The organism is Prochlorococcus marinus str. MIT 0918 (assembly GCF_027359415.1).
Classification (GTDB): Bacteria; Cyanobacteriota; Cyanobacteriia; order PCC-6307; family Cyanobiaceae; genus Prochlorococcus_E; species Prochlorococcus_E marinus_C.
This window is the reverse complement of sequence record NZ_CP114780.1, coordinates 340,317-571,002: the sequence shown is the minus strand read 5'-3', so window position 1 is coordinate 571,002 and position 230,686 is coordinate 340,317. Positions and strand designations below refer to the sequence as shown.

The 230,686-nt window shown below is 32.3% G+C and carries 234 protein-coding genes, 3 tRNA genes and 1 pseudogene (2 of these 238 only partly in view); 130 read left to right on the top strand and 108 right to left on the bottom strand.

Features of this window, described 5'->3' with window-relative positions:
* The 8 genes from trpD to O5636_RS03005 form a co-directional block, all read left to right on the top strand.
* A protein-coding gene (trpD, locus tag O5636_RS03040; protein WP_269623151.1) for an anthranilate phosphoribosyltransferase crosses the window boundary here: on the top strand, positions 1-691 show its 3' portion. Its footprint begins 335 nt before the window's first position; the window shows 691 of its 1,026 coding nt (coding positions 336-1,026); its start codon lies off the left edge, out of view; its stop codon occupies positions 689-691.
* Between the two features lie 39 nt (positions 692-730).
* Positions 731-1,876 (top strand): glutamine-hydrolyzing carbamoyl-phosphate synthase small subunit, encoded by a 1,146-nt coding sequence (carA, locus tag O5636_RS03035; RefSeq protein WP_269623150.1) that lies wholly within the window; start codon positions 731-733, stop codon positions 1,874-1,876.
* A gap of 83 nt (positions 1,877-1,959) precedes the next feature.
* On the top strand, positions 1,960-2,307 hold the full coding sequence (locus tag O5636_RS03030; RefSeq protein WP_269623149.1) for an STAS domain-containing protein: 348 nt from the start codon (positions 1,960-1,962) through the stop codon (positions 2,305-2,307).
* The gene (locus O5636_RS03025; protein WP_269623148.1) at positions 2,304-2,720 is read left to right on the top strand and encodes a Mini-ribonuclease 3; all 417 of its coding nucleotides are present in this window, start codon (positions 2,304-2,306) and stop codon (positions 2,718-2,720) included. Before O5636_RS03030 ends, O5636_RS03025 begins: the two co-directional genes overlap by 4 nt.
* Positions 2,720-3,958, top strand: a complete 1,239-nt coding sequence (gene rlmB / locus O5636_RS03020) for a 23S rRNA (guanosine(2251)-2'-O)-methyltransferase RlmB (RefSeq protein WP_269623147.1) — start codon at positions 2,720-2,722, stop codon at positions 3,956-3,958. The genes O5636_RS03025 and rlmB overlap by 1 nt, the downstream gene beginning before the upstream one ends.
* A 152-nt stretch (positions 3,959-4,110) precedes the next feature.
* On the top strand, positions 4,111-4,341 hold the full coding sequence (locus O5636_RS03015) for a DUF1816 domain-containing protein (RefSeq protein WP_269623146.1): 231 nt from the start codon (positions 4,111-4,113) through the stop codon (positions 4,339-4,341).
* 60 nt (positions 4,342-4,401) lie between these two features.
* A complete protein-coding gene (gene gatA, locus O5636_RS03010; protein ID WP_269623145.1) occupies positions 4,402-5,865 on the top strand; it encodes an Asp-tRNA(Asn)/Glu-tRNA(Gln) amidotransferase subunit GatA in 1,464 nt (487 codons plus the stop codon).
* Between the two features lie 72 nt (positions 5,866-5,937).
* Complete coding sequence (locus O5636_RS03005; protein ID WP_269623144.1) at positions 5,938-9,453, top strand: DNA polymerase III subunit alpha; 3,516 nt, start codon at positions 5,938-5,940, stop codon at positions 9,451-9,453.
* Positions 9,454-9,459: 6 nt separating this feature from the next.
* On the opposite strand, the gene O5636_RS03000 is transcribed toward O5636_RS03005, so the two are convergent.
* The 5 genes from O5636_RS03000 to O5636_RS02980 all read right to left on the bottom strand — a co-directional run bounded on the left by O5636_RS03000 (position 9,460) and on the right by O5636_RS02980 (position 12,220).
* Positions 9,460-9,846 carry a PAM68 family protein gene (locus O5636_RS03000; protein WP_269623143.1) on the bottom strand — a complete coding sequence of 129 codons (387 nt, stop codon included), beginning with the start codon at positions 9,844-9,846 and terminating at the stop codon, positions 9,460-9,462.
* A gap of 36 nt (positions 9,847-9,882) precedes the next feature.
* Positions 9,883-10,152: a 30S ribosomal protein S15 gene (rpsO, locus tag O5636_RS02995; protein ID WP_269623142.1), complete on the bottom strand. Its 270-nt coding sequence runs from the start codon at positions 10,150-10,152 to the stop codon at positions 9,883-9,885.
* 66 nt (positions 10,153-10,218) lie between these two features.
* Positions 10,219-10,896: a Holliday junction branch migration protein RuvA gene (ruvA, locus tag O5636_RS02990; protein WP_269623141.1), complete on the bottom strand. Its 678-nt coding sequence runs from the start codon at positions 10,894-10,896 to the stop codon at positions 10,219-10,221.
* Between the two features lie 19 nt (positions 10,897-10,915).
* Positions 10,916-11,302 carry a cAMP phosphodiesterase gene (locus O5636_RS02985; RefSeq protein ID WP_269623140.1) on the bottom strand — a complete coding sequence of 129 codons (387 nt, stop codon included), beginning with the start codon at positions 11,300-11,302 and terminating at the stop codon, positions 10,916-10,918.
* A gap of 27 nt (positions 11,303-11,329) precedes the next feature.
* Positions 11,330-12,220: a DMT family transporter gene (locus O5636_RS02980; RefSeq protein ID WP_269623139.1), complete on the bottom strand. Its 891-nt coding sequence runs from the start codon at positions 12,218-12,220 to the stop codon at positions 11,330-11,332.
* 130 nt (positions 12,221-12,350) lie between these two features.
* Between O5636_RS02980 and dnaG the strand changes: the two genes are divergently transcribed.
* Positions 12,351-14,408, top strand: a complete 2,058-nt coding sequence (gene dnaG / locus O5636_RS02975) for a DNA primase (RefSeq protein WP_269623138.1) — start codon at positions 12,351-12,353, stop codon at positions 14,406-14,408.
* Positions 14,409-14,444: 36 nt separating this feature from the next.
* On the opposite strand, the gene O5636_RS02970 is transcribed toward dnaG, so the two are convergent.
* From O5636_RS02970 to O5636_RS02950, 5 genes are all read right to left on the bottom strand, one after another.
* Positions 14,445-14,906, bottom strand: a complete 462-nt coding sequence (locus O5636_RS02970; protein WP_269623137.1) for a serine hydroxymethyltransferase — start codon at positions 14,904-14,906, stop codon at positions 14,445-14,447.
* Positions 14,907-14,970: 64 nt separating this feature from the next.
* Positions 14,971-16,239, bottom strand: coding sequence for a Y-family DNA polymerase (locus O5636_RS02965; RefSeq protein WP_269623136.1), 1,269 nt, complete (start codon positions 16,237-16,239; stop codon positions 14,971-14,973).
* Between the two features lie 8 nt (positions 16,240-16,247).
* A complete protein-coding gene (locus O5636_RS02960) occupies positions 16,248-16,694 on the bottom strand; it encodes a LexA family protein (protein WP_269623135.1) in 447 nt (148 codons plus the stop codon).
* A gap of 72 nt (positions 16,695-16,766) precedes the next feature.
* Complete coding sequence (locus tag O5636_RS02955; protein ID WP_269623134.1) at positions 16,767-17,204, bottom strand: 23S rRNA (pseudouridine(1915)-N(3))-methyltransferase RlmH; 438 nt, start codon at positions 17,202-17,204, stop codon at positions 16,767-16,769.
* A 31-nt stretch (positions 17,205-17,235) separates the two neighbouring features.
* Positions 17,236-17,619 (bottom strand): hypothetical protein, encoded by a 384-nt coding sequence (locus O5636_RS02950; protein WP_269623133.1) that lies wholly within the window; start codon positions 17,617-17,619, stop codon positions 17,236-17,238.
* Between the two features lie 142 nt (positions 17,620-17,761).
* On the opposite strand from O5636_RS02950, the gene rsmA reads away from it, so the two are divergent.
* The 6 genes from rsmA to secF all read left to right on the top strand — a co-directional run bounded on the left by rsmA (position 17,762) and on the right by secF (position 23,560).
* On the top strand, positions 17,762-18,604 hold the full coding sequence (gene rsmA, locus O5636_RS02945) for a 16S rRNA (adenine(1518)-N(6)/adenine(1519)-N(6))-dimethyltransferase RsmA (protein WP_269623132.1): 843 nt from the start codon (positions 17,762-17,764) through the stop codon (positions 18,602-18,604).
* Positions 18,594-19,553, top strand: a complete 960-nt coding sequence (ispE, locus tag O5636_RS02940; protein WP_269623131.1) for a 4-(cytidine 5'-diphospho)-2-C-methyl-D-erythritol kinase — start codon at positions 18,594-18,596, stop codon at positions 19,551-19,553. Before rsmA ends, ispE begins: the two co-directional genes overlap by 11 nt.
* Complete coding sequence (locus O5636_RS02935) at positions 19,544-19,906, top strand: DUF3082 domain-containing protein (protein WP_269623130.1); 363 nt, start codon at positions 19,544-19,546, stop codon at positions 19,904-19,906. The genes ispE and O5636_RS02935 overlap by 10 nt, the downstream gene beginning before the upstream one ends.
* 207 nt (positions 19,907-20,113) lie before the next feature.
* Positions 20,114-21,097 (top strand): alpha-ketoacid dehydrogenase subunit beta, encoded by a 984-nt coding sequence (locus tag O5636_RS02930; protein ID WP_269623129.1) that lies wholly within the window; start codon positions 20,114-20,116, stop codon positions 21,095-21,097.
* Positions 21,098-21,100: 3 nt separating this feature from the next.
* Positions 21,101-22,585, top strand: coding sequence for a protein translocase subunit SecD (gene secD, locus O5636_RS02925; protein WP_269623128.1), 1,485 nt, complete (start codon positions 21,101-21,103; stop codon positions 22,583-22,585).
* Complete coding sequence (gene secF / locus O5636_RS02920; RefSeq protein WP_269623127.1) at positions 22,586-23,560, top strand: protein translocase subunit SecF; 975 nt, start codon at positions 22,586-22,588, stop codon at positions 23,558-23,560.
* Between the two features lie 246 nt (positions 23,561-23,806).
* Here the strand turns inward: secF and O5636_RS02915 are convergent, their stop codons facing one another.
* The 3 genes from O5636_RS02915 to mnmH all read right to left on the bottom strand — a co-directional run bounded on the left by O5636_RS02915 (position 23,807) and on the right by mnmH (position 26,345).
* The gene (locus O5636_RS02915) at positions 23,807-24,874 is read right to left on the bottom strand and encodes an AI-2E family transporter (protein WP_269623126.1); all 1,068 of its coding nucleotides are present in this window, start codon (positions 24,872-24,874) and stop codon (positions 23,807-23,809) included.
* A gap of 9 nt (positions 24,875-24,883) precedes the next feature.
* A complete protein-coding gene (gene psb28 / locus O5636_RS02910) occupies positions 24,884-25,237 on the bottom strand; it encodes a photosystem II reaction center protein Psb28 (RefSeq protein WP_269623125.1) in 354 nt (117 codons plus the stop codon).
* Between the two features lie 64 nt (positions 25,238-25,301).
* Positions 25,302-26,345, bottom strand: coding sequence for a tRNA 2-selenouridine(34) synthase MnmH (gene mnmH, locus O5636_RS02905; RefSeq protein ID WP_269623124.1), 1,044 nt, complete (start codon positions 26,343-26,345; stop codon positions 25,302-25,304).
* Between the two features lie 36 nt (positions 26,346-26,381).
* Here mnmH and O5636_RS02900 point away from each other — a divergent pair, with 36 nt between their 5' ends.
* Both O5636_RS02900 and O5636_RS02895 read left to right on the top strand, forming a co-directional pair.
* Entirely contained in the window at positions 26,382-27,107 is a 726-nt protein-coding gene (locus tag O5636_RS02900; protein ID WP_269623123.1) for a GUN4 domain-containing protein, read from the top strand.
* Positions 27,097-27,534, top strand: a complete 438-nt coding sequence (locus O5636_RS02895) for an ATP-binding protein (RefSeq protein ID WP_269623122.1) — start codon at positions 27,097-27,099, stop codon at positions 27,532-27,534. The genes O5636_RS02900 and O5636_RS02895 overlap by 11 nt, the downstream gene beginning before the upstream one ends.
* Here the strand turns inward: O5636_RS02895 and O5636_RS02890 are convergent.
* Both O5636_RS02890 and O5636_RS02885 read right to left on the bottom strand, forming a co-directional pair.
* Complete coding sequence (locus tag O5636_RS02890) at positions 27,506-27,760, bottom strand: DUF6439 family protein (RefSeq protein WP_269623121.1); 255 nt, start codon at positions 27,758-27,760, stop codon at positions 27,506-27,508. The two genes, O5636_RS02895 and O5636_RS02890, sit on opposite strands and share 29 nt — an antisense overlap.
* A gap of 4 nt (positions 27,761-27,764) precedes the next feature.
* On the bottom strand, positions 27,765-28,496 hold the full coding sequence (locus O5636_RS02885; protein WP_269623120.1) for a DUF1350 family protein: 732 nt from the start codon (positions 28,494-28,496) through the stop codon (positions 27,765-27,767).
* Between the two features lie 131 nt (positions 28,497-28,627).
* On the opposite strand from O5636_RS02885, the gene O5636_RS02880 reads away from it, so the two are divergent.
* From O5636_RS02880 to O5636_RS02845, 8 genes are all read left to right on the top strand, one after another.
* Positions 28,628-29,365, top strand: a complete 738-nt coding sequence (locus tag O5636_RS02880; RefSeq protein ID WP_269623119.1) for a 3'-5' exonuclease — start codon at positions 28,628-28,630, stop codon at positions 29,363-29,365.
* Between the two features lie 134 nt (positions 29,366-29,499).
* Entirely contained in the window at positions 29,500-29,736 is a 237-nt protein-coding gene (locus O5636_RS02875; RefSeq protein WP_269623118.1) for a hypothetical protein, read from the top strand.
* A 177-nt stretch (positions 29,737-29,913) separates the two neighbouring features.
* Entirely contained in the window at positions 29,914-31,179 is a 1,266-nt protein-coding gene (gene hisS / locus O5636_RS02870; RefSeq protein ID WP_269623117.1) for a histidine--tRNA ligase, read from the top strand.
* Positions 31,180-31,450: 271 nt separating this feature from the next.
* A complete protein-coding gene (locus O5636_RS02865; protein ID WP_269623116.1) occupies positions 31,451-31,801 on the top strand; it encodes a TIGR02450 family Trp-rich protein in 351 nt (116 codons plus the stop codon).
* 70 nt (positions 31,802-31,871) lie between these two features.
* Complete coding sequence (locus tag O5636_RS02860; protein ID WP_269623115.1) at positions 31,872-32,111, top strand: hypothetical protein; 240 nt, start codon at positions 31,872-31,874, stop codon at positions 32,109-32,111.
* Between the two features lie 646 nt (positions 32,112-32,757).
* Complete coding sequence (locus tag O5636_RS02855) at positions 32,758-33,813, top strand: chlorophyll a/b binding light-harvesting protein (RefSeq protein ID WP_269623114.1); 1,056 nt, start codon at positions 32,758-32,760, stop codon at positions 33,811-33,813.
* 156 nt (positions 33,814-33,969) lie between these two features.
* Positions 33,970-35,358 (top strand): sodium/glutamate symporter, encoded by a 1,389-nt coding sequence (locus tag O5636_RS02850; RefSeq protein WP_269623113.1) that lies wholly within the window; start codon positions 33,970-33,972, stop codon positions 35,356-35,358.
* A gap of 47 nt (positions 35,359-35,405) precedes the next feature.
* Positions 35,406-35,666, top strand: coding sequence for a hypothetical protein (locus O5636_RS02845; RefSeq protein WP_269623112.1), 261 nt, complete (start codon positions 35,406-35,408; stop codon positions 35,664-35,666).
* A 30-nt stretch (positions 35,667-35,696) separates the two neighbouring features.
* Here O5636_RS02845 and O5636_RS02840 read toward each other — a convergent pair whose 3' ends face one another.
* Positions 35,697-36,401, bottom strand: a complete 705-nt coding sequence (locus O5636_RS02840; RefSeq protein ID WP_269623111.1) for a glutathione S-transferase N-terminal domain-containing protein — start codon at positions 36,399-36,401, stop codon at positions 35,697-35,699.
* Positions 36,402-36,482: 81 nt separating this feature from the next.
* Here O5636_RS02840 and O5636_RS02835 point away from each other — a divergent pair, with 81 nt between their 5' ends.
* On the top strand, positions 36,483-37,025 hold the full coding sequence (locus O5636_RS02835; RefSeq protein ID WP_269623110.1) for a GIY-YIG nuclease family protein: 543 nt from the start codon (positions 36,483-36,485) through the stop codon (positions 37,023-37,025).
* Between the two features lie 100 nt (positions 37,026-37,125).
* On the top strand, positions 37,126-37,398 hold the full coding sequence (locus O5636_RS02830) for a hypothetical protein (protein WP_269623109.1): 273 nt from the start codon (positions 37,126-37,128) through the stop codon (positions 37,396-37,398).
* Between the two features lie 30 nt (positions 37,399-37,428).
* On the opposite strand, the gene O5636_RS02825 is transcribed toward O5636_RS02830, so the two are convergent.
* Complete coding sequence (locus O5636_RS02825) at positions 37,429-38,136, bottom strand: SDR family NAD(P)-dependent oxidoreductase (RefSeq protein ID WP_269623108.1); 708 nt, start codon at positions 38,134-38,136, stop codon at positions 37,429-37,431.
* A 2-nt stretch (positions 38,137-38,138) separates the two neighbouring features.
* The gene (crtL, locus tag O5636_RS02820; protein WP_269623107.1) at positions 38,139-39,422 is read right to left on the bottom strand and encodes a lycopene beta cyclase; all 1,284 of its coding nucleotides are present in this window, start codon (positions 39,420-39,422) and stop codon (positions 38,139-38,141) included.
* Between the two features lie 315 nt (positions 39,423-39,737).
* On the opposite strand from crtL, the gene O5636_RS02815 reads away from it, so the two are divergent.
* A complete protein-coding gene (locus tag O5636_RS02815) occupies positions 39,738-40,754 on the top strand; it encodes an SDR family NAD(P)-dependent oxidoreductase (protein WP_269623106.1) in 1,017 nt (338 codons plus the stop codon).
* A 3-nt stretch (positions 40,755-40,757) separates the two neighbouring features.
* Here the strand turns inward: O5636_RS02815 and O5636_RS02810 are convergent, their stop codons facing one another.
* Positions 40,758-41,783 carry a mechanosensitive ion channel family protein gene (locus O5636_RS02810; protein WP_269623508.1) on the bottom strand — a complete coding sequence of 342 codons (1,026 nt, stop codon included), beginning with the start codon at positions 41,781-41,783 and terminating at the stop codon, positions 40,758-40,760.
* 117 nt (positions 41,784-41,900) lie between these two features.
* Positions 41,901-42,509 (bottom strand): isochorismatase family protein, encoded by a 609-nt coding sequence (locus O5636_RS02805; protein WP_269623105.1) that lies wholly within the window; start codon positions 42,507-42,509, stop codon positions 41,901-41,903.
* Positions 42,510-42,643: 134 nt separating this feature from the next.
* On the opposite strand from O5636_RS02805, the gene O5636_RS02800 reads away from it, so the two are divergent.
* Positions 42,644-43,096: a Fur family transcriptional regulator gene (locus O5636_RS02800; protein WP_269623104.1), complete on the top strand. Its 453-nt coding sequence runs from the start codon at positions 42,644-42,646 to the stop codon at positions 43,094-43,096.
* Positions 43,097-43,115: 19 nt separating this feature from the next.
* Here the strand turns inward: O5636_RS02800 and arsS are convergent, their stop codons facing one another.
* Entirely contained in the window at positions 43,116-44,045 is a 930-nt protein-coding gene (arsS, locus tag O5636_RS02795; protein WP_269623103.1) for an arsenosugar biosynthesis radical SAM (seleno)protein ArsS, read from the bottom strand.
* Positions 44,046-44,111: 66 nt separating this feature from the next.
* Positions 44,112-45,329: a glucosylglycerol 3-phosphatase gene (gene stpA, locus O5636_RS02790; RefSeq protein WP_269623102.1), complete on the bottom strand. Its 1,218-nt coding sequence runs from the start codon at positions 45,327-45,329 to the stop codon at positions 44,112-44,114.
* A gap of 171 nt (positions 45,330-45,500) precedes the next feature.
* On the opposite strand from stpA, the gene O5636_RS02785 reads away from it, so the two are divergent.
* The 6 genes from O5636_RS02785 to O5636_RS02760 all read left to right on the top strand — a co-directional run bounded on the left by O5636_RS02785 (position 45,501) and on the right by O5636_RS02760 (position 51,851).
* The gene (locus O5636_RS02785) at positions 45,501-47,033 is read left to right on the top strand and encodes a hypothetical protein (RefSeq protein WP_269623101.1); all 1,533 of its coding nucleotides are present in this window, start codon (positions 45,501-45,503) and stop codon (positions 47,031-47,033) included.
* 17 nt (positions 47,034-47,050) lie between these two features.
* Complete coding sequence (locus O5636_RS02780; protein WP_269623100.1) at positions 47,051-48,187, top strand: phosphotransferase enzyme family protein; 1,137 nt, start codon at positions 47,051-47,053, stop codon at positions 48,185-48,187.
* A 98-nt stretch (positions 48,188-48,285) separates the two neighbouring features.
* Positions 48,286-48,990, top strand: a complete 705-nt coding sequence (locus O5636_RS02775; RefSeq protein ID WP_269623099.1) for a hypothetical protein — start codon at positions 48,286-48,288, stop codon at positions 48,988-48,990.
* A gap of 32 nt (positions 48,991-49,022) precedes the next feature.
* Complete coding sequence (locus tag O5636_RS02770; protein WP_269623098.1) at positions 49,023-50,351, top strand: O-acetylhomoserine aminocarboxypropyltransferase/cysteine synthase family protein; 1,329 nt, start codon at positions 49,023-49,025, stop codon at positions 50,349-50,351.
* Positions 50,352-50,366: 15 nt separating this feature from the next.
* Positions 50,367-51,260, top strand: coding sequence for a homoserine O-succinyltransferase (locus O5636_RS02765; protein WP_269623097.1), 894 nt, complete (start codon positions 50,367-50,369; stop codon positions 51,258-51,260).
* A 30-nt stretch (positions 51,261-51,290) separates the two neighbouring features.
* Positions 51,291-51,851 carry an alpha-ketoglutarate-dependent dioxygenase AlkB family protein gene (locus O5636_RS02760; protein WP_269623096.1) on the top strand — a complete coding sequence of 187 codons (561 nt, stop codon included), beginning with the start codon at positions 51,291-51,293 and terminating at the stop codon, positions 51,849-51,851.
* Positions 51,852-51,912: 61 nt separating this feature from the next.
* Here O5636_RS02760 and O5636_RS02755 read toward each other — a convergent pair whose 3' ends face one another.
* The 3 genes from O5636_RS02755 to O5636_RS02745 all read right to left on the bottom strand — a co-directional run bounded on the left by O5636_RS02755 (position 51,913) and on the right by O5636_RS02745 (position 55,202).
* A complete protein-coding gene (locus O5636_RS02755; RefSeq protein WP_269623095.1) occupies positions 51,913-52,170 on the bottom strand; it encodes a hypothetical protein in 258 nt (85 codons plus the stop codon).
* Positions 52,171-52,311: 141 nt separating this feature from the next.
* Entirely contained in the window at positions 52,312-53,889 is a 1,578-nt protein-coding gene (locus tag O5636_RS02750; protein WP_269623094.1) for a SulP family inorganic anion transporter, read from the bottom strand.
* Positions 53,890-53,918: 29 nt separating this feature from the next.
* On the bottom strand, positions 53,919-55,202 hold the full coding sequence (locus O5636_RS02745) for an FAD-binding protein (RefSeq protein ID WP_269623093.1): 1,284 nt from the start codon (positions 55,200-55,202) through the stop codon (positions 53,919-53,921).
* A gap of 90 nt (positions 55,203-55,292) precedes the next feature.
* Between O5636_RS02745 and O5636_RS02740 the strand changes: the two genes are divergently transcribed.
* Entirely contained in the window at positions 55,293-56,345 is a 1,053-nt protein-coding gene (locus tag O5636_RS02740) for a sirohydrochlorin chelatase (protein ID WP_269623092.1), read from the top strand.
* A gap of 382 nt (positions 56,346-56,727) precedes the next feature.
* Entirely contained in the window at positions 56,728-56,994 is a 267-nt protein-coding gene (locus tag O5636_RS02735) for a DUF2811 domain-containing protein (protein ID WP_269623091.1), read from the top strand.
* Here the strand turns inward: O5636_RS02735 and O5636_RS02730 are convergent.
* On the bottom strand, positions 56,981-58,615 hold the full coding sequence (locus O5636_RS02730) for a GMC oxidoreductase (RefSeq protein ID WP_269623507.1): 1,635 nt from the start codon (positions 58,613-58,615) through the stop codon (positions 56,981-56,983). The genes O5636_RS02735 and O5636_RS02730 overlap by 14 nt on opposite strands.
* 90 nt (positions 58,616-58,705) lie before the next feature.
* Entirely contained in the window at positions 58,706-58,966 is a 261-nt protein-coding gene (locus tag O5636_RS02725) for a hypothetical protein (RefSeq protein ID WP_269623090.1), read from the bottom strand.
* 218 nt (positions 58,967-59,184) lie between these two features.
* Between O5636_RS02725 and O5636_RS02720 the strand changes: the two genes are divergently transcribed.
* The gene (locus O5636_RS02720; protein ID WP_269623089.1) at positions 59,185-59,670 is read left to right on the top strand and encodes a pentapeptide repeat-containing protein; all 486 of its coding nucleotides are present in this window, start codon (positions 59,185-59,187) and stop codon (positions 59,668-59,670) included.
* Between the two features lie 23 nt (positions 59,671-59,693).
* On the opposite strand, the gene O5636_RS02715 is transcribed toward O5636_RS02720, so the two are convergent.
* The 4 genes from O5636_RS02715 to O5636_RS02700 form a co-directional block, all read right to left on the bottom strand.
* Entirely contained in the window at positions 59,694-60,074 is a 381-nt protein-coding gene (locus O5636_RS02715; RefSeq protein WP_269623088.1) for a hypothetical protein, read from the bottom strand.
* A gap of 5 nt (positions 60,075-60,079) precedes the next feature.
* Complete coding sequence (locus O5636_RS02710) at positions 60,080-60,586, bottom strand: VHS domain-containing protein (protein WP_269623087.1); 507 nt, start codon at positions 60,584-60,586, stop codon at positions 60,080-60,082.
* A 332-nt stretch (positions 60,587-60,918) separates the two neighbouring features.
* Positions 60,919-61,965, bottom strand: coding sequence for an EpsG family protein (locus tag O5636_RS02705; protein WP_269623086.1), 1,047 nt, complete (start codon positions 61,963-61,965; stop codon positions 60,919-60,921).
* Between the two features lies 1 nt (position 61,966).
* The gene (locus O5636_RS02700; protein WP_269623085.1) at positions 61,967-63,037 is read right to left on the bottom strand and encodes an acyltransferase family protein; all 1,071 of its coding nucleotides are present in this window, start codon (positions 63,035-63,037) and stop codon (positions 61,967-61,969) included.
* 279 nt (positions 63,038-63,316) lie between these two features.
* Here O5636_RS02700 and O5636_RS02695 point away from each other — a divergent pair, with 279 nt between their 5' ends.
* Positions 63,317-64,045, top strand: coding sequence for a YdcF family protein (locus tag O5636_RS02695; RefSeq protein WP_269623084.1), 729 nt, complete (start codon positions 63,317-63,319; stop codon positions 64,043-64,045).
* A 23-nt stretch (positions 64,046-64,068) separates the two neighbouring features.
* On the opposite strand, the gene O5636_RS02690 is transcribed toward O5636_RS02695, so the two are convergent.
* Together O5636_RS02690 and O5636_RS02685 are read right to left on the bottom strand one after the other, a co-directional pair.
* On the bottom strand, positions 64,069-64,662 hold the full coding sequence (locus O5636_RS02690) for a restriction endonuclease (protein ID WP_269623083.1): 594 nt from the start codon (positions 64,660-64,662) through the stop codon (positions 64,069-64,071).
* 264 nt (positions 64,663-64,926) lie between these two features.
* Entirely contained in the window at positions 64,927-65,859 is a 933-nt protein-coding gene (locus O5636_RS02685) for a UDP-glucuronic acid decarboxylase family protein (protein WP_269623082.1), read from the bottom strand.
* 186 nt (positions 65,860-66,045) lie between these two features.
* Here O5636_RS02685 and O5636_RS02680 point away from each other — a divergent pair, with 186 nt between their 5' ends.
* The 4 genes from O5636_RS02680 (at position 66,046) to O5636_RS02665 (ending at position 69,393) form a co-directional block, all read left to right on the top strand.
* Positions 66,046-66,639: a methyltransferase domain-containing protein gene (locus O5636_RS02680; protein WP_269623081.1), complete on the top strand. Its 594-nt coding sequence runs from the start codon at positions 66,046-66,048 to the stop codon at positions 66,637-66,639.
* Between the two features lie 169 nt (positions 66,640-66,808).
* Complete coding sequence (locus O5636_RS02675) at positions 66,809-67,495, top strand: glycosyltransferase family 2 protein (protein WP_269623080.1); 687 nt, start codon at positions 66,809-66,811, stop codon at positions 67,493-67,495.
* 45 nt (positions 67,496-67,540) lie between these two features.
* Positions 67,541-68,860: a hypothetical protein gene (locus tag O5636_RS02670; RefSeq protein ID WP_269623079.1), complete on the top strand. Its 1,320-nt coding sequence runs from the start codon at positions 67,541-67,543 to the stop codon at positions 68,858-68,860.
* Between the two features lie 164 nt (positions 68,861-69,024).
* Entirely contained in the window at positions 69,025-69,393 is a 369-nt protein-coding gene (locus O5636_RS02665) for a DUF7326 family protein (protein ID WP_269623078.1), read from the top strand.
* A gap of 258 nt (positions 69,394-69,651) precedes the next feature.
* Here the strand turns inward: O5636_RS02665 and O5636_RS02660 are convergent.
* Both O5636_RS02660 and O5636_RS02655 read right to left on the bottom strand, forming a co-directional pair.
* Positions 69,652-69,736, bottom strand: a tRNA-Ser gene (locus O5636_RS02660).
* A 381-nt stretch (positions 69,737-70,117) separates the two neighbouring features.
* A complete protein-coding gene (locus tag O5636_RS02655; protein WP_269623077.1) occupies positions 70,118-70,495 on the bottom strand; it encodes a LapA family protein in 378 nt (125 codons plus the stop codon).
* 219 nt (positions 70,496-70,714) lie between these two features.
* Between O5636_RS02655 and pstC the strand changes: the two genes are divergently transcribed.
* From pstC to O5636_RS02635, 4 genes are all read left to right on the top strand, one after another.
* A complete protein-coding gene (gene pstC / locus O5636_RS02650) occupies positions 70,715-71,665 on the top strand; it encodes a phosphate ABC transporter permease subunit PstC (protein ID WP_269623076.1) in 951 nt (316 codons plus the stop codon).
* A complete protein-coding gene (gene pstA, locus O5636_RS02645) occupies positions 71,665-72,558 on the top strand; it encodes a phosphate ABC transporter permease PstA (RefSeq protein WP_269623075.1) in 894 nt (297 codons plus the stop codon). Before pstC ends, pstA begins: the two co-directional genes overlap by 1 nt.
* A gap of 8 nt (positions 72,559-72,566) precedes the next feature.
* Positions 72,567-73,388 carry a phosphate ABC transporter ATP-binding protein PstB gene (gene pstB / locus O5636_RS02640; protein ID WP_269623074.1) on the top strand — a complete coding sequence of 274 codons (822 nt, stop codon included), beginning with the start codon at positions 72,567-72,569 and terminating at the stop codon, positions 73,386-73,388.
* A 328-nt stretch (positions 73,389-73,716) separates the two neighbouring features.
* Positions 73,717-73,911: a hypothetical protein gene (locus O5636_RS02635; RefSeq protein WP_269623073.1), complete on the top strand. Its 195-nt coding sequence runs from the start codon at positions 73,717-73,719 to the stop codon at positions 73,909-73,911.
* 72 nt (positions 73,912-73,983) lie between these two features.
* Here O5636_RS02635 and O5636_RS02630 read toward each other — a convergent pair whose 3' ends face one another.
* The gene (locus O5636_RS02630; protein WP_269623072.1) at positions 73,984-74,238 is read right to left on the bottom strand and encodes an RNA recognition motif-containing protein; all 255 of its coding nucleotides are present in this window, start codon (positions 74,236-74,238) and stop codon (positions 73,984-73,986) included.
* A gap of 208 nt (positions 74,239-74,446) precedes the next feature.
* Positions 74,447-76,783, bottom strand: coding sequence for a ribonucleoside-triphosphate reductase, adenosylcobalamin-dependent (gene nrdJ, locus O5636_RS02625; protein WP_269623071.1), 2,337 nt, complete (start codon positions 76,781-76,783; stop codon positions 74,447-74,449).
* Positions 76,784-76,895: 112 nt separating this feature from the next.
* Here nrdJ and O5636_RS02620 point away from each other — a divergent pair, with 112 nt between their 5' ends.
* Positions 76,896-77,591 (top strand): class I SAM-dependent methyltransferase, encoded by a 696-nt coding sequence (locus tag O5636_RS02620; RefSeq protein ID WP_269623070.1) that lies wholly within the window; start codon positions 76,896-76,898, stop codon positions 77,589-77,591.
* A 9-nt stretch (positions 77,592-77,600) separates the two neighbouring features.
* Here O5636_RS02620 and O5636_RS02615 read toward each other — a convergent pair whose 3' ends face one another.
* On the bottom strand, positions 77,601-78,875 hold the full coding sequence (locus O5636_RS02615; RefSeq protein ID WP_269623069.1) for a M16 family metallopeptidase: 1,275 nt from the start codon (positions 78,873-78,875) through the stop codon (positions 77,601-77,603).
* Positions 78,872-80,071, bottom strand: coding sequence for a M16 family metallopeptidase (locus O5636_RS02610; protein ID WP_269623068.1), 1,200 nt, complete (start codon positions 80,069-80,071; stop codon positions 78,872-78,874). The genes O5636_RS02615 and O5636_RS02610 overlap by 4 nt, the downstream gene beginning before the upstream one ends.
* Positions 80,072-80,209: 138 nt before the next feature.
* On the opposite strand from O5636_RS02610, the gene O5636_RS02605 reads away from it, so the two are divergent.
* From O5636_RS02605 to O5636_RS02555, 11 genes are all read left to right on the top strand, one after another.
* The gene (locus O5636_RS02605) at positions 80,210-80,932 is read left to right on the top strand and encodes a phycocyanobilin:ferredoxin oxidoreductase (protein ID WP_269623506.1); all 723 of its coding nucleotides are present in this window, start codon (positions 80,210-80,212) and stop codon (positions 80,930-80,932) included.
* Positions 80,929-81,819 carry an efflux RND transporter periplasmic adaptor subunit gene (locus O5636_RS02600; RefSeq protein WP_269623067.1) on the top strand — a complete coding sequence of 297 codons (891 nt, stop codon included), beginning with the start codon at positions 80,929-80,931 and terminating at the stop codon, positions 81,817-81,819. Before O5636_RS02605 ends, O5636_RS02600 begins: the two co-directional genes overlap by 4 nt.
* Complete coding sequence (devC, locus tag O5636_RS02595; protein WP_269623066.1) at positions 81,819-82,991, top strand: ABC transporter permease DevC; 1,173 nt, start codon at positions 81,819-81,821, stop codon at positions 82,989-82,991. Before O5636_RS02600 ends, devC begins: the two co-directional genes overlap by 1 nt.
* A gap of 12 nt (positions 82,992-83,003) precedes the next feature.
* Entirely contained in the window at positions 83,004-83,714 is a 711-nt protein-coding gene (locus O5636_RS02590; protein WP_269623065.1) for a DevA family ABC transporter ATP-binding protein, read from the top strand.
* Positions 83,715-83,743: 29 nt separating this feature from the next.
* Positions 83,744-83,893 carry a hypothetical protein gene (locus O5636_RS02585; protein WP_269623064.1) on the top strand — a complete coding sequence of 50 codons (150 nt, stop codon included), beginning with the start codon at positions 83,744-83,746 and terminating at the stop codon, positions 83,891-83,893.
* A 99-nt stretch (positions 83,894-83,992) separates the two neighbouring features.
* On the top strand, positions 83,993-84,925 hold the full coding sequence (locus O5636_RS02580; protein WP_269623063.1) for a glycosyltransferase family 2 protein: 933 nt from the start codon (positions 83,993-83,995) through the stop codon (positions 84,923-84,925).
* A gap of 137 nt (positions 84,926-85,062) precedes the next feature.
* Positions 85,063-85,779 (top strand): 30S ribosomal protein S2, encoded by a 717-nt coding sequence (gene rpsB / locus O5636_RS02575; protein ID WP_269623505.1) that lies wholly within the window; start codon positions 85,063-85,065, stop codon positions 85,777-85,779.
* Between the two features lie 85 nt (positions 85,780-85,864).
* The gene (tsf, locus tag O5636_RS02570; RefSeq protein ID WP_269623062.1) at positions 85,865-86,518 is read left to right on the top strand and encodes a translation elongation factor Ts; all 654 of its coding nucleotides are present in this window, start codon (positions 85,865-85,867) and stop codon (positions 86,516-86,518) included.
* Between the two features lie 4 nt (positions 86,519-86,522).
* Positions 86,523-87,803 (top strand): hypothetical protein, encoded by a 1,281-nt coding sequence (locus O5636_RS02565; RefSeq protein ID WP_269623061.1) that lies wholly within the window; start codon positions 86,523-86,525, stop codon positions 87,801-87,803.
* Positions 87,752-90,292 (top strand): ATP-dependent DNA helicase RecG, encoded by a 2,541-nt coding sequence (recG, locus tag O5636_RS02560; RefSeq protein WP_269623060.1) that lies wholly within the window; start codon positions 87,752-87,754, stop codon positions 90,290-90,292. Before O5636_RS02565 ends, recG begins: the two co-directional genes overlap by 52 nt.
* 109 nt (positions 90,293-90,401) lie before the next feature.
* The gene (locus O5636_RS02555) at positions 90,402-91,136 is read left to right on the top strand and encodes a M15 family metallopeptidase (RefSeq protein WP_269623059.1); all 735 of its coding nucleotides are present in this window, start codon (positions 90,402-90,404) and stop codon (positions 91,134-91,136) included.
* On the opposite strand, the gene O5636_RS02550 is transcribed toward O5636_RS02555, so the two are convergent.
* Complete coding sequence (locus O5636_RS02550) at positions 91,091-92,887, bottom strand: NADPH-dependent assimilatory sulfite reductase hemoprotein subunit (RefSeq protein WP_269623058.1); 1,797 nt, start codon at positions 92,885-92,887, stop codon at positions 91,091-91,093. The two genes, O5636_RS02555 and O5636_RS02550, sit on opposite strands and share 46 nt — an antisense overlap.
* A gap of 88 nt (positions 92,888-92,975) precedes the next feature.
* Here O5636_RS02550 and glyS point away from each other — a divergent pair, with 88 nt between their 5' ends.
* Positions 92,976-95,141, top strand: a complete 2,166-nt coding sequence (glyS, locus tag O5636_RS02545) for a glycine--tRNA ligase subunit beta (protein ID WP_269623057.1) — start codon at positions 92,976-92,978, stop codon at positions 95,139-95,141.
* A gap of 15 nt (positions 95,142-95,156) precedes the next feature.
* Here the strand turns inward: glyS and chlP are convergent, their stop codons facing one another.
* Positions 95,157-96,497 carry a geranylgeranyl reductase gene (chlP, locus tag O5636_RS02540; RefSeq protein WP_269623056.1) on the bottom strand — a complete coding sequence of 447 codons (1,341 nt, stop codon included), beginning with the start codon at positions 96,495-96,497 and terminating at the stop codon, positions 95,157-95,159.
* A gap of 111 nt (positions 96,498-96,608) precedes the next feature.
* On the opposite strand from chlP, the gene O5636_RS02535 reads away from it, so the two are divergent.
* The 6 genes from O5636_RS02535 to ccsB all read left to right on the top strand — a co-directional run bounded on the left by O5636_RS02535 (position 96,609) and on the right by ccsB (position 102,686).
* Positions 96,609-97,367, top strand: coding sequence for a M15 family metallopeptidase (locus O5636_RS02535; RefSeq protein ID WP_269623055.1), 759 nt, complete (start codon positions 96,609-96,611; stop codon positions 97,365-97,367).
* A gap of 89 nt (positions 97,368-97,456) precedes the next feature.
* Positions 97,457-99,259: a translational GTPase TypA gene (gene typA, locus O5636_RS02530; RefSeq protein ID WP_269623054.1), complete on the top strand. Its 1,803-nt coding sequence runs from the start codon at positions 97,457-97,459 to the stop codon at positions 99,257-99,259.
* Positions 99,260-99,640 (top strand): DUF309 domain-containing protein, encoded by a 381-nt coding sequence (locus O5636_RS02525; RefSeq protein ID WP_269623053.1) that lies wholly within the window; start codon positions 99,260-99,262, stop codon positions 99,638-99,640.
* Positions 99,641-99,796: 156 nt separating this feature from the next.
* Positions 99,797-100,525 (top strand): LPS export ABC transporter ATP-binding protein, encoded by a 729-nt coding sequence (gene lptB, locus O5636_RS02520; RefSeq protein ID WP_269623052.1) that lies wholly within the window; start codon positions 99,797-99,799, stop codon positions 100,523-100,525.
* 24 nt (positions 100,526-100,549) lie between these two features.
* A complete protein-coding gene (locus tag O5636_RS02515; RefSeq protein WP_269623051.1) occupies positions 100,550-101,725 on the top strand; it encodes an LptF/LptG family permease in 1,176 nt (391 codons plus the stop codon).
* A gap of 28 nt (positions 101,726-101,753) precedes the next feature.
* Entirely contained in the window at positions 101,754-102,686 is a 933-nt protein-coding gene (gene ccsB, locus O5636_RS02510; RefSeq protein WP_269623050.1) for a c-type cytochrome biogenesis protein CcsB, read from the top strand.
* A 15-nt stretch (positions 102,687-102,701) separates the two neighbouring features.
* On the opposite strand, the gene rpe is transcribed toward ccsB, so the two are convergent.
* On the bottom strand, positions 102,702-103,370 hold the full coding sequence (gene rpe, locus O5636_RS02505) for a ribulose-phosphate 3-epimerase (protein ID WP_269623049.1): 669 nt from the start codon (positions 103,368-103,370) through the stop codon (positions 102,702-102,704).
* 209 nt (positions 103,371-103,579) lie between these two features.
* Between rpe and glpX the strand changes: the two genes are divergently transcribed.
* The 7 genes from glpX to O5636_RS02470 all read left to right on the top strand — a co-directional run bounded on the left by glpX (position 103,580) and on the right by O5636_RS02470 (position 110,652).
* The gene (gene glpX / locus O5636_RS02500; protein ID WP_269623048.1) at positions 103,580-104,584 is read left to right on the top strand and encodes a class II fructose-bisphosphatase; all 1,005 of its coding nucleotides are present in this window, start codon (positions 103,580-103,582) and stop codon (positions 104,582-104,584) included.
* 34 nt (positions 104,585-104,618) lie between these two features.
* Positions 104,619-105,923 carry a glutamyl-tRNA reductase gene (locus tag O5636_RS02495; protein WP_269623047.1) on the top strand — a complete coding sequence of 435 codons (1,305 nt, stop codon included), beginning with the start codon at positions 104,619-104,621 and terminating at the stop codon, positions 105,921-105,923.
* 117 nt (positions 105,924-106,040) lie between these two features.
* On the top strand, positions 106,041-107,336 hold the full coding sequence (locus O5636_RS02490; RefSeq protein ID WP_269623046.1) for a glucose-1-phosphate adenylyltransferase: 1,296 nt from the start codon (positions 106,041-106,043) through the stop codon (positions 107,334-107,336).
* Positions 107,337-107,503: 167 nt separating this feature from the next.
* Positions 107,504-108,922, top strand: a complete 1,419-nt coding sequence (gene gndA / locus O5636_RS02485) for an NADP-dependent phosphogluconate dehydrogenase (RefSeq protein WP_269623045.1) — start codon at positions 107,504-107,506, stop codon at positions 108,920-108,922.
* A gap of 6 nt (positions 108,923-108,928) precedes the next feature.
* On the top strand, positions 108,929-109,642 hold the full coding sequence (gene pgl, locus O5636_RS02480) for a 6-phosphogluconolactonase (protein WP_269623044.1): 714 nt from the start codon (positions 108,929-108,931) through the stop codon (positions 109,640-109,642).
* Between the two features lie 67 nt (positions 109,643-109,709).
* On the top strand, positions 109,710-110,261 hold the full coding sequence (locus O5636_RS02475) for a CIA30 family protein (protein WP_269623043.1): 552 nt from the start codon (positions 109,710-109,712) through the stop codon (positions 110,259-110,261).
* A complete protein-coding gene (locus O5636_RS02470; protein ID WP_269623042.1) occupies positions 110,251-110,652 on the top strand; it encodes a hypothetical protein in 402 nt (133 codons plus the stop codon). The genes O5636_RS02475 and O5636_RS02470 overlap by 11 nt, the downstream gene beginning before the upstream one ends.
* A gap of 15 nt (positions 110,653-110,667) precedes the next feature.
* On the opposite strand, the gene ilvD is transcribed toward O5636_RS02470, so the two are convergent.
* From ilvD to O5636_RS02455, 3 genes are read right to left on the bottom strand one after another with little or no spacing between them, the layout of a single operon-like run.
* Positions 110,668-112,332: a dihydroxy-acid dehydratase gene (gene ilvD, locus O5636_RS02465; RefSeq protein WP_269623041.1), complete on the bottom strand. Its 1,665-nt coding sequence runs from the start codon at positions 112,330-112,332 to the stop codon at positions 110,668-110,670.
* Positions 112,333-112,377: 45 nt separating this feature from the next.
* A complete protein-coding gene (locus O5636_RS02460; protein ID WP_269623040.1) occupies positions 112,378-112,677 on the bottom strand; it encodes a hypothetical protein in 300 nt (99 codons plus the stop codon).
* A 26-nt stretch (positions 112,678-112,703) separates the two neighbouring features.
* Entirely contained in the window at positions 112,704-113,321 is a 618-nt protein-coding gene (locus tag O5636_RS02455) for a uracil phosphoribosyltransferase (protein ID WP_269623039.1), read from the bottom strand.
* A gap of 71 nt (positions 113,322-113,392) precedes the next feature.
* Between O5636_RS02455 and O5636_RS02450 the strand changes: the two genes are divergently transcribed.
* From O5636_RS02450 to purQ, 5 genes are all read left to right on the top strand, one after another.
* Positions 113,393-113,905, top strand: a complete 513-nt coding sequence (locus O5636_RS02450) for a pentapeptide repeat-containing protein (RefSeq protein ID WP_269623038.1) — start codon at positions 113,393-113,395, stop codon at positions 113,903-113,905.
* A gap of 18 nt (positions 113,906-113,923) precedes the next feature.
* The gene (locus O5636_RS02445; RefSeq protein WP_269623037.1) at positions 113,924-114,967 is read left to right on the top strand and encodes a GTP-binding protein; all 1,044 of its coding nucleotides are present in this window, start codon (positions 113,924-113,926) and stop codon (positions 114,965-114,967) included.
* A gap of 144 nt (positions 114,968-115,111) precedes the next feature.
* A complete protein-coding gene (locus O5636_RS02440) occupies positions 115,112-115,267 on the top strand; it encodes a hypothetical protein (protein ID WP_269623036.1) in 156 nt (51 codons plus the stop codon).
* Between the two features lie 87 nt (positions 115,268-115,354).
* Positions 115,355-115,642, top strand: a complete 288-nt coding sequence (purS, locus tag O5636_RS02435; RefSeq protein WP_269623035.1) for a phosphoribosylformylglycinamidine synthase subunit PurS — start codon at positions 115,355-115,357, stop codon at positions 115,640-115,642.
* Complete coding sequence (gene purQ / locus O5636_RS02430; protein WP_269623034.1) at positions 115,639-116,295, top strand: phosphoribosylformylglycinamidine synthase subunit PurQ; 657 nt, start codon at positions 115,639-115,641, stop codon at positions 116,293-116,295. The genes purS and purQ overlap by 4 nt, the downstream gene beginning before the upstream one ends.
* Positions 116,296-116,356: 61 nt before the next feature.
* On the opposite strand, the gene fba is transcribed toward purQ, so the two are convergent.
* The 17 genes from fba to hisA all read right to left on the bottom strand — a co-directional run bounded on the left by fba (position 116,357) and on the right by hisA (position 132,697).
* Positions 116,357-117,430 (bottom strand): class II fructose-bisphosphate aldolase, encoded by a 1,074-nt coding sequence (gene fba / locus O5636_RS02425; protein ID WP_269623033.1) that lies wholly within the window; start codon positions 117,428-117,430, stop codon positions 116,357-116,359.
* A gap of 150 nt (positions 117,431-117,580) precedes the next feature.
* Positions 117,581-118,648, bottom strand: coding sequence for a class I fructose-bisphosphate aldolase (locus O5636_RS02420; RefSeq protein ID WP_269623032.1), 1,068 nt, complete (start codon positions 118,646-118,648; stop codon positions 117,581-117,583).
* A gap of 124 nt (positions 118,649-118,772) precedes the next feature.
* Positions 118,773-119,900, bottom strand: coding sequence for a Gfo/Idh/MocA family protein (locus O5636_RS02415; protein WP_269623031.1), 1,128 nt, complete (start codon positions 119,898-119,900; stop codon positions 118,773-118,775).
* Positions 119,901-119,904: 4 nt separating this feature from the next.
* Positions 119,905-120,225, bottom strand: coding sequence for a hypothetical protein (locus O5636_RS02410; RefSeq protein WP_269623030.1), 321 nt, complete (start codon positions 120,223-120,225; stop codon positions 119,905-119,907).
* Between the two features lie 80 nt (positions 120,226-120,305).
* On the bottom strand, positions 120,306-121,175 hold the full coding sequence (accD, locus tag O5636_RS02405; protein ID WP_269623029.1) for an acetyl-CoA carboxylase, carboxyltransferase subunit beta: 870 nt from the start codon (positions 121,173-121,175) through the stop codon (positions 120,306-120,308).
* A 244-nt stretch (positions 121,176-121,419) separates the two neighbouring features.
* On the bottom strand, positions 121,420-122,316 hold the full coding sequence (locus O5636_RS02400) for a phosphoribulokinase (RefSeq protein WP_269623027.1): 897 nt from the start codon (positions 122,314-122,316) through the stop codon (positions 121,420-121,422).
* Between the two features lie 72 nt (positions 122,317-122,388).
* Entirely contained in the window at positions 122,389-123,477 is a 1,089-nt protein-coding gene (leuB, locus tag O5636_RS02395) for a 3-isopropylmalate dehydrogenase (RefSeq protein WP_269623026.1), read from the bottom strand.
* A gap of 30 nt (positions 123,478-123,507) precedes the next feature.
* Positions 123,508-124,545, bottom strand: a complete 1,038-nt coding sequence (gene lpxD / locus O5636_RS02390) for a UDP-3-O-(3-hydroxymyristoyl)glucosamine N-acyltransferase (protein ID WP_269623025.1) — start codon at positions 124,543-124,545, stop codon at positions 123,508-123,510.
* A 28-nt stretch (positions 124,546-124,573) separates the two neighbouring features.
* A complete protein-coding gene (gene proB / locus O5636_RS02385) occupies positions 124,574-125,668 on the bottom strand; it encodes a glutamate 5-kinase (RefSeq protein WP_269623024.1) in 1,095 nt (364 codons plus the stop codon).
* Positions 125,668-126,180, bottom strand: coding sequence for a YqeG family HAD IIIA-type phosphatase (locus tag O5636_RS02380; protein ID WP_269623023.1), 513 nt, complete (start codon positions 126,178-126,180; stop codon positions 125,668-125,670). The genes proB and O5636_RS02380 overlap by 1 nt, the downstream gene beginning before the upstream one ends.
* Positions 126,181-126,717, bottom strand: a complete 537-nt coding sequence (locus O5636_RS02375; RefSeq protein ID WP_269623022.1) for a DUF3727 domain-containing protein — start codon at positions 126,715-126,717, stop codon at positions 126,181-126,183.
* Positions 126,718-126,762: 45 nt separating this feature from the next.
* A complete protein-coding gene (gene ruvX / locus O5636_RS02370) occupies positions 126,763-127,212 on the bottom strand; it encodes a Holliday junction resolvase RuvX (RefSeq protein WP_269623021.1) in 450 nt (149 codons plus the stop codon).
* A 2-nt stretch (positions 127,213-127,214) separates the two neighbouring features.
* Positions 127,215-128,264, bottom strand: coding sequence for a hypothetical protein (locus tag O5636_RS02365; protein WP_269623020.1), 1,050 nt, complete (start codon positions 128,262-128,264; stop codon positions 127,215-127,217).
* A gap of 102 nt (positions 128,265-128,366) precedes the next feature.
* A complete protein-coding gene (locus O5636_RS02360) occupies positions 128,367-129,518 on the bottom strand; it encodes a F420-0:Gamma-glutamyl ligase (RefSeq protein WP_269623019.1) in 1,152 nt (383 codons plus the stop codon).
* Between the two features lie 79 nt (positions 129,519-129,597).
* The gene (locus O5636_RS02355; RefSeq protein ID WP_269623018.1) at positions 129,598-130,152 is read right to left on the bottom strand and encodes a thylakoid membrane photosystem I accumulation factor; all 555 of its coding nucleotides are present in this window, start codon (positions 130,150-130,152) and stop codon (positions 129,598-129,600) included.
* A gap of 61 nt (positions 130,153-130,213) precedes the next feature.
* Positions 130,214-131,821, bottom strand: coding sequence for a DUF3685 domain-containing protein (locus O5636_RS02350; RefSeq protein ID WP_269623017.1), 1,608 nt, complete (start codon positions 131,819-131,821; stop codon positions 130,214-130,216).
* A gap of 108 nt (positions 131,822-131,929) precedes the next feature.
* The gene (gene hisA, locus O5636_RS02345; RefSeq protein ID WP_269623504.1) at positions 131,930-132,697 is read right to left on the bottom strand and encodes a 1-(5-phosphoribosyl)-5-[(5-phosphoribosylamino)methylideneamino]imidazole-4-carboxamide isomerase; all 768 of its coding nucleotides are present in this window, start codon (positions 132,695-132,697) and stop codon (positions 131,930-131,932) included.
* Between the two features lie 97 nt (positions 132,698-132,794).
* On the opposite strand from hisA, the gene O5636_RS02340 reads away from it, so the two are divergent.
* Positions 132,795-133,706 (top strand): NAD-dependent epimerase/dehydratase family protein, encoded by a 912-nt coding sequence (locus O5636_RS02340; protein WP_269623016.1) that lies wholly within the window; start codon positions 132,795-132,797, stop codon positions 133,704-133,706.
* Here the strand turns inward: O5636_RS02340 and pgsA are convergent.
* Complete coding sequence (gene pgsA / locus O5636_RS02335) at positions 133,681-134,238, bottom strand: CDP-diacylglycerol--glycerol-3-phosphate 3-phosphatidyltransferase (protein WP_269623015.1); 558 nt, start codon at positions 134,236-134,238, stop codon at positions 133,681-133,683. The genes O5636_RS02340 and pgsA overlap by 26 nt on opposite strands.
* A 288-nt stretch (positions 134,239-134,526) precedes the next feature.
* Between pgsA and O5636_RS02330 the strand changes: the two genes are divergently transcribed.
* From O5636_RS02330 to O5636_RS02325, 3 genes are read left to right on the top strand one after another with little or no spacing between them, the layout of a single operon-like run.
* The gene (locus O5636_RS02330) at positions 134,527-135,129 is read left to right on the top strand and encodes a PCC domain-containing protein (protein WP_269623014.1); all 603 of its coding nucleotides are present in this window, start codon (positions 134,527-134,529) and stop codon (positions 135,127-135,129) included.
* A complete protein-coding gene (locus tag O5636_RS09710) occupies positions 135,129-135,353 on the top strand; it encodes a DUF6737 family protein (protein WP_332299712.1) in 225 nt (74 codons plus the stop codon). Before O5636_RS02330 ends, O5636_RS09710 begins: the two co-directional genes overlap by 1 nt.
* 4 nt (positions 135,354-135,357) lie before the next feature.
* On the top strand, positions 135,358-136,245 hold the full coding sequence (locus tag O5636_RS02325) for a GNAT family N-acetyltransferase (protein WP_269623013.1): 888 nt from the start codon (positions 135,358-135,360) through the stop codon (positions 136,243-136,245).
* A 17-nt stretch (positions 136,246-136,262) separates the two neighbouring features.
* Here the strand turns inward: O5636_RS02325 and O5636_RS02320 are convergent, their stop codons facing one another.
* From O5636_RS02320 to nth, 3 genes are all read right to left on the bottom strand, one after another.
* On the bottom strand, positions 136,263-136,448 hold the full coding sequence (locus O5636_RS02320; protein ID WP_269623012.1) for a hypothetical protein: 186 nt from the start codon (positions 136,446-136,448) through the stop codon (positions 136,263-136,265).
* A gap of 12 nt (positions 136,449-136,460) precedes the next feature.
* Entirely contained in the window at positions 136,461-137,135 is a 675-nt protein-coding gene (locus O5636_RS02315; protein WP_269623011.1) for an SDR family oxidoreductase, read from the bottom strand.
* 74 nt (positions 137,136-137,209) lie between these two features.
* The gene (gene nth / locus O5636_RS02310; RefSeq protein ID WP_269623010.1) at positions 137,210-137,860 is read right to left on the bottom strand and encodes an endonuclease III; all 651 of its coding nucleotides are present in this window, start codon (positions 137,858-137,860) and stop codon (positions 137,210-137,212) included.
* A 19-nt stretch (positions 137,861-137,879) separates the two neighbouring features.
* On the opposite strand from nth, the gene O5636_RS02305 reads away from it, so the two are divergent.
* Positions 137,880-138,941: an ABC transporter ATP-binding protein gene (locus tag O5636_RS02305; protein WP_269623009.1), complete on the top strand. Its 1,062-nt coding sequence runs from the start codon at positions 137,880-137,882 to the stop codon at positions 138,939-138,941.
* A gap of 282 nt (positions 138,942-139,223) precedes the next feature.
* Positions 139,224-139,769: a ferritin gene (locus O5636_RS02300; protein ID WP_269623008.1), complete on the top strand. Its 546-nt coding sequence runs from the start codon at positions 139,224-139,226 to the stop codon at positions 139,767-139,769.
* A 36-nt stretch (positions 139,770-139,805) separates the two neighbouring features.
* Here the strand turns inward: O5636_RS02300 and O5636_RS02295 are convergent, their stop codons facing one another.
* The 3 genes from O5636_RS02295 to O5636_RS02285 all read right to left on the bottom strand — a co-directional run bounded on the left by O5636_RS02295 (position 139,806) and on the right by O5636_RS02285 (position 141,994).
* Entirely contained in the window at positions 139,806-140,081 is a 276-nt protein-coding gene (locus O5636_RS02295) for a pilus assembly protein (protein WP_269623007.1), read from the bottom strand.
* Position 140,082: 1 nt separating this feature from the next.
* On the bottom strand, positions 140,083-140,676 hold the full coding sequence (locus O5636_RS02290; protein WP_269623006.1) for a Crp/Fnr family transcriptional regulator: 594 nt from the start codon (positions 140,674-140,676) through the stop codon (positions 140,083-140,085).
* 262 nt (positions 140,677-140,938) lie between these two features.
* A complete protein-coding gene (locus O5636_RS02285; protein WP_269623005.1) occupies positions 140,939-141,994 on the bottom strand; it encodes a chlorophyll a/b binding light-harvesting protein in 1,056 nt (351 codons plus the stop codon).
* Between the two features lie 224 nt (positions 141,995-142,218).
* Between O5636_RS02285 and O5636_RS02280 the strand changes: the two genes are divergently transcribed.
* Positions 142,219-142,944, top strand: a complete 726-nt coding sequence (locus O5636_RS02280; protein WP_269623004.1) for an AhpC/TSA family protein — start codon at positions 142,219-142,221, stop codon at positions 142,942-142,944.
* 216 nt (positions 142,945-143,160) lie between these two features.
* Here the strand turns inward: O5636_RS02280 and O5636_RS02275 are convergent, their stop codons facing one another.
* The 3 genes from O5636_RS02275 to O5636_RS02265 all read right to left on the bottom strand — a co-directional run bounded on the left by O5636_RS02275 (position 143,161) and on the right by O5636_RS02265 (position 145,765).
* On the bottom strand, positions 143,161-143,961 hold the full coding sequence (locus O5636_RS02275) for an ABC transporter ATP-binding protein (RefSeq protein WP_269623003.1): 801 nt from the start codon (positions 143,959-143,961) through the stop codon (positions 143,161-143,163).
* Positions 143,962-144,058: 97 nt separating this feature from the next.
* Entirely contained in the window at positions 144,059-145,393 is a 1,335-nt protein-coding gene (locus tag O5636_RS02270; protein WP_269623002.1) for a Rieske 2Fe-2S domain-containing protein, read from the bottom strand.
* Positions 145,394-145,585: 192 nt separating this feature from the next.
* Entirely contained in the window at positions 145,586-145,765 is a 180-nt protein-coding gene (locus tag O5636_RS02265; protein ID WP_269623001.1) for a hypothetical protein, read from the bottom strand.
* Positions 145,766-146,786: 1,021 nt separating this feature from the next.
* Between O5636_RS02265 and O5636_RS02260 the strand changes: the two genes are divergently transcribed.
* The 4 genes from O5636_RS02260 to O5636_RS02245 all read left to right on the top strand — a co-directional run bounded on the left by O5636_RS02260 (position 146,787) and on the right by O5636_RS02245 (position 151,092).
* Complete coding sequence (locus O5636_RS02260) at positions 146,787-147,848, top strand: chlorophyll a/b binding light-harvesting protein (protein ID WP_269623000.1); 1,062 nt, start codon at positions 146,787-146,789, stop codon at positions 147,846-147,848.
* A 258-nt stretch (positions 147,849-148,106) separates the two neighbouring features.
* Positions 148,107-148,883, top strand: coding sequence for a class I SAM-dependent methyltransferase (locus O5636_RS02255; protein ID WP_269622999.1), 777 nt, complete (start codon positions 148,107-148,109; stop codon positions 148,881-148,883).
* A gap of 62 nt (positions 148,884-148,945) precedes the next feature.
* Complete coding sequence (locus O5636_RS02250; RefSeq protein WP_269622998.1) at positions 148,946-150,172, top strand: hypothetical protein; 1,227 nt, start codon at positions 148,946-148,948, stop codon at positions 150,170-150,172.
* 95 nt (positions 150,173-150,267) lie between these two features.
* Positions 150,268-151,092 (top strand): hypothetical protein, encoded by an 825-nt coding sequence (locus tag O5636_RS02245; protein WP_269622997.1) that lies wholly within the window; start codon positions 150,268-150,270, stop codon positions 151,090-151,092.
* Between the two features lie 21 nt (positions 151,093-151,113).
* On the opposite strand, the gene O5636_RS02240 is transcribed toward O5636_RS02245, so the two are convergent.
* The 6 genes from O5636_RS02240 to O5636_RS02215 all read right to left on the bottom strand — a co-directional run bounded on the left by O5636_RS02240 (position 151,114) and on the right by O5636_RS02215 (position 154,926).
* The gene (locus O5636_RS02240; RefSeq protein ID WP_269622996.1) at positions 151,114-152,070 is read right to left on the bottom strand and encodes a methyltransferase domain-containing protein; all 957 of its coding nucleotides are present in this window, start codon (positions 152,068-152,070) and stop codon (positions 151,114-151,116) included.
* Positions 152,071-152,328: 258 nt separating this feature from the next.
* A tRNA-Met gene (locus O5636_RS02235) sits at positions 152,329-152,405 on the bottom strand.
* A 49-nt stretch (positions 152,406-152,454) separates the two neighbouring features.
* On the bottom strand, positions 152,455-153,411 hold the full coding sequence (locus O5636_RS02230) for an asparaginase (RefSeq protein ID WP_269622995.1): 957 nt from the start codon (positions 153,409-153,411) through the stop codon (positions 152,455-152,457).
* Positions 153,412-153,433: 22 nt separating this feature from the next.
* Positions 153,434-153,934, bottom strand: a complete 501-nt coding sequence (locus O5636_RS02225) for a CGLD27 family protein (protein ID WP_269622994.1) — start codon at positions 153,932-153,934, stop codon at positions 153,434-153,436.
* A gap of 10 nt (positions 153,935-153,944) precedes the next feature.
* A complete protein-coding gene (gene rsfS / locus O5636_RS02220) occupies positions 153,945-154,298 on the bottom strand; it encodes a ribosome silencing factor (protein WP_269622993.1) in 354 nt (117 codons plus the stop codon).
* Positions 154,291-154,926, bottom strand: coding sequence for a DUF3318 domain-containing protein (locus O5636_RS02215; protein ID WP_269622992.1), 636 nt, complete (start codon positions 154,924-154,926; stop codon positions 154,291-154,293). The genes rsfS and O5636_RS02215 overlap by 8 nt, the downstream gene beginning before the upstream one ends.
* Positions 154,927-155,047: 121 nt before the next feature.
* Between O5636_RS02215 and carB the strand changes: the two genes are divergently transcribed.
* Entirely contained in the window at positions 155,048-158,356 is a 3,309-nt protein-coding gene (carB, locus tag O5636_RS02210; RefSeq protein ID WP_269622991.1) for a carbamoyl-phosphate synthase large subunit, read from the top strand.
* Positions 158,357-158,382: 26 nt separating this feature from the next.
* On the opposite strand, the gene O5636_RS02205 is transcribed toward carB, so the two are convergent.
* Together O5636_RS02205 and O5636_RS02200 are read right to left on the bottom strand one after the other, a co-directional pair.
* Positions 158,383-158,616 (bottom strand): DUF6447 family protein, encoded by a 234-nt coding sequence (locus tag O5636_RS02205; protein ID WP_269622990.1) that lies wholly within the window; start codon positions 158,614-158,616, stop codon positions 158,383-158,385.
* A 63-nt stretch (positions 158,617-158,679) separates the two neighbouring features.
* Positions 158,680-160,428, bottom strand: coding sequence for an ABC transporter ATP-binding protein (locus O5636_RS02200; RefSeq protein WP_269622989.1), 1,749 nt, complete (start codon positions 160,426-160,428; stop codon positions 158,680-158,682).
* 20 nt (positions 160,429-160,448) lie between these two features.
* Here O5636_RS02200 and O5636_RS02195 point away from each other — a divergent pair, with 20 nt between their 5' ends.
* Genes O5636_RS02195 through folP form a run of 3 tightly spaced genes read left to right on the top strand, consistent with a single transcriptional unit; the run spans position 160,449 to position 162,241 of the window.
* On the top strand, positions 160,449-160,664 hold the full coding sequence (locus O5636_RS02195; RefSeq protein ID WP_269622988.1) for an RNA-binding S4 domain-containing protein: 216 nt from the start codon (positions 160,449-160,451) through the stop codon (positions 160,662-160,664).
* A gap of 16 nt (positions 160,665-160,680) precedes the next feature.
* Positions 160,681-161,415, top strand: a complete 735-nt coding sequence (gene tpiA / locus O5636_RS02190; RefSeq protein WP_269622987.1) for a triose-phosphate isomerase — start codon at positions 160,681-160,683, stop codon at positions 161,413-161,415.
* A complete protein-coding gene (gene folP / locus O5636_RS02185; RefSeq protein ID WP_269622986.1) occupies positions 161,405-162,241 on the top strand; it encodes a dihydropteroate synthase in 837 nt (278 codons plus the stop codon). Before tpiA ends, folP begins: the two co-directional genes overlap by 11 nt.
* 16 nt (positions 162,242-162,257) lie before the next feature.
* On the opposite strand, the gene O5636_RS02180 is transcribed toward folP, so the two are convergent.
* A complete protein-coding gene (locus tag O5636_RS02180; protein ID WP_269622985.1) occupies positions 162,258-166,262 on the bottom strand; it encodes a magnesium chelatase subunit H in 4,005 nt (1,334 codons plus the stop codon).
* Positions 166,263-166,393: 131 nt separating this feature from the next.
* Between O5636_RS02180 and dapB the strand changes: the two genes are divergently transcribed.
* The 9 genes from dapB to O5636_RS02135 all read left to right on the top strand — a co-directional run bounded on the left by dapB (position 166,394) and on the right by O5636_RS02135 (position 172,774).
* A complete protein-coding gene (gene dapB, locus O5636_RS02175; protein WP_269622984.1) occupies positions 166,394-167,245 on the top strand; it encodes a 4-hydroxy-tetrahydrodipicolinate reductase in 852 nt (283 codons plus the stop codon).
* Between the two features lie 18 nt (positions 167,246-167,263).
* Positions 167,264-167,926, top strand: a complete 663-nt coding sequence (locus O5636_RS02170) for a hypothetical protein (protein WP_269622983.1) — start codon at positions 167,264-167,266, stop codon at positions 167,924-167,926.
* Between the two features lie 36 nt (positions 167,927-167,962).
* The gene (locus O5636_RS02165) at positions 167,963-169,102 is read left to right on the top strand and encodes an FAD-dependent monooxygenase (protein ID WP_269622982.1); all 1,140 of its coding nucleotides are present in this window, start codon (positions 167,963-167,965) and stop codon (positions 169,100-169,102) included.
* A 16-nt stretch (positions 169,103-169,118) separates the two neighbouring features.
* Positions 169,119-169,331 carry a DUF2949 domain-containing protein gene (locus O5636_RS02160; RefSeq protein WP_269622981.1) on the top strand — a complete coding sequence of 71 codons (213 nt, stop codon included), beginning with the start codon at positions 169,119-169,121 and terminating at the stop codon, positions 169,329-169,331.
* A 202-nt stretch (positions 169,332-169,533) separates the two neighbouring features.
* Complete coding sequence (locus O5636_RS02155; protein WP_269622980.1) at positions 169,534-170,073, top strand: DUF3038 domain-containing protein; 540 nt, start codon at positions 169,534-169,536, stop codon at positions 170,071-170,073.
* A 6-nt stretch (positions 170,074-170,079) separates the two neighbouring features.
* Positions 170,080-170,679: a DUF4335 domain-containing protein gene (locus O5636_RS02150; RefSeq protein WP_269622979.1), complete on the top strand. Its 600-nt coding sequence runs from the start codon at positions 170,080-170,082 to the stop codon at positions 170,677-170,679.
* 87 nt (positions 170,680-170,766) lie between these two features.
* Positions 170,767-171,117: a hypothetical protein gene (locus tag O5636_RS02145; RefSeq protein WP_269622978.1), complete on the top strand. Its 351-nt coding sequence runs from the start codon at positions 170,767-170,769 to the stop codon at positions 171,115-171,117.
* A 523-nt stretch (positions 171,118-171,640) separates the two neighbouring features.
* Positions 171,641-171,955, top strand: a complete 315-nt coding sequence (locus tag O5636_RS02140) for a thioredoxin family protein (protein ID WP_269622977.1) — start codon at positions 171,641-171,643, stop codon at positions 171,953-171,955.
* Between the two features lie 660 nt (positions 171,956-172,615).
* On the top strand, positions 172,616-172,774 hold the full coding sequence (locus O5636_RS02135) for a hypothetical protein (protein WP_269622976.1): 159 nt from the start codon (positions 172,616-172,618) through the stop codon (positions 172,772-172,774).
* An 18-nt stretch (positions 172,775-172,792) separates the two neighbouring features.
* Here O5636_RS02135 and O5636_RS02130 read toward each other — a convergent pair whose 3' ends face one another.
* From O5636_RS02130 to O5636_RS02120, 3 genes are all read right to left on the bottom strand, one after another.
* Positions 172,793-173,164, bottom strand: a complete 372-nt coding sequence (locus tag O5636_RS02130; protein ID WP_269622975.1) for an alpha-2-macroglobulin — start codon at positions 173,162-173,164, stop codon at positions 172,793-172,795.
* A gap of 1 nt (position 173,165) precedes the next feature.
* Entirely contained in the window at positions 173,166-173,363 is a 198-nt protein-coding gene (locus O5636_RS02125; protein ID WP_269622974.1) for a hypothetical protein, read from the bottom strand.
* 318 nt (positions 173,364-173,681) lie between these two features.
* Positions 173,682-174,038: a hypothetical protein gene (locus O5636_RS02120; RefSeq protein WP_269622973.1), complete on the bottom strand. Its 357-nt coding sequence runs from the start codon at positions 174,036-174,038 to the stop codon at positions 173,682-173,684.
* A gap of 172 nt (positions 174,039-174,210) precedes the next feature.
* On the opposite strand from O5636_RS02120, the gene O5636_RS02115 reads away from it, so the two are divergent.
* Complete coding sequence (locus O5636_RS02115; RefSeq protein ID WP_269622972.1) at positions 174,211-174,480, top strand: hypothetical protein; 270 nt, start codon at positions 174,211-174,213, stop codon at positions 174,478-174,480.
* Positions 174,481-175,232: 752 nt separating this feature from the next.
* Positions 175,233-175,355: a hypothetical protein gene (locus O5636_RS02110; RefSeq protein ID WP_269622971.1), complete on the top strand. Its 123-nt coding sequence runs from the start codon at positions 175,233-175,235 to the stop codon at positions 175,353-175,355.
* On the opposite strand, the gene O5636_RS02105 is transcribed toward O5636_RS02110, so the two are convergent.
* Positions 175,348-175,623, bottom strand: a complete 276-nt coding sequence (locus O5636_RS02105; protein ID WP_269622970.1) for a DUF2103 domain-containing protein — start codon at positions 175,621-175,623, stop codon at positions 175,348-175,350. The two genes, O5636_RS02110 and O5636_RS02105, sit on opposite strands and share 8 nt — an antisense overlap.
* A 103-nt stretch (positions 175,624-175,726) precedes the next feature.
* Between O5636_RS02105 and petN the strand changes: the two genes are divergently transcribed.
* Entirely contained in the window at positions 175,727-175,828 is a 102-nt protein-coding gene (gene petN, locus O5636_RS02100) for a cytochrome b6-f complex subunit PetN (protein WP_072013319.1), read from the top strand.
* Between the two features lie 154 nt (positions 175,829-175,982).
* Here the strand turns inward: petN and psb29 are convergent, their stop codons facing one another.
* Positions 175,983-176,627: a photosystem II biogenesis protein Psp29 gene (gene psb29 / locus O5636_RS02095; protein WP_269622969.1), complete on the bottom strand. Its 645-nt coding sequence runs from the start codon at positions 176,625-176,627 to the stop codon at positions 175,983-175,985.
* A 79-nt stretch (positions 176,628-176,706) separates the two neighbouring features.
* On the opposite strand from psb29, the gene clpP reads away from it, so the two are divergent.
* Positions 176,707-177,297, top strand: coding sequence for an ATP-dependent Clp endopeptidase proteolytic subunit ClpP (clpP, locus tag O5636_RS02090; protein WP_269623503.1), 591 nt, complete (start codon positions 176,707-176,709; stop codon positions 177,295-177,297).
* 11 nt (positions 177,298-177,308) lie between these two features.
* On the opposite strand, the gene ftsH is transcribed toward clpP, so the two are convergent.
* The 3 genes and pseudogenes from ftsH to pyk all read right to left on the bottom strand — a co-directional run.
* Positions 177,309-179,222 carry an ATP-dependent zinc metalloprotease FtsH gene (ftsH, locus tag O5636_RS02085; RefSeq protein ID WP_269622968.1) on the bottom strand — a complete coding sequence of 638 codons (1,914 nt, stop codon included), beginning with the start codon at positions 179,220-179,222 and terminating at the stop codon, positions 177,309-177,311.
* A 106-nt stretch (positions 179,223-179,328) separates the two neighbouring features.
* The gene (locus O5636_RS02080) at positions 179,329-180,558 is read right to left on the bottom strand and encodes an ABC transporter permease (RefSeq protein ID WP_269622967.1); all 1,230 of its coding nucleotides are present in this window, start codon (positions 180,556-180,558) and stop codon (positions 179,329-179,331) included.
* A gap of 52 nt (positions 180,559-180,610) precedes the next feature.
* A pseudogene (gene pyk / locus O5636_RS02075) lies at positions 180,611-182,032 on the bottom strand (pyruvate kinase); the annotation flags it as partial.
* A 78-nt stretch (positions 182,033-182,110) separates the two neighbouring features.
* Between pyk and O5636_RS02070 the strand changes: the two are divergent.
* Positions 182,111-182,440, top strand: coding sequence for a nucleoside triphosphate pyrophosphohydrolase family protein (locus O5636_RS02070; RefSeq protein ID WP_269622966.1), 330 nt, complete (start codon positions 182,111-182,113; stop codon positions 182,438-182,440).
* Between the two features lie 19 nt (positions 182,441-182,459).
* Here the strand turns inward: O5636_RS02070 and O5636_RS02065 are convergent, their stop codons facing one another.
* From O5636_RS02065 to ilvA, 3 genes are all read right to left on the bottom strand, one after another.
* Positions 182,460-182,765: a YggT family protein gene (locus O5636_RS02065; RefSeq protein ID WP_269622965.1), complete on the bottom strand. Its 306-nt coding sequence runs from the start codon at positions 182,763-182,765 to the stop codon at positions 182,460-182,462.
* A gap of 26 nt (positions 182,766-182,791) precedes the next feature.
* The gene (scpB, locus tag O5636_RS02060) at positions 182,792-183,298 is read right to left on the bottom strand and encodes an SMC-Scp complex subunit ScpB (RefSeq protein WP_269623502.1); all 507 of its coding nucleotides are present in this window, start codon (positions 183,296-183,298) and stop codon (positions 182,792-182,794) included.
* 62 nt (positions 183,299-183,360) lie between these two features.
* Positions 183,361-184,905, bottom strand: coding sequence for a threonine ammonia-lyase, biosynthetic (ilvA, locus tag O5636_RS02055; RefSeq protein ID WP_269622964.1), 1,545 nt, complete (start codon positions 184,903-184,905; stop codon positions 183,361-183,363).
* Positions 184,906-185,022: 117 nt separating this feature from the next.
* Between ilvA and dxs the strand changes: the two genes are divergently transcribed.
* Entirely contained in the window at positions 185,023-186,954 is a 1,932-nt protein-coding gene (gene dxs, locus O5636_RS02050; protein WP_269623501.1) for a 1-deoxy-D-xylulose-5-phosphate synthase, read from the top strand.
* A 14-nt stretch (positions 186,955-186,968) separates the two neighbouring features.
* Entirely contained in the window at positions 186,969-188,168 is a 1,200-nt protein-coding gene (locus O5636_RS02045) for an NAD(P)/FAD-dependent oxidoreductase (protein ID WP_269622963.1), read from the top strand.
* Positions 188,169-188,211: 43 nt separating this feature from the next.
* Here the strand turns inward: O5636_RS02045 and psaK are convergent, their stop codons facing one another.
* The 8 genes from psaK to O5636_RS02005 form a co-directional block, all read right to left on the bottom strand.
* Complete coding sequence (psaK, locus tag O5636_RS02040; protein ID WP_269623500.1) at positions 188,212-188,472, bottom strand: photosystem I reaction center subunit PsaK; 261 nt, start codon at positions 188,470-188,472, stop codon at positions 188,212-188,214.
* Positions 188,473-188,548: 76 nt separating this feature from the next.
* Positions 188,549-188,863 carry a DUF3593 domain-containing protein gene (locus O5636_RS02035; RefSeq protein WP_269622962.1) on the bottom strand — a complete coding sequence of 105 codons (315 nt, stop codon included), beginning with the start codon at positions 188,861-188,863 and terminating at the stop codon, positions 188,549-188,551.
* Between the two features lie 5 nt (positions 188,864-188,868).
* Positions 188,869-189,171: a DUF2499 domain-containing protein gene (locus tag O5636_RS02030; RefSeq protein WP_269622961.1), complete on the bottom strand. Its 303-nt coding sequence runs from the start codon at positions 189,169-189,171 to the stop codon at positions 188,869-188,871.
* 98 nt (positions 189,172-189,269) lie between these two features.
* Positions 189,270-189,506 carry a 50S ribosomal protein L28 gene (gene rpmB, locus O5636_RS02025; protein WP_269622960.1) on the bottom strand — a complete coding sequence of 79 codons (237 nt, stop codon included), beginning with the start codon at positions 189,504-189,506 and terminating at the stop codon, positions 189,270-189,272.
* 50 nt (positions 189,507-189,556) lie between these two features.
* Positions 189,557-191,458, bottom strand: coding sequence for a molecular chaperone HtpG (gene htpG / locus O5636_RS02020; protein ID WP_269622959.1), 1,902 nt, complete (start codon positions 191,456-191,458; stop codon positions 189,557-189,559).
* An 80-nt stretch (positions 191,459-191,538) separates the two neighbouring features.
* A complete protein-coding gene (locus O5636_RS02015) occupies positions 191,539-191,760 on the bottom strand; it encodes an indolepyruvate ferredoxin oxidoreductase subunit alpha (RefSeq protein WP_269622958.1) in 222 nt (73 codons plus the stop codon).
* Between the two features lie 7 nt (positions 191,761-191,767).
* Entirely contained in the window at positions 191,768-192,946 is a 1,179-nt protein-coding gene (locus tag O5636_RS02010; protein WP_269622957.1) for an ATP phosphoribosyltransferase regulatory subunit, read from the bottom strand.
* Between the two features lie 42 nt (positions 192,947-192,988).
* On the bottom strand, positions 192,989-193,852 hold the full coding sequence (locus tag O5636_RS02005) for an inositol monophosphatase family protein (protein WP_269622956.1): 864 nt from the start codon (positions 193,850-193,852) through the stop codon (positions 192,989-192,991).
* A 90-nt stretch (positions 193,853-193,942) separates the two neighbouring features.
* On the opposite strand from O5636_RS02005, the gene O5636_RS02000 reads away from it, so the two are divergent.
* The 6 genes from O5636_RS02000 to O5636_RS01975 all read left to right on the top strand — a co-directional run bounded on the left by O5636_RS02000 (position 193,943) and on the right by O5636_RS01975 (position 199,241).
* Positions 193,943-194,029, top strand: a tRNA-Ser gene (locus tag O5636_RS02000).
* Between the two features lie 363 nt (positions 194,030-194,392).
* Positions 194,393-196,387: a molecular chaperone DnaK gene (gene dnaK, locus O5636_RS01995; RefSeq protein WP_269622955.1), complete on the top strand. Its 1,995-nt coding sequence runs from the start codon at positions 194,393-194,395 to the stop codon at positions 196,385-196,387.
* Positions 196,371-197,324: a DnaJ domain-containing protein gene (locus O5636_RS01990; protein WP_269622954.1), complete on the top strand. Its 954-nt coding sequence runs from the start codon at positions 196,371-196,373 to the stop codon at positions 197,322-197,324. The genes dnaK and O5636_RS01990 overlap by 17 nt, the downstream gene beginning before the upstream one ends.
* 29 nt (positions 197,325-197,353) lie before the next feature.
* Complete coding sequence (locus tag O5636_RS01985) at positions 197,354-197,755, top strand: DUF3110 domain-containing protein (RefSeq protein ID WP_269622953.1); 402 nt, start codon at positions 197,354-197,356, stop codon at positions 197,753-197,755.
* Positions 197,756-198,706, top strand: a complete 951-nt coding sequence (gene murQ / locus O5636_RS01980; RefSeq protein ID WP_269622952.1) for an N-acetylmuramic acid 6-phosphate etherase — start codon at positions 197,756-197,758, stop codon at positions 198,704-198,706. It abuts the gene before it with no gap.
* 97 nt (positions 198,707-198,803) lie between these two features.
* On the top strand, positions 198,804-199,241 hold the full coding sequence (locus tag O5636_RS01975; protein WP_269622951.1) for a peptidylprolyl isomerase: 438 nt from the start codon (positions 198,804-198,806) through the stop codon (positions 199,239-199,241).
* Between the two features lie 9 nt (positions 199,242-199,250).
* Here O5636_RS01975 and ribBA read toward each other — a convergent pair whose 3' ends face one another.
* The gene (gene ribBA / locus O5636_RS01970; protein ID WP_269622950.1) at positions 199,251-200,897 is read right to left on the bottom strand and encodes a bifunctional 3,4-dihydroxy-2-butanone-4-phosphate synthase/GTP cyclohydrolase II; all 1,647 of its coding nucleotides are present in this window, start codon (positions 200,895-200,897) and stop codon (positions 199,251-199,253) included.
* Positions 200,898-200,999: 102 nt separating this feature from the next.
* Between ribBA and argC the strand changes: the two genes are divergently transcribed.
* Positions 201,000-202,079 (top strand): N-acetyl-gamma-glutamyl-phosphate reductase, encoded by a 1,080-nt coding sequence (argC, locus tag O5636_RS01965; RefSeq protein ID WP_269622949.1) that lies wholly within the window; start codon positions 201,000-201,002, stop codon positions 202,077-202,079.
* On the opposite strand, the gene purN is transcribed toward argC, so the two are convergent.
* A complete protein-coding gene (gene purN, locus O5636_RS01960; RefSeq protein WP_269622948.1) occupies positions 202,076-202,723 on the bottom strand; it encodes a phosphoribosylglycinamide formyltransferase in 648 nt (215 codons plus the stop codon). The genes argC and purN overlap by 4 nt on opposite strands.
* Positions 202,724-202,875: 152 nt before the next feature.
* Between purN and O5636_RS01955 the strand changes: the two genes are divergently transcribed.
* Complete coding sequence (locus O5636_RS01955; protein ID WP_269622947.1) at positions 202,876-204,477, top strand: glucose-6-phosphate isomerase; 1,602 nt, start codon at positions 202,876-202,878, stop codon at positions 204,475-204,477.
* Here the strand turns inward: O5636_RS01955 and leuS are convergent.
* Complete coding sequence (gene leuS / locus O5636_RS01950; RefSeq protein WP_269623499.1) at positions 204,474-207,047, bottom strand: leucine--tRNA ligase; 2,574 nt, start codon at positions 207,045-207,047, stop codon at positions 204,474-204,476. The two genes, O5636_RS01955 and leuS, sit on opposite strands and share 4 nt — an antisense overlap.
* Positions 207,048-207,167: 120 nt before the next feature.
* On the opposite strand from leuS, the gene dapF reads away from it, so the two are divergent.
* From dapF to O5636_RS01930, 4 genes are read left to right on the top strand one after another with little or no spacing between them, the layout of a single operon-like run.
* Entirely contained in the window at positions 207,168-208,025 is an 858-nt protein-coding gene (gene dapF, locus O5636_RS01945) for a diaminopimelate epimerase (RefSeq protein ID WP_269622946.1), read from the top strand.
* 6 nt (positions 208,026-208,031) lie between these two features.
* Positions 208,032-209,228, top strand: a complete 1,197-nt coding sequence (locus tag O5636_RS01940; RefSeq protein WP_269622945.1) for a cysteine desulfurase family protein — start codon at positions 208,032-208,034, stop codon at positions 209,226-209,228.
* Complete coding sequence (locus O5636_RS01935; RefSeq protein WP_269622944.1) at positions 209,225-209,863, top strand: DUF1995 family protein; 639 nt, start codon at positions 209,225-209,227, stop codon at positions 209,861-209,863. Before O5636_RS01940 ends, O5636_RS01935 begins: the two co-directional genes overlap by 4 nt.
* Positions 209,864-209,882: 19 nt before the next feature.
* Positions 209,883-211,148 (top strand): D-alanyl-D-alanine carboxypeptidase, encoded by a 1,266-nt coding sequence (locus O5636_RS01930; RefSeq protein WP_269622943.1) that lies wholly within the window; start codon positions 209,883-209,885, stop codon positions 211,146-211,148.
* Positions 211,149-211,152: 4 nt separating this feature from the next.
* Here O5636_RS01930 and coaD read toward each other — a convergent pair whose 3' ends face one another.
* The gene (gene coaD / locus O5636_RS01925) at positions 211,153-211,635 is read right to left on the bottom strand and encodes a pantetheine-phosphate adenylyltransferase (protein ID WP_269622942.1); all 483 of its coding nucleotides are present in this window, start codon (positions 211,633-211,635) and stop codon (positions 211,153-211,155) included.
* 66 nt (positions 211,636-211,701) lie between these two features.
* On the opposite strand from coaD, the gene O5636_RS01920 reads away from it, so the two are divergent.
* The 4 genes from O5636_RS01920 (at position 211,702) to O5636_RS01905 (ending at position 215,455) form a co-directional block, all read left to right on the top strand.
* Entirely contained in the window at positions 211,702-212,184 is a 483-nt protein-coding gene (locus O5636_RS01920) for a flavin reductase family protein (RefSeq protein ID WP_269622941.1), read from the top strand.
* Between the two features lie 7 nt (positions 212,185-212,191).
* Positions 212,192-214,114 (top strand): excinuclease ABC subunit UvrC, encoded by a 1,923-nt coding sequence (gene uvrC, locus O5636_RS01915; protein WP_269622940.1) that lies wholly within the window; start codon positions 212,192-212,194, stop codon positions 214,112-214,114.
* 111 nt (positions 214,115-214,225) lie between these two features.
* Positions 214,226-214,792 (top strand): protoporphyrinogen oxidase HemJ, encoded by a 567-nt coding sequence (hemJ, locus tag O5636_RS01910; RefSeq protein WP_269622939.1) that lies wholly within the window; start codon positions 214,226-214,228, stop codon positions 214,790-214,792.
* A 6-nt stretch (positions 214,793-214,798) separates the two neighbouring features.
* Positions 214,799-215,455, top strand: a complete 657-nt coding sequence (locus tag O5636_RS01905; protein ID WP_269622938.1) for a PHP domain-containing protein — start codon at positions 214,799-214,801, stop codon at positions 215,453-215,455.
* Between the two features lie 17 nt (positions 215,456-215,472).
* On the opposite strand, the gene cobN is transcribed toward O5636_RS01905, so the two are convergent.
* Positions 215,473-219,213 carry a cobaltochelatase subunit CobN gene (gene cobN / locus O5636_RS01900; RefSeq protein WP_269622937.1) on the bottom strand — a complete coding sequence of 1,247 codons (3,741 nt, stop codon included), beginning with the start codon at positions 219,211-219,213 and terminating at the stop codon, positions 215,473-215,475.
* A gap of 75 nt (positions 219,214-219,288) precedes the next feature.
* Between cobN and O5636_RS01895 the strand changes: the two genes are divergently transcribed.
* On the top strand, positions 219,289-220,203 hold the full coding sequence (locus tag O5636_RS01895; protein WP_269622936.1) for a branched-chain amino acid transaminase: 915 nt from the start codon (positions 219,289-219,291) through the stop codon (positions 220,201-220,203).
* Entirely contained in the window at positions 220,203-223,769 is a 3,567-nt protein-coding gene (gene metH / locus O5636_RS01890) for a methionine synthase (RefSeq protein ID WP_269622935.1), read from the top strand. Before O5636_RS01895 ends, metH begins: the two co-directional genes overlap by 1 nt.
* A 15-nt stretch (positions 223,770-223,784) precedes the next feature.
* Here the strand turns inward: metH and O5636_RS01885 are convergent, their stop codons facing one another.
* The gene (locus O5636_RS01885; RefSeq protein WP_269622934.1) at positions 223,785-224,015 is read right to left on the bottom strand and encodes a hypothetical protein; all 231 of its coding nucleotides are present in this window, start codon (positions 224,013-224,015) and stop codon (positions 223,785-223,787) included.
* 527 nt (positions 224,016-224,542) lie between these two features.
* Between O5636_RS01885 and O5636_RS01880 the strand changes: the two genes are divergently transcribed.
* Entirely contained in the window at positions 224,543-225,376 is an 834-nt protein-coding gene (locus O5636_RS01880; protein WP_269622933.1) for an ATP adenylyltransferase, read from the top strand.
* Positions 225,377-225,392: 16 nt separating this feature from the next.
* On the opposite strand, the gene O5636_RS01875 is transcribed toward O5636_RS01880, so the two are convergent.
* Positions 225,393-225,581 carry a hypothetical protein gene (locus O5636_RS01875; protein ID WP_269622932.1) on the bottom strand — a complete coding sequence of 63 codons (189 nt, stop codon included), beginning with the start codon at positions 225,579-225,581 and terminating at the stop codon, positions 225,393-225,395.
* 198 nt (positions 225,582-225,779) lie between these two features.
* Here O5636_RS01875 and O5636_RS01870 point away from each other — a divergent pair, with 198 nt between their 5' ends.
* Together O5636_RS01870 and rlmD are read left to right on the top strand one after the other, a co-directional pair.
* Positions 225,780-226,805: a molecular chaperone DnaJ gene (locus tag O5636_RS01870; RefSeq protein WP_269622931.1), complete on the top strand. Its 1,026-nt coding sequence runs from the start codon at positions 225,780-225,782 to the stop codon at positions 226,803-226,805.
* Positions 226,806-227,480: 675 nt separating this feature from the next.
* The gene (rlmD, locus tag O5636_RS01865; RefSeq protein WP_269622930.1) at positions 227,481-228,860 is read left to right on the top strand and encodes a 23S rRNA (uracil(1939)-C(5))-methyltransferase RlmD; all 1,380 of its coding nucleotides are present in this window, start codon (positions 227,481-227,483) and stop codon (positions 228,858-228,860) included.
* Here the strand turns inward: rlmD and pheT are convergent.
* Positions 228,840-230,686, bottom strand: partial view of a phenylalanine--tRNA ligase subunit beta gene (gene pheT, locus O5636_RS01860; RefSeq protein WP_269622929.1) — the 3' portion only. Its footprint extends 625 nt past the window's final position; 1,847 of the gene's 2,472 nt are visible here — the last part of the coding sequence; the start codon falls outside the window, past its right edge — the gene reads right to left on this strand; it ends in the stop codon at positions 228,840-228,842. The genes rlmD and pheT overlap by 21 nt on opposite strands.

The following is a 230,686-nucleotide window of genomic DNA, read 5'->3' as shown; positions in this document are numbered from 1 at the left end:
TAAGCATGGAAACCGAAGTGCAAGTGGAAAGGTTGGTTCTGCAGATGTTCTTGAAGAACTTGGGATAAATTTAAATGCGCCTCTTGAATTAGTTGCTAATGCTATTGAAAAGACAAATATTACATTTTTATTTGCACCTGTTTGGCATTCTTCTTTAGTTAATTTGGCTCCATTAAGAAAAAGCCTAGGAATAAGAACTATTTTTAATCTGCTTGGACCGTTAGTAAATCCATTTCGTCCTAAAGCGCAAGTGTTAGGTGTCGCGAAACAAGAATTGCTAGACCCAATGGTAGTCGCAATGAAAAACCTTGGCCTAAAAAGAGCCGTAGTTGTTCATGGAGGAGGAGGTTTGGATGAAGCATCTCTCGAAGGCAGTAATGATTTTAGATTTCTTGAAAATGGCCATATAAATTCCAAAGTGATTAATATCAAAGAATTAGGGCTTAAACCTGTATCAAATGATGAGCTTAAAGGTGGCTCATTGATAACAAATAAAGAGATTCTTCAAACTGTTTTGCAAGGTGAAGGCACCCAAGCTCAAAAGGATGTAGTAGCCCTTAACACTTCTTTGGTTTTATGGGCTTCAGGAGTTGAGATTGATATAAGTAAGGGAGTGAAAATAGCTTTAGAATCTATGGAATCTGGTAGGCCTTGGGAAAAATTTAATGAGTTAAAAGGATTTTTAGAATAAATATTTTTAGAATGACAAGTTTTTTATTATTATTTTAATATGACTACTTTTGAGAAAGACGATGCAATTTTGCTTTTATCTGATGGCACTTTAATAAAAGGAAAGTCTTTTGGAAGTAAAGGTACTGTAATAGGTGAAATAGTATTTAATACTGGCATAACCGGATATCAAGAGGTTTTAACTGATCCAAGTTATTTTGGGCAATTAATAACATTTACATACCCTGAACTAGGTAATACTGGAGTGAATTCTGAAGATAATGAATCTGATTCCCCATATGCAAAAGGTGTTATCGTAAGAAACTTTGCTCGAACACCTAGTAATTGGCGTGCAAATATCACTTTTGAAAAATGGCTTAAAGAAGAGAATGTTGTTGGCATATATGGTGTTGACACAAGAGAACTTGTAAGGCATTTAAGAAGCTCTGGAACTATGAATGCTCTTATTTGCTCTGAATTGAAAGAAGTTTCTTTGTCTAGTTTGTTAGAAAGAATTCAAGCTGCTCCTATCATGAAGGGACTTAATTTAGCTGAAAAAGTTACTACGACAAAGTTTTACAAATGGGACACAACTGCTATTCCAGAATTTGATAAAAGATTGAAATTGGAACCACAAATTCCTTTTAAGGTTGTAGCTATTGATTTTGGGATTAAACGATCAATTTTGAACCGGCTTGTAGCACATGGCTGTGAAGTTGTTGTGCTGCCTTCGAATGCAGGCTATAAAGATGTATTGGATTTAGAACCAGAAGGAATCTTCTTTTCAAATGGACCTGGTGATCCAGCTGCTGTTAAGGAAGGAATTGATTTAGCTAAAAGATTAATTGAAGAAAGAGATTTACCTATGTTTGGCATATGTCTAGGCCATCAAATCTTAGGTTTGGCTCTAGGTGGTAAAACTTTTAAATTGACCTATGGACATAGAGGTTTAAATCATCCATGTGGCATAAGTGGCCGTGTTGAAATTACTAGCCAAAATCATGGCTTTGCTCTTGAAGCAGAATCATTAAATTCAAACAATGTAGATATTACTCATTTAAATCTTAATGATGGGACAGTAGCAGGCATAGCAATGTGTAACAGACCTGTTTTCGGGATTCAATATCACCCAGAAGCCAGTCCAGGGCCTCATGATGCAGATTATCATTTTGCACGTTTTGCTGAAGTAATGTCAGAACGACGTTGAATCGTGGTTGACTTGCTCATTGATAACTACACTTCTTTTGAGAAGCATTAGGGAGGATTGGTCCCATAAACGATTTACAACGATTGACCGTTTCTTTGCGGGGTGGGTCTGAGAAAAAGAAAGGCTGTTTGGTTTTTTATTTCACTGGACAGCTAGATGCTTATTCAGAGAAGCAATTTACAAATTTTGTTAATGAAAAGTTCACCGCAAATAAATTGCCCGTTGTCTTGGATTTAACAAAAATTGATTTTATAGATTCTTCTGGATTAGGAGTTATTGTTCATTTTGCTAAAACTTGTAAGAAGGCTAAGAAATCTCTTGGTGTTGTTGGTAATGCAAGAGTTGTTCAAACAATAAAACTTGTTCGTCTAGAAGATTATCTTCATTTGTCATCAGACTTAAGTAAGGCTCTTAGCCAAGTTGCGGCTTGACTAATTGGATTCGATCTTTACAACCATCAGGTTCTCCTGATGATCTAGGACCTATTCAATTAGCTTGGTTAGGAGATGCCGTTTGGGAGATGCATCAAAGACTTCGCCTATGTCAGAAACCAGCTAGAGCAAAAGATCTTCATGATTTAGTTGTGACTAAGGTTAAGGCGGAAGCACAAGCAGAAGCCCTTTCATCTTTAGAGATTCATTTAACTGAAATTGAAAGAAATTTTGTTAAACGAGGACGCAATCGAGTTTGTCGTGGCTCTCGTAAGATAAATATTGCTATTTATGGAAAGGCAACTGGATTCGAAACTCTAATCGGATGGTTGTTTTTAAAAAACCCAATTCGCCTTGCACAATTATTGGATCAATTAGATGCAATTCAATCTGATAAACCTTTATTAAAATAATGAGCTTTAAAGATCGCCGGGGCAGAAAAACATCTCGATCTTCTTCAATAGAAGGTAGGAAATATCGTGGCAACCCTTCTTCAATGAGTTGGCAAGAAACCAATAAAGATCAGTCACAAGGAAAAACTTATAGAAAAGCTTCAAGAGCTTTTAGCGAAAATTTTGTTGATAATGAAAATCAAAAAAGAGACTTAAGGAATAAGAAAAATAAATCAACTTCTAATCAGAGCTTCTCTAGTCCTACAAGAGAATGGGGCCGCGTACAATCAAAAAGAAATACAGACAGATTTTCTAATAATTCCGAAGAGGTAAAATATTTTGATAGACGAAGAAAACCTATTTTTCAAAAACACCAAAAAGAAGGATTTATCAATAAAAATCAAAATCATGAGCGAGAAGAAGAAAAGACTGTTTTTCACAATGAGTCAAATGATATTTTTTGGGGTAGGCATGTAATTCAGTCAATTCTTGAGTCTGGTAGGCCTATTCATAGAATTTGGTGTACTGGTGAGATTAGAAGCTCACCTCGTTTTTTTCAACTTTTAAAAGATGCCAAATCTTTAGGTGTTCTAGTTGAAGAAGTTTCTTGGGCAAGATTGGCTCATTTGACTAGTGGTGGTGTTCATCAAGGCATTGCTCTTCAAACAGCAGCATCTGAGACTTTTGACTTAAAGGCTTTGATAGAAGGGTGTAGTTCTTTAGACGAACCTCCTGTTTTGATAGCTCTTGATGGTCTTACGGATCCTCATAATTTAGGTGCAATAGTTAGATCTTCAGAAGCTTTAGGAGCTCATGGAATTATTCTTCCTCAAAGACGAAGTGCAGGATTGACAGGATCTGTAGCAAAAGTAGCTGCAGGTGCATTAGAACATTTACCGGTTGCAAGAGTAGTTAATTTGAATAGAGCTATTGAAGAATTGAAGAGAATTGGATATACAGCTATTGGTTTGGCAGGAGATGGTGATAAAACTGTTAATGAAATTTCGTTTGATGGCCCATTAGTTCTTGTAATAGGGTCTGAAGATAAAGGTCTTTCTCTTCTTACAAGAAAATATTGTGATGAACTTGTAAGAATTCCTTTAAGAGGGGTGACATCTAGTTTGAATGCTTCAGTAGCAACATCAGTATTTATGTATGAGATTGCTCGTCAAGGATGGATGAAAGACCTTTCAGGTCAGGCTCCATCTCCTAAGTTGCTAAGAGCAAAATTGACAACAAAACCTTTAAAAGACTATTAGAGGGTTGCTATGAACAACCTTAAATTATAAAGACAACGTTATATTTTAAAGTTGAAAAATGCTTGATTGATCATTTATATAAAAAAAAACTAAATTTATCATTAGATTTTTTATATCAAAGTAGTAACATAAGAAAAGATCTTTTATAAATTATGGGCCCAATTAGGGCATTTCGAAGCATAGGTAATAGTTTTGGTTTGGCCTGGTGGGCTCGAATCGAAACTAATAATCCTGCTACCACTTATTGGTTTGGACCTTTCTTAACCAAGAGAAGTCTAAAAGCCAAGATGAAATTATTTTTAAATGATTTGTCTGGCGAAGGAATAGGGTCTATCAATCACAGCTATGTTCGCTGTAGAAGAGTTGAACCTTTAACTTTTTGAATTTATCTTCTCTTTGTTTAGATAAGATAGTTTCATATATTAAGTATTTCGGATTAAATAATGACCATAGCTAAATGGCGAGAAAGATTGATCAAGGGAGAAGTGTCTTCTCTTGAACTTGTAGAGAAAAAAATTTCTAGAATAGAAAAACTCGACGGTACTATTCATTCTTTTTTGTATTTACACCATGAAAGAGCGCGGAAATTAGCTTCTCAAATAGATGAAGCTAGAGCTGCTGGTAAAGAGTTACCTCCTTTAGCAGGTATTCCTATAGCCATTAAAGATAATCTATGTACTAGAGGTATACCGACTACATGTTCAAGTCGAATATTAGAAGGATTTATACCACCATATGAATCTACAGCAACCGAAAGACTTTGGAAGTCAGGAGCAATATTAATAGGAAAAACAAATTTAGATGAGTTTGCGATGGGAAGTTCTACAGAGACCTCGACTTTTGGAGCAACTTTTAACCCTTGGGATACTACGAGAGTCCCAGGTGGGAGTTCAGGAGGCAGCGCCGCTGCTGTTGCATCGGGTTTGTGCGTAGCTTCTTTGGGATCTGATACTGGAGGCTCGATACGGCAGCCTGCTTCTTTTTGTGGTGTTGTAGGACTAAAGCCTACTTACGGTAGGGTTAGTAGATGGGGTTTGGTAGCATTTGCGAGTTCATTAGATCAGATCGGCCCTTTCGCTAATAATGTTGCAGACTCTGCAGAACTTTTACAGGTTATAGCAGGAAAAGATCCTAAAGATTCAACATGTTTAGATGTTCCAGTCCCTGACTTTACAGAGCATTTGTCTGCCTCTATATCAGGTTTTCGTGTTGGACTGATTAAAGAATGTTTTAACCAGAAAGGACTTGATTTAGAAGTGAAGGAATCGGTTTTAAAAGCTGCTGCTCACCTTGAATCTCTTGGAGCAGAGGTAATAGAGGTTTCATGTCCTCGTTTTATTGATGGAATAGCTACTTATTATGTAATTGCACCCTCAGAAGCCTCAGCAAATTTGGCTAGATACGATGGAGTGAAATATGGTTTTAGAGCGGACAATGAAGATTGTCTGTCTTCTATGACTTCTTTTAGTAGAGCTAAAGGTTTTGGCAGCGAGGTTCAAAGAAGAATTTTGATAGGCACTTATGCATTGTCTGCAGGGTATGTAGATGCTTATTACAAAAAAGCACAACAGGTGAGGACTTTAATAAGACGTGATTTTGATAATGCTTTTCAAAATGTTGATATTCTTTTAACCCCTACGGCTCCTACTACTGCTTTTGCTGCAGGGGCACATGAGAATGACCCTTTGTCAATGTATCTTTCAGATCTATTGACTATTCCAGCTAATTTAGCTGGGCTCCCAGCTATAAGTCTTCCTTGTGGGTTTGATAAAAAGGGATTGCCTATTGGTCTTCAACTAATATCAAATGTTCTTGAAGAACCCCGTTTATTGCAAGTAGCACATCAATATGAGCAAACTGCTCATGTAATGGGTTCTGCACCAGCCACAAATTTAATACCTTCTTAATATCTTGCACTATATGTAGCGTTATGTGTGAATAAAGAGGCTGTATATTTAGTGTCTTAGTAGAATAGAGTAATGGCATTTGTACCATTACATAATCACAGCGATTACAGCCTTTTAGATGGTGCTAGCCAGCTGCCATTGATGGTTTCACGAGCAAAAGAGCTTGGCTTCCCCGCCTTAGCTCTTACTGATCATGGCGTTATGTATGGGGCTATAGAGCTTTTGAAATTATGTAAGAAAGAAGGAATCAAGCCAATTATTGGGAATGAAATGTATGTGATTAATGGTTCAATATCCAACCCACATCAGAAAAAAGAAAAGCGGTATCATCTTGTAGTTCTTGCCAAAAATGCTGTTGGATATAGAAATTTAGTCAAATTAACAACAATTAGCCATCTTCAAGGAATGAGAGGGCGAGGGATTTTTGCGCGAGCATGTATAGATAAGGAATTGCTTATGAAATATAAAGAAGGTTTGATTATTTCTACAGCATGTCTTGGAGGTGAAATCCCTCAGGCTATTTTACGCGGACGTTTTGATGTGGCAAGAGAGGTTGCAAGTTGGTATAAACAAACTTTTGAGAATGATTTTTATCTTGAAATACAAGACCATGGAGCAATGGAAGATAGAATAGTTAATGTTGCGATGTCACAACTATCTAAAGAGTTAAATATAGAATTAATAGCAACAAATGATGCACATTATTTGAGCGAAAATGATGTAGAAGCACATGATGCATTGCTTTGCGTACTAACTGGTAAATTAATTTCAGATGAAAAGAGATTACGTTATACAGGAACAGAATATTTGAAGTCTGAAGCTGATATGAAGAAATTGTATCTTGATCATCTAGATGAAAAGATAGTTGCAAAAGCCGTAGCTAATACTAAGATTATAGCCGATAAAATTGAGGAGTATTCAATTCTTGGTGATTATAAAATGCCTACTTTCCCCATACCAGGTAGTAGAACTTCCATTGAATATTTGTCAGAAGTTGCTCAGCAGGGATTACTAGAAAGACTGAATTTAAAAAATATCGATTTAGTGGGAGAAGATTACACACAAAGATTATTCAATGAACTGAAAATTATCGAGCAAATGGGATTCCCTACATATTTTCTTGTTGTTTGGGATTATATAAGATTTGCTAGAGAACAATCTATACCTGTAGGACCAGGGAGAGGTTCGGCAGCAGGATCATTGGTGGCTTATTCACTAGCGATTACAAATATTGACCCTGTAAAGAATGGGCTTCTATTTGAGAGGTTTTTGAATCCCGAAAGGAAGTCTATGCCTGATATAGACACTGATTTTTGCATAGAAAGACGTAGTGAAGTAATTGACTACGTCACACAACGTTATGGAGAGGACAAAGTAGCTCAAATTATCACATTTAACAGAATGACTTCTAAGGCTGTTTTGAAGGATGTTGCAAGGGTTATGGATATTCCTTATGGAGAAGCAGATAGACTTGCTAAGTTGATACCTGTAGTTCGTGGAAAGCCTGCAAAGCTTTCTGCAATGATAAAAAAAGATTCACCAAATACTGAATTTAGAGATAAATATCAAAAAGACCCTTTAGTAAAAAAATGGGTTGATTTAGCTATGCGTATTGAAGGGACAAATAAGACTTTTGGAGTTCATGCTGCAGGAGTGGTTATAGCATCTGATCCATTAGATAATTTAGTACCACTTCAGAGGAATAATGATGGGCAAATAATTACACAATATTTTATGGAAGATATAGAATCTCTTGGACTTTTAAAAATGGACTTTCTTGGATTAAAGAATTTAACTATGCTAGATAGGACAGTAAGTCTTGTCGAAGAGTCTATAGGAGATGAAGTTAACCTAGATGAATTAGTTATGGAAGATAAAGAAACTTTTGACTTGTTATCAAGAGGAGATTTAGAAGGTATTTTTCAGCTTGAATCTAGTGGAATGCGTCAGATAGTTAGAGACTTAAAACCATCATCATTGGATGACATATCGTCAATTTTAGCTTTATATCGACCAGGTCCACTTGATGCAGGGCTTATACCTAAATTTATAAATCGTAAGCATGGTCGAGAATCAATTGATTTTCCACATCCGTCTTTAGCACCAATACTTGAAGAGACTTATGGGATCATGATTTACCAAGAGCAAATTATGAAAATAGCTCAAGATCTGGCTGGTTATTCCTTAGGACAGGCAGATCTGTTGAGACGAGCTATGGGAAAAAAGAAGGTTGCTGAAATGCAAAAACACCGAACTTTTTTCATTGAAGGAGCAAGTAAAAACGGAGTTGATTCTTCGATAGCTAATAATTTGTTTGACCAGATGGTTCTTTTTGCCGAGTATTGTTTTAATAAGAGTCATTCTACTGCTTATGGAGCAGTTACTTATCAAACTGCTTATTTAAAAGCGCATTATCCCGTTGCCTATATGGCGGCATTGTTGTCAGTTAATGCTGGCTCAAGCGATAAGGTCCAACGATATATCGCTAACTGTAATTCTATGGGGATAGAAGTTAAACCTCCAGATGTTAATTCATCTGGTATAGATTTTACTCCTAAAAACAATCACATCCTTTTTGGACTAACAGCTATAAGAAATCTTGGAGAGGGTGCTATTAGACAATTAATTAATTCAAGAGAAGATAAAGGTCCTTTTCTTTCTTTAGCAGATTTATGTGATCGAATACCTATTAATATTTTAAATAGGAGATCCCTCGAAGCATTAATTCACTGTGGAGCACTTGATTCATTTAATCAAGAATCAAATCGTGCACAGTTGATTAAAGATTTAGATTTAATTATTGATTGGGCCTCTTCCCGTGCTCGGGATCGTTTAAGCGGACAAGGTAATCTTTTTGATTTATCAATTGGCTCTTCGAATCAATCAGGTCAACCTGAGGCTGTTTGTCCCCCAAAAGGAGCTTTAGTTAGTGATTATTCTCCAACTGAAAAGCTAAGACTAGAGAAAGAATTACTTGGTTTTTATTTGTCTGATCATCCTCTTAAACAACTCTCTTCACCAGCCAAACTTATTGCTCCGATTGGTTTAATTGATTTGGATGAGCAAAAAGATAAATCAAAAGTAAGTGTAATTGTAATGATTACAGATATGCGAGTGGTTAATACTAGAAAAGGTGATCGAATGGCTATTTTACAGCTAGAAGATTTAACAGGTTCTTGTGAAGCTGTGGTTTTCCCAAAGAGTTATATGAGGCTCTCCGATCATTTGTTAACTGAAGCTCGATTACTTCTTTGGGGGGGAGTTGATAGAAGAGATGAAAAAGTTCAATTAATCGTTGATGACTGTCGTTCAATAGATGAAATGAGATTTGTATTAATAGATTTATTACCTGAGCAGGTTGGTAATATTGAATACCTACATCGTCTGAGAGAATGTATATATAAACATCGCCCTTCAAAGGATGAGCTTGGAGTTAAAGTTCCTGTTGTTGCTGTAATTAAAGATTATAAAAAGAACAAATATATTCGCTTAGGCCATCAGTTTTGTGTGAAAGACCCTAATGCTTTAATTGAGTCCTTGAATCAAATATCCTTTAATGCAACTTGTAGTAAAAGCTTGGTTAATTAAACTTTTCTATTCATTTGAAGGATTTACAGGTTTAAATGCACTACGCATCTTTTTAATATTTGGTCGAATATTTTCGAAACCTAATAAGCTCCCTGATGCTTCTTCCCAACTTGCGGAAAGAATTCCATAGCTTAATCCAAATAGACCTGTTAAAAAAAAGATTGCTGAGCTTGTTAGGGTTATTGATGGAGGAACATCTGTTATCCCTTTGATAATTAACCAATAACTTAATATAAATACCCCCATGCCTAAAAAAGTAGGTATACCTGTAGTAAAGGCTATTCTCCTTGCCATTCTGTTGGCGACTTCTTTAGGTATAGATGATTTGCGTACACGCTTAGGGGCAATATTGGATGAACTTACATTCTTTTTTTTAGTATATTTTTCTGTCATGTTGTTTTTATGAGGTTTTTTAATTTAGTCAGCCTATTAGCCTCGAAGACCAAGTTTGCTAACGAGAGCATTGTATCGATTTAAACTTTTGCTTTTTACATAACTAAGAAGTCTTTTCCTTTGGCCAATCATTTTTAGTAATCCTTGCCTAGAAGAAAAATCATGGAGATTGCTTTGAAGGTGTTTGCTGAGTTGAGTGATCCTTTCGCTTAACATTGCCACCTGTACCTCAGCAGAGCCTGTATCAGTCCCGTGAGTTTGGTGTTTGTTGATGATTTCTTGCTTTGCTTGAGTATTGAGCGCCATGTTTGTAAGGAGGATTTACTGTTGAAATGCTAAATAATTACCTAATCTAACTCCTTGACCACCTTTCTATCCAGTCTCTTTATTTATTAGAACAAGAGTTTCTTTGAGAAGGGTCTCGAAATCAAGGCTTTTTGGTTTAGTCACTTTTTTTTCTTTTCCTGATTTAGTGGATCTTAATTTAATCGATAATGATTTTAGTGCTGTTTCAATTTCCGAGTCTTTATAATCTATATTTAATAAAGCACTTTTTACTTCATCTATAATTTCACTATTTATATCCTCATCTAAACTAGAGCAACTTTTCTGTTGTAGATCAACTTCATCTTTTATAAATTCAGAGAGTTTATTGTTAAGTTCGATTATAAGTCTTTCTGCAGTGCGTTTGCCTACTCCTGGAGATTTTGTAAGGTGAGCACTGTCTTTTTGTACAATTGCTAAGACTAATTTTTTGGCATGGTTGGCTTCAAGAAGTGCTATTGCAAGTTGAGTTCCTACTCCACTTACACTTATTAATTTCCTAAAAACATCCCTATCAGCTCTGTCAATAAATCCAATTAGAGTTGACCCATCTTCACGTTGTACATGATGAATCCATAGAGTCAATATATTTGAACCATTAAGTAATTTAAGATTTCTACTTAAAAGTTGAATTTCATAACCAATACCGGAACAATTAAGTATTACTCCTACCCGAGCTCCATGCCTCCAGTGCTCAATTGTTTCTCCCTTTAGCCAGCTAATCATAAGCGGTTTTTATATCAAATTAACCTCCATCAATCGAACATCCAATCATTGCACCTGCTGCTCCTCCTGCTGGGACGGCCCACCATCTGTCTTTACCTCGTGTGCCAGACATAGTTAGCCCTGCTCCGAGCAATCCTCCTATCAGTGAGCCTTCTTTACAGTCATTATTGTCAACATCTTGAGGTATCGCACCTTTGTAGTTTGCTGATGAACCTTTGCATGGTACTTCTACTGTCTCATTCCAACTTTTTACATAGCCAGGAGATTTTTCTGTTCCAGGAAAATATTGCTCTCTATATTCATTCCTTGTACATGTTCTAGACCTAGAGAATCCTGCTTGAGATTCATTTGCAAGTGCAGTTGAGCAGAAACTTAGAGAACAAGCTAGTGCCAGTAAAAATTTCATAGCGTCGATTACCTTTGTTTTATCTTATTAGAAATTTGGTAAATCGCTTAAAGATATTAATGTTGCCAAGAGAATACATGCAGCTCCTATAACTAAATAAAGTGTTACAGGCTCTGAGAAAAATATGGTACCCCAGAGTGAGGCGAAAAAAACTTGAGAATAATTTATCGACCCTGCATGTCCAGCAGGCAAGAGAGAAAGACCTTGTGTAATCAATAATTGCCCCAGCTGAGTAAAAACACCTATTCCTAAAATCCATATCCATTCATCCCCTTGTGGAATAACTCCTTGCTGAAATAAGAATGGCAAAGTTACTGGGATTGAAATTAATGGAAAATAAAAAACAATTACTAAAGGATGCTCGGATTTTGATAACTTACGCACTGTTACATATGCAAGCGCAGTAAGGAATGCGCCACCTAAAGCAATACCTATTGGCAAGAAGGTAAGATTCTGGGATGAAGGACTTGTCCAAAGTGGGTGAACTACAACTTGTATACCTATCCAACCAAGAATTATCGCAAATATGATTTTACTCCTTATTTTTTCTCCTAGAAATGGCCAAGCTAATATTGCAGAAAATACTGGATATGTATATTGAATTATTGTTGCTGCTGCAAGTGATAGTGATTCGACCGCTTTAAAAACACAAAATAATGCAGCTGTTCCTATCAACCCTCTAGATATAAGTAATTTTTTATTTGCCCCCCAAGGATTTATATCATCCTTTATCATCATTAATCTTGTAGTTATTATGCTGAATAAAGACCTGAAGAAGATTAGCTCTGCAACAGGGATTCTCCCGTTGAGTTGCTTGATGCAAACTGTCATCAGGCTGAAGGCAAGAGCACTTCCTATTAAAGTAAAAACACCATGAGTGTTAATTTTTTGATTCTCTTTACTTATTTGTAGGTTCATAAGGCTATAAGGATTTTATTTTTAGTGCGAGAATTATTTGATTTAATTGCTTAGATGTCTTTTGCGCACATTTAAATAAAGTTCTCAATCCTATTTAAATCCATTACTGTATGTACTTCATAATTGCATAATGAGAAACCTACGACTCCATCAACGTACTTTAGATTCTGTTAAGGAAAGAGCTGATATTGTAGATGTCGTAGGAGAACATGTTGTTTTAAAGAAAAAAGGTAAAGAATTCGTTGGGATTTGTCCTTTTCATGATGACAGCAGGCCTTCCATGACGGTTTCTCCTGCGAAGCAGATTTATTATTGTTTTTCTTGTGGTGCTGGAGGTAATTCTATTAAGTTCCTTATGGAACTTAATAAGCAGAGCTTTGTTGAAGTTGTTCTTGATTTGGCGAGAAAATACCAACTTCCAATTGAAACTTTAGAAGGCGCTCAGCAGGAACGTTTACGTCAAGATCTTTCAAGAAGAGAAAAGCTTTTTAAAATTCTTTCGCTTACAAAAGGTTGGTTTTGTAATCAATTACATCATTCAACAGGATCTCAAGCGTTGGAATATTTGCAAAAAGATCGTCGCTTGAGTAAAGGAACAATTGATGGATTTGAACTTGGTTTTGCTCCTAATAGATGGGATGGACTTTTGAGATATATGGTTGATGTTGAGAATATTTCCACTGATTTACTAATTGCAGTTGGTCTTATTGTTCCGCGGAAAGGGAAAGATGGTTTTTATGATCGTTTTAGGAATCGTCTTATTGTTCCAATTCATGATCGACAAGGGCGTGTTATTGGATTTGGTGGACGAAGTCTTGACGGATCAGAACCTAAATATTTGAATTCACCAGAAACTGAGATTTTTGAAAAAGGAAAACATCTCTTTGGATTAAATAAAGCTGCCGATACAATTAGAAAAGTTGATAAGGCAATAGTTGTAGAAGGGTATTTTGATGTCATTGCTCTCCATGCAGCTGGCATTAATAATTCAGTTGCAGCTTTAGGCACGGCTCTTAGTAACCAACAGATTAAACAGCTATGTCGTTGTAGTGATAGTAAAAGAATAATACTTAATTTTGATGCAGATAGAGCAGGGATTTCAGCTGCAAATAGAGCTATAGGAGAAGTCGAGCAGCTTGCTATGCAGGGTCAGTTGGAATTAAGGATTTTACAGCTTCCTTCTGGTAAAGATCCAGATGACTATCTTCAAGAGCATTCAGCGTTTGACTATAAAACTCTTATTGAGAAGTCTCCTCTTTGGATTGATTGGAAAATAGATCAGGTATTAAAGGGACTTGATTTAAGCAAAGCTGATCACTTTCAGAAGGCTGTTAGTGGATTAGTGCAGTTATTAGGTAAATTGCCTCAGTCAGCTTTACGTTCTCACTATTTGCAGAAGGTGGCTGAGCTTCTAAGTGGCGGTCAAGCGCGGTTAGCTTTGCAATTAGAAGAAGATCTTAGAACACAGATAAAAGGACAAAGATGGCATGGCCGGGCTAGTCGATTTGAGTTGCCTAGTGAGACATCTTTAAGGGAACGTACGGAAGCTCAGATTTTCAGGCTTTATTTGCATTGTCCTAATCATCGGGCTTCTATTCGTATGGAATTAAGACAAAGAGAGCTTGAGGATTTTGCTCTTCACCATCATAGATTGCTTTGGGTTGCGATTAGCGAATTAGAAGAGGCGATTTTAGGCTCTACTCTTCTAGAATCAATTGCTCGAGGTGACAACAAAGGAAATGAGTTGTCAGAAATTGATCTTCCTGAAAAACTTTTAGACCAACTTGTTTCTAATAACAATATTGCGCTTAGTTCTACGCTTACATGCTTTTTAGAACTTAATGAGTTTCAGTTGGTTTCTATAGAAAACCCTCTTCTTCAGTTACAAGGGACATTAGCTGTTTTAGAACGTCAGAAATCATTAAAACGATGTAGACACTTAATTGAGGCTTGGAGCGGGCAAAGATTAGAGACTCTCGAAACCTGCCTTTCTGTACTTATTGAGCAAGAGAAACAACAACCTACTGAGAAATATGATATGGAAAGTAAAATCAATGAAATGTTTGAAAGATTAAATATTGAGGCCCTAACATTTCAGGAATTATATTATACAGAACGTAAACATATTCTTTATTTAGATCAACAAAGATGCTCTCTTGATCAAGGTAAAGAAACTATTACAGCATAATTTTTTTAGCAGTTTATTTTCTTTTGATTGATTAAGTTAAAAACAAAACCTTTTTAAAGCAGATATTATTTTCCTTGGGTTGTCTTCCATTGAATAAGCTTCATACTCTAATTCTGGATTACCTACTAATTGAACGGAAGCTCTTAAAGCATTTAGTTTGTAAGGGCTTATTTCTTGGCCTTTACTGCTATTAATTAAATTATCATCATTACATTCCTGAGCAATATGTACAGATTCGTGCCTTAATGCTCTTCTTATCATTAGACCAGTTTTGAAAGACCCCCCGGTTGCATTGTCCTTAGCAAAATTGTAGCCACCATAGTCTTTAGCATTTTTTGTACATATGACTACTATCTTTTCCTTTTTTTTTAAAAAACCAAAGAATTTATTATCTATAAGACATAAAGGACTGTTCTCTACTATCTTGTAATTAGCTTTTTGAATTAAGTCTAATATTTTTTCTTCTTTTGAGTTAAGAAATATAAGGAATTCCAACATGTTGTTTGCAATCTTGATATTTGCTTGTACTTATAATACTTGATCTTATTGCTTTTATAGAAAGTCATGCGATTACAATGGGAATTTCTTTAAAACGTGTTGTTGCTGAAGCACTCAAATGTTTACGACACATTTCCCAATCTTTATTTGCCCCACATATTGCCCAATTGATTGTATTTTGTCCATAGCGTTTGTTTAGCCTATCAATTACCTTCATTAGGCATTCTTGCCTTAATTTATGTTCAGCACTATATTTTGAAAATAAATTTAGCTGAAGAGAGTCCTCACTTAGAAGGTTCTGCATGATTACACCTGCTTTCATTAGTAAGCGATTAGAATGAAATATTTGTTTTGTTAGATTAAGACTCGCAGATAAAAGTAGTTGCGTATCATTGCTAGCTATATTTAGATGTTGACTTGCTGATTGACTATAAAATGTTGATGTATAATGGCTAGTGCGAGTAAATATGGTAATAGTGTTGGCTTGTAATTTCTGACTTCTTAATTTTTGACTTGCACGTATTGTGTGAATTGCTATGGCCTGACGCAAATCTTTTATATTAGTTATAGGGTGGCTAAAGCTTCTGCTAACACAGATTTCTTTCTTTGCTATCGGTTTTGTTGAGAGTTCTAGACATGTTTTTCCTTTTAATTCATGTTGTAAACGTATACCTGTTATGCCAAACTTCGTTTTTAGTAAATTTTTTGGCATGTCTCGAAATTGCTTAACATTATTAACTCCTTGTGATCGACACCAGTACGCTAATTTTTTCCCAACCCCCCAAACATTTTCTATTGCAATCTTTTCAAGCCAATCATCTTGATTAACAGCTACCTCCAAATCAAATATACCCGCATAATCTGACATTGTTTTAGCTATATAGTTTGCTAGTTTTGCTTGGCTTTTTGTTGAGCCAATTCCGATGGCTATTGGTAGACTTAAGTTTTGGTAGATTAATTCACGTAATTGTTGTGCCCAAAATTTGAGATCGTGATTAGAAGGTCTCTGTACTTTTACAAATGCTTCGTCAATTGAATAAACCTCTACTTCTTCACAGTTAGCTTTTATGAGATTCATTAAGCGTTGACTCATGTCACCATATAGTGCGTAGTTTGAGCTTCTTATTTCAACATCAAGTGTTTTGAGCTTATGACGTATTTTGAAATATGCCTGTCCCATTGAGATGCCAAGTTGCCTTGCAGCAGCATTTCGGGCGATGATGCAACTATCATTATTTGACAAGACTACTAATGGTCGGCCATGTGTTGATGGATCGATGCTTTGTTCGCATGCAGCATAAAAATTATTACTATCAATTAGTGCTATTGCCATAAATCCTTTTAGTTACTTATATGGCCCAGGCTATGAATAGAATATATTGCTACTCCCCAAATTTGGACATTGTCGTGATGACGTAAATCAATTGATGGATAATTAGGGTGTTCTGCTTCTAGGTAGGGAATCCCTTTTTGATAAGTTAATTTTTTCAGAGTAAAAGATCCATCAATTATTGCCACTACAATTCGGCCTGGTTTTGGATCTAGACTACGATCAACGATTAATAGATCCCCATCTAATATCCCTGCATTGCTCATTGATTGACCTTTTACTCGAAGGAAAAAGGTGCTTGATGGATGGCGTATTAATTCCTCATTTAAGTCAATACCTATATCAATGTAGTCATCAGCGGGTGAAGGAAAGCCTGCTTCGATATGCTCTTGCATTAAAGGAAAGACTTTTTTTGACCTCTCAAGCTGGGAAGGGCTTACTCCTTGGACAAAAAGCATAGCTTAATCAGTACTCATGTACTAGTATAGTATATGTGTAGGTCTTCGTGTGGTTGTGCGCTACTAGTTGACTTATTCCCTGTGATAAGGGCCCCTGTTGGCAATAGTTGTTGCTCTATATATTTGCTCTAAAAGTAAAAACCTTGCTATCTCATGAGGGAAAGTCATGGGAGAGATGCTAAAGCAATAATGAGCAAGGCTCTTGATGTCAGGTGATAAGCCATCAGGGCCTCCAATAATAAAGGCAATACGTTGGGATCCAAGCTTTTGTAGCCGATTTGAAAAAGCAATAGAAGTTAAAGACTCACCTTCTTCGCTAAGAGCAATTAATAATTCATCCTGCTTTAGTGAAGAGCGAATAGCTTGTGCTTCTTTATTGATATTGCTGTCTTTTATTTCAGTAATTAATAAACCAGGAAGCCTTTTTATGTAAAGATTAAGAGCAGTTTGTATCCATGACTTACGAATTTTTCCTACAGCAATAATTCGATACCGAGATGGGTTGAACACTATTTATTAGAAATGTTGAAAAAAGAGAACATTAGTCTTCTTCTAGAAGCAATCTTTCAAAAGAAATATAAAGGTCATCTTTTTGAGAAAGTTGCTTGGGTTGTTTTTCCTTAGGAATATGAGGACTGATTTCAGAAGAAGTATTTGACTTATTAGTTTGATGTTTTAAGTGTTGTGGTGTTTCTGAATGCAGTAACTCAGTTTGCTTTAGACGATTAATTAAGTGAGGGGGGATTGTGCCGTCGGAGCTGGCTTTAATTAACTCTCTGAAGAGTTTTTGAGGGTTTAGTTCAGTTTCAATGGGATGCTGTTTTGAGGCTTTTTCTTTAGAGCTACTTTTAGGAGTTGCTAGTGACTTAGGTAGTTTACGTCCTAAATCACGTAGACGTTCAAGACTGTGAGAGTCAAAGGCCATTTGTTATAGGTATATGTGCTTTGAAGAGTTAGAATGGTTTTTATTGTATTTGAAAATCAATCAATTAATTAAGTGTATGGATATTTCGCTAATAATTTCATTGCTGTTTTGAGCTTTAAGCGATTTCTGTAAGGAGAAAAACATGTCGTTTTCAGGGCATTCACCACGCAAGAGATTTGGCCAGCATTGGCTTAAAGATGAAAGTATTTTAGAGAAAATTATCGAAGCAGCTGATCTGAAGTCACTTGACAGAGTCTTAGAGATAGGCCCTGGTCGTGGAGCTCTTACTAAAAAATTGATTGAGTCAAGTGTTGAATTGATACATGGAATTGAATTGGATGTTGATTTGGTTGTTGGATTGAGGAAACGCTTTGAAAATGAGTCTCGATTTACTTTGCAAGAGGGGGATGTCTTATCAATTTCATTAAAACCGCCAGATGGAAAACAATTGAATAAAGTTGTAGCAAATATTCCTTACAACATCACATCACCTCTATTAGGAAGGCTAATTGGTCGTTTAGGTTCACCTCCAGAGATGAAATATCACCGTCTAGTGCTTCTTTTGCAAAAAGAAGTTGCTCAGAGAATAGTTTCTTTACCTGGCAAGAGTAATTTTAGCGCTATGAGTGTAAGACTTCAATTATTAGCAAAGTGCCGCAGTGTTTGTGAGGTCCCTCCAAGATGTTTTACTCCTTCTCCAAAAGTTTACTCACAGGTAATTGCTTTAGACCCATTGAATGAAACTGAGAGATTGGATTATAAACTGGAAAAGAAAATAGACTTTTTATTGAGAAGAGCATTTTCATCTAGAAGAAAAAAATTGAAAAATACATTAATAGGTATATGTCCATTAAATAAATTGGAAACAATTGCTGAATCTCAAGGGTTTAGTCTTAATGAAAGGCCTCAAGAGATTTCACCAAAACTTTGGGTGGGATTAGCAAAGGGCATAGAAAAATTGGAGTTGGCTGAAAATGAGCACTAATAATTCCTATAAAACATTTGATACTTCTTTAAAAGTTATTGCGCCTGCAAAAGTGAATTTGCATTTAGAAATCCTTGGACTTCGTAAAGACGGCTTTCATGAGCTAGCTATGTTGATGCAGAGTATCGATCTTTTTGATGAAATTGAATTTTTTAAAACTACTAATAGTGAAATTAAATTAAGTTGTGATAATCCAAACTTAAGTCTAAATGATGATAATTTAATTATTAAAGCGGCAAAATTAATACGACGAGTTTCTAATAATGAACAATTAGGGGTTGAGATTTATCTGAAAAAGAATATTCCAATTGGGGCAGGACTTGCAGGTGGATCTAGTGATGGAGCTGCTGTGCTGTTAGGACTTAATGAGTTGTGGCAACTTGGTCTTTCTATTAAACAATTAGAAGAATTATCAGCAGAACTGGGTTCGGATGTTCCTTTTTGTTTGAGAGGTGGAACTCAATTTTGTTTTGGGAGAGGAGAATTAGTAGAGCCAGTATCGCAAGGGGATGATTCTATGGCAGTCATCCTTGTAAAGGACCCTAAAACATCAGTTTCGACTCCTTGGGCTTATTCAAGGTATAAGGAACTTAATAGCACTAATTATTTGAATTTAGAAAAAGATTTTGAAGTTAGGCGGAAATTTCTTAGAGAGGTTTCTTGGATTAATCCATTAACTTCTTTAAATCCACCACCATTAAAAAATGATCTTCAGAAAGTTATAGAACCTATTACCCCAGCAGTAAGAAATGGTTTGCATTTCCTTTCTTCTCTTAATGGTGTTCTTTCATTAGCTATGAGTGGATCAGGACCAAGTTGTTTTGCTGTTTTTGCTAACTTAGATTCAGCTCAAATAGAATTTAAAAAGAATCAGAAAAAGCTAGAATCTCTAGGCTTTAATGGTTGGTGTTGTTCTTTTAGGTCTAAGGGGGTTACATTATGTCTTTGAATGACCCTAGTCAAAAAGATATTAATTCAGGCTCTGAGGAAAATTTAAAGGAAGTTACTGCCGAAAATAATCAGCAACCCAAAAAAGGACCATTGAGCTTTTTATCAGGAGCTTTAACAAGCATCTTGTTTGCTTGGGTTTGTTTGCTTTTGAGTAAAAAAGTTGTTATTTATTTCACATTGCATTCTCCTCATTATAGCGCTCCAATTGCGCAGAGTATTGCTTCAGCTATGAAAACATTAGCTATAGGCATGTGTTTTTTGGCTACTTTTACATTTGCTTTTATTGGTATAGGCCTGACGATTGTATTTATTCGAAGTTTATTCTCTGTCAAGGCTGCTCTGGATGATTAGTCTTTAATAATAGATTCCTTTTTACTCTGCTAAAGGAGGTAAATTCAATGACTCTTCATGATCTTGGATTACTAGTTTTGCTCTTGAGTCCTGGCATGTTGTTATCAGTGTTGATTCTTTCTACATTTGCAGCAGGCGGATAATAGGGCACACTTTGTTATAGCTTGGCTTAATTAAGCCGGCTTAGCCGGAATTCCATAAAAAACTGTGGCAGGGACACTTCTATTTAACGCTCTTCGTGAAGCCATAGATGAAGAAATGGCAAGAGATCCTCATGTTTGCGTGATGGGCGAGGATGTTGGCCAGTATGGAGGATCTTATAAAGTCACGAAGGATTTATACGAAAAGTATGGAGAGCTAAGAGTTTTAGACACTCCAATTGCAGAGAATAGTTTTACAGGAATGGCTGTTGGCGCAGCTATGACTGGTTTAAGGCCAATAGTTGAGGGTATGAATATGGGTTTTTTGCTTTTAGCCTTTAATCAGATTTCAAATAATATGGGGATGTTGCGCTATACGAGCGGTGGAAACTTTACAATTCCAACAGTAGTTCGAGGTCCTGGTGGTGTAGGTAGGCAGCTAGGTGCAGAGCATAGTCAAAGGCTAGAGGCTTATTTTCATGCTGTTCCTGGTATAAAAATAGTTGCCTGCAGTACTCCAACTAATGCAAAGGGGTTAATGAAAGCTGCAATTAGAGATAATAATCCGGTTTTGTTTTTTGAGCATGTACTTCTCTATAACCTTTCAGAAGAAGTTCCTCAAGGTGATTATTTATGTGCGCTTGACCAAGCTGATTTAGTTAAAGAAGGCAAAGATATAACAATACTTACTTACTCCAGAATGCGTCATCATTGTTTGAAAGCTGTAGAACAATTAGATGAAAAAGGCATTGATATTGAGTTGATTGACCTTATAAGTCTTAAACCATTTGATCTGGAAACTATTAGTCGCTCAATTAAAAAAACTCATAGAGTTATTATTGTTGAAGAATGTATGAAAACAGGCGGTATTGGTGCAGAATTAATTGCTTTAATTAATGATAATTGCTTTGATTACCTTGATTGCCGACCAATAAGACTTTCTAGTCAAGATATTCCTACACCTTACAATGGACAGCTAGAAAATCTAACAATTATTCAGCCTCATCAGATTGTTGAGGCAGCTGAACAAATTGTTAATTCGGAGGTCTAACTAATGGCACGGCAGCAAGGTTGGTTTGCCTTATTACTTGCATTAGTTATTTCTGCATTTTTGTTATGTATCAAATTACCTTTTCAATTAGGATTAGATCTTAGAGGAGGGAGCCAATTGACTCTTGAAGTCCAATCTTTGCAACCATCTACCCCTGTTACATCAGATCAACTAGAGGCAGTTCAAACAGTTTTGGATAGGCGAGTAAATGGTTTAGGAGTCTCAGAGTCATCTCTTCAAACTATTGGAACAAATCAGCTTGTTTTAGAACTCCCTGGAGAGCAAGAGCCATCCAAGGCCGCCAGGATTTTAGGCAAAACTGCATTGCTGGAATTTAGAGCACAGAAGCCAGGTACGAAAGAAGCTATGCAGCGACTACAAAGATTTAGGAATCAAGTAAAAAATATTAGTTTATTATATGAGAAAAATAAGAATGAAAAACTAGATCTTTCAGATAAATCATTTCAGTCGAAACAGATTACTGATTTAAGAAAAGCTCTAAATATAAAATCTGATTCGCTGATTGATCAACGGCAATTAGATGAGATTAAAAAGAAGATAGATGATGAAATAGTTATGTTATTCGAGCCTTCTTTTTTAACTGGTAGTGATTTAATAAGTGCTGGAAGACGTCAGGAACAAAATCTATCTAGCTGGGAAGTTACACTTTCTTTTAATCAAGATGGTGGAGATAAATTTGCAAAACTAACTAAATCTATAGCTGGATCAGATAGATTGCTTGGAATAATTTTAGATGGGGAATCAATTAGTGAAGCATCAGTAGGGGAGCAATTCAAAGTTGCAGGTATAACAGGGGGCTCAGCAACTATTAGTGGGAATTTTAATGCGGACTCGGCAAGGGAACTTGAGGTCCAGCTTAGAGGAGGGTCGTTGCCGTTACCTGTAAAAATTATTCAAGTTAGAACTATTGGACCAACTCTTGGTGCTGAGAATATTAGGAGAAGTTTAATTGCTTCTCTATCTGGATTATTCCTGGTTGCAATATTTATGCTTGTTTTTTATAGATTAGCTGGATTTGTTGCTATTATTGCACTTTCTTTTTACTCTCTTTTTAATATAGCTGTTTATGCACTTTTGCCTGTAACGTTAACATTGCCCGGGATAGCAGGGTTTATATTAAGTATTGGTATGGCAGTAGATGCAAATGTTCTTATATTTGAGAGAGTTAAAGATGAATTACGAAGAGGTAATACTTTGATTAGATCTATTGAAACTGGTTTTTCCCAAGCCTTTTCATCAATAATAGATGGACATTTTACGACTCTGATAAGTTGTCTATCATTGTTTTATTTGGGAACTGGTTTCGTCAAAGGCTTTGCAGCTACTTTAGGCATTGGAGTATTTATTAGTTTATTTACAGCTTTAAGTTGTACGCGAGTACTGCTTAAGTTTTTTATGAGTTATAAATCCCTAAGGAGAGCAACTAATTTCATTCCTTCTAATCAATTACCTTCTCAATTAATATAAATGGAAGTCCCACAGATCAAATCTAACAAAATTAATAATCAAAATTTTTTTAGTCTTTCAAGACAGAGATATAAAGTATGGACAATTTCTGGTTTTGCGATACTTATAAGTCTTATAGGTTTAATTTCATCATGGCTGAATCCATCAATAGGATTACCTTTAAGAGCTGGTCTTGATTTTACTGGTGGAACTCAAATAAGGCTCGAGAGAAAATGTCAAAAGGAATGTGGTTTGATATCTACAATTAGCATTAGTAATGCTCTGAATGATATTTCAGATTCGAATGAAGGAATACCATATCAAAAGCTTGATGGAGCTAGAATTCAATTTCTTGATGGATATAAATCACTGCTTATTAGAACCCCAACCTTATCAGCCTTTGAAAGTAAGAAAGTTATAGATTCAGTAGTTAATATCGCAGGGCCTTTTGATGAAGGAGGTCAGTCTATAGAAACTATTGGCCCAACATTAGGAAAAAAGCTCTTGAGAACTAGCTTGATTTCTTTGTTAGTTGCATTCTTATTAATTTCTACTTATATATCTATAAGATTTGATAGGAAATATGCTTTTTTAGCATTATTAGCTCTTTCACATGACGTTATAATAGTTTGTGGGGTTTTTGCTTGGCTTGGTATTTTTCAAAATATAGAGGTTAATAGTCTCTTTGCTGTAGCATTATTAACTATTGCTGGATATTCAGTTAATGATACTGTTGTCGTTTTTGATAGAGTACGTGAAATTAATAGAAGTAAAATTAATTTATCTTTAAAACAGAAAATTGATCTTGCTGTATCTGCAACATTAACAAGAACACTTTATACAACAGGAACTACTTTGTTACCTCTTTTAGCATTGATCTTTTTTGGTGGAACGACTCTTTATTGGTTTGCCATAGCATTAGCGCTTGGAGTTATAGTCGGAAGTTGGTCTAGTATTGCCTTAGCTCCTTCTTTACTTTCTCTAAGTAATGATTAATGGGTTAAAAAGAATAAATAGATTTAAATTTAAGGTTTTTAATAAAGATCCAAGTTCATTTTGGATGGCATTTATTTTGATTTGCTTTTCATTATGGGAACTGCGTATTGAAATTAAATTGTTAATTGAGAATTTTACTTTAGTAGGATTTTTTTATGCAATATATAATCACCCCCTCCCTTTTATTGTTTTATTTATGATACCAAGGCTTTTTAAAGACTAAATTTAAAGATATCATAATCAAACTCATGCAATCTTTTTCTTGTCTAAAACATCATGAATTAAAATTTCCTTTATTAAAACTTGTAAAATAACTGCTAATGGCAAAGAAAGCAATAATCCTATTGGACCAAAGATAACGGTAAAAATAAACTGAGCAGATAAAGTAAGAGCTGGTAATAACTTGACTTGATAGTGCATTACTGATGGCGTAATTGCATAACTTTCTATATTTTGAATAGTTATATATGCAATAAGGATTGCAATAGATTTCCAGGGTGCATCTAATAGTGCTACTGATATAGGGAAGATAGTACTAATAGTTGGTCCTATATTTGGAATGATATTTAATATGCCTGCAATTAATGCATTAGCGAAAACAAGTTTTATTCCTAGTAAGTATAATGAAATCCCAGCTAATAAAGCTACAAATGAAGAGCTAATTATTACTCCTACCATCCAATTGCTTAAAGCTTGACCACATTCATTAAGTATATGTCTTGCTCTTCTTCTATAGAAAGATGGCGTTAACTGTATAATAATCTCTCTATATGCGTCAGGTTGAAAAGCAATCATCAAGCTTATTGAAAATACAAAGATTATCTGAACTATACCTAGACCTAAATTACCTGCTATATTTAACAACCTTTTAATACTATCAGTAATACCATTTGCTAATGCACCCCCGTCAGGTAGAGGAGTAAATTCCTTAAAAATAAAATCATTATTTGTAATGATTTCTGAATTGTTTCCATAAATAATTTCAGATAACTTTTTAATAAAATCTATTATTATTTCTAAAAGTGCCTTTACTGCAGATGGAAGTTGAATTATCAATTGTTGAAATTCTTTTGTGAATTGGGGAATTACAATTATCATTGCAATAGTTAATATCAATATTACACTTGTTAAAGATATAAATAAACAAAACTGTCGTGAGATAGGAATTATTTTTGCAACTCTACCTGTTAATGTACATAGAGCCATAGCAATTATTACTCCAGCAAATATTAAAATTAAAACTTCCTTTAGGCTCCAAAATAGAAAGCCTATTGTGATTAAAAATATTAAGTTTAGCCAATATGAAAATTTCAATTTACTTTTTTATTTTTCCGAATAACCCATTCCATTTTTCTCTGCGTATCGTTGAGCAAATCGCATAAACCTTTGAAAATCAGTTTCGTTTTTCCAAACATATGTTGCTTCTATTGCACTTGGAACTCCATTCAAAAAACGTGCTTTTACCTCTCTTGTATTTAACTCTCCTTCTTCATCTATCATTTTCATTCCCTTGATTTCACCATCTTTTACAGAAGAAAGTGCATTTGGCTCTTCAAAAGTAAAAAAAGCTTGACCTGTTTTTCCATCTCGACTTCTAGTTAATCTTATTTCTGGAACAACAGGCTCACTAATTCCATTTAAAAATTGAATTGTCGCATTGTTGTTTTTGCTAGTCATTTTTCTTGAGCGACTTGAATTAAATATTACTTATATTGTGAGTTAAAACGTGACCTATGACTTACTAGTAAACATATCCTAGCCTTATCAATTTTTCAGCAGAAGCTTTATGACTTAATCCTGAGATGTCAATTGACTCTCGTTTATTTTTTTTATTTAGTTCATAGTCATAGCATTTGTCGTAATAAGAAAGCATTGCTAAGCATGCTTCTTCCCATGATTGGCTTTGAATTGATTCCAGTGCTTTTTTCGTTCGTTGAGGTCCTAGGCGTTTTTGGATTCTTAATGTTGCTTCTTGAAGATCTTTTTTAGAATGATGACTGTATTCATTGATTAGGTTTTCAAGCCTTTCTTCTTTACTTCTCGTGATCTCGACCAATTCTGCTTGTTGCATTTGCTTGTAAAAGTTATTGGGAATTCTGCATTTACCAAGACTGGCACTTTCGGCTTCTAGCCAAATCCCTTTAGGAGAATTTTTGCTTAGGAGATAAAGAGAGTTAGCTAGTAAGTTTTCAAAATGCTCAGTACTTGGTTGGGGAGGTAGTCCAAGGCCACCAAAACTGCTTCCTTTGTGAATTGCTAATCCTTCTAAATCGATTGTTGAAATACCCATTTTTGATAAGGATAAAAGTAGAGAGGTTTTCCCAGTGCCTGTTTTTCCACCGATGAGTTTTAAAGGCCATTCTTTTTCAAATTGCTTAAGTGCCCATTTCCTGTAATCTTTATAACCACCACTTAATAAAATTGGTTTTAGGCCTAATGCGTTTGCTAGCCAGCCTATGCTTGAAGATCTAAGCCCTCCGCGCCAACAATAAATCCTTAGATTAGATTTATTTGATTCTTTGCTTATTTGTTCAAGCTGTTTTTTAAGGGATTTAAGCTTAGGTTTTGTTATCTCAAGACCTAAATAGATAGCTTTTTCTCGACCTTTTTGTTTATATGTTGTTCCAATTAATATTCTCTCTTCATTATTAAACAATGGCATATTAATTGCGTTTGGCCAATGACCTTGTAGAAATTCCTTTGGGCTACGTACATCAATTATTGGCCCTTCATTGGTTTGAAAAATCTCGAGAGAATATGATATTGGGAGTCCAATGCCTGACATAGTGGAATGAAGTGACTATGAGAAAGGTCGTTCGTTATGCCATCAGAAACAGCTGATTCAAACATTATGCCAATTGAAGAGTTACTTGAAAAATTTTCAATAGGTTCTTTAAGACAACGGCGTCGTTTTATCAACCCTATTGAGGAGCGCTCTTCAGAATTGACAAAACTTGGGGATACTTTATTAGAGAGTTTTGATAAGGAAGGTGATAATTGGTCTGCTGGTTGGATTTTACAGGTTTTGCAAAGGCATCAAAAAGAATTTCTTTCTGAAATCCTTAACAAAAATTCTTTAGGGTGGTTTAAAGCTCCTTCAGGGAAAGGAATAGACTATGGCCCTTTGCAGCTAAGTCTTCTTGAAGAGCGATTTGAAGATGCAGATCGGATTACAACATCAAGTTTAAGAGAGCTTGCTGGTCCTAATGCATTAGAACGCGGATATGTATATTTCAGTGAGGTTGAGTCCATAGATGGGATTGATTTGACTACTTTAGATCGATTATGGATTGCGTATTCTCAGGGAAGATTTGGTTTCTCTGCACAAGCAAGACTTCTTGATTCTTTTGATGGCCGATATGAAATGCTTTGGCCACGTATAGGTTGGAAAACAGATGGTGTTTGGACTAGGTATCCAAAATCTTTTAATTGGTCTCTTGAAGCTCCTGAAGGGCATATGCCTTTAGTAAATCAGTTGCGAGGAGTTCGATTGATGGATGCTTATTTAAATCATCCAGCTATAAAGTCTCGTTGTAATGAGAAATGAAAAACAATTATTTCGATGGGCTGATTTTATTATCCCTTCTACTCTTAAATTAAGTGCTCATATTCATTTGATCCAAGGAAAGGTTGAATGCAAGCAAAAAAGAGAATTTATTGAGTTAGGACTGCATGAAGCATTAGTGAATGCAGTTCGGCATGGGAATTTAGGAGATCCTAAAAAAAAATTAAGAGTGAGAAGAATCATTACTCCTAATTGGGTTGTTTGGCAGATTCAAGATCAAGGGTTAGGCATACCTTCTTATGAAAGAATATTTTCCTTACCTTCAGAAATTGATGCAGAAAGTGGGAGAGGTTTGTTTCTAATACATGAATGTTTTGATGATGTCCGTTGGAGTCGAAAAGGTAACAGATTGCAAATTGCTTCTAAGAGAACTGATCAGCCTAATGCGATGGGCATCCTGGATCTTTGATTTCTTCTCTGATCCAACGTAAAGATTGTTCTATAAGAGATTCAATATCATCTTCTTTCCCATTATTAATCACTTGAGATAAAGCACTTGCTAGTAGCTCAGCAGTCCTTCTATGTTTATTTGTTTTATATTTATGCCAATTCGTGTTATCCAATGCTAGTTGAAAATGAAGCTCTTGCATTGTTTTCTTTGTATCTTCTGGCCAAAGGTTGGTTTGAGATTTCATTCAATTAACCTTGTTTAAATTCATATATTGTATCAATGATATCTTGTAAACAGTCTTCTTGCTCATATTCAAAATTAGCACTTTTAGTTGAAAATACTTCTTTTATTCCAGTACCAATAGGTGATAAATGATCACCCTTGATTTCAATAATTTTAGAAGAATCATTAATTCTCTTTTTTAAATGACTTAGGAGTAATTCGCTTTGATCAAGCTTGTCAGCATTAAATTTAATTAACAGGTTATTTGCTTGAATATATTTATTGCTAATTAGAGACATTGTTTGATCTGGGTTAGGACTAAATTCAGTTTCAATGTTGAATTTTCTTTTTAATTTTCTGAGCATTGGAATTGATCGATCTGCTTTGAAATTGTTAAAACTTATTGAAACTAAGAATTCGCTTTTTCTTCCTCCATCTGGAGCTAGTAAATGTAATTTGCAGCCTAAGCTATGGCCTAATCTAATTGGGTTAAATAGTTTTCCAACTCTTGACTCAAGAATTTCTCTGCACTCTCTTAGATTTCTCCAAGCCTGATTAGATTGTTCTTGATGATCAAAATTAGGAATATAACTCCATGCATGGATAGCATTGTTTTTTTTAGCCAACCTCTCAAGAAGTTTTTTGTAGCTTATATGAGGTGATGTTGCCAAATAGCTTCCTCCTATCATTTCTATTAATGCTGTTGGGTTAGCAGGCCATTTGCACCATGTTTGATTAATGCGTCTCCATTTAGTCATTATTTATTTGAGAAAAGGTATTAAATAAAGAGTTTTAGAAAAAAGTATTTAATATAGTTTATTAACATGAGGTTTTTGTGAAGTTGGAAAATTCTGATGAGTATCTACAATAACTTGAGATTCAATTGAGGATGCAGAAAGAACTCGATTTTATTAACACATCTCAAATTGCAGAAAAGTTGTCTTCACCATTATTTATTTTGATAATTGATACTGAGACAACTGGGCTTGACTCAGAACAAGATCAATGTATTGAAGTTGGTGCTGTACTCTTTCATGTTGCAAGTAGATCTGTTATTGCTCAGAATTCATTTTTAATTCCTTCTAATAGTAATGCTGCTGAATCAATTAATAGGATTTCCCCAGAAGTTACAAAATTGACTGAATCTTGGAAAGATGGACTTACCTATTTTAATTCTTTGCTTGAGAGTGCGGATGTTGTTCTTGCGCATAACGCATCTTTTGATAAAAAATGGTTTGGGAAATACCCCCTTCCAGATATTTTAAAACCATGGATTTGTTCTATGGAAGATATACCCTGGCCATCAGACCTTCACCTTAGAGCAAGACCTTCGGTAAAAGATCTTGCGCTTGCATATGAAGTTCCTGTTTGGAGTGCTCATAGAGCTTTAACTGATTGTATTTATTTAGTTGAGGTTCTTAGAAGATGTACAAATTTAGAAGATCTTTTAGAACAGGCGCTTGAGCCAAGAAGATTAATGAGGGCAGATATCTCTTATGAAGAAAGACATTTGGCAAAGAAAGCTGGATTTCAATGGAATGAACCTATTCGAGGTGCCTGGACTCGCCGCCTTAGTGAAAGAGAGATTATGAAACTTCCTTTCCCTGTAAATGAAATCCAATTTTAATTAAGAAAATGGTTTTTCCTCATAGTCATATATTTCCTTTATATCTTTGAAATGACTAGGGGGATTTGTTTGGTATTGGATTTTTTCTGCCAGGCTGTATGTGAGGTGTTTTGCTTAGATTCAAAAAATAGAAAATGCTTTTAAAACGACAAAAAATAATAAGAAGTTTACGCCATTGGCAGCAGGTTCGAAGTTGGGCAAGATTAATAAGAGAAGCAGAAAGCCTTTGGCATGTAGAAGAAAAAGAAATCAAAAGATTAGGAGCTTTAGAATTATCGCAATTACTTGAAGAAGTTCCTCCTTCTTATCGACGAAGAGTAAATCTTTGGTTGATTAAATATTCAGTAGCTACCAGATTAGGTGGTAATTAAACAAAAACGAAAAATTTTATTAGTGAATTAACTCATTTTTCAGTATTTTTATTAGTTTCATCATTAATATATTTGAGGATACTCGACTTTCATTCATGGGGTTAATTGATTTATATTAAAGATAGATTGATTAAACCGTTGATCAATGAGGCACAATAAATCTAGTTGGATTTGCTATTGACTAATTTTCAAACACTACGAGGAATGCCTGATCTCTTGCCATCGCAAACTGAGTGTTGGCAAAAAGTTGAGGATCTGGCTAGAAATCATTTTCTTAGAGCTGGCCTTAAAGAAATAAGGACACCTCTTCTAGAGCAAACTGAATTATTTAATAGAGGGATTGGTGAAAACACAGATGTGGTTGGTAAGGAAATGTATTCATTTTTAGATAGAGGTAATAGGCCTTGTACTCTTAGACCTGAAGGAACTGCTTCAGTTGTAAGAGCAGTTATTCAGAATGGTTTGTTAAACCAAGGAGCGCAACGCCTTTGGTATAACGGCCCTATGTTTAGATATGAACGTCCTCAAGCAGGAAGACAACGTCAATTTCACCAGATAGGAGTTGAGTTTTTCGGATTATCTTCTGTAAGAAGTGATGCTGAGATTATAACTATTGCTTGGGATTTTTTAAATGAACTTGGAATTCAAGGACTTAGTCTTCAAATAAATACTTTGGGAACTATGGATGATCGAAAAAAGTACCGTAAGGAATTAGTTACATGGCTTGAAAACGTATTTGATTTCCTTGATGAAGATTCTCAAAGAAAATTGAAAAGCAATCCATTAAGAATATTAGATAGTAAAAATCCAAAGATACAGGAAATGTTAGATGAGGCTCCTGTCCTTATGGATTATTTAAGTAATGAAAGTGAACAGAGGTTTTTAAAATTACAATCAATATTATCTAAGTTGAAAATACCATTTCAACTTAATCTGAAGTTAGTTAGGGGGCTTGATTATTATTGCCACACAGCCTTTGAAATTATTAGTGATCAATTAGGCGCACAAGCTACTGTATGTGGAGGAGGAAGATATGACACACTAGTTGAACAATTAGGTGGTATTTCTACACCTTCTATTGGATGGGCAATAGGCATGGAAAGATTATTAATTCTTTTAGGCGATGACTTTTCAACTAAAACATCAACAGATGTTTATATCATTAATAGAGGAGAAGATGTCTATATTAATGCATTAGTCTTGGCAAGAGAAATAAGACTTGCAAATTTTTCTGTAGAATTAGATTATTCTGGTTCGGCGATTTCAAAACAATTTAAAAGAGCAAATAAATCGTCTGCTTCTTGGGTGATTATTTTAGGGGAAAATGATTTATCAAATGATGAGGTTAGAATTAAGAGTCTTAATACAAAGCATGAAAATATTAAGCAACATATTTCGAAAATAACAGATATTAATTATATTATTAATATTATCAGCTTATAAATTTCTGCAATATTTACTTAAGCAAAATTAAGTTCCATGAATCACCTTCTAATTATTATTGTTAGCTTAACTATAGCTTTATTTCTCATTAAAAGGTTGCTTATCCTAAGAAAGATTTATTTACCTAATAAAGGAATTTCTATTTATAAATGGATGAAGATTGACCGTGGTAATAGATTTAAAATTGATCAAAAGGAAAAAATAAGAATTATGAAAAAAAAGAATAGGCTAATTAATGATATAAGAAAAGAATATAAATCTCTTAAAAAGGATGAAAAATAATCTTTTACATTGGCCTCCTCCAAAAGCCTGGACAAGCATTGTTCTTGTTAAAGGATTTAGGCATTTTGTAGCTTTTAATTACTCTCCCCGTCAAAAAGAGGCCTTGGTTTATTTGGTTTCGGTCATTGATGGTGACATAAGACTTCAAGTATCATTTGAAGAATTAAGTAATAAAATGTTATGGCTTCAAGGGTGGCATGATTTTGATGATAAGGATGTTGTAATAGAACATAGCTCTAAAAAAACTAGAAAAATCAATATAAATACACATCTTGACCCATCTCGAGATTCCGGTTTAACCATGCCAATTGAAATAGCTGAAATTAGACCTTGGTTTTAAATTCCTTTTTGTAGAGGTACTTTCAAAATGCGAGTTTATGCGTTAATAAAGAAATAATGCTTTTAAGAAAATGTCTTCAAATAAATGGCTTGAAGAAAGTGAAGCAAGTAAGGAGCTAGGAGTAAGTGAAAAGACTTTGAAGTATTGGAGAGAGGTAGGATATTTAAAGGCAGGTACGCATTGGCGAAGCGCTCCTGATTCTAATTCAAAACCTTGGAATCCTATAGTTATTTATCGTTTAAATTGGTGTATGGAAATTATTGAGTACTGGCGATCTAGAGATGTACCAATGAATGATTTAGCAGCATAAATTTAACCTTAAGCTAAGTTTTTACTTTATAGAATTAACCCCTTTTATTGATAATCAATTAAATATAGCTAATAAAGCCTTGCTTTCTAGGTTGCTAAAGTTTTAATCAATTAATATATAGTTTATAAAAACCTAATTAAGTTTACTAGCCTGTTTTATTATTATAAAAGTAGCAAATTGGCTTAGCTTATTATATTATCAGGTAGATTTGGTATAAAATTCTTAAAGAATGAGATCATAAACCATAAGATTAAAATGTTACCTAGCATGGCTAAAGCAAATCTAAGTCTCATATCTTTTACTAAAGGGAGAATTATCTCCCATAATTTTAAAAACATCTTTTCAATCTCATAAGAATTAATTTCTATATATTAACTCATTCTTAACGGCTTTTGGGAGTCTTGATTTTTTCTAGTACCTCTTCTTAAAAGGCTTAAATTCCATTATGTCGAATTTTAGTAATGTTCTTTTACAATCTGGAAGTAGATTCTATGGATTTTATATTTGAAAATCGCTTTTTTAAGGCAATAGATTTATTATGGTTTTAGCTTAAAGACTTACACAATGTAAAAGGTGTTGATTTATTCCACTTTATTATCTCCTTTTTAGTTAGTCTCACTGCGCTTTCCCACCTTCTTGCAATCTAATGCAGACCTATGGAAATCCAGACGTCACCTACGGGTGGTGGGCTGGTAATTCTGGGGTCACCAACCGCTCAGGAAAATTCATTGCTGCTCATGCCGCTCATACCGGCTTGATAGCTTTCTGGGCTGGTGCCTTCACACTTTTTGAATTAGCTAGATTTGACCCTTCAGTGCCTATGGGTCATCAACCTTTAATTGCACTGCCTCATTTGGCTGCACTTGGTATAGGTTTTGATGAGACAGGAACCTTTGTTGGTGGAACTACAGTTACATCAATAGCAATTGTTCACCTTATTCTTTCCATGGTTTATGGAGCTGGTGGACTTCTGCATTCTCTTTTATTCCCTGGAGATATGCAGGATTCAGAGGTAGCTCAGGCAAGGAAATTCAAACTCGAATGGGATAACCCTGATAATCAGACATTTATTTTGGGACATCACCTTATCTTTCTGGGTGTAGCCAATATTCAGTTTGTTGAATGGGCAAGAATACACGGTATATGGGATGCAGCAGCAGGCTCTATCCGTCAGGTTGAATACAACCTAAATCTTGCTTCAATATGGAATCATCAGTTTGATTTTCTTTCAATAAATAACTTGGAAGATGTTATGGGCGGCCACGCTTTCTTAGCATTTTTCATGATTACTGGTGGTGCTTTCCATATTGCTACTAAGCAAGTTGGTGAATACACCAAGTTTAAGGGTTCTGGTCTTCTTTCAGCTGAAGCAGTACTTTCATGGTCTCTTGCTGGTATTGGCTGGATGGCAATAGTTGCTGCCTTCTGGTGTGCGACAAATACAACAGTTTATCCAGTAGATTTCTTTGGTGAAGTCTTAGATCTCAAATTCGGAGTTGCCCCTTATTGGGTTGATACTGTTGAGCTAGCAAATGGGGCTCATACCTCTAGAGCTTGGCTAACTAATGTTCACTATTATCTAGGATTCTTCTATATCCAAGGTCATTTGTGGCATGCTCTTCGTGCAATGGGATTTGACTTCAAGCGAGTAACTGGTGCTATTGGCAATATCGATACAGCTACAGTCTCTTTAAACGATTGATATTATCTCAGCCTTTTATTTTATTAAAAGTCTGAGCTTAAACAAAAGGCTCCCTACTAACTTGGGAGCCTTTTTTATTTATAGTTGGTTAAAATTTTAACTAATTTCTAAGGTCTATTGATCTTTTCTCACGGAGTATTCTTAGAAATTAAGTATATGAAAGAATTTCATCAGTTGTTAGGAAAAGTTATTTTTTCAGATTCTGCTTCAACATTAATAATTTCTTTTGGTGTCTTATTTATTTTTGCAAGTTTATTCATTATCGGAAGAAGATTTAAATCAGCCTTGAGGCTCGAAAGACTAGGTATACCAATATCAATTCTTGTAGGAACATTTGCTCTTTTGATAGGCCCTTATGGCCCTTACCCTCTTTTGCCACAAACAATTACTGATGTATGGATAAGACTTCCTACGCCGCTTCTAACGCTTGTTTTTGCAACTTTAATGCTTGGGAAACCTTTACCTAAAGGCAGCTCATTATGGCAACCTGTTGCATCTCAAGCTCTCTTAGGACTTCTTTTGGGTTTTGGACAATATTTGATAGGTGGTATTGCAGTTTTAATTTTCCTAAGCCCTGTATTAGATGTCGATCCATTAATGGGATGTTTAATTGAAATTGGATTTGAAGGAGGTCATGGTGCGGCAGCAATTATGGGAAATAGTTTTGAAAAGATTGGGTTTAGTCAAGGTCTGGATTTAGGATTGGCGATGGCCACAGTAGGACTTTTATCCTCAACCTTGATTGGCAGTGGATTAGTTGTATTAGGCAGGTCACTTGGATGGATTTCTAGCATAAATAATCAAAATAATATTGAAGACGATCTTATTTCAGGTGATCAAATATCTATTTATTCTCAAATAAGGCAATTAGCTATTAATATTGCTTTTGTTGGACTTGCAGTTCTCTTTGGTATAACTCTTTTGAGTTGCTTAAGACAATTAGGAAGTTATTTAGGAGGTCAATTTTATGAAGTTAGTTCTATATTCCCTGTTTTCCCATTGGCCTTAATTGGATCATTGTTTATCCGATTCTTTTTAGAAAAGTTTGATAAAACAGAATTTGTTTCTGAAATATTACAAAGAGAGATAGGAATTCTTTCTACGGATTTACTTATCACTACAGCAATGGCTGGTCTTAATTTGCCATTGCTATTGCAAGATTGGTTGCCAATATCAATACTTGCTTTAAGTGGGTTAATTTGGAATTTGCTAGGAATGTTTTTATTTGCAAGAATATTATTTAAGGATAAATGGTTTGAAAGATCAATAATTGAATTTGGTAATGCAACTGGAGTTGCAGCTAGTGGAATACTTTTGCTCCGTTTGGCTGATCCTAAAGATGATACAAATACGTTGCCCATATTTTCAATAAAACAATTATTTCTTCAACCATTACTTTCAGGTGGATTAATAACAGTTATAGCACCACTTTATATACTAAAATTAGGCTTAACTGGGTGGACAGAATTATGCGGTGTTTTGACAATAGCATTCATTTTGCTTGCAATGATTCTTCAAAATAAACTTGAGCAAGATATCGCTTAGTAAGCTGTATGCATTAAAATATTAAATTAACTTAATTCACTAATTATATGATTAGATCAAATTTTCAACAAGACGTTCCTCCTCAGGAGTCAAGAGAAAAATGGTTTAAAAGTCATCTGCTTGCCAGAGAAGTGGAACTTAAAGAACTTTATGAGATGCCTCAATCAGAACTTGATTTGCTTATGGCAGAGACAGCTGAGTTAAGAAGTGACTTAGGCAATAGAGAAAGAAATATAGGTAAGTACTGTACTGCCGGCTATTTTTTAGAATTGGCTCGAATAATTGATAAAAGAAGATTAGAGAACTAACAAATTTATATTTTATAGAAGTATATTTACTTATTCTGAAGGAAATAGAACTTCCTTAGATTCTCTATTCCAAAATTTATACTTTTTCATCAATACGGAAAATAATTTATGATTTAAATAAAAATCTAACCAGACTTTTAAATATTTAAATTTTATATTGTTATCAAAATATTCTTGGTTAACTAATCTAAATTGACGAACAAATGGCCATAGGGAATAATCTGCAATGCTTTCTTTGTCACCTATAAGCCAAGCCTTTGAATTCTTCTTAGAGGATTTACCTAATCTTTCATTCCATTCTTGAAGGATTTTTTCTGATTCAATTAGATGCTCTTTGGGATTACAGTTTGGAAATCTATTGGGATATTTATAACGATCTAGATGAAATTTAAATATGAGATCATTTTGATTTAATAATAAATTGATTTCTTGTTGATATGGATGTTTTTGCTTTATAAGACCATTTTTGATTCTTATTATGTTATCTGCCCAATAAATAATATCAATACTTTCATTTAGTATTACACCTGACTCTAAAACTAATAAAGGAACAGTAGAGTTTTTAGAATTATTAATTAGTTCAATAGGCTTATCTTTAAGATTCACTTCACGTAATATTACTTGTTGATCAGCTTTTAGCAAGGCCCATCTAGCTCGCATGGCATAGGGACATCTTCGGAAAGAATATAAAATGTTATTTATAGGCTTTTCATTATTTTTCTTAGTTATTGACATGGTCTTTTAGTCAATTATAATAGTAAAAATTATTATAGTTAACTATTTCATTTCCCAGCTTGCCAGGCTAAGCGTTTATGTATGTCAGCTTTTGTTTACTTGATAAAGAAGGACGGCTTTTATAGAATAGGTCAAGTTAAGGATATTGATAGACAGTTAAAGAAATTAAACCCAGATAAGATAATAGAAACAATCGAATTAAAATATCCAAATGGATTTGAAGCTAGACTTTTAAGACGATATCAAAAATCTAGATTGCCAGATACTTCTTACTTTATCTTTTCAGAAAAACAATTAATTGACTGCAAGAAACAGTTTAGTGTTAAAGGAAAGTTACCTCAAACTATTGGTGCTGACTTTACTATAGCTTTAACAGGATCTATATTTTTATTTATCTTATTTATGTTTGTTCTTTTTCAAATTAAATTAAATTTATTATATTCTTTCTCCATAGCCTTAACTTTTGCCACTTTCCCAATGTGGTTTTTAGTTCTTTTTGGAGATTTTGGAGGTTACTATTGTGATGACCTCCCACTTTTCTCTTCGTGGCCAAATAGAATCAGAGCTTTAGGGATAGCTAGTTTATTGTCTATTTCTTCTTATTTGATCTTTAGATTTACATGATTCGTTTTTTTCTGAATTAATAAAAACTATTACTTTTCCCTTGATATATTTTAAGAGCCATAGATCATAAAAATAACCATTTATACTATTTTAATTAAAGATGCATATTTTAATTAATACATTAAATGTTTCTACTTATCTCAAGCTTCTAGAACCATTACAGCAACAACTTTCAGGAGTATATTCAACCGCTACATTAATAATCACAATTCTTTTGATTTTATGGGTTATTAATATTGTTTTAGGGTTTATTTCAAGAGTATTTGCTTTAGGTAAAACTTTTGGCACTATTTATAGAAAATTTTTCCACAAATATCTTAGGGCTTTTATTTATACTATATTAAATATATTTTCTAAAAAAACTTTAGTTTAAATTTAATTTTATAATCAATTTTAGTAGATTTTATATTTCTAGATTGCAATTAATGGATAATTCAAAAGGTATACAAGTATTTGATAGCTCTAATAACCTAGACACTATTAATGCTAGTTCTTTTGGTTGTGTCATATCTTCTCTTTGAATATGAGTAAGATTATTTGCCATATCAGTATTTACCCAACTCGGACAAATTGCTGTAACCCTAAGACCATACTCCCAGCCTTCATTCCTAATTGTTTGACATAAACCCATGAGTGCAAATTTGCTAGCTGTATAACCAGCTAGTTTCCCTTTAGATCTTTTCCCACTCATAGATACAAGTACAATTATTCTGGAATTATTATTTTTTATCAAATATTTCCATGCAGCTTTTGTTAATAACCATGGACCCATTAAATTTACCTTCAAGAGTTCTTCAATATCCTTTTCTTCCCCAGTTTTAAAATTAAATTCTGTAGGTTTAAATATACCAGCACAATGAATTAATGTATCTATTTTACCAAAAGTTCTATTTGTATTACTTATCCAGTTAGATATACTTGAATTATTATTTGATTCATATTTATTCACTAATAGGCTATTAGCTTTTAGATTACCCTCACTAATTTCATAATCCTTAAAGCTTTTTATATTTCTTACACCGATACTTACATTATGACCATCTTCAATAGCCCTTTTTGCAATGCATCTTCCTATTCCTCTTGATGCACCACTTATAAGAATATTCCTCACTTCTAAATTCCTGGCTTAACAAATCTCCATAATAATCTTATTTCCCTACCCTTCATTTCTAACAAACCCCACTTAACATTTAAAGGAGCTTTTTTGAACATACTCCACATAGCATTAATAAGTTCATTTACAGTTAAGGTATTAGTTAGAAATCCATACCATTGTTTATTCGGTAGTGAAAAGAAACATGTGAAAAAATCTCTCAATTGAATTTCTTCAAACCTCATTAGTTTTTCTAAACCAAAGTGGTATAGGGCTTGCTTTCTGCGTAAGTTTTTAGGCCATAATGTTTCCCAGCCTATTTTTGCAATATCTGATGGTGTATTTGATTTATTTCTTAGAGCAATCGCAAGTTCTTTAGCTAAATGAGGAGCTCTTCGAAGAAGTCCCCCTACAAGATACCCTGATGCTGGATGAACCATGCCTGCTGAACCGCCAAAACCAAGTATTGATTGATTTAAGTTTGGGATTGGTATATTCATAGGCAAAAAAACTCCTAATTCTTCATGATCAACTTTCTTTATTTGTATGTTTCTGTGTTTAAGTCTTGTTATTAACCTAGATTTTAGTGTTGATAATTCTACTGGAGGGCTTAGCCCTAATGATGTTTCTTCTAAGAAAAACTTACCATCACCAAAATCCATTGCATATAAAAATGTAGGAGGTTCTTCCTTTTCTTTTGCTGTTAAATGATTACTTCTGTAATCCATCAGGATGAATTGATCCTTTTCTAAAGGTGCTTCTGAAAATTCTCCAACTATTCCATAACAAGTTTGAACAGCAATTTCACCATGATTAGGTCTTTCTAAAAATACTGATTTATACCCAGTCGCATCAATTATTAATTTGGCAATATGTTTTTCTCCATTAGATGTAGTTACTATGCTGTTGCTTTTACTAATCTCTAGAGCAGTTGCTTCACCTTTATTCCATTTTACAGAAGACTGTTGGCATAAATCTAACCAATAGGATTGGAGCTTTTCTTTGTCAAAAAGACCATAATCACGATTATGGGGCGTTGCTTTATTCTTGGTAGATGAATCTTTTGTGGATCCCTCACCAAGAAAACTAACTGTTTTAGACCATCGATATTTGAGTAAATTAGAAAGTCCTAATTCATCTACTTCTTCACCCCATATTCCATAGGTATATGGCCAAGGTTCATTTGGATCATTTTTAGAAAGAACACTAACATTTAAATTCTCTTGTCCTAGCGCTGAGGCAATTGCTAGAGCTCCAGGACCGCTTCCCAAAACCAATACATCCATTGGCGTATTAATTTTCATTGAAGCTATTAAACTTGACTCCTAAAATATAAGATTTTCTTAGCGTTACAAAACTATAGGCAGCTATTAGCATGATCAGATACTTTTATAAGCTTTTCTACAATAGCCTTTTATATCAAAAGAAATTTAGTAAAAAGAATTTTATTAACCCAATGTTGCCATTTTTTAGAAATGTAACGATTTTGTTAAATTGATTTACTATGGCAGATTTTTCTCTAGTTAAATAATATATGGAAAATTACTTTGCTTATTTTTTACTATTAAACTTTGTAATCTTATATTATAGGTACAGATTTATTATGAAGTGTCTAAAAAATGACAACAGATGTTAAAAGAAGGATAGTTATTACTGGCGCAACTTCTGGAATTGGTTATCAAGCGGCCTTGAAAATGATATTAGATCAACATGAAATCATTGTTCCATGCAGAGATTTAGCAAGTAGAGAGAGATTTATTAATTCACTAAAAAAAGATAATATTATATTTTCTCAGATCAAATATAGAGTTGACCTACCTATAGCTGATTTGTCAGATTTAAAAAGTATTGAAGAATTTACTGACAAACTTATTCATCAGAATAAACAAATTGATACTTTAATACTTAATGCAGGCCTACAATATACAGGTTCTAAAGAAATAAGAAGATCTAAACAGAATATAGAATTGACTTTTGCAGTTAATCATCTTAGTCATCAATATATAACACAAAGATTAATGCCATTAGTTTGTAAGTCTAATTATCCAAGGATTATTGTTACGGCTTCTGAAGTTCATAATCCTGAGTCCTCAGGAGGCAAAATTGGACAACCAGCTGGATTAGGAGAAATGCTAGGAATAAAGTCATCATTAACATTTGAAACTATAGATGGAATTTCAACTTTTAACGCAGATAAGTCTTATAAGGATAGTAAATTATGTAATATCCTTTTTACATTAGAATTAATAAGTAGGTTACAGCTTAATAATTTCCCTGTTAATGTCATTTGCTGGGCACCAGGTTTGGTCATTCCTAGAAGTAAATCAGGTTTCTTTAGATATAGTCGTAAGTATAATGAAATTGGTCAAATTATATTTGCTTTTTTTGCTAGAGATGTCTTACATATTACAGAAACACCAGAAAAAGCAGGTCAGTTACTTACTGAGATAGCAACAATTTTCCCAAATAAACCTTATCAATTTTTATATCTTTCTAATATAATAAAAAGACCGGGCATGATGTTACTTTCGAAATCTAATGTCAGCAAAGAAGCTAATGATACTTCTAAAGCAAAGGAACTTTGGGATCTGACTAATGAAATTTTAAAAAATTTTTGTGAATTAAATACTCTTTAAGGACTATTTTGTTAAATTAATTGTTTGTGTTGGATATGCAAATTCAATACCTTCTTTTTCAAATACTCTCATTATCTCAAGATTTATCTCTTGCTGAGTATCCATTGCTAATAAATAGTTATTTGTAGGAATAAAGTAAACTAATTCAAAATCAAGACTAAAGTCGCCAAATTCTATAAAATGGCATCTATCAAAAGCTGCATTATCATTTGAATTAATTATATCTTTAATTAGATCAGGTATTTTAATCATTTTAGAATAACCTGTTGTATAAACAACACCTAGTTTATGGACCAATCTTCTTGCTTCCATTTCTGCATAATTAGAAATCACACCATTTGTTAAATTGCTATTACTCATAACAATTATCTCTCCATTAATACTCCTCATTCTTGTTGACCTAACACCAACTCTTTCAACTCGTGCCCATATCCCATCTATATGAATAAACTGACCACTTTGAAAAGGTTTGTCTAATAAAATTGTTATATATTCAAAGAATTCTTGAACAGGTTCTTTTAATGCTAAACCAGCGCCTATTCCTCCTGCACTTAATAGTGCCCAAATAGCTGCCATTTGAACCCCTAAGTTGTTTAGATAAAATATGGATCCAATACTCCATATTATTGCTCTAACCATTGGACTTAATGATCTAAGCATTGTACTTACAGCAATATCATTTACTTTGTTTGACCAACTTTGTATTAACCTTAGAAGAATTCTATTGATTAGTCTTACTATGAGTATAAGTACTATTAATTTAAAAATACCTCCAATGATTTCACTAATTCCAATAATTTTTATTTGAATTGATAATATCTTCCATGACAGAAATGAGGTAATAGTTATACCTAATGGCTTAATAGTCTCTACAACAACTTTCAGAATATAGTCGTCTGTTTCACTTTTACTACTTTTGACTAACCTTCCAAATATACTTCGCGTCAGTCTTGAAAGTGAAAGTGTTATTATTAAACCTATTAAAAAAACCGTTGCAGTTGCAATTAATTTGCTATAAATCTCATTCATGACCAACATATGTTTCTTTAATTATGACATCTATTAAATTAGTATGCTATACCAATACGTGTAAACTTTAAAGTTCTTTCATGCTCGTTTTTTAGCCATTCCTAGGCAAAGGATAAATCATATTTTCATTTTCATTTTTATTAACTGACTAATCTCTTTAAATACTTTTTTGTCTGCTGATTGACATATCTCAAAAATTATGGATTCTGTTGTGGATATTGTCACCCCATGGTGTTGCATTCTCGCCATGGCTAATTCTTTATCATATAAACCTCGACTATTAGTTGCATCAGCAATTAAATGAATATTATACCCTTTATAAAGTAAATCTAGAGCACTTTGACTAATACAAATATGTGTTTCTATTCCGCATAAAATTATATTCTTTATCTTTGCATTTTTTAAATCTTTCATTAGATCGATGCAGTTAATGCATGAAAATGCCATCTTGCTGTATTTTTTGTATTTTCCTTTTGGAGAGATATTACTTATAGTTTTACCTAGCTTAGAAGGATTTTGTTCTGTAATAAATATTCTTAGTTTAAATATTTCAGAAGCAGATATTAATTTACCTATATTCCATGTTAATTCTTTATCGTTTGGAAGAGCATTTAAAAGCTTTTCTTGCATATCTATAACTACAAGAGCAGTATTTTGTTCATTTATAGGAAATGATTTTTCATTTATTAGTATTTGGAATGCTTTTCTGATCCTTTTACTAAACATTTTTTTATTATGAGCAAATATTCATTTTAGAACATTATATAAATTGTTTTTAGACAACTAAGCATAATCTCTTAATTAATGGCGTCCCCTCCCTCTCATTAGCTATTATTATTGAGAACAGCCACGCTGGATTAATGGCTTTAGGTGCTGGTTATTCTTCTAAATCTTCTCCTTTAGAGACTGGTCTTCATAAAAACGGAAGACGTTTAACTCCTCAAAGGACAAAAGTGCTTGACTTGTTTCAGGCTATTGGTTGTGGAAACCATCTCAGTGCAGAAGAAGTTCATGCGCATTTAATTCAATCAAAAGCAAGAGTTTCTTTAGCAACAATATATAGAACACTTAGATTATTAGTAAAGATCGGATTTTTGCATGAATTGGAATTGAGTGAAGGTTGTCATCGCTTTGAACTCTTAAGTAAAGATCATCCCGATCATCATCATTTAGTATGTATTAACTGTGGCAGAACAGAAGAGTTTGAGAGTGATCAAGTTGTGGTTGCTGGCAGGAAAGCTGCTGAAAATCAAGGTTTTAAATTAATCGAATCAACATTAAATGTTCGAGCAATCTGTCCTAATTGTCTTTGAAATATTTTATTACTAATAGCTAAGTTAAAGCTCCTCCGCAACTAGATCCATTACCAGCTGTACATCCAAAGCAGTGATTATCAACAGATATTTCTATGCCTCTGATGTTTATTGCATCTTTGGATAAACCTTCAAGTGTATTTGGCTTTATCTTACTACTTATAGATAGTTGTTGGTTGAAATCACAATCAAATAATTTTCCTTCCCAATCTACGCTGATTGTATTCTTGCACATTACAGAATTTAGATTTGCATCATTATGATTATTTCTAAGTAGTAATTTATATTCCTCAAGTTTACCTTCTTTTTTTAAGAAGTTTGAGAACCTTTTAATTGGCATATTTGCTAAAACTAATAGATTATTAAAATCTATATCATACCTTTTCTTTAATTCATATTTATATGTATCTTCTAGTTGCTTTTGAGGAGGAGGTAGATTGGCTCCAGTAGGATTATATACTAGATCTAATTTAAGGCCTTTATCTTTTTTAGCATAACCAAGACTATTTAATAACTTTAAAGATTCAATGCTCTTTTGAAAAACACTTTTACCTCTCTGAGCATCTACATTCTCTTCTAAATAGCAAGGTAATGATGCAATGATCCTGACTTTATTATGTGCTAGAAATTTAGCCATGTCTTCATAACCCTTTTCTTTTAGGATTGTTAAATTACATCTATCAATGATTTCTATTCCTAATTTACTTACCTCAGTTATTAATGATTTAAAAAGAGGATGCATTTCAGGAGCACCACCAGTTAGATCAAGGGTCTTAATTAGATATTGATTAATAATCTTAGGTATTAATTTAATATTATGCTCATTCATCATTTCCTCCCTAAAAGGACTTGCATCAACATGACAATGTATACATGCTTGGTTGCATTTGTAACCTAGGTTGACTTGTAGTGTTTCAAGTGCATTCCTCTTTATGCTTGGGAAAGACATACTTTATCTTAATTAAATATATTTTAGCTAAAGTATTAATATCATTGCTCTTCTGATTATAAAAAGTTATTTTTTCCTCATATTATACCGGTTGTTACAAAATTTATTAACCCATTTGATATATTCCTTAGGTCCATTATTCATTATTACATTTAATTTTAGTATGTCATAAGGATCAGTTATGCCTGTAAGAGTTTGGTCTTTGGTGGAAGGTCTATAAACTTCGCCAAAGCTACTATCTACAAATATAATTATGTTTTCTTTTTTATATGCCTTGCCAAGCTCTTGTATTAGTGTAAGAAAACCTCTATCACTTCCTCCTCTAAGCCATTTATTTTCTAAAATATCTTTATTCGATGTAATAGTATCGCCTACACCTATTAATATAGGCATTATTTCGGGCCTAATCTTTTTTTTGCATAGACTTATAAGACCATCAATACCTTTAGGAGCATTTCTAATACTAAAATTATGACCAAATGGATAATATCCAAATTTATTTTTAATATATTTATTCAGTAAAACTAGTAATCCACATTCTTTTAAAGCGCCTTTAATTATAAGCTGTATATCAGTTGTCCCTATATCTTCTTTAGTTGCAAACTTTATTATTTCATTTCCATTTTTTATACCTAAATTTGGTGAAATGTGTAGATAAAATGAATCAGTAAATCCTTTTGTATAAGCTATTTCTATAATCTCACTCATTACTCGAAGCATGATTTCTTGCAGTTTTATTTTGCTTTTAAGATCATTTTCAAAAATATTAAAGAGAGAGTTAAGATTAATTGCAGGAGAAAAACGTGTGTCACATATTGCCTTTTTTATTTCATAATTAGCTTGTTCTTTATCTTTAAAAGGAATACTATTAACTAATTCTTTTTCTAATAATTTCTTCATATATTTTGGTGCCTCGCTAAGGAATTTATTTTCTTCGATACTTAAACCAAGTAATTCCATATTTCCATGTTTATCTTGGTATTCAACACCACAGGCCGCTAGGCCAGGTAAATAAAGGCCTTGTTCTTTAATTTTATTATTTGAATTTAAAGCTCTTTCAATTATTCTATTTACACCTCTTTCGCCTTCATGTTCACCACAAGTTAGTACTGCAAATTCATCATCTAGCTTAGCAATTGATTCTATATAATTTGGATCTATTTTTCTAAGAAGTGGATCTTTTACTAGTGGTATGCAAACACCATCGATATCTTGAATTATTAGTATATTCTTTTTAGTTGAAATTTTTTTGAAACTAATATCTGATTCTTCTTTTATTAACATAATATAAAATAATTAAAAATTATGGGACTATCATACTTCTTTTTGTAGCAAGTGCTTGTTTTCTTTCTCGTTTTTCTTAACTTGCCAAAGCTTTTAATAAGTAATAAGATATTATTGTTTATGCGTTAATCTAAAGCAATTCTAGTTTTGTAGAATCATTCACACTTGCCAATGCAAAATAATTTTTTTACCGATTCACTTGATAAAAAAACTATAGCTTTAAGGCTAAAGGAATTAGAGGATGGAAAAGTAGGTTTTTATAGTGTAGGACTATATCCAGCATCTTTAGCTTATAACTGTGCAATGCAAACAAATAAGAATAATCTTCTTTTAGCACCTAGGCCTGGAAGAAATCTCCTTGGAGCATTTTCTAAACAATCTATAAATGAATTAAAAGAAGAATATCTAAATAAGATGATAGAAATGTCAACTTATAAAGATGGTTCCAAAATACGTGCTTACACTTTAAGTGATTTAATAGAGATATGTGATTTAGTAGTATTAAGTTCTAATAGTAATCATATTGAATCGGATTTACAGGAGGCACTTCATCTAAGAGATAAGCTTGGTAGAACAAATGTTGTATTGGCATGTTTAGTTGGTTCGTTTACATATGGAAATTCAGAACAATCTTCATTTCTTTTATGCCAAAAAAACTCACATTTAGCATTCTTCTCAGGTTTTCATAGACACGGAGCTTTAAGAAACCCTTTGGATAGTTTTACAGCTAATTTTTGTCATCCTGATTCATTTACAGCTTTAATAGGTGCAAGGTTATTAAATAATCTTTCCCCTAATATTCAAGTTTCTTCTGGAGTACATAATGTAGAAGGTCAATATATTAAGTCTGCAAAGAATGTCTCTTCAATATTTGCAGGATTTGGACACACTTATCATTGTAATAATCCTGGTCTATTACCTACTCTCTTAACTTTATTGCTCAATCAATGCCTAGATCAAGCAGCTACTGTTTCAATGAGTAGATTAGATCGGAATGATTTATATAAAAAATCTAGTTTATCTTTAACTGATATAGGTTATGGTGTTCAAAGGATTGAAGCAGCTTTGTCTAGAGATGGAGATATGGAAAAGGTGAGAGATCATACATTTTCTCAATTAACAGCAATGATTGCTGATGTAAAAGGAAGTATGATGCTGCCTATTTCTGGTTCCCCTACTAGGAATTTTCAAGTAGGACAAATACTAGCAGATCGCATGATGTCTTTAAAAAGATGTCCTAATGATTTGGATGAGCTAATAAATTGGTGTGAGTCAAAAGGACTTCAGAAAGGAGCCTTAGAAGGAATTAATTCTTTACGATTTTGGCCAGATATATTACGAGCATACTCAATACCAAATCATGATTCTTCAATGATAAATTTACTCTATATGTGTATATTTTCCTCATTAGAATGTAAGAGGCATGTTTTTAATGTAATGACTAATAGTAGAGAGTTGACAAATTTTTGTCAGGAGTCAGTTCGTCCAAAAAATTCTTCAAGGATGAACGAACTTTTGAATAATCTAGATAAAAATGATATCTTGTCTTTCTTATGTGAATCTATTTATACCAATAATTTTGAATCTAAGGATATTCACTCTTTATACTTGTCTTTAAATATTCATGAATCTTCTCAAGAAAATAACTCCGTAAATTCACATCTAGAAGTTATTAACATGTTTGACAAATACTTTTCTAATTAGAAATCTCCTTAATTTAATTGACTAAAGAAAATTTACAAAATATAAGAAAGATAGCTTCTACTTTTTTTACAAACAATCACATATTAGATATAAAAGCTATTAATTCTGGAAATATTAATAATACTTTCTTAGTTTCAACTGACTCAATCTCTATTAATAAAAAATTTATACTTCAGTCAATAAACTCAGATGTTTTTAAAAACCCTAAAGATATTATAGATAACTATTCTAAATTAGAGGATAATATTTTGACTAATCTAGATCAAGTATTATTAAGATATCCTAGAAAATGGTTTTTCCCTAAGTTAATAAAAAATATTGTAGATAAAACTAATTATAAGCTAATTGATGATGTTTATTGGAGATCATTTGAGTATATAGACTTTACAAAGACTATTGAAACTATTACTTCTGATTCTCAAGCATATTATCTCTTAGAAGGCCTTGCAATTTTTCATCTCTTAACAATTAAAGCAAATCCAGATAATTATATAACTACAATTAGTAATTTCCATAACACACCCAAATATCTTTCACAACTTTACTCTGTTGTTACATCTTTACGTCAGAATGAAATACATAATCATAAGATATTAAAAGAGATTGATTTAGTTTTAAAGTTTGTATCTTTAAATAAGAATGAAGCTTTTTCTCTTATTAATTCTTCTTCAAGAAAATCTTTATCCTTCAGACTGATACATGGAGATCCTAAAGTTAGCAATTTTTTGTTTGATTTTTCAACAAATAAGGTTGTCTCTCTAATAGACCTTGATACTTTTCAAATGGGATACCTTCTTTTTGATTTAGCTGATTGTTTAAGGTCATGCTGTAACCCTTTAGGGGAAGAACCTGAAGACATATCAATTGTACATTTTGATTTAAACTATTATCAGTCAGCTCTTAATGGTTATTTCTCTATATATAAGGATAAATTGACTAAAGCAGATATTTTTTATCTACCTTATAGTATTCGAACTATTACATATGAATTAGGAATTAGATTTTTGACTGATTATCTTTGTGGGAATACTTATTTTAATTCAAATTATCCTACACAAAATCTTTACAAAGCTAAAGTACAGTTTGCATTATTGAAGAGTATTCATGCTCAATGGAATAAAGTCATTAAAATTACTAATAGTTTAAGTATGTGAACTGAGTTAAGTTTGTAATTTGAGATTAATCAAGTAAAAGGGTTTCAGTTCTATGATTTCCCAGTACGCTTTATATAATAAATAATCTTTCTTTAAAAGTGGCTAAGGAATTAACTCACCGTGCAGATGAATTAAAACTGCTAGGTTGGTCCCAGCACGATATCTTACGTTATACAGAATTATGGGATTATCGACAGAGATGGGGAGCTATAAATCTTGAGCGAGAAGACAGGCAATTTTTAAGAAAAGCAGAATCAGCATTACCTGAAATTAAATCTGGAAAACCTTCTGTTAAAAAGCCACTTAGTGAGAAATCTTACTACTGTCGAATAAAGTTTTTTCTTTCTGAAATGAATAAGGCAGAAAGCTTATTTGATATATCGGAAGGTTCCAAAGGTATATGGCCTGTTCTTTTAGAGGAAGAGCTAAGAACACTTGATTATTATGAACCGGTTTTAGGGTTGCCTGATACGTTGAAATCAAAACTTCTTATACCTTTTAGAGAAAAGCTTGTTTCTTTTTTAGTTGAGAAATATAAGGAGAAAGTAAAAATATTTGATTTTGACTTCAATAAAGCTCTTTCTGCATATAACGAAAGTGAGGGTAAAAATTGGCAGCCTTTAAGAGATGGGGTTTTAGATGCAGTATCTGAATATCCAGTTTTTGAGAAAGATACTGTTGATGCTTGTAGGAAACATATTAGAAATGAAGTTATTTCAATGATTAAGAAGAGTTTTCCTTCTTTAGCAAAATTAGATAAAGAAGATCCTTCTGACGAATGGATTTCAGAATCCAAATCTTGAGCTAGAAATAAAGGTAGATCATTTATAGATTCTTGAAATCTCATCAATTCGAAACATTGCAGTTGCATGCTGGCCAGCAACCTGATCCTTCAACCAATTCAAGAGCTGTTCCTATTTATCAGACAAGCTCATATGTTTTTAATGATGCTGAACATGGTGCAAATTTATTTGGCTTAAAAGAATTTGGGAATATATATACCCGTCTAATGAATCCCACGACGGATGTTTTTGAAAAAAGAGTTGCAGCTCTTGAGGGAGGGGTGGCAGCTCTTGCTACAGCTTCAGGACAATCAGCACAATTTTTGGCAATTACAAATTGTATGCAAGCAGGAGATAATTTTGTTTCAACTTCATATCTTTATGGTGGAACTTATAATCAATTCAAGGTTCAGTTCCCGAGATTAGGAATAAATGTAAAATTTGCAGATGGTGATGAGATTGATAGTTTTGCATCTCAAATAGATTCGAATACAAAGGCTATTTATGTTGAATCAATGGGTAATCCAAGGTTTAACATTCCAGATTTCGCGGCACTTTCTAATTTGGCAAAATCTAGAAATATACCATTAATAGTTGATAATACTCTTGGTGCCGCTGGAGCTTTAATAAGGCCTTTGGATTATGGAGCTGATGTTTTAGTGGAAAGTGCCACGAAATGGATTGGTGGACATGGAACAAGTTTAGGCGGAGTTATTGTTGACGGTGGAACTTTTAATTGGGGTAATGGTAAGTTTCCATTAATGTCTCAGCCAAGTGCTGCATATCATGGGTTAGTTCATTGGGATGCTTTTGGTTTTGATAGTGATATATGCAAAATGTTAGGTGTCCCTCAGGATCGAAATATTGCATTTGCATTAAGGGCTCGGCTTGAGTGTTTAAGAGATTGGGGCCCCGCTTTAAGTCCTTTTAATTCTTTTTTATTATTGCAAGGTTTAGAAACATTGAGCTTGCGAATAGAAAGGCATTCTTCTAATGCTATGGAATTAGCTAATTGGTTGAATGATCATCCTAAAATTTTAAGTGTTAATTTCCCTGGGTTAACATCAGATCCTTATCACCAAAGAGCAAAACAATATTTGACGGAAAGAGGTATGGGATGCATGCTCATGTTTTCCTTGAAAGGAGGATTTGATGATGCAGTTACTTTTATTAATTCATTAGAATTAGCGAGTCATTTGGCTAATGTTGGAGATTCAAAGACATTGGTGATTCATCCAGCATCTACTACTCATCAACAACTTTCACCAGAAGAACAACAATCTGCCGGTGTTACTCCTACAATGGTAAGAGTATCAGTAGGTTTAGAGCATATAGATGATATTAAATCAGACTTTTCAAAAGCCTTGGATCAAATTACTTAAATAAAGAGAAATTTTATGGCGCTAATCCTTCCACGTGGATATCACAAGATTTCTGCAGTGGAGAGAAATCATATCTCTTGGATTGAGCCTGAACTTGCAAAGAGACAAGATATTAGGCCTTTAAGAATTGGCATTTTAAATATTATGCCTTTAGGTAAACAATATGAATTTAATTTACTTCACCCATTAGGTCTTTCTCCTCTTCAAATTGAACCCATATGGATTAGATTAAATTCTCATAGTTATAAAACATGGGATTTATCACATTTATCTAAGCATTATGTCAGTTGGGAAGAGGCAATGTCCCCTTCTCCTTTAGATGGTTTGATTATTACAGGAGCACCAGTTGAACATTTACCATTTGAAGAAGTCAAATATTGGTCAGAGTTGGTTGATTTGATTAATGAGGCTCGAAAAAGTTGTGCAAGTACATTAGGTTTATGTTGGGCTGGCTTTGCTTTGGCCTATTTAGCAGGTGTTAGTAAGAAAGTTTTTCAGAAGAAATTATTCGGGGTGTTTCCAATGAATAGTCTTATTCCTGCTCATCCGATTATGGGGACCCAAGATGATATTTTTTATTGCCCACAAAGTAGATATGCAGGTCTTCCTGACTGTGAGATGGAAGAAGCTCAAAGAAAAGGTTTATTGAGACTACTTTCTTATGGTGAAAAAGTTGGATACACAATATTTGAAACAACTGATCAGCGGCAGCTTATGCATTTGGGACATCCTGAATATAATGTAGCAAGGCTACTTTCTGAAATGGAAAGAGATAAAGAAAGGGGAGATGTTCCTCCGCCAGAGAATTTTAATTATAAAAAACCTCAAACTCCCTGGAGATCCCATAGGAATTTAATGTTTCAGCAATGGCTTTGGTTTTGTTATCAAAGAGTAAGTTTAAATAATTAGAACGTATTGCAAAAACATTAATTATATCTATTGAATAAAGTACCTTTTTCTAAGACTCAAGATTGGCTTTGCTCAAGAAAGGCCAATCAATTAACTCACTTGCTCTTAGAAAAATTAGAATGGGAACAACCTAAAATTAAAATTTATGGTAAAGAGTATTTTGTTCCACGATTAACTACTTTCTTAGCAGATAGAGGAATTTCTTATAGTTATAGTGGAATAAAACATATAGGAAAGGATTGGCCGAATTGGTTTACTCCTTTATTAGAAAAAATTCAAGGATATTGCAAGACAGAATATAATGGATGTTTAATTAATTTATACCGTAATGGTAATGATTGTATGGGCTGGCATGCAGATAATGAAGAAGAACTTGATAATCAAAAATCAATAGCATCTTTATCCCTAGGCTCAACAAGGGATTTCTTATTAAGCAATCGAATTAATAAAGAAAAAAAATCTTTTTCACTTTCAAACGGAGACCTATTTATTATGGAACCTGAATGTCAATTTGAATGGATTCATTCAATCCCAAGAAGAAAAAAGGTAAAAGATCTAAGGATTAACTTAACCTTTAGATGTTATAAGTAATTAAAATATTAAAAATTATATATACCTAAATATATCTTCAAAAGTCTTTAGAACTAGTTTTTTATTCAGAATTAGATTCTGTTTGAGCTGCAGCTTTGGCAGCTGCTTCTTCTTCCTGCTTAGCTCTTAATGCAGCTGCTTGATCTGCAGCAGCTTTAGCAGCAGCAGCTTTAGCAGCAGCAGCTTTTTCTACGGCTATTGCTTGAGCTTTAGTGGCATTAAGTTTAGAGGTTTTATTGTCTGCAAATTTTAGTGCTGTTATGAGAATTGGCACATGAGCAATGCCACCTACTAAAACCAAAGCTTGACTGTAAGCCATTCTTTTTTAGATATAGCTAAGCTTATTATCTCATTTTAAAGTTCTGAATTTAACTGATCAGTTGTAAATTGTTTTATTAATATGCTTATCAAATTTGATAAGCATATTTTTATTTACAAAAAAGCTTGAAAAAATTTAAATTTATCCGTGACTAGGTTCTTGTCCTCCTAACCTATCAAAAAGATCAAAGCTTTCCTTATTTAAGCCAATAACTTCAACTTTTGAACCCCCTAGAGTAAGTTTTCTAATGATTTGGTCTAAAGCAGCTACCCCACTTTGATCCCATATATGGGCTTTAGACATATCTATAGTTATTTTTTTAGGATGTTTATGAGTGTCAAATCCCTGCATAAAATATATTTTACTTACGAAAAATAATTGCCCAATTACTTCATATATTATTTCTTCGTTATTTATTTCTTGAACGCTAACTCTTATTACTTTTGCAACTTTCCTGCTAAATAAAATGCCTGCTAATGCAACGCCTGCTATTACACCTAGGGCTAGATTATGGGGTGTAGTTAACATTGTCACTGAAAAGGTCATAAGCATTACAGCAGTATCGCTCCTAGGTATTTTGGATATATTTTTTAAGCCATTAATATCAGCTGTACTGATGGCAATAGTTATCATTACTGCTACTAGTGCAGCCATAGGAATTCTTTCAAGCCAAGGCTTGCATACTAAAATCATTAGTAATAGTGCTATCCCTGAAGAAAAAGTAGAAAGTCTTGATTTACCTCCATTTTCAGTATTCATTACTGATTGACCAACTAATGCACAGCCTGCCATACCCCCAAATAAAGAGGAAGCTATATTTGCAATTCCTTGTCCTCTTGCCTCAGTATTCTTATTAGAGTTTGTATCTGTAATTTCATCAAGTATATCTTGAGTAAGAAAAGTCTCCATTAAACCAACCAATGATATTGCTAATGCAGTTGGTAGAACTATTCCAAATGTTTCAAGGTTGAAGGGTACTTTCCCATCTGAGATTGAGCCAAATGGGAGGCCAAAACCTGGGAGTCCATTTGGTAATTGTCCCAGATCTTTTACAGTTGGTATATCTAAATTTAAGCCTATTGATATTACTGTAAGTAAAAGAATAGCTACTAGTTGTGAAGGTATTAAACGTGTGAGTCGTGGTAAACCATATATAATTATTAGGCCTAAAATTATTAATAGCCAAACAATAGGTATTTGAAGACCTATTGGAAGAATTTGTTGAGAATGATCATTTGCCAACGCTTCCCCATGATGAAAATCCAATCCCATTTGTGGAAGCTGAGCTTGGAAAATTAATAAAGCTAAAGCATTTACAAAACCACTCAGTACTCCAGTTGGAACAAAACGCATTTGATAAGCCAACCGTAAATAACCCCATAGAATTTGAAAAACTCCTGTTAATAACCCAGCTGCAATTAAATAAGAAAGACCTAGACCATCGCCCTGTGCGTTACCTGTTGCCACAAGGCCTGTCATAAGAAGGGCCGTTGATCCAGTGGCGGAGGTGATCATCCCTAATCTTCCTCCAACAATAGCAATTGTTATTGAAAGAATAAATGCACCAAATAATCCAACTTGTGGATCTACTCCTGCGATTCCAGAAAAAGCAATTGCTTCTGGAATCATTGCAAAAGCAACTACAAGACCAGATAAAATATCCTTTCTAGGATTAGAAATCCATTCTTGTAAAAAAGTTGAATTTGATTTACTTAGCATTTTAGTAATTTTCTTATTGAGACCGTATCTCAAAGAGGTGGCAAATTACCTTTTGGATCATATTTTGATTTTAATTGCTGTAGTTTAGGCAGCCAATTTTTAAAGGCAGCTTTGATTTCTTTTTTATGCCAACTTAAGTGAGGGTGTATTTGTGCTAAATGGACACCAGGGAAATAAGTATAAAGTTCATCCCAGACTTGTTCCATCCATTTAAGACTTTGCTCTTGACCTTTTTTATCTCTAGAATTCCATGACCCCGAAATCCAAGGCTTCCATATTGCATCACGATGAATGAAAGAGCTTAGGTTATTTTCTTCATGTGTAGTTGCTCCCCCAAGTTGCTGTGCTGCAATATATGAATATTCATTTTGTCTATCTTTCATTAGAGATTTGATTCTTTTAATTAAATCATATGAATTTGTACTTATTGATGGGCCAAGAAGACCAATGACTTCTGAATAGCTTCTTTGATTAAATAATTGATTCCCATGTGAATTAAGTTGAGGTAAGTTAAGTAAGTTAGGAATTTTAGAGATTAAAAAATCTCCTCCTTTAGGTATTTCGTTAATAATTTTATTAAGATCATTAGATTTATCTTTTTCATCACATTCATAAGTACCATAGCATTTAATTTTATTACCCCAGATCCAATGAAGACTTGCTGATTTCGGCCATTCTTCTGCTTTCTCTATTATTTCTGCTAGCTGAATTGGACTTAGAGATGTTTCCCATATAGTTAATGGATTTAGTTTTTGTGTCTTTAGCCTTATTTTTGTAATTATTGCAAAAAATGGGGCAGCTCCGCATAGTGCTTTCCACTGGAGAATATGGCTCTCATTTGATAATAAATCTGGCTTGTATAAGTGAAATTTATCGCCATTTCCCCAGTAACCACTTATTTCTAATATTTGATCAATTGCTAAGCCATATTTTCTACTTAAAGGACTAATACCTCCGGTTAAAATATATCCAATTCCTGTTATACCTGATAACCCTATAGGGAAAGAACGATTAAATTCTATTAAGCTCTTTAAGAGCTTTTCCATATTGATCCCTGACTCTATAACAACCTCATTATTTTTTTTATCAAATTCAAGCTGTTGATAATTTTTACGCAAATCTATTGTCCAATGTCCTTCACTAGTACATCTACTGGAAGTCCCCCCTCCGCATACCATGAGAGGTTTAGGAGATATGGTGTCATTTTGAAGTAGCTTCAATAATTCTGAATTAATTTCGTGATATATACCCGCAATTTTCTGATCTTGTGCAAGATTATTGGGGAAGTTATAGTTTTTATTAGAAATGCTCACGATTGTATTGTTGATATATGAGATTAATTAGCTTTTAGATGAGATTTTGCACTCTTAACACGATATGGTCTTAATAAGTGCAATGAAGTTTTGATTTCTGAGCTTTTAGATAAACTTGATTCCAATATAGGAGTTCTGATTATTGGTCATGGCAGTAGAAATATTCTTGCAACAAATGAATTTGCAAATTTAGCTGAATCTATAAAGATTTTACTGCCTGGTGTCCATGTTGAATATGGTTATTTGGAGTTTAGTCGTCCAATCATATCTGAAGCTTTGGATAACTTAAGAAAAAAATCTGTTAAGAAAGTTATAGCAATTCCAGCAATGTTATTTGCAGCTGCCCATGCAAAAAATGATATTCCTTCAGTTCTAAATGCTTATTCAGAAGAAACTGGTTTAGATATAGCTTATGGAAGAGAACTTGGGATAGATAATTCTATGATTACTGCAGCTGCGGAAAGGATAAAAGAATCATTAAATAGTTACTCTAAATTCCCATTCGATAAAACATTATTAGTTGTAGTTGGCAGAGGTTCCTCTGATCCAGATGCAAATTCAAATGTTTCTAAAATTACAAGAATGCTTGTAGAAGCTATTGGCTTCGCATGGGGGGGAACAGTTTATTCAGGTGTGACTTTTCCTCTTGTTGAGCCAGGTTTGAGGAATTTAGTAAATTTAGGTTATAGAAGAATAGTTGTGTTTCCATATTTTTTATTTTCAGGTGTTCTTGTTAGTAGAATAAAAAGAAATGTTCAGTTAGTTGCTAATGATAATCCTGAAATTGAATTTATTAATGCTGGTTATTTAGGAAATCATCCAAAAGTATTAGAGACATTGGTTAAGCGTATTAATGATGTTTTTACAGGTGATACTTCAATGAATTGTTCACTTTGCAAGTATCGATCTAATTTATTTGGCTTTGAGAAAGAAGTTGGATTACCTCAAACAAGTCACCATCATCATGTTGAAGGTTTAATGCAAGGGTGTGAATTATGTGAAAAGGAATGTACTGGGGAGTGTGAAAATATAGATAATACTGCTCATCAAGACCACGAGCATATTCATAAGTACCATTACCCTCATTCTCATCATCCTTTAGGACCTGTCACGCTTCGAAGTTCAAAAAACATGCAAATCTAAAAAAAATACTTTTTATTGACTGACTCAACTGTCTCTTTCTAACATGTGACTTACGAGACTTATGTTCGATAAGTAAGTCTTATGGATTAATTTTGATTGTTTTCCCAAGTTTTTTCCACAGATTAAAGAATGGTTTTCCACTAAGATTTTCATTTTTTGGTATAAATAATTGCTTTTGTGGTTTGTTTGGATTGAAGAAGATTTTTATTTCTTCTTCAAATAATTTATTTAAATTTATATCTTTTTTTAAGGTTCTTCAAAGGTCTTTATGCTGCAATGAGTCTTATCTTGTCTCGGGGTTTGGTATCAAATTGTCGTTTCCTTTGACGATTTAGGGAAATTTGTAGATATTAGTTAGGAATTTATTTTTTCAAACAAAATAATGGATTTAGCTCAATTAAAGATCAGTGAAGAAAAGAATGAGAATATAGATATTTCAAAGGTCAATGAGGCTTATGTAAGTTTAGAGACTGAAATCCCAGAAGTTCTTTATAGAGGGATGAAAGAATTTATTTATACAAACCCTAAATGGGATCAATATTCTTTAATGAGTTCAGCCTTAGCTAATTTTCTTTTCCAAAATGGAAGCGAAGACAGAGCCGTTGCAGAAAGATATTTAAATGATTTATTTGTTATCAGTAATTCTTAACCGCTTTTATACAAGCTCTCCTTGTTAAAGCCATCATTGTAAGAGTAGGACTTTGCCAAGCTGATGTAGGCCAACAGGCTCCATCTACTACCAAAACATTTTTACATTCCCATAGCCTATTCCATTTATCTAATACACTTATATCCCTTTTTGATCCCATAGGCGCTCCCCCAACTTCATGTACGTAGTACCCTGGCGGAGGAGGAGAATCCTGAAGTGCAAATGCATTTTTTGTAAGTAGATTTAAAAATGGTAAATTTATTAGATCTTTAAGTTGATTTATTTCTCCTCCTGCAGACTTAATACAATTTTCTATTGTTTTGTTCATATGTTTTACCATCTTAAGTTCATTTTCTTTCCATTCACAACGAATTAATGGAATAGGGATGCCAAATTTATCTAAATTATTTGATAGCGTAACCTTGTTATCTTCGTAGGCTAAGACTTCTCCATGACCAATTAAGAAACCTGTTTTAGTTTGAGGTTTTTTCTTTAGAAATGCTGGAGGATCAAAACGGTCAATACCTCCCCATATTCCATATCCTCTAATAAAATCTACCCTATTACTTTTATCTGGATTATTTCCAAATGGAATAAAGAAACTACCAGCACCAGTTAATTTTTGATTTGTTACTTTCTTAATGTTATTGGATGGCATAGAAAAGAAACGACATGTAGATATATGATCCATTAAATAAGAACCTAATTTGCCAGATGGTTCAATCAATCCTTGAGTTCTTCTATTTTCTAATGAATTTAACAATATTTTGATACTTTGAATTGTAGAGGCGCACAAAACAATTAGTTTGGAATTAAGTTTGTTTTTTGCTTGGGTTAATCTATCTATCATTACTACCCCTGTTGATAGATTTTGCTGTTTATTAATTATAATATGTTCAACAATTTGATTTGTTAATAGCTCTACCTTTCCTGTTTTTAAAGCTTTTGCAAGACTACTTCCTATACTACTTGACCTGGGCCAGTATCCATCTGAATTTATATCATGAGGTCCAAACCCCCTAGAATGTATTACTTTATAATTTAAACTATTAAATATTTTACTTTTAAACTCCTCCTCCATATCTGTAAATGGCAGAGGTTTTATATATTCACCATCTGGTAATTGATTTAAACCATCATTATTTCCATGAATACTTAATAGCTTTTCTATTGCTGTATAATGCTCTTCTAATTCTGAGTATGAGATAGGCCATTCCGAACCATAATTATCAACTCTAGATGCTTTAAAGTTTTCTTCAGATAGCCTTAAGGTGATTCCTCCCCATGTAAGACTTCTTCCACCAACTTGTCTTCCTTGAGTCCATATAAAGGGCTTATTTTTAGGTGTTTTGTATCGATTTTCTTTTTCATTTATATAAAGATCAGGATTTGCTTTCCAGAAGCCTGGGTGTTGTGCTTGCATTTTATTTTCACTATTAAGTATTCCTCTTATTCTTTTAAATGTATTTAGCGGCTCTGAACCTAGAGCTTCTTTTGGGTTAAAAAATGGACCTGCCTCGATAACAAGAACTCTTACGCCAAGCTCAGCAAGTGTAAGAGCAGCTATTCCACCAGTTGCACCTGACCCAATTACAATAGCTTCAAAGGGATTTTTAATTATTTTAGACAATTTTAAAATTTAATCTAGATATCTATTGATTTTATATATTGAAATTCCATATATAAATTGCTTTTAATTTTTATTGAAAAACTAGCTTCTAGAAACCCATGAAGGTGCACCTGAAAACCAACTTCCTAGATCTTCGTGTTTAGGGTTATAAGTTGAACCAGGTTCTGAGGATCCAATATTAAGGTCATTTATTAACGATTCTATTTGGTCATTAGGTTCTTTAGATTGCTGCATCCTTTTTGCTTTTTTCAGCCAAGAGGCAATTGATTGATCTTTATCAGCTGCTTCTTGAATATATAACCTTTCTTTTAAGGTCACCTTTTCTCCCTTTGAAAGTCTCATAAGGATTTCTTGAATCTTCTTAGTGTAAACAGAGGAAAACATTCCCTTTTATTAGCTAATTTCTTTTTAGCTTATTTTTGGAGAAAGGAAATCACCTTCAATATAAACATTTTATTAACTTTCTATATTGTACAAATCAGTCTTCATAAACAAAACCTAAAATATAAATTTAATTAATTAAATTAAAAGGTATTTTTACTTAAAAACCATTGATGCCCATGATCTATCCATTAAGGCTTTTTACATTTCTTATTTCCTTCTTTTTGTTTTTCTTACCTATAACGCCTAGTTTTGCTTCAATTGACTATGGTAAGCAAACTTTAACTGGGGAAGATTTCTCGAAATTGGATTTAAAAGGGGCTACTTTCTATTTAACAAACCTTCAAGACGCTAATCTTTCTGGAACTAACTTAGAAGGAGCAAGTCTCTTTGGAGCTAAACTATTAAACACTAATTTATCCAATGCTAATCTTCGTAATGCAACACTTGATTCAGCAGTATTTGAAGGCACAGATTTGACAAATACAATCTTAGAAGATGCATTTGCTTTTAACGCAAGATTTAAAGATGTCATTATAAATGGAACTGATTTTACTAATGTAATATTCCGCGATGAGGACTTACGCTATTTATGCTCTATAGCATTTGGTACTAATCCAATAACTAAAAGAAATACTATAGAAACATTAGAATGCTCTTACTAGACTAATGTCCTTATTTAATCTGCTTAAATAGTTATTTTTTTCTTAAATATTTTTTTTGCAGATATAGTAGGGAAACCAATTGTATTTAAATGACGTATAAGAAGAATCGAATATTTATATCCTTGGGTTGATATTATATATTCGTGTCCTAATTCTTTTAAAGTAAGTTTCATTAGATCGTAATCTCTTCTTGATCCTAATTTTCTGCCAATTTCTTTAAAACCTTCATTACTTATATCTTGATCTATTTTCTTGTTAAATACTATTTTTAGTTTATTGTCAGCAGCTCTAAATAGTATGTATATCAGACTTGATGTACTCTTACTTTCAAAATTACTTAAAGGTGAGATCTCAGATAATGAGATTCTTTTTACATATTTTTTTTTATATAAATGACAATTCATATTAATTAGATTGTGTTTTTTATGGATATAGATTCATGCTTGTCCCAAATATTATTAACCTCTGCAAGAGCTATCCTTCTTTGGCATGCCACGTTATAACGCTCTATAGCAGCTGATGGTATAGAGCCTTTGCTTTTCATTGCTCTTAAGCCAATTTCTAAACATTGCAAAGCAACACTAGATAAGTCTCTGCCTTCAGCTGCAGCCCAAGCTTTCATTAAGTAATTTAGACTTGCAGGAACAGATACTTGAAGCTTTGAAGAGTTTGCAGTATTTAGGCTTAAATCATCCAAGCTATTTTCTTTTTCCAAGATCTCGCTTCTTATTGTTTTTCTAAGCTCTTTAATTTTTTCTTCTATCTGATTGCTAGAACCTTCTTTAGATATTTCTTCTAGCGAATAGATAGCTTTTTCATTTTTATTTAGACACTCAATAGCCCATAAGGAGATTTCTTCTTCAAGAGAAGTCTTGTCGAGCCATTCATCTCTAACTTTTCCCCAGCTTCGTTCCATGAGCCCCTCTGGTTGCTTCTATTGTATGATAATCTATAGGGATTGTCTATAGATTCTTTGTGGGGTCTCTATAGATTCTGTAACTGACTGCTTTAGGGGCTTTGTGTTTTTAGGCCCATCTTTGATAGCCTTTAATAGTTCTATTTTTGTTTGGGTAATATCTCTTCAAAGCTTTAAATATATTTTATTTCATTTATAACTTATAGATTATTGGAAGTTTATTTTGTCAGGTTTTTGTTATTCTATGGAAAGAAATTTTTAAAATCATATTATTAACTTATGAATTAATTGATTTATTAAATCTTAACTCTTCAACATAAAGTTTATTTTCATTATCCAAAAAGCCATGTATTATAAGGTGAATAGCAAAATTGAACTTGCCAACTAAAAATAGACCATACTACAAATACTATAGTTATTAAGGCTTGCATGAGGAAGTATATGTTTTCCGAATTATTCTTAAGCAAGCTTGGTACTTGAGAAGCTATTATTGATAAGAATATAAATAAATAATAGCCAAGCCTATCAGCAATTGTTGGAATTATATAAGACATTAGGAATATAGCTATCATGCAATAAGTAGATAGGTTAATTAATGGAAAACTTTTAGGAAGTTTCATCTTCCATAGATTCTTTAGAGATAGTTGGAAGTACCCGCCAAATAAGAATAGAACTAATGTTCTGTATATTGCTCCTTTTGAATCCTCCCCAAGACCCTCAGCTCCATAACGATATATTGCTAGTTCATATGCAGAAGAACTGAATATAAATAAAGCAAAAGCAATTAGAAAAGGAGATGCAAATAGCCAAGCCTTTTTAGTATCTTTCCAAAAGAGTAAAGGAATAAAGCCAATGAAAATCATCCCACTACTGTGAAATTGGGAGGCAGTTAAAAACCATAGAAAGGAGAATAAGAAACGACGCTCAAGTAGTTCATTAATACCAAAAAAAGCAACTCCCATAGCCAATGCTTGTCTTGTGGCAGACATAGGAAGAGCAAATATAAGAAAAGGAAATGAAAAAGCTAATATTGCGGCTGGGTTATTAAATCTTCGTGCAAGTTTCCAAAACCCTGAAAAGAATACAATTGAAGTAATGACATTTAAGCTCTCATAAGGGAGATTTAGATTATTTAGTGTTATTACTAATGCCCAATAGAATTTATTAATCCAAGGACCAGATTCTCCCACTGTAGATTCAATATTACCATATTGAAATTCATAAGCTAAGTAATCACAGCCTACTTCATGTCTAAAACCAACAAAAAAGGTAAGGAAAATAATCCCTACCGTAAAGAGTTTCCTTGATTTTGAAGGGCTTTTACTGCCTTCCCATCCAAACCAGAAAAATATTATTATAAGTAGGTAATAGAGCCACATATTATTTTCTTAGTAATAATTGGGAAGAAGTAGTTGATAAAAACATAACACTAATAAAGATAATAATAATTCTAAATGGTTCAAATAGGTTTACAAGGAATGGAGAAGTATTAAGTGGGTAAAGAAAAAACATATGAGTTAAGTATATACCTAATGAGTAACTTCCTATATCTCTAAAAAATATTTTACATAAAGATGATTCTGATGTAAATGATATTATCTTAAAAACTGTAGATACATAGAAAATAAGTGAAAAATAATTTATTATATCCCATGGTAGTGGAACTTTTAAATGAGCTAAGTTATTATAGCCACCAGGTAATCCATTAAAACTTAAAATTAAGAATATTATTATTAAAGTAATTCTAACAATAATTTTTGACTTCTTCTCTAACAAGTTAAATATATTTATTATAAAAAAAGAAAGAACTATTAGACTAATAGAATAGCTTGCAATTCCAATCCATGATGGAGAAGAGTATTGTAGATACTTAGTAGATAAACCACCTATAAAAGAAAAGATAATTAGGGAAAATATTCTAAGTAAATTGTTATACGCATATTTTTTAATTAACATTCTAATAGTAACAAGACCTGTTATTGCATACATAAACCAAAAAAGCTCGAGTCCAGTACTTAGATCAAAATATTTAACATTACCAGTTATTAAAGCCATAAAGTAATTCGAAAATACTGACGATATATTTGATAGATTATTCTTTTCAATGAGAAATTGAAAGATTAGAAATGCTATTATTGTTATTGGAATTAAGAGCCCTAAATATCGTTTACATATAATATAAAATTCTTTGAAGCTAAATTTATTAGTTGTTTTTAACATGGAAATCATTAAAAATGAGATCACATGAAAATTATATATAGTTGCTGTAAAAGCCTTATATTCAGGAGAAAATGAATCTATATGACCTAGAACAACAAGGCATATTAGAATACCTCTGGCGGTCCTTATTCCATCTTGTGTTAGGCCTGAATTTAAGAAGGTTAGAGATTGATCAAACTCTGGCAGTAAAGAGAAGCTTCTCTTAGCATTAAATTTAATTTGATTTTTCACTTTATTAAAGATGGATTAGTTAATTAGCTTTTCTGTAGATTAAAGTCATTGATAACCTAGCAATCCCATAAAAGATATTTAATTATATTATTGTTCGAATTAATTCTTTATACCCTAGCATTACCTCCTCAATTAATCCATGCTAAAGTAAAGTTTTTTTAGATTTGGAGAGTATTTAGCTTGTTTTCTTTCAATTTAAATTATTATTTATAGGATTTATTATACTAATAACTAGCTTTGGTTATTTATTTATTAAGTAAATTTCTGCCATTGCTTGTTATGCCACTTGGTATATTCTTATTTTTGGTTGTCCTATTTCAACTTAAAAAATCCAAATGGATTATTCCTACAGCTATTTCTATAATTTGGCTTTCAAGCATAGGAATAGTTTCTGAGTTGCTTTGGAAATGGATTGAATCCCCCTGGGAAAGGTTGAAAATAGAACAAATAACCAAAGCAGATGCAATAGTTGTATTGAGTAGTGCACGACATTTGCCACCTGGCAAAACAAGAATATATGAATGGAATGACCCAGATAGATTTATAGCAGGCATTGAACTTTTTAAAGCTGGTAAAGCTTCTAATTTGTTTTTTACTGGAGGAATGAGCCCATACTCTCCAGAATTACCACCAGAAGGAAGTATCTATATTAAAGAAGCTATTTTGTTAGGAGTACCTTCAAATAATCTTTTTAGTACTCCACCAGTGAGGAATACATCCGAAGAAGCTTTAGAGATTAGGAAGTTATTAGAGAATAATATTAAAAATAAAACACCTAAAATTATCCTTGTTACTAGTGCTTATCATATGAAAAGAGCAAAGGTGGTTTTTGAAAGACAAGGGCTTAATATCTTTCCTTTCCCAGTTGATTTTCTAACTAAGGGAATCTTATCCAATAATAGATTTATAAACCCATATATGTGGATTCCTAATGCAGATTCATTAAATAAAACATCTATAGCTCTTCGTGAGTTAATAGGGAGAATAATATATCGAAGCCTAATTTAGGCCTAATAAAATAAATACTTATCTTAAATAATTTTTTTTAAATAATGTAACTCTAAATCACTAATTAGAGTTACATTGCTGGCTCTTGCTAGCTCAATAGCTGAATTAGTAAAACCAGATTTCCCTACAACAACAGCATGAGTTCCTTTATAAAAGCTTTTACCTGCTATTATCTCTTGCACAGCTTTGTTACCGATTGGCTTCTTTAAATATTTGCACTGAATACATACTTTCAGGTTATTTATATGACCAATTAGATCAACACCTTGATCACCTGTTTTTCTAGTTTCAATAACCTCCCAACCATATTTCAATAGTATCTCTTTGCAATACCTTTCATATTCTAATCCATCCATCGATTTTGGATAACACCTTATTTGTAAATCTACTTCACTAGTTATTTTTTCTATTTGTTCTAATGAATAAGCTATTAGAATTGACATTAATCTATCATCATTAGTATTTATATTCATAATTAAACTCAGTTTTGGCAATAAGACTTTTTGAATAAAGTAATCCCTACCTAATGATTTTCCTTCTTTTTTTCCTATCCACTTAGACTCATCAATTATTCCATATGGATCAACAGAGGTTAATTTACGTTTTTCATTGCACAATGCAATTCTATTACTGTTAATAATAGAATTAATATTGGGCTTAACTTTCTCTAAAATATAGATCCTATAAATTATAGTAAGGAACCTAATCAATAGGCTTATAATATATTTAACTATCAATAGTATAATACTAGCTAATAATAATGCCAGAAGAAGGTACTGATTATAGAATGTTATTCCAATTATTAGAGGAAAGATGAAATATAAAAAATTATTTTTTGACAACAATATTCTCCTTAATATAATAAATTAATAAATAAGTATCTAATTAGCATTGAAATTATCTTTGAAATATTTGATGGTTTGATTTAAACCTTGGTCTATATTTATTGATGGCTCCCAATTAAGAAGTCTTTTTGCTAAATCAATTACAGGTTTCCTTTTTATGGGATCATCTTCTGGTCGAGGGAGTCGTTTTGTAATTAGTTTGCAATTAATTTTTTTGATAATTAAGTTGGATAACTCTAATATTGTGTATTCTTCAGGGTTGCCAAGATTGATAGGTCCTATATGATCAGATTTCATTAGGAGTATCAACCCTTCAATTAGATCATCTATATAACAAAAGGAACGAGTCTGATTCCCATCACCGTATATAGTTAAGGGTTTTTGTAAAAGTGATTGACAAATAAAATTACTTATTACTCGACCATCATTAGGAAGCATTCTAGGACCGTAAGTGTTAAAGATTCTTGCTATACGAACTTCTGTTTTATGTACTCGTAAATAATTAAAGCAAAGAGATTCTGCAATTCTTTTGCCTTCGTCGTAGCAACTTCTTATTCCTATAGGATTTACAGATCCTTGATAACTCTCAGGTTGAGGATGAATTTCAGGATCTCCATATACTTCACTTGTACTTGCCAATAAAAGCCTGGCTTTTGTTCTTCTTGCCAGCCCAAGCATATTGTATGTCCCTAGAAAACAAGTTTTGGCGGTTTTAATTGGGTTGCTTTGATAATGCTTTGGTGATGCAGGGCATGCTAAGTGCCAAATTCGATCTACTTCCAATTGAATAGGATCGACTATGTCATGCTTTATTAATTTAAAGCGCTCATTATTTTGCCATTGTTCTATATTTTGTTCTCTTCCAGTACTTAAGTTGTCTATACAAATCACCTCCTCTCCTGAGTTCATCAGTCTATCTATCAAATGGGATCCCACAAACCCACTACCCCCTGTGACTAAATTTTTCAAAAAATGGTAACTAACTACTATTTATTATATGATATTTAAGTCGTATTTACTTACGTTATTAACAAATATATAGTGGCTTCATAAGCTCTATTCATAATTACAAATAGTTATTTTACTTTATTAACTATTAAAATATTTGTTATTATCTAAATTTATTTATGGATTTATATAATTTCATTCTTTTTTATGAAATATACAACTCAATTAGCTCCTTTAGAAAAGTTTTTATCAACTAGAAGATCTAATAGGATTAAAAGAAGATATAATAATGGTAGAGAAATTATATTAAATAAAAAAGTTCTAGATTTTGGTTGTGGTTTAAGTGGTTGGACAGCTAGTGCATTTGTTAATAAAGCAAGTATTGTTCATGGAATGGATACATCACTTATAAAGACGAAAATCTTAAATAATGGAGTTTCATTATTCCCGAATTTTAATTTGTTACCGTTTTCTGATTATCAAGTAATTACATCATTTGCTGTTTTTGAACATATTTATCCTTATGATCTTATATATATATTGAATAAAATTTATAATATTAGTACAAATGATGCTATTATTTTTGCAACAACACCTACACCTCTTTCAAAACCAATACTAGAGTTTTTATCATTTCGGCTAAAATTGATTGATTCCAGTCAGATAAAAGATCATAAGATCTATTACGATAATTTGTGGCTTAAATATATCCTTTCTAATACAGCATGGGAGATAGAAACTTATTCAAAATTTCAATTTGGTTTAAATTCTCAATTTATCTTAAAAAAGAAATTCAAATAATTAAATTTAAATAATAGATTATGAAGAAACCTTTATTTATATTTTATGTCTCTATAATAATTATTTAACAGAAAATGCTTGTTGAATAATTTTATGTAAGTCTGTAATCTGCTATAATCTTAATAATTTAATTTACAAACTAATTAATTTGTAGTTTGATTACTTTTCAATGAAACTAAGTGTAATTATTCCTTGCTATAATGAGGTTAGAACTATTAATAGAATAATAGATGCTGTAAAAAAATCTTCAGTGATAAATCAAGAAATTATTGTTGTAGATGATGGTTCTGATGATGGTACAACTCAGATTTTAAAAAACATTTCTGACCCTGAACTTAATATATTATTTCACACAAAGAATAGAGGTAAAGGAGCAGCTATTAGAACAGGAATATCTGAAGCAACTGGCGACATATGTATTATTCAAGATGCAGATTTAGAATATGACCCTCAAGAGTATTCTTTAATGATAGAGCCTATTATTTCAGGAAAAGCAGATGTAGTATTTGGAAGTCGTTTTAAAAGTAGTAGACCCCATCGTGTAGTTTATTTCTGGCATTCAGTCGGCAATGGTTTTTTAACTCTTCTAAGTAATATCTTCACAGATTTAAATCTCTCAGATATGGAAACTTGTTATAAGGCTTTTAGATCCGAAATAATTAAGTCAATAATTATTAGAGAAAATAGATTCGGATTTGAACCTGAGATAACAGCTAAGTTGTCAAAGATGAACGTTAGAATTTATGAGACAGGTATTTCTTACTACGGAAGAAGATATGATGAAGGTAAGAAAATTGGTTGGAAGGATGGTGTTTGGGCTGTATATTGTATTTTTAGATATAATCTCTTTAATTAGACCTAATGCAATTCTTAATCTAATACAATTACCTTTTCTATTACTATGAATATAATTTTAGAAGTTATAATGTTTAATTTAGTAAAATCTCTAGAGTTTGATTATTTAACATCAAAAGCAAAGAAAAATATTCTCAACCTTTTATTTTATTCTTTAATAGCATTAGGATTGATCTTTAATATATATTATGGTCAATTTCTTTCTGATTCTACAGTTTCTTTTGGATACCATACATTATCTCTTTTTATTCCATATTTCTTCTCAATGGTATATATAGCCTTTGCTATATTTTTTCATAAATATAATAGATCTAATTTCTTATTATCTGTTCTACTTTTCTTTTTGCTTCTATTGCCTATACTCTCTTTTTTAAGTGATCCAATTACTTATTTACAAGATGATGCTGCCAGATATAGTATATATGCACAGAATATGATAGAAAACAATACTTTATGGGGCTCTGATGGTCTTCTATACCCAGGAGTTTTGAATTATGTGGATCAACCAGGGTATAGGTATTGGGTAGCATTAAATAGACTTATCTTTGGTAATGAAACTCGTGGGATGCAAATTTTTGAATGTGTAATACATTTTTTATCAGTTAATATACTTTTATTAATACTAAAATCTAGAATATCTACTAGAGACTTTAAAATCTTAGTTCTTTATTTCTTATTATCTACTCCTTATACAATAAAAAATATACTTATGGGACTTACCGAATGGTTTTTGATAGTAATATTTTTCTTATCAATCATATTCTTTTTAATTAACAAGCCTATATTGGCTACTATTGGCTGTGCGTTAATGCCTTTTGTTAGACAAAATATATTCATATTCTCTTTCTTATTTTTGCTTATTATTATTTTTAAGTATAGAAATATTCTTTTATCTTTACCCTATTTGGTAATACTATTTTTACCTGTTTACCATAATCTCTATTTCGCTAATAAATTCCAGCTATTAGTAGATGGTAAAGGCTTTATCACGACAATCGAATATCATAATATAACAATACAAAAGCTTATAGAGTTTATCCCTCCATTTAAATTGATTTTGCCTATATTTCAAAGAGTAATAGATTATATAGGTATCAATAACAGTGTAGATCTTCTTGGTTTTCTTATAGCTATTGTTTTTGTACCTATAGGCACATTTTTAATAATATCCTTACTATATAGATTTAGCGATCTTTATTTATTTTATTCTTTATTAATAATATGTAGTCTTGTATTACCCACTTTATTTTTTGGTTGGGCATATTATCCAAGATTTATTTATGTTAACCAAACATTATCTATGCTTTCTCTTATTATCTATTATTATTATTTTCAGAATACAAAGCATTTAAATACCCTAGCCTAGATTTAAATCAGTTTGTCGCTTATCTATGTTATATATCTTTCGTACACTACAACCTATTTAAATTATAATTTATCTTATGATTATATCCTTTCGTTAAATCAAGTTGATAATTTTATTATCAACTTGAATCATTTAGTATTGTATTATAAAAATTCCTAACTACTTTGACTAAAGAAGAGATTTCCTTTAAAGATCTACGAAGTTACGAGTTGGATAAATTAAAAGACATCTACATCACCAAACGTCTCAATACGATGTCTGTTGAGGAACTCAAGGATTTTGTCAAATCTATTTTGGTAGATCAAATTAAGGGTACTGTTGGAAGAGAAGAAGAAAAGGAAGCCTGGACAGAAATGAAGGATTTTTTTGAAGAAGATTTTTATAATCAAATCAAGTCTATAAAAATTGATAATAAATCAGAGGAGGCAGTCTTATTAACCCCAGAAGAACAAGAATTTAATAAAAGGATTAAATATTTGGAAGAACGTAAGAAAGAAGAGAGTGAAAAGACTCATGATATGTGGACTGATTAGCTATATTTCCTCTTCAGCGACCATCAACATTCCTTAATAATATAAAACCTTTCAGTTTAAAAATATTTTTTGACAATTATCTCTTTTCATTAGTATTGACTTAGTAAAACTATTTAAACTTAATATGTTTCATAAGAAAATACGAACTTATATTAAACTCGATCAATTAAGTATTTTGCCGTAAAGAATCCTTCTTATTAATCTGTTTAGCATTTTTAAATATTTTTAATTACATGAGATTTCTTGAAATTTTTAAAGCGGAGGGGGTGGGATTCGAACCCACGGAGGCTCGCACCTCGCTGGTTTTCAAGACCAGAGCCATCAACCACTCGACCACCCCTCCAAATTGGACAGTTAAAAACTGTCGTTTCTATTCTAGCAACCTTTCTTTCATATTTTTAAATCTCATAGCCTATTAGAATTTGCTTAACTTAGTTTGATTCATTTAGAAAATTAGAATTCCTTATAGATTATTGATTTATTATTGAATATAGTAATATATATAATTTTTATAATTTACTCTAATAATATTCTACTTACCTTGTTTAATAATTAAATAGGATTTTGATCATATATTTATCTATAGTTATGAATTGCGACATGATTAATTAATTATTTTGCTAATAAAAACTAAGTATTGATAATCTATTTCACCTTTTATACATAAGAAAAGATGGGAAGTTGCCTTGCCCATCTTATTAGTTATTTAATTTAGAATTCTTTATTAAGCAACTTCTTTGTCAAGGGTGGATTCTTTCTCACTAGAGAAGTTACTCATACTCATAAATGGCAAAATATTATTTTGCTTTGTCTTTAATCTGTTTAAATCAATTTCTAAGTCCTTCATTCTACTTTTAGTCTCTTGTAATTCTTTGATCTCGTTCCCTCTTAACTTGTCAGTCCAGCTGGCAAAAAGCCATGCTCCACAAGCACCTACACCAGATGAAATAATCACTAATGCTGCTATGGGAAGTGACCCTGAGACACCCGGAATTATGTTGATAGTTGTAGAGGCAGTATTTTCTAAAGTAAAATAAGCAGTTAATAGTGCAAGAGCGAACATTAAGGCAAAGTTGACTGCTTTCAAGTTAGTTTGTTGCATTAAAAAAATAGAATCAAATAAAAATTAAGTACTTTATAGATTTAATGCAATAGAAAAAAACTAAAAGTTATATCAAAAATCAGCTTTTCCTTGCATTCTTTGAAAGTGACTAACTTATCTATACGAAAAGAAATGTTTATTCCAAATTATTTGTAAAAGAACTTATTTGATAAAAAAATATTTATATTTGATAGATTTATAGTACTCATAGTTACAAAAGTGACAATTGAGAGCGAGCAAAGGTTTCTGCTTAAGAAGAGACAGCCTTTAGAAAAGCTAACAGACAAAGCTTTTAAGCTGTTTACTCTTGTAATGGCATCTACAGTTTCAATTGTCTTATTAGGTATTTTTATAGTTATTTTTTATGAATCACTTGACTCAATGAGTCGATATGGATTTGAGTTTCTAACAACATCTGCTTGGGATCCTGTATCAGATGAATATGGAGCATTTACGGCTATTTATGGTACTTTGATAACCTCATTATCTTCTTTACTAATAGCTGTCCCACTTGGGGTAGGCGCTGCAATTTTTATCACCGAAGATATTATTCCTAAAAAGATAAGAGATATAATTGGTTTAATGGTTGAACTATTGGCTGCTATCCCTTCAGTAGTTCTTGGATTATGGGCAATATTTGTAATGGAGCCTTTTATAAGACCTTTCTTAACTTTGCTTTATAAAGCATTTGGTTGGATTCCTTTTTTTAGTACAGAACCTATTGGACCTGGACTTGCTCCTGCAATATTAATTTTGGTAGTAATGATTCTTCCTATTATTACTTCAATATCAAGAGATTCAATTAATCAGGTTCCTAATAGTTTAAGAGAAGCAGCCTATGGAATTGGTTCGACTAGATGGGTAGCTATTTTTAATGTTATTCTTCCCGCAGCTATATCAGGTATAGCTGGTGGAGTCTTACTTGGACTTGGGAGAGCAATGGGAGAAACCATGGCAGTCACAATGATTATTGGGAATTCAAATAGTTTTAATTGGTCTCTACTTTCACCTGGATACACAATATCAGCAATGTTGGCTAATCAATTTGGAGAAGCAGATGGAAGTCAAGTCTCATCTTTAATGTATGCAGCCTTTGTTCTTATGTTATTAACATTAATAGTGAATATATTTGCACAGTTTATAGTAAAGAAATTAAGTTTAAAATATTAATGAATAGATCAAAACTTACATACAATCTTAATTCTAAAAGGAATTTATATGAGAGATTATTTACTATAATATCTGCTCTATTTGCAATTATTGCTGTTATACCACTTATTTCAGTAATTGTATATGTAATTATTAAAGGAGGTTCTCAAATTAATCTTGATATTTTATTGTTAGAACCTGAACCACCAGGGGATGATATGTTTTCAGCTGGAGGAATTGGACCGGCAATTGTGGGGACCTTAATTATATCTACTATTGCTTCATTAATATCTATACCAATTGGGGTTGGAGGTGGAATTTATTTAGCTGAATATTCCAAAGGAGGTGCATTCTCTAAATTTATTAGATTTGGAACTAATGTTCTAGCAGGAGTTCCTTCTATTATTGCAGGTGTATTTATTTATGCTGTGATAGTAGCAACTAAAATACTTTTTGGAAGTACTTTTAGTGGCATTGCAGGAGGTATGGCATTGTCTATTTTAATGCTACCAACAGTTATTAAAACTACAGATGAAGGACTTAAGTTAGTATCAGATGATCTAAGGAAAGGAGCATTAGGTATAGGTGCTTCTATGTTCACAACAGTTGTAAAAATAACTTTACCTGCAGCTTTTAGAACTATATCTACAGGGATTGTTTTGGGCTTAGCTAGAGCTGCTGGCGAAACAGCACCATTACTTTTTACGGCATTATTTTCTCGTTATTACATAACAGGTTTTGGAGACTTGTTTTACGAAATGGCTTCTCTTTCTGTTCTTATTTATAACTTTGCCTTGGAGCCATATCAAGCTCAAAATGAACTTGCATGGGCAGCTTCTTTTGTACTAGTTATTATATTATTGGCCATGAATATTATTTCTAGATATGTTAGCCATATTACCTCTGAGGGATAATATGAAAAATGAATAGTACTAATACGCTATCCAAAGAATCTTCTGGTCAAGAGACTTCAATTTCACTTCAAAATGTAACTATAAGTTATCGAGATTCGGATGCAGTTAGGAATGTATTTTGCGATATTCCTAAAGGAAAAGTAACGGCACTAATAGGTCCTTCTGGTTGTGGCAAGTCTACTATTCTTAGGTCTTTAAATCGAATGAACGATTTAATTGCAGGTTGCCAGCTTAAGGGAAAAATATTATTTGAAGGTATTGATTTATATTCTTTAGATATTGATCCTGTAGAAGTAAGAAGAAAAATTGGAATGGTTTTTCAACAACCAAACCCTTTTCCAAAAACAATTTTTGAAAATATCGCTTTTGGGGCAAGAATTAATGGATTTAATGGAGATATGGATGATTTAGTAGAACAATCGCTAAGAAAAGCTGCAGTATGGGATGAATGTAAAGATAAATTGAAAGAAAGTGGATACTCATTATCAGGAGGCCAACAGCAAAGATTATGTATTGCTAGGACAATTGCAATAGAGCCAGATGTAATTTTAATGGATGAACCTTGTTCAGCTTTAGATCCTATATCTACAATAAAAATCGAAGAAACTATTCATGAACTTAAAAAGAAATATACAATTATTATTGTTACGCATAATATGCAACAGGCTTTAAGAGTTAGTGATATGACAGCATTCTTCAATGCTTCTAAGAAAGAAGGTTCTCATGATGGGAAAGTTGGATATTTGGTAGAATTTGGCGAAACAAAAAAGATATTTAATGCTCCAGTTCAAAAGGCTACAAAAGATTATATATCAGGGAAATTTGGTTAATTATTCAAAATATATATTAATTATATCTTTTTAAATAATAAAATTTTTAGTTGTCTTTCTTGCAGATTCAAATTATAACCAGTTAAGCATTATAGACTTGATTATAAGATTTAGTTTTTTAAAACTAGGTCTTTAGGCTTTTGCAATCTTTAGATTTACCTATTCTCAAAATATCTATGCAAAGTATTTTTCCGCAGGAGAACGGCATGAATCCTAGTTTTAAAGGATAAAGTCCTTGACTTATTGATTTCTCTGCGTAACAAGGCAAAATAATTAATGCATTTTGATTGATCCTTGTGTCATAATCCTTACGAATAAACAAGTTTTCATGGCTAGTACAAAGAGTGATCAATCACGATTTTTAGGCGATCTGCCTATGTCAGGAGAGATATCAGAGAAAGAGAAGGTCCGTTATATTTCTCATTTGATGTTTTTCATAGGATGTGGATTGTTTTCTTTCGGTATTTGGGCTTTAACTGGATTTACTTCTTCAACCGGAGCCTCTGGACCCTTCCCTTTTTAAGCAAGGATAAGGATTCACAAGAGGGTATTCTTAAATTATCAATCTGCTAGAAAAAGAATTTCTATATAGTTTTTAACCTTTTTCTATTCTTTCATCTCTATTTTGGAGCAAGGTTTCAAACCATTTTGAAGCTGTGCTCCTAGATATTGATCTATTTCTAAGCAATTGGCATATAACTGCGTAAAGCGGTCCTGCATTGACTGTTTTGTCAAACCATCTTTCAAAGGCCAAGATTTCATCTTTAGTATTGCAAGCTCTTAGTTGATCAATAATTGCGTCATTAGTGCTTTTACTTAGAATTTCCACTTGTTTATGAGTAGTTGTCATCTTTTTTACTGAATTAATATTGTCCTTTCTCTACCATTAGCTATTTATCGGTGATTTGCCATCGTAATTTCTGCTTTTTATAACTAACTACATATATATTCTCTTATGAATTTCAAATAGACTTGATAAACCTCCTTTGTTGGTAAATATAATTATCAATGGTAAAATAAACTTTTTCGACTTTCTGCAGTTGTTAATATGATTATTACTATTGAGGTTTAGATAAAGGTAGTAAGCATTTATCAGAATCACAACCTGCAGGACCTGCTTCAGTTAATTCACCTTGGTCATAGAGACTTAGAGAATCAAAGAAATTCTTAGATACTCGCCTTTTTAGAACTTCAGATTGAAGTTCATTAAAGGTTTTTTCGTCTATTGGTTCAAAAGGAAGCCTTGGGAATGTCGCATTTGCATCAAATCTCGCAAGTAAAGCGGCAGATATATATCCGTTATTGTTATCTATTGTTTTAAAAATTGCTTCGGAAAGCTCCTCTATTTCATTTTCACGAAATTCTATAGTTGCAGAAGTATTATGTTCAGTATAAAAAGTTTGAACTTGCATATAGAAATCGAATTGTGCGAGAGCCGAGAAGTTGTTTATCTCTATTTCATCTGCTCCAGGGATATTGGCCCAGCTAACTTCTGTTGGTATTTCAACAAGCCACTCTGTACATCTTGGATCGAATGGATCATCTAGCAGTCTGCCTTGATCATCTTTATCTGATTGAGATGGAACAATGGTGTAGCCATAATCCATACATGCCATTGCTACAGGATCAGATTTTCTAAAAGTAATTCTTCTTATAAATCTTTGAGCTTTTGGTGGATGCCATCCTGGAGCTGCTCCAGTTAATAAGCTTTTAGTTCCTGCAGGTTGAACAGTTGTACATCTATTTGGTCTACGTAAGTTATGTTTGTCGCAATATTCCCAAACTGTTTGGTTGACAACATCTTTCCAACTTTTTAAATATTCTTTTTCTTTAATTTTAAACTCCTGCCCTTCTTTTGAATCAGGTCGACCTTGCTCCCACCATTTAAGCCATGGGGTTCCAAACGCGTGAACAAAGAAATCAAATAAACCTGTAAAGCTAACACCAACTATTGGGTCTAATTGTCTACTTTTTCTATAGCGATCAATTTCAAATCGGTGATTTAATAGGCATGCAACTGAAAGAGCTGCTGCTTTGAATGCATTAGTTTGTCCTTCTTTGTCAGAAGGATTTATTTGATTTAGATGGACTTCTGCAAGGTTGCAATGAAAATCTGCTCCAAGAATCTCTCCACATGGGTTGAGTCCATATCTGCCAAGGCGATGTTCTAATTCATATGGCTCAATAGGACCAAAGGTGTTTTGTAACCATTTTGATGATTCTGCTTTACCTTCTTCGCAATAGATTTTGATGAATTGATCTTTTAGTTTTTTTGTAGTTAAAAGATCAGCGTTTGATCTAGCTATTGCTTCAGGAGCAAATTGGATAGCACCTTCTCCAGAATGAAATTGTTTTGTTACGGCATCATTTATTTCTTTAAGAGAAGGACGGCTGTGATACACGCGCGTGTGATTAGCCATTCGAAGGGCATCCCTTTCTGGATCAATTCTCCAATTTCCATTCGAATCTTGTTGCCACAAATTTTCTTTAGCAGATGAAGCTAGAAAATCATTAGAAGAGAATTGGCGCATGCCTGCACTTCTTCTAATATTTCCTGCAACAATTGTCACTGCTGCTTCATCTATAAGTAAACAGCATTCAACTGAAGTTAGTTGCCTGCCTATGCCTTTAGTGAGAATGTCTGCAACTCGAGGGTATAAGTCTTTTAATTTCACTGGATTAGCCATTCCACCAAACCCTTTAAGTGATTCACCTGCTGGCCTTACATCTGTTAGATCTATGTTTACCTCAACTGTATTTCCATTGAATTGAGGATCACTGCTCAATTCTAAGAGGGTTCGATAGCTTTCCACCCAACCTCTGCGGCTATCACCAACTTTTATAGAAACAGTGTTCTTGTTTATTGTTTTAGTTGTATGTTCCTGACGCAGACTATCTTTTGTAATTCCTATGTTAGATACAGAATTTATTTGGATTCGATTAAGAATAATTGGTAATTGATTGATTAAATGAGGTTCAATAATCGCACCTGTTCCGCAGCCCATCATTGCCAAATCCATCATTAGGGCAAATGCTTCCCAGTCAATGAGATTTGTTGATGTGCAATTATATGCCCCTGAAAAATTTTTTTCTTTATTAATCCAATCTGTTCCACCAATCCATAACCATCTTCCTGAAGGTAGAGCTTTCTTTTCTGATTGCATTCTTTGCATTAGATCAACTTCGCTTTTAGTTAAGCTTCCTAGTTGAACTAGTCCCTCAAGATTTCTTGTACTTACTTGTTCCCAGCTTTCACGACCTAAAGGTGTTTTTCGGCTATAAGTCCTATAAAAGACAGGATTTGCAGCAGGAGCACTTTTAGGAAAATCTTTACTTGCTCCCTCTGTTGATGAATACGAAGCACCAATGTCTTGTTTGCTAGTTGCTAAGGACAAAATCTTTTTCTGTAAGTATTAAGCACACTAACCCCATCGCTAGCGCAAGCAACTAATTTTTACCACCAGTGACAGTGTCTATTATAAAAACAAGTGATATCCGCAATTTATTGTGCAACGTGTTACAGAGCCAGAGTTGATGCAGGACCTCTTTCAGGTGCAGGCTTATGCAGAAAATGACTTTTCAGAAGTTAATGAGAAATTTTTGGGGGCTGTTGAGAAATGTATAAATAAATTTAGAAAAACTTTAGATTCAAGTGTTTTAATGATTGATCTTGGATGTGGTCCTGGTCAAATCTCTGAAAAAATAGCTTGTAGGTGGCCAAAGGCAAATGTTATTGGTGTTGATGATTCTCAGGAGATGCTTAATTTTGCAAGAAGAAGAAAGAATCTAAATCCAAAAGCTTCATTGTTGGAAGGCTTGTCTTATAGAAAAGTAAATATTTCATCAATTGCTAAAGGTACAAATGGGCTTTTAAAATGTGCTGATGTCGTAGTTAGCAATAGTCTTATTCACCATATTCACGATCCTAAAATATTTTGGGATTGTTTAATGAATATCTCTAAAAAAGGAAGCATTCATTTTCATCGAGATTTACGTAGACCTGATTCTTATCAAGAAGCAATCTCTTTACAAAAGAAGTATATGCCTGATGCTCCAGCGATTCTTAGCAGGGATTTTTTAGCATCATTAAAAGCAGCTTTTACTGTTAATGAAATTAAAAGTCAATTATATCTCTATAAGTTCAAAAATTTTGATGTTATAGAAGTTGATGATAGATATTTAGATATAATTGGTTTCCTTTAGAAAAAATCTTTAATAAATACTTGTTTTATTATTTATAAAATAATTTATCCAATATTCCTTTAACTTTTCTATTGATGATTGAGGCCCAGATAGGCTAATCTTAGGGCTCTTTAGATAAAGATTTGCAATTTCAATAATATCTTCTCTAGTAATTTGATTAATCTTTAAGAGTGAATTAATATCATGATCTTCATACATATTTATGCCTAGTAAATGCGCTTTTCTATCTGCTTTCTGGCTTATAGTTTGTGAATTATGTGCCATATTCCCTCGGTACTTAGCTTTTGCTAATTCTAATTCATCATGGGAAATCTTGTTTTTTAATGTATTCAACCAACATTCAATTAGGATTTTAAGTGTTGTTAATCCTTTTTCTTTTGTTGTTGATGCATGAATTAAAAATGGCGCCTCATACTCTCTTATAGGATGATAAATACCAACATCATAAGCCAATCCATTCTTTTCTCTAAGCATCTTAAAAAGTACACTTGACATTCCTATTCCTAAATGACAATTAAGGAGTCTTAGTATTAAATCATTTTCATGAGAATGGGGTATGGTTGTTGTTCCTAAAAGTATTATTATCTGACCTGTATTCTCAAAGTTATATATAATAGAATCGTTATTCGAAGATTTTTTTATTAGTGGTTTGATGTAATTATTTGAATAGTTTTTATTAGTTGATAAACTATCCTTAGAAATATTAGAAAACTCATCTAAAATATTGTTAGGAAGTGAACCTGAAGCTACTAATACTTTTTTTCTAGACCGTAGCATCTTTGATAGTTCAAGTAGATCTTCTCTTGTTATACCCTTAAGATCTTCAGATACACCTAAAATATCATGACTATAAGGATGGTTGCCATAAGATATTTTTTTCCATTGATTAAACGCTATATGAAAAGAATTCTCTTTATTCCTATTGATTGTTTGGATTAATAATTTCCTTTCTAAATTCATATGATTAACTTCTATCAAAGGCTCTATAATCATCCATTTAAGTATTGGCAATAGGTAAGAGCTGCTTTTTGTCATACATTTCATGCTTATCATTATTCCATCTTCGTAAGTTTCTGATAAAAGAACAGCACCGTTCCCTTCTACAACATCAGCTATAGTGGTTGAATTGTATGGACCACACCCCCTGGTTAATAATGTACTAAGTAGATAATGTATCCCTTTTTTCTTAAAAGGATCTGCTCTACTTCCTTCTCTAATCCAAAGTTTTATGGATAATATCCCTGGAGATTTGCAAGGGTTTAAAATTACTTTTAATGATTTCATTTATTAACTGGCCTTGATATTAATGTAAAACTATTTTCTAATTGAAGCTGCTTAAATATTAAATCTTTTATGTTATTAGCATTCCAACTGTCAATATATTTTAATGGTTCCAATAATTGCTGATGTCTGTTCCAAAGGACTTGAGAGCCTGCTATAGCTGCTATCTGTGATGGCAACTCTAAACTAAAACACAAACTATTTGTTACTAATTTCTTAGCACGCATTAGTTCTTTACTTGTAACTTCATTGCATAGATAGTTTCGAAGTATTAACTGGATTTCACTCTCAACGGCATTAATATTTTCTTCTAAACAACAAACTTCTAAAATATAAAGACCACCTTGCTCTAGAGCTGTTATATCCATATATATCGACTCAACTATTTGTAATTCTTCTCGTAACCGTTTTATGAAAATACTATTACGACCTTCTGCTAATAAAGATGTAACGATATCTGCCCCCATAATCATCATTTGATCTTTTGCAGGTGATAAAGGCCAAGCAATTGTTAAACGTACTGATTCTAATCTTGGGATTTCGATTTCTTTTCTACCAGTTTTGAATATAAGATTGGATATCTTATTTTCTAATGGATTAAGAATAGAGTGATAATTGATTCTTGTGAGGTCACTTTTTTCTAAGATTTCAAGAATATTTTCAGGAATAACCCCTGCAATAGATATAGCCATATTTGAAGTTTGATATTGTCTTTTATGGAATTCACTCATTTCATTGGGACTGCTTGCCAAAAGAGTTTTTTCAAGTCCTAATATTGATCGTCCATAAGCATGGCTCCCCCAGCAATTTTTTAGAAGACATTGAAAAACTTGTTCTTCTGGTTGGTCTTTATGTTGTGCAATTTCTTCCAGTACAACTTGTCTTTCTAAAGAATATGCAGTTTTGTCAAGAGCAGGATTTAAGACAAGGTTTGTTAAAAGATCGATTGCTGTGATTACATTTTCAGGTGGAACCAGAACGTAATAATGGACATCATCAAAACCAGTTGCAGCATTACTGCTTCCCCCTAATGCTTCTATCTGTTTATCAAATTCGCCTTCTTTTAGTTTGCTACTGCCTTTAAAAACCATATGCTCTAAAAAATGCGCTAACCCCTCTTCACCTTCTTTTTCATAGAAACTACCAGCTTTGCACCATAAATCTAGACAAGTTAGAGGTGAATCAGGCATTTGAGCCATTACTAAGCTCGTCTTGTTTCGAAGGACTAAATGATGAGTATTTGGGGCTTGGAGTGAATTTTCCAGAGTCTGTAATTAAAGTTCCATTGTGATCCTTTTTCGCATAGTGTTGTGTAATTGTTTATATAATTATTTCCTCTGAATTCCTTTATCGAGTCAATAGCAGATCGAATTAGGGAAAGAGCTAAGGGCTTAAAAGGTTTTGAGCCATTGGAGCTTAAACCTGAGTTGAGAAATATTTATGGCAAATTGGGTGGAGATGATTTGTTTATTGTTAATGAATTAAATAGAGCAAGGGGGTTTCGTAAATTACATTTGGAAACAGCAGTAATAGGTTCTTCTTTAGAAATTCTTCATTCTGTATTTTTTCCTGAGCCTACCTTTGATCTACCCATTTTTGGAGTTGATATTGTAGTTGTTCCAGAAGGAGTCTCTGCTGCGATTGTAGATTTGTCTCCAGTAAGAAGTAATCTTCCAGACATAATTGAATACCAATTAAATCAAATAGAATTTCCTGATTTTAAAATAGTTAGGAAGTTGCCAGATTGGGGTGATATTTTTTCTTCGCATGTTTTATTTATACGTCCAATAAACTCTCAAGAAACTGATCTTTTTTTAGATGTTGTAGATCAATTTCTAACAATAGTTACTAGTTATTCTGCTTTGATTAATCCTCAAGCTATTAATTCAAAATCTACGATTGAAAGATATGAAGCACAGATGTATTATTGTAAACAACAAAAACGTAACGATAAAACTCGAAACGTTTTAGCCAAAACTTTTAGTCCTAATTGGGCTAATCAATATATCGAAATGGTCCTTTTCGATATTCCAACTGGTTTTTCAAAAGAAGAAAATTGAAATACTTTTTTTATTCTGGAATTGGACTTTCGTTAATAAGTTTTTTCTTTGTTATAACAAGACAAAGAGAACCAGAATTAAATAATTTACCTGATCCACCTATAGTTAGAACTCTTGAAGCTGTTGCAGCATTAGGGCAATTATCACCATCAGGAGACATAAGAATGCTTGCAGCTCCAATCAGTGGATTAGGAGGAACTCCTAGAATTAAGAAATTATTAGTAAATGAAGGAGATGAGGTCATTAAAGGTCAAATTCTTGCTGTATTTGATAACAAATCTAGTATTCTTGCAGATCTAGAAATTAGACAGGCACGCTTAAATATACTTACTCAAAAAATAGTTTCACAAGAGAGAGAGGTCTCAAGGTATAGGAATTTAGTTTCTAAAGGTGGATCCCCTGAAGTTCTCTTAGATGAGAAAAAAGATTTTCTATTGGAATTGTTAGGCAAGAAAAAAGAAATTATTGCTGAAATTAATGCGCTTAAAGTTGATTTACTTGATAGTGATTTAAAAAGCCCTATAGATGGAATAGTTTTAAAAATTAATTCTAGAGAAGGGGAAAGACCTAATTCAGAAGGTGTTTTGCAAGTAGGCTCTAGTCAAATTATGGAAGCAATTATTGAGGTTTATGAATCAGATATAAATAGAATAAGAATTGGTCAAATTGTTTCTTTAACTAGTGAAAATGGTGGCTTTAGTGGCACTCTTAAAGGTTTTGTAAAGCAAATTAGCCCCCAAATAAGCCAGAGAAAAGTTATTTCTACTGATCCTACAGGGGATGCAGATGCAAGAGTAGTTGAAGTCAGAATTAAGCTTGAAAGTGAATCATCAGTAAAGGTAAAAAGCTTTACAGGAATGAAAGTAATCGCTCGATTTAAACCATAGTGAAAATTGATTTTTGGAAGTATCGAAGAATTCCTTTGGCATGGTTATTGCTAACGCGACAACCTCTTCGCTTATTAGTTGCAATAGCAGGAATTAGCTTCGCAGGAATTCTTATGTTTATGCAATTGGGTTTTCGTGATGGTCTTTTTGATGCAAGTGTGACTGTTCATAAGTTGTTTGATGCGGATTTGGTGTTAATGAGTCCTCGTTCTATGAGTTCAATAAGCATGAGTGGTTTTCCTAGACGAAGACTTGTGCAGGCAATGGCTCACAAAGATGTAATCGGAACTACCCCTGTTAACTGGAATTTTTTATTATGGAGAAACCCTAAAACCCTTGCTACTAGATCTATTCTTACTCTGGGCTTTGAACCTTCTTCTCCTTTGTTATTGGATTCAGGCTTTGCTAAGAAAGCACAAAAATTAAAAAATTCTGGACGAGTTTTGTTTGATGTTAGATCAAGAGATGAATTTGGACCTGTTGCTGAATGGTTTAAAAAAGGACGGGTTGTCGAAACTGAATTAGCTGGTAAGAGGGTACGAGTTGCTGGATTAGTTAGTCTTGGGCCTTCGTTTGGAGCTGATGGAAATTTAATTACAAGTAGAGAAACTTTTCTTAAGTTATTACCAAGCACTCCCCCTGGAAGTATTGAGATTGGTCTTATTCGTCTATCATCTAGTGCTGATATTATGGAAGTTCTAAAATCATTAAAAGCAAGTTTGCCTAATGATGTCAAAGTTTTTACAAGAGAAGAATTTATAGAGTTTGAAAAGAATTATTGGAGAACTAGTACCTCTATAGGCTTTATTTTTACATTAGGAGCTGCAATGGGTTTTATTGTTGGAAGTGTAATTGTATATCAAATTTTATATAGCGATGTTAGTGATCACTTGGCTGAATATGCCACATTAATGGCAATGGGATACAGACTTAAAACTTTATTTGGAGTTGTTGCAAGAGAAGGGATCTTGTTAGCTGTTATGGGATATGTTCCAGCATATATCTCTGGCCAGGCTTTATATTATCTAGTAAGAAGTTCAACAAAATTACCTGTATTAATGGACCCTCAAAGAGCTTTTCTTGTATTCTTTTTGATTGTTTTCATGTGTATGGTTTCTGCTTCCATCGCTATGAGAAGATTAATAGATGCTGATCCTGCTGAGATTTTTTGATTAATTAATAGTGTGAAAACATCAAATAAATCACAAGATAATATTTCAACTGTAAATATTGATGGATTAAGTCATTGGTATGGCCGTGGATTGACAAGGAAGCAAGTTCTTTATTCGATTTCCATGACAATATCCCCAGGAGAAGTCGTTCTCTTGACAGGCCCGTCAGGTTGCGGAAAAACTACTTTGCTTACTCTTATTGGAGCTCTTCGCAAGGTTGAAAAAGGGAAGTTATCTGTTTTTGGTCATCAGCTTTGTGGTTCCAATAGAAAGACCCGTCAAATTCTAAGAAAAAATATTGGGATGATTTTTCAAGGGCATAATCTTCTTAGATGTCTTACCGCAGAACAAAATGTTCAGATGGGATCAGACTTATTAAAAAGTCTTTCATATAGAGAAAGAAGACAACAAGCTAGAGAATGGTTGGCAGCAGTTGGATTAGAAAATCAAAGAGATAAGCTCCCACAAGATCTTTCAGGTGGTCAGAAGCAAAGAGTAGCAATAGCAAGAGCGTTATCTGCATGTCCAAAGTTATTGCTTGCGGATGAACCAACTTCTGCTTTAGATAGCGTTACTGGTAGAGAAATTGTTTCATTATTAAAGCGACTAGCTATTGAACAGGATTGTTCAGTCTTAATGGTTACCCATGATCCAAGGATATTAGATGTAGCAGATCGTCTTTTAAAAATGGAAGATGGGAAATTGCTGCCTGTTCTTGAGTAGGGTGTATATATAAAACGATTTTAAAAATTATGTCTAAACGAAGAAATCTCAAGAAAGAAAAACAAGAAAGAAATCGAGCTTATGCCCGAAAGTTTAAAAAACGTAAGCTTAGGTCAGATGGATCAGGTGCAGGTAATGGTGTCACAGGAACAGCAAACAATGGAGGAGCCGCTGATTAATTTTTCCGCTTATAATTCTTTAGACTCTGAAGCAAATCAAGATGGAAAATTTTTCAAGCAATTTTTCAACTGGTTTTCAGAAATATTGAGATGTTTGGGATGTTTATAAGCGTCGTAATTCCAACATATAACCGCCTGCCAATTCTTAAGAAATGTTTGTTAGCTCTTGAGAATCAAAGAACCTGTAATGATTTTAAAGGATATGAAGTAATTGTTGTTGATGATGGTTCTACAGATGGCACAATCTCTTGGATTCAATTAAATCCCCATAAATTGACTCATGTTCATTTAATAGAGCAAAAACATTCTGGGCCAGGAATAGGAAGAAATAATGGAGTACAAAACTCAAAAGGAGATGTAATCGTTTTTATTGATAGTGATTTAGTAGTTACAGATAATTTTCTTATAAGCCATTCCTCTGCTCTCACAAAGGCTTGGCAGAAGAAAGGTAATCGGCTTTGCTTTACTTATGGATCAGTTATCAACACATCTAATTTTGATGATCCAACTTCGGAAAAACATAAATTAAGTGACATTTCTTGGGCTTACTTTGCGACTGGAAATGTAGGTATTGATAAAGAGGTTTTGGAAAATTCAGGTCTTTTTGATCCAGCTTTTAAGCTTTATGGATGGGAAGATTTAGAGTTGGGAGAACGATTAAGGCAAATGGGTACTGAGTTGATTAAATGTCCAAATGCAGTTGGTTATCATTGGCATCCAGCTTTAAAACTAACTCAAATACCTAGATTAATAAATGTTGAAAGAGAGAGGGCCAAAATGGCGATTGTTTTTTATATAAAACATCCCACTACAAGAGTACGTTTTATTATTCAATTTACTTTATTTCATCGAATTTTATGGGAGGCTTTGACTTTAGGGGGACTATTAAATGTTGTTACTCTTAGGCCTTTATTAAAATTATTAATACGAAATGGATATTCAGGCTTGGCAATGGAATTTCTTCGCATTCCACTTAATCTCATAGGAGTAAGAGAGATTTTTAGAGAAGCAACATTAAAAAACATCATTTGATTTCATCTTTTGGTAAATTGGTTAGGTAAATAATCTCCGCACACCTGAACTGTTTCGGGTGATCAAACTTTTTAAGTTTTTTTAAAGAGTTTTTGTATCCCATTCAGGTGGAGGCTAACCCGAAACCTCTAAATCAAATGGCTGTTGTAACTCTTTCAGAGATGATGGAAGCTGGTGCTCATTTTGGACACCAGACACGTCGATGGAATCCCAAAATGTCTCGCTATATCTATTGCGCGAGAAATGGAGTACACATAATTGATCTGGTAAAGACAGCAGTGTGTATGAATACTGCATATAAATGGACTAGAAATGCCGCTAGAAGTGGTAAAAGATTTTTATTTGTTGGCACTAAAAAGCAAGCATCTGAAGTCGTTGCTCAAGAAGCTCTAAGATGTGGTGCTTCTTATGTTAATCAACGTTGGTTAGGAGGAATGCTTACTAATTGGACAACGATGAAGGCTCGAATTGATAGGCTAAAGGACTTAGAGAGGATGGAGTCCAGTGGTGCTATTGCTATGAGACCAAAAAAAGAGGCTTCAGTTTTAAGGCATGAGTTAGAAAGGTTGCAAAAATATCTTGGAGGCTTAAAAGGAATGAAGAGATTACCTGATGTTGTTATTTTGGTAGATCAGAGAAGAGAAACTAATGCTGTTTTAGAAGCTAGGAAGCTAGATATACCTTTAGTATCAATGCTTGATACTAATTGCGATCCCGATCTATGCGAAGTTCCAATTCCTTGTAATGATGACGCTGTACGTTCTGTACAGCTTGTACTAGGAAGAATTGCTGATGCAATTAATGAAGGAAGACATGGTGCCAATGAACAGCGTGGAAGGCAAAAATATTCGTGAATTAAATTGTTTTAGTAATTTTTTCTTTACCTTTCAACTAATACCTTAAATAATAAGGAAACTTTAAAATCTTTTCATTAAAAAAATGTCAGGCATAACAGCAAAACTTGTAAAAGATCTTAGAGATAAGACTGGTGCGGGTATGATGGATTGTAAAAAAGCATTGGCAGAAAATAATGCTGATATGACCAAGGCAATTGAATGGTTAAGGCAAAAAGGAATATCAAGTGCAGAAAAAAAATCAGGAAGAATAGCTGCTGAGGGAGCTATAGGAAGTTATATACATACAGGTGCAAGAGTTGGGGTTTTATTAGAACTTAATTGTGAAACTGATTTTGTTGCTCGTGGCGAATTGTTTCAAGGTCTTTTAAAAGATGTTGCTATGCAAGTTGCTGCTTGTCCTAATATTGAATATGTAACTGTTGATGAGATCCCTAATGATATTGTTGAAAAGGAAAAGTTAATAGAAATGGGAAGAGATGATTTGTCAGGTAAACCAGAACAAATAAAGGCTAAGATAGTTGAGGGGAGGATTGGTAAAAGATTAAAAGAATTAGCTTTAATGGAACAACCATTTATTCGTGACAGTTCAATCACTGTTGAACAACTTGTAAAGCAAGTTGCTGGTCAAATTGGTGAGAATGTAAAAATACGTAGATTCACAAGATATACTCTTGGTGAGGGTATAGAAGTGAAAGAAATGGATTTTGCAGCGGAAGTTGCTTCTATGTCTTCGTAATACTTTGACTTCGAATCATATTTATACTCAATCAGACTATGACCCTAGAAAGCAACTAAGGCTGCTGCTTTTAAAATCAGGTGAATTAAAATTAGATATCTATAAAATTAATGCAATTTATCTGAAAGTTGTACGAGAAATCTTATCTGATTCTGTAAGAGATGCGATATTTAAACTTATTTTAGATAATAAAAATGATCTTAAAAGTTTATCTATTTTAGATTCAAGAGTTTCCTTTCAAAAAAAAATAGACCAGTTATTACATGAGTGCGTCACTGAACTTACTATTGATAATCTTATTAGATTTTCTAATGATTTAGAAAGGGAAAGCTTTAATAGAGAAGAAGAAGATTTACAGATCAAAGATTATGAATTGGAACTTAAGGATGATAACCCTAAAATATTAGGAAATCAAATCTCTTCTCTTGATGTTAGTCAAAAACTTCCAACTGAAAACTTCCTTGACTTAAAAAGTTGGGATTACCCTTTAAAATCTTATAATATTAATTCTCTCTCAATAAATGAGGCCTTTAGTCAGAATGGTTTTAATGATTTTTTGATAAATAGAAATCAGAGCAATCAGAAATTGGATAAAGCAAAAAACAGTGAAGAGGCTTTGGATGAAGAAATTTTGAATATTGGCGAAATTAAGGATGAACTTAATGAGATTAATATTGAAAAAAAAGATTTGGTATCTTTGAGATCCTTGTTTGCAATGGCAGGAGAAGTTGTTTCCTCAAGAATAAGTTCTTTGAAATCTAATATAGAAGAAACAGATAAGGTTAAAGATATTAAAATAAAAGAAAAAATATTTGACTACAACTCTTTACCTAATGATCCAGAGGGGCTTACTAAATGGACTTTTTCAATTGAAACAGCATTGATCAGACGTTTACGTAATTTATCTCATCTAATCAATTTAGAACTAATAAAGGTAGGTTTGATTAATAGTTTTGTACCAACAAACCTTTTAGATGCTGCTATCTCTGGTCAGGTTAACTTTGGCAACTCTCCTTCAAACATATTAAAAATTCAATTACCAGTTTCCAACTCTCTTGGTAATGAGATAGATATCAGTTGTTTACTTGTTCGCTTATCAGAATTAGAATTTGATCATTTAAGGTTAAAACAATGTAGACAAACTATTGCACAACAAAGAAATAATCTGCTTAAAATGGTGAAACAACAGCGATATTGGCAAAATAGAGCTTTAGCCAATGATTTTAGAGAACAGTGGTCGAAGAATACTCAGGAAGACCTCACGAAATTGAAGAAGGAAACTTAAATGAAAATGTTAAGGAGCTAAAGGACTGGATTAATCTCATCCAAAAGGCTTTAACAATTGAAGCTGAGAATGGATTTAAAAATATACAAGGTAGAAATGAGCATTTTCATACGTTCATCTCTCGAGAAATTGAATCTTTTGACTCGCCACTTTTAAAAAGGGATATTAAAAAGAAACTTATTCTCTTTGCTCAATCTTTTATTGCGTATCCATCCAGTGAGATTTCTAAAAGACGTAGGTTAGTTATTGATACAAGAAAATGCTTATATTCTTTAGGAAGGCAACATCAGAACGTTATAACACCATTTAAACCTCCAAATTTGAGATTATCTAATGCGAATGAAAATATTAAACAACCTTATAATAAAACTGATGATCAAGTTACACTAGACACACCTATACTAAAACTAAAAGGGATTGGTGAAAAATATGCTAAGTGCTTTGAAAATTTAGGAATCATTGAGGTAAGGGATCTTCTTTTATATTACCCAAGAGACTATGTCGATTATTCTTCCCTTAAAAGAATAGCTTTCCTAGAATCAGGTGAAACAGCAACTATTGTTGCGACAATAAGACGTGCTAACTCTTATACAAGTCCTAGAAATAAAAATTTATCTGTTCTTGAGTTACATCTTGAGGACATAACTGGTCGTATTAAGGTGACAAGATTTTTTATAGGCAGAAGATTTAGTAATAGATACTTTCTCAAAAAACAAGAGACAAGTTTTGCTAAAGGAACAATTGTAGCTGTAAGTGGTTTAGTTAAATCGAATGGTTATGGCAAAACTTTAAATGATCCTTTGATTGAGATTCTTGAAAGTCAATATTCTTTAGTTAAATCAAAAAGTATAGGTAGATTACTACCAATCTATTCTTTAACAGATGGTTTAACACCAGATCGTTTTAGAAGTTTTGTTCAGTTAGTTCTTCCTGTAACATCAGTCTGGCCAGAGCCATTAAATGATGAAAGTAGGCAATTATTATCTTTACTGAAAAAAGGCGATGCTATTAGAGAAATTCATAGACCTAGTAACAAGGATTCTCTAAAAGAAGCAAAAAGAAGATTGGTTTTTGATGAGTTTCTTTTTTTACAACTTGGCTTAATAAAACGCCGATTAGAACTTCAAAACTGTAAAGCTCCAATATTGTCGTTGAAAAAAGGATGTTCTGATTTGGCTTCCAAATTTTTTACTCTTTTGCCGTTTGAATTAACTAAATCTCAATATCAAGTTCTAAATCAAATTGAGGCTGATATTGCTATGGAACAACCTATGTCTCGATTATTGCAAGGAGATGTAGGTAGTGGAAAAACAGTTGTTGCCATTGCTGCTCTTTTAATTGCTATTGATTCAGGATGGCAAGGTGCATTAATGGCGCCTACTGAGGTTCTTGCTCAACAGCATTATCTAAATCTTTGCAAATGGCTACCTCAATTGCATGTAACTGTTGAGTTACTGACAGGATCTACGTCTGCTTCAGATAGAAAACGAATTTATACTGATTTGGAAACAGGTAATTTAAAGATTCTTGTAGGAACACATGCACTTATTGAAAGCGCTGTATCTTTTCAGCGATTAGGTCTTGTCGTGGTAGATGAACAACATCGTTTTGGAGTTAATCAAAGAAACCTTTTACTAAACAAAGGACTACACCCTCATTTATTGACAATGACTGCTACACCAATACCAAGAACCCTTGCATTATCTTTATATGGAGATTTGGATGTTAGTCAAATCAATGAATTACCTCCCGGAAGAACACCAGTTAAAACTATCTTAATTTCCAATAATGAAAGAGACCAGGCATATCAAATAATAAGAGATCAAGTTGCGAATGGACTTCAAGCCTATTTTGTTCTGCCATTAGTTGAAGACTCTGAAAAGCTGAGATTGCGTTCAGCAATAGATACTTATCATGAGTTGTCTACTGATATATTCCCTCAATATAAAGTTGGCTTATTGCATGGACGTATGCCAAGCGTTGAGAAGAAATCTACTATACAAAGATTTGCAGAGAAACAGATCGAGATACTTGTATCAACTACTGTGATTGAGGTTGGTGTAGATGTAGCTGATGCAACTGTTATGGTAATAGATCATGCTGATCGTTTTGGATTGGCTCAATTACATCAATTGCGTGGGAGAGTAGGTAGAGGAACTAATGCTTCTCAATGCGTATTGATTGATGGAATTTCAACTACTACATCAAGAAGTAGGCTAGAAGTGTTAGTTAATTCAAATAATGGCTTTGATATTTCAGAGATTGATTTGCGTTTAAGAGGGCCTGGGCAAGTCTTAGGAACAAAACAATCAGGCCTTCCTGATTTTGCATTGGCAAACTTAGTTGATGATGAAACTATTCTTGAGTCTGCTAGAAATGAAGCATCTAGAATATTGAAGAATGACCCTGAATTAAATCATCATGTTTTACTCAAAAAGATGTTGAAAGATCATTGGAAAAGACTAATGTTTATGACACAACTTAATTAAAATGTTTTTAAAAGGTAAATCTTGTAAACCGATTGATTATATAAAGGTTATAACATAATTATAAAAGACGTTTTTTATTTTTTCTACTACCAAAAAAAGGATTGTTTAAGTGTTAAGACCATGGCAAAAAGTACTCATAAAACATTCCAGTGAAGAACTAGTTACTTTACCATTAGAACTTTATCGACTAGAACCTCATTGCTATCAATCTCTAGGAGCTCCATATGGGACTTTAGATTCCCCTTGGATGTTAAGAGAAGAAGTTGCAAAACGTTTACTTGCAGCTCAAGGATTTTTAAAACAGTCACATAATAAATATCGACTTGCTATCTTTGATGCTTGGCGACCAATTAGAGTTCAAAAGTTTATGTATGAATATTCAATAAATCAAGAATGTATTGCACGTGGGATTAATAGAAATTTAGGCTCTGAAAATCCAGAAATAATCGAAGTTATTGACTCCGTTAACAAATTTTGGGCATTGCCATGTATGGACTCTTCTATGCCACCACCGCATAGTACTGGAGCTGCTGTAGATTTAACGCTTGCATTGAGTAATGGCAATCCCTTAGATATGGGAGGGGAAATAGATTTTATGGGATCAGTTTCAACTCCAGATTATTACTCTAAAACTAAAAATCATGATCAATCTTTTAATGAGTATTTATGGCATGCTAGGAGAAGTCTTTTGAAAAATGTTATGCAAGAGGCTGGGTTCGTACAACACCCTAATGAATGGTGGCATTTTAGTTTTGGAGATCAGCTTTGGGCATGGGGTAAACAATTTAAAGAATGTTTTTATGGTGCAGTTGACACTTGTGAAAGTAATTCATTAATTTCTTGATCTTTTAAACTATAAATGTAGTCACCAAAACTACAATGGCTAGAAACTTCTTTCCATTGAAGAAATAATGGTTCTAAAGTTACTTCTAGTTGGTCTAGATGCATTTTCTGAAGAAAAGGTTTTGCCAACCGTTGTAAGTTTGGACTTCCACCTAGCCAAAGTTGATATTGATTAGAACCACTTCCTACTAAGGCCAATTCAGCCATATATGGCCTAGCACATCCATTTGGGCACCCTGTCATTCTTAACAAAATTGATCGATTAATACCTAGATTTTGAAGTTGTTTTTCTATTCTACTGATTATTTGTGGAAGAAAACGTTCAGCTTCTGTTATGGCTAGTCCACATAAAGGAAGTGCTGGACAAGCTATAGCATGTTTTGCAATGCTATTGACTGATGGTACGCGATTTAATCCTACCGATTGTAATTCCTGATCAATAGAGGAACGTTGGAAATTACCTATATTACAAAGCAATATATCTTGATTAGGTGTGAGGCGTACTTCTAATTGATACTTTTCAACTAGAAACCTTATCTTTGACTTAATAATTCCACTAAGTCGACCTGATAAAAGAGGGATCCCAACAAACCAAAGATCTTTATCTTGTTTGTTCCAACCTAGATAATCTTTTAGCTCTGTTGGCAATTCAGGTTTAGGTTGTAGAATTTCATTTTTAAAATATTCTTCGATAAGTTTTTCTCTAAACCATTTAATACCTTTGGTATGAATTAAATATTTCATGCGAGCATTTTTTCTTAGCTTTCTGTTCCCATAATCTCTTTGAAAAGCCAAGATTGATTGAATCAAGCTTAAAATATTCTCACTATTTACGTAACCAAGAGGATCAGCAATGCGAGCAAATGTAGTTTCATTGTTATGCATTCGCCCCATCCCTCCTCCGACATAGACATTACAGCCTTTTAAGGTGCCATTTTTTTTAGTAAAGACAACTAATCCTATGTCATGCGTCAAAAGATCAACAGAGTTATCTCCTGAGACAGTAACGGCACATTTAAACTTTCTTGGCAGATATGTTGCTCCGTAAAGAGGTTCATTTTTTGCTCCACTGAATAAGCCTTTTTTATATTGTTTTTTTCTAATACTTTTAACTTTTGGTGAATGAGAAATTTTATATTTTTGATTTCCATTAGCCCATAACTCAAGGTAAGTTCCTTCTGCAGCTACTGGGGTTAATAAGTCTGCTATCTCATTTGCCAATTTACGGGCTGTAGGATATCCATTATTGTTAAATGGTGCTGCAGGCGCCATCACGTTCCTATTAATGTCACCACATGCAGCAAGAGTGGATCCCATTGATTTAATAATAGTATTGATAACCTCTTTTAGATTTTCTTTTCTGATTCCATGCATTTGAAAAGCTTGTCTTGTTGTAGCTCGTAATGTTTTATTCCCAAGTCGTTCAGCTAAGTCATCTAATGCAATAAATAGAGGGCCAGGTATATAACCTCCGGGACTTCGAAGGCGAAGCATCATTTGCCAATCTTTTTCTAATCCTTTCTTTCTATTCTCTCTATTATCTTGTTGGTAACTTCCGTGAAATTTCAATAACTGAACCGCATCATTTGAGAAATATGAGTTTGAGTTTTCAAGTTCTGACTTTAGAGGTTCTTTTAGAAACTGACTATTCTCTTTAAAATCTTCAAATTTAGAGTGATTTTCCCCATTAGCAATACAGGGGAAAAGATCTAGATCATTAGGATTATTCGTTTTAGCTCCTTTAGTTGTCACGAATTGGTTTTTTTAACCAGTTAACCTCTTACAATCATACTTTTTAATTGTATCTTCAAGAAAGTGATGTTGAACAATTTTTATTTTTGTGTCTAACTTCTTACTTGAAATTGGCACTGAAGAACTTCCTGCGGATTTTGCTAGATTGGTTGTTCCTCAGCTTGAAGAGTTAGTTCGTAATGATCTTCAGGAGCATCGTATTGAATTTCAAGAAATTAAATGCTCTAGTACGCCAAGAAGACTTTTAGTATGCATAAATAATTTAGCTGATCACTCTAATGATCTAATTGAAGAACGGAAAGGTCCACCAGCTTCGAGAGCATTTGAAAATGGTGCTCCAACAGTTTCTGCTATTGGCTTTGCCAAAAGATATGGAATCTCTGTTACTGATTTAGTAATCAAGGAAACTTCTAAAGGTGCATTTGTATTTGGAAAAACAATTAAAAAAGGAGAAACTGCTTTTGATTTACTTGCTCAATTGATACCTAAATGGATTAATAATATTCAAGGTAGGCGTTTTATGCGTTGGGGTGTAGGTGATATACGATTTTCACGTCCTATAAGATGGATTGTCGCTCTTATTGATGAAAGAGAAATATCTATTAGTCTTCCAGATTCAGATCCTAAAGTTTTTTCTGGTCGAATTAGTAGAGGTCATAGGCTTTTTAAGGAATTAGTAACTATTAATTCATCGGAAGATTATTCTTCTAAGATGCGTAAGGTAGGAGTAATTGTAGATAGAAAGGAAAGATCAAAATTCATACAAAAAATAGTACAAGAATATTCTCTAGCAAATAATTGTGAAGTTAATTTGAGTAATACGCTAATAAATGAACTTACTGATCTAGTTGAGTCACCGTCATTAATTCAGGGGGGATTTGATAAGTCTTTTTTAGAACTCCCTCAAGAAGTTTTAAGTACAGTAATGCAAGTGCATCAACGATATATTCCTGTATATCGTAAAAATGCAGTAATGAATCCACTTGCATTAGATGCAAAAGAAATCTTAACCCCTACTTTTCTTTGCATTTCAAATGGGTTGCCTAAATCAAATAAAATAATTAGAGAAGGAAATGAACGAGTTTTAAAGGCACGATTTGCAGATGCAAAATTCTTTATAAATACTGATTTGTCCTCGACTAGTTCAGTGCGTAGAGATCAATTAAAAAAAGTAACATTTGCTGATGGATTAGGGTCATTGTTTGATCGTGTAAAAAGGATCGAATGGCTTGTCGATCTTTTTGAAAGTAAATTTAAAATTTCAGATGTTAATTTTTCTCATTTGAGACAAGCTGCTTATTTTTCTAAGCATGATCTTGTTAGTCAGATGGTTGGAGAATTTCCAGAACTTCAAGGTGTTATGGGAGGCAAATATCTGCTTGCAGAGGGGAAGTCTAAGGATGTTGCATTGGCTGTAATGGAGCATTATTTGCCACGAGGATATGGCGATAAATTACCAGAGTCAGCTGCTGGCTCAGCACTTGCCTTATTGGATAGATTAGAACTGCTTTTGAGTATTTTTTCAAAAGGTGAAAGGCCAACTGGTTCTTCAGATCCGTATGCTTTGCGCAGAGCTGGAAATGCTATTTTGCAAATTACTTGGAATCAAAAATGGCAAATTAATTTATTTGATTTAATCTTTACTTCTACAAAATACTGGATAGAACTTTTCCCGGATTTCAAGATCAACACTGAAAATTTATTTAATGATTTGTTAGCTTTTTTTCATCAAAGAATAATAGCTCTTTTAGAAGAATTTGGTTTTGATATTGATCTTGTTCAATCTGTGGCAGGGGAGACAGTCTCTATAGAACGACTAATGAAAGACCCAATAGATGTTTTGAATAGACTTTCATTGTTAACTCAGATGAGAAAAGGAAAGTCATTAGTAGGTGTTCAATTGGTTGTTAACAGAGCTTCTAAATTAGCTACAAAGAGTACATTGCCATCTAATGTAGTTAGCTGTGATAATTTTGTAGACCCGAATTTGTTTGAAAAAGATTCTGAGAGAGCTATGTTGGAAATAATTAAAGCTCTTGAACCGATAGCCAAAAGCTCATCTCCTGATAAATATGAAAAATTAGCTAATGGCTTAGCTTCTGGATCCAATGTTTTATCTCAATTCTTTGATGGGGATCAGAGTGTTATGGTTATGACTGATAATGAGGATGTTCGTAAAAATAGGTTAAATCTACTATCGATATTAGTTAATCAAGCTCAGCAAATAGCTGATTTTAATTTAATAGTTCAATAATTAAGGTGAAATTATTTATTTTGATTTGTTGCCTACTTTAATACCTCCTTTGATTGTACTAACCTCTAACATTTTATTAACTTCTTCTTCTCCTCTAACAGCACTGGGTACAGGTTTGTAGCTTTTAGGTGCAAGTGCTCTGCCTCTTAAAACAGAGCCTAAAGTCATAAATGTGAGCTTTAGCTGTTGAAGAGGTTTCATCGCTACAACTGTTTTATATAGATAGCTATCGAAAGTTAGTCGTTGTACATCAATGTCATCGCACATTTCAACAAATGCCTCACGAGCTCCATCATTAGAATAAAAGATGTTTTGAAGTATTTCTAGAACCTTATATGTAGCACCATATTTTTTATCCCATTTCTTTATATATATTTTTAAATCATCTTCGCTAGGAACTCTTTTTCCTCCCTGGCTTGCTTCTACAATTTCTTCTGCGCACATTCTTCCACTTTTAGCTGCAAAATATATACCTTCTCCGGAACTTTTTGTGACATAACCTGCTGCATCACCTACTAAAGCCATTCTACCTACAACACGCCTAGGCCTTGGATGTTCTGGTATTGGATGCGCTTCTACTTTTATAACTTCTCCATTAACTAATCTTTTCATTGCACGTTCCCTTACTCCTTCTTGTAAATCTTTAATTAGTGCTTGATTCTTTTGCATTGTTCCTGTCCCCACTGCTACATGGTCATATTTTGGGAATACCCAACCATAGAAATCAGGAGAAACGTCTGTTCCAACATACATTTCAGCTAGGTCTTCGTAATAACCCATTTCTTTTTCTGGTAGCTTGATTCTTTCTTGAAAAGCTATTGCTACGTTGTAATCACCTGCATCCATAGCTTTAGCAACTCGGCTATTAGCTCCATCTGCACCAATAATTATATCTACTTCTAGTTTTTTGGTTTCACCTTTAGAACCACCCCCAGAATAATCAGAATAAATAAGTTGATATGGCCCTTGGCGATTAACACCAGTTTCTATTTTAGTAACTAATCCATTCACTAAATTTGCTCCTAATTCAGCTGCACGATTTCGCATAAATGCATCCATTACTTCTCTTCTGCACATTCCTATATATTCATTTTCAGTTTTTCCATAAACTTTATCTAAACTAATATCAACTTCCCGATTTGATGGGGAAATCATTCTCATATTTCTGACTTTACGATCAATTATTGAATCAGGCAGATCAAATTCAGAAACCATGCATAAGGGTATGGCACCTCCACAAGGTTTAGCATTATCTAGTTTCCGTTCAAAGATCCATGTATTGATTCCTGCTTTAGCAAGGATTTCAGCTGCACAGGAACCACTTGGGCCTCCACCGATGACTGCAACACGCAACATTTTCAGTTTAATTTTTTATTGTCTTATTTAAAAACCTACATCAAGAAGAATTACTGTATGAAGTAGTTAGCTAAGACCGTTACGATCGAAATAAGTTTTGGCTTTCTTTTTGTGACCAAACTAGGAGGACCTGGAGGTAGTACTAACGATGAGATCCCTCTTGCCAGAAGGTCTCAGTCTTTAAGACGGGTCTCTTCTAAATGGTTGAGGTCTTTTTTGTTTGGTTTTATTTTCTTAACCGTCTTTTCTGTTTTTCTTACTTATAAATATTTATCATTTCAGAAATCATCACAACCTTTTCAAGAAAATGAATTAATAGGTAGTTCTTCATTTGATGGTCTTTTGTTAGGACATTTCCCCTATCCAGAAGCTTCCCTAACAGATTTAGTAACTGCCTATCCAGGATTACTTGTTCATAGAGATACTTACAAAGCCTTATCCAAAATGAGTTCTGCAGCAGCAGCAGAAGGAATTCAGTTGGTTTTATTAAGTGGTTACAGATCTATAGATTTGCAAAGAGATATTTTTTATGAAAATAAATCAGTACGAAATCAAATTGCTATTGAAAGAGCAGAAGTTTCTGCACCGCCAGGTTACTCAGAGCATAGTACTGGTTATGCAATTGATCTTGGAGATGGAACGATGAGATATACAGATTTTGAAGTTGAATTTGAAAATACTCCTGCTTTTGTATGGCTTCAAAGGAATGCTGCCCGATTTCATTTTGTTTTATCTTTCCCAAAGGGGAATTCTCAGGGAGTCAGTTATGAGCCTTGGCATTGGAGGTTTGAAGGAACAGTTGAAGCTTTAGAGCAGTTTGAACCAGCTAACAAGAGGATGCGAATAGAAAAAAACTCTAAATCAAAATAGGCTTTTTTAATAAAATTACTCATTTTGAGATATTGTTTTGACTCGATGCTTTTTATTACCTTTAAATTTCTTAGGTAGAATCTATTTTCATGATTTCTAATCAACAATCTCTAAGGAATATTGCAATCGTTGCGCATGTAGATCATGGAAAAACAACGCTTGTAGATGCCTTACTTAATCAATCAGGAATATTTAGAGATAACGAGTTTGTGCCAACTTGTGTTATGGATTCTAATGATTTAGAACGTGAAAGAGGTATTACTATACTTTCAAAAAACACTGCAATTACTTATAATGAAACAAGGATAAATATTGTTGATACTCCAGGACATGCAGATTTTGGGGGGGAAGTTGAAAGAGTATTAGGCATGGTTGATGGTTGTTTGTTGATTGTTGATGCTAATGAAGGACCTATGCCCCAAACTAGATTTGTACTTAAAAAAGCACTTGAACAAGGTCTTAGGCCTATTGTCTTTGTAAATAAGATTGATAGAGCCAGAGTCGATCCTGAAGAGGCTGTAGATAAGGTTTTAGATCTTTTTCTAGAATTGGGTGCTGATGATGATCAGTGTGATTTCCCTTATTTATTTGGAAGTGGATTAGGAGGATTTGCAAAGCCTGATATGGCAACCGATAGTGAAAATATGAAACCTCTTTTTGATTCTATAATTCGTCATGTTCCACCTCCAATTGGAGATCAAAATAAACCTTTGCAATTGCAAATTACTTCTTTAGATTATTCTGATTTTCTTGGAAGAATTATTATTGGGAGAGTTCATAATGGCGTTATTAAATCAGGCCAAAGAGCATCTTTAATAAAAGAAGATGGCAAAGTTAAACAAGGAAGAATTAGTAAATTAATGGGTTTTGAAGGACTACAGAGAATAGATATAAATGAAGCTTACGCAGGTAATATTGTTGCAGTTTCTGGTTTTGATGATGTAAATATTGGTGAGACTATAGCTTGTCCTGATGAACCCAAGGCTTTACCACTAATTAAAGTTGATGAACCAACATTGCAGATGACATTTGTTGTGAATGATTCTCCTTTTGCAGGCAAAGAAGGTAAGTTTGTTACTAGTAGGCAATTACGAGAAAGGTTATTTAAAGAATTACTTACTAATGTTGCTTTACGTGTTGAAGAAACAGACTCTCCAGATCGATTTGCTGTATGTGGCCGAGGAGAATTGCATTTAGGGATTTTAATTGAGACTATGAGAAGAGAAGGTTATGAATTCCAAGTATCTCAACCACAGGTTATTTTCCGAACAATCGATGAACAACTTTGTGAACCATTAGAGACTTTAGTTTTAGATGTTCCTGAAGAATCAGTAGGAACATGTATAGAAAAACTTGGCACTAGAAAAAGTGAAATGCAGAATATGCTAAATACAAATGATGGAAGAACACAATTAGAATTTTTAATTCCATCAAGAGGTTTAATTGGCTTTAGAGGAGAATTTATAAGAGCAACAAGAGGAGAGGGGATAATGAGCCATTCATTTTTTGAATATAGACCTAAGTTAGGAGAATTTGAGGCTCGAAGGAATGGAGTTTTAATTTCTTTTGAAGAAGGCGTCTCTACTTTTTATTCGCTAAAAAATGCTGAAGACCGTGGTCAATTTTTTATATCCCCTGGAACAAAGGTTTATAAAGGAATGATCATTGGTGAACATAATAGACCTCAAGACTTAGAAATTAATATATGTAAGACAAAGCAACTAACTAATATGCGCTCCGCTGGAGCTGAAGAACTTGATACTTTACAGTCACCAATAGAAATAACACTAGAAAGGGCTTTAGAATATATAGGTCCTGGTGAAATGTTAGAAGTTACACCTGAATCTATAAGGTTAAGGAAACTAAAAGATAAAAAGAAAGTTAAACGTTAAATGAACTCTACTAAATCAGAAGATTTGTTATCTCAAAAAGATAGTAATTTTCACCATGCTATTGATTTGTTTAATAATCAAGAGTGGTATGTAGCTCATGATGTTTTTGAAGAAATATGGCATCAAACAAATGGTAAAGAAAGATTAACAATACAAGCTATATTACAAATCGCTGTGGCAGAGGTGCATTTATCTAATCAAAATTACTCAGGAGCCACTATATTGTACGGTGAAGGTTTGGGGAAAATCAAAAAAACTAATTTGCCTGATCTAGGTTTAGACCTTATTCAGTTTTCTAACATTGTTGAAATACGATTAAAATTACTGCAGAGTGGTTTGAGCTTAGATAATACACCATTGCCAAAGCTTATGATGAAATGAGATTTATTTTCACTATTTGAATAATTATAATTTAAGCTAGTAACTATATTTTTAATTTGTATGTTTTCTATTAAGCTCACTATTCGTATTAATATATAAATCTGATAATTAAATTTATTTAACTAAAACACTCAATGCCATATTAAACTTTTAATCATGAGCCTAATTCTTGATCAAGTTTCATTAGCTCTACAAGGGAAAGACCTTGTCAAGGATATTTCTTTAAAGGTGAATCCAGGTGAGGTTGTAGGTCTTCTTGGCCCAAATGGTGCTGGGAAAACAACTACTTTTAATCTTTCTATAGGTCAATTTTTTCCAGATTTTGGCAGTGTTGCTTTAGATGAAAAACAGGTAACAAATTTATCTATGACCTATAGAGCTCGTTTAGGGATTGGCTATCTTCCTCAAGAGGCAAGTATCTTTAGAAACCTTACAGTCAGAGAAAATCTTGATATTGCTCTTGCCCAAAGTCTCTCTAATTCCTCTCATCGGAGAATTAGAAGAGAACAGATAATAAATGATTTTAATCTTATTTCTTTTTTGGATCGTTTTGGATATCAACTCTCTGGAGGTGAGAGAAGACGTTGCGAGGTCGCTAGAGCACTTGCTTTAGGGAGATCAGGACCTAAATATTTGTTATTGGACGAACCATTTGCAGGCGTTGATCCAATTGCAGTAGTAGATCTTCAGAATTTGATTCAAAACTTGAGAATTGCAGGGATGGGAATATTGATTACAGATCATAATGTTAGAGAAACACTTGCCATTACTGACCGTTCTTATATTCTCAGTGATGGAAAAATACTTGCTTCTGGAACTTCCTCAGAAATTTCGATAAACCCCCAAGTGAGAGCTCATTACCTTGGTGAAGAATTTCAACTTTAGTTGAATACATTTTTCATAATTCTTATGAACTTTTTAAATAAATATCAGAGATTTATTTCTTCTAAATGGAAGGTAATTCCTCTTCTAGATAGATGGCTTATTAGAGAATTATTACCACCATTCTTCTTTGCAATATCAGCTTTTACTGTAGTATCTCTTTCTGTTGGTGTGATGTTTGATTTGGTCAGAAAGATAGTTGAGTCAGGTCTTTCATTGAAATTTGCTATACAAGTATTTTTGTTTAAACTTCCAAGTTTTCTTGTTCTTTCTTTTCCTATGGCCATACTTATGGCTACTTTATTAACATATAGTCGATTATCATCTAACAGCGAAATTAAAGCTTTAAAAAGTATAGGGGTATCTACAAAAAGGATAATAGCTTCCGCATTAGTTTTAGGTGTATTAATGACAGGTATTACATTTATTTTTAATGACTTAATAGTTCCTTCTTCGAATAAAAATGCAGAAGCAACTTTAAGAAAAGGATTAGGAGTCTCAATGCATTCTGATTATGTTACAGATATTATGTATTCTCGCTTTGGTAAAATAATTGATCCTTCATCAAATGATTCAGTAGATGGTATGACGCATTTGTTTTATGCAAAGGAGTTTCAAAATAAGGAAATGATAGACGTGACAGTATTAGATTTCTCGAGATTAGGATATAAGCAAATGTTGGTAGCCAAGAGAGGTTTTTGGAATGAACCTAATGCAACATGGGATTTTCAAGATGGCAATATTCTTACTATTTCACCAAGTGGAGGTTTTACATCTATTAGGTTTGAGAATTATATTTACCCACTTGATTCTGGCCCAAATAAGATTGCCGAGATACCAAAAGATGCAAACTATATGACACTTTCTGATGCTCTTAAAGCTGAGAAATTATATGAATTGTCAGGAAATTTAAAGGAAGCTAGGAGAATGAAAGTACGTATTCAGGAAAAATTTACTTTGCCTATGGCTTGTATAGTCTTTAGTTTAATAGGAAGTTCACTTGCATGTAAGTCGTATGAAAGAACTAGTCAAAGTCAGGGCTTTGCAATGAGTATTATATTAATACTTATATATTATATTCTCAGTTTTGTTTTTAGTTCTTTAGGAGTTTCTGGGGCTTTAAGCCCTTTAGTAGGAGCATGGTCTCCAGTTTTAATTTCTTTTTCTGGTGGTATTTATTTGCTATATAAAGCAGGTGATTAGCAATTAAATTGTGAAGCATGAATTTATTATGAATTTTTCTCTTTTTGATTTAACGTTTGCAGACCCAGCCATAGCAATGGGTCTTTTAGCATTCTTTTTGATTTTAATATCTCTTCCTATTGCATTCTGGAAAATTTCAAGTGGTTCTAGTTCTAGTTCAGTAAGAGTTTTAATCGCATTGGCTAATTTTGTACTTGCTACTCAATTGGTTTTTCGATGGTTGATGTCTGGCCATTTCCCTATTAGTAATCTTTATGAATCTCTATGCTTTTTGACTTGGGGATTTACTTTTACTCAGCTTTTAATTGAAAGGGTTTTGCCATCTCCATTAATTCAAGCAATATTGACGCCAATATCTTTATTGTCTATAGCTTTTGCAAGCTTTGCTTTGCCTGATGGGCTAAAAATATCATCTCCATTAGTTCCTGCACTTAAATCCAGTTGGTTGGTTATGCATGTAAGTGTGATTATGTGTAGTTATGCGGCGTTAATTTTAGGTTCCTTGTTATCATTTGCAGTTTTTCTTACTAATAAAAACACCAGCCTTCAGCTTAGAACTAATTCAATGGGAATAGGTGGCTTTCGGGAAAAATCATTCAGAAAGTTTTTACCTGAAATTGATAATTTAACGCCAGTTAATTTTTCTAATGCAGAGGAAATAGATAATTTAAGTTATCGAACAATTTCTTTTGGCTTTCTACTTCTAACATTTGGCCTTATTAGTGGTGCTGTTTGGGCAAACGAGGCTTGGGGTAGTTGGTGGAGTTGGGATCCAAAAGAAACTTGGGCATTAATTTCTTGGTTGATTTATGCAGCTTATCTACACACCAGGTTAAGTAGAGGCTGGCAAGGGAGAAAGCCAGCAATTATTGCTGTTATAGGTTTATTTGTAATATTAATTTGTTATATAGGAGTCAATCTTCTTGGCGTTGGACTCCATAGCTATGGATGGTTTCTATAATAAAAATATTATTATCTATGGCTTTTTACTGTTACGAATTCCCTCAATAGCTTTAGCATAATCAGGTTCATTAAATACACCTGATCCACTAACAATTGCATTGGCACCTGCTTCTATAACTTTCCACGCATTGTTTGCTTTAATTCCTCCATCAACTTCTATCCAAGGGTCTAAACCACGTTCATTACACATATGACGTAGATCACGTATTTTATCTACTTGACTTTCAATAAAACTTTGCCCTCCAAATCCTGGATTCACGCTCATTATTAAGACTAAATCACATAATTCCAAGCAATACTCAAGTGTATCTAGCTTTGTACCAGGATTTAGTACTGCACCAGCTTTTTTACCTAGATCTTTAATTTGACCCAAGTTTCTATGAAGGTGAGGACATGCTTCAACTTGAACGTAAATGTGATCAGCCCCAGCTTTGGCAAAATCTTCTACATATTTTTCAGGTTCAACAATCATCAGATGTACATCTAATGGTTTTTTTGTTACTGGCCTCAGAGCTTCAACAATTAATGGACCAATAGTTATATTTGGAACAAATCGCCCATCCATGACATCTACATGGATCCAATCAGCACCAGCTTTATCAATAGCTTCAACCTCTTCTCCTAGCCGAGCAAAATCAGCAGAAAGGATCGAAGGCGCTATGACAAGTGATTTAGAGCTCATCGATATTTTGAAAATTACTTCTTGATTCTATAAATTAATTGTATTTTTTTCTCTCTTTGTCCCTCCACTGATAAAGTTGTCCCTTATTCAGCTAATAATTAACCCTCTTATTTGGATGCTTTTTTGATCGGATATATTCGGCGATCATTTATAGTCCTGCCTATCTGGGTTCTTTTGCTTAAGCCCTTTCTTTATTTCCCAAAACTAAAGTGGACCGCACTCTCATTCAAGAAATTCTCGAGGTTGTCGAACAGGCAGCTATAGCCTCTGCCGAACTTACTGGGTTAGGTAAAAAAGATGAAGCAGACGCTGCTGCTGTTGAAGCTATGCGTAAAAGAATGGGAACTATTGAAATGCAAGGAAGAATAGTTATAGGTGAAGGAGAGAGAGATGAAGCGCCAATGCTCTACATAGGTGAAGAAGTGGGTAGCGGCTCTGGACCAGGTGTTGATTTTGCAGTTGATCCATGTGAAGGCACGAATTTATGTGCTAACAATCAAAGAGGTTCTATGGCTGTTTTAGCAGCATCTGACCGAGGTGGATTATTTAATGCCCCAGACTTTTATATGAAAAAATTAGCAGCTCCTCCTGCTGCTAAAGGCAAAGTAGATATCCGTAATAGTGCTACTAAAAACATCAGCATTCTTAGTGACTGTCTTGGTTTGGCAGTTAGTGAATTGACTATTGTAGTTATGGATAGAGCTAGGCATAAGGATTTAATTGCTGAAATTCGTTCTACTGGAGCTAGAGTTCAACCAATTTCTGATGGAGATGTTCAAGCAGCAATAGCTTGTGGCTTTGCTGGTACTGGGACTCATTGCTTAATGGGGATTGGTGCTGCTCCTGAGGGTGTTATCTCGGCCGCTGCAATGAGGGCTCTTGGGGGGCATTTTCAAGGACAATTAATATATGACCCTGCTATTGCAATGACTAAAGAGTGGGCTGACTATACAAAAGAGGGTAATATTGCTCGCCTCAATGAAATGGGAATAACAGAAGTTGACAAGATTTATGAGGCAAATGAGCTTGCATCAGGTGAAAATGTTGTTTTTGCTGGAAGTGGTATTACTGATGGCCTTTTATTCAATGGAGTTAAATTTGAAAAAGACTGCACTCGTACAAGCAGTTTAGTAATAAGTACACTTGATAGCACTGCAAGATTTACTAATACAATTCACATAAAAGACGGGGCTAAGAGCATAGCTTTGAGCTAAGAGTCTGTATATTATTTACTTGCTAAATTGACTTATGAACATTGCTGTCGTCGGTCTTAGTCATCGGACAGCCCCAGTTGAAGTCCGAGAGAAACTTAGTATTTCAGATGATCATATTGAAAATTCATTTAATTTATTAAAAGCTAATGACCAAGTCTTAGAAGTCTCAATTTTAAGCACTTGCAATAGGCTAGAAATATATGCTTTGGTAAAAAACCAAGATTTAGGTTTTTCAGCAATAAAGGATTTTCTTAGTAATCATTCAGGTTTAAATAAAGATGAATTATGTCCTCATTTGTTTAATTTTAATCAAGATGAGGCAGTAAATCACTTGATGAGAGTTGCAGGTGGACTCGATAGTTTGGTCCTTGGCGAAGGTCAGATACTTTCTCAAGTCAAGAAAATGGTACGACTTGGTCAAGAACATAATTCCTTGGGTCCAATTTTAAATAGATTGCTTACACAAGCTGTTAGTACTGGTAAGAGAGTTCGCTCAGAAACCAATCTTGGAACTGGAGCCGTTTCCATTAGTTCTGCAGCAGTTGAATTGGCCCAGTTAAAGCTTGGCCAGTCTCTTGGAAAGGATCAGCTTATTTCTCTTGAAACTGAAGAAGTTGCAGTTGTAGGAGCTGGAAGAATGAGTCGTTTGTTGCTTCAACATTTACAGTCGAAAGGTTGTTCACATTTAACTCTTATAAATAGAACTTTGAAGCGAGCACAATCACTTGCGGCTGATTTCCCAGATTTAACTGTTAAATGTGGACTTTTGGATGAGCTTGATGATTGCCTGCAATCTTCTACTTTGCTTTTTACGAGTACAGCTTCTGATACTCCAATAATTAATGCAGACCGTTTAAAACAATTTACAAGAGAAAAACTATTGCGGTTGATTGATATAGGTGTGCCAAGAAATATTGCTTCTGATGTTTCTCAGGTTTCTGGTTTTGAGGCACATGATGTAGATGATTTGCAAGAAGTAGTTGCTCGCAATCAAGAAGCTCGCCAAGAGATGGCATTAGAAGCTCAAGGTTTAATAGATGATGAATCACGTATTTTTTTAGAGTGGTGGGCTAGCTTGGAAGCAGTCCCAACAATTAATCGTTTAAGATCTGGATTAGAAGCTATACGAAAAGAAGAACTTCAAAAAGCTTTAAGCAGAATGGGCCCTGATTTTTCAGCAAGAGAAAGAAAGGTTGTTGAAGCCTTAAGTAAAGGAATTATTAACAAAATTCTTCACACTCCAGTAACAAATTTAAGAGCACCTCAGCCAAGTCCTCAAAGAAAAGAGGCTCTTAAGGTGGTTGAATCCCTTTTTAACTTAGATGTTTCGGATAAATAGCAGTAGCACTATCTCATCTTGAAGTGTTAATTCATAGAACTCTTGTCTTAACTGTCTATTGACTCGTATTTATTAGGCCATCATAAAGTAGGTTTGCAAAGCCTATTTAAGGTCGGCATGAAGAGAGTACTGGCTATTATCCTAGGGGGAGGTAAAGGTTCTCGACTTTACCCTTTAACAAAAATGAGAGCTAAGCCAGCTGTTCCTTTAGCTGGTAAATTTCGCTTGATAGATATTCCTATAAGTAACTGCATTAATTCAAACATCACAAAGATGTATGTATTAACCCAGTTTAATAGTGCTTCTCTTAATAGACACTTGGCCCAAACCTATAATTTAAGCTCACCTTTTGCCCAAGGTTTTGTAGAAGTATTGGCAGCTCAACAAACTCCAGAAAGTCCCTCATGGTTTGAAGGTACAGCCGATGCAGTAAGAAAGTATCAGTGGCTTTTTCAGGAATGGGATGTAGATGAATACTTGATTTTGTCTGGCGATCAACTATATAGAATGGATTATAGTTTATTTGTTAAGCATCATCGTGAAACAGGGGCAGATCTAACAGTTGCAGCACTTCCAGTGGATGCCCAACAGGCTGAAGGATTTGGATTAATGAGAACTGATCTAGATGGAAATATAAGAGAGTTTAGTGAAAAGCCCTCTGGGGAGACTCTTAAGGCAATGGCAGTTGACACCTCAAGATTTGGTTTAAGCAAGGATTCAGCTAAAGAGAAACCATATCTTGCTTCAATGGGAATATATGTTTTTAGTCGTTCTACACTTTTTGACCTTTTGAACAAACATCCTTCTTATAAGGACTTTGGAAAAGAAGTTATTCCTGAATCATTAGGAAGAGGCGATGTACTTAAAAGTTATGTTTTTAATGATTATTGGGAGGATATAGGAACTATTGGAGCGTTTTATGAATCGAACTTAGCCTTAACTAAGCAACCTAAGCCCCCATTTAGTTTTTATGATGAAAAGTTTCCTATTTATACTCGTCCAAGATATTTGCCTCCTTCTAAATTAGTTGATGCTCAAATAACAGATTCAATTATTGGTGAAGGCTCGATCTTGAAATCCTGCAGTATTCATCATTGTGTTTTAGGTGTTAGAAGTAGAATCGAAAGCGATGTTGTACTGCAAGATTCCCTAGTAATGGGTTCTGATTTCTTTGAATCTCCTGAAGAGAGAATTGCTTTAAGAAAAGGAGGGGGAATTCCTCTTGGAGTGGGCCAAGGAACTACTGTTAAAAGAGCAATTTTGGATAAAAATACGCGTATTGGGGATAATGTGACAATAATAAACAAGGACAATGTAGAAGAAGCTGATCGTTCTGATCAGGGCTTTTATATACGAAATGGAATTGTTGTTGTTGTTAAAAATGCGAGTATTTTAGATGGAACAATTATTTAATTTTCAAATATTTAAAAGAAAAAAGGTTAATTTCTCAACTTATAAACGATATTTAATTTGGATATATAGAAATTTAAGCATGGGTCATTCCTGACATTCATCAAAAAAACTAAGCAAATTTATAAACCCTTAGTCACACTTGTCGAAGTTAATTAACTCTTTAATCAATGACAAAGGCACATTTTGGTTTGGTAGGCCTTGGTGTCATGGGTGAGAATCTTGTTCTTAATGCTGAGAGGAACGGTTTCTCTAGCGTTGTTTATAACCGAACATACTCCAAAACAGAAGCTTTTTTAAATGGAAGAGGCGCTGGTAAGAACATATCTGGTGCAATTGATCTTAGGGATTTTGTAGCTCAATTAGAGCGGCCTAGGAGGATTTTGATGATGGTTAAGGCAGGTACTGCAACTGATGCAGTGATCAATCAAATTTCTCCTTTTTTAGAAGAAGGTGATTTGTTGATTGATGGTGGAAATTCTCTTTTTTCTGATACAGAAAGAAGAGTGGCTGACTTAGAGAGTAAAAGCTTTGGTTATATAGGAATGGGTGTTTCTGGAGGAGCAAAAGGTGCTTTGGAAGGACCTAGCATGATGCCAGGTGGGACAAAGGTTTCATATCAAGCTATTGAAAGTCTTTTAACAAAAATGGCAGCTCAAGTTGAAGATGGACCTTGTGTTACATATATAGGACCTGGAGGTTCTGGACATTTTGTAAAGACTGTCCACAATGGAATTGAATATGGAATAGAGCAAATACTTGCAGAAGGATATGACTTGATGAAAAGAGTTTGTGGGATGACCTGTGATGAAATATCAACTGTTTTTGAAAATTGGAATAAAACAGAAGAATTGTCTTCTTATCTTGTTGAAATTACAGAAATATGTTTAAGAACAAAAGACCCTGAAGATGGATCTGATCTTGTTGAAAAAATTATGGATAAAGCAGGGCAAAAAGGAACAGGATTATGGACAGTGGTTAGTGCTCTTCAGTTGGGAGCATCTGTGCCAACTATCTATGCATCTCTTAATGGTCGTGTGATGAGTTCTATGAAGCAACAAAGAGAATTAGCTGAAACTATTTTAGGTAAACCTAATGTTAAAACAACAGATCTAGGGTCATTGTCTGATGGAATGGCTCCAATTATGGATGCCGTAGTTTTATCTACTATTGCAAGTTATGCCCAGGGTATGGAGATATTGCGCTTGGCTTCTCTTGAATACAATTACAACTTGAATATGACTTCTATTGCTCAAATTTGGAAGGGAGGTTGCATTATTAGATCAACACTTTTAAATCGAATACAAGATGCATATCACCAAAATCCTGAATTGCCAAACCTTTTAATTGACCCTTGGTTCGCAAGTCAAATTCAACAACGATTAGCTGGGCTTACTAAGGTTGTCTCTATAGCAGCACAGTCGGGTATACCAGTTCCATGTTTTAGCAGTACACTTGATTATATAAATAGTTATAGAACTTCTCGCTTGCCTCAGAATTTAGTTCAGGCTATGCGTGACTGCTTCGGATCACATACATATGAACGTATTGATAAATCAGGTTCTTTTCATACTGAATGGGTCGATTAAAAGCCTATGACTATTTTTAATGTTCAACGAGCTAAAAATCAAAAAGATTTAGCGCAATTAGCCTCACAAATTATCACTGAAAATATAGTTTCTGTTTTAAATAAGAAGGATCGTTTTCAATTAGCACTCTCTGGTGGATCGACTCCATTTGATACCTATAATTTATTGAAAGACGTAAACCTTCCTTGGAGTTGTGTAGATATATTCTTGGGAGATGAAAGATGGGTTTCGCCTTCTGATCAATCTAGTAATGCTTTGATGCTTAAAAGAACATTGCTTTCTGGAGGACCTGGATCAAAAGCTTGTTTTTATCCTATTCCCACTATTGAACTTGGTTCGCCAGAGAATAGTGCTAACAAATTTTCTGATCTCATAAAAGAAATTTGCATTGGCAATCCTCCTTCCTTTGATTTGATTGTTCTTGGTTTAGGAGATGATGGCCATACAGCATCCTTATTTCCTGGGACGCAAGCTTTACGTGAATTAGATTCTTACGCAACTGTTGGGAGAGGGAAAGGGCAAGAACGTGTAACATTAACTGCCAATGTTATTAGTGCGGCAAGTAAAATTATATTTTTAGTTAGTGGCGCATCAAAAAAATTCGCTTTAAAGAGATTGTTAGATCCAAATGAGTCTTTTGAAAGAACTCCGGCAAAATTAATAAAACCCTCATCTGAAATACTTATACTTACTGATGAGGAAGCTGCAGAGTTGATTTGAATCTATTTACTTGAGTTGTTTTTCTTTAATTTTAGATTTAGCTTTTAACTCTAGATAAATATTTTAAATGCCCTTAGAAAAATTATTAATAGGAACCTCTAGCGAATTTTCAAATTGGATTTCTATAAACGATACGATCATGGGTGGATCAAGCATAGCGACATGCAAAACCAATGATTCTGGTCTTTCTCTTGAGGGAGAACTAATAGAGGAGAATGGGGGGTTTGTAAGTTGTCGATCTCCAGTGTTTTCTCCACCATTGGATTTGTCTCTTTATGATGGAATTAAACTCCAAGTAGACGGTCAAGGTAGGACTCTAAAGTTAGCTATATCTTGTAGTGATAATGTTAGTCGTTTTACAGAAGTTTTTTCTGGAGGCCTTCGATGGGTTGCAGAGTTTGAAACGAAAAAACAGGAAATGACTTCTGTAAAAATCCCTTTCGTTAATCTTGAACCATCAATCAGGGCAAACCCAATACGATTACCATTGAAATTTAGCTCTCATTCAGTTTATCAATTTCAGCTTCTGTACTCAAAATTTGGAACTGCTGGCAAGCTTAACTCTGGATTTAAAGCCGGACCTTTTCGTATCTTACTTAGTTCTTTAAGTGTTTATTAGTCATTCCAAAGAAAATTATTTAATTGAAGTTGCTAAAGCATGTGATTTCTGCATGAAACCTTTTATGTTTTCTGTTGTAGATAAATCTGTACAATTTAGCTTTACTTCTGATCAAGATGACTTTGATTTAATATTGCTAGTCGTTTGTAGGGATAAAGATGGTAAACGTCTAGAAGAGAACGATTTAGATGTTGATATATATAAAAGCGGTGTAGATTTAAGCATCACATTGTCTTGGCATTCTTTTCCTGACAGACCAATCCTTTGGCAAGGAAAGCATTCTTTATGGATGGACTCTTCAAGTGGTAAACGTTCTCAGATGCCTGAAAAAGGTCACTTGCTTGAGGCATTAGGTCGAAGACTCAGATCTTGTTTTGTAGTTGAGGAATAGAAGTGATTGTTAAAATTAATCTGTGACGGCCCCTTTACTTGAACTACTAACTAAACGAGCATATTTTGCAAGAATTCCTGAAGTGTATTTAGGTTTTGGTTTGCTCCAATTATCTCTTCTTTTGGAAAGCTCTTCAGAACTGACGTTAAGTTGGATTACCTTTTGATTAGCATCTACTGTAATGCTGTCACCATTTTGAATGAGAGCAATATTTCCTCCTATCGCTGCTTCTGGAGCTACATGACCAACAACAAGACCATATGTGCCACCACTAAATCTTCCATCAGTTATTAGAGCCACTTTCTCACCTAGGCCTTGACCAACTATTGCTGAAGTTGGTGCAAGCATCTCTCTCATTCCTGGACCACCAACAGGGCCTTCATTTCTAATTACAACAACATCTCCAGAGTTTATTTGTTTGTTTAGTATCGCCTCTAAGCATTCTTCTTCACTTTCAAAGACTTTTGCAGGACCTGTAAGAGCAGCATTTTTTATTCCACTGATTTTTGCAACACATCCTTCAGTAGCAAGATTTCCTTTAAGGATGGCTAAATGGCCCTTTTGATAAATAGGAGACTTAATTGATCGTATGACATCTTGATTGGATGGTGGTTCAGATGGGATTTGTTTAAGTACTTCTCGAATTGTTTTATCTTCAATTGTTTTGCAATCTCCATTCAATAACCCTGCGTCTAGAAGGATTTTCATGACTTGAGGTATCCCTCCAGCCTTGTGAAGATCAACAGTTACATATCTTCCACTAGGCTTTAAATCACAAATTACAGGAACTTTTTGTCTAATTCTTTCAAAGTCATCAATGGAAAGTTCAACACCTGCAGAATGTGCAATAGCAAGAAGATGAAGGACTGCATTAGTTGAGCCTCCAACAGCCATAACAACACTTATAGCATTTTCAAAAGATTGTTTTGTTAATAAATCGAGTGGGCGTATATCTTTTTTTATTGCATTAACGAGGGCATAAGCACTTTTCTCGGTACTTGAGACTTTCTCTTGGTCTTCAGCTGCCATCGTAGAACTATTTGGGAGGCTAAGTCCCATAGCTTCAATTGCGGCGGACATTGTATTGGCAGTAAACATTCCCCCACAACTACCTGCACCAGGGATGCAATTTTTTTCAACTTCAAATAATTGTTCTTTAGAGATTTTTCCACTTGTTAATTGCCCTACTGCTTCAAATGCGCTAACAACGGTTAAATCTTTTCCATTTAGTTTTCCTGGTTTTATTGTTCCTCCGTATACAAATATTGATGGAATATTCATTCTTGCCATAGCTAGCATTGCTCCAGGCATGTTTTTATCGCATCCTCCAATAGCTAAAACCCCATCCATACTTTGGGCATTGCATGCTGTCTCTATGGAATCAGCTATTACCTCTCGAGAAACTAAGGAGTATTTCATCCCTTCGGTACCCATTGATATGCCATCACTAACAGTAATTGTCCCGAAAATTTGGGGCATACTTCCATAATCTTTTAAAGCCTTTTCAGCTTTTAAAGCCAGGTTGTTTAGTCCAATATTGCAAGGTGTGATTGTGCTATATCCATTTGCTAAACCTATAATTGGTTTGTTGAAGTCATCATCTTTAAAACCAACTGCGCGCAACATTGCTCTATTCGGCGAGCGCTGAATGCCTTGGGTTATGGCACTTGATCTAAGCATTAATTATTTTAAGTGAAGGGAAAATTTTTCTTTAAGAAATTTAATTCAGTCTTTTTCTCCAAGATCTTCTAATTGTTTCCTTACGTCTGCTATTGCAGCATTTAATTTTTCTACACGTTCTTCTAATTTTTCACTTTTAGCTTGACCTGCTAGTGAAGATGAATTTTCAAAAGCTTCAGAACCGTCTTGAATTCTGGGAGCATAAAGCATAGCTTTTTGCTTTCTTGTTTGTTGCCTTCTTTCAGCTTCAGAAAATAGCCACCATGCAAGTCCTGCCGCACCTAATATGGCTCCACTTATAAGAGAACCTAGGCTGCTCCCACTTGACTCTCGATATGGATCCATAAATTTTTTAATTCCCTTTCATAATTCTAATGCGCGGAAGTAATTCTTGTATTAAGTCGAAGTGAAGGAATGCCTATTCCTGGAATTATTTCACCATTTTCATTAACTGTTGAATCGATACATGAGGAATAAATCTTGAGATCAGAGAATGATTCTCCTATTACTTTTAAGCCATCACTGGAAGCTAAGGGGGTTATTATTCTTATTCTCCTTGATTCAACGTTAAGCTCTTTAAGTTTGATTAGCTTTTGCAAGAGAAGTTTGCCAGAGTTTATTTGATCACAATAAATAATAATACCAGCATTATTTTCTATCTCATCAGGTACTCCACCAAAACACAAGGATGCATTAGGAAGAATTTCTTTAGCTCCTTGCCACATTAATAGCCCCCCTGGCAGGGATGGAATAATTAATAAAGGAACGCTTGATTCGATTATTACCCCGTCAGTTACACCATTACTTGTACTGATTTTTTCAGTTTTATTTGGAAGCCAGTCTCTTAGAGCTTCATAAGTTAGCCATTTCCCTAGTTGTTCTATTGCTGTTGCATAAATAGCAGGTGGAGTAGTCTCAATTCTAAGAATTGATAACCAATGACCAATTAGAGGGTGTGGTGGAATTACAACATGAAGTGTCATTGGCATGGTTTGTTTTTTTGGTTATTTTCAATAACGTGAATAAATAAATTACTCGTTTTTGCTTTAAATTAGTATCTATGGCTAAAAGTTTTTCTCTTTCATCTTGTCTTAAAGCCTTTTTTCTATTAGTTGCTCTTCTCCTTTCAGTTTTTATAAATGTTCAGGAGGTTTGGGCTAAAAGGCCTCCTGAAATAAGAAATCAAGATGATCTCAATATTAGTCAAGATATGCATGCACAAGATTTAAGCGGGTATGAATTTGTAAAGTATGATTTAAGAGGTATTAATTTTGCTGAATCGGATTTAACTGGATCTGTATTTAACAATAGCAAATTAAATGGTGCAAATTTCCATGGAGCCAATTTGAAAGATGCATTGGCTTATGCAAGTCAATTTGTTGATTCTGATCTGACTGATGCAAATTTTACAAATGCATTATTAATGGAGAGTAATTTTGATAATGCTTTAATTGATGGTGCTGATTTTACTGATGCTGTCTTAAGCCGTATTCAACAAAAACAACTTTGCTCTATGGCAAGTGGTACTAATTCTTCAACTGGAATAGAAACAAGTTACAGTCTTGGTTGCTAAGTATTATTGTTTAAATCTATGTCTCAGCGCCTTCCTGTTACTATTATTACAGGGTTTCTTGGATCTGGTAAGACAACACTTCTGCGTCAACTTTTAACAACTAGTAAGCAACGTATAGCGGTAATTGTTAATGAGTTTGGGAGTGTTGGACTAGATGGTGATTTAATTCGTAGTTGTGGATTTTGCCCAGAAGAAGAGATTGAGGGAAGGTTAATTGAATTAAATAATGGATGTTTGTGTTGCACAGTGCAAGATGATTTTTTGCCTACTATGGAAAAATTATTAATTCGTTCTGAAACTATAGATTCGATTGTTATTGAAACAAGTGGTTTGGCTTTGCCAAAGCCATTGATTCAAGCCATTGAATGGCCTGAAATACGTTCAAAAGTTTTTGTAAATAGTTTAGTGACTGTTGTAGATGGTGAGGCTTTATCTCAAGGGAGTCCTGTAGGAGATATCGAAGCTATAGAGAAACAATATGAAGACGATGAAAATATTGATCATTTAACTTCTATAAATGAACTGTTTGAAGACCAACTTGAAAACGCAGACATTGTTTTGCTAAGTAGAGCAGATTTAATTTCTTCAGATACAGTCTCACGGATTAAAAAAAATATAGAAAAACATTTGCGAGAAGGTACCACTGTTATTCCTATAGCTAATGGGAAAATAGATCCTGCTTTTATTTTGGGAATGAATCAGAATAATTCTGGAGAATCATTTTTAGATAAGAATGAGATGTTCATTGATGATCATGACGATCACCAGCATCTTTCTGTTATTAGTAGTTCTATTCGTATGGAAGCAAATTTTATTCAATCAGAAATTAATGAACTTTTGCTAGATCTTGCTGGTGATTTCCAAATTCTTAGATTAAAAGGAAGGTTTTGGGTTCCTAATAAATCAGTTCCTCTTCAGATTCAAATGGTTGGGCCAAGAATCTCTTCATGGTTTGAAAAGGTTCCTGAAAATGTTTGGAGGCCAAAAAAAAGTGGTTTTGATTTTGTAGCTTTAAGTCTTAAGGAAGGTTTAGACGAAAAGCTTCAAAATCTCTTTAAATAGTTATTTACTTAAAAATAAGTAAATAGAAATTTATATAACTATTTTGTTGTCTAACCTTTTTAAATAGGGGAATCTAAGAATGGAAATAAGCAAATTCTTTATTCTTATTCCCCATTCCCTTAATCTAATTTAGTTAGTTTTTTAATGAAAAAAGGAAGAGAAGTCACTTTGCCAGATCGTTCTGTAACAGATGAGAAAGTTATTTGCATGCATTGTGGAGGAAATGGCTATATGAAGAGCACACCAAACTGTTACCATACTTGCCTTGACTGTTTAGGAAGGGGGCTTAGATCTGCTTAAACAATTAATTTAAAAATATCTTTCTGGCCAAAACTAATATATCAACTAAATTTAAATCATTTAAAAAATTTCAAACAATTAATTTAAGTGCCTAATTTTCAAGCACATGTTTTTGTAAGTCTTCGTCCTTCTGTCTTGGATCCTGCTGGCGAGGCGGCTAAAGCGGCGGCAAAAAGGCTTGGTATTAAAGGACTTTCTAAATTAAGAATAGGGAAGTCTGTTGATATTGAGATTGAAGCTACTAATTTAGAAGATGCTAAGAGTCAAATTGAGTTACTTAGCGATAGATTGCTAGCCAATCCAGTTATAGAAAATTGGGTTATGGATATCAATTCAAAAGATCAAGACTCAGAAAATAAGACACTAAACAAATGACTATTGGCATTGTTGTCTTTCCTGGTTCTAATTGTGATAGGGATGTCCTATGGGCTACTGATTGTTGTCTAGGAATGAAAACACGTTTCCTTTGGCATGAAACAAAGGATTTAAATGATCTTGAAGCAGTTGTACTTCCTGGAGGATTCAGTTATGGAGATTATTTGAGGTGTGGAGCTATTGCAAGCTTTGCACCTGTATTATCTTCTTTAATTGACTTTGTAAATCGGGGAGGGAAAGTTCTTGGTATATGTAATGGATTTCAGATATTGACTGAACTTGGTATTCTTCCTGGTGCATTAACTAGAAATAAGAAGTTACATTTTATTTGTGATAATGTGCCTTTATATGTATCAAGTAATAGGACAAAGTGGTTTGTAAAGTTTAAACCAAATGATTTAATTTATTTGCCAATAGCTCATGGAGAAGGTCGTTATCAATGTAATGAAGATACACTTAAAAAACTTCAAGATGATGATTCAATTGCTATTAGGTATAAAAATAATCTAAATGGTTCTCTTGATGAAATAGCTGGAATTACTAATAAAAAAGGAAACGTTTTAGGAATGATGCCTCATCCTGAACGAGCTTGTGATGAAAAAATAGGTGGTATTCATGGAAGAAGTATTTTGCAAGCTTTATTATCCTCATAAAAAAAGAGGGGAGAAAAACCCCTCTTTTTTGAGATTGAAGACTCTAATAAATAATTTGGATTTATACAGTTACTGCTTTCTTAGGGTCTAGAGTTCCTTTGGCATAAAGACCAGCATAATAATTAATACTTTCTTGTTTGATTTTGCTGGCCTGTCCTGCGCACCAGAACTGCTGATAGCGATCAAGACAAACTTGCTTCATATATTTACGAGCAGGTTTGTTGAAATGTCTTGGGTCAAAATTAGTAGGGTCAGCCACAGCAGCTTCTCTTACAGCAGCAGTAAATGCAAGTCGATTATCAGTGTCAATGTTTACCTTTCTTACCCCATTACGAATACCTTCTTGAATTTCTTCGACAGGGACACCATATGTTTCAGGTATTTCCCCTCCAAATTTATTAATCATGTTTAACCATTCTTGAGGAACAGAACTTGAGCCATGCATTACCAAATGAGTATTTGGAAGTGCTTTATGAATTTCTGCAATTCTACTAATAGCTAGTACTTCTCCTGTTGGCTTTCTTGTGAATTTGTAAGCACCATGGCTTGTACCTATTGCTATTGCAAGAGCATCAACCTTGGTTTTGGCTACAAAGTCCGCTGCTTCTGCTGGATCTGTTAACAACATGTCTTTAGATAGTTCACCTTCAAACCCATGTCCATCTTCAGCTTCACCTTTACCAGTCTCTAAGGATCCAAGACAACCCAATTCACCTTCTACACTAACTCCAACTGAATGAGCAAAATCAACAACTGTTTTAGTTACTTCAACATTATATTCATAACTTGATGGGGTTTTTGCATCTGCTTCAAGAGATCCATCCATCATTACAGATGTAAAGCCGTTAATTGCAGCTGAATAACATGTTGATGGTTCATTACCATGATCTTGATGCATCACAACAGGGATATTTGGATAAGTTTCTGTTGCTGCAATGATTAGATGTCGAAGGAAGATTTCACCTGCATAACTGCGTGCACCTCTTGATGCTTGAAGAATTACTGGACTGTCAGTTTCTGACGCTGCTTCCATAATTGCCTGAACTTGCTCAAGATTGTTTACATTGAAAGCAGGAATGCCATAGCCGTTTTCAGCTGCATGGTCAAGAAGGAGTCTTAGCGGGACAAGAGCCATTGGTTTCTCAGAGAAGTCATGATGCCCAAGAAAAAAGTCCTGGGTCAAAGGACCAGGACTTTAGAAGATAATGGTATGAAATGTCACGCTATTAAGGGACAAAAATACCTTTGTTTGTGTAAAAGTTATTTTTAGTTTATGGAAAATAAATCAATACTTATATCCAGCAACAAATAAAGCTTCATCGGAGGACGGTTGAGAACCCTCTAAATAACACCCTTTTGAAGCTTCTGAATTTGCTTGAGCTCGTGCTAAGAGAGCATTCTGACCAGCGGTTATGTTTTTGCCATCCCAAGCTTTAAGACAAGAGTGTTGTAGTGCTCTGCCATAAGAGAAACCAATATTCCAAGTAGCTTTTCTTTTTATTTTATTCATCAAGTTTAAATATACAGATGCTGCCTCTTCACTTAATCCACCTGATAAAAAAACTATTCCAGGTACTGCAGCTGGAACGGATCTTTCCATTGTCCTAATGGTTTGCTCAGCTATTGTCTTTGGATTGGATTTCTCTGGGCATTCCGCCCCTTCAATAGTCATAGAAGGTTTAAGCAAAGTCCCTTCCAAATAAACCCCATTTGTCTTGCAGGCCATATATACTTCTTTGATTACTTCTTCTTGAATAGCTGCTGTCTTATTAATTCCATGGGAACCATCCATGAGTATTTCTGGTTCAATAATGGGGACTAAACCTGATTCTTGAACAGATCTTGCATAGCGAGCTAAGCCCCAAGCATTTTCTTTGATTGATAATTTTGAAGGACAACCATTATTTGTAATCTGAAGTACTGCTCTCCATTTAGCAAAGCGAGCCCCCTGAGCGTAATAGTCAGAAGATCTTTCTACTAGACCATCTAAACCTGAGCAGAAAGTTTCTATATCGCCTCCGCCTGCTAATGGTTTTAATCCCTTATCAACTTTAATACCAGGAATAATTCCAAGCTTTTCCAGCTTTTTTACCATCAACTCTCCGTCAGAATGGGTTTGAAAAAGAGTCTCTTCAAATAAGATTGCACCACTTATATATTGTCCAAGACCTTGAGTTGTAAAAAGCATCCCTCTATAAGCCTTTCTATTTGTTTCAGTGTTTTCTAAATTGATTGATGCAAGTCTTTTGCCAATAGTTTTTGTAGATTCATCTACAGCTAGTATGCCTTTCCCAGACTTGGCTAGAGATTCAGCAGTTTTTTTTAATTCTTCTTTGTAATAATTAAGAGGCATTAGTAATTGAAAATCTTTAAGGTTAGATTTTTTCAGATAATGCTATGAAGGATTTTATTTAATACTCATTTGCATGTATAAAATCTTACTTTTAATAGTAGTTTTTATTTATTTTGGGCGTTATTTAAAAATCATTAATTTTAAGTTTCATCCCTGATTTGGATGATTCTATTATTTTGTCAACAACCTTTTGAGTGACTACGCCTTCATGTATGCCTGGTATAACGGGTTTTTGTCTTATAATACTTTCTCCCCACCATTGTTGAATTCTAGCTACTGGAGCAACACGCCCATCTTCCCAGGTTTTAGAAAATATAAAATCCTCACTAGGCTGAATAGAATTTATAGTTTTATTTTTTTCTGCAAACCATAAACCAAATCCATGTACATAATCTGTTTGATTATCACTGCCTAATATTAATGTTCCATCTTCTCCATAAACTTCTATCCAACATCCTCTTCCATTTCTAGATACTGCAGATAATGTTAATTGAGCAGGAACTATTTGACGTGATTCAATGTCACATATTTCCATATGAGCCATACATATATCTTCACTTGTTACTGATTTCATAAGATTATTTACTGGATGCTTTCTTTCTTTAATTGATGTAGATGTAAAGCTACTTACAGAAGTTATTTCTCCAAATAACCACTCTAATAAATCAAAAGAATGTGTACCAAGTGCACCAATGACTCCTCCTCCTTTTTCAGTTTCTGAATACCAATTCCAAGGTCTATTTATATTAGCGCGACTACTCATTAACCAATCATACTTTATAAGCCATGGCTTTCCAATAGCTCCTTCTTCAATCATTTTCTTTGCTTGCATAAAGAGAGGAACAGCTCTATATTCAAAATTTACAGCTACAGATAGTTTGCGTTTAAGAGAACTTTTTTCTATTTCTAAAGCTTCTTTTCTATTTAAAGCGATTGGTTTTTCTAATAAAAGATGTTTATTAGAATTAAGTGCTTCAATCGCTAATTTATATCTAACTTCTGGTGGAGTAGCAATAATGATTGCATGAATTGAAGGGTCGTTAATAAGATGCTGCCAATTACTATAACCTTTTAAATTATATTTATTAGATGCCTCATCTATCTTCTCTTTCCTAGGATGCCAAAGTGCTATAGGTTTAAAATCTTTATTTGTTTTTAAGGAGGGTAAATGGACTTTTTCTCCAAAACCTAAACCTGCTATTGCAACCCCAATTTTTTGGTTAGGATCTTTATATGATTTTTCTAAGGTCATACTTTTAATGAGAGCAAGCTGATTTAATTGTTTCATCAATTAGGGAATCTCCATGGGGAGTATTCCATTTTTCTACCTTTTGTTTTATTCCATTAACTGATTTATCTTTATATAATCTTTTTGAGCAATCGATTATCATATTATAAGATATTTCTTGATAACTTTCATTATCAAATGATTTCCTTGGCTCATATCTGCTTAAAATAGATATTAAATTATCATTGGTTTTTTCTAAACTATTTTGATCCCACCATTGCCTTCCATTTTGCGTGGATTTCACTTCAATCCAATGATGAGTATCTCCTGCAATAACTTTATTGGGCAAATAAAGTATTAAACTAAATATAATAATCAAATTAAGTAGGTTATAAAAATTATAAAATCTCATTTTTCTATTTGTATGAGTTAATTTAATTCATTACTTCCATGTAATCTTAACAATATTCCAAGAGTTTTACGTAATTCAGTTCTAGGAACAATTTTATCTACGAAACCATGATCTAATAGATATTCTGCTGTTTGAAAGTTATCTGGTAATTTCTCTCTTAATGTTTGTTCTATTACTCTTCTACCGGCAAAACCTATCAGGGCTTTTGGTTCAGCGAGTATTAAGTCCCCCAACATGGCAAAGCTAGCAGTTACACCTCCTGTGGTGGGATGAGTAAGTAAAGGCATATAGAGAAGCTCTGCTTCTCTGTGTCGTTCTAATGCACCTGAAATTTTTGCCATTTGCATAAGGCTCAACATACCTTCTTGCATTCTTGCTCCTCCAGAAGCGCAAACAATTAGTAAAGGATATTTTTTTTCTGTTGCTTTCTCAATAAGGCGGGTAATTTTTTCTCCAACAACAGACCCCATAGATCCTCCCATAAACCTAAAGTCCATTACAGCTAGGGCCATTGGAATGCCTTCTACTTTGCACATTCCTGTCAAAACACCATCTTTCATCCCAGTACTTGCCTGGCTTTCTCTAAGCCTATCTGCATAGGCCCTTCTGTCTTTAAACCCAAGAGGGTCAACAGGGGTAAGGTCTTTATCTAAAGCTTGGAAACTTTTTGAATCTACAATTAGCTCTATCCTTTCATCACTATTAATTCTATTGTGGTGACCACAGTTGCTACATACATTTGCATTTTTGATTAGATCTTTCCTATATACAACTTGACCGCATTCTGGGCATTTCCCCCATAAACCATCACTTTCTTCAGTCTCTTGGATTACTTTTCCAACAAACTGATCTTTCCTTCTTGCTGCGAACCAATCGAATAAGGACACTTTTAGTGATTCTTTTGATTTTATAGATAAACTTTATCTCATAATGAATTCAATGGATAGAAATACTACTTATCAATACAAAGAAATCTTCTCAACATTTTTAGTTGGATTCATTAATAAAAACAAAAATTCTAGTTTTTTTATTAATGTAATGATTTTAACTATAAAAAAATCTATCTATTTAATATATTGATTTACTTTTATGTATTAAATCTACTATATAGAAAATTATTTAATTTAATCATCATTTCTTTTTTTCTTCAATCATTCTATGAATAATTGGCGTAAGAATAAGTTCCATAGCAAAACCCATTTTGCCACCATTAACAACTATGCTAGTTGGACTTGTCATAAAAGAGTCTTGTATCATTCCTAATAAGTATTGAAAGTCAATTCCCCATTTCTCTCTTGCTCCTTTACGAAAATGAATAATTACGAAACTTTCATCTGGGGTAGGTATGTTTCTACAAATAAATGGGTTAGAAGTATCAATAGTAGGTACCCTTTGAAAATTAATATCTGTACGACTAAATTGTGGGCAAATATGATTTATATAATCAGGCATTCTTCTAAGGATAGTGTCTACTATTGTTTCTGCTGAATATCCTCGTTCTGCATTATCTCTGTGTATTTTTTGAATCCATTCAAGATTAGTTATTGGTACTACACCTACTAATAAATCTGCATATGATGCTACGTCATATTCTTCGCCTACAACACCACCATGAAGTCCTTCATAAAAAAGTACATCAGTTCCCTTAGGGATTTCTTCCCAAGGTGTGAATTGACCTGGACCAAGATTTGTACCAAGCCTTGAATTATGCTCATCTGCTTCTTCTTGACTATGCAGATAGTATCTTTTGTTTCCACTACCTGTCTCTCCATAAGCTTTGAATAATTCTTCAAGTTTGTCGAATAAATTAGCTTCTGGACCAAAATGCGAAAAATTTTCCCCTTTTGAAAGAGCATCAGCCATTGCTTGCTTCATGGGAGTTCTTTCGAATCGGTGATAACTATCACCTTCAACTACGGCAGGTATTATTTCTTCTCTAGCAAAAATATGTTCAAATGCTCTTTTGACTGTGCTTGTACCAGCTCCTGATGAACCTGTAACAGCTACTACTGGATGACGCTTTGACATCTATGCGTTGCAAATTTCCTATAGATTTTCGCAGGTCATAGTATGTGTAATTGATACTTCTAGGCAGTTTATTTATATTTCTTGTAATTCATCTAGTATTTTTTGGCCCATTTCAAGGCATCCGATTTTTTGATCTAGATTTTTACTAGTTAAATCATTAGTTCTAAAACCCTTCAAAAGGACTGAGCTTACTGCTTTTTCTAAGCTTTCAGCGGCTTCTATTTCTTTCAACCCAATTCTAAGCATCATTGCTGCTGAAAGTATCATTGCAATTGGATTTGCCAAGTTTTTTCCAGCAATATCAGGGGCTGAGCCATGCACTGGTTCGAATAATCCAGGACCATCTTCTCCCAATGATGCTGACGGTAACATTCCAATTGAACCAGTAAGCATTGCAGCCTCATCGCTCAAAATATCACCAAAAAGATTGCCTGTAAGAATTACATCAAATTGATTAGGTTGTCTAACAAGTTGCATTGCAGCATTATCTACATATTGATGACTGAGTTCAACTTGTTGGTAATTGTTACCTATTGAAGTTACACATTCTCTCCATAGTTGACTTACATCTAAAACATTTGCTTTATCTACAGAACAGAGTTTCTTCTTTCTTTCATTAGCTAATTCAAAGGCTATTTTTGCAATTCGATTTATTTCATTAGTTGAATAACTCATGGTGTTAAATGCTCTTTCGCCAAATTCTTTTGTTTGTATTCTTCCTTTTGGCTCACCAAAATAAATCCCCCCTGTTAATTCTCTGACCACAACAAGGTCTACTTCTTTAATTATCTCTTTTTTTAAAGAGCTTTCATCTAATAATGCATTAAAAACTTTAACTGGTCGAATATTTGCAAAGAGTTTTAGTTCAGATCTTAGTCTTAGTAAACCTGTCTCAGGTCTTAGCTCACGTGCAATTCCATCATATTTTGGATCTCCTATCGCTGCCATTAGTACTGCATCGCTTTTTTTGCACTGTTCAAGAGTCTCAATAGGCAATGGATTATTTTCTTTCTCAATAGCATTCCCTCCAAAAGCCATTTCTTGAAAATTTAGATTGATGTTTTTTCTTTTACAAACAGCATTTAGTAGAGACTTTGTAACTTCTGTTATTTCAGGACCTATTCCATCACCAGGAAGTAAGGTTATGTTGTAATTAGTCATAGATATTTTTTTAATTATTTTAATTTTAATTTAATTAGATCGATTGAGGTTTCTAATTGCTTTAGCTATTTCTGGAAGTCTTTTGAAATTTGCTGAACATCTCAACCATAGTTTATTTGGCATAGCAGGAAAACCACTAATTATTTGACCTGCTTCGATATCTGCATGAATACCACATTTAGAGCTAGCAATTACATTTGCCCCTACATTTACTCTGTTCCCTACGCCAACTTGACCAGCCAAAATTACTCCATCTCCAATTTTTGCACCCCCTGCAATTCCTACTTGAGCAGCCATGGCACAGTTTTTTCCTATTTCAACGCCATGTCCGATTTGTACTAAATTATCAATTTTTGTTCCTGCACCTATAACTGTTTCTCCAACAGCTGGTCTGTCAACTGTTGTCCCACAACCAATTTCTACATTGTTTTGAATAATTACTTTTCCAGTCTGTGGCATCTTTCTCCAACCTTTCCTTGTAGGTATAAAGCCAAACCCTTCAGACCCAATCACAGCGTGTGAATGTATGACACAATTCTTACCTATATTGGTATGTGGATGAAGTACACAATTTGAATGCAATTCAGAACCACTGCCAATAGTCACATCATTGTATATTACTACTCCAGGATGAATAATAACTTCAGAATTTATCTTGCAATTAGATGCAATAGTTACATTTGCACCTATTGATACGTGTTCTCCTATATCTACATTTGTACCAATAATAGCAGAATTATGGATATCCTTAATAGGAATAATTTTAGGATAAATAATTTCTAAGATTTCAGCAAATGCAATTCTTGGCTCTTTAACAGTAACCCAGGCTATTTTTCTCTTTGTAATATTATTTGATAACTCTTTTTTATTAGGAAGTATTAAAGCTGAAGCATTTGTTTTGTTTAACTCTTGAAGTAAATAACTTCCTTCTTCAAGAAAACTTATTTGACTCTCTGTGGCTTTTTCTAAAGATGCAGCTTGATAAATTTGAGGATTATTTGAGATAGAAAATTCGAGAACTCCTGATTCTCCATTTTTAAGGATATTAATTATATCTAGAAATTTCATGGCTGTAAGGAATGATTAAAGGTCATTTTCAAGAAATAAATTCACTTGTAAGTACTAAAACATCTCTGTGAATAACAATAGGTGATTGTTTGGATCTTATAGGATTATTTATTTTAGCTCTTATTTCTTGACTGCTTAAAGAACTAATCCCCTTAGCAACTTGGAGTCCATCCAAATTAAAAACTGTTACTGGTTGATTCGCATTGAATTCTCCTTCTATTCGTTTTATTCCAACTAGTAAAAGAGATGCACCTTTGTTTTCTATAGCATTGAAAGCACCTTCATCTAAATATAATGAGCCTTGCGAATGTAAGGCATGAGCTAACCAACATTTCTTTGTCCCCATAGGTTTTGGATTTGGATGGAAAACAGTTCCTCCTCTTGAACCATTAAGAATTTTCTTAAGTATTAAGGGATCTCTTCCGTCTGCAAGGTGAACTGTTATTCCATTTTTAGTAGAAATTTGAGCAGCAGTGAGCTTGGTTTTAATTCCACCAGTTCCCCAATTTCCTGAATTTGTTGAATCAATTTTAAGTTGTACTAAGTCTTTAGAATTATGTACATCAGTTATTGGTTTAGCTTCTTTATTAGTTCTTGGATCAGATGAATAAAGTTTATCTATATCAGTTAGTAAAATAAGTTGATCTGCGCAAATTGCTGATGATACTAATGCAGATAATGTGTCATTATCTCCATATTTTAATTCTTCATTTGATATAGAATCATTTTCATTGATTATTGGTAAGATTTTCCAATCAAGAAGTCTTTTAATTGTTAATGAAGCATTATTAAAATTCTTTCTTGATTGAAAATCTTCCCTGGTTAAAAGTATTTGTGCAACATTATACCCATGATTACTCATAGCACTTTCATAAAGCGACATAAGATAGCCTTGACCTACTGCTGCTGCTGCTTGCAGTGAATTAATATCACTAGGTCTCTCCTTAAAACCTAGTTTAGTACATCCTAGGCCTACTGCTCCACTTGATACGATTATGATTTGATCACCTTTATCTTTAGATTCAGCAATGTATTTACAATATTCATTTATTATTGTGTTTGTTCTCAGATTTTTAGTTCCTCTAAGTAAACTAGTACCAATTTTTATAGTCCATAGTGTCATTATTTATAAGCCCCAATTATAGAAGCTACTTTATTTTCTATAATTTGCATTTTGTTGTCTTGAATAACATTTCCATTTGAGTCTATTGGCTTGACTAGAATAGTATAGATTCCTAAACGATTACCAACAAGTATATCAGTAAAGATTCTATCACCAATAATAGCTATCTCTTTATTGTAGAAATTAAAGGGCTGTATAGATTTAACAATTGCTTTCTTTCTTGGTTTTATGGCCTTATATGTAAAGGTTACATTTAATTGTTTTGCTATAGATTGAATCCTTCTTTTTGATGGATTATTACTGATTAAATGTATTTTAAAGTTTCTCTTTGCTTCTTGAATCCATTGATAGACAGAATGGTGGACTTTAATTTCATTTCTAGGTAAAAGAGTTCCATCTACATCAAGTAAAAGCAACTTAATTCCTTTATCTTTTATCTCATTATATGAGATTTTTCTGATATCTTTGCCAGTATTCCATTTTGCCTTGAGAACTTCAGTGTTTATTAACATTTAGAATTCTCTTTTATCTAGTTCTGATTCAATTAAAGGTTGAATCTTGTCAAATTCCTCACCTTCTAAAACTGAAGCTTGACCGTCTATTAGTTTTCCAACAACAAAAAATGGATCTAAAGGAATATAAAGTCCATACTCTTCTTCTTTCAGTTTGAAGTTAACTAGTAATTCATATAGTTCAGAATCTTCATCAAAATCTTTTTCTTCTAATTCTTCAGGTTCTGGCTCCTCTAGTTCTCCTGTAACAGTGAGTGTAACAGCTGATCTAATTAGTCTCAAATCATACTCTTGTAGTACAACATCAGCCATTTCAAGAATGGGTTCTTTTTTTTCTATTGTTTCAATCAATTCAGGATCTAAACTTTCTCTTAATCGAAAAAGAGTTACTGGTGTATCAACGGGAGTTAGTAATACATACTCAACATTGTTGATAGGTACAACCTGCTCTAGAAAACAGAGAAGTTCATTTCCTTTGCTGTCAGTTATTAAAAGAGTGGGTACTTCATTGTTATTTGTTAGGTTTGAGTGTGACATGGCTGTTGATGTTTGATTAATTTGTTGACAGGTATTTAATTCTCTTTATGAGAAGTGAGAAGAGCCTATTTCTTGAAGATCTGGACCTTCTCTTAGCCACTGTTCAAGTAATAGAGCGGCCGCAGCACTATCAAGCTTTCCGGATCGATCATTTTGAAGGTTGTACTTTTGCCCAGCTTCCCAGCTGCTGCTATGTTCATTAACCCAAGCTAATGGTAAAGCAAGTTTCTTTGCAATTTTTATTCCATAGTTTTGGCAATATAAGGCTTGAGTGGTTAGCCGACCCATTTCATCTAGAGGTAATCCAAAGACCAATCCTTTGATGGCTCTTGAAAAACAATAGTTTTTTATAATCTCAAGTTCTTCTATAAATATAGTTCTATGGATTGGAACAAGCTCTGTAACAGTTATACCAAGAGGATCACAACCTGCGAGGCCTATCCTTTTGCTTCCTATATCCATACTAAGAATTGAAGTAGGCTTAGGTCTTGACATTTTTATCTTTGATCGAGGGTTGGAGAGGGTAAGGGGGGCGTCTGAGATTGAATATTGCCTAGCACTGACTCCCAACTATCTTTTTGTAATCGATATGACTTTTTCGATTTTCTGATTAAGTTACTTTTTCCCAAAAGAAGTTTTTCTTCTTTTTCTATTAATCCTATATTAACTAATAAATTGTTTAATGTTTCATCCTTACTATTTGTTTCTATCAAGATTTCATTGTTATATAAATAAATTTTATTTAAAATTTTTGGGAGTTCACTTTGTAATCTTGAATCCCAAGCCAAATCTCTAACTATTTGATAAGTTGTTTTTTCAAGTGGATATTCTTTTTGAATTATTCCAGCTATTGCATTCTTATAGAATCCATTTGAAGAAATTAAAATGCCTGTTAATTTATTAAAGCGATTGAGATAATCTATAGGTTGACTATTAATTATTTCTCTATAATGTAATGACTCACCGGAGATCTTAAGTTTCCAAACCCTTTCGGAATTTATTTTGTTTAAGGACTCCCACTTTAGGGAATTAGTATAATTATTACTTTTAGAACCTAAGTTATCTTTAAATATGTCTAATTTATCTGACCAAGTTCTATATACTTTAAGTGGTTGAAAACCTAACTCTCTTGCTATTGAGATATCTTCATTGGACTTTATAGGATATTTAAGAATAATATTTTCAAGCTCTTGAGCTTTTATTTCTAAGGTTGCTTTAAGAAGTGCTTTTTTTATATCTGTTAGGCTATTAAATATTGGTTCTTGAATGACAAGTGGTATAGAAATTGCCCAGCAACTGCCTCTTCTATTGTTTGGATGGATTATTAAGATTGATATTAAAACTTCTTTTTCTAATGCAGCAAGACAATAGGGTTGCCTCTTAGCAGAATAATTATTCATATATCCTTCTAATCTGGCCAACCAATTTTTTAAAAGCATTAAATTTAGTAATCTTGAGAGATTACCTTTGTTTTGTAAAGAGCTATTAAATAGGTGTTTGATTTGTAGATAATCAACCTTAATAGTGCGATCAAGTAGAGTTGTCAAGGTTGCAATAAAGTCTTGCTTATAAATCTATCTAGTTATTATGAATTTTGCTATTAAGTCTTCTTTTAAATCTATATAGTTATTTTTAAATTAGCTCTTAATTTATTTTAAAGGTCTAATGAGAACCAATGGAGTTTGTTCATCTGCGTTACCAGCTGGATTGGATTTTAATGCTTTCTTAATAAGGGACCTATCTGCATTTTTACTTGAAGCAAGTATTTTAACTTTTCCTAGGTCATTAACGTCGACGATTGCAATATTTAAACCAGTCTCTTGGTATAAATATTTGCAAAAAGCATAGGGATCTTTTGGTCCCATCACAATTGATTGATCATAGGGTGGAGTTGTGCCAGTTATGTCATCGACAAGTCTTGCTTGCTCTCCAGCAAGCCTATAAAACATTCCTTTAACTCTTATTAGTTTAAATGCTGATCCAATTATCCAAGCAATAATCACCCTAGACGGACCAACCTCATTGATTAGAGATTGCATGCCACAAGCAGTTGCTAGACTACTTGTTGGATGAAAAAAGTAACATAATGATCTTGATAATAAGGTAGTATTTATATTATTTGGATGATGATATCTACCTTGCATTATAGATAAAGGAGTTTCTCCAATAGTTATTATATCTCCAGGCATAATTATATTAGTAGTATAATTTTTAATTAACTTATAAGGATCATCTAAAACACCTAATACATGAGTTTTTATAGGCAATGTAGAAAAATAAGTTGAATTTTTAAAATTAGCATTATTATGAGTTAATTTTTCTGGGTATTTTATAGGTATATTAAAACCATCTTTTCTTATAATTTGACCAAAAGGACCATAATTAATCCAATTGACTTCCATCCATATATTACATAAGCCTGAAAGTTCATTTGAATTATCAACTAGAATAATACCTACATCAATAACAGATGCAGATTTTGATTTTACAATATTAGCTTGCCAATAATTTGTATAGTTAGTATTTGTACCCTGACCACTTAGTTTTAAGTTAGTTTCAATGGTTACATTTTGATATCTACCGTTACCTATTAATAATGGTTTTAATTCAAATTTAGGAACCATAACTTCCATTCTTTTATGTGGATTTGTAATTTTAATCTTGCCATTAACAATTGTTTTTCCTTGCTCACTAATTACTTTCCAATTAGAGGGTTCTAAATTTAGAGGTGAAATTTTTCTGGAGTAATGTAAAAATTCAAAAAACAAAAAGGAAATTATTATAAAAAGTATGATATTCATTTAAAATACCTTTATTCAAATATTTTATATGATAGATTAAAATGTTTTTTTTAGTATAAAATTAGCTTATTAAAACAAATCACCTTGGATCTGTATATCCATCTTTTGATGCATCACTATTATATTCATTAAAGCTCTTTATAGAAACAGTAAAATCTGGAGGTTCAAGTCCTGTAGCATTGCTTATAGCTTTATTTATTTCTTTTAATGAAACTTGACCTTCAGAATCTAGTAATACCTCACCATTGCCATTAATGACTACTACTTGAGGTATATTGCCATGCCAATAATATGATTCATCTAAAGGGTCATCACTTTCTTTCTCTTGGAACTCATCAATTGTTAGAGGTATTAGGTCTATAGTTGATGTCCAAAGTAATTTTAATCCTGATACGACAGGTGCAAACATTTTACTGGCAGAACTATCATCAAGATAGAAAATAATTACGCTAGTTCTATTATTTTTAATTGAGTCTCTTAAGGTACTTTGAGGAGGTACTAGAGATCCATTGCCAGCATATATTGGGTAAATATTACCATCGAAACTATCAGTATCTCTTGCTGCTATAACAGGTTGCGTAGTCAATAAGAAAACAGATATAAAAATAAATATTTTTTTTATAAACTGAGACATTAAAAATAAATAGATCTTTTTTAATATATTCCGTTTCTATCAGTTATAAGAATAATAATTCCTATCTTGAAATAGTTCTTCCCATACCTTGCATGATACCTTTGCCAACTAGGCCAATGGCACGTCCTAGAACATTAGTAAGTATTAGAACCATAACATCTCCAAAATGCTTAAGAAAGGATTGCAGTTGAGGAGCAAGGGCATCTCTTGCTTCTATTAAGAGAGTTATTTGCTTTTGCCACCAACCTAAAGATCTTAATTCAACATCCCTAGTTTCATTAACTAGTATAGATTGGATTTTACCATTATTTAGCTGGTAAAATTTTCGTTTGCTTTCATAGAGATGTATAGGGCGTTGAATATTATATTGCCATCTCTTCTGACTGTTAAGAGTATTCCTAAGCCTCTCTAATTCCCTTGTTGAGAATAAGCTTGGAGTTAAAAGATAATCTCTTAATTCTGGCCATTGAGAGCAGACGTTTATAATTTCTGAACTTATAATCTCTCCTGTTCTTATTAACCAATTAGATATTAATTCTTCTAGTTTAATTAGCGCTCTTGGGTCATCAGGCGGTAACAATTTCCCATCAACTAATAGGGGCTTATTTGAAATTATTGAATCTAACATAGGAGATGCTTTAGGTAGATCCTCATCTATATCAGTAAGTTCAGTTCTAGATATAAGTTCATCTGTTACTTGTATTAAGTTATCATTTAACAATAATCTTAGATAACCACCTGTTAATTTTCTTAAAGCCATTTGCCTCAAATGGATTTGCATTGAATTCCATGTATCTAAATAGTTATTTGAGTCTTGTAAGTTTTCTGTTTGAAGTTTAATGAATAAATCATTAATCTCATGCAATAATGATCTTAGCAAAACGATTTGTTTTTCTTTGTTTAAGCCTTCAATTGCAAATAAACTTTCAGTTGCATTGTCTATCCCTGAGTTTATAGAATCTTGAATACGGCTAAAGATCTCTTTCCAAACTGCTTTAGAATTTTTTTCTGAAATTGTTATGCTTGTGGCATACTTGGTTGCATTTACCTTATTTATTTTTCTTTCTAGTGAGATACTAAGAGGTGACCAAAACCAAATTAGAAATGATTTAGCACTTTTCAGTTCTCGTTGTCTTCCTTTTATGGCTAATAAAATTAGGAAGTTATGAGAAGGTTTAATTAAAAGTTCATTTAACCTAAATAATTCTAGGTCTATTTCTTTGAAACTGTTGTTTAACAGCCAAGTTCTAGTATTTAAAAGAGTGGGTTTGCTACTTAGCTTTTGGTTTGAAAGACCCGTTAGTCGTATTATTCTTCCTCCTGATAGTAGGGTTGAGATTGCATCTCTTAACAAATCAATATCAGGATCTTGGAGAATACCATCGCATTCAAATGTTAAGGCTATTGAAGTATCAATATTAGGATTGCTAGGTAGGATTACAAGAAGAGGAGATGGGCGCCACCTTGCTTTAAGCCGTGTTATTTCTATACTTGTTATATTATCTATGTTTTCTAGAGACCAGATTATTAAACTGGGATTTTGGGTTAGTTTTTTCTTGTCACGAATAATTTCGATATTTAAACTGTCATTTGATAATTGCAGTGACAAGCTTTCACCAAGTAACTCTGGAGCTAAAAGTAGGATCTGTTGGAGTTCACCCTCTTTCAAATTACAGTCCAAATAGCTTACATTTTAAAGTTAACTAACTTTCTTCTTTTCTTCCAGTCTTTTTTGTTTTTACCCTTTAAGTCACCAGCAAGTTTTTAAAGCTTTTGATTAAGCATAAAAGTCATTCTTGAAATTTACATCTTGAATATCATGGTTAGCCATCATTTCTATAGCTTCTTCAAGGTTAATTTTACCTTCATAGAGTGCTCTACCTACTATTACTCCACATATCCCACATTGCTCTAATGGGATTAGTGAAATAATATCTCCAATTGATCCTATACCTCCTGATGCAATAATTGGAACTTTTGATTCTGAAGCAACTTCTCTAAGAAAATTCAAATTAGGACCTTCTAAAGTTCCGTCTTTTGATATATCAGTACAGATTAATCTAGATATTTTTGTATTTGAAAAACTTTGAACTAATTCATTAGCACTGGTTTCACTTTTTTTTAACCAACCTCTTGTGACAACTTTGCCGTCCTTTGCGTCAATACCAATAATAATCTTATCGGGATGTTTATTGCTCAAATCTATTGCCATGGCTTGGTTCTCAATAGCTATTGTTCCTAGGATTACTTGATCAACTCCTATTTCTATTAGTTCCTCAGCTCTTTTTACGCTTCTTATTCCTCCTCCAATTTGCATTGGGATAGAAAGTGATTTTCTAATTGATTTGATAGTTTCATTATTGACAGGCTTGCCTGTTTTTGCTCCATCTAGATCAACAAGATGCAATCTACTGGCACCCATCCTTTGCCATATCAATGCTTGTTGAACTGGATCACTTTCAAACTCAGTTACTTTTGAGTAGTCACCTTGGAATAATCTTACGCATTTACCTCCTAAGAGATCGATGGCAGGAATAATCTCTATCACTATAAAAACTTATCTTTATATATCTTCCATCTCAATGGTTTGATTTAGCAAACACTTAACACGCTTCAATGGTTATATTCGTTTTTTTATCACCATGAAAACTCTTGTCATGGGTGGCACTCGCTTCGTTGGGAAAGCAATTGTTCAGAAATTAATTTTAAAAGGATATGACATTACATTATTTACTAGAGGTCTTAACCCATTACCATCAAAAGTTACTCACATCAAAGGTGATAGGAAAACTGAAGACTTAGAACAATTAAAAGGCAACAGATTTGATGTGATTATCGATACTTCTGGTAGGTCTCGTGAAGAAACAGAAAAAGTAATTGCAAACACAGGACACCCATCTCACAGATTTATATATCTAAGTTCAGCAGGAATCTATAAAGATACTGAAAAATGGCCCCTACAGGAGAATTCCCCTATTGATCCTAATAGTAGACACATAGGAAAGGCAAAAACTGAAGAATGGTTATCTTCATCTAATATTCCTTTTACTATCTTTAGACCAACGTATATATATGGTGCTGGTAATTATAATCCTATAGAAAAATGGTTTTTTGATCGAATAATTCATTCGCGTCCTATCCCTTTACCATTAGAAGCAAATACTATTACGCAACTAGGACATGTTTCTGATCTAGCAGAAGCAATTGTATCTTCTTTAGAAAATAATTCTTCACTTAATAAGATTTATAATTGCTCAAATTCTGAAGGTATTACTTTTATAGGATTAATTAATATATGTGCCATTGCTTGTGGAAAGGATCCCAATGAATTGATTTTTAAAGTCTTCGACCCATCAGGACTAAATAAGAAAGAGAGGAAAATTTTTCCTGTAAGACTTAATCACTTTCTAACCGATATTTCGTTGATAAAAAAAGATCTTGATTGGGAGCCTAGAGTTAGTATTGAAGAAGGATTGGCTGATTTTTATAGAAATGATTATTGTTTAAATAAGGAAAGTAATCCAGATTTTAGTCTTGACGATATATTGAATTAGGCCTGAAATATTTATACGCTGAATATAAGGCCAATAATAAAGATAACCAATAAAATATAATTCCGATAGTTCTTATAATTAATAGATATTCATCTTTAATAATTAAAGGCGGCCATAATATAAAAATCACGGATATAAATTGCAATAAAGTTTTTGCCTTTCCACTTAAAGATGCAGGTCCCCCTTTATGATCGTTTTGCCTCCACGAGGTTATTAAAAGCTCCCTACTAAATAATATCCAAACTGACCAGAAAGGTATTATTTCGATTTTTGATAACCATATAAGTGGAGCAAGTAACAATATTTTGTCTGCTAAAGGATCAAATATTGCCCCCCATTTATTTCCTCCATCTGCCTTTCTTGCAAAAAATCCATCTAACCAGTCAAGAATACCTCCTAGCAAAATTACCAACCAGGCTATAAAGATTTTATCTAAAGTTAAAGCAATTAAAATTGGTATGGCAAGAAAAAATCTAGCTAGTGTTATTCTATTTGCTAGCATTCTGTACTTAGCTTTAGTCTGTAAATACACTGATTAATGTTTTATTTGTCTTATTATATAAGATCTATATCCAAATTAATTTCTTCTGAGCTATAAATTAACTGGCAAATCAAATGTATAGCTGCTTTACATTTTATTGATTTTACCCACTTGCTGTGTAAAAATAAAAATGATAATAATTGAATAATGACTGCATTCCTTCTTTTAGTTTTCGTTGCTTCTTTGATATCAATGTATTTTATTGTGCGCCGCTTAGAAGAATAAAGCAGTTTGTTAATCTGAATTAATAGTTAATTTGTTTTTTCTATACTAAAAATAATGGAAACTCATTCGTTAAGATTATCCCCTGGAGATGATCTGAAGACATCAGTTTTGTCTTTTGCAAAAAACAACGATTGTTCAGGCCATATAATAGGTGTCATAGGTGATTTATCAAAAGCTGCTATTCAATGTCCTGGCAAGAAATCGCCTACTATATTTGAAGAAATTTTAGAAGTAATTACCTTAATAGGAACAATATCTCCAGATAAAGTACATTTGCACATTAGTTTTTCAGATGGAGATTGCAAAGTTTGGGGTGGTCATCTAGAGGAAGGAGCTATAATCTATAAGGGATTAGATCTTCTTATTGGTATCCCTAATGATTATAATTTTCAAAGGAAACCACCTCAATTTAATAAAAATTCTTTTGTTTTAGAGATAGCTACATTACCTAAATGCCCGTGGTCTTCACGCCTTCTTAGAATGCTCAAATCGACCAATTTGACTTATAATATAATTGAAGTTAATGATGATGATAAATTTATTGAAATAAGTAAGAGAAGCGATTCCTCTACATTTCCCCAAGTATTTATAGATAATAATTTTATAGGTGGCTATGAAGAGTTTAAAGAATTATATTCATCAGGAAAATTCTCTTAATGGAGTCAGAAACTAAGCCAGTAATTTCATCTTTTTGGTCTTATAAACCAAAATGGTGTCAGCCTTGGTCGATTTTATTAACAGGTACTTTAGTTCTTATTATTATATATTTAATCACTAATAGTTGGATTATAAGACTTCTATTTGTTTTTTTAATATCTATATGGTGGTTTCTTTTCCTATTTTTAGCACCTTATATTTATAGTTCCTCAGATAATAATTAGTTTTATGAGTAATAATTTTATGATAAGATCGTTAACTAATAATGATATTCCTTATATTACTAAACTCGCTATAAAAGAGAATTTTGCACCAGGTTTAGGAGATGTAAATATTTATCGTAATACAGATAAACAGGGCTTATGGGTTGGTTGTTTGAATTCTAAAGTTATAGGATGTATTGCAGGAATAAAATATAATCAAAATTATGGTTTTGTAGGCTTATTTATCGTTGATGATAGATTTAGAGGTAAAGGGTTTGGACTACAATTATGGAAGCATATAATAAACCATTTAAAGCATGTAAATTGTCTTGGTATAGAGGCCGCTCCAGATCGTATTACTGATTATCAAACTTGGGGTTTTATGCCATCTTCAATAACTACTAGGTGGAGAATTGATAGCACAGTTAAGCCTGATCTGAAAGATTCTTATAGTATTAATATTAACGATTATTTATTACTTGAAGGATCACAAATACCCCAAGATATAATTCAAAAATATGATTCTACTAAAGAATATACTCCTCGTCCTCATTTTCTTTCTGATTGGTTGTCTAATACCGATGGGAAAGTACTTGCTTTAGTTAATCAGTCAGGTATATGTGTAGGCTTTGGACGAATCCGTACATGCCTTCTAAAAGAAGGCCGAGGCCACCGTATTGGCCCACTTATTGCAGACAATCATGATTTGGCATGTTTTCTACTGCAAAATCTTATAAAGCAATTTCCTGGAATAATTCTTGTAGACTCTCCTGGCATCAATATAGATGCAAATATATTGTTTACTAATTTAAATTTTCAACCCATATCTTATACAGTTAGAATGTATAAAGGAGAGCAGCCAACTATATCCATGAAAGAGATCTATGGTTTGGCATGTCTTGAATTAGGATGAATTATCTAGATTTTTTATTAATCTCGAATTAATTTTTTTTCAGTAGACAGATCATCCTCAAGTTGTTTGATTAGCTTAGTAACTAACGATTGAAATTCTGGTTGACATCCTTTGAATGCTGCTTTGTGGCGTATAGCTTCATTCCTAGTTCTTAAATCTGTTAGCATAAGTTGTAGAGAATCTATTTTAGGATTTGTTTTCATACTTTATGATGATTATCTTTTTATAGTAAAGCCTTCTATGGCTTTTTTAAAGGATATATTATTATTCTCTATATTACTTGTTATTTCAATGATCTTATTTATTGATGATGTATTTTTTAATGCATCTATACATGTCTTTGCTACTAATCTTCTTGGTATTGACCCCTCCTCTTGATTTCCTTCAGTTGTATAGTTAATATTTTCTTTATCTAAATCATTTTCTTTCTCATTTAGTCCGCCTGGCCTAATAATTGTCCAATCGATATTACTATTAATCACACTATTTTCACCTACTTGTTTCCATAATAATATAAATCCAAAAAGATTTAGTGGGTGAAGTATTTTACCTACACATAGTGAACTAACTAAAACTATTCTTTTTATACCTACTCTTTGACAACTAGAGACTTGTCTTTTAACACCTAATGCATCAACCTTTGCAGGTCCAGTTAAATCTATATTAGGTCTAGCACCTGTTGCAATAATTAAGGTATCTATACCTTGTAATGCTTTATCTAAAATATTTTGCTGGGAAAAATCTAGTTGATAATTCTCACACCCTTTTAGGGATTCCGGAATTATAGAGTTTTTTCTTGTTATTAGCCTGACTTTATTGCCAGCTTTTAAGGCCTCTTCTGAGATCCTAAATCCAGTTTTTCCAGATGCTCCACTTACTGCGATATTCATATAAAAAATTTAAAATACAATTTATATTAGCTAATAATTTAGTACATTGTTTATTTACTTTTATTCCGATACCATCATTTATTACAAATTATAGGTTTTTTTCTTAATGGAAATAATTCCTTGCATAGATAACATTTTGTCCCGTCACACCCCCTAGCTGTGCAATATTCTCTACCATAATAAATTATTTGTAAATGTAATAAATTCCATTTTTCTTTAGGAAAAAGTTTTTTCAAGTCTTTTTCTGTTTGCTCTACACTTTTTCCTGTGGTTAATTTCCACCTTTGACTAAGTCTGTGAATATGTGTATCAACTGGGAAAGAAGGCACTCCAAATGCTTGAGACATTACAACACTTGCTGTTTTATGGCCTACTCCTGGTAATGACTTAAGATCTTCGAGATTGTCAGGCACCTTATTTGAATAGTCTCTCTTAATGATTTTGCTTAGCTCGTATATATGTTTTGCCTTTGTATTAGCCAATCCAATTTGTTTGATATATTCATATATAACATCTTTACCTAATTTATTGATTTCTTCTGCGTTATCACGATTCTTGAATAAAGCAGGTGTTATTTCATTGACCTTTTTATCAGTAGATTGTGCACTTAAGACAACAGCAACAAGTAATGTAAAACTATTAGTATGATTTAGAGGTATAGGTGGATTAGGATATTTTTCAGCTAATCTATGCATAATTAAATTTGCTCTTTCAGCCTTTTTCATTTTTTATTGGTTTTGAGTTGTGAATGATAATCAACTAGAGATTTCCAATCTCAGTCATCATTATGGAGATTTCCCAAATAGTGGCCTTACTATTAATTCGGTTAACTTAACTCTAAAACATGGAGAACTTCTTGGACTTTTAGGGCCCTCAGGGTGCGGGAAAACAACCTTATTAAGATTAATCGCAGGCTTTGAACGTCCGTATAAAGGAATTATTTCATTAGAAGATAATATTATTTCATCCCCTTCTTATATTTTGCCTCCAGAAAGAAGAGGGATAGGCATGGTATTTCAAGACTATGCACTTTTCCCTCATTTGAATGCTTGGGAAAATATAATATTCGGATTAAAACCATCAGATAATAAATCAAGGGCACACTGGCTAGTTGATTTATTAGACCTTAAGTCGTTTGTAAATCGTTTCCCTCATGAACTTTCTGGAGGTCAAAGGCAGCGACTTGGGCTTGCAAGAGCATTAGCTCCTGGAAATTCTATTGTTGTTTTAGATGAACCTTTCAGCAGCCTAGATGTTGAAGTTAGATATAGATTACGCAATGAATTATCGCGTGTTCTTAGTTCTTGCTCAGCTTCAGCAATACTAGTTACTCATGATCCTCAAGAGGCACTTGGTATTTGTGATCGTGTAGCAGTAATGAGAAATGGAATTATTCATCAATGTGCTTCCCCTATAGAAATTTTAACTAAACCAGAAACACCATTTATTGGTAAATTTGTTTCTCAGAATAATTTAATAAATATACAATTTAAATCTGGTTTGATACAGACCTCTTTCGGGAAGGTTCTAGTGCAAAATCATTTAATTAAGGAAACACCAGAATTACTTATGTTAGATGATAATTCTTTAGAAATCATACCTTCACTTCATGGAAAATGTGTTATTAAAGGAAAAGAATTCTCTAATTCATATTGGATTATGAGAGTTGATTATGAAGGTAGCATCCTAAGGATATCGGCACCTTTAGATTCGACTATTGATATAGGTGATAATTGTGATGTTAAATTTATCTCTGGAAAGTATGGTTATTTATTCCCTGGATGTATTTCTTGCATTCTTAAGTGAAAAATAAATTAAGGTCGAAACATATAAGACCTATTTATCTTCCACAATTACACTTACCTCCTTTCCAATTAGAACATTTTCTTTGCTTGCATTTCTTTTTCTTATTTTGTACGAAGAAACTAAGACTATTTTTCTTTCTTCCTAATAGAACAATCATTTGATGATAATTGTTTTAATACAATTGATAACCTTTATAATCTAGTACGTTTTTAAGGATAGTTGCCAACCTTTTTACTTATTTTGATTTCCTTGTATAATTTGTACAACTAAATATATTTACATATGACTGAAGCTATTTCGAATAGAACTATCGTTAATTCTAGCCCAGCTGGTAGGGCTATAGCTCAACCAATGGAGAAATCTTTGGTTGAGTTGTTATATCTTCATTTGACAGCGGAAAGACATGCGAGTGCTCAATATTTTGCAATGTCGATATGGTTTGCAGAAAGAGATTTGAACGGATTTTCATCTTTTTATCAAAAGGAGTCATTATCTGAGCATCAACATGCAGTAAATTTTTCTAATTATTTAGTCTCTAGAGGTCAAACAGTAGTTTTGCATGATTTAGTAGCTCCAAAACAACAATGGAATTCTATTGAAGAAGTTATAGCAGATTCTTTCCAGCTAGAAGCAGATGTAACTTCTTCAATTCATCAACTTTATGCGACAGCTGAAAGATCTAGTGATACAAGAACAACTGTTTTTCTAGATCCCATAGTAGAGGCTCAGACTAAATCAGAAGATGAGTTTGCACATATACTATCTAGAGTACAATTTGCTAAATCTCAGCCATCTGCACTGTTAATAATTGACGGTGAATTAGCTTAAAAATTTTAATTTATAAGCTAATTCATTTTCTATATTTCAAATAGAGAAGTCTAAAGGACGTTTACATAATTCATATAAGAATAACTTTGCAGTACTAGGAGATAAACTTTTTTGCATTTCACTTGATATATCTACTAATTCAATTCTTCGTGCATTGAGATTATTAATTTCTTCTAAAAGTCTTTTCTTTACTAGGTTGTTCTTGCAAAAGGATAAAGATTCATTTATACGCTTGTATCTATACCTTATAAAATCAATTTCTCTACATAAGCTGGTTATAAGAGAATCAGAAATGGTTATTGCAGTATTCATTTCAAGCAGAAAGTGGAGATTCTTCTATGAATTCTGGAGCTAAACTTAAAGTAGTTTCTCCTGAGGGAGCTAGTAATAAATCTGCTGATCTTAATCGACTAATTAATCTGGTTGAAGTTACTCTTGTTGACCCAATTAGTTCCCCTATTCTTTCGTGAGTTAATCTAAATGGAAGTTGACACCAATCACCACATCTTTTCCCTAAACGATTAACAAGTAATGCAAATAATGCTTGAAGTCTTTGTTCAGCATTCCCTAAATGTCTAATACGTAATAGTTGCAATGTCCATTCATTTACAGAATCAAATCCATTAGCTTCTGTTGATTCAGTATCACTTCTAAAGCAAAGTTGAGTAAGAGCTTCTACACATATACCATCACTACATAAACGATCAGTTCTTAGTTGGTCTCCAGATTGAAGGAATGCAAGTGTCATTCCTTCGGTTTCTTCACAAGGGCAGTAAACCCTTGCAATTCCATCAATAACTTCTAAGCATGAACCTCCTGAACGAGCTGAAGGATCAATTAGAACAGTTTGCCCGACAGACAATCTTACTTTAGGTACAGGTCCATCTGGCAGGAATCTGTAGTTCATTTATTAAACAACTCTTGCTATTGAGAATACTTATCAACATACATTGCAAGAGATCCTTTTTGCAACCGATTCTCAATAGCAAGGAGGTAGTTGAGAGATTTCACAAAAAAAACATAGATAATGTGATTTTTTATACGTCATGGTGTGTTTAATGAGAAAAAATGTTTTTATTAGCGCACAATTATTTATAAGAAAAAAAGCCTCTTTCCTAAAGAGGCTTTTAAGTAAAAGATAGTCCTTTAAAGCAATATCTTTTTATGAATTAACCTGCAGTGATCTTGACATCTTCCATATTGTCAAAGGCTTTTCCAACTCGTTTGAAGTCGAATCCCATTCCTCTAAGCGCATGCCATAGATGACCTTGAAGAAAAAAGAATCCTAAATAAAAGTGAACGTTAGAAAGCCATGCTCTTGCTGTATGGGCATCTGCTGGTAGATCTGCAGTATCTACAAAATAAGGTGCAAATTCAAATTTAAGACTAAGTACCTCACCATAAAGATCTGTTGGGTAAATAGTTGTATTGGTGGCACACCAAAAAGCAGCAACAAATGCGCAATAAGCCACACCAGCTAATGAGTATGAAAGAACTGATTCGGCTGATAGGAGCCCTTTTCCTTTGAACTCGGTGTATTGACCATATTGTCTTGTAGCAATATGGAAAGCACCACCAATTATCAAAAAGAAAGCTAAGAAAGCATGTCCACCCATAATGTCTTCCAAGCTATTGACTGTTAAGAAGTCAGCTTGGTGATTCCAAATCATTCCAAGGTCTAGATTGTAATTAACAGTTCTAGTAACACCTTGAGCAGCATCGTAGATTCCATGAATTCTTGCCCATTCAACAAATTGAATGTTTCCAAGGCCTAGAAATATAAGGTGATGACCAAGAATAAAAGTCAATCTGTCTGGGTCATCCCATTCAAAGTCAAACTTTTTAGCTCTTGAACCTTCAGGATAATTGCCTAGATCTCCTTCATATCTCATTGAGTGTAAAAGGCCACCTGCACCAAGTACACCAGAGAAAATCAAGTGTAAAACAGCTATAACAGTACAACCGTATGGTTCTGTAATAACACCATTTGAGACTCCACCAATGCCAAGACCAGCTAGATGTGGAAGGCAAATAAGGTTTTGATTACCCATCGGTAAAGATGAGTCGTAACGAGCGAGTTCAAAGAGAGTAAAAGCTCCTGCCCAGAACATCATCAAACCTGCATGAGCTGCATGAGCTGCGATGAATTTTCCTGAACGGTTCGTCGTCCCTGAGTTGCCCGCATACCAAGCGTAGGTAACGTTTGGGTTCCCGTAGGTCTGCACGAGAGTAATAAATTAAAAGGCACTATTAAACTATTGGACTGTTTCAGATTTAATAATTACGAATTCACATTGCTTAGTACTATTGTTGTTTTTATACATCCGATTGTATTTATCTGATACTTCTTATGTTTTAAATTTGATAGAATTATGTTAATTCAAGTTAAAAGACAAATATCTAAAAAGAAATGATTCTAGCTTTTATGAATTTTTAAGAGGAATTAACCATGCAAAAGGATTTTTCAATAAATAAAATATTTAAACAAGAACTTAATAAAACTTATTTACCTAGAAAAACTTTGTTAGTTGTCTTAGGTCTGTTAGGAGACTTCGATAGTTTTGAATATGTTCAGTGTTTGTTACCCTATATAAAAAAAATAAAAGATTCTAATATTAATCTTATTGTAGTAGGTATTGGTACTGAGCTATCTAAAAGGAGATTTTGCAAATATACAAAATTACCAGAAGAATATCTAATTGTTGTAGAAAATAATTTATTTCATAAGAGATTAGAGATATCTGGTGGTCTTGAATTGCCAATTAATCCCTTACTAAATCTTATATTAATGTGTTTAGGTGTATTTTCTCCAGGTACTCTATTAGAAGTATTAAGAGGTTATGTTGGGGACAAAAATTCTTCACAAATATTTGATGAAAATGAATATATAAGCTTTCCAAATAATTTTTTATTAAAAACTAGTATGTTTAATCTAATTGGTCGTAAGGGTAAACTTAGACCGTTTGAATTGGCTTCTTTAAGACTATTGAATATGATAGAGGTGCTATCAAAATGGGATATTTATATGTTTGACCATTCGTATCTTACTCAAAGAACTGGAACATTCATAATTGATTCCAAAATGAAATTACTCTATTGTTATAAAAGCAAATCTCTTTTAGGATTTTCCAAGAATATGTCATCTCCTATTGAATTCCTTCAAGACTTTATTTAGTTTAACTATATTTACAAAATTATGAAAATATGTACAAGATGTGGTTCTAATAAACTTATTGCAGATAGGGCATTGGGAGGCAGACTTATTTGTACGATATGCGGTTGTTCTTCTATTTCAAATAGTAATATTATAAATTCACATAATTTTACTAAGTTTTATTTTAAGAAGCAACCATTTATTTTAATAGTTATTTTGGCTATTATTATCATTATATTAATTTGAAAATTCTTTTGAGGGGGATATTCGCCAGAATCCATTTAAGAAATCTACATTAAGGTCATATTCATATAAATAACTAAGGTTCTTTGAAGTTAATATCTTATTTGGGTCACCATCTGCAATTATTTTTCCTTTTTTAATCAAAATAACTCTTTCTGTTTCTAGTATTATATTTTGAATATTATTAGTTACATATAACAATGTAATACCATCTTTAACTAATTTACTTAGACTATCTAGAAGTTCATATGTACATTTTATATCTAACATACTAGTAGGCTCGTCAAGTATTAATACCTTAGGTTTGTTTACAATTGCTCTAGCAATTAATACTCTTCTTTTTTGGCCATCGGATAAATCTGAATAATAATCACTAATACCATTAAGATTCATTTTACATAACAAATTATTTAATGCTTTTATATGAGCAGCTGTTATAAGTTTATAGTTGACTAGTCCATATGTACCCTGGAACCCGGAAAGAATAACATCTTTTACTAGAGTAGTATTTTTAATTCTAGAATCTATCTCTGTTATTAAAAATCCAATGTGAGTACGTAATTTCCATATATTTATATTATCTTCTCCAAATATTTTAATATGTGAATCTATTTGATATTTAGGATAAATGTGTTTAGTAATAGTTCTTATAAGTGTAGATTTCCCAGAACCATTGGGTCCAATAATAACTGTATTTTGTTTTATTGATAAGTTGAATGTTATTTGGTCAAGTATCTTTTTGTTTTTAAAATAAAGAACTAAATTTTTTACATTCAGCCATTCATTTTCTATCAAATCCTACTACTCCACATTGTAAAGAGTTGCCAACTAGAAAATAAAAATATAAAAAGATAGAGCCAGTTTAACCATGGAGGTCTTTGATAATTATTCATTATAGTATTAATAATAATAGTCCAATTGGTATAAGCATTCTAATTAATAGATTGATTTTTATACTCTGAGTATTTTTCTTTTGAAGCTTATTATTAGCAGGCGGATAAAGCATTGCTATATCTTGATGAACTGAATTAGTATCTGAGTTTATTGGGTGTATTTCCCATGGATTATCCTTGATATTTGAACTTTTAAACCAATCCCAATAATATTGAACCATTTTATCTTCTCCAAGTAATTTAACATTATCTTTTTCTACGTAACCCATTTGGTTATTAAATGTTTGAGTTCTCAAAATCATATAATCTTCGGTAAAAACTTTATAAAAAACTCTATGTTGTAATTTTCTAAATAATAGTAGCTCTGTAATTAATTTATTCTTCATAAATTTCCTATAATGTCTTACAATTACTCGTGCTTGATTTTTAGAAAGAGGGATATGATCCAATACTTGTATATACCTAGCTTCTTTTGGCTCACCTTTATATATAACTATTCTTCCAGGTGGTAAGAATTTTATTCTTATAAATTCTCCTTTAGTTTTATCTTTATATTTATATTTACTTTCTATTTGGTCTCTCTCTTTTGTTATTTCTTGATTAAAGCTTGTAATAACTTTTCTATTAACTTCATTATCAGGTATTGTTTCTCCATGTACCCAGAATAGATGGAGTATGTCTAAGTGATTTTCTATAATTCTTGCCCAATCACATTTAAAATCAACAACAACTTCTTCAAAAGCATATTCGTCAATATTAAAGCCATAGTTATTTATGAACCTTGTATATAAAGGATCAGTAACTTCAAAGTCATTTAAATTAGTTTTTGCTTTTCCTGTATAATAAATATATATGTAATCACCTACCTCTTTACAAATGTATTGGAAGAGATGAATCTTTGAAGCATAATTATCATAGTTATCATCTACTATATGGTTACAGGTTATCCTACTTAGGTTTGTACATTCACCTTTTGAAGAAAATCTTGCACCGTGGTAAGGACATACTAATTCTCCATCTATTACTTCTCCTCCTATAAATGATGCTCCTCTATGGGGACAAAGATCTTTGATACATCTCAAGTTGTTTTCTTTATCCTTGTATATAACAAGGGGTTCATTGAACATTGTGAAAAAATATGGCTTGTTATCTTTGAGTTCTCTGGTACTACAGACTGCATACCACCCAAGTAAACCATTTTTTAGTTGATTAGAAGGTTTTTGAGATGTGCTTACTAACTTCTCATGATTATTTCGTTCCAACAAATTATTATTAGTGGACGAATCATTATCCAAATTTAACTTCTTAAATTGTGCAACTCCTTCATCGTTCATAGCTTGCTGTCTTTTAAAGCAATAAGTTTTATGCTTTAAGCAAATTTGATACTACCTTATTAGGATTGAAAAGATCGTTCAAAGTCCTTGAATTTATAGGTTCTGTTAAGTGAATAAACAATTAAATAAAAAAATAATAGTTTATTGTTTCAAAATATGATAAATATTCTTTAAGTTGCTATTGTATGATACCTATTTTTCAAATGTATTTTCTAAATATTGAGTAGCTTCTTCAAGATCATTGCAGAATTTACAAGTTCCTAGGTAGCAACCTAAATACCTAAGGAATGAACTTTTCCCTCCACTTAATTCATATTTATGAACAGTCCCACCTTGGCGGGTTGTGTGAACTAGTTCTGGAAGTGAAGGCATTTGTTAATTTTATTTCTTAAAAAATGCTTTACATGGCTGCAAAAGCAATGAGTATTTCTTACTATATTTTTTATTTTATTCTATTCTCCTTATTATAAAAGTACTATTTTAAGGCAGTAAAATAAAAATTTTGCCAAGTGATTTTGTGATTATTCTTTTATTATTATATGAATCATAATATATTTTCTGGTTTAATTCTTGATTACTATTTCTTACATAGCCTTGCTAAGGCCGATGTCTATTGTGAATGATCTTGTTAAGTATTTTTCTTTTACCAGTTAATTGATTAAATATTATTAGAGGAAAACTATAAATATAATAAGTTAATAATCAATGTATGAAAGGGATTATCAGATAACTATAATATGTATTAGGAGATTATTTTATTATTCATAATAATACTTATACTTCCAAATAGATTTAATTAGTAATGCAAAATATGTTTTGGTACTTATTGTAGTTATTACTTCTTCTGATTCACTCTTTACCTAGATACTTCCTTCTAATAATATTAGATTGTTAGTCAGCTTAGGCTTTAGTGTTAAAACTAATAATTTGTATACTTAATATTTGCTCTTAGATTGGATATCGCCTCTTGTGCACTTCTCATAAGTTAATTTTATCTATTTAACTCGATGAATAATCTTTTTTGACCAATGCCTTTTTTTTTGGCCTGATATTTTATTTTTTTTTTATATTTATGGCTAATGCCCTTAAAAGTGATTTTGCTTCTCGAGGTTATTAGCTCTGTACTGAAAAAGCTTAAAAGCTTGTTTCTGGTTAGGATCCCTCCAATATCCTTTTTAATTTCATCCTCAAAAATAAAGACATGGCTCTGATTCATAATTGTCATAAGCTTTAAATTAATTCGTTAAGCTATCCACTTTTTTTATTTAGTTTTCATTCATTAATTAAGCTAAATAGGAGCGATTGAAAACATTTTCAATAAGCCATGTAAATTTTCTGGCTATCTCTCGCAACTTTTGTATATCTTGGATCCGTATTTTATTACCAATCACACGTGCAGACCTACGGAGACCCCAACGTTTCCTATGCATGGTATGCGGCGAATGCTGGAGCTGTTACTAACAAATCCGGTAGATTCATTTCCTCGCATATTGCGCATACGGGCCTCATTTGCTTCGGAGCTGGTGCAAACACCCTTTTTGAATTAGCTCGTTACAACCCTGATTTGCCCATGGGCTCTCAAGGGCTTGTTGTACTTCCTCACCTAGCTGGAATTGGTTTAGGTGGGATATCTAATGGTGTATTCACTGATACCTATCAGTTGTTAGTTGTTGCCATACTTCATCTGATCCTTTCAGGTGTATATGGCGGTGGCGGAATGCTTCATGCCTTTAGATATGAGGAAAAACTAGAAAGTTATCCTGCTACATCAAGAGCGAATAAGTTCAAGTTTGACTGGAATGATCCAGACAGACTTACTTTCATCCTTGGCCATCATCTTTTATTCCTAGCTGCAGGAAACATTCAATTCGTTGAATGGGCTAAGTGGCATGGAATTTATGACTCAGCAGCTGGTGTAGTTCGCCAAGTTGAGTACAACCTTGATCTTGGAATGATCTGGAACCATCAATTTGATTTCCTTTCTATTAGTAGTTTGGAAGACATTATGGGTGGACATGCTTTCTTAGCATTCTTTATGAGTGCTGGTGGTATTTTCCATATTCTCACCAAGAATTATGGTGAATACAATTCATTTAAAGGAGCAGATCTCCTTTCTGCAGAATTTGTTCTATCCACATCCCTAGCTGGAGCTGCATACACAGCTTTTGTTGCAGCCCTATGGTGTGCAAGCAATACAACTATCTACCCAGTAGATCTTTATGGTGATGTTCTTCAGTTCAAGTTGGGGGTAGCTCCATATTGGGTTGATACAGATACATCACTTGCAGCTGATGCCCACACAGGACGTGCATGGTTGACCAATGTTCACTTCTACATTGGTTTTGTATATCTTCAGGGACACTTCTGGCATGGTCTAAGAGCTTTAGGCTTTGACTTCAGAAGTATTGGCAAGTTGTTTGACAACCTTGAAACATCTCAAATTAAATTGGATTAATAATCTATAGATTATTTTTCTATCTGATTTGTGATAAAAAGCCCTGCTTTATAGCAGGGCTTTTTAATGCAATGAATTAAAAGAGTTTATTGATTGCTTGAGGTAACTTTTTATATCTGGAGTTTAATAAGGAATTTAGTTATACTCATTTCATTGATATCAATTTGCTTATTATCCTAAAGAAGGTAATTATTGTATCTGATTTCTTTCATCTAGATTTTTCCAATAGATTGTCATTAATAGGAGGCCTTGATTTTTTTGTCAAATAAAGTATTCCCTACTGAAGAATTTGAAAGCCTATTCCTTAAAGAAAATGGAAATTGGTGGTTCCTCTCAAGAAATTCTATTCTTATATGGGTTTTACGTAACAAAGTAAATAAGTTTTCTAATTATTTAGAAGTAGGATGTGGAACAGGGTTTGTTCTAAAGGCTTTAGCAAATGAATTTCCGGAAGTAAGTCTTAATGCTAGTGAATACTATGAGGAGGGTTTAGTGTATGCAAGGAGAAGGGTCCCTTCATGTAATTTTAAATGTATAGATGCAACAATAATGAGTGAAGAAAATACTTACGATTGTATAGGAACATTTGATGTATTAGAGCATATAGAAAATGATCAAAAAGTAGTTTCTAATTTATATAAAGCATTAAAACCTAATGGATCCTTACTTATATCTGTGCCCCAGCATAACTGGCTATGGTCTCATACAGATGAATTTTCAAACCATTGCCGAAGATATTCTAAAAGAGGTTTACTTAACTTACTTAAGTCAAAAGGTTTTGAGGTTATATATTCAACTTCATTTGTAAGTCTATTACTACCAGTTATGTTCTTACAAAGGCGGCTTATAAATAACAATCCAAGAAATTATGATTCTAAGGCAGAGTTAGGTATAGATCCTAATCTTAATTTGGCATTATATTTTTTGATGAAAGTAGAAATATTCATTTTAAAACTAGGTTTTATATTTCCATTAGGAGGTTCATTGCTTGTTTTAGTAAAGAAAGGGATAGAGAATACTAATGAAATAAAATGAATTCTATCTAATTATCAACTTGAATCTCATGCCAAGCCTTAGGCTTTATTTTGCAAAGTAAAATGAAATTCTTAATTCACGTCAATAAATTAAATAAAACATTTAAGAATCTTGTTGCATTATCATTTGGGATCTTTATTTCAATAATTACAGCTGAAACTATAGCTAGACTTTTGCCAGCTTCTGACTCTACTTCAATTGTATTCCCAATTCAATGCCCAGAGAATTCAATAATTAATATTAAATGTTTTCATCGCAGAAAACCTTTTTCTAAATTGAGGTATATAAAAGGAGCATTTCCTCCATTTCCTATTGATGTAATTAAGAATGTAAATGATATAGGGCAATTTTCTGATATAGATTTTAGTCAATATTCTAAAAATAATATCAATAGCATACCAATTATTTCTATAGGAGATTCTTTTGTAGAAGCTAAACAAGTAAGAAATGATGAATCTTTTCATGGGATATTAACCCATAGTAAAATTTATCAAAATAAAACTAAAAGGAAATTAAATATTGTCTCAACATCTATAGGAGCAATGGGATATTCTTTTCCTCATTATGTTAAGGCCCTTGAATTTGCTTCAAACAAAGCAATGATTCAGGATTCTTATGTAATAATTACTATTATTTCGAATGATTTTGAAACGTCTTTTAAAGAATATAGTTCTATTGCTGCAAAAGGATACTTCTTTTTCAAACTCGATTCTAATAATATTATTTTTGATCCTTATTTAGAAAATTTTAGAGCTATATTTAAAAGATTTATTGTAAATAACTTTGCATTATCTAGATATATAATTATAAACTTAGAAGCAGCAGGAATATTTTATAGCAAACCTTTATGTTTCTTATGGGATGCTTGTGTAGAAGGTAAAATAGCAGCTAATATTATAGATTCTGAAATTGATACTGATCATCAACGTTATATAGATGGATACCATTCGTCTGATTTGCTTATTTATAATATTGAACGTTTAAGGAAATCTTCATTAGAAAGAAAAAAAACAATTTTTATTTTTGATGCTGATCGGCAGAATATATATGACGAAAGAATACCTAAAAGTAGTTATTTTGAAATGCAACGTAACTATCTAATGAATAAACTCAAAAGCAAAGGTTTTAGTATAATTGATTTGGATAATGATTTTAGAAGGGTATTTAAGACTACAAATCATAAGTTTGAATTTATTAATGATGGACATTGGAATCCTTATGCTCATAAAGTAGTTTCTGAATCTATTATTAAAGCTATTACTAAAATAGAAAATAGTATCAACAAATAATTAATTAGATTAGCTTGCACAATATACACTTATAATTTATATTGTTAAAGATTTTATTTTACAAAAATCAGTAAAAAACTGTATAACGCTAGTATATGTATACTAATTCTTTAGCAAAAGATCATTTTTTCTATTATGTAAATGGGAAGAAAGTAATAAGAAGTTTTCAAGGACAGATTCTTTCTGATCCTAAAAATGAGATCCTGTTACTTTCAGACCATAATATATTAGAGCATCATAAAAATAATAATAGGGGTTATTTTGTTTCTAGATTTTTAGATAACACACAATTTATTAATCTTAGAAAATCTGTATATGATTATATTGGTAAAGTTTTTGAAATTAATTTATCTTCAGATAACGTAGATGATATGTTCCAGAAAATGGAAGATACTTTCTTTTACAAGAGAGTAAGGAAGCTATATAATACTGGAATAGGTTTTGATGAATTACCTTTTAAAGTAACCGATTTAGAACATTGGGTCTCTAATAATCTTGGAAAGAATTTACAGCTTCAACATATAAATCACGTACCAGCCTTGTTAATTAGAATTATTAGGCCCGCAGCTAATGATTTTAATCCACCTCATAGAGACGTTTATATATCACATTTAAGAAATGCTATTAATAGCTTCATGCCAATTTATGGGGTTAATAATGATAGTTCTCTTTCGTTAATAGAAGAAAGTCATTTCTGGAATGAAAATTCGATTATAAGAACTCTTTTAAACCCTATTATTGACAAGAAGAAATTTTCAGTACCAGCTATTCTTTCAAAAGCTTCTAAAGAGCCATTAAATCTTATTAGACCAATAGTAGATTATGGAGAAATTATGATTTTCTCACCATATTTAATTCATGGTGGAGCTATTAATTTAAGTAAACACACAAGGATTAGTCTAGAATTTAGATTCTTGTAAGTTTGATTTCTTACATCATCTTTAGAGTATTTTAAAAATAACTTCCCAACCTCCACAAAAAGGCCATTTAATGCCGAAAATATATGTTGGCATCTTAAGTATTGCCGATAGTATATACGTTATGAATTGTTTACTTGGACTAGCATTAATAAAACTTGTTCTAGACATAACTATTTTGTAATTTCTATTAATCAGCTTACGCAATACTTTCCCTTCATAGAAATCTCCGCCCATGTCATATAAGTGAATAGGATATAAAGTATCAATTTTTATCTTTATTCTCTTTAATAATGCCGCTAAGGGAATTATCCATGGAGTTCTCATGTAAATTATGCCATCACGATTTATTTTTGATATTATTATAAAAAGATCATTAATTGGATCGGTTACATGTTCCAAGATTGAAGATGCTATACAAATGTCAAAGGTAGCTAATTCTGGCAGATCACTTAAAGTTCTATATGATTTAGTTTTTATTCCTATTATATTTTTTTTTAACTCTGGTTTACTGTAATCACAAATATTTAGCTCAAATTGAATATTCCCTAAAAGCTTTCTAAGTTTTTTTAAAATTTCTATTGAGAGTTGTCCAGTGCCTCCACCAAAATCAAGAACATGTATTACTTTTGTATTTAATAGCCTATCTCTATTATTTAATTGTCGATATAGATTTTTAGCAATATGCGATGCTGCATGCCCAAGTCTATCTCCTACATTAACTTCTGTTTTTGAAAGTAAGTTCTGCTTTTCGTTATAAAGATTTTCTATGAATGCTTTTTTAGGTAAACATGAGCATTGTGTAATTCTGCAATCTGTGCATCTCGTAAAGTAAATATTAGGGTTTGATTGAACTTCAAGAGCTCTCTCCAATTTATATGATCCACATATTCTGCAGGATTTTATTTCAGCTTCACTAACGTCATTGGTCCTTAAATTAATCCCTTTTATCCCAGGATCAGCAACATTTATTTTATTCATACAAATAATTTACTTATCCTCTACTATTATATATATATATATATAAGACTAACTAAAAAGATCTCTACCTAGAGTGACTAGTATAACTAGATAGCCCTTGGTCTGAAGAGGCATAATAACTCTAGATTGCCTAGGTATGTTTTTTATTGGTATTGAATAAATTAGAAGAAAAGTTGTATTTAGATGCTAGAGGGATTTATTTTAATTAATATTTTTAGCTGACATTAAAAAAAGCCAGTCAAAGACTGGCTTTTATGTTGGTGGCGGGGGGGAGATTTGAACTCCCGACCTTCGGGTTATGAGCCCGACGAGCTACCAGACTGCTCTACCCCGCGATGCTCTATAAGCATACATGTGAATGTACCAATTGCTTATATAAAAGATTTAGTTTTCTTGAAATTTTAGTTGACCCTCCACTTCAAGTTCTAATCCTGGTTTTATTTTTAAGACCTGATCTTCTAGTTCCTGAAGGCTTATTGGAGTCATCCATTCTAATTGCTTTAACAAATGAAGAGCTACAGCTTGCTTGGCTCTTTTAGAACCATCTTGAACCTTTATAGCAATTCCCATTCCATCACCTAGTTTGCTTATGCATTGAATTCCTTCAGAACCTCCCTTGCATAACAATTGTCCATGAGCTCTTTTTATTACTTCTGTATCAAATTTACCTATGCCAGCAATTAGTTCAGGTTGTCTTATCATTGCTCGATTAATTTGTTCTAATTCGCTATGTGTTGAATCTCCTAAATGTGCATAAAGTAACGCCATTTGATCAAGTTGCATTTTTAGTGTAGGTGCACCGCAATCATCTTTGGCTGAGATGAGTTCTTCACGCGGTATTCCAATTAGTTCTGAAACTCTTCTATTAATTTCAATTTGAAGAGGATGATTAATATCTAAATAATTATTTAATGGCCAATTCATTTTTTTACAGGTTGCTAAAAATGCAGCATGTTTTCCAGAACAATTATGTTCAAGTCTATTATTTTTTCCTTCTGGTATTGGGCATTGAAGTTGAGAAGCTTCAATTTTTGAATACCATAAAATTTTAAATGATTGCCGAGCATGATTTGTTGTTCCAGCATGGGAACTACATGCTATTGCAAGTGTTTTTTCATCTAATAATGAATTTTTATAAGCACCTGAACTTACAAAAGGAATAGCTTGGAATGGTTTTAATGCAGATCTTATAAATGTTGTGTATTTTGGATCTCCAGCTTTCATTAATATCCGGCCTTTTTTGTCACATATAACAGCATTAACTATATGAACAGACTCTATAGATGAGTTTCTCTTAAGATAAACTCTTAAGTAATTCCTATTCATATTATCTAAGTTCATATTTTTATTAATGTTCATTAATTTAGTTGAATTTGTATACTATTAGAGAGGATGAAAATATAAAGATTAACGTTAGCACAAAGAGTGATCTTTTTAACGTTGTTAATATTGGCATTAGGTCATTATTTGCAACTAGTTTATCTCTATTCTGCCAAATAATGGGTTTTTTCCAACTTTGACCATCATGCCAATCTGTTTCTTCATAGTTAATAGCTTCAGATTTAAGCCTTTTGTAAACATAACTCCATCCAAGTAATTGTCTTATTAATAAGATGAAAGGTATAAGGAGACTAGATAAAAAAGAAATGATTAAATAATTAAACAGATCATTTTTTAGAGAATAGCTACCACTAATTATGATTAGAAATATTGGTAGAAATAATAACCAAGTTATAAATAACCTTATATTAAGTTGAATAGACCCTTTTAATGGCCAAGAAAAAAAAATTGATTTAGATAATTCAATGAATTCCTGTAATGGTATTTGTTTTATAGGAACAGGACTGTAATTTGATTGTTTCAAGGTTATTTGATCAATACTGTTCTGAATAATTATGGGTTATTCCATTGCTCCAAAAGGCTTCTAGTTCATAGTACTTTCTTTCCTTAGGTTGAAATATATTAATTATTATGTCTCCATAATCAAGCAAAGCCCACTTTGCTTCGATAACACCTTCTTTTCTTAAAGGTAATAAGTTTGCATCTTCATTTAATTTAATTTCAATTGCTTTAACTATTGATCTTACTTGAACGTCTGATAAACCTTCGCTAATCATAATCCAATCAGCAAGGCTTGAAACCTTTTCAATTTGAATCAACTTAATATTCGAAGCTTTAAGATTATCTGCTGCTTCTGCAGCAATCTTAATTAACCTTTTACTATCCATATACATTTTCACTCGTTATTGATTGACTAGAGCCTTCCTGTGACGCCATTTCTGCTCTTGCTCTTTCTGCACTTTTCCTAAGTGCCTCTAGCCTATCTTCGTAAAATGATCTTTTTTTCTTTTTACGTGTTTTTTCGATTAAATCTTTAAGTGCTCCCCCAAGACTTTTATAAGCATTAGGAACACTATATCCAAACCTACATGCCAGATCAATTGCTCTTTCGTCAGCCGAAATGGCATCTTGTATTCTCTTTTCTGAATTGTTTTTTAAATAAAGTCTGTAACCTGCAAAACCAGAAAGTCCTAAAGCCATTAAAAGTAATAAACCATCTTGAACCCATAATTCTCCAATTGCACCACCAAGACCAATAGCTAGAGCTGCCATCTCCCAGCCATCTCTTGGAATTGTATCGTTTTGAATTCTTCCAACTTCATGCCAGAAAAGTAAATTTCTATGATCAAGTGCAAATGTTTCCCATTGTTCTATATCTATTTGTATTTCAACTTCATCTCTTCCAATCTCTTCCAAGTCGATAAGAGGAGGATCTATAGCTGCTGCAGGTTCTACGAAAACCCAGCTTTGATTTTCAGGTGGAAGTAGTCCTTTTAAACGCTGTAGCTCGCTCATGGTTTAGCTTCTCAATCCAAACAACTTAGCTATTATTTGTATGTTAGTAGCGACTTGGTTAGCTGACTCTTATCAGCTTGAATAGAAGCTACATGAAAATCAGAGCAAATTATTAAAAACAATGCCACGGCGTAAAGATATACGTCGCATATTAATTCTTGGTTCAGGTCCAATTGTTATTGGCCAGGCCTGTGAATTCGACTATTCAGGTACTCAAGCCTGCAAAGCCCTCAAGAATGAGGGATATGAAGTTATTCTTGTTAATTCAAATCCTGCCTCGATCATGACAGATCCTGAAATGGCAGACAGGACATATATAGAACCTTTAACCACAGAGGTCATAACAAAAATCATTGAATTAGAGAGGCCTGATGCTCTTTTGCCAACTATGGGAGGACAAACGGCTCTTAACGCAGCAGTAGATTTATCTGAATCTGGAAATTTGAAAAAGTTTGGAGTTGAACTAATAGGAGCAGATTTAATTTCAATTAAAAAGGCTGAAGATCGTCAATTGTTTAAAAGTAGTATGGAAAAAATAGGAGTAAATGTATGTCCATCTGGAATAGCTTGTGATATTGAGGAGGCTAAGATTGTTGGTTCTAATATACATTCTTTTCCTAGAATAATTAGACCTGCTTTTACCTTAGGTGGTACTGGAGGTGGTATTGCTTATAATGAAGAGGAGTTTATAGAGATCTGTAAATCAGGTATAGAATCTAGTCCAGTATCTCAAATACTTATAGAAAAGTCTTTATTGGGATGGAAGGAATTTGAATTAGAAGTAATGAGAGATATATCAGATAATGTAGTTATTGTATGTAGTATAGAGAATTTTGATCCAATGGGGGTACATACTGGTGATTCTATAACTGTTGCTCCAGCGCAAACATTAACTGATAAAGAATATCAAAGGTTAAGAGATCAATCTATTAAAATTATTAGAGAAATAGGTGTTGCAACTGGTGGTAGTAATATTCAATTTGCTATTAACCCTATTGATGGTGAAGTAATCGTTATTGAAATGAATCCGAGGGTTTCAAGATCTTCAGCATTAGCAAGTAAAGCGACAGGATTTCCGATTGCAAAAATCGCAGCACTTTTGGCTGTTGGTTATAGATTAGATGAGATAACTAATGATATAACAACAAAAACTCCTTCATGTTTTGAGCCAACAATTGATTATATCGTTACTAAAATCCCTCGTTTTGCGTTTGAAAAATTTAATGGATCTCCTGCAATTTTAAATACATCCATGAAATCTGTTGGTGAAGTGATGGCTATAGGTAGATGTTTTGAGGAGTCTTTTCAAAAAGCTTTGCGATCATTAGAAACTGGTTTATCAGGTTGGTCATTTGATGAAAATAATCTTCCTTTTGGCTTAAGTGAAATTGATAGATTCTTAAGAGTTCCTTCGCCAGATAGAATAATAGCAATTAAATTAGCAATGTTAAATGGTAAATCTGATGATTATATAAATTCTCTATCGCACATTGACCTTTGGTTCCTATCAAAATTAAGAAATATAGTTAACGCAGAAACAAGGCTAAAAAAACTTAACAATATTAGTAATTTAGACCCCAAATTTTTATTTGAGCTTAAGCAATTAGGATTTTCAGATATTCAAATAGGAGATTCTTTTAGTATTAGTGAATATGATATTAGGTCTATAAGAAAGAAATATAATATAATACCTACTTATAAAACTGTAGATACATGTGCAGCAGAGTTTGAGTCAAGTACACCCTATCATTACTCTACATATGAAAAGCCTTTTTATCTAATTAATTCTGATGGAACTACCATAGAAAAAAAACAATTGTCAGAAATTAATAAATTTAAAAATAAGAAAATACTGATTCTAGGAGGTGGTCCTAATAGAATAGGTCAGGGAATCGAATTTGATTATTGTTGTTGTCATGCTTCATTTCAATTACAGAAAGAAGGCTTCAATACAATAATGCTTAATAGTAATCCAGAAACTGTTTCAACTGATTATGACACTAGTGATTGTCTTTATTTTGAACCTTTAACTTTAGAAGATGTCTTGAATGTTATTGAGCAAGAAAGACCAGATGGCGTAATAATTCAGTTTGGAGGACAAACACCTCTAAAACTTTCTATTCCTATCTTTAAATGGTTACAATCTGAAGACGGGAAAAAATCAGGCGCAAAAATACTTGGAACATCTCCTACTTCAATAGATACAGCAGAAGATAGAGAACAATTTGATCAGATATTAAATCAATTAAAGATCCGACAACCTAAAAATGGAATTGCTAGATCATCATTTGAAGCAGAACAAGTTGCGAAAAAGATTTCATACCCTTTAGTTGTTAGACCCTCTTATGTTCTTGGTGGTAGAGCAATGGAAATAGTTTATGAGAAGAATGAATTACAAACATATATGAAACAGGCCGTTAAGGTTGAACCTGATCACCCAGTGTTGATAGATCAATATTTAGAAAATGCTATTGAGGTAGATGTAGATGCTTTATCAGATTCTACTGGTAATGTTGTTATTGCTGGCCTTATGGAACATATAGAACCAGCTGGAGTTCATTCTGGAGATTCAGCTTGTTGCTTGCCATCAGTATCACTTTCTCAAAGTTCTATTGAAATTATAAAACAATGGACAAAATCTATATCTAATTCATTAAATGTAACTGGATTAATAAACCTTCAGTTTGCTGTTCAAAAAGATATTTTGGGTATAGAAAAAGTATTTATTATTGAGGCTAATCCAAGAGCCTCAAGGACAGTTCCTTTTGTTTCTAAGGCAACTGGATTACCTATAGCAAGATTAGCTACAAGTCTTCTTATAGGAAAAACATTAAGTGAACTAGGGATACACAATGAACCAGTTCCTCCACTGCAAACCATAAAAGAAGCTGTATTGCCTTTTAGAAAGTTTCCTGGATCTGACAGTGTTTTAGGTCCTGAGATGAGATCCACTGGTGAAGTTATGTCCTCAGCAAATAATTTTGGTATGGCATACGCAAAGTCAGAAATTTCAGCAGGAGAGGCTCTCCCAACTAAGGGAATAGTATTTTTATCTGCTAATGATAGGGATAAGTCAGGTTTGATTCCTATTGCGCAAGGCCTTGTTGATTTGGGGTTTTCATTGAGAGCTACATCTGGTACTGCAGAATTTATATCAAAAGCAGGTATTGAAGTTTTAAAAGTGTTAAAAGTCCATGAAGGTAGACCTAACATTGAGGATCAGATTAGGTCTGGTCATATTCAGCTGATTATTAATACACCTATTGGTAGGCAAGCCATTCATGATGATAAATATTTACGAAGGGCTGCGCTTGATTACTCAGTTCCAACTCTTACTACTTTAGCTGGTGCTAGAGCTGCGGTAGAGGGTATTTATGCACTACAAAATGAGGATATATCTGTGAATGCATTGCAAGATATCCACAAATAGTAAGTTAATTGATTAGAAAAATTAATTCACTTTTCTTCTAAGGATTTAATATTTCTCAGACTTTCACTAAGTTGTTTAGCCATAGATTGCCTGCCAACTGCCAATACTTTAAGTGTATCTTCATATAGCCTTAGTTGATTATCTGCTACTTGAAGCCCTTTTAGAATTTCCTTTGTTTCATCTGGTAATTCTTTTACATTATAGCGTTTACCATCAAATGTAAGTATCGGGTCTGATTGTTCTTTATAAGGGATAGCCATTTAAATTAGATATTTTTATTATTATATAGTAGTAAATTTATTAATTAATAATAATTACATTAGTTAATTTAATTGTCTTTTATCTCTAATAAATTGTTTTTCACATAGATCTCTATATTTTCCATCACTTTTCATTAGATCATCATGCTTGCCTATCTCTTTAACTGTACCTTCTTCAAGAAGAATAATTTTATCTGCTTCTTGGGTCGTAGATAATCTGTGCGCTATTACCAAAACTGTTCTGTTTTTCATTGCTTGAGATAATCCCATTTGAACAGATCTCTCAGCTTCTGCATCAAGTGCACTAGTGGCTTCATCTAATAACAATATCGATGGATTACCTAGAACAGCTCTTGCGATAGAAATTCTTTGTAATTGTCCACCTGATAAATTAGTGCCTCTTTCTTCTATATAAGTATTATATTTATTAGGAAAGTTCATTATGAATTCATGAGCATTAGCTATTTTAGCTGCTTCAATAACATCCTCAAGTGTATACTTTCTTCCAAACCTAATGCTTTCTATAATTGAGCCTGAAAGAATGTTAACTTTTTGAGGAACAATAGCCATTCTCTTCCTTATTTCTTTAGTATTAGTAATTGATATATTGTTGCCATCAATATAAATCTCACCTTTCTGAGGACTGATGAACTTTAACAGTAGAGAAAATATTGTGCTTTTACCAGCGCCTGAGGGGCCTACTAAGGCTACCATTTCTCCTGGATTAATATTTATGGATATGCTATTAATTACTTGCTTGTTATTTACATAAGAGAAAGATACATTATTAAAATGTATTCTTCCATGATCTCTTGATATTTTATTAGGAATATTATTAATCTCTGGTTCTATAGGCTCATTCTCAATTTCTCGTAGTCTTTTAAGTGATGCTTGCCCTTGTTGAAGTTCATTAAAATTTGTAGTTAAATGGCTAATAGGATCAATTAACATTAATAAAGCTGCAAAGAAACTACTAAACTCTTGTCCATTAATTGCACCTGTTTGAATTCTTAAGGCACCTATAGCTAGAACTATTAATATGCCTAGAGCTTCTATAAATCCAATTACAGGATGTTGCAAAGCTATTTGTTTTAACGATTTATATTTTGCATATCTATGGAGTTCTACTTCATCGTTAAATCTTTTCTGTAACCATTTCTCTGATCCAAAGGCTCTTATAAGAGGTAATATTTGTATAGATTCAGAAAGTAAACTTGCAAGATTGCTTATTTGTTTCTGACTTCTTTCTGTTGTTAATAACACTTGCTCTCCAAATTTACCAACTAATAATGAAATTATTGGTGCTAATAGAATAGTTGCCAGTGATAGATTTATATCTAGAAAGAACATATAACCTATAACAGCTATCAATTGAAATGTACATGGTAGGGTGTCTTGGATTGTTTTATATATAACCTCACCTACTCTATCTGCATCTTCTGTTAATCTATATGTTATATCTCCTGTAGAAAGTTTTTCTATTGATTCTATTTTTATTTTTTGTAACTTGTTAAATATATTTTGTCTCAATTCCTGACTTATTTTTAGGGCTGGTTTGGCCAAAATAGTATCTTGAAGGTATTGAGATGATTTTTGAATTAAAAAAACTAGTAGAGATTGGACTATTATTTTTATTACTGTTTCTAAATCACCTTCTCCTATTGCTGGAATGAGTTTTCCTGCCAACCAAGCTAGTAGGGGCCAACATGCTACATAGATAATCATAAAAATCCCCCCTAAAAATATTTGATGCGAATAGGGGGATAAAAGTGGCACTAACCTTTTGAAGCTAAATTCTGAACTTGAAATCATTTTTTTGACTGTCTTTTTTTATGAAATTGGATCAATTTTTAAAATGGATTGGAGTTGCTGGATCTGGAGGTCAGGCAAAACACCTTATTAGTGGTGGACATGTAGCAGTAAATGGTTTCATAGAGACTAGACGCGGCAGACAATTACGTCAGGGTGATCTTGTCTCTTTGGCTAACAATGAGTACATCTTTTCAAATAATCAACCCCTAGGCCGTAAGTTAGATAATAGCGATTAATTACGAGGGACTAAGAGTGCGTAAAACAGTTATTGCTGGTAATTGGAAGATGCACATGACATGTGCTTCAGCAGTTGAATATATGACTAAGTTTTTACCTTTAGCTAAGGAATTTCCCTCAGATCGTGATGTTGTAATAGCACCCCCATTTACTGCAATTTCTACCTTAAGTTCTCTTTTAAAAGAAACAGATGTCTTTATATCAAGTCAGAATGTTCATTGGGAGGATCAAGGTGCTTTTACAGCAGAAATCTCACCACAAATGCTATTAGAGCATGAAGTACGCTACGCAATAGTTGGTCATAGTGAACCAAGAAAATATTTTAGTGAAAGTGATGAACAAATTAATCTTCGCGCTAGGTCAGCACAGTCAAATGGTTTAATACCTATCGTTTGTGTAGGAGAAAGTATTGAACAGAGAGAACGAGGTGAAGCTGAGCGTGTAATTAGGCGTCAAGTTGAACAAGGCCTAGAACAATTAGATGCTAATAATCTTGTAATTGCATATGAACCAATCTGGGCGATTGGTACAGGAAGAACATGTGAATCAAAAGAGGCAAATAGAATTTGTGGACTAATAAGAGAATGGGTAGGAACTTCAGATCTAGTAATCCAATATGGCGGTTCAGTTAAGCCTTCGAACATTGATGAAATTATGTCAATGAGTGATATTGATGGAGTGCTAGTAGGAGGAGCATCATTAGACCCAATAAGTTTTGGAAGAATAGCTAATTTTAATATTGAAAACTAATCTTTTGCTAGAAATTATATATAAAAAAAACACCTCTATAATGGGAGTTCTTAATATTACTCCTGATTCATTTAGTGATGGAGGTTTATATTATAAACCAGAAGATGCTATAAATAAGGCAAAGCAGCATATAAAATCTGGAGTTGATATATTAGATATAGGTGGACAAAGTACTCGCCCGGGAGCTAATTTTGTTAGCCCAGAAGAAGAACTAAATAGAATTCTCCCTATAGTAAGAACCTTACGTAAATTACATCCTAATTTAATATTATCAGTAGATACTTTCCATTCGAAAGTTGCAGAAGAGGTTTTAAATATTGGAGTAGATGTAATAAATGATGTCACTGGAGGAAGGCATGATCCAAAAATATTAGATGTTATTTCAGCTTCTAAATGCACTTTTGTCATTACCCATAGTAGAGGTAATAGTAAAACAATGAATGACTTTGCTTGTTATAAAAATGTAGGAGTAGAAGTTTTTAACGAACTGATGATACAGGTAGATAAAGCGATTAATGCAGGAATTTCATCTGATAGGATAATTATAGATCCAGGTTTGGGATTTGCTAAAGACAATAAACAAAATATTACTCTTTTAGCAAATCTAGAAAAATTTACCAATACAAAATACCCTGTTTTAGTAGGCCCATCTAGAAAGAGATTTATCGGACATGTTCTTAATGAGAGTGATCCAAAAAAAAGACTATTAGGGAGTTTGGCTGTTGTTTGTAGGTGTGTTCAAGCAAAAGTTAATATAGTCAGAGTTCATGATATTAAAGAAACTTCTCAAGTTATTAATATGTCAAATTATTTGTGGAATTATTAAACTAAGATTTTATTGACTAATCAGTTTCAACGCCTTCTATTTTGTCTTCAACCTCTTGATATAATTCTTTCAATTGTTCAATATTTTCTTCTGAAGTATCCCAATAACCTCTACCATTAACTTCTAATAATGTTCCTACAATTCTACGGAAACTATGTGGATTTAATTCCATCAGTCGTTTTCTCATTTCAGGATCATTTATAAATGTTTCATTAGATTCTTCATATACAAAATTATCTACTTGGCCACTTGTTGCACTCCACCCTAATGTGTAATTAAGTCTATTAGAAACTTCTCTTACACCTTCATAGCCTGAATTAAGCATTCCTTCATACCATTTCGGGTTAAGCAATTTAGTTCTTGAATCTAGTCTGATTGTTTCACTTAAAGACCTAACTTGAGCATTTGCGGTAGTTGTATCAGCTATATAGCTATTTGGTTTTTTACCATCCTCTCTTAATTTTGATATTAAATTTGTTGGATCAGAATCAAAATAATGACTTACATCTGTGAGAGAAATTTCTGATGAATCTAGATTCTGAAATGTTACATCTGCCGTCTTCATAACTGATTCAAATACTTTTCTGTTTTGATTCATCTCTCCTGGATTGTCAGCATTAAAAGCATAAGTCTTTCTAGAAAGATACATTTCTTGTAATTCATTTTCTTCTTCCCAAGTAGAGTTTTCAACAGCTAAGTTAACATTTGAGCTATAACTTCCACTAGAATTGGAGAATACCCTGCAGGCAGCATCTCTTAGTTCTATGCCTTCTGATTTGGCTTGTTCAAGTGCATGTTTTCTAACGAAATTATCATTAATTGATTCATCTGCTTCTGCAGCCATTTTGACAGCTTGATCTATTAATGCCATTTGATTAATAAATAAATCTCTGAAAACACCTGAACAATTAACCACGACATCTATTCTTGGTCTGCCAAGTTCCTCTAGAGGAATTAACTCAAGTTTATTCACTCTACCTACAGAGTCTGGTTTTGGTTTAACACCAACAAACCAGAGTATCTGAGCTAATGATTCACCATAAGTCTTGATGTTATCTGTACCCCATAAAACACATGCAATTGTCTCAGGCCATTGTCCTTCTTCTTCTTTTTGTTTTTCTATAAGTTTTTCTACTACTCCCTTTGCTGCTGCTACAGCTGCTGTAGTTGGGATTGATTGAGGATCTAAGGCATGTATATTTTTACCACTTGGAAGTACACTTGGATTTCTTATTGGATCTCCACCTGGCCCAGGTAAAACATAATCTCCATCTAAAGCTTTTAAAAGACTATCCATTTCTTTATCAGCACAAATTTGATTTAAACAAAATCTCAAATAATCAAATAATTTATCCAGTTCTTTACTATCAACATTTTTAAAGTTGTTTTTTATACATTGGCTTTGCCATGGGGAAGGTATTTTGAATCCTATTGAGCGTAGGAATTCAATAATTTGTTCTGAAAAATTTTTCTTAAGTGTAACTCTTCCATCTGAACCTGTAAGGGATATAACCATAGCTCTTACTGCAGATCTTGCAGTTTCAGTTATCTTCTTATTTAGTTCAACATCTATTAGTTCACCTTTATTATTACCTTTATATATATCATCTATATTCCGTTCAATTGCTTCTGCAAGTAATCCCGGTAGAGATCTGATTTTTTCTTGTTCTCTTTCTAAAGAAGCTATACTTACAAGACTTGCTATAGCTTCTTCCGCTGTAGGTGGCATGCCTATTGTATGTAAACCACAAGGAAGTAATCTACTTTCTATTTCCATCAATTGACTGTAAATTGATCCAACAACAGAATCTCTTTCATCCAAACTTATTGTAGAAGCATCTTCATCTGGAAGATCTACATCTTTGTCTAGATTACATTGTTTTGCTGTTTCTATAATTGCGTTAATTATTTGAATCCCTCTTCCACTTTCCCGCAATTGTTGATAAGAACCTACTAATTCACTTAATTCTTTTAGACCTTTATATAGGCCAGCATTCTCAGCTGGTGGTGTTAAATAACTGATTGTAGATGCATATCCTCTCCTTTTAGCAATTGTTGCTTCAGATGGATTATTGGCTGCATAATAGTAAAGATTAGGTAGTCCTCCTATAAGTGAATCTGGATAACATGTTTCACTCATTCCCATTTGTTTACCAGGCATAAACTCTAATGAGCCATGAGTACCAAAGTGGAGGACAGCATCAGCATCCCAGACCTTTTCTAAATAAGTGTAATAAGCGGCAAAACCATGATGAGGACTTGCACTTTTGGAGTAAAGCAATCTCATTGGATCGCCTTCGTATCCAAATGTTGGTTGAACACCTACAAATACGTTCCCAAAATGACAACCATATATCAAAAGGTTTTGCCCGTCGCTATTAAGGTTCCCAGGAGGTTTGCCCCAGTTTTCTTCTAATCTTGATGAATATGGCGTAAGCTTTTCATATTCTTTAACGGTCATTTTATGAGCAATTGTTAATTCAGGAGAACCTTCTAAAGCCTCTGGGTCACTAATTAATCTCTCCATTAACAATTTTGGAGTTTTTGGTAAATCTTGAATGTCATATCCTTTTAATTTCATTTCTTGCAAAACTCTGTGAATCGAGCCAAATACATTTAAATAAGCTGCTGTACCTACATTTCCTTTGTCAGGAGGAAAACTAAAAACAGTTATTGCCAGCTTCTTAAGATTTCTTGGTTTTATCCTTAATGAGGACCATTTAATTGCTCTTTGAGCTATTGCATCAACCCTATCTTGAAGAGTATGAGCCTTACCGGTTGCATCATCTCTTCCAGATAAGACTATAGGTTCAATAGCTCCATCTAATTCTGGGATTGCAATTTGCAAAGCAACTTGAACAGGATGAAGACCAAGATCACTTCCTTCCCACTCTTGTGTTGTTTGAAAAACCAATGGCAGAGCAACCATATAAGGCCTATTTAGTTTTTTAAGTGCTTCTATGGCTTTTGGATGATCTTGTCTTGCTGGACCACCAACTAAAGCAAATCCTGTCAATGAGACAACTCCATCAGTTAAGGGTTCGTTTTGATTATTTGGATCGTAAAAGAATTTTTCAACTGGTTTTGAAAAGTCAAGACCGCCACAAAAAATTGGAATTACAGTTGCTCCCCTATATTCAAGTTCTTGAATTACAGCTACATAATGTGCATCATCTCCAGTAACTATGTGACTTCTTTGCAATACCAATCCAATTGAAGGACCTTTTAATGCTTTTTGAGAAAGATCAGCTCTATTTTTAGTCCAATTAATATATTCATTTATATCCTCAAACATTTTTGGTGCAAGTGGATGCCATATTCCTAAATCTGGAAATACCTTAGGCTCATTAACTTTAATGTCCAAATTATTATCTTCTTCTATTACATATTTATCAGCTAATAATAAGTAAAAGTTTTTAAGGTTTTCAGGTGTTCCACCTAGCCAATATTGAAAACCCAAAATAAAATTTCTAGCATCTTGCGCTTTGTCAACAGGTAGAAATTTAAGGATTGAAGGAAGTGTATTTAGTAGCTTAAGCATTGAATCTTGAAACCCAGCCCCATCAGCCTCTTTTCTTTTTTTCATAAAATCGCCTATAAGACTTTTGCTCTGACCTAACTGAGCCATAGAAAAAGTCCCGAGTTTATTCAGCCTCATTACTTCAGGCATTGAAGGAAAAACAATTGATGCTTTTAATCTTTGTTTATGGGGTTCAACAGCCTCAACTACTTTTTGTGCTAAATCTTCTATAAAAATAAGTGAACCTATAAATACATCTGCTTGAGCTATATCGGTTTTAAAATCTGAATAATTTGTTGAGTCTCTTAATTCTTCAATTAAATACCCATTTAGTTCTATTCCTATTGGGCCATTTTGTTCATTTAGTTCTTTTGCCGCTTCTGAAAGTGCATTTTGGTATTGAGGCTCTAAAACCAAGTAAACTAACTTCATTATATATTTATGATTTTGGCCTTCTACAGGCAATACTCTGCGATTGGCTGAGCGAACCTGTGTAAACATCTTTCTATGAGCTAGGTATTTTGACCAAGCCTACGTTTATAAGGGGATTAACTGTGGCTTTTTCTTAATGGATGTTACATCTAATTTTTATAATCCCCTGTAATTACTTGATTTAACCTGAAATTAATTCAATGAATAATCACACATCCCAAAAAATTCCGGTATTAGTAGCAGGTGCTCTTGGGAAAATGGGAGCAGAAGTTATTAAGGCACTAACACAATCAAAGCAATACGAATTAGTAGCAGCAATTGATAATGCTCCAGATAAGCAAGGGCATGACATTGGTCTTGAGTTAGGTATTAATTCCTTGGACATTTCCATTACTTCTGATTTAGAAGCTTCTTTATGTTTTGCAAGTCAATCAATTAGAAATAATAATGGCAATAATGGCGCTGTGCTTGTAGATTTTACTCATCCTAAAGTTGTTTATGAGCATACAAGGGCAGCAATAGCTTATGGAGTTCACCCTGTAATAGGAACTACTGGCTTAACTTCTAATCAAATTGATGAGCTAACTATTTTTTCTGAAAAAGCATCTATTGGTGGAGCAATTATCCCAAATTTTTCTATTGGAATGGTCCTTTTGCAGCAAGCCGCAGCAGCAGCTGCCCATTTCTACGATTTTATTGAATTAACAGAATCTCACCATAACGAAAAGGCAGATGCTCCTAGTGGGACATGTATAAAAACAGCAGAAATAATTGAAGAATTTGGAAAGCAATTTAACTCTATGCAAGTTGAAGAAAGTGAATCATTAGAAGGATGTAGAGGTGGTCTTAGAAAAAGTGGTTTAAGAATCCATTCAGTTAGGCTTCCTGGGATAGTTGCTCATCAACAAGTTATGTTTGGTTCAAAAGGAGAAACGTATTTATTAAGTCACAACACAATTGAAAGATCTGCTTATATGCCAGGTGTATTGCTTACAATTAAAAAAGTTAGGTTTTTAAATTCTCTTATTTATGGACTTGAAAAAGTCATTTAAAGCTTATTAAATTAACGAATGCTTATTCCACTACGTCGATATGAGTTGGATAAACTAATACCTGCGGTAGCTACAAGCAATCAATTTAATGCAGCGTTAGGCAATCCAAGGAAAATTCTTCAAAGAATAATTATTTCTTCTATTGGTGGTGTAATAACATTGCTCATAAGTCAGAGTCAGGTTACCAGTCAGTTTTATTCACTTTGGTTAATACTTGGAGTTGTGTTTCTTTTATATTTACTATGGGGACCAATATTAGAAGCAAGTAGAAAAAATTCAAAAATAAAGTCTAATCTATTTGCTGCTATTTTTGAAGGTAAAGTATTAGATGTTTTTACAGAGGAACTTGTTGAATCTAGTCATGAGCAAGCTAATGAAATGGGAGAACTAGAATTAATAGAAAATAAAAGGACTTGGTTAGTCCTAGAACTAGGAGATGAAGATGGTTATCTATCTAATATAAGATTCCCATTAGAAAATAAACATCAGGTCATTAGCATTGATTCAATAGTTAGGTGCATAGTTTTTAGTAATAAGAAAGACTTTTCTCGTATTTTAAATATCAGTGATGCTTGGTTGCCAAGTAAAAGAATATGGGTTGGGGAATATCCTTACTTACTTAAACCAGCTTTTGAAGAACTATGTTCTTTAAGGTTAAGAGATAATCAATATGATAAATAGTCAAATAAACCTAAAGATGATTAAAAAAATAAGTTTATGAAAAGAATTGCTAAGCTAAAGGTTATAGGGGCAGGACCAACTGGTTGTTTAACAGCCATTGCATTGGCACATAATAAATATGATGTCACATTGACCGATCTTCTATCTGAAGAACAATTGTTAAAAAGAGATAGGGTTTATGCTATTACTCACTCTTCTAGAAGGTTTTTTGAGAAAAATCATATTTGGAATGATTTGAATTCTATTATGAAACCTTTTAAAAGATTAATAATTGAAGATTCTTTTTTAAATAATAAAATAACTCTAGACAGAAATGATTTAAAGAAATGCAATTATTCAAGCAAAGATCTTGGTTGGATTATAGATCATAAAGATTTAATGGGATATTTATTCGAAAAAATTAAAAGAAATCAAAATATTAAATTGTTATTACAAAGTGATCTTAACGACAACTTTAATTCTTTTGATTATTATCTAGCTGCAGATGGGGTATCATCTTCATCCAGGAAAAAGTGGAATATTAAAAGGATGAGGATCCCTTATAATCAATCATGCATTACATTCAAAGCCTTATTACGTTCAATTAATACTAATGTAGCTTATGAAATACTTAGGCCTGATGGTCCTATGGCAATACTACCAATCAATTCAGATCTCTATCAAATAGTATTGACAGCCCCATCTAATAAATGTCATAAATTATTATCATTGTCATCAGCTGATTTTTTAGATAAGATAGCAATTACACTTCCCCCCTCTATAGAAATAGATTGTTTATATAATCAGCCTCAATGTTTTCCTCAAGAATTATCAATTGCATATTCATTAAATAGAGGAAATAATTTTCTTATAGGAGAATCAGCCCACTCTATTCATCCAATAGGTGGACAAGGATTGAATCTTTCAATAAGAGATATAGGAGCAATTATTGAGCTACTAAATAATTCTAGAGAACCTAATTCTTTTAGATTAAAAGAATATACTATTTTCATATTATCAAGATACATTGATATCTTAATGATTAGTTTTATCACAGATTCCCTTATAAGAATTTTCTCTAATAAATCATTACTACTAATACCCTTCAGAAGATTTGCGTTTACTATCTTAAATAAGTCAAGCTTCTTTAGAATTATTATACTATCGTTGATGACAGATGGTGCTATATTTAAATAATTTAAATTATTAATTTATGATATTAACTAGTCATAATGAACCACCTATTTCAAAGGAGATGATGGAGTTTCTCAACAAAGAATTTGAACTTTCTGATAATGCCATTAACCTTGCCATAAGACAATCTAAATATGAAGCAGCCCCATTGCCAATTATATTGCTAACATATGGTCTTATAAGTTTAGACAAATATCAGAAGCTTTTGGAGTGGGTTGATATTAATCATTAGTCAAACCTTATATGTATGAATAACAATTAATATTAAATTGTTATATGGTTTTAATCTTTTTATCTTTAATTCTAAATTCTTTAAATCTAATTCATCTATATGAATGCATTCAACTCCATTACGATCGTACAATTTCCCTTTAAACTGCTATCATATTAAAAATAATGATTTTGTATAACGGGAATTCTTTTATAGTATAAATATGGATCCTAACAAAGACTTTTCTATAAATACCTCAACAGCTAGGAAAGCTATAGAAAAGCTAGACATGCTTCTTTTATGCATAGAAAGTATCGATGTAAATGCCTCACAAGAATTCCTAGTTGTTTCAGAGCAACTTCATCTTAAAAAATATTTTCCTAATTATGTAATCTTTTGGAAGTCTCGTTGTCATAATCCCATGAGAAAAGCAACAACGAATGAAAAGCTATCATTAGCATCTTTTGAAGCCTTAATTGTTCTAATTTCTTCAATGTCAGAACGTTATTCATCTAAGATTAGGGAACTTATATCCTCTCGAACACCATCATCATTTCATAATTCAAATTGGGAAGCATTTAGTGTTAGATTTTCCCAACTTATTTCAGAACGTATGAATATTAGAAGAGAAGCTGTTCAGAACTATTTAAGAAAGATTAATGAATCTAATCAATTTTGTAAGGATCTTGTTATTACCTTAGCCTTGTCATCTGGTAAATCCGGTGTTAAAAGATTGCGTACAAGTGTCTTAAATATATTTTAATTTGATATGAAAAACTCATTTAATTATTCTAAAGGCATAGCAAATATAGATATAGATGGATTACCTGATTTCTCAATAAGTCAGGATTCTAACTCTATATCGATCATTCTTTCCTGGAAATTAAATCTGATAGGGTTAGCAACATTGGAAGGAAAAAAAGAACATCTTATAGATTTATTGTATGTTATCAAATCTTATTCTAATAAGTTTATTTATGATAGGGATATTTTAACTTCTGTTTCTACAGAATATGTTTCTATAACATATTCTAAAGATTATCATAATCTTAAATTAGTTAGTAGTAAAAAAGATGTAAAGCCTCTTTCACTTAAGTTAGATGATGCTGATTTTATTGATTTAACACTTTGCCTAGATAAAATATATGATGATAGTAGATTATTAATCAATTGGAAAACAAACAATTTTAAATTGAAAAAAACTAATAATTTATTAATATCAAATAAGAATGAATCGAGTTTAGCTTCTATCTTATTAGGTACCTTTTTAGTCTTAATTTCATCCATTTCATTTATTAACCTATCAAAAATCGATTTATCAGAACCAATTATATACGATACCAATAAAGAATCATTGTTTATTGATTAGTATAATTTTTTACATATCTTGACATTCTAGCCTTTCAAGTCAAAATGAAAACAGCTTTAATAATGAAGTTTGTCAAATAATAGATATATGAAGAAAAATTCAAAGGCATTTATATTTAGAGGTAAAACAGCCAAAAGTAAGTATAGGCAATTAATTGAAGCTTCTACAATGCTTGCTATTGGTATTAATATGATTATTTTCTTAAATTCATTACCTTCCGATTTTATTCAAAATCGACTATCTAAGGATACATGGCTACAATTAACATCTTCTTTAATTAGCCTTTTAGAATCATTCACTTTAATTGGAGGCGCCTTTATAGTTATATCATTGATACTTATTAGTTTATTGCTAATTATAGGTGCTCTATGGAGATTCTTAAAATTGTATATGAATAAAAGATCCTCAAATATTAGATCAAATGATCACACCCCTTAATAATTTATTCAATTCTGTATATATAAATAAAAAAATATACTCTACTAATTATATTTTTTAGTTCTATATGAAAGAAATTAGATTTTCTATAACTATTTCTATCATAAGTATTCTACTTTCTATATTATTTATTTTAACATCATATATTAATAATTCATTACTATGGATACCCTCAGGATTAGCAACAATAATAATTCTAATATTTACATTATTCGATGATAGTTATTTAAAAAGTCAATTTTCAGGTATCTCTGCTAATAAGATTATTAGAGTATTATTTATTTTACTTATTAACTCTATATTTTTATTTAGTTCTTTTTCAGGTCTTTCAATCATTATTAAATTCTTGTTTGAATCATTTCCTATAGAACTATTATACCCTACGGTTTTATTTTACTTTTTGATAATCTCTGCTAACATTGGACTTATACAAAAATTTTACAATGTTTTAAAATAATCCAAAGTTTGGCTTTATAGACGAATGCTTTATAATATATATTATTTAGTTATTTAGCTTACACTCATGGAATTATCTATTATTAAATTTAGTTCAGATGACTGTGGTACATGTCATAGGATGTCTCATTACGATTCTAAAGTTGTAAAAGAACTAGGCTTGAATTTTATAGATGTAGTAATGCAAGATGTAGTTCAATATAGAAAATACAGAAAAATCTTAATATCTAAATATCCTAATAAGGAAGGTATGGGATGGCCAACTTACTTACTTGTATCAAATGCAGATTCAGATTTTAATATAATAGGAGAAATAAAGGGTGGTATGTCCAAAGGTGATTTTCGCACAAAGTTGAAATCATTATCTGAAAAAATTGTTTAAATACAAATTATATTATCTTTAAATATAAAACTATTTATTTTCAGATTGTTTTTCAGATGGGTAAAGCCGAGAAATTCTATTTTCCTGATCTTCTTTATATCTCTTCTCTTTAATATTGTTATTTCTTATAGTAAGTAGTAGACCAGGTAGAAACCATAAACAACCAAAAAAAACTAACATAAATATTGGGTTCTTCCATGTCATATTTGCAATAATATCAACCATTAAATAAATATTTTTTAATTTAATATTATTATAGTTATAATAATTAGTTTTATCTTTAAATACTCTTAATTTATATTAAGTGTTGTAGTACTCTAATTTTAACTGTTATATGCCTGACACTATAACTACTAGAAAGGTAGTACTCATAAAGATTGCACCTATGGCTGCCATAGCTGCTAATAGTGAAATGTTCATTTATTTATTTTTTTTTTAAAATACTAGACATTATGCTTGAAAGACCAATTACTACACAAATATTAATTTTTTATTAAATTTTATCGACTCTTTGTAGCATATTATACAATTTATATCCATAAAATGGAAGTTTTTATTTATTTCCGCATTAATTAATGCTAGTTAGTAGATAAATCTTATAATAAGAATAAGGTTTTTTAATTAAAAATCTTATTATTATTCATTAGCATTTGATTAATTGTGAAAAATATTATTCAGATGTTCTCTAACAATGATTCTTTCATTCATTCTCTTGGAAATGAATCATTTGATAAATTAGGTTTTTCATCAAGTGAAGATTTAGAATTTGCTCTACAACCATTGATGGAAGAAACTCATCAGATAGCTTTAGACAAATAATTACTTGATAATACAAATTTATTTACTATTCCTACTATTAATTTTTTTCTCCAGAATATAATCTATTTTTTCTCCCATCATATCTGGAACTGTAATTTTACACCCTTTATCTTTTTTAAGATTACAGTCTTTAGATGATTTAGCAGTTTTCCAACTACATGGAACCTCAGATGATTCTGATGATTGTATAGACCAACCTTTTTGCAGGTATTTTTGTATATTATCTTTATTACAGCTTATCGAAATCTCAATTGTTTCTATATTAGATTTTTCTATTTTTAATCCATCTATTTTTATAGTCTCTAGTGAATTCTTGCTATTTATTAATTGACAACCAGATGATATACATAATATTCCTATGGTTATAGGAAAAAATTTTAGTATCTTCATATTATTTTTTTTTGTTCTTTTTTGATTTTGGATCAATTATAGATAATAGTAATTCCATTTGCTGCATCAGTTCTTTGATTTTATCAGCTTCTGGCATTTTTAATTCGTCAGTTACTGCCAAATGAATTGTCCTAAGTTCAGATCTAAGTCTTTTAAAATGAGACTTGACTTCTTCTTTTTTTTCTTTTGCTGTAGGCATTTAGGTTATCTAATTTGTAATATTCTATAACTTTTCATTAATATGTGTTTTGAATTGCGAGAATGGTAACTTTTAATCATTTCTGAAAATCACTTATCGTTTCTCTATAATTGATTTATCTAACACTATATAGTCTTATGGCTTTTAATTTGCTGGATATTTTGTATAGGAAATTATGGGTTCCTTTATTCGGGAGAATATTATACTTATTTGTTTCTTTAATAGAAGGTAGGAAATCGAATAAAAAACCTACATACTCAATTAATAATAATCAATTAGATATCAATGAATCTAAAAAGAATTAAACCTTTTATTAAATTATAATTTACCTCCATTGCATATATTTAATGAGTTTATATGAGTAGTTTGCTTGTTATCTATAGATTTTGTAGATCTCAAGGCTTCCTCTATACAAATATTTTTATATCTGTAGTTTTTTATAATTGGATTTATGTATATTACAGTGATTATTAAAAATAAAGTAAATTGAATATGTGGAAATTTGTTTTTTATATTCTTATTAACTAAGTCTTTATAAATAAGAAAATTTACAAGCAATTTTTCTGGTAGTCCTATTTGAACAAAGAGAATTTCTACCCACCAAGGTAGATCAGTTTTCTTTTTCTTTAGTTTAGACGAATCTTTTTTTTGATTGTTCTCTTCTGTATTAGTCATTGGAGAAATGATTTCCGAAACAGTTATACTGGGGATAACATTAATATATCTTAAACTATCATTATCTTCTGTTTATATGCTGTTTTTAAAACTTTTTAACATAATTAGATTACATTAATATTTCTATTTTGTGTATAATATAGCTATTATTATTTTATTGAATATTTAATCAATGCCCAAACGTAGAAGAAAACTATCTAAATCCTATGAATCACTGATTACAAAATCTCTTAAAGATATTGAACTCATCACTGCCAAAATACACGATATAGATGATGATGATATCAGATTAGAATATGCTATTGCTTTTTCTACAGTAAAGAAATTATTAGATCAAATACATATTAAATATAAAGAAATAGGTTATGATACTGATTCAGATGATTTATTTACTACATATTTAAATTCTCTAGAATCTTTTAAATCAGAATATGAAATATAATTTTAAAATTAGTATATTTTTATTATTAAATATTTTATATATATATCCATCTAATTTATATTCCCAGAATCTTACTGACTTAGAAAATATTTCTACCATTAATAAATTATACTCTTCGGATGTCCTTCTTAATTTCAACCCTCAATCATCATCTTTACCTATAATAGAATATGGCCCCTTAACCATCTATTCATCTAAGATCTTTAAAAAAAATAATGTTTTCATATTGCCTGGCTACAATTTAAATAAATCTATAATATTTATAGCAATTAATTGCAGAAAGAATAAAATAAATGTTACAGATGAAAATTTTATATGGAAGGAATGGTTATCACCTCAGCTTAATTTTGAGAAGTATCTCTTTGATGATATATGTTCTTAATAGCGTCTATATAATGTATTATATTAATATCCAAATATCATTTATAATAGGGTACAACCTTAAGTCTAACAGGATAATTTCTTCTATTTGGTCTATTGATAACCTTACTTGGCTCGTCCTTTTTTAATAATTTTTTTACGCATTTTGTATAGTTACTTGACCTCTGACATATTTTTGTTGCCTCTCTGGTATTTATAGCCATTCCCTTCCCATCTATAAAAACCAAAATTACTATAATCAGTAGACACTTAATCTCAGATTTTATTTTATGTTTTTTCATGATTGATTAATACTCAAGTCTTGTCTTAATTACTTATTAATAAGATAATAGCATTATTTAGTTTTGATCATTATATTATAAAAAAAAACTATGGCTACTACTACGGATATAGACGATGCAATGAATCTTATAAAGGAGGAGTTATTTTTAGATATGATCAACAACTTACAAGATATTATTGAGGATAGTTCTGATAACACATCTTTCAATTAATAGCTTGACTTATAATTCTTTCTACATCTTTCTTTTTAATATTTGTAATAATATATACTTCCTGTAAGCTCCTCCCTTTTCTGGCTTTAACCATATAACCACTAATAGTCTTTCGAAAAACTTTTAGCTCTAATTTCTCTTTATGTCCTTCTATTCTTTTTATCTCACCAGGAATAATTGTTTTTATACTACCCTCTTGACTAATCTTTTCCAAAACCTTAAGTAGACCTTCTAAATAAGTACTATGAGTTTTTACTATTCTTGCCATGCTATGTACATAGCTTCTCTTTTTTAGATTATAGTGTATTCCATCTAAATTTTATACTGTACTAGCTTTAATATTGTATAATTGATGAATATTCTTAAATATAATGCTTTTTACTTTTGCATGGGCTTCTTTAGCCGCCATATTTACTTTTTCTATAGCAATGGTTGTATGGGGGAGAAATGGTGATGGCTCAATCGATATCTAATTACTGGCAATCCTTCATTCATTTATCAGCATCTTCTTATATAACAGTCTTTATACTTTTTTTATTATTAGTTTTAACTATATGTGTCGCTTATATTTCATATATAGACTTTAAAGATAAAAGAAGAAAAAATGTAGAATAATCTTTTAACTAACTATCTCATTTTCTTTTCTTTCTGTTCTTTGGATGTTATCTTAATTAATTCTATTGCTTCTTCAATCCTTTTTATATTATTTTGATATTGAGTTAAGTCTTTTTTTATCTTTTCTTCTTTAAAACCTATAGACTTTCCAAACATTATAGATTTTTCTGTTATTTGATTAGTAGACATATTACTTCCATAATTATTAAGTATAAATTCATAAATACCTATTGAGTGCAACCTAGAATAGTAAGAATCTTTCATTATTAACTTGTCTAAATCATTTGCTTGATTACCTTCTTTTGAGTTATTCTTTAATAGTTCTGTTATTTCTTCTAAATTTAACTTTGATTTAATAGAATTAATCTTTGATGATAGCTCAATAGTATTGACGTAACTTATATCACATGAATTGCACAATGCTTCAAGGACTTTGTCAATATGATTTGTGGGTTCATATCCAATAGTAAATTTTTTAAATGATGATAAAAGCCCATAGGAGAAAATTCCATCTTGTTTAAACTCTTTTTGATTACTAATTAGATTAATTTCAACCAAATATTCATCTACTACTTTTCTATAAATAGATGGAATTACATAAGGAAAATCCTTATGAAATCTAGATTTGCTTTCGGAAATGGTTTTACGTTCTACCAACTTCTTTTTTGTTTGATTCTAAAAAGACCTTAGCAATTGCAATCTAGCAGTTAATATCGTGGAAACCGATCTTTTAAAAATGATTCCTATTGTAGTTGAGGAGACAGGAGGTGGTGAAAGAGCCTTTGATATATATTCCAGATTATTGAGAGAGAGAATAATTTTCCTTGGCGAACCTGTAACTAATGAGTCTGCCAATAGAATTGTTGCTCAACTACTTTTTTTAGAGGCTGAAGATCCTGATAAAGATATCTTTTTATATATAAATTCCCCTGGAGGCTCTGTTTATGATGGATTTGGTATTTTCGATACTATGCAGCATGTAAAACCTGATGTGCATACAGTTTGTGTTGGTTTAGCAGCTAGCATGGGAGCATTTTTGCTTTCAGCTGGGGCAAAAGGTAAGAGAAGCAGTCTTTTACATTCGAGGATAATGATTCATCAACCTCTTGGAGGAGCTAGAGGTCAAGCAACAGATATACGTATACAGGCAGATGAAATACTATTTCTCAAAAATAGAATTAATAATGAATTATCAGATAGGACAGGCCAACCTCTTTCTAAGATAGCTGAAGATACAGATAGAGATTTTTATATGTCTCCTTCAGAAGCGATTAAATATGGTTTAATCGATAAAGTATTCAATAAGAAACCAGTTGAAATAATATAAATATATCATTGTTAATTAGCTAATATATTTTCTGTTCTTTCTTTCTTAGGCACATCTGTATATTTGGACAAAACGTTTATTAGTTCCTCTCCATCAATAGTTTCTTTCTCAATAAGTAAATCTACTAATTTATCAATAACTTCTCTATTCTTTGAGATTATTTCAATAGTAGCAATATAACAGGTTTTTACAATCTTTCTAACTTGCTCATCGATTTGTTGAGCTATGGAATCTGACATCTCAGTTCTTGTCATAAGGTCTCTGCCAATAAAAACTTCTTGTGAGTCATTCTCTAGAGAAATTGGACCTAGTCGGCTCATCCCAAATCTTGTAACCATTTGCCTAGCCATTGAGGCTACTTGTTGGATATCTCCTCCTGCTCCAGTTGTTACTTCTCCAGTACCAAAAATTACATCCTCTGCTGCTCTACCACCAAGTGCACCCATTATTCTTGCAGTTAGTTGGGATCTACTTACTAACATTTGATCTTCATCTGGAGAGAACCAAGTAAGACCTTTAGCTTGGCCTCTTGGTATTAGTGTGACTTTTTGAACAGGATCATGATCTTTTAAAAGTGATCCAACTATTGCATGACCAATTTCATGATATGCAATTAGTCTTTTACTTCTCCCATCAGTAAGAGGTTGTCCTTCCATGCCTGCAATAATTCTATCTACAGCATCATCTATTTCTTTAATTCCAATTGATTCTTTTCTTCTTCTTGCTGTAAGAATAGCAGCCTCATTTAATAAATTTGCAAGATCTGCACCAGTAAAACCCGGAGTTCTTCTTGCAATACTTTCTAATGAAAGTAATTCATCTAATTTCTTATTTTTAGAATGAACATTTAAGATCGATAATCTTCCTTTTATATCTGGAGCATCAACTGTAACTTGCCTATCAAATCTTCCAGGTCTCAATAAAGCAGAATCAAGAACATCTGGCCTATTTGTTGCTGCAATAATGATAATTCCACTATTACCTTCAAATCCATCCATTTCTGTCAAAAGTTGATTTAATGTTTGTTCTCTTTCATCATTTCCTCCTCCTATACCTGCGCCTCTTTGTCTACCAACAGCATCAATTTCATCTATAAAGATTAAGCAAGGACTATTCTCTTTAGCTCTTTTGAATAGATCTCTGACTCTACTCGCCCCTACTCCAACAAACATCTCAACGAATTCAGAACCAGATAATGAGAAGAATGGAACCCCAGCTTCTCCAGCAATTGCTTTTGCTAATAATGTTTTTCCTGTTCCCGGAGGCCCAACTAAAAGAGCACCTTTTGGAATTTTTGCTCCAACTGATGTAAACCTTTCAGGTTGTTTTAAAAAAGTGACAACTTCCTGTAAATCTTGCTTGGCTTCTTCTACACCAGCTACATCATCAAAATTAACTCCTGTTTCTGCTTCCATTGCAAATCTGGCTTTAGTTTTACCAAATTGCATAGCCTGACCAGGACCACCTGGCATTGAACTAGATCTTCTTGCTAATAAAATAAGACCAATGATTAAAAAAGCTGGAAATATAAGATTGCCAATAAACCCAATACTTGGAGGGTCTTTGGGAGGATGAATATCAAAGCTAATTGACTGTTCCTTTAGCCTTGAGATCAATTCTGGGGTTAAACCTGGAAGATCTACCCTTATTCTTTGTACTCTATTATCAAATTGTGGTTCAACAGCTTCCACTACAGCTGTTTTACCACCTTCAAAAATATCAACGGATGTTACTTTCCCAGAGTCTATATAATCAATAAATCTTCCATAACTCATTTTAGAAACAGCTGTATTCCTTGCAGCTACTGAGGTATTGGTGGTATTTATTGAATTATTATTGCTATTACTGAAGATTTGCCATGTCAAAAGAACTATTATAACCATTGGAATTATCCATAAGGCTATTGATCTAAATTTTGGATTCATGAATCTCTTAAAGCCTTTACTATCATAAGAGAAAATATAACGATATCGTGGAATTTTTTGATAAATATATTTTAGCGAACTAAAAATATTATTTAATCAAGCATTCTTATAAGCTGCGCAAGGCAACAATTGGATCTAATTTAGCAGCTCTTCGTGCTGGTAATACTCCAAAGATTAAACCAATAGAACCAGAAAGACTTACAGTAAAAAGGATTACGCGTATTTCAATGTTTGCTGGCAAAGAAGTTGCTAATGCAATCAGGTTAACTGATCCTAATCCTATAAATGTGCCAAACACACCACCTAATACTGCTAGAATAAGAGATTCTATTAGAAATTGTAATAAAATATCAGAATCTCTTGCTCCAATAGCTTTTCTTAAACCTATTTCTTCTGTTCTTTCACTTACTGATACTAACATTATATTCATTATTCCTATCCCACCAACTAATAATGAAATACCACCTATTGCAGCAAGCATTAATGTTAAACCACCTGTAATTGTTGAAACTATTGTTAAAGCATCCTTTTGAGACCTTACAGCAAAATCATCATCTTTAATAATATTATGTCTTTGCCTTAATAGATTTGTTATTTGAAACTTAGCGGCATTTATTGCTTTTGAATTTGTAGCTTGAACACTTATAAAGCTTAAACTAATTCCATATGTTGGATCTTTTCCAGATATACGATTAACCATAGTTGATAAAGGAATGTATAAGTTTTTATCCTGATTACTACCAAATACTGCTCCCTTAGGTTCCATTATTCCAATTATTACAAATGACTGATCTTTTATTCTTATCTTATCGCCCAGGGAATTTTTATTGTTAAAAAGATCGTTATTTAATTCATGACCAATAATAACAACATTCTTTGCTCCATTTATATCATCATCAGAAATAAATCTTCCATTCGCAATATCAAAACTTCTAACAGGAAGAAATTCTTTTGTTACTCCTATTACTGTAGAACTAATACTTTTTGATTGATATTGAATAACTTCATTTGATGATATTTGGGGTGCTACTTCTTTTACTGATGGAACTTGTTCTTTTATAGCAATAGCATCTTTTAAAGTTAAATTCTTTGGAAAAGCTACTCCTCTCCTTCTAGTATCATTATTACCTGGAACAACAAAAAGTACATTTGCACCTAAATTACTTAACTGATTAGTAGCTAATTTTTGTGCTCCTTTACCAACCCCAAGTAATGTTATAACAGATGCATTGCCAATTATTATTCCTAACATAGTCAAAGAACTACGTAATTTATTAGACTTTAATGTCTTTACAGACATTATTAAGATTTCAGATAATGATACTTTTCTTGCCATTAAAAATTCAAATATTAGTTTTTTTCTCTTTTTTAATATCAATTTCCTCGGGAACTATTCCTACCTTAATTAAATCAGTAGAACCGCTTATACCTGTTAGTGTTCCAGCAGTTTGAACAACCAAATCATTGGGGCTTAGTATTTTCATTTTCATGGCTAATTTCATAGCTAAAGAAAAAGTTTTAGTGGTGGTTTCTTGAGTATCTATCATTAATGGAATTACTCCCCATACAAGTTGAAGTCTTCTAGCAACAGTTATTTCATTAGTAATTGCTAGAACAGGTGTCGCAGGCCTGAATTTACTTACATTATGAGCAGTAGCCCCACTCTTTGTTAAAGGGAGGATAGCAGCAGCATTTAATTGTCTAGCAATAGTACTAACAGCGGCACTTATTGCATTAGGAATAGTACTTGGGAGGTGACTTTCTATTGCTCTCTGTGGATAATCTCTTTCTATTCTTCTTGCTATTTTTACCATTGTTTCAACAGCCTCTATAGGGTAATCACCTACTGCAGTTTCATTTGAAAGCATTACTGCATCTGTTCCATCAAGAATTGCATTAGCTACATCACTTACTTCTGCTCTGGTTGGTCTAGGACTTGATGCCATTGAATCTAACATCTGTGTTGCTGTAATTATTGGAATACCAAGGCTATTAGATTTTTTAATTAGTTCTTTTTGTAGTAATGGAACTTCTTCAGCATCAATTTCAACACCTAAATCACCTCTGGCAACCATAACTCCATCACATAATTGAAGAATAGAATCAATTTGATCAATAGCTTCGAATTTTTCAATTTTTGCTACAACAGGTGTTTCGTAACCATGGTTTTTAATTAAATGTTTTATTTCTTTTATATCAGAAGGATCTCTTACAAAACTTAAGGCAACCCAATCAACTCCTTGAGAAAGTCCAAATTCTAAATCTTTTCTATCTTTATCAGTTAATGCCTTTATTGATAATTGAACATCTGGAAAGTTAACACCTTTATTATTTGAAAGTATACCTCCAACGGTAACTTTACATTTAAGTTTATTGTTAGTTAAATCTATCTCTTCAACTATCATTTCTACTTTTCCATCATCAAAGAGAATTCTTTTCCCTGTTGTCATTTCTTGAACTAAATTTTCATAGGTAACATTAGCTATTTCTTGATTGCATATAGTTTCTTTGGAAGTTAGGTAAAAGATATCACCCTTTTTTAAATTTATTGGTCCATCTTTAAATCTTCCTAGACGAATTTTAGGACCCTGAAGATCTTGGAGAATTCCGATATTTACATCAAGATCAGATGCAACTTCTCTTATGGTTTTTATCCTTTGAGAATGCTCATCATGATCTCCATGTGAGAAATTCAATCTAAAAGTAGTTGCACCTGCTTTAATAAGTTCAGATATCTTTTCTGAACTTTCTGTTGCGGGACCAATTGTTGCAACGATCTTTGTTCTTCGTTTTAGGTCTATCATATTCATTTCAAGAAGCTTAGCTCTTCAGAAAAATACCATCTTGTGTGCACTTTGATTGCCTCTTAGCTTTTCTACTTTCTTATCATGGACCTTAATCAGTACCAAGACAAATCTAGAGAAACAGCTCGTTATCCTGATGTAGGAAATAATCCTATTTATCCAACACTAGGCCTTGCTGGTGAATCTGGTGAGGTTGCAGACAAGGTTAAGAAGGTCATTAGAGATAAAAATGGGGTATTCGGTGAAAATGAAAAGATTCAAATTAAACTTGAATTAGGAGATGTCCTTTGGTATGTAGCTCAATTATCAAGTGAGCTGGGCTTTAAATTAGAGGATGTGGCAATTACAAACATTGAAAAATTATCAAGTAGGTCTAAAAGGGGGGCTATTTCAGGTGATGGAGATAACAGGTAAAATTAGGAGGCCTAATTTCTCATGCAAAGCTATTAATTAAATTACTATTTACTACAGCAAATTGAAGATTAAGTAGCATTGATTCAACTACATTTAAAAGTATAAATGCAAGAATAGGTGATATATCAAGCCCTCCTATAGCAGGTATTATGCCCCTAAATAAGTTTAGATATGGATCAGTTATAGAACTAACGCTACTCAAAATAGGATTGGACCAATCTATATTAGGAAACCACGTTAATAGGACTCGTAATATCAGTATGTAGGAATATATTGATACTGTTTGACTTAATACTCCAAAGATGTTTGAGATGACTGTTGACATCCTTAAAATGATAATTATGGTCTAATTTAAGCAGCTTTTTTAGGATCTGTCTCCTTTATATCAGGAATTACAGTGAATGTCCGATGAAATTTTTCTGAGAGGGTTAACCAAAAAGAACGACCATCACGTTGTCTCTTCCTTTCTATAAAATTTATTGCAAGAAGCTCTTTGATATGTTCATAGGCACCAGAACCTCTTAGCTCAACTAGATCAGATTGAAGGATTCTTTTTTTCAGAGCAATAGTTGCAAGTGTTCTAAGAGTTGCCCCGGAAATATCAACGGGGAGTAAGTTTTGTACTAATTCTCCGAGTCCTTGTCTTAATTGAAGGCTATATTTTCCATTTTTATCTTTAATTTCAAGAGCAGTGTCTCTTTGTGAATACCCAGCAATAAGAGCAAAAATAGATTCTTCTATATGTGATTTAGATTCCTTTAAGATGTCGGAAATTTCATCTGAAGATAAAGGCTTACCTTTCAAATAAAGAACAGCCTCTATACGTGCAGGCAGAGATATTTTTATATCGTCTGAAATTTGATTAGGGATTGCTTTATCAGTGATAGCTCTTTTGGCAATTCACTTTAAAAATAACCTGATTAATCAATCTGCGCACCTAAAAATAATTTATAAGCAGGGTTTTTAGTTTCTTCCCAATTTTTATAGCCTATTTCATTTAGAAAGTTCTCCCAGTTAGCAAGATCATCTTTTTTTACTAATACACCAATAACTATCCTCCCAATATCTGCCCCATGGTTTCTATAGTGAAAAATACTTATGCTCCACTCAGGTTTCATTGCTTCGAGAAATTTCATTAATGCTCCAGGTCTTTCGGGAAATTCAAACCTATAAAGCAATTCCTTATATTCCTTAGATGATTTGTTTAAACATGACATAGGAAGTCTTCCGCCAACCATATGACGTAAATGTAATTTAGAAAACTCGTCATCACTTAGATCAGTTAAATTATAACCTGACTTATTAAGTCTTTTTGTTATTAAGTCTCTATCTTCATCATTTTGTACTTCAATTCCCATAAATATATTTGCTGAATTTCCAATAGATAATCTGTAACTAAACTCTGTAAGATTTCTATTTCCTATAGTTGCACAAAACCTTTTTAAAGATCCTGCTTCTTCTGGGATTTCAATTGCAAACATTGCTTCTTTTTTTTCTCCTAGAACTGATCTTTCAGCTACAAATCTAAGCCTTTCAAAATTCATATTGGCTCCACAAGTTATAGCTATAAGATTCTTACTATTTAATTTTCTATTATGCACATCAGATTTCAATCCTGCTATTGATAGAGCTCCAGCAGGTTCCAAGATAGACCGAGTATCTTCAAAAAAATCTTTAATTGCAGCACAAGTTTCATCTGTATTTACAGTAATCATATTATCTACATAAGTTTTGGCTAATTCAAAATTTAATGCACCTACTTCTTTAACAGCTACACCATCAGCGAACAACCCTACAGTTGATAATTCAATTCGTTTTCCTGCTTTTAATGAATCTGTCATTGCAGATGCATCTTCTGGTTCAACCCCAATTATTTGAACATCAGGCCAAAGTGTCTTTATATAAGTAGCTACGCCAGCTATTAATCCGCCGCCGCCTACAGCTATATAGATTGCATCAGGCTTGGTATCTATTTGTTGAAGAATTTCTATGCCAATAGTCCCTTGTCCGGCGATTACTTCTGGATCATCAAAAGGGTGAATAAAAATCAATTTCTCCTTTTTACTTATTCTTTTAGCTTCTAAATACGCTTCGTCATATGTTTCTCCATATAATATTATTTCAGCATTTAAGGCTTTAACGGACTTTATTTTCATAGGTGGAGTGGTAATTGGCATTACTATTACAGCTCTACAATTTAGATATGAGGCGCTTAACGCTACTCCTTGTGCATGATTCCCAGCACTTGATGCTATTACCCCTTTTTTTCTTTCATCTTGAGTTAAGTTAACCATTTTGTTATAGGCACCTCTTAGTTTGAAAGAAAATACTGGTTGTAGATCTTCCCTTTTAAACCAGATTTTATTTTGCAACTTATTACTTAGATTCCTAGCTTTTTCTAGGGGTGTTTCTTTAGCAACGTCATAAACTCGTGCTTTAAGAATTTTTTGAAAAATCTCCTCCATTTTAAGATTCTGGCAGCTTTTTAGTTAATTGTTTTCTACATTCCATTTTCGTTAGGTAAAAATCTTTTCGAAATGCATTAAAAGGCCGTAGATTAATTGAAAATAACTTCTACGGTTATGAGATTGAGCGAAGTTAGTCATCCTAATCAACTCCATGGCTTGACTACAGCTCAACTTGAAGACATGGCTTGCCAGATTAGGGAAAGGCATCTTCAGGTTGTTTCTACAAGTGGTGGTCATTTAGGCCCAGGATTAGGAGTAGTTGAATTAACACTTGCCCTTTATCAAACCTTAGATCTTGATGAGGATAAAATTGTATGGGATGTTGGTCATCAAGCATATCCTCATAAATTAATTACAGGTCGCTATTCCAATTTTGATTCTTTAAGACAAAAAGGTGGAGTAGCTGGATATTTGAAACGTTCAGAAAGTTTATTTGATCATTTTGGTGCTGGGCATGCAAGTACTTCAATATCTGCTGCACTTGGGATGGCATTTGCTCGAGACCGTTTAGGAAAAAATTATAAATGTGTCGCTGTAATTGGAGATGGAGCACTTACTGGTGGAATGGCATTAGAAGCTATTAATCATGCCGGACATCTTCCAAATACTCCTTTTTTAGTAGTACTAAATGATAATGACATGTCAATTTCTCCACCAGTTGGAGCACTTTCTACATATTTAAATCGAATGAGGCATAGTCCCCCCATTCAATTTCTTTCCGATAGTGTTCAAGAAGGTGTGAAAAATTTTCCTTTTATAGGCAAGGATATACCTCAAGAAATTAAATCATTGACAGGAAGTGTAAAACGACTAGCTGTTCCAAAAGTAGGAGCTGTATTTGAGGAATTAGGATTTACTTATATGGGACCAATAGATGGTCATGATATATCTGAAATGGTTCGTACTTTTCAAGCAGCACATCGTATTGGTGGTCCAGTATTAGTTCATGTTGCTACCACTAAAGGTAAGGGATATCCTTACGCAGAAGCTGATCAAGTTGGATATCACGCACAATCTGCATTTGATTTAACTACTGGTAAATCCATTCCTTCAAAAACCCCAAAACCACCTAGTTATAGCAAAGTCTTTGGTCAGACATTGGTAAAAATATGTGAGCAAAATAGCAAGGTGATTGGGATTACAGCAGCCATGGCCACAGGGACAGGTCTTGATTTGCTTCAGAAGGCTATACCAGATCAATATGTAGATGTTGGAATTGCAGAACAACATGCCGTCACCCTTGCAGCAGGTATGGCATGTGATGGATTAAGGCCTGTTTGTGCTATTTACAGCACTTTCTTGCAAAGAGCTTTTGACCAATTAATACATGATGTTGGTATCCAAAACTTACCAGTTACTTTTGTTCTTGATAGAGCAGGGATTGTTGGTGCTGATGGCCCTACTCATCAAGGTCAATATGATATTAGCTATTTCAGATCTATACCTAATTTTACCGTTATGGCACCCAAAGATGAAGCAGAGCTTCAAAGAATGCTAGTTACATGCCTTCATCATGACGGACCCTGTACATTGCGGATTCCAAGAGGCCCTGGTGAAGGGGTGACTTTAATGGAAGAAGGATGGGAGCCATTAAAAATAGGTCGAGGAGAGGTCCTTTCTGAAGGTGATGATTTATTAATAATTGCTTATGGGGCAATGGTTGCTTCCGCTAAAGAAACTTCCAATATTCTTAAAAAATCTGGTATTTCTTCAACAGTTGTAAATGCGAGATTTTTAAGGCCTCTTGATCAAGCATTAATACATCCATTAGCTAGACGAATTGGTAAAGTCGTTACCATAGAAGAAGGAACACTTTTAGGAGGATTTGGCTCAGCTATTGTTGAATCATTTGCAGATCAGGATTTAAAGGTTTCAACATTAAGAATAGGTATACCAGATAAATTAGTTGATCATGCTAGCCCGCAGCAAAGTAAAGAGGCACTTGGTTTAACTCCAAATCAAATTACTCAAACTATATTGAAAAGATTTGGATGGGATAAGTCAGATTCGATTTATGTTGGTAATTCAAATACAGAATCACTTTAGTTTTAATTTAAATTTTGACGGTTTTAATTGTAGGTGCTGGACCAGCAGGGGCATATTTATCAATTCTCTTAGCTAAAAATGGAATGAAGTCTATCTTAATTGATAGATTAGATGATCCTTTCAATAATGCTTATTCCAGTGCTGCATTGCCGATTTCAACTATTGATAAATATTCTTTTATAAAAGATTCTGTATCTTCTTATTGGAATAATTGGAAAATAACTGGCCCTGATACTTTAGAACATAATTTTTCTTCTGACTTGCCCTTAGGAGTAGTTTTAAACTTTGGTAAGTTCAGAAATGATTTGTGGTGTAGAGCTAAAACATTAGGCGTTACTCTGTTATTAGGTTGGACAGTTAAAGAAATAAACTCTTGTAATCAATTTACAGAAGTAATTCTTATGGATAAAGATAAGATTTCACATTCGCATAGATTTAATTTGGTTGTTGATGCAACAGGGACTAATAGATCTTTAATAAATAGATATAATTCGAATGAGAATTCATATTATAAAGGAAGTGGTGTAGAATATTTAATTGAAGTTGATAAGGAATTATATAATAAGTGGTCTAATCATCTAAGTTTTTTTATAGGGTCTAATTGGGTTAAATACGGATATGGTTGGATTTTTCCAATGTCTAATTTAAGACTAAAAGTTGGAGTATGCAGATTACCTCCACAAAATCAGGCATTTAAGAGTTCTAACTTAATAGATCTTTCTCGTTTGATAGAATTAAATAATATAAATAGATATTCACTAATTAATATTCATGGTGGATTAGTTAGCAGTACACTAAAACGAGAGGAGACTCATTTTTGTAAAAGAATAGTAGGTATAGGTGATTGTGTAAGCACAGCAAATTTATTAGGTGGAGAAGGTATAAGGCATGCCTTGTGCAGTGCTGAAATATTAGCTGATGTTTTACTTAGTTATTTTAATGAATCGAAATTTAACAATATAGAAGATTTTTCAAAGTTAAATATCTATGTGAAAAGATTAAGAAGAGAATTTGGTTGGAGATGGATTATAGCTAATAGAATAGGTAGAAAGACATGGAACTCTATATCTGATAATCAATCAGATTATAAGATTAAAAAATTAATAAACCTATTATCTAATAAGGATGGAAATGCTTTAAATGAGTTGCTTTTTGATTATAAATTTGAAAAATTTTTATTTAAGTTAGTGCCTTATTTTATAGGATTAAAATAAGGCATTAATTTAAATATTTAAGCTAACTTCATCTAATTTATTTTTAGAGGACGCCTCTAGCTGCTAAGCCTAGGATTGAACCTATCCCTAGGATATGACCTAGACAATTAGCGGCTACTACAGATGCATGACTCATACCACCAAAATACTTTGAATTAGGAATTTCAAAGCCTTCATTGGGCTTAGCTATGTTTGCTCTTGCTATAGCGTAGGCAAGAACATTACATAAAATCATTATTGCTGCGCATTTAGGTGACCAATGAAATGTCGCAGGAGCTGCAGCAGCCAATAGATTTGTAATCATTAACACAATTAGAGCAACATTATTATTCTCCTGTATAAAGCACATTTAACCACAAACATTTCCTACCTCTTAAGAGTTATTCACCTCTTTTTGACAAAAGCCCTGCAAAACCAAGTACTACTAACCCATCGCTTAATGTTAGAAAGGCTTCAGCTGATCCATGTAAATAGTCAACATCAGTAAGTTCTTGGCCATATTTTAAAGCTGCGATTATTGAAAAAATTATAGTCATACCAACAAAGAGAAGAGTCAATCTAAATCCCCATAGAGAAACCAAGGGTATTGATTTTGATTTCTGAGCCCAATAAAGAAAAACAAGGTAAGGGAAAAGTGATATGACAAAAATAGGTCCTGGGTCAAGTTCGTTGAAAAAGAGTAAAGGATTGTTCATTCTTCCTATATAAGCTGTTTTTCTGTTTTAACAAGATTCCAAGCAGCTAATGCCAAACAGATATTTCCTATAAAAGTAAGGAGGGCCTGAATATATACCAAACCATATAAGGATGAAGGATTATCATATATGTGCCATGTTATAGCTGCCATAGCACTTGCTAGATTTGGAAGCATTGCCATTGCTAACCATTTAAGAGCCTTTTTATTTGATTGCTTTGATATTTGATTAATAAAAAATATAGCGAGTAACCATTCAAATAAAGTTAAAATATGAATAAACCAAGTTGGCAGCGAAAGTACATGCATATTTCTTTTAGCTTTTAAAATAATGTTAGTAGGTAATAATATTATTTAAGATATTTGGTCCATAGAATAAATATTATATTTTTAAAATTAAAAAGGGGTTATAGCTTATTTAAATCAATACCCTGGGATTTTGCATATGCTCCTAATCCTTTTTTTTGGATAGTTTTTAATGTTCTAGTTGAAACTCGAAGATTTAACCATCTATTCCCTTGCTCCCACCAAATACGTCGTTTTTGGAGATTTGCCTGTTGTAGTTTTTTTGTGCGAATATGGGAATGACTAACTGCCATGCCATTATTTGCTTTAGTACCTGATAGCTCGCAAACTCGAGACATAGACTTATAGCTGCAAAAGGATTTTTTATATCTTATCAAATTATTGGGCTTCAGGAGATTTTAGATATCAATCTCCCCATTAGATCAGTGGTTTTCTTTTGGTAATTACTCATGCCTTGTGGATCTAATCCACCTACGCTTAAACATGCACTTTCATAGAGATTTATGGCTATGTCATTTAGTAATTGATCATTTTCTGAACTTCCTTCTGAACCTATTATAAGAATATTTGATTTAAGTTTTGATAGACCTTCAATAATTGGGTGTCTTTTATTTACTAAAAGCACATGATTATCGGGGAGACCTGGTAATTTCTGCTCCATCAGTGCTCCCATATCATTTATTCGACGCATTTGTTCAGGTAAGAGAATCATTGCAGGAACATCAGGATTAGACTTTAATGTTTGAACCTTTACTGATACGTTTTCATTGTTTATAGCTTTCTTAATTAGGTCTCTTATTATTTCAGATGCTTTTTCACCATCTTTACCTGTTATTTCTGGTGAATCATCATTTAGATCATCCACTATTTCTGAGTCTACTCTTTGGAATGTAACATTATCTTTTTTAGATTCTATCCAGGGAATAAATTGCGAATCAATAACTGTATCAGCAGTTAAAATTTCATTGCCCTGATTTTTCCATAAATCTAATGGATTAGCTTGAGCAATTTCATCTGTACAGTAAAGAACTTTTTTATCATTTTCATTGGATAATCTATTTATATATTCATTTATAGTTGTATAATTATTATTTTCAAAATTAATAACATTATCATCTTTTTCAAAAGACTTTTGTCTAACTGTCCTGAAAATTATTAGTTCACTTACCATATCAGCAAACTTGTCATCTTCCATTGCTCCTATCTTGATAAAAGGAGCAATCGATTCCCAGATTTCTGCATAAAAATCTGGATCTTCATTTTTAATTGATTTAAGTTTATCAGCTATTTTTTTAGATATAAAATTTCCTATTGATCTAACTCTTCTATCTGACTGAAGTGCACTTCTACTTACATTAAGAGGAATATCTGTAGAGTCAATAATTCCTCTTAAGGGAAGTAGATATCTTGGCACAACTTCTTTAATTGAATCGCTGACAAAGACTTGATTAGAGTAAAGTTTTATTTCTCCAGTTTCCCAGTCTGCTCTTCCAGTGATTTTTGGGAAGTAAAGAATACCTTGAAGGTTATAGGGATAATCTGTATTTAAATGTATCCATAGCAAAGGATCACCTTGAAATGGATATAAGTATTTATATAGCTCAATATAATCATTATCATTCAAATCTCTAGGACTTTTTCTCCATGGTGAATTTCTTTTATTTATCGATTTCCCATCTAATTGAACATCTACTGGCATGAAGTCACAATATTTCTTTATTAGCGTATTAATACGACTTGGCTCTATGAATTCTATTTCTTCATCCATTAAATATAAAATTATATCTGTTCCAATCTCTTCTCTTTCTGATTCTTCTAAGCTAAATTTTGGAGATCCATCACATGACCATTTAATTGCTTTACTATCTTTCTTTGCGGATCTAGATATTATTACAACATTTTTGGCAACCATAAAACTAGAATAAAAACCTAAACCAAAATGACCAATTATTTGTTCATTATTATTCTCATATTTTTTTAGGAATTCCTCAGCACTTGAAAATGCTACTTGATTTATATATTTTTTAATTTCTGTATCTGTCATCCCTATCCCATTATCGGAAAACGTTAGTGTTTTTTCCTCTCGATTGATACTTATAAGGATTTTACCTTCATCACCAGACTCACAATCCCCAGCGATTGATGCCATTCTTCTCTTGTTTATAGCATCAACTCCATTGCTAACTAACTCACGCAAAAAGATTTCATGATCCGAATAAACTGCTTTTTTTATAATAGGAAATATGTTTTCAGTATGAATCTGAATTTGCCCTTCTTCGATTACAGCCATAGTTTTATTTATTTATAATAACGTTAAGTTCTTAGGTATAAAACTCTCAAGAGTGAATAAGCAGTATTCTCCGTACCTTCTCAGTTTTTTTGTAGTTCTGGTCTTTCTTCATCAATGACCGCACCTTTTACTGGACAAACTGCAAAACATACCCCACAGTCTATACATGTTGAAAAGTTGATATAGAAGTATTTAGTCCCTTTCTTATTTAAACCTCTACCGATATTAATGCAATCTACTGGGCATGCTTCCACACATAATGCTATTCCTTCGCAAACATCACTATTTATAGAATGAGGCATTTTAACTTTAAGGTAACCATTCTAGAAGATCATAGTCCCTCTCTATTAATAATTTCTGAGCTTCTTCTTTAGTCTTGAAAGGTGTAAGTTCAACCATCGCTTGGAAACCATTTTTATGTAATTCTAATTGCTTAAATAAAGCATCTTCGTAAATTCTATTTGTGCTATATGCAATTAGTATTCTTTTCTTAATATTATTATTATTATTACCTTTATTTTTCTGTAACAATCTTATGTTATCAATAGAAAATGAAAACCCTGCTCCAGTTTCTTTGTTGTTTGAATAATTAAACATGTTGAATAAATCATCATATCTACCTCCTCTTGCTATAACAATGGGTGAGTAATCTGTTTGACAAACTAGTTGGAATGTTATACCAGTATATAAATCATAATGTGGTTGATAAGTTGGATCTAATTTAATAGAAACACCATGTTTATCAGCAATTGTTTCGATAGTAGAAAAAAGTCTTTTTAATTCTTCAAATATATCTTTTTTACCATATATTTTTTCTAATTGACTTAAAATATTAAAGGGATTACCTCTTATTTTTAGAACGTTAAGTAGGATATTTTTTATATTCTCTTTTAGATCTAATTTATTTATCGTTATTAGATCATAATTAGTTAAGCAAGTCTTCACTATTGACTTATAGTCTGAGGTTATATTTTGAATTATTAGTTCTATTAGAGACTTATGACCAATTAAAAGAATGGGCTTATGTTTGGGATTAATTTCTAATGATTCTAATGATTCCAATAGGAGATATAAAAGCTCAACTTCAGCAGACATATCTCGTATGCCTATAAGTTCAATGTTGCTTTGAAGACTTTCTTCAACTGTAAATCTACCTTCACTATCTTCTTTACTTTTAAATACTATCCCTGGTGACCAAAATCTTAAAGGTCTTTTTTTATTTGCAAACCTTGTATTGGCAGCCCTGGCTATAGATGCTGTCATTTCAGGTCTTAAACCAATTGGCTCATCTGCTACTAACTTGACTATTTCTTTTTGAGAAATTTTTCCTCCAGCTATTAATGTTTCTATTCTTTCTAATGTTGGTGGTGAAATCTCTTCATATCCCCATTTTTTATATAAATTAGAAAGTCTAAAAATAATTTGTTTGTTGTTTTTAACCTCATCAGGGTTTAAATCCTTTGTTTCAAATTTTGACTGTATAGACATTGAAATTGTAATTTGTGAAGTTTTAACTTTTAGCTTTAATTGTTATACACCATAAGACTTTTGGCTAAGCGGTGTAACTTTATTAAGTTCTTCTATTAACTCATTTCTAATTCCTTTATTAGTAGCAACAATACTACCTTTACTAAGATCAAACTCATCAGAATTATAATGAGAAATAAATCCACCAGCAAGCTCAACTATAGGAGCACCTGCTGCAAGATCCCATTTTTGCAATCCATGTTCCCAATATCCATCAACTTTGCCTGCTGCTAATAGAGCTAAATCAACCGAAGCTGCTCCATCTCTTCTAACTCCTCTAGTTCTATGTGTTAACCAACAAAATTCTGCATAATTATTATTGTTATTTATCCTTCTATCATATGAAAACCCTGTAACCAATAAAGATTCTTTTAAAATAATTGTTTTCGAGACTGAGATTTTTTTGTTATTACAAAATGACCCTTTACCTGGAGTACCCCAGTATAGTTCTTTTAAGTAAGGTATATAAATTGCCCCAAGTATTGGGCTATTGTTAGAAATTAAACCTATTGACGTGGCAAAAAAAGGATAGCCATGTGCGAAATTCGTTGTTCCATCTAGTGGATCTATACACCAAGCTAAATTATCTATATACCCAGAGGAACCACTTTCTTCAGCTAGGATTCCAATTTTCGGTGTTTCTTTGTTTAAATACTCTTTTATTATGTTTTCAGCTTCTATATCTACATTTGTAACCAAATCACCTTCGCTACCTTTATTTTTAACTGTTGTTATATCTTGATAATATTTCATCAATACTTTACCTCCTATTAATGCTGCTTTTCTTGAAATTACAGATAAATTATCTAGAGTCTCTTGATCTAGGCCTATTTTATTAGATGCTTGAACACATTTAAAAGATGTCATTTTTAAAGACAGATCTAAGTTATGTAAAATAGAAACTTTATTTTGTTATAGCACTTCCTCTGTTAGATTTGAAGAACATTTCAAATGTATGGAGAGGTGGCCGAGCGGTCGAAGGCGCAGCACTGGAAATGCTGTATAGGGGCAACTCTATCGAGGGTTCGAATCCCTCCCTCTCCGTTTTAGAAAACTTTAATAATAAATATATTAATTTTCTCTTTATATATTAATATATAAAGGAAATTTAGACTTTTGCAAAATAAATTTTTATATATTCTAATTAAATGTAATTAATTAGATATTGATAAACTTGTTGTAATGCATATTTAGTTAATCTATCTATTAAAATAAATTGCATAATAGTATATTATTATTATGCATAAAAATTTAATTTATAAATTTTCAAGTTATTTTTTCTAAATATTATTTTAACAATCTTTGCTTTTTAAGTTTATTAATGCTTTTATCTTAAGTGTGCATCAGTAAAAAAAACTTGGTTAGTGAGCCGATGAACGTTACCGTAGGGAGCAAATAAAAACAGCCATGGGGAGGATTGTTGGAATTGATTTAGGTACCACTAACTCCGTCATCGGAGTTTTGGAAGCTGGACGCCCTCTTGTAATTGCAAATGCTGAAGGGCTTAGAACAACTCCATCAGTAATTGGATATACAAAGGATTCAGAATTGGTGGTCGGTCAACAAGCCAGAAGACAACTAGTACTTAACCCTAGAAATACCTTTTCAAATCTAAAAAGATTTATAGGAAGAGCTTGGGATGAATTAGAAGAAACCAGCTTAAATGTCCCTTATACAATAAAATCCAATGACCAAGGAAGCGTTAGAGTTATATGCCCAATCACGGAAAGAGAATATGCACCTGAAGAATTGATTGGAAGTATCATTAGAAAGTTAATAGATGATGGGGAAAAATATTTATCTGAAACTATTGATTCTGCTGTAATAACTGTACCTGCTTATTTTAATGATTCTCAGAGACAAGCTACTAGAGATGCAGCTCTTCTTGCAGGTATAAGAGTAGAGAGAATCTTAAATGAACCAACAGCGGCAGCTTTGGCATATGGCTTTGATAAGAAAGCAGCTTCTAGAGTTTTAGTTTTTGATCTAGGTGGAGGGACATTTGATATATCTTTGCTAAGAATTTCTAATGGAGTTTTTGATGTTAAAGCGACCTCTGGCGATACACAATTAGGTGGAAATGATTTTGATCAGAAAATTGTTGATTGGTTGGCTGAAGATTTTAAAAAAGAGAATGGAATAGACCTAAGAAGAGACAGACAATCTCTTCAACGCCTTTCTGAGGCTTCTGAAAAGGCCAAACAAGAATTATCTGGTCTGAATTCAACCCCTATTTCACTACCTTTTATTGCAACTGGTTCTAATGGCCCTTTGCACATAGAAACTGTTCTAGATAGAAAAACATTTGAAGGACTATGTAGGGATCTAATGGATAGGTTGTTAAAACCTGTGGAGAATGTTCTAAATGACTCTGGTTGGAACTCTGATGATATTAACGATGTTGTTTTAGTTGGTGGAAGCACAAGAATCCCTATGGTTCAACAACTTGTTAAAACATTTGTCCCTGTAAAACCATCTCAATCAGTCAATCCAGACGAAGTTGTAGCTATTGGTGCAGCAGTTCAAGGAGGAATCATTACTGGAGAATTAAGAGATCTTTTGCTGAATGATGTAACTCCTTTGTCATTGGGATTGGAAACTGTAGGAGGCCTTATGAAAGTTTTAATTCCTAGAAATACACCAATTCCTGTAAGACAATCTGATGTATTTAGTACATCTGAACCCAATCAATCCTCTGTAGAGATAAATGTCTGGCAAGGTGAAAGGCAACTCGCAGCAGATAATAAATCGCTTGGTAAATTTCGTTTATCAGGTATTCCTCCTGCTCCTAGAGGTGTCCCTCAAGTACAAGTGGCATTTGATATAGATGCTAATGGAATGCTTCAAGTAAGTGCTACTGATAGAACAACGGGCAGAAAACAGTCGGTAAGCATTACTGGTGGTTCTAATCTAAATGAAGAAGAAGTAAATAATTTAATAAATGAGGCAAAGCAAAAAGCTGATTCAGATCGCAAAAAACGAGCTTCTATTGATCAAAAAAATAATGCTCTAACTCTTGTAGCTCAGGCAGAAAGAAGATTACGTGATGTTTCTCTTGAATTTGGTCCTTATTGTGCAGAGAGACAACAAAGAGCAGTAGAAGTAGCAATTAGAGATGTAGAAGATTATTTAGAAAATAATGATTTAGCAGAGTTAGATATATCTGTTTCTTCTCTTCAGGAATCATTATTTGGATTAAATAGAAGAATTTCTGCTGAAAAGAGATCAGATAATAATCCTATTCAAGGTATAAAAAATACTTTTGGATCATTAAAAGATGAATTATTTGCAGATGATTATTGGGATGATGATCCATGGGATTATGAGCCGCAAAATCAAGCTAGAAATCGTGGGTATAAAAATAGAAATCTAGATGACTGGGACAATGACTTCTACAGCTAAACCAGATTATTGGTCTATTTTGGGTCTATCTCCTGGGAGTGACCTGTCTCAAATAAAATCAGCATTTAGATCAGAAGCTAGAAGATGGCATCCAGATTTAAATATTAACGATAGAAATGCTGAAGAACGTTTTAAATTAATTAATGAGGCTTATAAAGTTTTAATAGATCCTAAAAAACGTACTTTATGGGAGTCACAGAATAATGCTCCCTCTGAATTATTTGCAGAAGGTTTTCCTTCTTATAATGAATATCTAAATCAAGTATTAGGGATACAGATAGATAGTATTAATAATGAATCTAGTTTTAATAATGAACAAGATGTAGAAGAATATAATTTAAATAATTTTGATGAATTTTTAGAAGAGGAATTTTATATAGATGATATAGATCAAGATTTTGATAAGCCTACACCATCTCCTACTTCTCCACCACCAATCAAACAATTAGAGGATCAAGAATCTGTAGTTGAATTAACACCTGATGAATCATTGAATGGAACTGAAATACAAATTGAATTAAATAATGGAACTTTAGTTGAAATACAAACACCCTCTTTTGCTGGAGATGGATGGAGATTAAGATTACCTGGAGTTGCAGAAGGAGGGAAGGATCATTTTATTCAACTAAGAGTAGAAACTGATGATGGATTAAGGATAGATGGCTTAAGAGTTTTATACCGATTGGAATTATTTCCACAAGATGCTTTATTTGGTTGTGGAGTTGAAATACCAACCCTAGAAGGACCTGTTATATTGCAGGTTCCTCCCAAGTCATCTTCAGGGCGATTACTACGATTAAGGGGACGTGGACTTGAATATGAAGAATTAGTAGGTGATCAAATTGTAGAGGTTGTTATAGTGTTACCAGCTGATCTAACAGACTCAGAATTAGCCTTATATAAAAGGCTTCAGGAATTATCATATGATGATAATTAGTCTCATCAATTTTCTTTAAGTTGATAAAAATGCTTGTACATGTCCTGCTTTATGAAATAGGTGATAAGAATGAAGGTATTCATTCGATTGAATTAAATGGAAAAACAATTGTACTAATGTTTGAAAATAAGGATGATGCTGAAAGGTATTGCGGACTTTTAGAAGCTCAGGACTTTCCTAAACCAACAATTGAAGCAATAGAAGAATCAGAGATAGATTCTTTTTGTAAGGAAGCCGGCTATGAATCTCGCTTTGTAGAAAAAGGTTTTATACCTAAATCAGAGGAAGATAGACTTTTAATAGCCCCACCAGAGAAGAATTTAGACTTTAATCTACTAGATGAACATATAAATGATAGAAGTAATCAAGTTAACGAACTTAATAATAATCAATTAGATACTATTAGAAATCAATTAGAGAATCTATTGTAAATGAATAGATTTGAAGATTACGCTAGAGAAATTAACGAGATAAAGGATAGAGGACATCTTATTACTGAACAACAAAATGATAATAGTGAAAATATACACTTATATAATACAGATAAGTTGGTTGATGTATTTATAGAAGAAGATTTGAAACCTCAATTAGCTATTAAATATTCCAAAAAGAACCTAGTTAAGTCCATAGATATGATTTATAATAGATTAAATAATAAAGGAAGATTGTTTTATATTGGAGCAGGCACGTCAGGTAGGCTTGCTGTTCTTGATGCTAGTGAATGTCCACCTACATTTTGTACATCTCCTGATCTGGTGCAAGCAATTATTGCAGGTGGTTATGAAAGCTTAGTTAAGAGTTCAGAACAAGCAGAAGATAATACTGAAATATCAATAAAAGAACTAAAAGATCGTAAATTCACTTCAAATGACTGCTTGATAGGAATAACAGCTGGTGGAACAACACCATATGTAATTTCCAGTTTGGAATATGCCAAAAAATTAGGTGCACTTACTATATTAATAACATCAGTCACAAAAGATCAATCTAATTTCAGTACAGATATAGATATAAGATTGATTACAGGTCCAGAAATAATAGCTGGATCTACACGCTTGAAAGCAGCAACAGCAGCAAAGATGGCACTAAATATTATTTCCTCAGGAGTAATGATTAAATTAGGTAAAGTATATAAGAATAGAATGATAGACCTTTCTGTAACTAATAACAAACTTTTAGATAGATCTATAAGAATTTTATGTGATTTATTGAATATTGATCGTGACGCAGCTATAAAACTCTTAGAGGAATCTAGAGGTTCCGTTAAAGTTTCTATTTTGATGAGATTATCTGGAATGAACTATGTTAATTCAATAAAAGAATTAAAGGAAAACAATGATCACTTGCCAAATACACTTTCTAAGTTAGGTATAAGAACATGATATTCATATAATTTCTTTTATATTGGGTTAAAAATATTTTCTATTTAGATAATGAATATAGGATATAATTATCTTTGAACTTTAACTTTTAAAAAAAATGAAAGCCATCATGGATACTGATGTAGGTCAGATTAACATAGAGTTATTTGATGAAGAAGCACCTAATACAGTAGCTAATTTTGTAAAGCTATCTAAAGAAGGTTTTTATAATGGTCTTTCATTTCATCGTGTTATACCTGGGTTTATGGCGCAAGGTGGGTGTCCTAATAGTAGAAAAGGTTCAAGTGGAATACCAGGGACAGGAGGACCTGGCTATAGCATTGATTGTGAAATCAATAAGAACAAACATCTTCCTGGCTCATTGTCTATGGCACATGCAGGCAAAAATACAGGAGGTAGTCAATTCTTCCTAGTTCATGAGGCTCAACCTCATTTAGATGGGGTGCACACTGTATTTGGAAAAACAGATGATATATCTGCTGTTCTTAATATTCAAAATGGTACAGAGATAAAAACTTTAACAATAATCGACTAGGGTTTCTATTTATTTCCAGGTAATTATATATGGTAATTTTTTCTTAGAGATTAAATCAAGCGCCTCTTTTTTCTTATCCTTTAGATCATTTAAAGTATAAGTGTTATTTTCTAAGTTTTGAGATGGGTGTATAGCTTGTTGTTTGTTATTTGAACTAAATATTCCAACCCTATTTGTACCTTCCCAGTTACTAATCAACAACAATAAATCGTAAATTGAGTTTATATCTTTGCAATTATCTACTCTCCAAACGAAATTTGGCCTTTCCCATAGAGCTAAAAGTCTTGGTGAGTTTTCTGGACTAAGTTTCAATTGATATTCTCTAGCTATTGCTTCTGCGTTGTTTTTAAGGACAGATAAATTGTTATTTGTAGATGTACCATCCCAATAAATTACATAATAGTTATTGGATTCATATTGATAATTCTCATCTATAAAATGACCTAGCTTTGTTCTCTTAACATATAAATAATCAGCATTATGATCTCCAGGACAAATAACTAATGGTTCTCTACTTTCAACTTTTAGTCCATAACCACCAAGACCAGCTATTTTTCTTGGATTATTTGTCAATAATCTTAGTCTCTGGATACCTAGGTCAGTTAGTATCTGTGCACCAACTCCATAATTTCTAAGGTCTGCTGGAAAGCCAAGCCTTTCATTAGCTTCAACTGTATCTAGGCCTCCATCTTGCAAACTATAAGCTTTTAATTTATTAATTAATCCAATTCCTCTACCTTCTTGTCTTAAATATACGACTATTCCTTCTCCCTCTTCTGTAACTCGTGATAATGCAGCTTCTAATTGAGGTCGGCAATCGCATCTTAATGATCCAAAAGCATCACCAGTTAAACACTCCGAATGCATTCTTACTAGAACAGGCTCTTTAAATTTTCCTAGTGTTCCTTTTACTAATGCAATATGTTCTGTACCATCTAACTTATTTGAATAACCAATAGCTTCAAAATCACCAAAAATACTTGGCAATTTGGTTGTTGCCATACGAAAAACAAATCTCTCATTCTCTAATCTGTATTTAATAAGATCAGCAATACTTATTATTTTTAATTGCCATTTCTTTGCATAATTTCTTAATTCAGGCAAACGGGCCATAGAGCCATCTGCATTTTGAATTTCACATATAACCCCTGCTTGAGATAAACCTGATAATTGGGCCAGATCTACAGCTGCTTCTGTGTGACCAGCTCTTTTTAAAACACCTCCCTTTTTTGCTCTTAAGGGAAATATATGGCCAGGCCTTCTTAGATCATTTGGTTTTGTATTTGGACTGATTGCTACCTGTATTGTTCTTGCTCTATCTTCTGCTGAAATACCTGTTGACACCGAATATTCAGGGCCAGCATCAATACTTACAGTAAATGCTGTTTCATTAGAATCTGTATTCCTATCAACCATTAAAGGGAGATCTAATTGATCCAATCTTTCTCCATCCATAGCTAGACATATCAATCCCCTGCCTTCCTTTGCCATGAAATTTATTTGTTGTGGTGTAGCAAATTGGGCTGCACATATTAGATCCCCTTCATTTTCACGACTTTCATCATCGACTACGACAATACATTCGCCATTTCTTATAGCAGCTAATGCATCTGCTATTGGGTCGAATAAAACATTTAGTTCTTCTTTTCTGTTCAATTAGTACCTCTTGAAATTGATGAAACGTTGCTAATGTCAGGTTATAGATATCATTAGCATAAATTTAAAAAAAGTTCTAATTTTGAACTATATTATTTTAGTATGAACTCATTAAAGAATACATCTAATCATATTGCTGTTGTAGGAGCTTCAGGTTATGGAGGCATTCAAGCTCTTGAAATACTAAAACATCATCCATCCTTTGAGATTACATTTCTTGGTGGGAATAAAACTGCTAATTCAAGATGGAATGAACTACATCCATTTTTGCAATTAGAAAATAATCCTATTATTGAATCTCCTGATCCTAATATAATCTCTGATAAAGCCAGTTATGTTATACTTAGTCTGCCTAATGGATTATCATCTCAGTTAGTTCCTGAATTGATAAATAAAAATGTTAGGGTTATAGATCTTTCAGCTGATTATAGATATAGATCATTAGATAAATGGAGAGATGTTTATACAGAAGAATCAACTAAATATTTTAGGAGTGATGAGGTCTTATGTAAAAATGCTATATATGGACTACCAGAATGGAATTATGAAAATATTTCAAAAGCAAAAATTATAGCCTCACCAGGATGTTTTCCAACAGCAAGTTTATTACCTTTAATACCTTTTCTCAAACAAGGATTAATAGAAAATGATGGCATAATTATAGATGCTAAGACAGGTACATCTGGCGGAGGTAGAGACCCTAAACAGCATCTATTGTTATCTGAGTGTTCAGAATCAATATCACCATATGGTGTTATTGGACATCGTCATACTTCAGAAATAGAACAAGAATTAAATCATATAACTGGTAACTCAATTCAAATTCAATTTACTCCTCATTTGGTTCCAATGGTTAGAGGAATGCTTTGCACTGTATATGCAAGGTTAAGAGATCCTTGTTTAACAGCAGAGGATTGTAAGACAGTATTAGAAACTGTATATAGAAATTACCCTTCAATCAAAATTTTACCTGTTGGTACTTATCCCATGACAAAATGGGTAAAAAATACTAATAATACCTTATTAAGTGTTGAGGTAGATAAACGAAATGGAAGGATTATTTTAATGTCTGTTATAGATAATTTACTTAAAGGACAAGCTGGTCAAGCTATTCAATGTTTAAATATAATGGCAGGGTTAAATATAAATACAGGATTGCCTACATCAAATTTCTATCCTTAAATATTTCTTCTCCATTTTTGTGCAGCAAGAGAAATTCCAATACTTATAATTTTATGCTCTTGTATTTGAATATTTCTTAAAAGAGAAGTTTCATCATCTTCAATATCAATAGGAACTGCAGATTGAATTAAAATTTCACCAGAATCTACCTTTTCTTCTACTAAATGTACAGTACATCCACTTATACAAACATTAGCTTCTATAGCCTTTTTTATAGCATTATTACCTTTAAAACTAGGAAGTAGGGAAGGATGGAGATTAACTACTCTACCTTGATATTCATTTAATAAGATATTAGTAACAATTCTATTCCAACCAACCATTACTATTCCTTCTACGTAAAAATTATTAAGCTTATTAATTATTGCTTTATCAAATTCCTGTCTTGAAACATAACAATTATGGTCTAGATATAATATAGGGATACTATTTTTTTTCGCGATTTTATAAGCCCCACAGTTTTTATTATTAACTATTAGGCATATTATATCTGCATCAAGGTATCCATTCTGTATATCTGTTAATATAGTATTAAAATTTGATCCTTTACCTGATGCCATTATAGCTAATTTTATCCTAGGAGAAAAGGATATTGGCTTTTTATAGGCTGGGCTAATTATTGTTTTAGATTCTAGATTATTCATATAGAAGTAAGTATCATTACTGATTAATTAATAATATAGTTAATAATGATAACTGTCCAATTAATTTGTTTCTTTAATAATTCCTCGTATTTTTCTGCTAAATCATTCATACTATAAGCAGTTGAGAATAAACGACAGAGTTTTTGCCAAATATGAACTTCCCAGACTTCAGCAGCGATAATGCCAATCTACAATGGAAACGCTTTTCTAACTTGCTTTATTTTAATGATGAGTTGGGCTTGTGGCTTGATATTAGTAGAATGAAAATCACTTCATCTAATATAGAATCATTATCAACACCTTTTAACAAAGCTTTTGATGCTATTGATAAATTAGAAAAAGGAGCTATATCAAATGCAGATGAAAACAGACAAGTTGGTCATTACTGGTTAAGAGATTCTTTACTTGCACCTACAAAAGAAATATCTAATCTTGTAACAGAAGGAATTTCAGATATAGCTGAATTTGGAAGAAATATACTCTCAGGTAAAATTAAAAATGAAGATAATAAGCCATTTACAGATGTTTGTTGGATAGGTATTGGGGGTAGTGGTTTAGGTCCTATTTTAATAATAAATGCATTAAAGAAATCAACTAAAGGTTTGAATTTTATTTTTATTGATAATGTTGATACAAATGGTATTAATGATAAGTTAGTTTCATTAAAAAATAATCTTAAAACAACTTTATTTGTTGTAGTTAGTAAATCTGGAGGTACACCAGAACCACAAATAGCAATGGATCAAGCTAAGCATTTCTTGTTGAGAAATAATATTGAATGGTCTAAAAGATCAATAGCAATAACAATGAAAGATAGTTTATTAGACAAAATTGCTAAATCGGAATCATGGCTAAAAAGGTTTGATCTGCCTGATTGGGTAGGTGGAAGAACAAGTATAACTGGATCTGTAGGCCTCCTTCCTTTAGCTTTAATTGATGAAAATATTTATGATTTTCTTAAAGGAGCATCAACTATGGATTCAATAACAAGGGAAAAAAATATTTACCAAAACCCATCAGCATTATTAGCTTCTGCTTGGTATTACTCTGGGGATGGTAAAGGACTTAGAGATATGGTTGTACTTCCATATCAAGACAGATTGGAAGTTTTTAGTAAATACCTTCAACAATTAATTATGGAATCCTTAGGGAAGCAGGAAGACAGAAGCGGTAATATAGTAAATCAAGGCTTATCAGTTTATGGAAATAAAGGCTCTACTGATCAACATGCATATGTTCAGCAATTAAGAGATGGTATAGATAACTTTTTTGTTACATTTATAGAAATTTTACAAGATAACAAGGATATTCCTACATTAAATGATAAATCACCAGGAGATTACTTATCTGGGTTCTTACAAGGCACTAGACTCGCTCTTTCAGAAAATGGTCGACAAAGTATAACAATTAGTCTTAGAAAATTTAATGCATTTTCTTTAGGAGCCTTAATTGCTTTATTTGAAAGATCTGTAGGATTATATGCTGAATTAATTGATATTAACGCCTACCATCAACCAGGAGTAGAGGCTGGTAAAAAAGCGGCTTCTAATTTAATTTCTCTTAAACTACAGATAGAGAATATTCTTTCTGATAAAAAACCATACTCTATTAATGACATTGTCTCTAAGCTAAATCATTCATCCTGTGAGAGTGTCTTTCTTATAATAAGGCACATATCTGTAAATCAAGATTTTTACACGATTAATGGAGATTGGTCAGAACCTTCATCATTAATTATTAAAAGAACTAATTAAATTACAATATTTATTAATTTTCCTTTAACTGATATATATCTCTTTATAGGCTTAGCTCCTATCCACTTCTTAGTTACCTCAGAATTTAAAACCTTATCCTTTAGCTGAATATCAGATTCATTTATATTGACTTTAATCATACCCCTAACTTTTCCATTAATTTGTATCACTAAATTATAATTATCTTCTATAATTGCCCTTGAATCAAATTTAGGCCACTTTTGGTCATGGACACTTCCATTGCCTTTTAACAAAAACCAAAATTCTTCTGATAAATGTGGAGCAAAAGGTGCTAATAATAATGTTAATACTTCTAAAGATTCTATGATTAGGGAATCTCGGACATATTCTACAGTTTCATATAGTGTATTTGTAAGTATCATTAATTGAGAAATTGCTGTATTAAACTGAGCATTCTCCTCCAGGTCATTAGATATGTTTTTTATTGATAAGTGGACTATTCTACGTAGATTTGATTCTTTACTATTTAAATCTGTATATACTATGCTCTGAGATGAATTCGAAAGGTCTATAGTTCTATCTCTTAGAAGATCATTAAAAATTCTCCATACACGATTTAAGAATCTATATTGACCTTCTACATCAGAATCGTCCCATTCTAAATCCTTTTCTGGAGGGGCTTTGAAAAGTATAAACATCCTTGCTGTATCGCTTCCAAATTTGTTAATCACATCAGATGGATCAACTCCATTATATTTAGATTTTGACATTTTTTCATAAACTATTTGTAGTTTTTCTCCAGTTAATGGGTCTAATGGATTCTTATGGTCTTTTATATCATTATTTTTGATATATTTTTGAGATGATGGATTCTTATATGTAATTCCTTGAACCATTCCTTGCGTTAATAACTTTTTAAATGGTTCATTTACATTAATAAGTTTCTTAGTTTTTAAAGCTTTTACAAAAAATCTAGAATATAAGAGATGTAATATTGCATGTTCAATACCTCCAACATATTGATCTACTGGAAGCCATTTATCTGCTAACTCTTTATTAAAAGGTTCATTTTTATTAGTTGCGTCTACATATCGTAAAAAATACCAGGATGAACACATGAATGTATCCATTGTGTCTGTTTCTAATTTTGCCTTACATGAACATTTTGGACAAGTTATACTTTTAATAGATTTATCTTTATTAAGTTTGATAGGTAAATCCTTTATTGGAACTGGTACTACTCCACATTTATCACAATGAATAATTGGTATTGGACATCCCCAATATCTTTGACGTGATATCAACCAATCTCTAAGTTTATAACTAACTTTGTTCTGTGCCCATCCATCATTTATACCTACACTTGTTATTTCTGATATAGCTATTTTAGACTTTAGCCCATTAAATTTTCCAGAATTGATTAATATACCTTTTGATGTAAATGGTCTTGTCTCATCAACTAGACTACTATTTCCCTTAATTACATATGTTATAGGTAATGTATATTTTTTAGCAAATTCATAATCTCTTAAATCATGAGCTGGAACTGCCATAACAGCTCCTGTGGCATATGAAGAAAGTACATAATCTCCGATCCAAATTGGAATTGATTTTCCATTTATAGGATTTATAGCTTTAGCTCCTAAATCCAACCCTTGCTTCTGTTTTGAATCTGATGTTCTATCTTGTTCACTAAGTCTATTAACTTTATCTCTAAAAATTTTAAGAGAGTCTTTATTTTCATCAGCTATTAATTTATCTACTAAATGATGATCAGGAGCTAAAACCAGATAATTTACACCATATATTGTATCTATTCTAGTTGTAAATACATTTATCAATAGATTAGGACTATTTTTAACTTTAAATTTAACCTCTACTCCTTGAGACTTACCTATCCAGTTCTCTTGCATAGTTTTTACATTATCTGGCCAACCACTTAGCTTATTTAAGCCTTTAAGTAATTCTTCGGCATAATCTGTTATTTTTAAGAACCATTGCTTTAACTCTTTTTTTTGAACAATTGCACCTGATCGCCACGATTTTCCATTTATATCAACTTGTTCATTAGCTAATACAGTCTTGTCAATAGGGTCCCAATTAACAGTCGCTGATTTTTGGTAGGCTAATCCAGCATCAAATAATTCAAGGAATAGATATTGGGTCCATTTATAATATTCTTCATCACATGTTGTAATTTCTCTCTCCCAATCTACTGATAACCCAAGACTATTTAGTTGGGTTTTCATCTGAGATATATTTTTTTTAGTCCATATATCTGGATCAATCCCTCTATCTATAGCTGCATTCTCGGCTGGTAATCCAAATGCATCCCAGCCCATAGGGTGAAGAACTGCTTCACCTTTCATGCGATGCATTCTTGCCAAGACATCTGTGATTACATAATTTCTTACATGTCCCATATGAAGATTTCCAGATGGATATGGAAACATTGATAATGCATAAAAGGTTTTTTGATCCTTTTGGGGTTGCCTAGTCTTATATAAGGAACTTTCAATCCATTTTTGTTGCCATTTTTTTTCTAAATCAGCATGGTTGTATGTATTAGAGATTCCTTTAGATAAAGGTTTGTTTGAGGATTCTGCGATCACTTATGCTCTGTAATGAAATAAAAGATTGCTTTATTCTTATTTTACAAGACATTTATTAATAGTTGCACCCATAATAAAATATAATAATACTTATTTTCATTTAATTATTTTAATTCTATGACACCCATAAAATTTAAGAAATATGAAGGTACAGGTAATGATTTTATAATTATTGATGGATTTAAATCTCCAGAAGCTAATAAACTATTTAGTATTAAAAGAGATTTAATTAAAAGCTTATGTGATAGACATTATGGTGTTGGAGCTGATGGAATTATTATTAATGCCAAACCAGATCATAATGGAATATCTAAGATGATTATTTATAACTCCGATGGATCCTTAGCTGAAATGTGTGGGAATGGTATTAGATGCCTAGTTAAATATATTATTGATACTAATAATTTACATAACCAAACTGAATTTAATATTGAAACCCTTGCTGGATTATTAAATGCAAGATTTCAAACTAATGGAGATATTAAAGTAAATATGGGTGAACCAACTTTTACCCCTAATAATATACCTACAACTTTAGCTACGGGTAAGGATAATCTTCCTACAGGTATTATTAATATAGAAAATACAAGTTTACAGATTTATGCTGCTGGCATGGGTAACCCACATTTAGTTACTTTTATAGATGATTTTGATTCTATACGCTTTGAAAAATTAGGGCCAGTATTAGAGAATAGTTCATATTTTCCTGAAAAGACAAATGTTCATTTTGTAAAAATAGTTAATAGAGAAACACTTGAATTATTAGTATGGGAAAGAGGTTGTGGTCCTACACTTGCTTGTGGTACCGGAGCATGTGCATCATTAGCTGTTTCAGCAACATTACAATTATGTAATGAAAAAGCTAACATTATTTTGCCCGGAGGTACTTTATTTATAGAATGGCCAAATAAAAGTGGAGATATATATATGAGTGGACCAGCTAAATATGTTTTCTCAGGTTCAATAGAAATTTAGATATATATGCTTGTAGAAACAAATAATACGAATTATTTAGATGCTTGTTCAACATCTCCACCTCACCCATCAGTAATAGAGGAGATTAGTAAAACTGAAAGAATATATTGGGGTAATGCTTCTAGTATACATTTAGAAGGAATTAAGGCAGCTGAGATTTTAGAACAAAGTAGATTTAAGATTGGCCAACTATTTAATGTTTCAGCAGAGCAAATAATTTTCACATCAAATGCTACTGAATCTATTCATCTTGCTTTAATAGGAAAGGCAAGGTCTATAAAACCAGGACGCATTGTAATTAGTTCTGTAGAACATCCTGCCGTCAAATATGCAGCTGAACAGTTAAAGAATGAAGGATGGCAATTGCTTTACTGGCCTGTAAATAGAAATGGTCGTATAGATTTGTCATATATGGAGGAAATGCTAGATTACCCAACAAAAATTGTTTCTTTAATATTGGGTCAGAGTGAAATAGGGACTATTCAACCTATTTTTTCAATAGCTTCTGAATGTAAGAAAAGAAATATTTATATCCATACAGATGCTACTCAGGTGATTTCACAAGGAATATTTAATTTTAATGATTTGAATATTAACAGTTTATCTGCGTCAGCTCATAAATTTAGAGGTCCAAAGGGAATAGGGTTATTAATAATAGATAATAAGAATATAAAGTCCTTTACTCCAATACTTGGGGGAGGAGGTCAAGAGTCAGGTTTACGTTCTGGAACACAATCTGTATCATTAGTTTATGGGATGTCAATTGCGTTACATCAAATTAATAAATGTTCCTCTATAAATTCTGGTGATTTTATATTTGAATCCAGTGATATTTCAAAGAAGACCACACAATTAAGGGAAAGAATAAATAAAATTGAAGGTATTGTATTTACTGGCGATAATATAAATCGTCTTCCAAATCATATATCATTGATCATACTTCCAAGAAATAATAAGGTACTATCAGCAAATAAACTAGTTTTAGAACTTTCAAATAAAGGTATATATATTAGTAGTGGGACAGCTTGTTCCTCATACAATAATAAGAAAAGCTATGTTTTAAAAGCAATTGGAATAGAGGATAAACTGTTAGGTTCATCAATTAGAATAAGTCTTGGTTCATGGAATTTAAACCTAGATACAATTCAGGTGGCTAATATTATAGACTCTACAATAACAAAGTTATTTAATATGGATTTATGAGTACTAATAAAATTAACCTTCCATCTGACTTACAACTTTGTGAAGAGGAAATTTTATTCTCATTATTATCTGCATTAAAAGATGCTAATAATAATAGATTTTCAATATTTCTTGGTTTTCAAGGTTTAAAATTGATGCCCATTACATTTAGACTATATAAAAGTCTTTTTAATAGTAATTATAGTCCTATTGTTATCTTTTCTGATTCAGGAAACACAGCGCTAGCTAAACGAGATTATCCCGAACTATCATCAATCATTTATTCATATAAAGAATTATCAGATAATATATCTACTATAAATTATAATTTAGTTATATCTGTATCACCTCAGCCATATGAATATGATGATTATGAGAAATTAATTAACTCTATACATGTCCCTAGTATTATGATAAATGGCAAACTAGAAGAGACAGCTATTGGAGTAGGTTATGTAGGAAGAGAACGAAGAATAAACTTTATTAAGTCCTGGTATAAACTTTATTGGTTAGAACCATTCAATACAGGAGCACTTTATAAAAAGTATGACAATGATTGGTTATTATACTCTTATTCTAGAGATGGATTTAGGTTTAAGGAATCATTTACATCAAGACCTGATAAAGAATCTATAACAATAGCCTTGTCTGATTAAAATGTTGATTAATAGGTTTATGAGAAAGAGATTAATTTTATTAAGTATATTTACAGGTATTTTTTCCTTCTCCTTAAATAAGAATAATTTTAATTTTAAAAATCTAATACCTGACTTTATATATAATGAATATACTAAGTATGTCTTAAAAACAAGTGATTTTAATAAAAATATCTGTATACCACTTGATAATAAAATTAGAAGTATTATATATCCATATGAAAATTCATGGGGCATTACCTTAATTAAGGATAATTCAGATATAATTGTAGATATTAATAGTAATAAACAATTAATCCCAGCATCGAATACTAAATTATTTTCAACAGCATATGCACTTTCAAAATTAGGTCCGAACTCTACTTTATCTACAAAGGTATATAAAAATTCTTCTGGAAATTACGAAGTATTAGGACAAGGAGATCCAGATTTAAATATAAATCATGTAAAAGAAATTTCAGATTCTATTATTAATAATAAATTTTTATACAAAAAAAATAATAAAATCTTACTCTATGAGATAAAAAAGGAATATTGGTGGCCTGAATACTGGCATAAGAATGACAAGTTAGAATCCTATGGAGCTCCAATAACTAAATTAGCCCTTACAAGTAATTCTAATACTAATTCAGTTCAGAATCCTATTAATCGATTTTCTAATATCCTAGCTTCTTATTTATCTACTAGTAATATTGAAATTCCTATTAAATATTTAGACCTAAATTTATTTAATACTAATTATAATAGAGATATTATATATGTGATAAATTCTGCCCCTATTTACATGTTGCTAAATTTAGCCAATTCTGAAAGTCATAATTTTACTAGTGAAATTTTATTACGAAATTCTGCTAAGTCTTGGAATAATAAAATAGCAATTAAGAGATTATCATCTTGGCTAAGTAATATTGGTATACAAAAGCATGGATTTTCTTTATTTGATGGTAGTGGTCTATCAAGAAAAAATAGAAGTACAACATTATCATTAGCCAAAATTCTTTATTATATGGATAATCATAAACACCGAAAGTATTACGTATCATCATTTTCTTTAGTTGGATATAGAGGAACACTTAGAAATAATTATATTTCAAAAGAAACTTATGGTAACTTCATTGGAAAGACAGGTACTCTTCAAAATGTAAGATCACTATCAGGCTATATTGTAAATACTCCTAATGGTAATTTAATCTTGAGTATTATACAAAATAATAGTTTTATTAATTTAAATTACTTTAATGATATTCTTTCAGCTATTTACAACCAAAAAAAATGTAATTATTAATTAATTATTTATTTTTATTATTTATTTGATAAAGATCAGTAGCAACAATCGGTGGAACCATATGATCTACCTTGCCCCCAAACAGTGCTACTTCTTTAACTACTGAACTACTTAAAAAACTATGATGTGATTCTGTTGCTAAAAATATAGTTTCTATTGAATTATCCAAAGTCCTATTTGTATGAGCTATCTGAAGTTCATACTCAAAATCACTCATAGCTCTTAGTCCCCTTAATATTAGATCAACTTTGTACTTTTTTGCACATTGTACTGTTAAGCCTCTATAGCTAATAACTCTAATACCTTGCAAATTGCTTATTGAGGAATTAATTTGCTGAATTCGTCTTTCGATAGAAAATGTGGGAACTTTTGTAGGATTATCTAAAATAGCAATTATTACATCTCCAAATCGCTCAGAGGCTCTTTGGACTAGATCAAGATGTCCATATGTTAGTGGATCGAAACTACCTGGGTATAAAACTTTCATTATTTAAGTTGATGGTTGTTAATATTTAGGATTTGAGATTAGAGTCAGTTTAATTAATATACGACTATGACTCTGAATTTAGAAGCAAAGAAGGTACTACTGAGAAAGATACCTCATGGAATCTTCATTTGTACTCTTCGTGAAGGAGAAGACATTAATGGTTTTACAGCGAGTTGGGTAACCCAAGGCTCATTCGTACCTCCCTTGGTAGTTATGGCTGTTCGAAAAGAAGGTTCTAGTCACGAAATTATTAAAAGAACAAATAAGTTTTGTCTGAACGTTCTTAGATCTGATCAAAAAGACCTTGCAGCAATATTTTTCAAGCCTCAAAAAGGGCTTGGAGGTCGTTTTGAATCAACACCATATAAGTTCGGTGAATTTGGATTACCTATATTAGAAGATGCTATAGGAGGAATAGAATGTAAAGTTGTTGGTTCAATATCACAAGGTGATCATTCTGTCTTTGTAGCTGAAGTTATATCAGCAGACCTTATAAAAGATTCAGAATCACTGAACCTTTCTTCAACAGGCTGGTCATACGGAGGTTGAGCTTATTTTGTGCTCTTCTTCAAATCTTCAATCATTAAAACATGATTTAGATAGATTAAAAAAGATCATAAAGTTAATACCTTTACTGCCTGGCTGCTATTTATTTAAAGACTATAATGATAGAATATTGTATATAGGTAAATCTAAAAGCTTACGTAATAGAGTAAAAACATATTTTAATAATCAAAATGAAATTAGTGCTAGGATATCACTAATGGTAAGACAGATATTTGATATAGAATATATAATAACTAATAATGAAGATGAAGCCTTAACATTAGAATCTAATTTAATTAAAACTAATAAACCTTATTTTAATATATTACTTAAAGATGATAAGAAATATCCTTTTGTCTGTATAACATGGAGCGAAAAGTATCCTAGGATATTTCTTACTAGGAGAAGAAGAAATAGAAATATAAAAGATAGATATTTTGGGCCTTTTGTTGATGTGACATTGCTTAGAAATACTTTAGGACTATTAAAAAAGATCTTTCCTGTCAGACAAAGATTTACGCCTTTATATAAAGATAAGCCTTGCCTGAACTATTCTATTAATAGATGCCCAGGCGTTTGTCAGGAATTAATTAGTTCAGAAGAATATAAAAAGACAATAAAAAATATAGAAATGATATTTCAAGGTAGAACAGAAATACTTATAAGTGAACTAGAAACTAAGATGAAGAATTTTTCTGATGACATGAAATATGAATCAGCAATTAAAATAAGAGATCAATTGAGAGGATTAAAACGACTAGGTCAAACACAAAATATAACTGATCCAGATTCTAATATTAATAGAGATGTGATTGCATCTTCATCAAATGATAAAACAATATGTATTCAATTATTTCAAATTAGATCAGGGAAATTGATAGGTAGATTAGCATTTACAAATGAGATTAATGATGTAGATAAATTATTAATTATACAAAGAGTCATGGAGGAGCATTACACTGAAATGGATTCTATAGAAATCCCTCCCGAAATAATTATTGAAGAAAAATTACAACAAAATAGTTTAATAGAGGATTGGTTATCAGAATTGAGAAAAAGAAAAGTTAGGTTAATAGTACCTAAGAGAAATAAAAAACTAAAACTAATTAATTTAGTAAAAAAGAATGCTCATCATGAATTAATCAAAACAACTCAATCTATTGAAAAAGCACACTTGGAATTAGAAGCTTTAACAGAGTTATTAGATTTAAATACAATTCCTCATCGGATAGAAGGGTATGATATTAGTCATATTCAGGGAAGTGACGCAGTAGCATCTCAAGTTGTTTTTATAGATGGTATACCTGCTAAACAACATTATAGAAAATATAATATTAAATCAAGTTTTGTCCAAATAGGACATAGTGATGATTATTTATCAATTGAAGAAGTTATTACTAGAAGATTCTTAAGATGGTCAAATTACAAAAAGGATGGAATAGATATTCTAAATATTAAAGCTAATAATAATAGTATATTAGACCCTATAACCATAAAAGACTTACCGGATCTCGTATTAATTGATGGTGGGAAAGGTCAACTTAATTCTGCTTTTAAAGCGTTAGAAAAATTAAATCTTGAAAATGATATTTTATTATGTTCTTTAGCAAAAAAAAATGAAGAAGTATTTATTATAGGTTCAAATACTTCTTTAGACACAGAAATAACTGATCCTTCAATTATGTTATTACGGAGAATTAGAGATGAAGCACACAGATTTGCTCTTACTTTTCATCAAAACAAGAGATCTAAAAACATTACTAGATCACATTTAACTGATATAGAAGGAATAGGAAATAAACGTATTAAAACACTATTAGCCCACTTTACGTCTATAGAAGCATTAAAGATAGCAAGTTTAAAAGATATAGAAAAGGTACCTGGTATCGGAAATGAACTTGCTTATAATATATGGAAATATTTTCATAATTAACTTCCAATAAATAAAAATACTGCTATTATCTCTAAATATAAATAATCTATTATTAAAATAAGGTGACAATTCAGTTATCAAAGAGTATCTTATTAATAATATAAATAAATTATGAATTTACCACCAGAAGCTTATTTATGGTTTAAATCCCTTCATATAATAGGTGTTGTTGTATGGTTTGCCGGTCTTTTCTATTTAGTTAGGCTTTTTATCTACCATGTAGAATCACAAGAGTTAGAACAAAATATTCAGGAAGCATTTCATAAACAATATTCATTAATGGAATTAAGGTTAGCTAATATAATTACCACTCCGGGTATGATACTAACTACATCGATGGCAATAGGCTTATTAGTTATTGAACCTACTTGGCTTAGTCAAATATGGATGCAAATTAAATTAGGTTTTGTTCTATTACTGTTAATTTATCATTTCTACTGTTATAAAATAATGAATAATCTTAGAAAAAAAGAATGTAAGATGACTGGTAAACAATTAAGAGTTTTAAATGAGTTGCCTACACTCTTCTTAGTATGTGTAGTTATGCTTGTTGTCTTTAAAAATAGTTTCCCTACAAGTGCAGTTACTTGGTTTATAGTCTTATTAATAATCCTCATGGCTTTATCTATTCAATTTTATGCTAGGTTTAGGCGACTGAATCAATCAAAAGCCCTCTAATATTTGATGTCAGATAGACTAAAACATCCATTAGTTAAAGTTATATATAATATCAATCAATATAGTTGTCCTTTAAATATTAACTTACATATGCATACTATTTATAGCGATGGGAGTCTAGATCCTATTAGTTTATTAAAGCAAGCTAGTAAATTAGGTTTACAACATTTTGCGATAACAGATCATCATTCGATAACAGCATATAAATTAATTAATTCATGGAAACAAGAAAATAATATTAATTTTTTCTTACCACAAATTTGGAGTGGAATAGAAATTAGTTGCATATTAAAAAATTGCCTTGTACATATTATTGGATTAGGATTTGATATAGCTTCACCAGCAATATCTCCTTATATTAATAATGAAGCTTCTATAGGTTTATCATTAAGAGCAGAGAATGTTATCAAAGCTATTAAATTAGCTAATGGCTTATCGATTTTAGCTCACCCTGCTCGGTATAGAATTGATTATAAAAAATTGATTGATGAAGCATATTTACTTGGAATTAATGGTGTAGAAGTTTGGTATGACTATAGTTTCTCTAGCAATTGGAAACCATCAGAATTAATATGTAATTCAATTGATAATTATATTTCAAGATATAATTTATTGAAAACTTGTGGTACAGATACACACGGATATTCACTTTTACGACGTTAATACTTATTATCTATCTACTAATAAAGTGATTGCTCTATGTTTTTTTCAGATTCTAATAATATTTCTTTTATAGTTTCTAGTTCTTCTTGAGATGCTTCCCACATCTTTCTATTATTTGCCTCCAATAATCTTTCAGTAATATCTCTAAGTACCCAAGGATTTTCGTTTAGAATAAAATTCTTTACAGTATTGTTTAATAACCATTTCTTGATTAATGAAGAATAACACCAATCAGGTACATCATTAGTTGTAGCATCAAAAGCAAATAAATAATCTAAACTAGCTGACATTTCAAATGCTCCTTTATATCCATGTTTGATCATTCCATTAATCCATTTGTCATTTAACATACGACTTCTTACTACTTTATCTATTTCTTTATATAGAGAATGTACCTTAGGGCTGCCAAACTTTGAGTTATCAGAAAAATATACGTGTGGTTTATTGCCAGATAATTGTTCTACGGAATTAGCCAATCCTCCATGGAATTGGTAGTAATCATCTGAGTCTAAAATGTCATGTTCTCTATTATCCTGACTATGAAGTACAACATTAGTTTTAGATAAAGTATATTCTAATCCAATTCTATCTTTAGTAGGGTCATCATTATTATTATATAACCATTGGCTAGATTTTAAATAACATTCAGAGAGATCTTTTGTGGTTTCCCAGGTCCCTAAATTAATAATTTCTTGTAAACCGGTTCCATATGTTTCTGGAGCTGACCCATATATCCTTCCAGTTGGCTCACCTGAGTTTACACTTGCTGCATAGGGATTAATATCAGATGGTTCATCTAAATGCTTTATCATTGATAAAGCATTATTTAATAGATCTATCAACTGTGGAAATGCATCTCTAAATAATCCAGATATCCTTAATGTAACATCAACTCTTGGTCTACCTAGAATATTAATTGGTATAACTTCAAGACTAATTATTTTAGATGTTAAGTTATCCCAAACAGGTCTTATGCCAATTAATGATAATAATTGGCATATATCTTCTCCTCCATTTCTCATGGTAGAAGTGGCCCAAACAGACATGGCTAAATTAGTAAGGTTTTCTCCATTTTCTAACAAGTAAAGTTCAATGATATTATTAGCACTTTTTCTTCCTAAATCCCATGCTGCTTGTGTTGGAATACATCTAAGATCAACACTATAGAAATTTTTTCCGGTAGGTAATACTTCGATTTTACCCCTAGTTGGAGCACCTGAAGGTCCACTAGATACTCTAAATCCTCTTAAGGACTGAATTAATGATTTAATCTCACTCTTAGGTGACAATAAAATATTAGGTATAATCTTTTCTTTTATTCGTTGAAGGCAATTATTATTACTATAAAGGAGCTTTTTTAATTTCTTGTGTAATTTATTAATGATATCTTGATCGATTTCTTTGTGGATATAATTACATAATAAATAGTAAATAATAATCTCTGCTTGATCATTAATCCATGTTATTAAATCTCCATTATTGGCATATATATTGTTATTTAACTTAGACATATTGTTTAAATCATTATTAGTTAGTTTATCAATATAATTATCCAACCAAGGATCTAGATCTAAATTTAAATGAGCAGCTATGATCTGACTTAATCCTTTAGAGTTAAATGATGGAGTTAAAGCTATAGATAAAATTAACTCTTTTGTATTATTAAATGTAGGTAATTTCCCAAAAACATGTAACCCTATTCTAATTTGCGATTCTTTTATTTCACATAAATAAGAATCTAATCTATTATAAATATTATCCTTGGTATTTATATTGTCATCTTTATCTAATAGATTTGTAAAATTATAATTTCTAATTAATAAATCTAATTTTTCCTTTAAAATGGTAGTTCTTTCTGAGTCAAGCATAATGGATTCATTATATTCATCAAGTAGTGATTCAATATGAGCAAGATCTGAAGTTAAACCTGCTCTTCCTAAAGGCGGAGTTAAGTGGTCAATAATAACCGCATGAGTCCTTCTTTTAGCCTGAGAACCCTCACCAGGATCATTAACAATAAATGGATAGATATGTGGTATGGGAGGCACAATTATTTGAGGGTAGCAGTTTTCACTTAGTCCTATACTTTTACCTGGAAGCCATTCAGCTGTACCGTGTTTGCCTAGATGTATTAATAGATTAGAATTATTAATTTTATATATCCATAAATAATGGGCTAAATAACTATGAGTTGGAGGAATTGTTGTAGAGTGAATATCAATTATGTTATCTTCATTATGACCCCTTGATGGTTGAATAATAATTGAAATGTTTCCAAAATTTATTCCACTAATTGGAAAGCCGTATTTTTCTAAGTCATCACTATTATCTGGATAACCCCATTTTTTTATTATTATTTCTTTTGATTCTTCTGGTAGACTATTAAAATATTCATTATAATCATCAAGTTTAACATAGGATAATGTTTTGTTATTTAATGTTTCATATGAATTTGTTCTAGCATTGAGAATTATTCTTATTAACTCTTTACTAGAATTTGGCAATCTATCATTACCTAGATAATATCCATCATTTTCTAATATCTGTAATATATGTAATAAACTCTGAGGTGTATCTAAACCTACTCCATTAGCTATTCTTCCATCTTTTATTGGATAATTAGAAAGAACAATTGAAGCTTTAACATTTTTTCTCTTAGTATTTTGAAGAGATAACCATGCTAGAATAAAATCCTTTATCCAATTTATACCATATTTATCAGGCTTTATTTTGTATATTGGTGAATATAATTCAAAATTATCTTCTTCTAATGTTTTAAAACCACCTATTTTAGTAGTAATACGGCCGTCAATCTCAGGTAATACAACTTGTATTGTAAAATCTAACGGGTTTAATCCTCTAGAGGATCTTTTCCAATTAGTACGATCTTTATTTGATGTTAATAGTTGTAATATTGGAACATTTAATATATCCCATATAAATTTATCATCACATTCTTGATCAATATTTATAGTTGAAAAATATGTGGAGCATAATATACAACTAATTTCTTCCTGTTTAAATAGTCTTATTATTTCTGATTGGACACTTTTGTTTTTAAGGCTGCTAACCCATATACATCTTGGAACTAAGCTATTATTTCTTAAAACCTTGATTATTTCATTAGCTAAATCATAATCTCCAGAATTTAAAATAGATGTATAAAAGATTAGACCAACCTTTTGTCCTTTTTCATTTCTCCAATCCCATTTATATGGATCTGATAGTTTATTAATTTCTACTGGTTTTGTTTGCGGATCTTGATTATTTAATAGTTCATTAACTATAGACAAAAAATTTGACATATTTTCGAACCCCCCAGCCCTTAATAACTTCGAAAGATTTAAAGAGAATTCGAAAGATAAATTACTCATTCCATTTAACTCTAAATCTTGTTCTTCAGTCCCAGATAGGATTAATAAAAATCTTTCTTTGCCTTTACTAGACCATTCTTGGAGTTTTTCAAACCCATAAGACCAATCTGATTTACTCCCAAGGAACCTTACAACTATTATTTTTGCATTTAAAGCTGTTGTTGAAATATAATGATCAATTTGAGCATTATGACTTAAGGATGTTAGTTGTAGGGCCCTAACATTATTTTTTAATTTAATATGTTTATCTTGTTGCAATACATAAGATAATGTTGCGATATCAGACGATGCACTTGTTAAAAACAGAACAGGTGCCTCTGGTTGCTGTATAAACTCTAAATTTTCAGATTGTTCTTCACTTGGAAGAGATGCTATGCGATGCATTAATCTATTATCTACCTATCTCGTCTTTTTACGAGCTTTAAAGAGAGAATATTGTGATCTATGACCACATCACCAATGCATAAATTTCTACCATATGCATGGTTTAAAGGGAAATGCGTTCCCTTTGACGAAGCTAAGATATCAATTGCAACTCATGCTCTCCATTATGGGACAGCCGCTTTTGGAGGCATGAGGGCTATACCAGATCCAATGGATGATAAGCGCTTTTTACTTTTTAGAGCTGATAGACATGCTAAAAGACTAAGTCAAAGTGCGAAATTACTATTATCTGAAATTAATGAAGAGGAGATTTTAGATAGTCTCTCAAAATGGTTAAAAGCAAATCAGCCTAGAAAACCAATTTATATAAGACCATTTATTTATACAAGTGATTTAGGTATTGCACCGAGACTACATAATATAGAGACTGATTTCTTAATTTATGGAATGGAATTAGGTGATTACTTATCACCTGAAGGGGTAACATGTCGAATTAGTAGTCTTAGAAGACAAGAGGATTGTTCTCTACCTCTCAGAGGTAAGATAAGTGGTGCATATATTACAAGTTCATTAGCAAAAACAGAAGCTGTTCTATCAGGCTTTGATGAGGCGCTTTTATTGAATACTAGAGGTAAAGTAAGTGAGGCTAGTGGTATGAATCTTTTTATAGTAAGAGATGGAGTTCTTATCACTCCAGGAGTAGATCAAGATATATTAGAAGGGATAACAAGAGCAAGTGTAATAGAAATTGCTAAATCACTTGAAATAAATGTCATTGAGAGACCTGTAGATAAGACTGAATTATTTATTGCTGATGAGGTTTTTTTAACTGGTACAGCAGCAAAGATTACGCCTATAAAACAAATTGAATCTACAAAATTAACTACGAAACGTCCTATTATGAACGTATTAAAAGAAAAATTAATATTAATTACTGAGAACAAAAGTAATGATTTTAGTCATTGGGTTTCGTCTATTGATGTAACTTAATGCTGAACTTTAAAGATTATTTTAATTCTGATCCATCAAGAATCTTTATATTTGATGGTGCTATGGGTACCTCATTACAATCTCTTGACTTAAATGCAAATGATTTTGGGGGTATTGCTCTTGAAGGGTGTAATGAAAATTTAGTAAGAACTAACCCATTGGCAGTTGAAAAAGTTCATGAAGATTATTTAATTGCAGGATGTGATGTTATAGAAACAAATACATTTGGAGCAACATCAATTGTTCTTGACGAATATGGAATTAGTAACGATGCTTATGAATTAAATATTAAGGCAGCTTCTATAGCTAAAAATATTGCTAAAAAATATTCAACTAAAGCACAACCAAGATTTGTTGCTGGTTCGATAGGTCCTACTACCAAACTTCCTACATTAGGGCATATAAGTTTAGATGATATGATCTCTTCATTTCAGCAGCAGGTTGAAGCATTAATAGAAGGAAAAGTAGATTTATTAACAGTAGAAACTTGTCAAGACGTTTTACAGATTAAAGCAGCATTAATAGCAATAAAAAAAGCATTTAATTCCACATCTTTGACTCTTCCAGTTATGGTATCTGTAACAATGGAAACTACAGGTACAATGCTTATAGGAACAGATATTGCAGCTGTTTTAAATATTTTAGAACCCTATAATATTGACATATTAGGTTTAAACTGTGCGACAGGTCCAGAGCAAATGAAATCTCATATAAAATACTTATCTGAACATTCACATTTCCCAATTAGTTGTATACCTAATGCTGGATTACCAGAAAATATAGGAGGTACAGCTCATTATAAATTAACACCTATAGAATTAAGGATGCAACTAATGCACTTTATTCAAGATTTAGGTGTAAGAGTTATTGGTGGTTGCTGTGGTACTACACCGGATCATATTAAAAATTTAGTTTCTTTGAAGAATGATTTATTGAAATCTGAACTAGATCTCAAAAGATCAATTAATTATGAAAATGGTGTCTCTTCTATTTATGAAAAGACATTATATTATCAAGATAAATCATTTTTAATAATTGGAGAAAGGTTAAATGCTAGTGGTTCAAAAAAAGTAAGAGATTTATTGAATAATGATGATTGGGATGGTTTAATTTCTGTAGCTAAAAGTCAAGTAAAAGAGCAAGCACATATATTAGATGTAAATGTTGATTATGTAGGAAGAAATGGAGTAAATGATATGAAAGAAATTGTGAGGAGATTAGTTTCTAATGTTAATTTACCTTTGATGTTAGATTCAACAGATATTAATAAGATTGAAAGTGGTTTAAAAAATGCTGGAGGAAAATGTATTATTAATTCTACAAACTATGAAGATGGTGAAATTCGATTTAAGAAATTTTTAGATCTAGCCAGGGATTATGGATCAGCTCTTGTAATAGGAACAATAGATGAAGATGGAATGGCAAGATCAGCTTCTAAAAAGATTGATATTGTAAATCGATCGTATAAAGAATGTATTAATTGTGGCATTTCAGAATACGACCTTTTCTATGATCCACTTGTACTCCCAATTTCTACAGGCTTAGAAGAAGATAGAAAAAATGCATCAGAGACATTAAAAGCTATATCGCAAATAAAAGAAAAATATCCAAATGTACATATTGTTCTTGGTATATCCAATATAAGCTTTGGATTAAATTCATCTGCACGAATTACTCTCAATTCTGTTTTCTTAAATGAATGCATAAAATGCGGTTTAGATTCTGCCATAATATCACCTGCTAAAATATTGCCATTATCAAAGATTGATCCAAAACATCTTAAATTATGTTTGGATTTAATTTATGATAAAAGAATTATTAAAGATTCAATTTGTAAATATGATCCATTAACAGAATTAACAACAGAATTCACTGATATCACAACAAAAAATCTACGTGATAGTAATGAAGATTTTAATTTGTTACCTCTTGAGGATAAGCTTAAACAACATATTATAGATGGAGAAAGAACTTCTTTAGAAGATAATCTAAAAGAGGCTTTAAAAAAATATCAACCTCTGACTATAATCAATAGTTATCTATTAGATGGAATGAAGGAAGTTGGAGAGTTATTTGGATCTGGCCAAATGCAGCTCCCTTTCGTCTTGCAATCAGCCGAAACAATGAAGTTTGCAGTTAGTATATTAGAACCGTACATGGATGATATATCTGATGCTAATAATTCAAAAGGTATTCTGCTTATTGCAACAGTTAAAGGTGATGTCCATGATATAGGAAAAAACTTAGTAGATATTATTTTGACAAATAATGGATATCAGGTAATAAATCTAGGAATAAAACAGGATATTTCAGAAATAATTACGGCTCACAAGAAATATAGGCCAGACTGTATAGCAATGAGTGGATTATTAGTAAAATCAACAGCATTTATGAAAGATAATCTTTTAACATTAAATAATGAAGGTATAACAACCCCAGTAATTTTAGGAGGAGCAGCCTTAACTCCAAAATTTGTTAATGTTGATTGTAATAGTGTTTATATGGGACAAGTAATATATGGCAAAGATGCATTTACAGATTTACGATTTATGGATGTTCTTATGAAATCTAAATCTGAAAGTAGTTGGGATGATAAAAATGGTTTTATTAATAATACTAAGCTTAATAATGATTTTAAATTATCAAATTTGAGTTCTTCTCAGAAATTAAAATCATCAGCTAATAATATTATTACTATTAATAATAATAATTCAATTAATACTTCTTCTACAAAAAAATCTCATCTAATTAAAAATGAACAGTCAATAACACCTCCTTTTATTGGTACAAAAGTTATAATAGGTAAAGATATTAAAATAGATGATATAGTTTATTACCTTGATAAAAAAGCTCTTTTTGTAGGACAATGGCAATTAAAAAGAAATAAAAATCAATCTAAACAAGATTATGAAGTTTTTTTAGACGATAAAGCCGAACCTATATTAAATAAATGGATCAATATTATTAAATCTAAGAGTCTTATATCACCAGCAATAGTATATGGCTATTTCCCTTGTGCTAGAAATGGTAATTCATTAGATGTATATAACTTTAATAAAAAGGATTTATTAGGTAGTTTTATTTTTCCGAGACAAAAAGGTTCTAGTAGGTATTGCATATCAGATTTTTTTAATAAGGCAGATTCTAATAAACCTAATGATTTTATACCCATGCAAGCAGTCACAATGGGAGAAATTGCTTCAAATTATGCTCAATCATTATTTAATCAAAACAAATACTTAGATTACTTATACTTCCACGGATTAACTGTACAATTAGCTGAAGCATTAGCTGAATATTCACATTCTATTATTAGAAAGGAATGTGGATTTTCTAGTAATGAACCTGACAATATAAGAGGAATATTGTCTCAAAAATACCAGGGATGTCGATATTCTTTTGGTTACCCAGCTTGTCCTCAAGTTAGTGACTCTTTTAAGCAATTAAAATGGTTAGATGCAGATAGAATTGGACTTAGAATGGATAAATCAGATCAACTAATACCAGAACAAAGTACGACAGCAATAATTTCACTTCATAGCCAAGCAAAATACTTTAGTGCATAGTTTTTGACTAGCGATTCATTCAGTGCATAGTAATTGAAGAGTTTCTATTATCTCAATTTGAAAGTCATTCATTTCTTCAGAATCACTTAGATCTACCCCTTCTCCTGCAGCATTCTGTACCAATTCTAGATAGTGGAATGCCCCCTCTGCACTAGCCAAAAATTCTATAGCAGAGTTTTCACCACTCTCACGAAAAGAATCGCTCAGAGCTTTAAATGCTGCGTCTTCTGAGAACTCCCAATCCATTGAGGAGATATTACTGATTGATGTTTAATCGTTCACCCCCCGGTTTCGTCAACCTTTGTTTAAGAAAATTGTCTGAATGTATTTTTTATTTTAATTGATTTCTATTACTGATTGGCTTAGATCGGTTGATATGAAAGGGATTCTACGTCATAGATTAAACCAGTAGCTAGTATAGTTTGTTACATGCTTTAAATACTATTCATTCATGTTATAAGTGTAGTTCTCATTCATTTGTTATTTATCAATTTTTAATTTTAATGAAAATCCAATAATATTAGCATCGGTTATTTTTGTACATATCATCTTATAAACACTGTTAGGTCATATATAAAAGGAGTTTAGTCAAATATGAATAATCGATGAAGCTATCATTAGTCTAAATACGTTTATGAATGATTACTCTAATAACACTGGTCAGATTATGTAAGCAATATATGAGGAAAATTTAAAATATTTAAAAAATGAAAATATTTAATTAATCTAACTACTTGTATAATAATATAATTAGTAATAAGTCTCGATGATTTATGACTAAAGGATACTACTGGGAAAAGGCAAAAATAGTTACAGAACAAGCAGTAGAAAATTCTTCATTAAAACCTATTAAAACCATAGTCAGTAATATTAAAATAAATGAGTCTAATTATTTTGAATTTAGAAAAGTAATTTCTGATAGTTGGAAAATCAAAAGGATATATGGTCCTAAAATTAATCCCTTTAAACCATGGGATAAAAATCTAGAAGTAGATCTGGTAGGAGATAATCACATATTAATTTTAAATAAATACCCAGTTCAACTATGTCATATGCTCTTAATAACTAAAGAATGGCAACCACAAAATGGTTGGTTGTCTTATCAAGATTGGAAAGCATTTAAGATTGTTGATAATGATACAAATGGATTATGGTTTTTTAATAGTTGTAGTGAATCAGGAGCTAGTCAGCCCCATAGACATATACAGTTACTACCCCGTAATAATAAAATGAAAATTTGTCCCTTAGAGGATTCTTATAATAACTTAAAAAATCAAAAGTTATTTAATAATAAAATATTGGATAATATACTAATAATTTATAGAGATCAAAATAAAGAATCTTCACAAGACATATATGAAAAATATTTATATTTATGTAATAAATTAGGCATTGGTCAGCCTTCTTCTGATTCCAATCCAAAGTTACCTTATAATTTACTTATAAGTAATAAATGGATTGTTATAATAAGACGTTCTAAGGAATATATTAATGGTTTTAGTATAAATGCCTTAGGATTTGCAGGTTATCTATTAGCAACTAATGATTCAAATATTAAATGGCTTAACTCAAATGGACCATTAAATATATTAGAAAATGTTGTATAATAATAGGTTTAAAATATTAATTTGCAAGTTCTATATCATCTCTAGAAATTTGTTCTTGTAATTTATCAATCGAAGCAGATAAAGCTGCTAATCTTCTTTCTAATGAATCCTTGTAAAATAATAAAACTTCTAATTTACGTTTGTGAAAATTATTCCTTCTTTTTTCAGCAGAAACAGAGGTTGAGCAGAGATCAGAAATAAACATTGTTAAACATCAACTAAACATATACTAGGAAAATAAATGCAAGAATGTGATTCTAATATATATTTCAGGATATTTGATCAAATCAGTTTTGGTAACTGAAATTAAAAATCATAGCTAGTTTTCATTATGTAAAAAGAAATAAATAGATGTGTATGCTTGTCTTAATGGATATAGTGTATAAATAACCGTTAGATAATTGTGGCAACCCCGGCCAATGAAGGTTCAAGAAGAATATCTGTAGATTTACCAAACGAATTAATAGAACGTTTTGACGAACTTAAAAAGGCTTGGGGTTTAAGAAAAAGAGGTGCGGTATTGGAAAGACTGTTAGAAACTCTCTTTGATGAAGAAGAAATTCATGAAAACGATAAAGAAATATCTAATAAGCAATTTGAATATTCCTCATTAGAATCATCTGATATTGCGTCAGATAGTTATCTTGAAGATAATTCAATTGTTCTTATCTCAACAGACAAATTAGCTAAAAGTACAGATCAGCATTATGAAGAGACAATTTTTAATAAAAAAACAAAAGAAAAAAAGGTAGTTGGTATAGACTTACCGAATTTTGTAAATAGAAGAGCAAATAAACTTAAAACTAGTTTGAGCAAAGGGGTTAAAAAGGAACCTAATTATGAATCTATAATTACGGGTATAAATGAAGAGGATATTGAACAATGCATAGATAAAACATTAAATCATTGGGTTTCTCTTTATGGTAACAATCCAAAGGAAGAAGTTATAGAAGCTGCAATGATTTGGTTTGCAAGAGACATATGGCCATATATTGATGATTCAGAAAATATTCCTTTTACATGGAATGCAGCTATATACGTTATGAGTCGCTTATGCCCAAGCTGGCAAAATAAAAAACCGTCGTTTGAAAATATAATTGTAATGGCAGGAGTCTTAGAGGACCCTTTAGGAAGTATTAATTTAAAAAATAGATTACCCTCTCTCGTAAAACGATTCGTAAATTGCTTTAAAAGGAGAAGAAATGTTACCTCCTTTGAAACTTTGGAGTCAACAATGACAGTCCATGGTGCACTTAAGTTATTAGATCTACCAATAACAGCCGGGAAGTCAATTTCATTAACCAATATTAGAGATGCCTACAAGATAAAAGCATTAGCTAATCATCCTGATTCAGGAGGATCAACTGAGTCAATGAGACAAATAAATGAAGCATATCAACTATTAAAGGATTTATACAAGAAAAAATAGAATCTTAGGAGTATCATATATGTTTCAATTCGGGACTCATAACGAGAATCATTCAAGACCTATGAGAGAGAATTAATTTATATTAATAACAAAGAGACAAAGCATCAATCCTAAAGCAGTAAAAACTGTCATTTTTAAATTAACTACCTAATAAATGGGGGCTAACGTAATATAAAAATAAGCCTAAAATCCAAAGATTCGTCCTTGTGCTGTCCAAATCATAATGAATCATTCAAATACATTGCTATTAAAGCAGTTTATTAATTGCGTAACTGCTTATAAGACAGTTACGCAAATTTAAAATGACTATAAAAGCATCAATTTTCTTTAGATAGATTAATAATGATATAGAAAGAGTGATTTTACTAGAATTATTGTAATTCCTTCAATTTAAAGATTATTCATCTATTTTTAATATAGTTTGTAGAAATTTAATAGCTTATCTAACTACGCTCACCTCTTATCATTGATCTTATGTATATCTTACAATAAGACTTACTTTTGGACTTAAATGATACTTCTAAGACTACAATGCATTTTTTTTTATTTTATATTTTCTAGAATATAATTAATTAAAAGATAATTGTCTTGGTATTCTTATTTAAAACCCATCATAAGACTCTTATTGAGTCCTGAATGAGACTACTGATATTAATTTTTCTCTAAGCCAAATTATTGAAAAAAGGCACAGTCACTCCACCTTTAAATACCTCCCTTACTGTTAAATGTATAGATATCGATCATGCTGGTTACGGAGTTTGTAAATGGAATTCTTGTGTTATTAAAGTCCCTGGATTAATACCTAATGAAGAGGCTATCATCAAATGTGAATTACGTATAAAATCGTACTGGATAGCTAAAATTGAAAAAATAATTTTATACTCTAAATCAAGAACAGTTCCAATTTGTCCTGTAGCAGAAGAATGTGGGGGATGTACTTTACAACATATTAATGATAAGAATCAATTTATAATTAAAAATACTCAATTTTACAATGAGCTGGTCAGAACAAATTTGATAGATAAAAATTTTATTATTAATTCCTATCCCTCTTCATTAAATCTTAATTATAGAAATAAAGCGATTATGCCTGTAAGGTCTAACACTCCATCAACTATATCTATAGGTTATTACAAATATAATACTCATGATATAATTAATATAGATAGCTGCCCTGTATTAGATAATAGAATTAATAATATATTAGATACAATAATCAATCAACTATCAAACTCAAATATATATGCCGATAATGATCTATCCCAAGATAATGCTCTTAGGCATATCAGCATACGATTAGGAATAAATACAAATGAAATATTAATTACCTTTATTTCTAGTTACAAACTTAAGAATAAATTACGAACATTAGTATCTAACATAACATCAATTCACACTAATATTGTAGGAATTGTAAATAATATTCAGCCTAACAGAACTAATGTTATTTTTGGAGATGAAACATTTGTATTATTTGGGAGACCATATTTATTAGAGAAATTCTGTAATCTCAGATTTAGAATAGGAGTTACTTCTTTTTTTCAACCAAATCTTAATCTTGCTGAACAAATTATTAAGTTAATTACAAAATTTCTTAGTAAGGATAAGAGAGTAATAGATGCTTATTCTGGTATAGGTACAATATCAATACCTCTTGCAAATATTGGTTATGATGTTCTCTCTATAGAAAACAATATAGAGTCTAATAAATTAGCAATTATAAATGCAAAATTAAATCATATAACTAATATTAATTTCTATTGCGGTGATGTAGAAAAATATCTATATGATCTTCTTGAAGAAAGTGATGCACTTATTATTGACCCTCCTAGAAAAGGTTTATCTGTTAAAACAACAAATATTATTTTAGAAAGAATGCCAGATTTAATTATTTATCAAAGCTGTAACCCCTCTTCATTAAGAAGAGATTTAACATCAATTATAGAGAATGGTAATTATACTATAGATAATATTTCAACTCTGGACTTCTTCCCTCAAACAACTCACTTAGAATCTTTAACTATACTAAGAAAATTAAATTCTAAGTTCAGCTAATAATGTTGTTTTTAACTTATCGATTATCTTGTCATGAACTGGGTTTAATTCTATATCTTTTAGTGTTCTATTATCTTTACGATATGTAATCCTAAATGTTTGGCTTACTTTATTATCTTCTATATTATTTCCTTCATATCTATCAATTAAATTTACATCTTTGACGAGTGGCTTACCTACTTTCCTAATAATATTTATCACATCTATAGAATTACATTTATTAGGTAATACAAGAGAGATATCTCTTTCCATGGATGGAACTGTAGGGTATTTCTTGAAATCAACAGTCCATTTATTTTTTCTTGTAGAAGCTATTATTAGATTTTTTAAATCGATCTGAAATAAAAATAATGGGCTAGTGAATCCATATTTATCCATAAATTTAGGATGTAATTGTCCAAAAAATCCTGCTAATTTACCCTCTATGTTTAAACTTGCAGACTTTCCAGGGTGTAATATTAAATTGCTTTCTAAGGGTTTATCTATAATATCTATTCTTAATGCATTTAATGACCGTTCAATTAAACCTCTTGCCATATAATAATCCAGAACTTGTTCTTTAGAGTTATTCTGCCATTGACCTTGCCGTTTTATCCCAATCAAAGCTCCAGAGAGAATTTTAATTTCACAGAATTCATTATTTATTTTTTTATATACATTTCCGATCTCATAAATCCAGCATGCTTTTTGCCCGCTATCTATATTCCTTCTACATACATTTATATGTTCATCCCATAAGTTTGTTCTCAAATGACTTGTTTCACTAAGTAATGGATTTGATATAGAAATTCTTTCTTTATCTCTATCATCTTCTGAAACCAATGAAAATGTTGTTATTTCATTTAATCCACTGGATGAAAGATTAGATCTAATCCTTCTTTCAGCTATTTGACTACTATTTAAACCACCTGGTTTAATTGGATCAGGTAGATTTGAATCAAAATTATCATAACCTACTAACCTAGCTATTTCTTCTATAAGATCAATTTCTCTTTTTAGGTCAATTAATCTATTTGATGGTGGTTGAATATGCCAACCAATATCTGTTTCTTTAACAATACATCCTATTAATGTTAAAAAATCTTTAATCTGTGAATCAGGTAAATAATGCTCTTTATTTATTAATTTGCTATTATTATTATTTATTTTCACTGGACCTAGCAAATCATGTATTCTATCCCTTCTTAAATCAATATAAAAATTTTGTTTTCTTATTTCTCTAGTCCACCATTGGCCATTAAAAATAGAATCAGGAAAATTTTCCTTTATTAAGTCCATTGCTCGAGATGCTGCAATTATAGTTGTTTGGGGACTTATTCCTTTTTCAAATCTACTACTTGATTCTGTTCTAAGACCTATTTCTCTTGAAGAATTTCTAATAGATTGTTGAGTAAATAATGCAGCTTCTAACCATATATTTTTTGTATTATGGTTTACTGCAGAATTTAATCCACCTATTACACCAGCTATAGCTATTATCTTATTCGCACAGGTAATTACAGTTATATTATCTGGTAGTATATACTCTTTTTTGTCAATTGCGATAAATTTCTCACCTGATTCTGATTTTCTAACTCCAAAATCATTTTGAGTAATTTCCTTCCCTGCTAATTTATTGAGCTGATCAGCATCAAATGCATGTAGAGGCTGTCCCTGCTCTATCATTACATAATTTGTTATATCAACTATAGTGTTAATACTATTTATACCTAACTTTTCAAGCCTATCTATTAGCCAATTAGGTGAACTAATATCTCCTCTTAAATTAGTTATATGATGAATGCTATAAATTGAATCCTCAGTAATTAAGTTATCAGAAATTATTT

Excerpts from the sequence above, each read along its gene's own strand:
- carA (WP_269623150.1), top strand. The coding sequence starts at position 731 with ATGACTACTTTTGAGAAAGACGATGCAATTTTGCTTTTATCTGATGGC.
- rlmB (WP_269623147.1), top strand. The coding sequence starts at position 2,720 with ATGAGCTTTAAAGATCGCCGGGGCAGAAAAACATCTCGATCTTCTTCA.
- O5636_RS03015 (WP_269623146.1), top strand. The coding sequence starts at position 4,111 with ATGGGCCCAATTAGGGCATTTCGAAGCATAGGTAATAGTTTTGGTTTG.
- gatA (WP_269623145.1), top strand. The coding sequence starts at position 4,402 with ATGACCATAGCTAAATGGCGAGAAAGATTGATCAAGGGAGAAGTGTCT.
- O5636_RS03005 (WP_269623144.1), top strand. The coding sequence starts at position 5,938 with ATGGCATTTGTACCATTACATAATCACAGCGATTACAGCCTTTTAGAT.
- O5636_RS03000 (WP_269623143.1), bottom strand. The coding sequence starts at position 9,846 with ATGACAGAAAAATATACTAAAAAAAAGAATGTAAGTTCATCCAATATT.
- rpsO (WP_269623142.1), bottom strand. The coding sequence starts at position 10,152 with ATGGCGCTCAATACTCAAGCAAAGCAAGAAATCATCAACAAACACCAA.
- ruvA (WP_269623141.1), bottom strand. The coding sequence starts at position 10,896 with ATGATTAGCTGGCTAAAGGGAGAAACAATTGAGCACTGGAGGCATGGA.
- O5636_RS02985 (WP_269623140.1), bottom strand. The coding sequence starts at position 11,302 with ATGAAATTTTTACTGGCACTAGCTTGTTCTCTAAGTTTCTGCTCAACT.
- O5636_RS02980 (WP_269623139.1), bottom strand. The coding sequence starts at position 12,220 with ATGAACCTACAAATAAGTAAAGAGAATCAAAAAATTAACACTCATGGT.
- dnaG (WP_269623138.1), top strand. The coding sequence starts at position 12,351 with ATGAGAAACCTACGACTCCATCAACGTACTTTAGATTCTGTTAAGGAA.
- O5636_RS02970 (WP_269623137.1), bottom strand. The coding sequence starts at position 14,906 with ATGTTGGAATTCCTTATATTTCTTAACTCAAAAGAAGAAAAAATATTA.
- O5636_RS02965 (WP_269623136.1), bottom strand. The coding sequence starts at position 16,239 with ATGGCAATAGCACTAATTGATAGTAATAATTTTTATGCTGCATGCGAA.
- O5636_RS02960 (WP_269623135.1), bottom strand. The coding sequence starts at position 16,694 with ATGCTTTTTGTCCAAGGAGTAAGCCCTTCCCAGCTTGAGAGGTCAAAA.
- O5636_RS02950 (WP_269623133.1), bottom strand. The coding sequence starts at position 17,619 with ATGGCCTTTGACTCTCACAGTCTTGAACGTCTACGTGATTTAGGACGT.
- rsmA (WP_269623132.1), top strand. The coding sequence starts at position 17,762 with ATGTCGTTTTCAGGGCATTCACCACGCAAGAGATTTGGCCAGCATTGG.
- ispE (WP_269623131.1), top strand. The coding sequence starts at position 18,594 with ATGAGCACTAATAATTCCTATAAAACATTTGATACTTCTTTAAAAGTT.
- O5636_RS02935 (WP_269623130.1), top strand. The coding sequence starts at position 19,544 with ATGTCTTTGAATGACCCTAGTCAAAAAGATATTAATTCAGGCTCTGAG.
- secD (WP_269623128.1), top strand. The coding sequence starts at position 21,101 with ATGGCACGGCAGCAAGGTTGGTTTGCCTTATTACTTGCATTAGTTATT.
- secF (WP_269623127.1), top strand. The coding sequence starts at position 22,586 with ATGGAAGTCCCACAGATCAAATCTAACAAAATTAATAATCAAAATTTT.
- psb28 (WP_269623125.1), bottom strand. The coding sequence starts at position 25,237 with ATGACTAGCAAAAACAACAATGCGACAATTCAATTTTTAAATGGAATT.
- mnmH (WP_269623124.1), bottom strand. The coding sequence starts at position 26,345 with ATGTCAGGCATTGGACTCCCAATATCATATTCTCTCGAGATTTTTCAA.
- O5636_RS02900 (WP_269623123.1), top strand. The coding sequence starts at position 26,382 with ATGCCATCAGAAACAGCTGATTCAAACATTATGCCAATTGAAGAGTTA.
- O5636_RS02895 (WP_269623122.1), top strand. The coding sequence starts at position 27,097 with ATGAGAAATGAAAAACAATTATTTCGATGGGCTGATTTTATTATCCCT.
- O5636_RS02890 (WP_269623121.1), bottom strand. The coding sequence starts at position 27,760 with ATGAAATCTCAAACCAACCTTTGGCCAGAAGATACAAAGAAAACAATG.
- O5636_RS02885 (WP_269623120.1), bottom strand. The coding sequence starts at position 28,496 with ATGACTAAATGGAGACGCATTAATCAAACATGGTGCAAATGGCCTGCT.
- O5636_RS02880 (WP_269623119.1), top strand. The coding sequence starts at position 28,628 with ATGCAGAAAGAACTCGATTTTATTAACACATCTCAAATTGCAGAAAAG.
- O5636_RS02875 (WP_269623118.1), top strand. The coding sequence starts at position 29,500 with ATGCTTTTAAAACGACAAAAAATAATAAGAAGTTTACGCCATTGGCAG.
- O5636_RS02865 (WP_269623116.1), top strand. The coding sequence starts at position 31,451 with ATGAAAAATAATCTTTTACATTGGCCTCCTCCAAAAGCCTGGACAAGC.
- O5636_RS02860 (WP_269623115.1), top strand. The coding sequence starts at position 31,872 with ATGTCTTCAAATAAATGGCTTGAAGAAAGTGAAGCAAGTAAGGAGCTA.
- O5636_RS02855 (WP_269623114.1), top strand. The coding sequence starts at position 32,758 with ATGCAGACCTATGGAAATCCAGACGTCACCTACGGGTGGTGGGCTGGT.
- O5636_RS02850 (WP_269623113.1), top strand. The coding sequence starts at position 33,970 with ATGAAAGAATTTCATCAGTTGTTAGGAAAAGTTATTTTTTCAGATTCT.
- O5636_RS02845 (WP_269623112.1), top strand. The coding sequence starts at position 35,406 with ATGATTAGATCAAATTTTCAACAAGACGTTCCTCCTCAGGAGTCAAGA.
- O5636_RS02840 (WP_269623111.1), bottom strand. The coding sequence starts at position 36,401 with ATGTCAATAACTAAGAAAAATAATGAAAAGCCTATAAATAACATTTTA.
- O5636_RS02835 (WP_269623110.1), top strand. The coding sequence starts at position 36,483 with ATGTCAGCTTTTGTTTACTTGATAAAGAAGGACGGCTTTTATAGAATA.
- O5636_RS02830 (WP_269623109.1), top strand. The coding sequence starts at position 37,126 with ATGCATATTTTAATTAATACATTAAATGTTTCTACTTATCTCAAGCTT.
- crtL (WP_269623107.1), bottom strand. The coding sequence starts at position 39,422 with ATGAAAATTAATACGCCAATGGATGTATTGGTTTTGGGAAGCGGTCCT.
- O5636_RS02815 (WP_269623106.1), top strand. The coding sequence starts at position 39,738 with ATGACAACAGATGTTAAAAGAAGGATAGTTATTACTGGCGCAACTTCT.
- O5636_RS02810 (WP_269623508.1), bottom strand. The coding sequence starts at position 41,783 with ATGAATGAGATTTATAGCAAATTAATTGCAACTGCAACGGTTTTTTTA.
- O5636_RS02805 (WP_269623105.1), bottom strand. The coding sequence starts at position 42,509 with ATGTTTAGTAAAAGGATCAGAAAAGCATTCCAAATACTAATAAATGAA.
- O5636_RS02800 (WP_269623104.1), top strand. The coding sequence starts at position 42,644 with ATGGCTTTAGGTGCTGGTTATTCTTCTAAATCTTCTCCTTTAGAGACT.
- arsS (WP_269623103.1), bottom strand. The coding sequence starts at position 44,045 with ATGTCTTTCCCAAGCATAAAGAGGAATGCACTTGAAACACTACAAGTC.
- stpA (WP_269623102.1), bottom strand. The coding sequence starts at position 45,329 with ATGTTAATAAAAGAAGAATCAGATATTAGTTTCAAAAAAATTTCAACT.
- O5636_RS02785 (WP_269623101.1), top strand. The coding sequence starts at position 45,501 with ATGCAAAATAATTTTTTTACCGATTCACTTGATAAAAAAACTATAGCT.
- O5636_RS02765 (WP_269623097.1), top strand. The coding sequence starts at position 50,367 with ATGGCGCTAATCCTTCCACGTGGATATCACAAGATTTCTGCAGTGGAG.
- O5636_RS02755 (WP_269623095.1), bottom strand. The coding sequence starts at position 52,170 with ATGGCTTACAGTCAAGCTTTGGTTTTAGTAGGTGGCATTGCTCATGTG.
- O5636_RS02750 (WP_269623094.1), bottom strand. The coding sequence starts at position 53,889 with ATGCTAAGTAAATCAAATTCAACTTTTTTACAAGAATGGATTTCTAAT.
- O5636_RS02735 (WP_269623091.1), top strand. The coding sequence starts at position 56,728 with ATGGATTTAGCTCAATTAAAGATCAGTGAAGAAAAGAATGAGAATATA.
- O5636_RS02725 (WP_269623090.1), bottom strand. The coding sequence starts at position 58,966 with ATGAGACTTTCAAAGGGAGAAAAGGTGACCTTAAAAGAAAGGTTATAT.
- O5636_RS02720 (WP_269623089.1), top strand. The coding sequence starts at position 59,185 with ATGATCTATCCATTAAGGCTTTTTACATTTCTTATTTCCTTCTTTTTG.
- O5636_RS02715 (WP_269623088.1), bottom strand. The coding sequence starts at position 60,074 with ATGAATTGTCATTTATATAAAAAAAAATATGTAAAAAGAATCTCATTA.
- O5636_RS02710 (WP_269623087.1), bottom strand. The coding sequence starts at position 60,586 with ATGGAACGAAGCTGGGGAAAAGTTAGAGATGAATGGCTCGACAAGACT.
- O5636_RS02705 (WP_269623086.1), bottom strand. The coding sequence starts at position 61,965 with ATGTGGCTCTATTACCTACTTATAATAATATTTTTCTGGTTTGGATGG.
- O5636_RS02695 (WP_269623084.1), top strand. The coding sequence starts at position 63,317 with ATGCCACTTGGTATATTCTTATTTTTGGTTGTCCTATTTCAACTTAAA.
- O5636_RS02680 (WP_269623081.1), top strand. The coding sequence starts at position 66,046 with ATGAAATATACAACTCAATTAGCTCCTTTAGAAAAGTTTTTATCAACT.
- O5636_RS02675 (WP_269623080.1), top strand. The coding sequence starts at position 66,809 with ATGAAACTAAGTGTAATTATTCCTTGCTATAATGAGGTTAGAACTATT.
- O5636_RS02670 (WP_269623079.1), top strand. The coding sequence starts at position 67,541 with ATGAATATAATTTTAGAAGTTATAATGTTTAATTTAGTAAAATCTCTA.
- O5636_RS02655 (WP_269623077.1), bottom strand. The coding sequence starts at position 70,495 with ATGCAACAAACTAACTTGAAAGCAGTCAACTTTGCCTTAATGTTCGCT.
- pstA (WP_269623075.1), top strand. The coding sequence starts at position 71,665 with ATGAATAGATCAAAACTTACATACAATCTTAATTCTAAAAGGAATTTA.
- pstB (WP_269623074.1), top strand. The coding sequence starts at position 72,567 with ATGAATAGTACTAATACGCTATCCAAAGAATCTTCTGGTCAAGAGACT.
- O5636_RS02635 (WP_269623073.1), top strand. The coding sequence starts at position 73,717 with ATGGCTAGTACAAAGAGTGATCAATCACGATTTTTAGGCGATCTGCCT.
- O5636_RS02630 (WP_269623072.1), bottom strand. The coding sequence starts at position 74,238 with ATGACAACTACTCATAAACAAGTGGAAATTCTAAGTAAAAGCACTAAT.
- O5636_RS02615 (WP_269623069.1), bottom strand. The coding sequence starts at position 78,875 with ATGAAATCATTAAAAGTAATTTTAAACCCTTGCAAATCTCCAGGGATA.
- O5636_RS02610 (WP_269623068.1), bottom strand. The coding sequence starts at position 80,071 with ATGGCTCAAATGCCTGATTCACCTCTAACTTGTCTAGATTTATGGTGC.
- O5636_RS02585 (WP_269623064.1), top strand. The coding sequence starts at position 83,744 with ATGTCTAAACGAAGAAATCTCAAGAAAGAAAAACAAGAAAGAAATCGA.
- O5636_RS02580 (WP_269623063.1), top strand. The coding sequence starts at position 83,993 with ATGTTTATAAGCGTCGTAATTCCAACATATAACCGCCTGCCAATTCTT.
- rpsB (WP_269623505.1), top strand. The coding sequence starts at position 85,063 with ATGGCTGTTGTAACTCTTTCAGAGATGATGGAAGCTGGTGCTCATTTT.
- tsf (WP_269623062.1), top strand. The coding sequence starts at position 85,865 with ATGTCAGGCATAACAGCAAAACTTGTAAAAGATCTTAGAGATAAGACT.
- chlP (WP_269623056.1), bottom strand. The coding sequence starts at position 96,497 with ATGTTGCGTGTTGCAGTCATCGGTGGAGGCCCAAGTGGTTCCTGTGCA.
- typA (WP_269623054.1), top strand. The coding sequence starts at position 97,457 with ATGATTTCTAATCAACAATCTCTAAGGAATATTGCAATCGTTGCGCAT.
- O5636_RS02525 (WP_269623053.1), top strand. The coding sequence starts at position 99,260 with ATGAACTCTACTAAATCAGAAGATTTGTTATCTCAAAAAGATAGTAAT.
- lptB (WP_269623052.1), top strand. The coding sequence starts at position 99,797 with ATGAGCCTAATTCTTGATCAAGTTTCATTAGCTCTACAAGGGAAAGAC.
- O5636_RS02515 (WP_269623051.1), top strand. The coding sequence starts at position 100,550 with ATGAACTTTTTAAATAAATATCAGAGATTTATTTCTTCTAAATGGAAG.
- ccsB (WP_269623050.1), top strand. The coding sequence starts at position 101,754 with ATGAATTTTTCTCTTTTTGATTTAACGTTTGCAGACCCAGCCATAGCA.
- rpe (WP_269623049.1), bottom strand. The coding sequence starts at position 103,370 with ATGAGCTCTAAATCACTTGTCATAGCGCCTTCGATCCTTTCTGCTGAT.
- O5636_RS02495 (WP_269623047.1), top strand. The coding sequence starts at position 104,619 with ATGAACATTGCTGTCGTCGGTCTTAGTCATCGGACAGCCCCAGTTGAA.
- O5636_RS02490 (WP_269623046.1), top strand. The coding sequence starts at position 106,041 with ATGAAGAGAGTACTGGCTATTATCCTAGGGGGAGGTAAAGGTTCTCGA.
- gndA (WP_269623045.1), top strand. The coding sequence starts at position 107,504 with ATGACAAAGGCACATTTTGGTTTGGTAGGCCTTGGTGTCATGGGTGAG.
- pgl (WP_269623044.1), top strand. The coding sequence starts at position 108,929 with ATGACTATTTTTAATGTTCAACGAGCTAAAAATCAAAAAGATTTAGCG.
- O5636_RS02475 (WP_269623043.1), top strand. The coding sequence starts at position 109,710 with ATGCCCTTAGAAAAATTATTAATAGGAACCTCTAGCGAATTTTCAAAT.
- ilvD (WP_269623041.1), bottom strand. The coding sequence starts at position 112,332 with ATGCTTAGATCAAGTGCCATAACCCAAGGCATTCAGCGCTCGCCGAAT.
- O5636_RS02460 (WP_269623040.1), bottom strand. The coding sequence starts at position 112,677 with ATGGATCCATATCGAGAGTCAAGTGGGAGCAGCCTAGGTTCTCTTATA.
- O5636_RS02455 (WP_269623039.1), bottom strand. The coding sequence starts at position 113,321 with ATGCCAATGACACTTCATGTTGTAATTCCACCACACCCTCTAATTGGT.
- O5636_RS02450 (WP_269623038.1), top strand. The coding sequence starts at position 113,393 with ATGGCTAAAAGTTTTTCTCTTTCATCTTGTCTTAAAGCCTTTTTTCTA.
- O5636_RS02445 (WP_269623037.1), top strand. The coding sequence starts at position 113,924 with ATGTCTCAGCGCCTTCCTGTTACTATTATTACAGGGTTTCTTGGATCT.
- O5636_RS02440 (WP_269623036.1), top strand. The coding sequence starts at position 115,112 with ATGAAAAAAGGAAGAGAAGTCACTTTGCCAGATCGTTCTGTAACAGAT.
- purQ (WP_269623034.1), top strand. The coding sequence starts at position 115,639 with ATGACTATTGGCATTGTTGTCTTTCCTGGTTCTAATTGTGATAGGGAT.
- fba (WP_269623033.1), bottom strand. The coding sequence starts at position 117,430 with ATGGCTCTTGTCCCGCTAAGACTCCTTCTTGACCATGCAGCTGAAAAC.
- O5636_RS02420 (WP_269623032.1), bottom strand. The coding sequence starts at position 118,648 with ATGCCTCTTAATTATTACAAAGAAGAATTAAAAAAAACTGCTGAATCT.
- O5636_RS02415 (WP_269623031.1), bottom strand. The coding sequence starts at position 119,900 with ATGACCTTAGAAAAATCATATAAAGATCCTAACCAAAAAATTGGGGTT.
- O5636_RS02400 (WP_269623027.1), bottom strand. The coding sequence starts at position 122,316 with ATGTCAAAGCGTCATCCAGTAGTAGCTGTTACAGGTTCATCAGGAGCT.
- leuB (WP_269623026.1), bottom strand. The coding sequence starts at position 123,477 with ATGACTAATTACAACATAACCTTACTTCCTGGTGATGGAATAGGTCCT.
- lpxD (WP_269623025.1), bottom strand. The coding sequence starts at position 124,545 with ATGAAATTTCTAGATATAATTAATATCCTTAAAAATGGAGAATCAGGA.
- proB (WP_269623024.1), bottom strand. The coding sequence starts at position 125,668 with ATGACACTATGGACTATAAAAATTGGTACTAGTTTACTTAGAGGAACT.
- O5636_RS02380 (WP_269623023.1), bottom strand. The coding sequence starts at position 126,180 with ATGTTAATAAACACTGAAGTTCTCAAGGCAAAATGGAATACTGGCAAA.
- O5636_RS02375 (WP_269623022.1), bottom strand. The coding sequence starts at position 126,717 with ATGTCACACTCAAACCTAACAAATAACAATGAAGTACCCACTCTTTTA.
- ruvX (WP_269623021.1), bottom strand. The coding sequence starts at position 127,212 with ATGTCAAGACCTAAGCCTACTTCAATTCTTAGTATGGATATAGGAAGC.
- O5636_RS02360 (WP_269623019.1), bottom strand. The coding sequence starts at position 129,518 with ATGAATATCATACTTTTTATAATAATTTCCTTTTTGTTTTTTGAATTT.
- O5636_RS02355 (WP_269623018.1), bottom strand. The coding sequence starts at position 130,152 with ATGTCTCAGTTTATAAAAAAAATATTTATTTTTATATCTGTTTTCTTA.
- O5636_RS02340 (WP_269623016.1), top strand. The coding sequence starts at position 132,795 with ATGAAAACTCTTGTCATGGGTGGCACTCGCTTCGTTGGGAAAGCAATT.
- O5636_RS02330 (WP_269623014.1), top strand. The coding sequence starts at position 134,527 with ATGGAAACTCATTCGTTAAGATTATCCCCTGGAGATGATCTGAAGACA.
- O5636_RS09710 (WP_332299712.1), top strand. The coding sequence starts at position 135,129 with ATGGAGTCAGAAACTAAGCCAGTAATTTCATCTTTTTGGTCTTATAAA.
- O5636_RS02325 (WP_269623013.1), top strand. The coding sequence starts at position 135,358 with ATGAGTAATAATTTTATGATAAGATCGTTAACTAATAATGATATTCCT.
- O5636_RS02320 (WP_269623012.1), bottom strand. The coding sequence starts at position 136,448 with ATGAAAACAAATCCTAAAATAGATTCTCTACAACTTATGCTAACAGAT.
- O5636_RS02315 (WP_269623011.1), bottom strand. The coding sequence starts at position 137,135 with ATGAATATCGCAGTAAGTGGAGCATCTGGAAAAACTGGATTTAGGATC.
- nth (WP_269623010.1), bottom strand. The coding sequence starts at position 137,860 with ATGAAAAAGGCTGAAAGAGCAAATTTAATTATGCATAGATTAGCTGAA.
- O5636_RS02300 (WP_269623008.1), top strand. The coding sequence starts at position 139,224 with ATGACTGAAGCTATTTCGAATAGAACTATCGTTAATTCTAGCCCAGCT.
- O5636_RS02295 (WP_269623007.1), bottom strand. The coding sequence starts at position 140,081 with ATGAATACTGCAATAACCATTTCTGATTCTCTTATAACCAGCTTATGT.
- O5636_RS02290 (WP_269623006.1), bottom strand. The coding sequence starts at position 140,676 with ATGAACTACAGATTCCTGCCAGATGGACCTGTACCTAAAGTAAGATTG.
- O5636_RS02280 (WP_269623004.1), top strand. The coding sequence starts at position 142,219 with ATGCAAAAGGATTTTTCAATAAATAAAATATTTAAACAAGAACTTAAT.
- O5636_RS02270 (WP_269623002.1), bottom strand. The coding sequence starts at position 145,393 with ATGAACGATGAAGGAGTTGCACAATTTAAGAAGTTAAATTTGGATAAT.
- O5636_RS02265 (WP_269623001.1), bottom strand. The coding sequence starts at position 145,765 with ATGCCTTCACTTCCAGAACTAGTTCACACAACCCGCCAAGGTGGGACT.
- O5636_RS02250 (WP_269622998.1), top strand. The coding sequence starts at position 148,946 with ATGAAATTCTTAATTCACGTCAATAAATTAAATAAAACATTTAAGAAT.
- O5636_RS02245 (WP_269622997.1), top strand. The coding sequence starts at position 150,268 with ATGTATACTAATTCTTTAGCAAAAGATCATTTTTTCTATTATGTAAAT.
- O5636_RS02240 (WP_269622996.1), bottom strand. The coding sequence starts at position 152,070 with ATGAATAAAATAAATGTTGCTGATCCTGGGATAAAAGGGATTAATTTA.
- O5636_RS02230 (WP_269622995.1), bottom strand. The coding sequence starts at position 153,411 with ATGAACTTAGATAATATGAATAGGAATTACTTAAGAGTTTATCTTAAG.
- rsfS (WP_269622993.1), bottom strand. The coding sequence starts at position 154,298 with ATGGATAGTAAAAGGTTAATTAAGATTGCTGCAGAAGCAGCAGATAAT.
- O5636_RS02215 (WP_269622992.1), bottom strand. The coding sequence starts at position 154,926 with ATGAGCGAGCTACAGCGTTTAAAAGGACTACTTCCACCTGAAAATCAA.
- carB (WP_269622991.1), top strand. The coding sequence starts at position 155,048 with ATGCCACGGCGTAAAGATATACGTCGCATATTAATTCTTGGTTCAGGT.
- O5636_RS02205 (WP_269622990.1), bottom strand. The coding sequence starts at position 158,616 with ATGGCTATCCCTTATAAAGAACAATCAGACCCGATACTTACATTTGAT.
- O5636_RS02200 (WP_269622989.1), bottom strand. The coding sequence starts at position 160,428 with ATGATTTCAAGTTCAGAATTTAGCTTCAAAAGGTTAGTGCCACTTTTA.
- O5636_RS02195 (WP_269622988.1), top strand. The coding sequence starts at position 160,449 with ATGAAATTGGATCAATTTTTAAAATGGATTGGAGTTGCTGGATCTGGA.
- O5636_RS02180 (WP_269622985.1), bottom strand. The coding sequence starts at position 166,262 with ATGTTTACACAGGTTCGCTCAGCCAATCGCAGAGTATTGCCTGTAGAA.
- dapB (WP_269622984.1), top strand. The coding sequence starts at position 166,394 with ATGAATAATCACACATCCCAAAAAATTCCGGTATTAGTAGCAGGTGCT.
- O5636_RS02170 (WP_269622983.1), top strand. The coding sequence starts at position 167,264 with ATGCTTATTCCACTACGTCGATATGAGTTGGATAAACTAATACCTGCG.
- O5636_RS02165 (WP_269622982.1), top strand. The coding sequence starts at position 167,963 with ATGAAAAGAATTGCTAAGCTAAAGGTTATAGGGGCAGGACCAACTGGT.
- O5636_RS02160 (WP_269622981.1), top strand. The coding sequence starts at position 169,119 with ATGATATTAACTAGTCATAATGAACCACCTATTTCAAAGGAGATGATG.
- O5636_RS02155 (WP_269622980.1), top strand. The coding sequence starts at position 169,534 with ATGGATCCTAACAAAGACTTTTCTATAAATACCTCAACAGCTAGGAAA.
- O5636_RS02150 (WP_269622979.1), top strand. The coding sequence starts at position 170,080 with ATGAAAAACTCATTTAATTATTCTAAAGGCATAGCAAATATAGATATA.
- O5636_RS02145 (WP_269622978.1), top strand. The coding sequence starts at position 170,767 with ATGAAGAAAAATTCAAAGGCATTTATATTTAGAGGTAAAACAGCCAAA.
- O5636_RS02140 (WP_269622977.1), top strand. The coding sequence starts at position 171,641 with ATGGAATTATCTATTATTAAATTTAGTTCAGATGACTGTGGTACATGT.
- O5636_RS02130 (WP_269622975.1), bottom strand. The coding sequence starts at position 173,164 with ATGAAGATACTAAAATTTTTTCCTATAACCATAGGAATATTATGTATA.
- O5636_RS02125 (WP_269622974.1), bottom strand. The coding sequence starts at position 173,363 with ATGCCTACAGCAAAAGAAAAAAAAGAAGAAGTCAAGTCTCATTTTAAA.
- O5636_RS02120 (WP_269622973.1), bottom strand. The coding sequence starts at position 174,038 with ATGACTAATACAGAAGAGAACAATCAAAAAAAAGATTCGTCTAAACTA.
- O5636_RS02115 (WP_269622972.1), top strand. The coding sequence starts at position 174,211 with ATGCCCAAACGTAGAAGAAAACTATCTAAATCCTATGAATCACTGATT.
- O5636_RS02110 (WP_269622971.1), top strand. The coding sequence starts at position 175,233 with ATGGCTACTACTACGGATATAGACGATGCAATGAATCTTATAAAGGAG.
- O5636_RS02105 (WP_269622970.1), bottom strand. The coding sequence starts at position 175,623 with ATGGCAAGAATAGTAAAAACTCATAGTACTTATTTAGAAGGTCTACTT.
- petN (WP_072013319.1), top strand. The coding sequence starts at position 175,727 with ATGCTTTTTACTTTTGCATGGGCTTCTTTAGCCGCCATATTTACTTTT.
- clpP (WP_269623503.1), top strand. The coding sequence starts at position 176,707 with ATGATTCCTATTGTAGTTGAGGAGACAGGAGGTGGTGAAAGAGCCTTT.
- ftsH (WP_269622968.1), bottom strand. The coding sequence starts at position 179,222 with ATGAATCCAAAATTTAGATCAATAGCCTTATGGATAATTCCAATGGTT.
- O5636_RS02080 (WP_269622967.1), bottom strand. The coding sequence starts at position 180,558 with ATGGCAAGAAAAGTATCATTATCTGAAATCTTAATAATGTCTGTAAAG.
- O5636_RS02070 (WP_269622966.1), top strand. The coding sequence starts at position 182,111 with ATGGACCTTAATCAGTACCAAGACAAATCTAGAGAAACAGCTCGTTAT.
- O5636_RS02065 (WP_269622965.1), bottom strand. The coding sequence starts at position 182,765 with ATGTCAACAGTCATCTCAAACATCTTTGGAGTATTAAGTCAAACAGTA.
- ilvA (WP_269622964.1), bottom strand. The coding sequence starts at position 184,905 with ATGGAGGAGATTTTTCAAAAAATTCTTAAAGCACGAGTTTATGACGTT.
- dxs (WP_269623501.1), top strand. The coding sequence starts at position 185,023 with ATGAGATTGAGCGAAGTTAGTCATCCTAATCAACTCCATGGCTTGACT.
- psaK (WP_269623500.1), bottom strand. The coding sequence starts at position 188,472 with ATGATTACAAATCTATTGGCTGCTGCAGCTCCTGCGACATTTCATTGG.
- O5636_RS02035 (WP_269622962.1), bottom strand. The coding sequence starts at position 188,863 with ATGAACAATCCTTTACTCTTTTTCAACGAACTTGACCCAGGACCTATT.
- O5636_RS02030 (WP_269622961.1), bottom strand. The coding sequence starts at position 189,171 with ATGCATGTACTTTCGCTGCCAACTTGGTTTATTCATATTTTAACTTTA.
- rpmB (WP_269622960.1), bottom strand. The coding sequence starts at position 189,506 with ATGTCTCGAGTTTGCGAGCTATCAGGTACTAAAGCAAATAATGGCATG.
- htpG (WP_269622959.1), bottom strand. The coding sequence starts at position 191,458 with ATGGCTGTAATCGAAGAAGGGCAAATTCAGATTCATACTGAAAACATA.
- O5636_RS02015 (WP_269622958.1), bottom strand. The coding sequence starts at position 191,760 with ATGCCTCATTCTATAAATAGTGATGTTTGCGAAGGAATAGCATTATGT.
- O5636_RS02010 (WP_269622957.1), bottom strand. The coding sequence starts at position 192,946 with ATGTCTATACAGTCAAAATTTGAAACAAAGGATTTAAACCCTGATGAG.
- O5636_RS02005 (WP_269622956.1), bottom strand. The coding sequence starts at position 193,852 with ATGACATCTTTTAAATGTGTTCAAGCATCTAATAAAATAGGCCTAGAT.
- dnaK (WP_269622955.1), top strand. The coding sequence starts at position 194,393 with ATGGGGAGGATTGTTGGAATTGATTTAGGTACCACTAACTCCGTCATC.
- O5636_RS01990 (WP_269622954.1), top strand. The coding sequence starts at position 196,371 with ATGACTTCTACAGCTAAACCAGATTATTGGTCTATTTTGGGTCTATCT.
- O5636_RS01985 (WP_269622953.1), top strand. The coding sequence starts at position 197,354 with ATGCTTGTACATGTCCTGCTTTATGAAATAGGTGATAAGAATGAAGGT.
- murQ (WP_269622952.1), top strand. The coding sequence starts at position 197,756 with ATGAATAGATTTGAAGATTACGCTAGAGAAATTAACGAGATAAAGGAT.
- O5636_RS01975 (WP_269622951.1), top strand. The coding sequence starts at position 198,804 with ATGAAAGCCATCATGGATACTGATGTAGGTCAGATTAACATAGAGTTA.
- argC (WP_269622949.1), top strand. The coding sequence starts at position 201,000 with ATGAACTCATTAAAGAATACATCTAATCATATTGCTGTTGTAGGAGCT.
- purN (WP_269622948.1), bottom strand. The coding sequence starts at position 202,723 with ATGAATAATCTAGAATCTAAAACAATAATTAGCCCAGCCTATAAAAAG.
- O5636_RS01955 (WP_269622947.1), top strand. The coding sequence starts at position 202,876 with ATGAACTTCCCAGACTTCAGCAGCGATAATGCCAATCTACAATGGAAA.
- dapF (WP_269622946.1), top strand. The coding sequence starts at position 207,168 with ATGACACCCATAAAATTTAAGAAATATGAAGGTACAGGTAATGATTTT.
- O5636_RS01940 (WP_269622945.1), top strand. The coding sequence starts at position 208,032 with ATGCTTGTAGAAACAAATAATACGAATTATTTAGATGCTTGTTCAACA.
- O5636_RS01935 (WP_269622944.1), top strand. The coding sequence starts at position 209,225 with ATGAGTACTAATAAAATTAACCTTCCATCTGACTTACAACTTTGTGAA.
- O5636_RS01930 (WP_269622943.1), top strand. The coding sequence starts at position 209,883 with ATGAGAAAGAGATTAATTTTATTAAGTATATTTACAGGTATTTTTTCC.
- coaD (WP_269622942.1), bottom strand. The coding sequence starts at position 211,635 with ATGAAAGTTTTATACCCAGGTAGTTTCGATCCACTAACATATGGACAT.
- O5636_RS01920 (WP_269622941.1), top strand. The coding sequence starts at position 211,702 with ATGACTCTGAATTTAGAAGCAAAGAAGGTACTACTGAGAAAGATACCT.
- hemJ (WP_269622939.1), top strand. The coding sequence starts at position 214,226 with ATGAATTTACCACCAGAAGCTTATTTATGGTTTAAATCCCTTCATATA.
- O5636_RS01905 (WP_269622938.1), top strand. The coding sequence starts at position 214,799 with ATGTCAGATAGACTAAAACATCCATTAGTTAAAGTTATATATAATATC.
- cobN (WP_269622937.1), bottom strand. The coding sequence starts at position 219,213 with ATGCATCGCATAGCATCTCTTCCAAGTGAAGAACAATCTGAAAATTTA.
- O5636_RS01895 (WP_269622936.1), top strand. The coding sequence starts at position 219,289 with ATGCATAAATTTCTACCATATGCATGGTTTAAAGGGAAATGCGTTCCC.
- metH (WP_269622935.1), top strand. The coding sequence starts at position 220,203 with ATGCTGAACTTTAAAGATTATTTTAATTCTGATCCATCAAGAATCTTT.
- O5636_RS01885 (WP_269622934.1), bottom strand. The coding sequence starts at position 224,015 with ATGGATTGGGAGTTCTCAGAAGACGCAGCATTTAAAGCTCTGAGCGAT.
- O5636_RS01880 (WP_269622933.1), top strand. The coding sequence starts at position 224,543 with ATGACTAAAGGATACTACTGGGAAAAGGCAAAAATAGTTACAGAACAA.
- O5636_RS01875 (WP_269622932.1), bottom strand. The coding sequence starts at position 225,581 with ATGTTTATTTCTGATCTCTGCTCAACCTCTGTTTCTGCTGAAAAAAGA.